Below are 216558 nucleotides of genomic sequence, written 5' to 3' on the forward strand. Positions count from 1 at the left end.
GCGCGACGTGAACTACGGCTGGCTGGTGCGCTACATGCACTCCAACGGGGCCTCGATGTTCTTCATCGCGGTCTACATCCACATGTTCCGCGGCCTCTACTACGGGTCCTACAAGGCCCCGCGCGAAGTGCTGTGGATCCTCGGCTGCGTGATCTACCTGCTGATGATGGCCACGGCCTTCATGGGCTACGTCCTGCCCTGGGGCCAGATGAGCTTCCACGGCGCGGTGGTGATCACCAACCTGTTCGGCGCCCTGCCGATCGTCGGCCCGTCCATCACCACCTGGCTGTGGGGCGGCTTCGCGGTGGATGACCCGACGCTGAACCGCTTCTTCTCGCTGCACTACCTGCTGCCGTTCATGATCGCCGGCGTGGTGATCCTGCACATCTGGGCGCTGCACGTGCCCGGCAACGGCAACCCCACCGGCGTGAACGTGAAGTCCAAGGAGGACACCGTTCCCTTCCACCCGTACTACACGGTGAAGGACGGCTTCGCGATTTCGATCTTCCTGCTGATGTTCGCGGCCTTCGTCTTCTTCATCCCCAACGCGCTCGGCGACGCGGTGAACTATGTTCCCGCCAACCCGCTGGTGACCCCGGCCCACATCGTTCCGGAATGGTACTTCCTGCCGTTCTACGCGATCCTGCGGGCGGTGCCGGACAAGCTGATGGGCGTGCTGATGATGTTCGGCGCCATCGCCATGCTGTTCGTCCTGCCCTGGCTCGACACCTCCAAGGTGCGCTCCATGCGCTACCGGCCGACGGCGAAGCTCTACTTCGGCATCTTCGTCCTGGCCTGCCTGGTGCTGGGCTTCTGCGGCGGGCGCCTGCCCGACGACCAGATCATCCCGAACCTGTCGACCTTCCAGCTCCTGGACGCCGACGTAAACTCGATGGTCTGGCTCTCCCGGGTCGCGGCGGCCTACTACTTCGCCTACTTCCTGATCGTGCTGCCGATCCTGGGCCTCACCGAGACCCCGCTGCCCCAGCCGGAGTCGATCTCCGCGCCGGTGCTGTCGCATCCCGCCAACGCGCCCGCCGGCGCCGCGGCTTCGCCTGAAAAGAGGGGTTGAGCCTCAGATGCTGCGCAAAGGTTTCATTCTCGCGGCGCTCGGGTTCGCTTTCGTCGCGGGTCCGTCGCTCGCGGCGACCGCCCCTGAAGAGCCCAAGGACGTCCACTGGAGCTTCGAGGGCCCGTTCGGCAAGTTCGACCAGGCCCAGGTCCAGCGGGGCTACAAGGTCTATCGGGAGGTCTGCTCGGCCTGCCACTCGATGAACCTGATGGCCTTCCGCAATCTCGGTCAGAAGAACGGTCCGTTCTTCGACGAGAAGTACCCGAACCCGAACGACAACCCGACGGTCAAGGCGATCGCCAAGGACTATCAGGTCAACGACATCGACTCCGAGACCGGTGACGTCGTCCAGCGCCCGGGCACCTCGGCCGATAAGTTCCCCAACCCGTTCCCCAACGAGGCCGCCGCGCGCGCCTCGAACGGCGGCGCCTATCCGCCCGACCTCTCGGTGATGACCAAGGCCCGGGAAGAGGGACCGCAGTACGTCTACTCGATCCTGACGGGTTATGTGGCGACCCCGGCCGGCCTCGAAGTCCCGGCGGGCAAGCACTACAATCCCTACATGGCGGGCGACCTGTCGGCCTTCTACAAGGGCAAGGGCCACGCGCCGAAGGGCGGCTTCATCGCCATGCCCCCGCCCCTGGAAGACGGCAAGGTCACCTTCGACGACGGCTCCAAGTCCACCGTGGACCAACAGGCCAAGGACGTCGTGGCCTTCCTGGCCTGGGCCTCGGAGCCCAAGCAGACCGAGCGCAAGCAGTTCGGCGTCGCGGCCATGATCTACCTGCTGGTGTTCGCGGGCCTGCTGTTCGTCAGCTACCGCCGCATCTGGCGCAACGTCGCCCACTAGGGCGTCGGCCGCCGCGAGACGACCCGAGGGCCCCGGCGCAAGCCGGGGCCCTTTCTCGTGTCAGGGCCGCCCCAGCAGCAGGCGGCCGCGGGCCAGGTCGAACCTCAGTCGCCAGCGGGACAGGATCGGCGCGCCCACCGCCCCCACCGCCCCCTCGACGGGCGGCGCTAGCCCCGCCGGCAGGTTCTCGAACAGCGCCCCGGCCAGGGACAGGGCCCGCAGGCGCGCCCGGCGCGCGCCATAGGGCGCCACATCCTCTGCCTTGGCCCCTGGGACGCTCGCCAGGGCCGCATCGAGGCGGACGGCGCCGTCCAGGCCCGTCGAGACCACAAAGCCGCCCAGGGCCGTCCTGGGGCCGTCGGCCACAGCGGCGTCCACCACCGGCGCGCCGCCCGCCAGTCGCAGACGCAGGGACCTTTCGGCCCGGAACCGGGGCGCGCGGCCTGCGGGCCAGATCTCCACCCGGCAGGGGGCGAAGTCGACATCCACCACCCGGCCCGCCAGCACGTCGGCGCCGATCACCCCGGCGATCGGGGTGGGGAAGGCGTAGGTGCGGGCGTCCAGATCGGCAACGACCACCGGCCGGTCGGCCCGCCGCAGCCCGCCCACACGCACCTCGGCGCGGAAGGCGGGGGGCAGGCCCTCCATCTGGGCCCGGGTCTCGTGCAACTGGGTGACCGGGCTCCCGGTGTCGAGGATGTAGTCGCCGGCGATCCCGGCGACGCTGGCCGGGACCACGATCACCCCGTGCTCGTACCAGCAGGCTGCCGCCTGGGCGGGCGCCGGGGCGAGCCAGAGAGCGGTGAGGGCGAGGAGGCGCTTCAACGGCGGTTCCCGGGAGGGCAGGGGCCCTGCGACCATAGCCAAGCGCGGCCGCCTCGGCGATAAATGCGCGATGCCTGTTCCGACGCCTGTCCGTCTGCCCGCCGCGCGAAGCGTCTAGGATGGCCTTCACCAAGGCCTGGCGCGACTTCAAGCGCATGCAGGACGTGGCGGTCGCCGCCTCGGCCCTGATCTATGCCGGGGCCGTGGTCCACGCCTTCAGCGTCCTGCCGGGCGGGGTGGGGCTCATCGCCCGCCACGCCCTGCTCTGGCCGGCCGGCGCGGCCCTGGCCAGCTTCGCCCTGCCGCTGCTGTTCCTGCCCCTGCGGCGGAGCCTCGCCCGCTATGTCTGGATGAGTTTCATGGCGGGCTTCGGCCAGACCGCGGTCTCGGTGCTCACCGGGGTCGGGCTGCTGATCGCCGCGGCCAGCTTCATCTACTGGCAGGTGGCTGCGGTGGCCGCGGGCGGCCACTATCCCACCGCCGTCTTCGCGGGCTACGCCGCCGGCATCGGCATCCTGGCGGCCCAGTCGCGTCTGGTCCGCTGGCTCGAACGTGACCCCGACGCCCGCAGGCGGATCGAGGCCTAGACCCTACATCTCCCCGCGCCCGCCGCCGTTGTTCATGAACAGCTGCAGGGTGCGCAGGCGGGCCAGCCGGGCGGCGTCGGGGTGATAGTCGGCGCGCCGGTCGGAGACGAAGCCGTGGCCGGCGTCATAGACGTGGACCGGGATGTCGGGATGGGCGTCGCGGATCTCCTCGACCTTCTCCATCGGGATGGAGGCGTCGTGACGGCCGAAGTGCAGGATGGTGGGGACCTTCGGGGTCTCGTCCACAAGTTCGCTGATCCGCCGGCCATAGAAGGCCGAGGCCGCCGAGATTCCCGTGCAGCGGCAGGCCGCCAGCCAGGTCGCCGCCCCGCCCCAGCAGAAGCCGGTGACGAAGACGGCAGGCGCCAGGGCGTCGATGGCCGCCTGGAGGTCGCCGGCCACCTGGTCCCAGGGGGTCTCGGTGGAATACCTCACCCCCTTGGCGATGGCGTCCTGGCTATAGTCGGCCTCGAAGCCCGGCTCGAGGCGGTCGTAGAAGCTGGGGGCGATCACCTCGTAGCCGTCCTCGGCGAAGCCGTCGGCCAGTTCGCGGATGTGGTCGGTGACCCCGAAGATCTCCTGGATCAGCACCAGTCCGCCCCGCCGCGCGTCGGCCACCGGGGCGTGATAGGCGGCCAGCTCGAAACCGTCGAACTTGCTGGTCAGGCGGATCGTCTCGCCCACGGCGCTAGACCCTTTCCAGTTCAGGTGGCTTCACCTGAACTGGATAAAAAGGGTCTATCTTCTTAAGGTTAGAGCGTGACGGGCGCTTCAACCGGCGTCCACTTGAAGCTGTCACGCTCTAGGCCCCGGCGAAGAGGTCGAGGGTCCGCTGGCGGGCGAGGTCGGCGCTCGCCTGGTTCAGCCGCTCGGGATCCTCGTTGTTGAAGCCGTGGCCGGCGTCCTCGTAGATGTAGACCGCCACGCTCGGATTGTGCGCCTGGACGGCGGCCTTGACGTCGTCGGCGGGGATGCCGGCGTCCTTGCGGCCTAGGTGCAGGATGACGGGGCACTTCGGGGTCTTGTCGGCGTTGGCCTGGACCAGGCTGCCATAATAGCTCGAGCCGGCGGAAAAGCCGTCGAGCTGGCAGACGGCCAGCCAGGTGAGCGACCCGCCGTAGCAGTAGCCCACCACGAACACCTTGCCGGCGTCAGCCAGGGCCGCGCGGCAGGCGTCGACGTCGGAGAGCGCCTGGTCCAGCGGGGTGGCCCGCGCATGGGTGACCCCGGCGGTCAGGCCCGCCGGATCGTGGCCGGCGGTGAAGCCCGGCTCGCGGCGGTCGTAGAGGGAGGGGGCTATGGCCTCGTAGCCGAGGTCGGCCCAGCGGTCGACGTCGCGGACGATGTGCTCGTCGATCCCGAAGATCTCCTGGATCACCACCACCCCGCCCTTGCGCGCGCCCTCGGGCGCGGCGCGATAGACCGAGAACTCGAAGCCGTCGGCTCCCTTCAGCTTGGAAAACTCACCCATCTTGTCCCTCCCTTGATTGCCGACATAGCTAGGGGAGGCGGGGGCGAAGGGCTAGACGTTGAAGCGGAAGTTCAGCACGTCGCCGTCGCGGACGACGTATTCCTTGCCTTCCTGGCGGAACTTCCCGGCCTCGCGGGCCCCGGCTTCGCCCTTGAGACCGACATAGTCCTCATAGGCGATGGTCTCGGCGCGGATGAAGCCCTTCTCGAAGTCGGTGTGGATCACGCCAGCCGCCTGCGGGGCGGTGTCGCCCTTGTGGATCGTCCAGGCGCGGGCCTCCTTGGGGCCGACCGTGAAATAGGTCTGCAGGCCCAGCAGGTGGTAGGCCTCGCGGATCAGCTTGTTGAGGCCGGGCTCGCTGAGGCCCAGGGTCTCCAGGAATTCGGCGCGCTCGCCGGCGTCCAGCATGGCGATCTCGCTCTCGATCTGGGCGGAGATGGCCACGTGGTCGGCGCCGTCGCGGGCGGCGCGCTCGGCCACCAGCCTGGACATGTCGTTGCCCTCGGCGGCGGAGGCCTCATCGACATTGGAGACATAGAGGGCGGGCTTGGAGGTCAAGAGCTGCAGCATGCGCCAGGCCTTGTCGTCCTCGGCCGGCACCACCGCCTTGCGGGCCGGGCGGCCGGCGTTCAGCTCGGTCAGGGCCAGCTGCACCAGGCGCAGGGTCGTGGCGCTTTCCTTGTCGCCGGCCTTGGCCCGCTTCTCGAGGTTGCTGACCCGCTTCTCCAGGCTCTCCAGGTCGGCCAGCATAAGTTCGGTCTCGATGGTCTCCAGGTCGGAGAGCGGATCGACCTTGCCCTCCACGTGGGTGATGTCGTCGTCGATGAAGCAGCGGGCGACGAAGGCCACGGCGTCGCAATCTCGGATATTGGCCAGGAACTGGTTGCCCAGGCCTTCGCCCTTCGAGGCGCCGCGCACCAGGCCGGCGATGTCGACGAAGTTGATCCGCGCGGGGATGATCTCCTTGGACGGAATGACGGCGGCCAGGGCCTCCAGGCGCGGCTCGGGCACCGCCACGTCGCCGGTGTTGGGCTCGATGGTGCAGAAGGGATAGTTGGCCGCCTGGGCCGACGCGGTCTGGGTCAGCGCGTTGAACAGGGTCGATTTGCCGACGTTGGGCAGGCCGACGATCGCGACTTTCAGGGCCATGGGGAGTCCGATTTCCTAAACGAGGGCGCGACCTAGCACGTCTGCCGGCGCCGCCCAACACTGGTGACTAGTCGCCGCGGCTGCGGGCCTGGCGGGTGTCGCCCTTGTCGGCGGGGGCCAGGCGCAGCACCTCGGTCTGGTACTTGTCGTCCTCGCCTGCCGCCAGCAGGGGAGCGGCCTCGGCCACGGCCTTCAGCAGGTCGATGACCCAGGGGTGCTCCACCTTGTGGAAGTCCGACAGCACGTGGCCCTGGACCTTCTCGGGGTGTCCGGGGTGGCCGACGCCGAGCCGGGCGCGGCGGAAGTCCGGGCCGATATGGGCGGTCACCGAGCGGACCCCGTTATTGCCCGCCGCCCCACCGCCGGTCTTCATCCGGAAGCGGCCGGGGGCCAGGTCGATCTCGTCATAGAACAGCACCACGTCGGCGGGGGTCGCCTTGTAGAACTTCATCGCCGCGGCCACCGCGCGGCCGCTCTCGTTGTAGAAGGTCTGCGGCTTGAGGATCAGGGCCTTGACCGGCCCGGCCGGCGTGTCGATCTCGCCCTCGCGGGCGAGGCCCGAGAACTTCGCGCGCTCGGGGCCGAACCCCCAGCGCTTGGCGATCTCGTCGACGGCGATGAAGCCGATGTTGTGGCGGTTCTTGGCGTATTGGGCGCCGGGATTGCCCTGGCCGGCGAGGATCAGCATGGGCCCTCTGCTCTAAGCTCCGGGCGGCGACGGCTCGCCGTCGCGACCGCCTCTCCGTGCGGGAGAGGCGGGTGGCCCCCCGAAGGGGGCCGTTCGACCTAGACGGTGGTGGTGGCCGCGGCGGCGGCGGCGTCGTCGGTGGCGGCGTCAGCCGAGGCCGAGGCGGAGGAGCCGGCCAGGGTGGCGACGACGAAGTCGCGGTCCACGCCCGGCTTGACGCCTTCCGGCAGGGTGAAGGCCGACATGCGGATGGTGTCGCCGATTTCCAGACCGGTGAGGTCGAAGATCAGTTCTTCCGGGATGTGGTCGGCGGGGCAGGCCAGCTCGACGTCGTGGCGCACGATGTTGAGCGTGCCGCCCTTCTTGAGGCCCGGAGAGGCTTCGTGATTCTTGAAGTGCACCGGCACGTTGATCTTGATCAGCTGGTGCTCGTCGACGCGGTACAGGTCGAAGTGCACCGGCTCGTCGTTGACGGGGTGCATGTCGACGGCCTTGGCGATGACCGGCTGGGTCTCGTCGCCGTACTTCAGGGTCACCAGGTGGCCGAGAAGCTTGCCGGTGTGGAGCGCCTTGCGGAACTCGTTGGCCTTCACGGCGATGGCGACCGGATCCTTGGCGCCGCCGTACAGCACGCCGGGGACCATGCCCGCGCGGCGGGTTTCGCGCGCGCCACCCGTGCCCGTACGATCGCGCACTTCAACATTCAGAATGATATCGGCCATGGCCTTGCCTCAAAACGAAACCGCCGCGCGAAAGTCCCGCGCGGCGACGGACGACCCTCCCGGGGTCGAAAGGTGGGCGTAAATACACAAATCGCCCGCCCGTGGCAACGGGCGGGCGCAGATGTTTTAGCGCTTCTTGCTGGCGGCCTTGGTCGGCGTCTTCACCGGGGTCACCTTGTAGCCGGTGTCGCCGTCGGCGACCTTGATCTGCGGAATGAACCTCGCCTCGTAGGGTTCGGTGTTCCCCGAGGCCTTAATCACGCAGCGGCCGGTGTCCATCATGATGTGCTGGCCCAGGCAGAAGACGTCCTCGTAGTGCGGCTTGGAGACCGCCAGGCACTGATAGAGGTTCAGCTTGGCCATGTTCATGCAGAAGGCGACGTTGGGCTCGGCCATCACCGCCATCAGGGTGTCGACATTGGCGTCGCCGCCTTCGCCCAGGGCGGCGAGCGCGGCCACGGCCATGCCGCGGATCACGATGGGGCTGTAGGGCGGGGTGGCCGGTTCGGCCGTGAGGCCGAGCGGCGCGGCGCCCAGGGCGGCCTGCTGCAGGCGCGCGGTCTCGTTCAGGTCGCCCACCACCGGGGTCGCCGAGAGGGTCTTGGCCTGGGACAGGCGAAGCTCGCGGTTGACGACGTCGGACTTGGACCACTTCTGCTTCTGGATGTCGTAGGCCGACTGCTTGACCGCCTTGCCGGCGTCATAGAGCTGCTGGCCCTCGCCGCCCAGGGCGGCCTTCACCAGGCCCGCGGCGCTGGCCGAGCCGGAGATGGCCACGACATAGGCCGGGTCCTTCAGGATGGCGGCCACCACTTCGCGGCGCTGGTCGGCGTTGACGGCGTAGGTGCGGACGCCGGCCAGGAAGGCGGGATCCTGCAGAGCGACGACGGCGGCATAGGCCGTGGCGCCGCGCTGGAGTTGCTTGGGCTCATAGGAGGCGCCGATCGTCACCGCCTTGGCGATGCTGTCGCCGTCGGCGAAGTCGGGCGTGATCGCGCTCACATGGCTCATGTAATAGTGATAGGCGGCCGCCTGCTCGATGAGCTTGGGCGACAGGCTCACCGCCGGCGGCGGCGGAGCCGGCGGGGGAGGCGCAGGCTGCGAACAGGCCGACAGCAGGGCCGCGAAGGCGAGGGCGGCGAGCGTGCCGGTCACGCGAATGGCAGAGGTCATCCTGAAGCTTCCCCAGAAGATAAGCGCGCGACACTAACACAAATGCGCGGGCGACAATGTGACCGCAGCTTCTTAACCCTTGTTAACCAAGCTTGGCCGTTTGCTAGGGGCGCGGAGCAAGTCCCGTGCCGGAGGTCCGCGGGGGCGCGCCCATATGAGATAAGTCGACAAGGCGACAGTATTGTTTCCGTCAAGCCCGGTGTTCGACGAACATTCTACGCGAGTTATTTTATAGTATAGCTAATAAATCAATAAATTTTTCGGAACATATGAAGTTCGCCTGCATTTCCGATGCAACAAGTTTGTATAGCGGCGCGAATATGGCTCGACTCTGAGTTTTATTTTCCTTGCGTCACAACAACTCGAGGGAAATGCAATGAATTATCTTTCCAACATCATGTGTATTGCTGCGCTTGGCCTGTCCGCCGGCGGTTGCGCGACCCATGAGGTCGCCAAGCTGGAGGCGCGCACGACCCTGGCCGCCGCGCCCGCCATCCTGCCCGCCGCCGCCGCCAGCGAGGCCCAGGCGTCGATGGCGTGGGGCGACCGCTGGACCGCCGCCAACCTGTTCGAACGTTCCGTGGAGGGGCGCGCGACCGCCTTGAGCCGCTTCAACCTGGCGTCCGCCTATCAACGGACCGGGCGTCTCGACGAGGCCGCGGCCAACTACCGGGTCGTCACCGAAATCGGCAAGTACCAGTGGGCCTCGACGGTCCGCGACAACGCTCATCAGAAGGTCAATGTGCGACGCTTCAACCTGGCCGACGAGTCGGCCCGCAGGCTGGCCCGTCTCGGCCGTCCGGTGTCCTACGCCGCCCTGGCGAACCAAGGCGCGCTGTCGGCGACGGACGTGGGCGTCCAGGCTTCGGCCACCGTTGGCGGCGTCTCGGGCCGTATTCCGGATCAACGGGCCATCGAGCTGGACGCCGCGGCCGAGGCCGCGACCGGGCTGTAGGCTCGCGACCGCGTCGTCAGTCGAAGAGCTTCGACACCGACTCTTCGTTGGCGATGCGGCGGATGGCCTCGCCCAGCAATTTGTCGCAGCTGACATAGCGCAGCTTGGACTTGTCGCTGGCGCGGTCGGGGGCGGCGATGGAGTCGGTCATCACCAGCTCCTTCAGGATCGAGGCGTTGACCCTGTCGATGGCCGCGCCCGACAGCACCCCATGGGTGACATAGGCCGAGACCTCGGTGGCCCCGCCGTCCACCAGGGCCTGGGCGGCGTTGCACAGGGTGCCGCCGCCGTCGATGATGTCGTCGAACAGGATGCAGCGGCGGCCCGAGACATCACCGATGATGTTGGCCACCTCGCTCTTGCCCGGACCGGAGCGGCGCTTGTCGACGATGGCCAGCTCGGCGTTCAGGCGGCTGGCGACGGCGAGCGCCCGGACCACCCCGCCCACGTCGGGGGAGACGATCATCAGCTCGTTGGTCTTCTCGTAGTTTTCCTTGATGTCGGCGGCCAGCAGGGGCGCCGAGAGCAGGTTGTCGGTGGGGATGTCGAAGAAGCCCTGGATCTGGCCGGAGTGCAGATCCATCGTCAGCACCCGGTCGGCGCCGGCGCGCTCGATCAGGTTGGAGACCAGCTTGGCGGAGATCGGCGTGCGGCCGCCGGTCTTCCGGTCCTGCCGGGCGTAGCCGAAATAGGGCATAACGGCGGTGATCCGCTTGGCCGAGGCGCGTTTCAGCGCGTCGATGCAGATCAGCAGCTCCATCAGGTTGTCGTTGGTGGGGTAGCTGGTGGACTGCAGCACGAAGACGTCCTCGCCGCGGACGTTCTCGTCGATGGTCACCCAGACCTCGTTGTCGGCGAACCGCTTCACCTGCGCCTTGGTCAGGGGCAGGTCGAGATGGGAGGCCACGGCCTCGGCGAGCGCTCGATTGGAGTTGCCAGCCAGCAGCTTCATCAAAGTCCCCGCAATGTCTCGCCAGATGCGCGGGCTTGTAGCAGGCGGATCGCCAGCGGCAAGGCCCGGCGGTGATTCAATCGAGGCTTATGGCCGAGAGCAGGCGCCCGAAGTCGGATTCCCCACGTTTGAAGGCCCGGCGGTTGGAAAAGAACAGGTCCTCCTCGGCGCAGGTGTCGCGCCCGATCCACGCGGCCCTCCCGACGCCGGCGGCCTCGAGGCGCGAGACCACGAAGCCCGGCAGGTCGAACATCCGCTTCTCGGGCGACTCGCCGGGGGCGAAGAACCGGTGGTGGTCGGCATCGGCGGCGAGGAACCGCTCCAGGAACTCCAGCCCCACCTCGTAGGAGGCCGGCCCGATGCAGGGCCCCACCACCGCCACGAGGCGCGACGGCTCGGCGCCCAGCCCCGTCATGGCGTTCACCGTGGCCTCGGCGATCCCGGTCAGGGCGCCCTTCCAGCCGGCGTGGGCGGCGGCCACCACGCGGGCCTGCGGGTCGGCGATCAGGATGGGCGCGCAGTCGGCGGCCAGCGCCCCGCACAGGATCCCGGAGGCTTTGGTGGCCACCGCGTCCCCCTGCGGCCGCTCGTCTCCCCAGGGTCGGTCGGCCACCAGGGCCGTGGCCGAATGGATCTGGTAGCAGGTGGAGAGCGCCCCCACCGGCAGGCCCAGGTGGCCGGCCGCGCGGCGGCGGTTCTCCGCCACGTCGGCCGGCTCGTCGGAGGAGCCGCGCCCGACGTTCAGGCTCTCATAGATGCCGGTGGAGACCCCGCCCTGGCGGGTGAAAAAGCCGTGGCGGACGCCGGGCAGGTCCAGCAGCGGCGAGGTCAGCACATTCATCTTCAGGTCTCGAATCCGGGCGGGACCAGGCCCGGGGTATGGATGCAGGCGGCCTTGAACAGCTCGCCCATCTGATCGGGGGAGACCAGCCGCTCCAGCTGCCGCTCGATCACGTCGCTGCGGTCGGGACGGGCGCTGCTCAGCGCCTCGGCCCGCGCCCCGATCCCCAGGCGCACCAGGAACTCGCCCTGGGTCAGGATCGGCGCCGTGGCCGCGCCGGCCCGCGCGGCGGCCGCCAGCACCGCCGGGAAGTCGGCATGGACGGTGAGATCGGCCTCGCCCGGGCTGGCCAGGGGACTCTCCTTCCGGTGCCGGCGCAGGGCCTGCAAGGTGTCGCCGAAGCCGGGCGCGTCGCGGCCATAGTCGATCAGCAGGGCGGCCCCGCCGTCGGCGGCGATGCGGTCGCCGATCTCCGAGCCCAGGGCCTCCTGGGCCGGCGACTGCTCCAGAACCGCGCCCACCGGCGCGTCGGGCAGGGCGGCGCCCAGGGGGGGGGCGGCGAGGCCGAAGGCCAGGTCGCCGGCCTCGTCCAGTCCCACCATCCGTTCGGCCCAGCCCTTTGGGGCGCGGACGAACTGGCGCGGCGGCAGGCAGTCCAGCAGTTCGTTGGCGATCAGCAGCATCGGCGCGCCGGCGGGGACCTCGGAGAGGGACGCCGCCCACCGCACCCCGTCCCCCAGCAGCGCCTTCTGCCGGGCGATCAGGGGTTGCGAGGTCTCCACGAGCCAGACCTCCGCCGCGGCGCCGAAGGCCGGGGCCAGACGAGAGGCCCGCAGCATGTCGTCCATCAGGGTCCCGTCGCCGGGGCCCATCTCCACCAGATAGACCGGCGAGGGGCGGCCCAGCCGTTCCCAGCAGGCCACCGCCCACAGGCCGATCAGCTCGCCGAACATCTGGCTCACCAGGGGGGCGGTGATGAAGTCGCCCTCCGGTCCCAGGGCCGGGCGCGTGGCGTAGTAGCCGTCCCGCGGATCGTGCAGGCAGGCGGTCATGTACTGGGCCACGCTCATCGGCCCGCTCTCGCGGACCTGGGCGATCAGCCGGTCACGCAGGCCCATCGGCTTCGATCTTGAACGGGTCCGGTTCCGGCGGCTCGCCCTCGACCACCTCCTCGACCTGCGCCTCCAGCCCGACCAGGGGCTCGGGCAGGGGCTCGCTCATGCCGCGCCAGATCAGCCAGGCGCCGGCCAGGATCATCGGGATCGACAGGATCATCCCCATGGTCAGGCCGAAGGGGAAGTCGGGCATGCCGACGTCGGGCTCGCGGACGTTCTCCAGCGCGATCCGGCAGATGGCGTAGCCGAGGAAGAAGATCCCCGCCACGACGCCGCGCCGGTTCAGCAGCTTGCCGCGATGGGTGGCGATCCGCAGGACGACGAACAGCACCAGGCCCTCCAGCAGGGCCTCGTAGATCTGGCTGGGGTGCCGGGGCAGGATGCCGGCGCCCGGGAAGACCATGGCCCACGGCACGTCGGTGGGCCGCCCCCAGAGCTCGCCATTGATGAAGTTGGCGATGCGCCCGAAGAACAGGCCGATCGGCGCGGCGGCGGTGATCAGGTCACCCAGGCGGAAGACGTCCACCTTGTTGACCCGCGCGAACAGCAGGGTCGCCACCAGCACCCCCAGGGTCCCGCCATGGAAGCTCATCCCGCCCTTCCAGGTCTTGAACACCTCCAGCGGCGCGTCGGTGATCATGGACGGCGTGTAGAACAGCACGTGGCCCAGACGGCCGCCGACGATGATCCCCAGGGTCAGCCACAGGATCAGGTCGTCGATCTGGGCGACGCTGGCCGGCGGTCCGCGCAGCGGCCAGAGCGTCTGGTTCTTCACCAGGGCGGTGATGTAGCGCCAGCCGATCAGGATGCCCGCCACATAGGCCAGGGCGTACCAGCGGATGGCGAAGGGGCCGATTTGGATCAGGACGGGGTCGATGTCCGGGAAGGGCAAGGCCAGGGCGCTCCGAGAGGATGTCCTCGCGGTTTAGACGGAAACCCCGTGGCTTTCATCCCCTCCGATCCCATATAAGGAGGTATGCAGACCCAGAACCCCTTCCTCGACGAGATGGCCAAGCTGACCGGAGCCGCCATGGGCCTCGCCCAGAGCGCCGGCGAAGAGGCCAAGGCCGCGTTCCGAGCCCAGGCCGACCGCATCGTCGCCGAGCTCGATCTGATCCGCCGCGACGAGTTCGACGCCCTGAAGGCCGAGATCGCCGCCCTGCGCGCCGAGATCGCCACGCTGAAAGGCGCGGCAGCGCCGAAGAAGGCCGCCAAGAAGGCCTGATCCGCGGCAAATCGACCGGAACACAAGAATGTGGCTCGCCCTCCGGAAGAAGCCGGTGACAGGGCGGCCGCGAACCAGATTAGTTTCAAGATCGCAGGCGATTCGGGGCGCGCTCGCTCCTCCGGACGCCGTACGCGAAAGGACCACGGGTCTTATGGACACGCCTCAGTCTGACGAAGACGTCCTGCTCGCCCACGACCCGCTCGATGTCGTTGAGCATGTTCTGCAAGCCGAGAACCTCCAGTTCGACCGCACCGAGGAAGGCGACCTGGCCTTCACCCTGGCGGGCGACTGGAAGGACTACGAACTCTGGTTCGCCTGGCGGCCGGAGGCCGACTGCCTGCAGCTCTGCCTGTCGGTGGACATCCAGGTCCGCCCCGAACAGCGCGCCGCGGCCTTCGAGCTGGTCTCGACGGTCAACCAGCGCGTCTGGCTCGGCCACTTCGAGGTCTGGGACGATGGCGAGATCGTCTTCCGTCACGCCATGGCTCTGATGACAGGCGAACGCCCGACGCTCGCCCAGGCCGCGGCCATGATCGACGTGGCCATGGAAGGCGCCGACCGCTTCTACCCGGCCTTCGACTTCATGGCCCGGGGCGGCAAGTCGCCGGCCGAGGCCATCGCCGCCTGCATGTTCGACACCGTCGGCGAGGCCTAAGCCTCGTCATAGGCCAGTCGGCCGTTGGTGATGCGCGGTCCGCCCGGGCCGTCCTCGATCGTCAGGTCGAAGCGCAGGCCGCGACGGATGCGCTCCATCCATTTGAGCGTCTCGGCCTCGCGGTCGGCCAGGTCCATGCCCACCCGCAGGGCGTCAGCCATGTGAACCGTCTGGATAGTGGTCCGCGAGCCGACGAGGATCGGGTCCAGGGCCAGGAACTTCCGCCACATGTGCAGGTCCGTCCAGATATCGGGCGGGGCCGGCGCCCAGCCCACCGGCAACCGCCGATAGGTCGACATGCGGTAGCCAACGTCGCTCGGCCCGAAGAAGTTGAACCGCTCGCGCAGCATGCGCTCGCGCACCGCCTGGTCCTCGAGCCGATAGACCGAGTGGGTCCAGGGGCGGTCGGGATAGATCTCGACGGCGGTCAGGGCGCCGAACTCCACGGACTCCAGCAGGGCGGCCATCTCCCGCAGGTGATGGCGCAGCCACAGGTCGTCGTCGGCGATCTGGCAGACGAAGTCCCCCCGCGCCCCCTGCAGCACCTCGTGCCGATAGGCCTCCCCGAACCGCTCCCCCTTGGGGAAGACGCAGGCGGTGATGCGGGGATCGGCGGCGGCGAAGGCGCGCGCCGCCTCGGCGGTGGCCTCGGGCGCCCCGTCGCAGATGATGAACAGCTCCCAGTCGGCCTCCGACTGTCCCAGCACCGTCTCCACGGCGTAGGGCAGCAGGACCGGCGGGCGGTGGATCGGCAGCAGGATGGAGAAGCGGGGCGTCATCGCGCCGACAGCGCCGCCGCGCGCAGGGCCTCCAGGGCCGCGACCACCGCCGCCCCGGCCCGCGCGTCGGTGGGCGGCGGCGGACCGCCCTTGAGATGCTCCACGAAGGCCCGCAACTCCTTGATCAGGGGCCACTCGGTGTCGATGGGCCGGCGCTCCACGATCTCCGGATCGTGGCGCTCCCCGGGCGGCGCGGCGCCGCGCACCACCGCGATGTGGTCGGCCAGGGGATCGTCCAGCATGGCCAGGCCGTCGCGGAACATCACCCGCACCTTGCGCTCGGTCCCAGGCCAGCAGGCGCTAACCTCCAGGTGGCCGAAGGGCGCGTCCCCCAGGGTGGCCACGATCCCCTCCATCTGGTCGCCCCGCAGCACCGCGCGGGCGGCGGCCACCGGCGGCAGCTCCCCCAGGATGGCCTGCAGGATGGTCAGATCGTGGACGGCCAGCTCCCAGACCGCGTCGGCGGCGGCGGCCGGCTTGCCCCATTGCAGGCGGCGGGTGAACGCCCCCTGCACGGGCCCCAGCTCACCGCTGCGCGCCAGGGCGGCCAGGGCCTGGACCCCGCCGTGATAGGCCCACTTGTGCATGACGAAGAGCTGGCCGCCCAGGGTCCGCGCCAGTTCCCGGGCCGCGGCGGGGTCGGTGGTCAGCGGCTTCTCGCAGAAGATCGGCTTGCCGCGCGCCGCCAGGGCGGTGACCACCGCGGCGTGGGTCGGGGAGGGCGTGGCCACCACATAGCCGTCGAGGCCGGGGTCCAGGGCGTCGAGTCCCGCCACCACGGCGCGCGCGCCCTCGATGGGATAGGCGCTCCCCGGCTCGGCGACATCGACCTCGCAGCCCAGGACCCTCAGGTCGCGCAGGATGTTGCGGCCCCAGTAGCCGCAGCCCACCAGTCCGATCCTCACGGCGAGACCGCCTCGAACCGGGCGAGCAGGTCGCGGAAGCCGCCGGCCTCCCGGTCGCGCGCCGAGAGGATCGGGTTCACGGCCGGGAAGGCCAGGTCGTGGTCGGGATCGTCCCAGCGACAGGCCAGGTCGTCATCGGCGTCCCAGGTGTGGCTCAGGCCATAGACCAAGGTCCCCTCGGCGACGCAGTGGAAGCCGTGGGCGATTCCAGGCGGGATCAGCAGGGCGCCGCCGGTCAGGTCCAGCATGGCGGTCCGCCCGAAGCTCGCGCTCTCGCGGCGAAGATCCCGCAGACCGAAGACGAACCGCCCCGACAGCACCACAAGGTAGTCCGTGTGCCGGAAGTGCAGGTGCACGCCCCGGAGGGAATTATTCGCGCAACGGGAAACATTCCACTGGGAGAGCTGAAGATCGGAATGCCATTCCTGACGGTAGATTTCAGACAAGTCGCCGCGATCGTCCGCATGATACTGGAGATCACGCAGAGTAACACCCTCAGGTAGCAGCCGGCTTGCTGCGCGGGATTGAGGCTGGGACAGAGGGTTGTTCATGCTGGCGAGGTTCTTTGTAACCTTGGAGCATATGTTCGTAGCAACCGCCGCGCGACGCGCCTAGTGCGCAAATCCGACTCCTCGCCAAGCTGACTTGGCCCGCCTCATCGCCTAGGGTGCGCCCTCCCTGACGCCTGGAGCGCGACATGACACCCATTCTGATCCTGGGCGCGGGCCGCATGGGCGGGGCCCTGATCCAGGGCTGGCGCAAGGCCGGGGCCTTTTCCCCCGCCGACCTGATCCTGCGCGATCCCCACCCCACTGAGCTGGCGCAGGCGATCGCCCGCGACGGCGCGCGGCTCAATCCCTCAGACACGGCCCTCGCCGAGGCCAGGACCGTCCTCCTGTCGGTCAAGCCGCAGCTGTGGCGCGAGACCGCCGCCGAGGTGTCCAGCCTGCTCCACCCCGACGCGGTGATCGTCTCGGTCGCCGCCGGGGTGCGCTCGGCCGACATCGCCGCCGCCTTCGGCCGCCAGGTCGCCCGGGTCATGCCCACCACCGCCGTGGCCATCGGCCAGGGGACCACCAGCATCTACGCCGCCGAGGCCCAGGCGCGGGCCCGGGCCCACGCCCTGTTTGGCCCGGTCGGGACGGTGGTCGATCTCGACGACGAGGAACTGATGCATGCGGCCACCGCCGTCTCGGGCTCGGCGCCGGCCTATCTCTACGCCTTCATCGAGGCCCTGGAGGCCGGCGGCGCGGCGGCGGGCCTGCCGCCGGAGGCCGCCCAGCGCCTGGCCCGGTCCACCATAGCCGGCGCCGCGGCCCTGCTGACGGAGAGCGGCGAGGAGCCGGCCGAGCTGCGCCGCCAGGTCACCTCGCCCGGCGGCACCACCCAGGCGGCCCTGGAGGTGCTGATGGGGGAAGGGGGCCTCACGCCCCTGCTGCGCGACGCCGTGGCCGCGGCCGTGAAGCGCTCGAAGGAACTGGGCGCCTAGATCACCGCGTCCAGGTCTGGGCCTGGCAGATCGGGCCGATGCAGCCCTCCACCTTCAGGGCGCCATTGGGCATGGCGCTGAGCTTGGAGCCGTAGGTCTTGCCGCTGCCGGGGTCGTAGATCTTGCCGCCGGACCACTTGCCCGGGCCGGCCGGCTTGAAGTCGCGGATCAGCTGCAGGCCCAGCACCGTGCGGGCCCGCAGGGCCGGGTCGGGGTTGTTGGTGTCCTTCTGCGGCGCTCCGCTCTTGTCCTTCGGGTTCTTCATCCAGACGATGACGCCGCAGGCCTTGCCGGCGTCGGCCGCGCAGGGGGCGACGCGGACCTTGGCCGAACCGCCCTGGGTCAGCCAGTCCCCCATCACCGGATCGGCGGCCTGGGCGGCGGTGGCGCTCAGCACGCAAAGTGTGGCGGCGGCGGCGAGATGGACAAGTTTCATGAGGGCGTCCCCGATTTTCCCAAGCTGAACCATGATCGCCTGAACATGGGCTGAACGACCCTATCCCGGCAATCTGACGATGGCGCGCAGTCCGCCCATCGGCGAACGGGCCAGGGTGACGTCCCCGCCATGGCCGCGGGCCACGTCGCGGGCGATGGCCAGGCCCAGGCCCACCCCCTTGTCGTTCTGGTTGCGGGACTCGTCCAGGCGGCTGAAGGCCTTGAAGGCCTCCTCGTAGCGGTCCTCCGGGATGCCCGGCCCGTCGTCGTCCACCGTGATCTCCACCCCGCCGGCCGTCCGGGCCTGGGCGTTGACGACGATGTGCTCGCCATGGACGGCGGCGTTCATCACCAGGTTGGAGAGCGCCCGCTTCAGCGCATTGGGCCGCACGCTGGCGGTGAGGTCGTCCTCGCCCGTGACGCTCACCTGGGCGCCGGCCCGCACCGCGCCCTCGCTGACCTCCTCGATCAGGCCGCGCAGCCGCACGATCTCCACGCCCTCGCCGCCCTCGCCGCGGGCGAAGGCCAGGTACTCGTCGATCATGTGCTCCATCTCGGAGAGATCGCGCTTCATCTCCCCGGTCCGCTTGGTGGGCTCGGCCAGGGCCAGCTCCAGTTTCAGGCGGGTAAGCGGGGTGCGCAGGTCGTGGCTGACGCTGGCCAGCAGGGCGGTGCGCTGGTCCAGGTGCCGCTGGATGCGCGCCTTCATGGCCAGGAAGGCCTGGGCGGCCTGGCGCACCTCGCGCGCGCCGGTGGGCTTGAAGAAGGGAACCTCCACCCCGCGCCCGAAATCGTCGGCGGCCGAGGCCAGGCGTTCGATGGCGCGCACCTGGTTGCGGATGAACAGGATGGAGATGGCGGTCAGCAGCAGGGTGGCCACGGTCATCCAGAGGACGAAGATGTGGCCCTGGGTGGCGATGGCCCGGTCGCGCGGCGCCAGCACCCGCATCACCCCCTGGGGGGTCTGCACCCGGATGTCGACGTAAGCCGGGTAGCGGGTCGTATCGAACCAGAAGGGCTGGTCGATGCGGCCGGCCAGGGCCTTTTCCAGGGAGCGGTCCACCACGGCGAACAGGGCGGGCCTGCGGCCCACCGGCAGGTTGCGGCCGGTCTGGAAGGCGAGCGACAGGCTCATGGACCGCTCGGCCCGGTCGGCGATGCGGGCGAAGCTCTCCGGGGTGGGGTCGTCCTGATAGCTCTCCACCGCCCAGGCCACGTCGCCCGCCAGCCCCTCGGACAGGCGGCTGGTCACCGCCTGCCAGTGGGCGTCGAAGAACACCCAGGTCACGGCCACCTGCATCAGGGCCACCGGCAGGATGATGATCAGCAGGGAGCGGCCGAACAGGGTGGTCGGCAGGCTGCGCTTGATCAGCCGCTGCATCCGGATGGGCGACAGCCTCAGGCGCATCAGTCGGGCGCCAGCAGATAGCCCACACCGCGCACGGTCTGCAGATAGCGCGGGGTCTTGGGATCGGTCTCGATCTTGCGGCGCAGGCGGGTGACCTGCACGTCCACCGCCCGGCCGGAGGGATCGACGGTCTCGCGGGCCAGCTCCAGCCGGTCCACCGGCTCGTGCGGACTGCGGGCCAGGCGCTTGAGCAGCGCCACCTCCGCCTCGGTGAGCCGCACCGGCGCGCCGTCGCAGCTGAGCTCCCCGCGCTCCAGGTCGAACCGGCAGCGGCCGAGCGAGATCGGCCCGCCCCCGTTCGATCCCGGCCGCCCCTGGGCCCGGCGCAGGATCGCCTCGATGCGCAGCAGCAGCTCCTCGGGCTCGAAGGGCTTGTTCAGATAGTCGTCGGCCCCGAGCTTCAGCCCCTCGATCCGGTCCTCCGGCAGGCCCCGCGCCGTCAGCATCAGCACCGGGGTGCGGCCGGCGATCCCCTTGCGCTCCCGCAGCCACTTGGTGAGCGAGAACCCGTCCTCGCCCGGCATCATCACGTCGAAGACCGCCAGGTCGAAGTCGAGGGTCTCCATCAGCTTGCGCGCCGCGGCCCCGCCCGGGGCGGCGGTGACCCGGAACCCGGCCCGCGCCAGATACTCCTTCAGCAGCTCGCGGATGCGGTCGTCATCGTCCACCACCAGCAGGTGGCGCTCTCCGGCCTGGGTGTCGGTCATCAGCCCAATGTCCCCGTCTTGGTGCGCCCGCCGGCGAGCGCGGCCAGGATACGCCGCGTTCCGGTCACCCCGTCTAGTCCGCCGGTGCGATAGGCCCGCGCCAGCTGGCCGCGCAGGCGTTCGGCGATCCGGCCCTCGAAGGCCGCGCCGGCCGCCGTCAGGCTCACCGCCCGGCGCCGGCCGTCCAGCTCGCCCTGGGCCTTTTCCGCCAGGCCCTTGGCCTCCAGGTCGCTCAGCACCCGGCTGGCGGCCTGCTTGGACAGGCTGGTGATGTGGGCCAACTCCTGCACCCCCAGGCCGGGCCGCCGCTTCAGCAGGAAGGCCGCCCGCCAGTGGGAGCGGCCCAGGCCCCCGGCCTCGGCCTCCAGGCCCGCGTCCACCCCGGCCCACAGGGAGGCCTCCGCCAGCATCAGCAGCTCAAGCCCCGCGTCCAGCTCCTCGTCGCGCAGCACCAGTCTCGGATCGGCCACGGCGCTCATCGGCCTGTCCCATTTTGTTTGACGTCGCAGGCGCGGAGGTTTGTAAGGAGGCGTTCCCCATAGGAGGTCTCCTTCCCATGTCTCTCGTTCCCTTCGACGACCGCGATGGATGGATCTGGCTCGACGGCCAGTTCACGCCCTGGCGCGAGGCGAAGGTGCACGTACTGACCCATGGTCTCCACTACGCCTCGGCGGTGTTCGAAGGCGAGCGGATGTATGGCGGGGAGATCTACAAGCTGACCGAGCATACCGAGCGTCTGTTCAAGTCGGCGGAGATCCTCGACTTCGAAATCCCGTTCACGGTGGCCGAGATCGATCAGGCCTGCAAGGACACCTGCGCCAAGAACGGCCTCACCGACGCCTATCTGCGCCCCATCGCCTGGCGCGGTTCGGAGATGATCGGGGTTTCGGCCCAGAACACCAAGATCCACGTGGCCATCGCGGTCTGGGACTGGCCGAGCTACTTCAAGCCCGAGGAGCGCGCCAAGGGCATCCGCATGTGCTGGGCCAAGTACAAGCGCCCCTCGCCGGAGACCGAGCCGGTCCACGCCAAGGCGACGGGCCTGTACATGATCTGCACCATCTCCAAGCACGCCGCGGAGAAGGCCGGCTACACCGACGCCATGATGCTCGACTACCGCGGCTACGTGGCCGAGAGCACCGGCTCCAACGTCTTCTTCGTCAAGGACGGGGTGCTGCACACCCCCACCCCCGACTGCTTCCTGAACGGCCTCACCCGCCAGTCGGTGATCGCGCTGGCCCGCTCCAAGGGCGTGGAGATCGTCGAGCGGCACATCAAGCCCGAGGAGCTCTCGACCTTCACCGAATGCTTCGTGGTGGGCACGGCCGCCGAGGTGACCCCGGTCTCCGAGATCGGCGAATACAAATTCACCCCCGGCAAGCTGTCCCTGACCTTGATGGACGACTACGCCCGCATGGTCCGCCGCGAACTGGTGGCGGCCTAGACCATCACCTTGGCTTCGAGCTCCGCCAGCCGCCGCCGGGTGACCGCCAGGTCCTCGCCGTAGGCGACGGGGTCGGCCGAGGCCAGGGCCCCGGAGATGTCCAGGCTCTCCCGGTAGAGATCCAGCGCCCGCACCCGGTGTCCGCGGTCCTCGCGGGCGTCGGCCAGGCGTTCCAGGGCGAGCGTCAGGGCGCGCCGGGCGCCGACGTCCGAAGGGACGGCCTCGACGAGACCGCGGCGCAGGGCGAGGGCCTCTTCATAGGCGTCCACCGCCCCGTCCAGCCGGTGCTCCTCATAGGCCACGTCGCCGACATTGGTGAGCGCGTCGGCGAGAGCCGCGGGGTCGCCGATCTGGCGGGCCAGGCTCAGCGCCTCGTCATAGGCCTCGGCGGCCTGGTCGCTCAGGCCCTGGGCGCGGGCGAAGTCCCCGGCGTCCTGGGCGGCGATGCGCCGCTCCTGATCATCCCCCGCCAACGACGAAAGCCGCCGGACGATGTCGGCGGCTTCTGACCAGCGTTCGGCCCTGGTGTGGTCGTGGAGCGCTCGCCTGGCCTCGGCGAAGGCTCCCGGAGCCCCGGGCGGCGCGCCGGAATCGACCGCCGGTTCGGGGACCGGCTCGGCCGCGGGCGGCTCGGTCAGGGCCACGGTCTCGGCCTCGGCGACAACGGCGGCTTCCGGCGCGTGGCTGGCGTGGGTGGAGCCGTGGTCGTGGCTGGCGGCCGGCGCAGGGTCGGCGGTGAAGTCGACGGTGACCGGCGGACCGCCCTTGCGCCGCGTCTTGCCGCCGGAGGGGCCGCTCGGCCCCTTGGGCATCAGGGCGGCGATGAACAGCAGGACCCCCAGGCCCGCGCAGGCGGCGGCCACGAACATCCGCAGGGTCTCGAAGGCCCCCAGCGGGATCGGGGGAATCCGCCCCTCCAGCCCGCCCGGAGTGAGAATGGCGTAGGCGACGCCTCCGAGCGCCAGCCCCAGCAGCATCCCGATGATCCGACCCAGCATACGAATTCCCCCGGCCGTCCGCCCCCCAGGCGCCGACCGGTGAAGGTTCGGGACCCGGGGTGGGGGGCGTCGAGGCGATGCAACCCGCAGGGGAGGCGATGGCGCAGATCCGCGCGCTTCTTGGGCGAAGCGCGCGGAATCTGCCTCTAAAACAGCCAGTTCAGGGGGCGGGGATAGGCCTCGTCGCGCGACAGGTACATCAGGCCGAGCACGCAGCGGACCGCGAACCAGATTCCCACCGCCCCGCAGATGAAGAAGCCGAGCATCAGGAACGGCACCCCCACCAGGATCAGCGAGAACACCCCGCCGAACAGGACCAGCAGGCCTCCGATGATCGCCCAGGCGATGGTCAGCCAGAAGGTGCGGATCAGGAAGGTGTAGTGGCTCTCCATCTTCGGGCCGGCCGTGGCGCGGTTCGCATAGGCGATGATCAGCCCGATGAACACGGTGAACCCGCTGGCGAAGGTCAGCAGGTAAAGCACATAGGACACCACCGGCAGGGTCTTGTCTTCGGCCAGGCCGGAACTGCCGATCTCCACGCGATCACTCATGACGGGCTCCTCTTCGTCTCGTCTCTGAGGATCATGTGGCCCTGATTTGGCCCGGCGCCAGTTTAATTCGCGTCCATGTTCTGGTGGGCGCGATCGAGCCACGGCAGGGCGCCCGCCGCCAGGATCAGCACGAAGACCAGGCGGGCGGCGAGCGCCACCCCCAGCGTCCAGGCGCCGGCCGTGGCGGCGAACAGCAGCAGGGCCACCGCGCCGGCCCCCAGCAGGCCGATGGCCCAGATCAGCGGCTCGGCCAGGGGCGTCCCGGCGTTGCGGAACCGCGCGCCCGGCGTGGTCACCGCCGCCGTGCCGGCCACCGCGCCGATGAAGGCGCTGAAGGAGGCCGCCCGGTTCTCCGGCCTCAGGCCGCGGCCGTAGCTCATGGCCGGGATGGTCAGCTTGCCGCGGGCGAAGGTCAGGATCGCCCCGCCCTCGGCGCTCCTCAGGCTGCGCAGCTTGTCCAGGCCGTAGCGCCGCTCGCGTTTGCCCCGCCGCTCGACGATCTCGCCGCCCTCCAGCGTCCACACGGTCTCCCCCTGCAGGGGCGAGAGCCGGGCGCTGTGGGAGATGGCCATTGGCTTAGCCGCGGACGACCGTGATCTCGACGCCGGCCGCGGCGGCATGGGGGGCGAGCGCCAGGGGCTTTTCCACCCGCACCCTTGCCCGCGTCACCCGCGGATCGGCCAGGCAGGCGCGGGCCAGCCGTTCGGCGAAGGCCTCCACCAGGCCGATATGGCCCTCGGCGGCGATAGCGCGGGCGGCTTCGCCAACCATCTCGTAGTTGACGGTTTCGCTGAGGCGCTCGGCGCCGGCGGTGGGAACGTCGAGTTCGACGTCGACCACCAGGGGCTGGGCCTTGCCCTTTTCGTGGGAATAGACGCCGATCTGGGCGTCGACCTTCAGTCCGGTGACGAAGATCTTGGTCATGACGATGCGGCCCGCGGCCGCTGGCGTGGCTTGAGTTTCGGCGGGAATCTCCTGGATCGGCGAGAGGGCCAAGGTGGTCTCCTTCAGGTCAGGTGCTGACCGGAATCGACAGCGACCATCTGGCCCGTCACCGACCTTGCGTCAATCAGATAGGCCAGGGCCTGGCCGATCTCGGCCGGTTCCACCGCGTGGGCGAGCGGCGTGGCGGCCACCTCGGCGGCGAAGGCGGCGGCGTCCTGGTGGATGGAGGCCAGGGTCGGGCCCGGCCCGATGCCGTTGACCCGGATGCGGGGCGCGAGCGCCTGGGCCAGCATCTTGGTGGCGCTCCACAGGGCGCTCTTCGACAGGGTGTAGGAGAAGAAGTCCGCCCCCGGCGCCAGCACCCTCTGGTCGAGGATGTTGACGATCAGACCGCTGCGGTCGACCGGCAGCCGCCGGGCGAAGGCCTGGGCCAGCACCAGGGGGGCGCGGAGATTGGTCTCCATGTGCGCGTCCCAGGAGGCCCGGTTCAGGCTGGCCAGGCTGTCCTCCTCGAACACCGAGGCGCAGTTCACCAGCAGGGTGACGGGGCCAAGCTCGGCCTCGACGTCGCCCACCATGGGGGCGGCGGCGGCTTCCTGGCGCAGGTCGCAGGGATGGAGATAGGCCTTGCGGCCCAGGCTGCGGACGTCTGCCGCGGCGGCCTGGGCGTCGTCGTCGACGGCCCGGCAGTGGATGGCGACGTCATAGCCGGCGCGGGCGCAGGCCAGCACCAGGGCCCGGCCGATCCGCCGCGCGCCCCCGGTGACCAGGGCCGCGCCGCGCGTGGTCTCCGGCATGGCGGACGATCAGTCCAGGCGGCCGAACTCGAAGAGGTTCAGGCCGCCGATCACGACGAGGAAGGCGAGGATGGTGTAGATGGCGACCATGGTCGGGCTCCGGTTGTTGTGTGGGCTTTAGCGAGCGTGACGCGGAGCCGCAACATGGTTCGTAACCCGGCTTGATTTGCGCGCGTTCCCGATGGCCCGTTGAATCCCACGGAACGGGGAGGGGCCGGTGCGCCAGGACGACGAAGAGCTGAGCGAGGATCTGATCGCGGAGATCAATCGCGATCACCTGATCACCACCCCCATCGAACCCGCCGACCTGCTGTTCGTCTTCGGCACCCGCCATGGTGTCCCCGAATTCGTGGACGCCGCCGCCCGGCTCTGGCGGGACGGCTTCTTCCGCTGGGCCCTGGTGAGCGGGGGAGCGACGCCGGGGGGCGAGGGCGACGAGGCTTGCGTCCTGGCCGACCTGATGATCGCCGCGGGCATCCCCGCCGAGGTGATCCTGCTGGAGCGCAAGGCCGGCAATACGGGAGAGAACGTCATCTTTTCCCTGCCGATCCTCGAGGATCATGTCGGCCTGGCCAACATCGGCTCGCTCATCGCCCTGGGAAAGGTGTGCACCTCCTCGCGCTACCTGATGACCCTCCAGCGCCATTGGCCGCAGGTCCGCAAGATGCTGTATCCGGTGAACCATTTTCCGCACCCGGTGCAGGAGTGGCCGCACCGGCCGGAGCTGCGCGCCAAGGTCCTTTCGGAGTGGCGCAAGATCGCGGCCTATCGCCAGGCGGGTTTCATCGCCGATCTCGCTTGATATCGGACTTGTCTCTGGCAGGCCTGCGGCCCCAAGCTGCAAGAAAAGCCCGAGGAAACCCCATGCCGCTCACCCCCATCGCCCCCGAGAGCTTCGCCAAGATCGCGCTCGGCATTGACCGGCCCGAGGACGTGGTGGTCGGCAAGGACGGCCGGGTCTTCGCGTCGGACCACCAGTGCGCGGTGGCCGAGATCTTCTCCGATGGGACCTTCAAGCGCCTGGGCCCGAAGGGCGGCGCCCCCAACGGCATCAACATGGACCCGCAGGGCCGGGTGCTGATCGCCAACTTCGGCATCTATGACAGGGAGGAGGGGCCCCTGCAGCGATTCGACCCCGCCACCGGCCAGCACGAGACCCTCGTCGCCGAGGTGGGCGGCAGGCGCCTGACCAGCGCCAACTATCCGGTGCTTGACCGCGCCGGGAACATCTGGTGCGCCAACTCCACCCACGCCGAGACCTGGCCCCAGGCCCTGGACGGCCGCACCGACGGCTTCATCTTCGTCCTGCGCCCCGACGGGTCCACGCAGATCGTCGCCGAGGGATTGAAGTTTCCCAACGGCATGGCGCTGTCGGCCGACGAGCAGACCCTCTACTGCGCCCAGACCAGCGGCGCCGACGTCATGGCCTTCCCGGTCCTGCCGGGCGGCAAGCTGGGCGCGGGCAAGCGCTATGGCCCGGTCCTGGGGAAACTCCAGCAGCCTGGCCAACCGGCGCCCGACGCCGCCGACCTCGGCTATACCGACGGGGTGGGGATGGACGCCGAGGGCAACCTCTGGGTCTGCCTGCCGGCCGCCAACAAGGTGGTGGCTGTCACGCCCAGCCTTGAAGTCGTCACCGTGATCCACGATCTGTCGGGCGGGATCGTCAACCACCCCACCAACATCACCTGGGGCGGCGCCGATCTGAAGGACCTCTATATCGGCTCCATCCGCGCGGGCTACGTCCTCAAGGGGCGCAGCCCGGTGGCCGGCCAGCCGCACGTACATCAGTGAGATTCACCCCCATGCCCTTGCGGAATACGGCATTGGGGGCTTCCCCAGTGATCAACGATCACTAAAATGCTTGTTTGAAGTCCGGCGGTGACGCCCGCCGGCGAGCCATCAACGAAATCCCGGGAGGACGCCCATGCGCGAGTACCTGAAGTTCTACATCAACGGCGAGTGGGTCGATCCGGTCGAGAAGAAGACCCTCGACGTCATCAACCCCGCCACGGAAGACGTCTGCGGCAACATCGCGCTCGGCGGCGCCGCCGACGTCGACAAGGCCGTCATGGCCGCCCGCAAGGCCTTCCCGGCCTGGAGCCAGACCACCCGCGAAGAGCGCCTGGAAGTGCTCGGCCGCATCCTGGCCGAATACCAGAAGCGCTTCGGCGACCTGGCCACCGCCGTGACCGAGGAGATGGGCGCCCCCGCCAACCTCGCCCAGCGCGCCCAGGTTCCGATCGGCATGGGCCACCTGGCCACCGCCGTCGAAGTGCTCAAGACCTTCAAGTTCGAGGAGGACCGCGGTCCGACCCTGCTGGTGAAGGAGCCCATCGGCGTCTGCGGCTTCATCACCCCCTGGAACTGGCCCCTGAACCAGATCGTCTGCAAGGTGGCCCCGGCCATCGCGACGGGCTGCACCATGGTCCTGAAGCCCTCGGAAGTGGCCCCGTTCTCCGGCCAGATCTTCGCCGAGATCATGCATGCCGCGGGCGTTCCCGCCGGCGTCTTCAACCTGGTGCACGGCGACGGCCTCGGCGTCGGCGTCCCGCTCTCCAGCCACCCGGAAGTGGACATGGTCTCCTTCACCGGCTCCACCCGCGCCGGCATCGAGGTGGCCAAGAACGCCGCCCCGACCGTCAAGCGCGTGGCCCAGGAGTTGGGCGGCAAGAGCCCCAACATCGTGCTGGACGACAGCGCCTTCGCCAAGGGCGTCGCCCGCGGCGTGGCCACCATGATGACCAACTCCGGCCAGTCCTGTAACGCGCCCACCCGCATGCTGGTCCCCAAGACCCGCATGGACGAGGCCATCACCGTGGCCCGCGAAGCCGCCAGCCAGGTCACCGTCGGCGACCCCAACGGCAACGCCCAGCTCGGCCCGGTGGTCTCCGAGGTGCAGTTCAACAAGATCCAGAAGCTGATCCAGGCCGGCATCGACGAGGGCGCGACCCTGGTCTCCGGCGGCGTCGGCCGTCCGGAAGGCCTGGACAAGGGCTACTATGTGAAGCCCACCGTCTTCGCCAACGTGAACAACGAGATGACCATCGCCAAGGAAGAGATCTTCGGCCCCGTGCTGTCGATCCTTGGCTATGACACCCTCGACCAGGCCATCGAGATCGGCAACGACACCGAGTACGGCCTGGCCGCCTATGTTCAGGCCGAGGACCTCGAAAAGGCCCGCGGCGTGGCCCGCAAGCTGCGCGCCGGCCAGGTGTCGATCAACGGCGGCGGCGGCGACATGATGGCCCCCTTCGGCGGCTACAAGATGAGCGGCAACGGGCGCGAGTGGGGCGACTTCGCCTTCCATGAGTTCCTGGAGACCAAGGCCATCCTCGGCTACGCGCCGAAGCCGGCCGCGGAATAAGTCATCGCATAGTCTGACCTTCCAGACCCCCGGGGCATCGCTCCGGGGGTTTTTGGTTCGCCCCGCCTAGGCGCGCGCGGCGTCCCTGCGGCAGCCCTCCAGCGCGGCGGCCAGCACCTCTCTCCCCAGATCCGATCCCTCCGGCATCGCCCTGGCCAGGGCGAGCGCGCCCACCATGCGCGCCAGCAGGGCGATCGCCTCGCCCCGCGCCTCCGGCCCCTCGGGCAGGCGCCCGGCCATCGACTCCACCATCCGCTCGAAGCCCTCGGCGAAGACCTGCTTCACCGGCTCGCCCTGACGCGCCACGTCCCCGGCCAGGGCGGCGGCCGGGCAGGTGCGTCCCGGCGCCCGGCGCGCGGCCTCCGACAGGTAGTGGGTGAGGAGGTCGTCCAGACCCTCGACCCGCGCCCGCTGGCCGTCCATCTGCCGGAAGGCCTGGTCCAGGGCCTCGGCCGCCAGCGCCTCCTTGGAATTGAAATGATTGTAGAAGCCGCCGTGGGTGAAGCCCGCGGCCTTCATCAGGTCGCCCACCGCCACCCCGTCGAAGCCCCGCTCGCGGAACAGCCGGCCCGCCGTGGCCACCACCTTGTCGTGGTTCTCCTGCGCCTGCTCGCGGCTGATCCGCATGGCCTCGCCCTTCTTTGCTTACGTCCATCATCAATAGAACCCGGACGGGGCTTGATCAATCCGGCGCCCCCTCTCTATGATGATGAACATCATTATTGAGAGGGGGCTCCATGCCACTCTGGAAGATCTACCACCCCGAAAACGCCTTCTCGGGCGAGGACAAGCAGGCCCTGTCCCAGGCGATCACCGCCCTCTACAGCCGCCTGCCCAGGTTCTATGTCGGCGTCGTGTTCCAGGCGGTGCCCGCGGACTCCTTCTTCGTCGGGGGCGAGCCGGCGGACAACTTCGTGCGCATCTGGGTCGATCACATCGCCCGCACCCTGCCGAGCCCGGAGGCCAAGGCCTGGTGGATCGACGCCTGCGACAAGGCCCTGGCCCCCTATATCCGCGACCGGGGCTTCGACTGGGAATTCCACATCGACGAGACCCCCTTCGACCTCTGGTCCATCCAGGGCCTGCGCCCGCCACCGGCCAATTCGGAGGCCGAGGCCCACTGGATCGCCGAGAACAAGGCCACCCCGTACGACCTGCCCACCGCCTCGCGCGGATGACGCGGCGTCGCCCGTTGCCATCCCGGCCATCTGGTGCGAATTCAGATGGGCCGGGCCCCCGCCTCGAGGAGCCGGCGAGCCGGGAGGATCGATGTCTCAGGACATCTCGTGGGTGGCCGACGTCGCGCGTCATCATGGGCGCGTGCGCCCAGACGCCCAGGCCCTCTGGTTCGAGGGCCGCGAGACCACTTACGCCCAGCTTGACGCCCTGTCCTCCCGGTGCGCCCAGGCCCTGATCGCCGCGGGCGCCCGGCCCGGCGACCGCATCGGGACCCTGTCCAAGGGCAATGACGACTTCTTCGTCCTCTGGTTCGGCTGCCTGAAGGCCCGGGTCTGCCTGACGCCGGTCAACTGGCGCCTGGCGCCGCCGGAGGTGGAGTTCATCCTCAAGGACGCCGGTTGCCGCCTGGTGGTGGTCGGCGCCGACTATGCCGACCTGCTGGCCGGCCTCGATCTGCCGGCGCTGGAGCGCACGGTGGTGTTCGGCGACGACTTCCGCGCCTGGCTTTCCGCCCAGCCGGCTGTCGATCCGCATCTGACCGCCGCACCGGACGATGACGTCATCCAGCTCTACACCTCGGGCACCACCGGCCTGCCCAAGGGCGTCCAGCTCACCGAGGCCAACTACGCCCACTGTTTCGAGGGCGCGACAAAGGTCTGGGCGCGGTTCGAGCCCGGTGACGGGGTGCTGGTGGCCATGCCCCTGTTCCACGTGGCCGGCGCCAATCTCGGGATGCTGGCCCTGCTGCAGGGCGCGCGCACGGTGATCATGCGCGAGGTCGATCCGGCCCTGCTGCTGCGCCTGACCGGCGAGCACGCCATCCGCCACGCCTTCCTGGCGCCGGCCCTGATCAACATGCTGCTGCAGCATCCGAGCATGGAGACCGCGGACCTCACTTCACTTGATCACGTCTATTACGGCGCCTCGCCGATCTCCGAGGAGGTGCTCAGGCGCGCCCAGGACCGCTTCGGTTCGGAGTTCTCCCAGCTCTACGGCCTGACCGAGACCATCGGCGGCGGCGCCTACCTGCCCCCCGCGGACCACGATCCCCGCCTCGGCAAGCTACGCGCCTGCGGCAAGCCCTCGCCGGGCTATGAGGTGCGCATCCGCCTGGACGGCCGCGACGCCGAGACGGGCGAGGTTGGCGAGATCGAGATCCGCTCGCCGGGGATCATGAAGGGCTATTGGAACCGCCCCGACGCCACCGCCCAGGCCATCGACGCCCAGGGCTGGTTCCGCTCGGGCGACGCCGGCTTCTTCGACGCCGACGGCTACCTGTTCATCCACGACCGGGTGAAGGACATGATCGTCACCGGCGGCGAGAACGTCTATCCGGCCGAGGTGGAGAATGCCCTGTTCGCCCACCCCGACGTCGCCGACGCCGCCGTCGTCGGCGTGCCCGACGAGCGCTGGGGCGAGGCGGTCAAGGCCATGGTGGTGCTGCGCCCGGGCGCGGCCGGCGACCCGGCCTCGATCATCGCCCACTGCCGGCCGCTGATCGCCGGCTACAAGGTTCCCAAGAGCGTCGACTTCATCGACGTCCTGCCCCGAAACCCCTCCGGCAAGGTGCTCCGCCGCGAACTGCGCGCACCCTACTGGGAAGGCCGCGACCGCCAGGTCGGCTAAAGCTCAAGGAGAGACCCCATGGATCCGCACATCAAAGCCATGCTCGACGCCGCCGACGCCGCGGCCGCCGGTCAGCAGGCGCCGCCGCTCGACGCCATCCCGCCGGAGATGATCCGCGCCGGCTACCGGATGCAGCGTCAGGCCCAGAACCTGAACGCCCCCAAGGACGTCACCGCCACCGACATCAAGGTGGACGGCGCCGAGGGCCCGATCCCGGCCCGGCTCTACGTCCCGGCGGGCGCCCCCGCCGTCACCCCGCTGCTGGTCTATTATCACGGCGGCGGCTTCGCCATCGGCGACCTGGAGACCCATGACGGCCACTGCCGCCGCATGGCCGCCTATGCTGGCATCCGGGTCCTGGCCATCGACTACCGCCTGGCGCCGGAGCATCCCTTCCCGGCGGGCCATGACGACTGCCTGGCCGCGACGAAGTGGGCCTTCGACCACGCCGGCGAGATTGGCGTCGATCCCACCCGCATCGCCGTGGGCGGCTGCTCGGCCGGCGGCAACCTGGCCGCCTCCATCAGCGTCGACATGAAGAACGATCCGAAGCGCAAGATCGCCTTCCAGCTGCTGCTCTATCCGGGCATCTGGCCGGACGAGGAGACCCAGTCGCGCAAGGACCTGGACGGCCCGGTGCTCACCAAGGCCGCCATCGCCTGGTTCGACAAGTGCCTGGCGGCCATCGGCCACCCCCAGGCCCACCGCGCCATGCTGGGCCGCGCCGACGTCGCGGGCACGCCCCCGGCCCTGGTGGTCACCGCCGGCTATGATCCGCTCAAGGACGAGGGCCGCGACTTCGCCGCGCGCCTGAACGCCGCCGGGGTCAAGGCGGCGCACAAGGAATACCCCGACATGGTCCACGACTTCCTGATCATGGGCGACGTCTCCCCCGCCATCGACGCCGCCGCCCACGAGACGGCCGCCGCGCTGAAGGCGGCCCTGGCGTAGCGACCTCTTATCCTCTCCCCCTTGGGGGAGAGGGCAGGGTGAGGGGGTCCCTCCGCCGCAACGCCTCAGGATGGCGTCGCAGACGTCAGCGCGCTTCGAATTAGGGCGTCCTGCCTGGTCGGGCCTCAGCAGCCGCGCGGCCCCCTCACCCCACCCTCTCCCCCGCAAGAGGGGGAGAGGAGGTGAAGCCGCTAGCTCGCCATCACCTCGCAGATCGCCCCCGTCAGCCGCTCCAGCTCCGCGTCCGACGTCACGAAGGGCGGGGTCAGGTAGACGACCTTGCCCATGGGGCGGATCCAGCAGCCCAGGTCCACGAACCGGGCGCAGAGGCCGCCGGCGTCCACCGGCTGATCGAACTCCACCACCCCGATGGCGCCAAGCGTGCGCACATCCACCACGCCGGGCGCGGCGCGGCACGGCTCCAGCCCTTGGGCGAGCGCGGCGTTGATCCGCGCCACGTCGACCCTCCAGGCCCCGCTCTCGAACAGGTCCAGCGAGGCGTTGGCCGCCGCGCAGGCCAGGGGATTGGCCATGTAGGTGGGCCCGTGCATCAGGGCCGCGCCGGGGTCGTCGGACCAGAAGGCCTCGAACACCTTGTCGCTGGCGATGGCCGCCGACAGGGGCAGGGTGCCGCCGGTGAGCGCCTTGGAGAGCGTCACGATGTCGGGGACGACGCCCGCGCCTTCGCAGGCGAACAGGTCGCCGGTCCGCCCGAAGCCGGTGAAGATCTCGTCGAAGATCAACAGCAGGCCGTGCTTGTCGGCCAGCCGCCGCAGAACCTGCAGCACACGGTCGTCGTGCAAGAGCATGCCGCCCGCCCCCTGCACCCGGGGCTCGACGATCAGGGCGGCGATCTCGGGGCCCCTCTGGGTGAGCAGGGCGTCCAGGGCCGCCTCGCTGGCGGCGTCGCGGGGCAGGGCGACCACGTGCTGGGCCGGCATGACGCCGGAAAACAGGCCGTGCATCCCCTCCTCGGGGTCGCAGATGGTCATCGTGGCCAGGGTGTCGCCGTGATAGCCGCCCAGGAAGCTGACGAACTTGGTCCGCCCCGCCACGCCCCGGTTGATCCAGTACTGCAGGGCCATCTTCATCGAGATCTCGACGGCCACCGAGCCGCTCTCGGCGAAGAAGACGTGGTTCAGATCGCCCGGCAGCAGGGCCGCCAGCCGGCTCGCCAGCCGGTAGGCCGGCTCGTGGGCCAGGCCGCCGAACATGACGTGGGGCGCGCGCGCCAGCTGCTGCGTCACCGCCTCGCGAATGTGGGGGTGGTTGTAGCCGTGGCAGGCGGTCCACCAGCTGGCGATGCCGTCCACCAACTCGCGCCCGTCCTCCAGCACGATCCGCGCCCCGTGAGTCCTGGCCACGGCCAGGGGCGCGGGCGCGGTCTTCATCTGGCAGTAGGGGCGCCAGACATGGGGCGCGCCGTCGGTCAGCCAGCTGGTCATGGGATCGTCTCCGTGGGCTCGGAGCGCCTGCATAGGGCGGTTGGCGCGCCCACGCCACGCCGGAGCCGCCTGCGACCTAGGGGCGCAGTCTACGACCCTGAATAACCCGGTTATGTTTTTCTTTCGCCACGACCTCTACCGTGGCCCCGATGATTCACCCGCCCAACGATCCGACGTTCCGGGGCGACCTGCCGGAACTCGTCCTCGACCAGCGTCGCCAGCTCTTTCGCCTGGCCGGCCAGCATTTCCTGAACACCGCCCGCCTGATCACCGTGGCCATCGACCGCGACCTGGTGACCGCCCTGACCTTCCTGTCCATCGCCCGCGCCAATCTGCGGGACCTGACTCTGGATCGCGGCCGGGCCCTGTCCTACGGCGCGATCGACGCCATCCCGCCGGACTCCGAGCGCGTTCCGGTCAGCGTCTACGCCGTCGCCAAGGAACTGGGCCTTCCCTATGAGACGGTGCGCCGCCACGCGCTGAAGCTTCGCAAGGGCGGCGTCTGCCAGGCCGTGGACGGCGGCCTGATCATCCCCAACAACGCCCTGGCCCGGCCCGAGACCCTGGCCGCCGTCGTCCAGTACTGGCAGGGGACCCAGGACTTCGTGAACGCCGCGGCCCGGGCCGGGATCGTCCCGCCGCCGCCGGCCGAGCCCCCCGCCGGCGACGTCAGCCGGCAGGTGATGCGCCTGGGGGTGCACAATTTCCTCGAGGTGCTGCTGAGCATGGCCCGGACCATCCAGGGCGACCCCCTGGACGCCATGGTCATGCGGACCATCTCGATGTTCAACGTCAACTACGTCACCATCGACCCGGGCCTGGCGGCCACCTACGCAAGCCTGGCGGCGGCGCCGCCCGACGATTCCCAGCGCCAGCCCATCAGCGTCTACGCCGTCGCCAAGTCCCTGATGCTGCCCTACGAGACCACGCGCAGGCACGTCCAGCGGCTGATCGACATGGGGCTGGCGGCCAAGGTCTCGGGGGGGCTGCTGGTTCCGACGGCGGTGGTGGCGCGGCCGGACATCGCCGCCGGGATGCGGGAGTCCGCCGACCTGTCCATGGCCTATCTGACCCGTCTGGCCGAACTGGGGGTCGGGCCGAGCCCCGAGCTGATCGGCCGGGCCGAGGACGCGGCCTAGAGCATCCTATCGGATCGAGAAATACTCCAACGCCTTGAGTCAGGCCGCCGGCCGCGCCTCCAGGGCGGTGAACTCCTCCGGCGAGCGGACGCGCAGGGCCAGGGCGTGGCGCGTCAGGGACAGGCCGCGACGCCCGCTCCGCTGGATGTAGCCGCGGGTCTCCAGCAGCCGGAAGGCCCGGCTCAGGGTCTCGGGCTTCAGGCTCAGATAGTCGGCGATGTCGCGATGGTTCATCGGCAGCCGGATGACGCCGGTCGCCGCCGCCGTGGGGTCGTGGTGGGTCAGCCAGTTAAAGAACCAGATCAGCCGCTCGGCGGCCGGCAGGTGGGTGATCTTCTCCACATGGTGGGCCAGTTCGCCGAAGGCCCCGTTGGCCCGGTTCACCAACTCCACCAGCACCTCGGCCGAGCGGCCGTTGAGGTCCAGGACCGAGGCGATGGAGTAGCAGGTGACCTCGGCCTCGGTCACCGCCTCGGCGCTGGCGTGGCGCTCGTCCAGGCAGAAGCCGAACAGGTCGCCGGGGAACAGGAAGCTGATGATCTGCCGGTCCCCGCCGTGGCCATTGACCTGCAGGCGGACGCAGCCCCGGTCCAGCCGGTACATGGTGGCCGACGGCTCGCCCTCGTCATAGATCGTCACGCCCTTGGAGAACCGGGCCGGCCAGTGCGAAGCGCGGTCGAACACTGTGGTCGCGGCAAGCATCATCGTCTCCTGTCCAGGCGAACAGAAGCATGGGGCGCAGACGACCCGCCGTCGTCCTTGACGCGGATCAAACCTGGCCTTGGCGAGCGGACCCTATCGCATGTCGGACGTCCGACATAATGATCCAGATCAAGACGGAGCGCCGATCTCCACCAGTTCGGTGTGGCCAAAGCCCAGCCGGTAGTCGAGCAGGGAGACCACCCGGGGCGTGATCTCGAACAGGGCCATCTCGCCGCCGTCCGGCGACAGGTACTGGCCGATCTCCGGGGCGAACTTGGCCAGGAACAGGGCCCCGGCCCGGCCCACCTCGCCCTCCTCGGTCAGCCGCCGCGCCCGCCCGCCCAGGGACAGGCCGCGGATCTCGTTCCAGTGCTCGTAGGCCAGGCCGATGGTGGCCGAGACCCGGTCGTCGCGGGCCAGGTTGGCGGCCTTCTGCGACTTGGCCGAACAGCCGAAATAGATGGCCAGGCCCTGGCTGACGTAGCCCACCGTGGTGGCCTGCGGAAAGCCGTCGGGCCGCAGGGTGGCCAGGGTCAGGTCCTTGCCGGCCTCCAGCACGGCGACGATGGCCTCGGTCTGTCTGGCGTCCATGGGCGTGTCTCCAAGGGTGGCGGTGGCGCCACCCTGGCCCCGTCCGCCGCCGCCGCCCTGATCGAGATCAAGCCCCTACCGCCCGGTGAACACCGGCTTGCGCTTTTCCAGGAAGGCCTTGCGGGCCTCCTTGCCGTCCTGGCTGGCGAAGGCGCGGCCGATGTTGGAGACCTCGTAGCGCAGCTGCTGCTCCATGTCGGTGCTCTCGTAGGACTTCACCATCCCGCGCTTCAGCAGCCGCAGGGTGATGGGCGACCATTCGCAGAGCGAGGCGCAGTATTCCGCCAGCCGCGCGTCGAAGGCGCTCTCGTCGACCACCTCGCCGGCCATGCCCCAGTCGAGCGCCTCGGCGCCGGTCACCGTGCGGTTCTCCATCATGAAGCGCATGGCCTTCTCGTAGCCCATCACCTGCGGCAGGGTGATGGTCAGGCCCGCGTCCGGCGAGCCGCCGATGCGGGTGTAGCCGGCCATCAGCCGGGCGCTCGAACTGATCAGCCGCACGTCGGTGGCCATGGCCAGGCCCAGGCCCGCGCCCACCGCCACCCCGTTGATCCCGCCCACCACCGGCTTGTCGCAGCGCTTGCGGATCGACAGCACGAACTGGCCCACCCAGCTGATGTCGTCCAGTTGGGCGCTCTGGGCCGGCAGGGGCGAATAGGGCTCCGATCCCGACAGGTCCAGACCGGCGCAAAAGGCGTCGCCGGCCCCGGTGATGGCCACCACCCAGACATTGTCGTCGCGGGCCGCCTCGTCCACCGCGGCCACCACACCCCAGGCCAGCTGCTGGCTCAGCGCGTTCTTCTTCTCCGGCCGGTTCAGCCGGATCGTGCGGACATGCCCCGCATCAGTCACCTCGACGAGCGCGCCCATGGTCCCCTCCCTCTGTTGTTGGGCTGAGCCTAACCCACGGGCGCCGCGCCGCAAGCCGGCCTTACCGCGATGTCACTGGCCAGGCCCTCGCCGGCGCCTAGACTGGGCGAAAACCTCGGGGGAGGCGGACATGTGGATCTGGCGTGGGCTCCTGGCCTTGTTGGCGTTGGCTGTCGTCGGCCTGGCGGCGGGCGCGGTCTGGCAGTGGCGGTGCGAGATCGGCGACGTCCGCGCCTATCCGCCCCCCGGCCGGATGGTGGAGGTGGGCGGCGGCCGCCGGCTCCACCTGCGCTGCGAGGGCGCGGGCCCCAGCGTGGTCATGCTGGCCGGCGGCGGCACCCCCTCGGTGGTCTCCTATGGCCTGCAGGATCGGCTGGCGGCCTTCAGCCGGGCCTGCAGCTATGACCGTCCAGGCCTGGGCTGGAGCGATCGCGCCGCCGCCCCCATGACCCTCACCGACCACATCGCCGATCTCGACCGCCTGCTGGCCCAGGTCCCTGGGCCGGTGATCCTGGTCCCGGAGTCCTTCGGCGCCCTCATCGCCATCGGCTACGCCCAGCGCCATCCCGACCGGGTCGCGGGAATCGTCTTCGTCGACGGGGCCGAGCCCGCCACCTGGCGCGACACCATGGCCGGGGTGAACCCCCTGGAGGGCGCGGCGCGCGAGGTCCTGATGCAGGCCGCCACCCGCACCGGGATCGTCCGCCTGGTGCTGCCGCGCCTGCTGCCGCCCTGGGTGGCCGAGCTGCCGCCCCGCACCCAGGGGCAGATCCGCGCCCTCTATTCGCGCCCCGCCCCGGGCCTGGGGGAGGCCATGACCGCCTTCCGCCGCACCCCGCCGGCCGAATGGCCGCGCAGCGACCCCGGCGCCCTGGGGGCCCTGCCGGTGGTGGTGCTCAGCCACGGCCAGGCCTCCAGCGAGGTCACCCCGGCCTTCGAGAAGATGTGGCCCGTGGGCCAGGCCCGGCTCGTGGCGCTCACCGTCCCGCCGGCCCGCCAGGTGGTGGCCGCCGGCGCCGGTCACGCCATCGCCGAGGAGCAGCCCGACCTGGTGGCCCGGGCCGTGCGGGGCCTGATCAGCCCCCCGTCAGCGCCGCCGCCGTGACCACCCGCGCCCCGGCCTGCGCGAAGGCGTCATTGTGCCGGGCGATGATCTGCGGGGCGGTCTCGCCGCCATAATCCCAGGTGGAGTGGGCGTCGGCCACCACGGTCACCGCCAGGCCGGCGGCCAGGGCCCCCCTGAGCGTCGCGGCCACGCAGTGGTCGGTCTGGGCGCCCAGCAGCACCACGCCGTCGGCCCCCAGGCCTGCGATCCAGGCGCCGAGCTCGGGATTGCTGAAGGCGTCGCCGACGCTCTTGTCGAAGGTGGGCTCGTCGTCCGCCTGGCCCAGCGCCGGCCACACCGGCCAGCCCGGCTGGCCGCGGGCCAGCGGATCGCCGCCCGGCCCGTCATGGCGCACGAAGGCCACCGGATGCCCGCCCGCCCGCGCCCAGGCCGTCACAGCCCGCACCCGTTCGGTCAGCCCCTCGGCGTCATGGATCGGCGGCTCGAAGACGCCATCGAACATGCCGGTCTGCAGGTCGATGACGAGGACGGGGGATTGGGTCATGGGGCGAGATTAGCGCGGGGGCTTCGCCGATCAAGCGGGGTCGGCTCGCCTTTACCTCCCCCGTTCAGGGGGCCAGCGACGCTCCCCGAACCTCAAGCCACCTTCAACCCATGACCATCATGCTCGCCCCCGAAGACTCCCGCCAGCCCGCTGCGTTCAAGGCCTATGAACGCTACGGATACACGCGTCGGCCGGCGTTCGCGCGCCGCTGGGAGCATGAGACGAGCACGCCTATGGAGAAGGCCTTAGAAGGTGGAAGCGAAAATCGTGCGCTTCTCTGCCAGCGACGTTATCGCGGGCCCTTTTGGACAATTGCAGTAAGTCAGAGAACCTGAAAGGTCCTGCTTTGACGATTAGGCAGACTTTCTAACGAACGCTCATCCTAAGTTTTTTTATTCGCTCGAACAAATCACGACGAGTAGACCAAAAAGGGAGCGCGTACAGAGATGCGGCAGCTAGACCCAGGCCGATAAATACTACCACCCATGAAGATACTCTTGGATGAGCGCGAAGCCAAGTCGCCCACGGAATTTGCATAAATTGTGCTAAATACAACTCTCCAACGCCGATCGACATGAGAGCAATTGATCCTAGAAACCAGAAGGCAGTCTGTTTTCGAAGAGACTTTCCCGCAAGAACTCTTTTTGCTCTTAAAATCGGAGGCAGCGCATACAGATCAATCATACCGTAGTAAATCGGGGTGGCTAGAAATAGCAATAATAGCATTCCAATCGTTTGCTTCGGGTTTGAAGCAAAGAATTCATTTATGGTCTTTCTGATAAGATAACCTAAGGACGATTTATCATCGAAGCCGATCATCGAAATAAGACTTAGAAGTAAAGCCGGCAGCGCGGTCTTGATGATATTTGTCTGAGTTTGGCGCCATTTCATAACTTCGAGGGCGGCCTTAAGAGAGGTGTCTATCTCGGAGTTATTGTAAGTTACCGCGCTGCGCCTCCTGTGGGTCAAGCTATTTGATACGAAGGGGTCTGAGGGGCGGGTAACTGCTTTGCCAAGGGCGCTCAGGTAGGCGAGCATTCCTAACGCATTGTACAGAACTTTTGGATCTTTAGAGCGTCGCATCTCAACGATCTTGCGGTGGATTCTGTAGTGCGCGTCTATTGCCCAGGTCCGGCGGTGGTCAGCCGGAGCAGACTCTGTAATTGTGTCTGACCCAGGTGGGTGGTGGCGGTGAGCGTGCGAAATATCTTTGAGAAAGAAGAAGACTTGATTTGCGATGTAGCTGAAATCTAGCTCATTTGGCTTTCGCTCATCCGATTCGTAGTCATCCGCAAATGTGATATCGGAAGCTACTGATAAAAGCTGAATCCAAGTCACGCCGCTCCGTCTAATTCCTACTTTGAAAGAAAATAGAGACTCCGACCTCAGCTGATCGAGGGCATTCTCCGGCAGGGAGTCGGGAGCTTCACTGAGACGAAGCTGTTGCGCCCACGACAGTAGCTCTCCATTGAAAATGTCCTCTGGACAAAAAGTGGAATCGTGTGATGGGCCACTGAAAATGTTCGCCCAATCTTTGGCCTCGAAGACTAGGACTTCGCCCTCAACCCTCGCGATTTGATCGGCAGGGTCGGAACTCGTCTTTGCAACCAGGAGAAATTTCCAGTTCGCTGAAAATCCCTTCAGAAATCGAAAGTACCAGTCAGGCAGGAGCCAATCGGAAAGGGCGCGCTGTTGAACGACTACGATCCGTCGCCCGTAGATGTTCCCTGTATTCTCCCGAGCACAGCGAGTGGGGAACTTCGAGTCGCCAAGATGGCTGAATGAAAGCCGCCCAGCGACGTTCGGCACCCACCCCACATGCACGTCGCGACGACTCATGCATTGATGTTTAGCGCGTAGAGATTGAGTCCGCAGCAATCTTCCCGTTTCGGACGATTACTCGATGGCCCTTGCGGTGGCCAAGGGCCATTCCGTGGACGGTGGACGCATCAGCGTCCGAAGTCGGGTGCCCGACAGCGCCAAGGGCGGCGCGACGGCCCGATTCCGTACGATTGCGGATGGTCGTGTAATGGTGGCGATCGCTTCTAAGCGTTCGGATGCCAAGCCACAGGAACATCCATCCAGCACCGATCAGTATCGTCGCTTGGATCAGAAAGTCTGCGGTTAAAGGCACGTGGACTCCCTACCATAGTGCTCTTTCGAGCGGGGGGTATTTACCGACTCAGCCTCTCGCAAACAATAGGCCAGCTGAAAAGAAACCACCAACCACTACATATGGTTTCATTCGCACTTCAGGCGCAACATCTAGGCATGCTCAGGGCAACATCGTTCCGGCAATCGCTGCGCTAGGTAGATTTCGTCGCACCCCCCCCCACACGGCGGCCCACACCCCGGCCGCCGCGCCGGCCCTCTAGCTCAGGACGACGATGGCCACGCGCCGGTTCTGGGCGCGGCCCTCGGGCGTCGTGTTGTCGGCCACGGGAGTGTCCTCGCCGTAGGAGATGGTGGCCATGCGGTTCAGCGCGATGCCCTGCTGGCTCAGATACTTGCGCACCGCCTCGGCGCGGGCGGCGCCGAGCTGCTCGTTGTATTCCGGGGTCCCGGTGGCGTCGGTGAAGCCCTGGATCTCCAGATAGACGTTGCGGTTCTCGGCCTTCAGCCGCTCGGTCAGCTCCGTCAGCCGGGCCTCGGCCTCGGGGGACAGGGCGTGGCGGTCGGTGGGGAACTTCACCGAGTCGTCGGAGAGCACGACCTGGTAGAGGAACTTGCCCTCCGCCAGCTTGTGGGCCGCGTTGGCGCGGGAGAGCGCCTCGCCGGCCTTGCCGTCCACCTGGGTGACGCGGCCGTCCACCACGGCCACCTGATCGCGGACGAAGCCCTTGGTGGCGCAGCCGCTGGTGGCCACCGCCGCCGCCAACAGGACGCCGCCGAGCGCGGCGGTTCTCAGGGTTGAGGTCATCAAGATCGGTATCCTTCCGTCGGGCGCGCGACGCCCGGGGTCTTGCGCGCCTGAAATGTGGGGAGTCGCAAATGGCCGTGTGACGACCGCTTTGGGTCCGGAATCTGGCTCAGCGTCACTGTAGGCGAGGGGGATTTCAGCGGGCCACAGGGGCCGCGCGGGCGGGGCGAGGGGCCAGAATGGCGCCGCCCCCACGGCCAAGCCGCGCCACGTTCCTGACGCGCCGGAGTGCTCCAAGGCGGCGGTGACTGAGGCCGTCAACGACTTCGGCGAGGGGCCCCGGGCTCCGCGCCGGCCAAGCCCGACGATGCGGTGGGCCATCGCCTTGAGCGCGGCCGCCCACCTGCTGATCCCGCTCGTCCTGCTCACCGCCCCGCCGCCGCCGGAGCCGCCGGCCGAGCCCGAGCCCATGGTGGTGACCCTCTTCCAGCCGCCGCCGCCCCCGCCGCCTCCGCCGCCCCCGAAACCCGCCCCGGTTCCGAGCCCGGCGCCGGCCGCTCCCGCTCCGGCCCCGCCCAAGCCCCCGGCCAAGCCGGCCCCCCGTCTGAAGGTCCGCCCCACGCGCCCGGCCCCGCCGCAGGTCACCCCGGTCTATGTCGCCCCGGCCCCGGTCACCCAGCCCATGGCCACCCTCAGCGACGCCCAACTGGCCGGCGCGCTGACCGCCGGCGGCGGTGGCGGGTCCGGGGCGGGGGAGGGCGGCGGCGGGACGGGCGCCGGGGGCGGCCGCTGCGACATGGTCGAGCGCCTGCAGGCCGCCCTGCGCCGCAACCGCGGCATCCAGGCCGCGGTGGCCGAGGCCCGCCAGGGAACCGGCGGCCGGGCCCTGCATGTCTGGAACGGCGACTGGGTGCAGAATCCCGGCCAGGCGGGCAAGGGCCTGGCCGGCCTGCGCCAGGCCATCGCCCTGGAGGTGGCCTTCGCGCCGGCCGCCTGCCGCGCCCAGCCGATGCGCGGCCTGGTTCTGGTCACCCTGGCTGACACCCCTGGCGCGGCCCGCCTGGTCCTGGGCGCCGGCGCCTGGCGCTGGAGCGACCTCCTGGCCGCCCATCGGTGAGGGGGGCGGGCGGCGCCCCCCAATCCTCATCATCCCACCCCGTCATCCCGGCCGCAGCGAAGCGGAGAGCCGGGACCCAGGGGCCCAGCCTACCGCCCCTGGGTCCCGGGTCTCCCTCCGGTCGCCTGGGATGGCGTATGGAGAGGACGGATTCTGACTCACAAGCTCCCCCAGTGGGGAAGCCCGCCCTCTACTCCGCCGCCTCGGCCATCTCGAACACCACCCCGATGCCGTCCATCAGCAGGTGGGCGGTGACGGGCTTGGCGATGTGGTGGTCGGCGCCGGAGGCCAGCGCGTCGCTGCGGTGCTCGGCCATGGCGTTGGCGCTGAGCATGATGATCGGGGTGCGCGCCCGCTCGGGGTGGCGGGCCTCGATATCGCGCAGGGCCCGCGTGGCGGTCAGGCCGTCCATCACCGGCATCTGCATGTCCATCAGCACCAGGTCGAATTCGCCGGCCGCGAAGGCGGCCACGGCCGCGGCGCCGTCCGCCACCGTGGTGATCTCGGCGCCGAGGGGCGACAGGATCAGCTGCACGACCTTCTGGTTGATGGGGTGGTCCTCGGCCAGCAGCACCCGCAGGGCGTCGACCCGGGCCAGGGGCGCCTCGGCCTGCGCCGGCGCCGCCTGCGCCGCGTCGTGCTCGGCCAGGCTCAGGGTGCGGGCCAGGGGCAGGTCCACCCGGAACACGCTGCCGCGCCCGGGCTTGGACTGCGCCGCGATCTCGCCCCCCATCATCTCCACCAGGGCCTTGCAGATCGACAGCCCCAGGCCGGTGCCCCCGAACCGCCGGGTGATGGTGGCGTCGGCCTGGCTGAAGCGCTGGAACAGGTTGGCGTGGGCCGCGGCGTCGAAGCCCACCCCGGTGTCGGCCACCTCCAGGGTCAGCCGGGCGGCGTCGGTCGCGTCCTCGACGAGACCCACCTTCAGGCGCACCTCGCCCTGGCCGGTGAATTTCACGGCGTTGGAGAGCAGGTTGCCCAGCACCTGCTTCAGCCGGGTGACGTCGCCGAGGAACTGGCCGCGCGCGGCGGTCTCATAGTCGATGTGGAATTCCAGGCCCTTGTCCTGGGCCCGCAGCCGGTTGAGGTGCAGGACGGCCTCCAGGTCGCGGCGCAGGTCGAAGGGCGCGGCCTCGATCTCCAGCTGGCCGGCCTCGATCTTCGACAGGTCCAGGATGTCCGACACCAGCCGCTCCAGGGTCAGGCCGGACGTGGAGATAAGGTCCAGCATCTCCCGCTGGGCGGGGGTCAGGTCGGTCTGCTGCAGGGCCGCGGCCACGCCGATCACCCCGTTCAGGGGCGTGCGAATCTCGTGGCTCATATTGGCCAGGAAGTCGGTCTTGGCCCGGTTGGCGGCCTCGGCGGCCTCGCGGGCCGCCTTCATCTCGGCCTCGGCCGCCAGGCGGTCGGTGACGTCGCGGGCCACGGCGAACACCTGGTCGCCGCACTGGCGCGCCCGCCACTCCAGTTGCCGGTAACGGCCGTCGCGGTGGCGATAGCGGTTCACGAAGCCGACGATCTCGCCCTCGGTGTGGATGCGGGCCATCAGCTCGGCGGTGGCCGCCACGTCGTCGGGGTGGACCAGGGGCAGCAGCGGCCTGTCCAGCAGTTCGGCCACCGGATAGCCCAGCACCGTCTCCCAGGACGGGCTCAGCCGCACGAAGCGGCCGGCCGCGTCGCGGATGCAGAGCATGTCGAGGGAGACGTCGAAGAAGGTCGCCAGGTCCGACGACGCCTTGGTTTCGGAGGTCATGGGGTACGCGGGGACTGCGCCGCCAGACGTGACGGCGCCCCCAATATGGGGCCGGCGCCTTAACCACGCGTTCTCGCCGGGCAGATGTTGGCGTTATTCGTGCCAGAATATTCGGGGGCCCATCGGTCGGGCCTGCCGCTGGCTGGCTCCTGCCGGCCGTGCGAGGAGCGCCACCTGCCGTGGCGTCGGGCCTTCCCCCCAACCCCGGCCGGGTGCATATCGCCGCCCCATGACCGACAGCCTCACCGCCTTCGCCGCCGAGAAGCTCGATCAGCTCGAGGCTCGCAGCCTGCGGCGGCGGCTGGTGACCACCGACCGTCTCGACGGCCTGTGGGTGGAGCGCAATGGACGCCGCCTGCTGTCATTCTCCTGCAACGACTATCTCAACCTCTCCCACCACCCGGCGGTGAAGGCCGCGGCCATGGCCGCCGTGGAGCGTCACGGCGCCGGCGCCGGCGCCTCGCGGCTGGTGACCGGCGACCATCCGGTCTTCGTCGCCCTGGAGGCCCGGCTGGCGGCCTTGAAGGGGCATGAGGCCGCCGCGGTGTTCGGCTCCGGCTACCTCGCCAATACCGGCATCATCCCCACCGTGGTCGGCCCCGGCGACCTGGTCCTGGCCGACGACCTGGCCCACGCCTGCATCTGGGCGGGGGCCCAGCTTTCGGGCGCCACGGTGGTGGCCTTCGCCCACAACGACATGGCCGACCTGGCGGCGAAGCTCTCGGCCCACCGCGACGCGGCGGGCCGCTGCCTGATCGCCACCGACGGGGTCTTCTCCATGGACGGGGACCTGGCGCCTCTGGACGCCATCAGCGACCTGGCCCGCGCGCACGACGCCTGGCTGCTGGTGGACGACGCCCATGGCCTCGGCGTGGTGGGACAGGGCGGAGCCGGCGCCGGCGCGGTCTATCCGGGGGCCCGCATCGACCTGGCCATGGGAACCTTCTCCAAGGCGCTCGGCGGCTACGGCGCCTATGTCTGCGCCAGCGCCCCGGTGATCGACCTGATCAAGACCCGGGCCCGCACCTTCGTCTATTCCACGGGCCTGCCCCCGGCCAACGCCGCCGCGGCCCTGGCCGCCCTCGAGGTGATCGCCGCCGACCCGGAGTTGGTCGCCCGTCCCCTGGCCAACGCGCGGCGCTTCACCCGCGCCCTGAACCTGCCCGAGGCCACCTCGGCGGTTGTGCCCATCCTCATGGGGGAGGCCGACCGGGCGCTCGCCGCCGCTCAAGCCCTTGAAGCTCAAGGCTTCCTGGCCGTCGCCATCCGCCCGCCCACCGTGCCCGCCGGGACCGCCCGCCTGCGCCTGGCCTTCACCGCCGGCCACAGCTCGCGGGACATTGACGGTCTAGTGTCGGCCATCGTCGGTCTGATCCCGTGAGGGCCGTCTTCATCGCCGGATCCCATACGGATGTGGGAAAAACCTGGGCCGCCTGCGCGATCCTGAAGGCCGCCCGCGACAAGGGTTGGTCTGTGGAGGCCTTGAAGCCCGTCGTAACCGGTTATCTTCCATCCGTGGCCACCGACACGTCCGATCCCGGTCGGCTGCTGTCGGCCCTCGGTCGGGACCTGTCGGCCGAGGCGCTGGCGGCCATGTCCCCCCTGCGTTTCGAGGCCGCCCTCTCGCCCCCCATGGCCGCCCGGCTGGAGGGGGTGACCCTGACCCTGGCCGACCTGCTGGCCGTCTGCCGCCCGGTCCTGGCCGCCCAGACCGCCGACCTGCTGCTGGTGGAGGGCGCCGGCGGGGTGATGAGCCCGATGGCCGAGGACGCCACGGGCCTGGACCTGCAGCTGGCGCTCGGCCTGCCGACGATCCTGGTGGGCGGGTCCTATCTCGGCGGGGTCAGCCACACCCTCACGGCCCTGGAGGTCCTGCGGTCGCGAGGCCTTGTGGTGCTTGGGATCGTGGTCAGCCAAAGCGCCGATCCCGACGCGCCCGACTTCCCCCAGACGGTGGCCGCCATCGCCCGGTTCGCCGGCGACCTCCCGGTCCTGGCCGCCCCCCGCGACGACGAGTCCTGGGCCTCAGTCCTGCTCTAGATTGCGCCGCGCCTGGGACCAGCTCAGCACCGCCATCCCCAGCAGGGTCGAGGCCACCGATCCGGCGATCACCCCCAGCCGCACCTCGGTCTGGGCCGCCACGTCGCTGGGGCTGAAGGCCAGGCCCCCGATGAACAGGCTCATGGTGAACCCCACCCCGCAGAGCAGGGCCACCCCATAGAGCTCGATCCACTTGGCCCCGGTCGGCCGCCGGGCCAGCTTCAGCCCCATGGCCAGGGCCGCGGCCCCGAACACCCCCACCTGCTTGCCCAGGAACAGGCCGGCGGCCACCCCCAGGGCGACGGGGCTGAACAGCTCCTTCAGCGACAGCCCGCTGAGGCTGAACCCCGCCGCCACGAAGGCGAACAGGGGCAGGATCAGGAAGGCGACATAGCCGTGCAGGCTGTCCATGAAGTAGTGCAGCACCCCGGCCTGACCCGGCCGGCGCGGGTCGATCGGCACCGTCATGGCCGCCGCCACCCCGGCCAGCGAGGTGTTGATTCCGCTCTTCAGGGTGAAGGCCCAGATCAGGGCGAAGCAGCAGGCGTAGAAGAAGTAGGGCGCGTTCTTCCAGCGCCCCAGCAGGAACATCATGGCCAGGGTCGACACCGCGCCGCCCAGGGCCAGCAGGTTGAGCTTGGCGGTGAACAGGATGGCGATCAGGGCCACGGCGCCCAGGTCGTCGGCGATGGCCAGGGTCAGCAGGAAGACCCGCAGCGACGGGGGCAGCTTCTTGCCCACGATGGCCAGCGCCGCCAGGGCGAAGGCGATGTCGGTGGCGGTCGGGGTTGGCCAGCCCTGGGGCGATCCGCCGGGGCCGAGATTGAAGGCGAGATAGACGCCGGCCGGGATCACCATCCCGCCGATGGCCGCCAGGACGGGCAGGGCCAGGCGGCGGGGATTGGACAGCTCGCCCCGCAGGATCTCGTATTTGATCTCCATCCCCACCACGAAGAAGAAGATGGCCATCAGCCCCTCCTTCACCCAGTCCATCACGCTGTGGGTCTCGTCGAAGGCCCCGATCTGGATGGTCAGGGGGTGGGCGATGAAGCCGAAATAGTGCTGTGACCACGGGGAGTTGGCCAACAGGATGGCCGCCAGGGCGGCGCCCGCCAGGATCATGCCCGAGGCAGCTTCTGTCTTCAGGAAATCGAGGGTGATGCGTCGAGCCATGGGCTGTTCGGTAGCATGGCTTGTACGACCGGCGTACCACAACCGGCCTTGCCGCCGACGGATTTCGCCTCCATCTGGCCCCCATGCCCGTCTCGCCCGCCTACCGCCCCGACCCGCGTCTTCCCAGCCTCGGACCGGCCTTCGCCGATCCGGTGGCGGCCGCCGACTTTCCCCAGACCCTGCTGCGGTTCCGCAATGACCGGGCGGCGGCCACGGTGGGCCTGGAGACCCTGACGGACGCCGAGTGGGTGGCCCACTTCGGGCGCTTCCAGCCCCTGCCGGGCAATATCGATCCGCCCCTGGCCCAGCGATATCACGGCCACCAGTTCCGGGTTTACAACCCCGACCTCGGCGACGGCCGCGGCTTCACCTTCGCCCAGATGCGGGAGGTGGGGACGGGCCGCCTGCTGGACCTGGGCACAAAGGGCTCCGGAACCACCCCCTGGTCCCGGGCCGGCGACGGCCGCCTGACCCTGAAGGGCGGGGTGCGCGAGGTGCTGGCCACCGCCATGCTGGAGGCGCTGGGCGTCCCCACCTCCAAGTCCTTCTCCCTGATCGAGACCGGCGAGGCGCTGGAGCGCGGCGACGAACCCAGCCCGACCCGCTCGGCCGTGCTCACCCGCCTGTCCCACGGCCACATCCGCTTCGGCACCTTCCAGCGGCAGGCCTTCCTGGAGCAGCCCCAGGAGATCGTGCGCCTCATCGACTACGTCATCGAGACCTACTACCCCGAACTCGCCCACGCCCCCGACCGCGCCGAGGCGCTGCTGACCGCCGTGGTGGAACGGGCCGGGACCCTGGCGGCCGCCTGGATGGCGGGGGGCTTCGTCCACGGGGTGCTCAACACCGACAACATGAACATCACCGGCGAGAGTTTCGACTACGGCCCCTACCGGTTTCTCCCGCGCAACGACCCCAACTTCGTGGCGGCCTATTTCGACCAGCAGGGCCTCTACAGTTTCGGCCGCCAGCCGGAGGCGGTGTTCTGGAACCTGCAGAACCTCGGCGGCTGCCTGGCCATGGTCAGCGAGCAGCAGCCCCTGGTGGACGCCCTTAACGGCTTCGCCGACGCCTATCGCGGCGGCCTGGCGGCGGCCATGCTGAAGCGTCTGGGCCTGAAGAGTCGGGGCCGGGAGCTGGACGCGGGCCTGGTCAATGCGGCCTTCACGGCGCTGGCCGCCGGGGGCGAGCGGCTGCGCTGGGAGCCCTTCTTCTTCGACTGGTTCTGCGGCGACGTGGGGCGGGCCATGGCCAGTCCGCGGGGCGACATCTACGGGAGCCAGCCCTTCGCCGACTTCCGCCGCCGGGTGGCGGAGACCGAGCCGGAGCGGCCAGGCCGCCTGCTCGCCCCCTACTTCACCCGGACCGAGCCGGAGGAGCTGCTGATCGACGAGATCGAGGCCATCTGGGCGGCCATCGCCGCGGAGGACGACTGGACCGCCTTCCACGAAAAGCTCGCCCGGATCGAAGCCGCGCGGAAGGCCTGGGACCTCTAGACGCCTGGGAACTCCACCGGCCGCCGCCACGTTGGCGAGACGGGTGGGGCTTCATGGCAGGAGTTCGCGTCATGCCCCAGGGCGATAAGTCCAAGTATACCGACAAGCAGGAACGCAAGGCCGACCACATCGCGGAAGGCTATGAAAAGAAAGGCGTCTCGGAGAAGGAAGCCGAGCGCCGGGCCTGGGCCACCGTCAACAAGGACGACGGCGGCGGCAAGCAGGCCGGGGGCTCGGGCCGCGGCAAGGCCACCGGCCACCCGGCGGCCCACAAGGGCGGCGAGAAGGGCGGCAAGGCCTCGGCCAGCCGCTCGGCGGCGGAACGCTCGGCCTCGGCCAGGAAGGCCGCCGCCACCCGCAAGCGGAACGCCGAACACCACGCCCATCATTAGGAGGCTGCGATGAAGGGCATCCTGCTCTGGGCGATCGGCATCCCGATCCCCGTGATCCTCGTCCTCTACCTGCTGGGCGTCATGCGCTGACCGGCGGAGAGTCCGCCGGCCTCGGCCGGCTGGCCCATTGCGCCAGGACCACCCCGGCCAGGGCCACAGCCGCGCCCACGGCGGGCCAGGTGCCCAGCAGCTCGTTGAACAGCAGCCAGCCGAGCGCCGCGGCCACCACCGGCTGGACCAGCACCACCACAGAGGCGGTCGCCGCCGGCAGCCGTCCCAGGGCCCAGGCGATCGAGCCCTGGCCGGCGACGTGCATCAGGCCCAGGCCCGCGCAGGCCGCCCACCCGGCGGGACCGGTGGGAATGATCTGCTCGCCCAGACCCAGGGCGGCCAGCAGCAGCAGGGGCGCGCCCACCAGGGTCGACCAGAACATGATCCGCGTGGCCGAGATGGACTGGCGCGCCGACGAGACCGCCAGGAAGTAGATCGAGTACCAGATGGCCGTCGCCGCCGAGAACGCGTCGCCCAGGGGCGGGTTGCGGCCGGTTGAGCCGGCGCCCTTGGTGAGCGCCATGGTCCAGGCGCCGGCCACGGCGAAGGCCACCGCCAGCAGGAACAGCCGCCGGGGCCTCTGCTTGAGGAAGATCCAGGCGAAGGCGGTCACCAGCACCGGCGTCAGGTTGGAGAGCACCGTGGCCTTGGCCACCGAGGTGTAGGCGATGCCGTAGTGCCAGAAGCCCAGGTCCAGGGCGAAGGCCACCCCGGCCAGCATGGCGGCCCGGGGCGGGGTTCCGATGCCGCCGCCGGCCTTCTGGGCCATGACCGCCAGCAGGGGCAGGGCGAAGACCAGCCGCCAAAATCCCGCCGCCGCCGGCCCGGTCTCCGACAGCCTCACCAGGACGGGCCCGACCCCGATCACGCAGGCGCCCATCAACAGCATGGCCAGGGCCTTGCCGCGTTGCTCGGAGGTGTCGGTCAAAATCCCATCTCCGCGCGTAGGGCCTGCGGGGTCACCCCGGCCGCCCGCAATTCGGCCAGGGTCTGCGCCCGGTCGCGCTTGGCGTAGCGCTTGCCGTCCGGGCCGGTGAGCAGGCGGTGATGGCGATAGACCGGCTCGGGAAGGTCCAGCAAGGCCTGCAGCAGGCGCTGGACGTGCGTCGCCTCGAAGAGGTCCTGGCCGCGGATGACGTGGGTCACCCCCTGCAGGGCGTCGTCCACGGTGACGGCCAGGTGGTAGGCGACCCCGACGTCCTTGCGGGCCAGCACCACGTCGCCGCCCAGCTCGGGGCGGGCGAGGATCAGGCTGGTCTCGCCCTTCGGGCCGGCGCCTTCCTCGCGGAAGGTGAGGGGGGCTTCGAGGGTGGCCAGCGCGGCGTCGAGGTGGAGCCGCCAGGCGAAGGTCTCGCCGGCCGCCAGCCGCCGGGCTTCCTCGTCGGCGGGGAGGGGCCCCCCGCGCCAGGTCTCCATGGCGCCGTGCGGGGCGCTGGCGATGGCCTGGGCGATCTCGCGCCGGGTGCGGAAGCAGCGGTAGAGCAGGCCTCGGGCGGCGAGTCGGTCCAGGGCGGCCTGGTGGTCGGCGGGATGCTCGGACTGTCGGCGCACCGGCTGTTCCCAGGTCAGGCCCAGCCAGGCCAGGTCCTCCAGGATCGCGGCCTCGTACTCGGGCCGGCAGCGGGTGGCGTCGATGTCCTCGATGCGCAGGAGGAAGCGGCCCTGGGCCGCGCGGGCCGCGGCGTGGGCGGTGAGCGCCGAGAAGGCGTGCCCGCGATGCAGGCGCCCGGTGGGGGAGGGGGCGAAACGGGTGACGAAGGGCGCGCTCACGCCCCGGGTTTAGGGCTTATGGTCGTCGGCGAAAATCTTCATGTGCTCGAAGACGCCGCGGAAGAAGGCCTCCTCGCCGCCCAGGGCGGCCTTGAGCGGATCGAACTGCTTGAAGGAGGCCATCTCGGCCAGGCCGTGGGCGGCGCACCAGGCCGCCGTGGTGGCCAGTTCCAGAGAGATCTCATCGGTGGGATCGGCGCCGGCCTCCACCAGGGTGTCGCGCACCTGGCAGTAGGCGCTGTCGTCCTGCATGTGCAGGTGGGAGGGCAGGTCCTCCTTGTCTCGGGAGCCGTCGTACATGATGCGGTAGAGGCTGGGATTGTCGCGGGCGAAGACGACATAGGCGACGCCGAGCGCGGTGAGCTTGTCCTTCACCGAATGGGCCGACTTGCGCGCGGCGCTGAGCGACTCGTTGAGCAGGTCCCAGCCCTCGTGGGCCACGGCGTCCAGCAGCTCGCCCTTGTCCTTGAAGTGGTGGTAGGGCGCGGCCGGACTGACCCCGGCCTCCCGGGCCACGGCGCGGAGCGACAGGGCCGAGGGCCCATCGGATTCCAACAGACGGCGGGCCGCGTCGATCAGGGCGCGGCTGAGATCGCCGTGGTGATAGGGCCGGGTTTCGGCGGCTGCAGTTTCTCTCATCGCGCTCACTGTAAAAGTATATCTGGACGCCGTAAAGATCATCTTGACGCCGCTTAGATGGGTGCTATCTTAGCATCGTTCAAATAACAAACGCCCCGCCTCCCCGCGGGTTCAAACTTAAAAGGTGTGTGTCATGTCTCTCGCAAACTTCGAACGGTTCTTCGATCGCATCGCCCCGGCCGTCCTCTTGGTCCTGGGCCTCACGGTCGCCGCCGCCACGGCAGTGGTCGGCGCCTGAGCCGAAAAGTCGATCCTTGATCGCAAGGGGCCCTGCGGGGCCCCTTTTTGCTGCGCCGAACCCCGACGGCCAGCCTATTCATAAACGCATAGCGTACAGTGTAAAATGTATCTGTACATTGTTCAGATCGTTGCTATCTTAGCATCGTTCACATGAACAGGGCGGCCGGGCCCACCGGCCAGATCAAAAGGAAAAACATCATGTTCGCCAACACCGACCACCGCTTCGCCCGCTTCTTCGACGCCGCCGTCGTGGTCGCTTTCACCGTGCTCAGCCTGACGCTCGCCGGCGCCACCGCCCTCGTCAGCGCCTAATGCCTTCCGGCAGCGCCCCGCTCGCCTGAACCCCCAGGGGGTGCGAGCGGGGACAGCCGCAACCATGCGGTCATGGAGATGTCTCGAAATCTCCCCTATAATTCCCGTGCGTCGGGAATCAGGGGCCTCAGTGTTCCAGCCGATTCGCCGATAGCGCGGTTGAGAATGAGGGCTCCGTCTTCAGTTTCCACGCGTACCCATCTGGCGCCGTAGCGCACCGGGATGCCCGGCGATGAAGGTGCTCACCCACCCGCCGTCCGGCTGGCCCTGTCTCGTGCTCAACGCGGACTTCCGTCCCCTGAGCTACTATCCCCTGTCGCTGTGGCCCTGGCAGGACGTGATCAAGGCTGTCTTCCTCGATCGGGTCGACGTGGTCTCCACCTACGACCAGGAGATCCACTCCCCGTCCTTCACGATGAAGCTGCCCAGCGTCGTCTCGCTCAAGCAGTACGTGACCCAGGACCGGCCGCCGGCCTTCACGCGGTTCAACCTGTTTCTGCGCGACGCCTTCACCTGCCAGTACTGCCATTCCGCGGCGGACCTGACCTTCGACCACGTGGTGCCCCGCTCCCGTGGCGGCCGTACGACGTGGGAGAACATCGTCACCGCCTGCGCCCGCTGCAACCTGACCAAGGGCGGCCGCACCCCGCAGGAGGCGCACATGTTCCCGCGCCACAAGGCCAGGCGCCCCACCGCCTACGAGCTGCAGGAACGCGGCCGCAAGTTCCCGCCCCACCACCTGCATCAGAGCTGGCTCGACTACCTCTACTGGGACATCGAGCTGGAGGCCTAGCGGGCCTTCAGCCCCTGCTGCTCCAGGCGCCACTTGAACTGGTCGAAGCGGTCCTGGCCGAAGAAGGGCTCGCCGTTGAAGGCGATCATCGGCACGCCGTAGTGGCCGGCCTCGCGCTGGGCGATCTGGGAGGCCTCGATCACCGCGTGCAGACGCTCGGCCTCGTCGTCGGCCGCCGCGGCGATCTCGGCGGGATCCAGGCCCGCCCGCGCCGTCGCCTGGGCGATGTGGTCCCCCAGGTGCCAGTCGTCGACGGTCCCGCTCCAGATGGTCTTGCTGACCTCCTCCAGGAAGGCCAGGCCCTTGCCGCGCTCGGCGGCGGCGGCCCCCATCCGGGTCAGGCGATGGATGTGCGGCTGGTCCTTGGGATAGGTCCGGGTGGCGAAGTCCATCAGCACCGGATCGGGCCGGGGCCAGCGGAAGGGCAGGCCGAGGAAGGCCGCCTCGCGGTGGATGTCGACCATGAAGTAGCTGAACCAGAGCGGGTCGCGGGTCTCGAAGAACTCCGGGGTCCGCACCGCCAGGGGATAGACCGGCCGCACATTGCAGGTGACGTCGTAGTCCCGCTCCAGCGCCGTCAGCCGGGGCATGATCATGTAGGAATAGGGCGACCGGAAGGACCAGTAGAGATCGTAGCTGAGCGTCATGGGAAAGGTCCTGGCGGTGGCCCCGGGGGCCTGATTTTGCGTTGCGCGCAAATAGTGGCATGGACCACGCCATAATCAATCCAAAGCTCACGGAGCCTCCATGGTCCGCCTCGTCCTTCGCCTGCTCGTCGGCCTGATCGGCGCGCTCGCCCTGCTGCTGGCGCTGCGGCTCTGGTTCGCCCCGGTTCAGCCCGCCGCCCTGCTTGGCCTGATGGCCCAGAACGGGCTGGGCCTGGCCACCCTGCGGGCCGACGTGGCCGGCTTCTTCGGCGGGGCGGGGATCTTCGCCCTGGCCGCGGCGATCCGCGACGACCGCCGCCTGCTCACCGCGCCCCTGCTGCTGATCGGCCTGGCCCTGTCCGGGCGGATCGTCACCGTGGCCGTGGAGGGGCTGGATTCAACCATGGTCCAGCCGATGGTGATCGAGGCGGTGCTGCTGGTCCTGCTGGCTCTGGGCCGCCGGACCCTGGGCGAGCGGGTCTAGCGCATCTCCTCCGGCGGCTTCACCGTCCGGAACATCAGCAGCAGCAGCAGGTCGTAGCCGATCTTCAGGCCCCCGCCGATCAGCAGGGGCCAGGCGAAGGGGCTCAGGGTCAGCAGCAGGCCGGCGATGGAGGGGCTGAGCGCCGAGGCCAGGCTGCGGGGCACGTTGGTCAGGCTGGCGGCGGCCGCCCGCTCGGGCGGGGTGACGATGGCCATGACGTAGGAGGTCCGCGCCGGCACATCCATGGCCGACAGGGTCGAGCGCACCAGCAGCAGGGCCATGGCCACCGGCAGGCTGGGGGCGAAGGCCACCAGCATCAGGCACAGATTGGCCGGGATGTGGGTGAAGACCATGGTGTTCACCAGGCCGATCTTCTGGGCCAGCCGCCCCGAGGCGAGCTGCGAGAAGGCGGTCAGCACCCCCATCCAGAAGAACAGCGCCGAGGCGGTGGTCAAGGACAGGCCGTAGTGCTGGAAAAGGTAGAGGGCCAGCAGGGACTGGACCAGGAAACCGCCCCCGAAGCTGTCGATGCTGAACAGGCCGGCCAGCAGACAGACCCGATTGCGGGAGGGCCCCAGGGGCTGGCGGGCCTTCTCGGCGTCGCTCTCCACCGCCGGCAGGCCCCGGTAGAGGGCCATGACGATCAGGCCCAGCAGGCCGTAGAGCACGAACATGGCGCGCGCGATGTCGAGGCTGGCCCAGTCCAGGCGGCGGCCCACCTGCTCGGCCACCCCCACCGCAAGGGCCCCGGCCGCCACGCTCAGGGAGCCGGTCAGGCTGTAGCGGGCGAACAGGCTGGTGCGGGCGGCGTCGGTCGTGCTGTGGGCCAGCATCGACTGCTCCAGGGGCAGGAAGGGGCTGACGTCGCCGCCGGAGGGATTCAGCGTGCCGACGCAGCCCACCACCACCAGGGGCCAGAACCCGCCCAGCCCCGCGAAGGCCAGGCCGGTCAGGCACATCAGGCCGGAGACCGTGATCAGCAGCCGGCGCGTGCTGACCCGGTGGGCGATGGCGCCGACGGCCAGGGTCAGGGCGGCCGACCCCAGCAGGGTGGCGGTGGTGAGCACCCCCACCTGCAACGGCGAGAAGCCGAGGGCGGTCAGATACACGGGCAGCAGCAGGGCGACGAAGCCGTCCCCGAAGGCGCGGACGCCCCGGGTCAGCAGCAGGGTGCGGGCGGGGCCGGTCACACGGCCTGGGGTTCGCGCCACATGGCCCAGAGGGGCGGGGCGTCGGGCCGGGCGCGGAACTCCTGCGTCACCTCGAAGCCATAGCGGCGATAGAGGGGCACATTGGCGGCGTTGGAGGATTCCAGATAGGCGGGCAGGCCCTGGGCGTCGACCTTGGCCAGGCCCGCCTTCAGCATGCGCGAGCCGACGCCAAGACCCTGCGCCTCCGGCCGCACGCCGAGGAACCAGAGATAGGCGTGGGGTTCGGTCGGGTGGAGCTCGTCCATCACCTTGCGCATGGCCGACAGCCGGCCCAGCCGCCCGAACCCGGTGGCCGCCAGGATGGTCGGCAGGACCCGCAGTTCCTGGATCAGGCTGTTGGGTCCGAGCTGGGAGGAGGGGATCCAGATGGAGACGGCGCCGCCGGCCGCCGGGCGAGTCACCTCGCCGGTGGGCAGGGCGATCTCCTTGAGGATCATCTTCATGAAGGCCAGGCGGGCGGCCTCGCGTCTGGCGTCGTCCCGCAGGAACCAGCAGAACTGCGGGTCGGTCCGGAAGGCGGCGCTGAGGTCCTCCGCCACCGCGGCGAGGTCGGCGGGTCCGGCGGTCACCGGCGTCTCGGCGCCCCGGCGCAGGGCCTCGATCTCGGCCTCGGTCATAGCTTCTCGCTGATCTTGATGGCGGCCTTGCAGCCGGCGCGGATCACGGCGGCCAGGACCGGATAGCCGGGCGCCTCGCGGGCCCCTTCCTCCAGGGCCTTGTCGCGGTGGGCCAGTTCCTCGTCGCGGAATTTGGAGAGCTCGGCGGCCAGCACCGGATCGCGCCCCTCCAGCTCGGCGATCTGGCCGGCATAGTGCTGCTCGATCACGTCCTCGACGGCCTCGGTGCAGGCGTGCGCCGCCTTGTCCCCCAGCAGGGCCGTGCCGGCGCCCAGCGCGAAGGCCGCCACCCGCCAGAAGGGAGTCATGGCGGTGGGCCGCACCCCATGCTCGGTAAGCAGGTGGTCGAAGCGGGCCAGGTGGACGGCCTCGTCGGCCTCCATCTCGGCGAGCTGGCCTGTGATGCGCTCATGGCCCCGGGCGGCGCCGAGCACCGCGCGCTGGCCGCGATAGATCTGGACCGCCGCCATCTCGCCGGCGTGGTCGACCCTCAGGATCTCGGCCAGCCGGGCGCCGCCGGCGCCCTGGCCGGGACGGGGGGGAACGGGCTTGTCGCTCATGGCCGGCGCCTGTCGTGGAAGATGGCCATGACGCTATAGGCCACGAGCTTCAGGGAGATCAGCACGTTCCAGCCGGCCATGGAGAGGCCCAGGAACCGCCAGGCCGCCTCGTCGCAGGCGGGGGGGCGGATCTTCGCGCCGCCGAGCAGGTCGGCCATGGCGTCGGCGCTGACCCCGGCGCCGGTGGAGGCGCAGGTGGATGGGCCGGGCCACCACTTCCATTCGGCCCCGGCGTGCCAGGTGGCGACGGCGACCCCCACGGCGAAGACCAGGGCGAGCGCCAGGTCGAACAGCCAGCGCCAGCGCAGGCCGCGCGGCAGCTTGGTGATCAGGATGGAGACCAGCGCGATGGTCCCGGCGACCCAGTAGACCTCCCTCTGACGCAGGCAGAGCGTGCAGGGGGCGTAGCCGCCGAAGGTCTCGAAGGCGTGGGCCGCCGCCAGCATCAGGGCGGAGGCGCCGAGCGCCCAGAGGGCCCAGCGGTCGAGGACGGCGCGGATGAGCTGCATCATGGCGCGCGATATGAGCGCAAAACGCGCCTCAGCCCAAGACTTTCAGCGCGACGATGCCGCCGACCAGGATCGTCAGCCCGATGACGGTGTAGAGGGTCAGGCGCTTCTCCACCTGCTCGCGCACCGCCGGCCCGAAATATTTCAGCAGGGTGGCGGTCATGAAGAACCGCGCGCCCCGGGTCAGGACCGAGGCCCAGAGGAAGGTGACGAACGAAAATTGGGCCAGGCCCGCGGCGATGGTCACCAGCTTGTAGGGGATGGGCGTCGCGCCCTTGATGAGGATCACCCACAGGCCCCACTGGTCGAACCAGGCGCGGAAGGCGGCCTCGCCGTCGGCGTGGCCCATAAGGGCCAGCAGCCAGTGGCCCAGGTCCCCCAGGTGGTAACCGATGAAGTAGCCCAGGCAGCCCCCCAGCACCGAGGAGATGGTGCAGAGGCCGGCATAGACAAAGGCGCGGTCGGGCCTGGCCAGCACCATGGGCGCCAGCATGACGTCCGGAGGAATGGGGAAGAACGAACTCTCGGCGAAGGACACGCCGCACAGCATCAACGGCGCATGACGAGATCCGGCCAGGCCCATGACCCAGTCGTACATTTTGCGAAGCATGGCGATCCGAGGTGAGAGTTCACACGTTTGCTAGCAGGCGGGGCAGGACTTGTCTCGCCGCCTCGGATCGGGCAATTGGTTTCATCTGATACTATCCTCCTGGAAGGAGCGCGCGCATGAACGCCCAAGCCCCCACCCGCGACCTGTTCGACAATCCCCTGGGCACCGACGGCTTCGAGTTCGTCGAGTTCACCGCCCCCGAGCCGGAGCAGCTCAAGGGCCTGTTCGAGAAGATGGGCTTCACCGCGGTCAGCAAGCACCGCTCGAAGAACGTTCTCCGGTTCCGCCAGGGCGACATCAACTTCCTGCTGAACATGGAGCCCAGTGGCCAGCCGGCCGACTTCCGCCAGATCCATGGCCCCTCGGCCAACGCCATGGCCTTCCGGGTCAAGGACGCGGCCAAGGCCCTGAAGCTGGCCCTGGAGCGCGGCGCCAAGCAGGTTCAGGGTCCGGTGGGCCCCATGGAGCTGAACATCCCGGCCATCGAGGGGATCGGCGGCTCCAACCTCTATCTGGTGGACCGCTACGGTGCTCAGGAGATCTACGACGTCGACTTCCTGCCGATCCCAGGCGCGGCGGAGGCCGAGGCCCGCAACAGCGTCGGCCTGACCTATCTCGACCACCTGACCCACAACGTGTTCCGCGGCCAGATGACCAGGTGGGCGGACTTCTACGAGAGCATCTTCAACTTCCGCGAAATCCGCTATTTCGACATCGAGGGCCAGCAGACCGGCCTGATCTCCAAGGCCATGACCAGCCCCTGCGGCAAGATCCGCATCCCGCTGAACGAGAGCCGGGACGATCACTCGCAGATCGAGGAGTTCCTCAAGGACTACCACGGCGAGGGCATCCAGCACGTGGCGCTCGGGACCGGCGACATCTACCACGCGGTGGAGACCATGCGGGAGCGCGACGTGCGCTTCCAGAGCGTGCCGGAGACCTATTACGAGCAGCTTCCCGACCGTGTCCCCGGCCACGGCGAGAACCTGCAGCGCCTGCGCGCCGACCAGATCCTCATGGACGGCGCCCCGACCGAGGGCCAGGGTTTGCTGCTGCAGATCTTCACCGAGAACATGGTCGGCCCGATCTTCTTCGAGCTGATCCAGCGCAAGGGAAACGAGGGCTTCGGCGAGGGCAACTTCAAGGCCCTGTTCGAGTCCATCGAGCTCGACCAGGTGCGCCGCGGGGTGCTGCCCGCCAAGGAGGGCTGATTGGCGCCGAAATGGGCGATCGTCGTGCATGGCGGGGCGGGCGTGATCGAACGCGCCCACCTCAAGCCAGAGCAGGAGCAGGCCTATCGCGCCGCCATGGCCAAGGTCACGGAGGCCGGCGCCGAGGTGCTGAGGTCCGGCGGCCTGGCCCTGGACGCCTGTGAGACCGCCGTCCGCCTGCTGGAGGACGATCCCCTGTTCAACGCCGGCCGGGGCGCGGTCTTCACCGCCGAAGGGCGCAACGAGCTGGACGCCGCCATCATGGATGGCCGGACCCTGGCCGCCGGCGCCGTGGCCGGCGTCACGCGCGCGCGCCACCCCATCAGCCTCGCCCGCGCGGTCATGGAGCGCTCGGGCCACGTGATGCTGATCGGCCAGGGCGCCGACGACTTCGCCGCCGACCAGAACCTGGAACTGGCCGAACCTTTCCACTTCCACACCGCCCGGCGCTGGCGCAGCCTGACCAACTTCCTCAAGGCCGAGAACCTGCCGATCCCGCCCGAGCCCGTCGGCGCCGACCGGCCCGATCCCGCCCTGGGCCTGGCTCATGACGAGGGCAAGCACGGCACGGTGGGCGTGGTGGCCCTGGATATCCGCGGCGACGTGGCCGCAGCCACCTCCACCGGAGGCACCACCGGCAAGCGCTGGGGCCGGGTGGGGGATAGCCCCCTGATCGGGGCGGGCACCTATGCGTCGAACGCCGGCTGCGCGGTCTCCGCCACCGGGACCGGCGAGTTCTTCATCCGCCTGACCGTGGCCCGCGACATCTCCGCCCTGGTGGAGCTGAAGGGCATGGGCCTGCAGCAGGCCTGCGACGAGGTGATCCAGAAGCGCCTCACCGCCATGGGTGGCGACGGCGGGGTCATCGCCGTGGCCCCCGACGGCCAGCTGGCCTGGAGCTACAACACCTCCGGCATGTACCGGGCCCGCGCGGCCGAGGGCCAGCCGTTGAGCGTGCACATCTACAAGGACGAATTCTGATGGCTCGAAACTGGATTCCGGTCCGAGGCGCGCAGGGAACCCATTCCCGCCAGGCCCACGCCGACATGCCCGTGGGCACCTATGAGCGGGAGGTCTCCAAGGAGGGCTTCTTCGGCCCCGCCGCCTTCCTGCACCATCCGCGCCCGCCCACCGGCTGGACGAATTTCGAGGGGCCGCTGCGGCCCAGGGCCTTCGACCTGGCCCGGCTGAACGAGGCGGCCGGCTCGCCCTGGGCCGCGCCTGTCGTGCTGCACAACGCCGCCGTCGAGATGCGCTTCTGGAAGCTGGCCGATCCCATGCCGGCCCTGGCCCGCAACGCCGACGGCGACCAGCTGCTGTTCGTCCACGAAGGCGCCGGCGACCTCTTCTGCGACTATGGTCGGATCGCCTATGAGGCCGGGGACTATCTCTATCTGCCGCGCGGGACCATGTGGCGGCTGACGCCCTCGGCGCCCACGGCGGTGCTGATGATCCAGGCCACCAACAGCCACTTCACCCTGCCCGACAAGGGCATGCTGGGGGGCCACGCCCTGTTCGACCCGGCCATGCTGGACACGCCCTCCATGGACGAGGCCTTCCGCGCCCACCAGGCCCTGGCCGGCGAGTTCAAGGTGGAGATCAAGAAGCGCGGCCAGGTCTCGACGGTGACCTATCCCTACAACCCCATCGACGCGGTGGGCTGGCACGGCGACCTGGCGCCGGTCCGGCTGAACGTGCGCGACCTGCGGCCGGTGGTGAGCCACCGTTACCACCTGCCCCCCAGCGTCCACACCACCTTCGTCTCCGACCGCTTCGTGGTCTGCACCTTCGCCCCGCGCCCCTTCGAGACCGATCCGGGGGCGTTGAAGGTGCCCTTCTTCCACAACAACGACGATTATGAGGAAGTGCTCTTCTACCACGCCGGCGACTTCTTCAGCCGCGACGGCATCGACGCGGGCATGATGACCTTCCATCCGTCGGGCTTCACCCACGGGCCGCATCCCAAGGCGCTGAAGAACATGCTCAGCCAGCCCAAGCCGGCCACCGATGAATATGCCGTGATGATCGACACCCGCGACCCGTTGGAGGTTGGCGAGGCCGCCGCGACGGTTGAGAATGCCGCCTATGTCGACAGCTGGAAGACCGCCTAGGTGACCGTTCCCCTCGACCGCAACAAACGCTCGGCCGCGACCGTCCCCATGGACGTGCGCATCTGAATGCCCAGCGTCGACCGCCAGATGGATTTGGCGGACGCCGCCGAGGAAGAACTGGCAAGGGCCTGCGACCTGGGGTGGCGCGAACTCTCCCAGGTCACCCCGTGGGGCGACACCTACGAGGGCTTCACCCCGGCCGGCCGCTCCGCCTGCTTCGAGCGAAACTACCTTTGGGAGAGCGAACCCAAGGGGGACATCCGCGTCGAGGTCGTCGTCTATCAGCCGCAAGCCTATGAGCGTGGAGTTCGCCTGACCCGCGTCATTCCGCGCCGCGATTCAATGAAAACAGACATGGCAGGAGACCAGGAATGAAGCTCGCTTCGAAGAAGTGGGGGCGCGACGGGCGCCTCGTGGTGGTCTCCAACGACCTGGCCTGGTGTGTCGAGGCCAACAATGTCGCCCCCACCCTGCAGGCGGCCCTCGATGACTGGGAGCGGTGCGAGCCCCTGCTGCGCGGCCTGGCCGAGAGCCTGGAGCACGGCTCGATCCCCCGCGTGCGCTTCCACGAGCACAACGCCGAGAGCCCCCTGCCGCGCGCCTATCAGTGGGCGGACGGCTCGGCCTATGTGAACCACGTCGAACTGGTGCGGAAGGCGCGCGGCGCCGAGATGCCCGCCAGCTTCTGGACCGATCCGCTGATGTACCAGGGGGGCTCCGACGGCTTCCTGGCGCCGCGCGATCCCATCCCGCTGGCCGACGAGGCCTGGGGCTGCGACATGGAGGGCGAGATCGCGGTGATCACCGGCGACGTGCCCCAGGGCGCGAGCCGCGAGGAGGGCCTGGCGGCCATCCGCCTGGTGATGCTGGCCAACGACGTCTCCCTGCGCAATCTGATCCCCGATGAACTGGCCAAGAACTTCGGCTTCTTCCAGTCCAAGCCGGCCTCGGCCTTCTCGCCGGTGGCGGTGACCCCCGACAGCCTCGGCGACGCCTGGAAGGACGGCCGGCTCTCGGGCGCCCTGGAGGTGGAGTTGAACGGCAAGCCCTTGGGCGAGGCCGACGCCGGGGTCGACATGACCTTCGACTTCGGAACCCTGATCGCGCACGCGGCCAAGACCCGCGCGCTCGGGGCCGGGACCATCATCGGCTCGGGCACCGTCTCGAATCGTGGCCCCGACGGCGGTCCAGGGAAATCTGTAGCCGATGGTGGTGTTGGCTATTCCTGCCTCGCAGAGTTGCGGACCGTCGAAACCCTTGCCCATGGCGCGCCCAGGACTCCCTTCCTCAAGGCGGGCGACCGGGTGCGGGTTGAAATGCGTGACGCGCGCCGCCACTCCATCTTCGGCGCCATCGAGCAGGAGGTCTTGGCCAGATGACGGTTCAGTCCCCGCCCGCGGACACCGACGCCCCGGCGGGCCTGAAGCTGGACGCCTATCTGCCCTATCGGCTGTCGGTGGCCTCCAACGCGGTCTCGGGCCTGATCGCCCGGGCCTATGAGGACCGCTTTGGCCTGACCATCCCGCAGTGGCGGCTGATCTGCGTCCTGGCGGAGGACGGCGGCCTGACCCAGGGGGCGATCGTGGCGCGCACCGGCATGGACAAGGTGACGGTCAGCCGGGCCGCCCACGGCCTCTCCAAACGCCGGTTGCTGGAGCGGTCGGAGCATCACGCCGACGGCCGTTCACACGTCCTGGCGCTCACCCTGGAAGGATCGCGGCTGCACGCCGAGATCGCGCCCCTGGCGCTCGCCTACGAGGCGGCTCTGATCGCGGGCCTGGCCCCCGACGAGGTGGCGCTGCTGAAGCGCCTGCTCAGCCGCCTTCAGGCCGCCGCGGTCGCCCTGGCGGGCGATGCGCCGCCCAAGGCTAGTGTGCCGTCTCCGGCATCCGTACGCCCCAGCGGTGCGACCCCTCGCCGAAGCGCAGGGTGAAGCCCAGGCTCTCGCGCCGGGCCTCGTCGCGCCAGACCTCCTCGAAGCTGGTGATGACGGAGGCCTCGAGGTCCTCGGGGATATGACGGACGTCGTGGCCCGCGTCGCGGGCCATCTGCATGATGACCTCGCGCCGGTGCGCCTCGCCGCCGAAGAGCAGCAGGGTCTGGCGGATGCGCTCGGCCACGGCCTCGGCGCTGGTCTTAGGGCGCGGCTTCCGCCGCCGTTCGGTCTGGATCTTTTCCATGATCACGCCTCCCATCCAGGAGGTTGCGGCAGACCCGTTTATCGCTGCGTTAAAACTCACGCTTAACTTGTGTTCGTACAATCCTACCCGCCGCCCAGGGCCACCGTGAGCTGGTAGACGATCAGGGCCGCGAGATAGGCCAGGGTGATCATGTAGCCGAACATCACCGCCGGCCACAGCCAGCTGTTGGTCTCGCGCTTCACCACCCCGAGCGTCGCCACGCATTGCGGAGCGAAGACGTACCAGGCCAGGAAGGACAGGCCCGAGGCCAGGGACCACTGGGCCGCCAGGCGGGCCGACAGGCCGCCGGTGGCGGCCTCGGCGTCGCCGACGGCGTAGACGGTGCCAAGCGCGGCGACCGCCACCTCGCGGGCCGCCATCCCCGGCACCAGGGCCACCGACATCTGCCAGTTGAAGCCGATGGGGGCCAGGGCCGGCTGGATGAAGTGGCCGATCATGCCGGCGAAACTGTAGTCGATGGCCGGTCCCGTGGCGCCGGCCGGCGCATAGGGGAAGGTCGACAGAAACCAGACCAGGACCATCAGGGGCAGGATGATACGGCCGGCCCGGCTCATGAAGATCTGGCCGCGCAGCAGCAGGTTACGCGCCACATTGGTGGGGTCGGGCTTCTTGTAGGTGGGCAGCTCCATCATGAAGGGCTCGCTCATGCCCCGCCAGAAGAACCGCCGCATGACGAAGGAGACCCCCAGAGCCGACAGGATGCCGGCCGCATAGAGGCCGAACATCACCAGGCCCTGCAGGCTGAAGATCCCACCCACGTTCCGGTGCGGGATCACCGCCCCGATGATCAGGGTGTAGACCGGGATGCGGGCCGAGCAGGTCATCAGGGGCGCCACCAGTATGGTGGTCAGCCGGTCGCGCTTGTTGTCGATCACCCGCGTCGACATGATTCCGGGGATGGCGCAGGCGAAGGAGGAGAGCAGGGGGATGAAGGCCCGCCCGTGCAGGCCCGCCCCGCCCATGATCTTGTCCATCAGGAAGGCGGCCCGGGCCATGTAGCCGGAGTCCTCCAGCATGATGATGAAGAAGAACAGGATCAGGATCTGCGGCAGGAAGACCAGCACGCTACCGACCCCGGCGATGATCCCGTCGACGATCAGGCTGCGAAGCAGGCCCGCCGGCAGAACCTCGGCCACCAGGCCGCCAAGGCCGGTCATGGCCGCGTCGATCAGGTCCATCAGCGGCGTGGCGCCGGTGAACACCGCCTGGAACATCACCAGCAGCAGGCCCAGCAGGATCATCAAGCCCCAGACGGGATGCAGCAGGACGCCGTCGACCTTGCCGGTCAGGGTGTCGGGCCGCTCCGGCGGCCGGACATAGGCCTTCATCAGGCGCTGGGCCTCGCGGTGGGCGTCGCGGATCTCGGCCGCATCGGGCTCGCGCCAGGTCTGGGCGCCCAGGGCCGCGGCCTCCAGGGTGGTGGCGTCGATCTGGGCCACCAGCTCCTCGATGCCGCGCTTGCGGGTGGCCACGGTGGTGACGATGGGGGCGCCGATCTCGCGGGACAGGCCCTCCAGGTCGATGCGCAGGCCCTGCCGCTGGGCGATATCGAACATGTTGAGCGCCAGCACCAGGGGCCGGCCGACCCGCTTCAGCTCCAGGATCAGCCTCAGCACCAGGCGCAGGTTGGTGGCGTCGGCCACGCAGACGATGACGTCGGGCGGGGTCTCCCCGGCCAGCTGGCCCAGGACCGCGTCGCGGGTCACCACCTCGTCGGGGCTGCGGGCCCGCAGGGAATAGGTGCCGGGCAGGTCCAGCACGTGGATGGTGCGGCCGGTCGTCGTGGTGACCACACCCTCCTTCCGCTCGACCGTCACGCCGGCATAGTTGGCCACCTTGGCGCGGCCGCCGGTCAGGGCGTTGAAGAGAGCGGTCTTGCCGGAATTGGGATTGCCCACCAGGGCGACCCGGGCCGGCGACAGGGCGGCCTGGCTCATGGGCGGTCCAGCAGGACGACGACCTCGCCGGCGTCGCGGCGGCGCAGGGCCACCCGCATGTCGTCCAGGCGAACGGCGATGGGGTCGTGGCCGATGGCGCCCTCATGGATCACCTCGATCCGCGCGCCCTCGACGAAGCCGAACTCCAGCAGCCGGCGCTGAAGCTCCTCGACATCGACCCCGTGGTCCTTGCCGTCGAGGTCGGCGCGCACGTCGATGATCACGCCGCGGTCGCCCACGGAGGCGTCGCTCAGCCGCACGGTGATCCCGACCTCGGGGATCGGATCGGCCATCGCCACCCGGTCCATCGACAGATTGTTCATACGGACGCCCTCACTCGTTGCGAGTGATTATCATTCGGACGTGATTACGTCGAGAGTGCGTTGGAAGAGCCGCTTGCGGCGAAGAGTCTCGCTGGAACCGGGGGCGCGGATCAGGAATTGGCCAGTTCAGGCTGGAGGAAACGCAGTTGGACCTGGTCATCGTCAAGCGCGCCCTGGGCGTGGTCAGCCTGGGGCTCGGCCTTGCGGCCGTTGCGGCGCCCCGGCGGTTCGCGAGGTTCGTCGGCCTGACCTCCGACGAGGAAACCGTGGCCGCCTTCGGCGCGCGGGAGATCGCCGCGGGCGCGGGCCTGTTGTCGCCGGTGCGTCCAGGTCCCTGGCTCTGGCTGCGGGTGGGCGGTGACGCCATGGACCTGATCACGCTCGGCAAGGCCGCCGGTCGCGAGAACCCGCGGCGGGGAGCGGCCATGGCGGCGGCGGCCGTGGTGGGGGCGATCGTGGCGTTGGACATCCTGCTGGCGGCCCATGCCGCCCTCAATCGCCGGGAGGACGAGGCCGCGGCGCAATAGGGCCATTCGCGCTTGCGGCGCGAGGTCCCGCCGCTCCATTGCCGGCCGCTCCTGGGGCCCCAGTGGCGAAAGGGTAGACGCGGCAGACTCAATAACCCTTCTACCTACCCCGCGCCGAGCCGCCAGCTCGCCGCCCCTGTTGCATAGACCGTGCATTCATGTCATCAGTCATGACATGAATGAGTCGGCCCGCTATGTCAGCCCCCTGCGCCGGGAACAGTCAGATCAGACCCGGTCGCGGATCGTCGACGCAGCGCTCGACCTGATCGTCGGCGGCGTCGAGGGGCTGACGATGCAGGATGTGGCGAAGGCGGCAGGGGTCGCGCTGCGCACCGTGTTCCGGCATTTCCCGACCCGCGACGACCTGCTGGACGCCACCTGGCAGGCCATGCAGATTCGGATGGGCGAAACCCCCGAGCTGGAGACCCTGGACGAGCTGATCGGCTTCCTGCCGGAGCTGTTCGGACGCTATGGCGCCATGGAAGACCAGATCCGCGGCGCGATGTTCGCCCAGACCTTCGTGTCCAGCCGCCAGCGGCTGGGCTCGGACCGCGCGAGGAAGGTGCGCCGGGCGGTGGCCGCGCAGTTCACGGGTGGCGACGAGCGCAGCCGCGCCATGGCCGCGTCCGCCGCCTACACCCTGACCGTTCCCCTGGTCTCGATCGTGCTGAAGGAGGCGTTCGGCCTGTCCTCGCCCGAGGCGGCCCGCGCGTCCGCCTGGGCGATCCGCGCCCTGGCCGCGGCCTACGCCGAAGATCCAGAAGCCCTGAATTCCGAAACCCTGAAGTCCTGAAGGAAGGCCGATGATCCGACACGTTTCCATTCCCGCGCGCGATCCGCATCACGTGGCGACCGTCCTGGCCGAGCTGATGCAAGGCCGCGTCTACCCGTTCCCGGGCCCGGTCCCCGGCGCGTTCATGGCCACCGCCGGCGACGCCCACGGCACTCAAATCGAGGTCTACCCCGAACAGGCCGCGGCCGCGCCGGGCGAGGACGGCGCGCCGGGGACCTTCGAGGCCAATCCCGCGCCGCCCCAGTATTGGCCCTTCCACCTGTTGCTCTCCGTCCAGCTGGACGAGGCGGCGATCCAGACGATCGGCGATCGGGAAGGCTGGCGCACGCGCCGGTTCCACCGCGGCCCGCCGGGCCAACCCCTGTTCGACGTCATCGAGTTCTGGGTCGAGAACCGCTTCCTGATCGAACTGTCGACGCCCGACATGGACCCCGCCTACCTGCGGACCTACGACGGTCTCGAAGCGATGATGGCGCGCGCCTAGCCTCGGTCGATCTCACCGGGCGCGCGGACTTGCGGGCAAGGGCCGACCCTGAACCCAAGGACCGCTAGTGGCGCATCGCAGGCGTTCCCATCTCCCATAGTGCTAGCAGTTGCGCCGCTCGGCGAGTGACACAGCCGGCGGCATGCCCCGGATCTCGTCAGAGCGCGGGACTCAGGCCGGGACTTGACGCAACTGGTCGCGTTCCGCCGCCGTCAGCACCCTGGGCTCGGCGATCGGCCGGTCTGTAGTTGTGTCAAAGAAGGGGTTCTCTCGGAAGCCGCCCGTAAGGCGGGCGCGCATCCGGTTCCGCGCCATCCATAATATGAAGCCCGGGAGGCCGAACGCCTTGGGCTTGGGCTGACCGCGGGCCCCGCGGACGAAGAGGCAGAACCAGACGGGTCCGAACGACTGCTCCACGCTGAGTTCGGCGTTCTCCAGGCACGCCCGCGACAGGCCGACGAAGGGCAGCTTGCTCGTCGCCGGGGTGTTGCCGATCGGCGTGTTGCAACAGGCGGCATACCAGCGAAGCATGCCTTTGTCGGACAGGCGAAGACAGGCGAGATGCTCGGCGCCCGTCTGGAACTTGACGTCCTTTGGGAGGGTCTGGATGCCCTCGCTTCCGCCGCGCGTGTCCAGGAGATCGGTCTCACGCCCGAGGAAGCGGATGAACGCCTGGCAGTCCTCGCAGTAGCAGACCGAGTGACCCGCCCGGGCCCTGGTCTCGACGACGCCCGTGAGCGCGCCGCATTTGCATCGAAGAGGGTGGGTCATCGGCGGCCCTGAAAAAGGATGGCGGATATAAAAGAGAATATCTCTTTTATAAGGACCGCCCTAGCCTCGCGTCAATGACCTCCGATGACGACGTTCCATCACCGCGCCGGCGGCCCAAGGGCGACAAGCGCGCCCGCACCCGCGCCAGGATCATCGAGGTGGCCGCGCAGCTGGTCGAGGAGCGGGGCTTCGAGCGGACGACGGTGCAGGAGGTGGCCCGGCGCGCGGGCCTGAGCAACGGCGCGATCTACGGCAACTTCAAGAACCGCGACGAGATCTTCGCCGCGATCGGGCCGACATACTGGCCGCAGGTGAAGCCGCAGTTCACGCCCGGGTCGAGCTTCGCCGAGAAGATGCGCGCGGTGGCTGAGGCGACGATCGCCATCCTGCCGGAGCGATCTAGCCGGGGACACGCCCGGCTGACGGGCCTGGCCTACGTGCTCACCAATGAGGCGTTGCGCACGCTGGTGCAGGACCGTGCGTCTGCGTTCTACGCAGGCGCCGCGGAGTGGTGGCGATCCCTCCCCGAGGACGAACAGCCTCCGATGCCGCCAGACATCCTCGTTCGCCTGCTGAACGTGCTCACCGAGGGGCTGACCCTTCAATGGCTGCTCACGCCGGAGCTGGTCACGGACGAGATCATCCATGCCGCCTTCGCGGCGTTGGCCGGCGTCCGGCCAACGCTCTGAATCCCGCGCCCGTCCTTGCGCGGCCGGCATGTTTCAGTCGCCCCGCAGGGGCGTCGGACGAGGCCGCGGGTCGCCGAATCCGACAGCGAATGTCCGCGTCCCGCGGTGAAGCCAAAGTCTCCTGCTGGCGCTCAACTGACGTCGTTGGGTCCTGGTTGATTGGGGCGCTCCGTCCGCGACTAGTGGGCGCTATGCGGGGTCCGCTGTCACGTCGGCCTTATCGGCATCCGGGCGCTGAGCATCTAGTCGCCGAAGGTGCGCGGCCTGAGTTCTCGGAGGCTGCGGTCGGCCTTCCCGACCGCCGGCGTCTCGGCCGGGAGCGCCGCGGACTCACTGCGCCGCGCCGGCCAGGGCGGCGGCGGCGTGCGCTACTTCGCTTCGCCGGATTGAAGAAACCGGACGGACGCCGCCGGCGATGCCTGGCGCCCGCAGGCGCTGAAGGATGAGGATGGTGTTAAGGCAGGCCTCGGCCGCCTCGCGCCCCTTGTTGGCCACGTCATCGCTGCTGCGCACCTCGGCCTGCTCGTCGGTGTAGGTGGTCAGGATTCCGAAGGCGATCGGGACGCCGGCGGCCAGGCTGGCTGTCATCAAGCCTGTGCTGGCGGCGAGGCTTATGAACTCGAAGTGGGCGGTGTCGCCCTTGATGACGCAGCCCAGGCAGACCACGCCATCATAGCGCTCCGTGCGGGTCAGGGCCTGGGCGATCAGCGGCAATTCGAAGGCGCCAGGCGCCTCGATGATGTCCTCCTCGTCGACCCGCACACCACGGTCGCCCAACTGCGCGAGAGCGCCGCGCAGGAGGCCGCCGGTGATTGCCGGGTTGAAGCTGCTGACGGTGATGGCGATGCGAACGAGACCGGGTGGCGCCTCGTCGGAATTTCGCTCCAACGGCATGTCAGGCCGCCGTCAAATCTTGCCGGGCGGGCGGCGAAAGGCGATGGCCGAGCTTGTCACGTTTGGCGGCGAGATAGGCGCCGTTATGCGCGGTGGCGGACAGGCTGAGCGGCAGCTCCTCTGCGACCTCGACTCCGCAGGCGCGCAGGCCCGCGGACTTGCGCGGATTGTTCGTGAGCAGTTTGACCTCGCTCAGACCAAGGCTCTTCAGAATATGCGCGGCGACGCCGTAGTCACGCAGGTCGTCGGCGAAGCCCAGCGCCGCGTTGGCCTCGACCGTATCCAGGCCGCCGTCCTGCAGCGCATAGGCGCGGATCTTATTGGCCAGGCCGACCCCTCGGCCCTCGTGGCCATGGAGATAGATCAGCACGCCGCACTCGCTCTCGCCGATCCGCCGCAGAGCCGCCTGCAGCTGGGCGCCGCAGTCGCAGCGGAGGGATCCCATGGCGTCGCCCGTCAGGCATTCCGAGTGGACGCGCGTCAGGGCGCCTTCGACCAGCGCGCCCTTCACCATGGCGAGGTGTTCGCGCCCGTCGATCCGGCTACGGAAGGCGCGGACCTGGAACGGGACATCGGCGTAGGCGGAGGGCAGCGCCGCCTGGGCGATCTCGTCGACGAGGATTTCCGTCGCCATGCGATGGGCGACCAGCTCGGCGATGGTCAGGATCAGCAGGTCATGCTGTTCGGCGAAACGCTTGAGGTCGGGCAGGCGGGCCATCTCGCCGTCATCTTTCATCACTTCGCAGATCACGGCCGCCGGCGTCAGGCCCGCCAGACGCATCAGGTCGACGGAGCCCTCGGTGTGGCCTTGGCGGGCGAGCACCCCGCCCGGAACGGCGCGAAGCGGGAACACATGCCCCGGAGACACGATGTCCGCTGCGGTGGCGCCCGGCGCGATGGCCGCCTGGATGGTGCGCGCGCGCTCGAAGGCCGAAATCCCGGTGGTGATGCCGACCTTCGCCTCGATCGACACGGTAAAGGCGGTCTTGCGGCTGGTGCGATTGTCGGCGACCATCGGTGGCAGGCCCAGACGGTCCACGGTGGGGGCTTCCAGCGCCAGGCAGATCAAGCCGCGCGCCTTGCCGGCCATGAAGTTAATCTGCTCGCCGGTGGCGAATTCGGCGGCCACCACCAGGTCGCCCTCGTTCTCCCGGTCCTCGTCGTCGACCAGGATGATCATGCGCCCAGCCTTCAGCTGTTCGATCGCGTCAGATATGCGTGACATAGCCGCTCCACGTGTTTGCCCAGCACGTCGACTTCGACATTGATCTCGTCGCCGATGGCGGCGTGCTGCAGGTTGGTGTGAATCCAGGTGTGGGGGATCAAGGTGACGGCCACCGCGAAGCGGGCGCCTTCACCCTGGGCGCCTTGCGTCGGGTCGCCGACGGTGTTCAGGGTCAATCTGACGCCGTGGAGAGTGATCGAGCCCTTCTCGACGCAAAAGGGGTAAAGATCGGCCGGCAGGCTCAACTCGACCCGCCGGGCCTCACCGTCGCTCTCGAGGGCGGACAGCCGCGCCTTGCCGTCCACATGGCCTTGCACCAGGTGTCCTGACAGGCGCGTGGCGAGGGGCAGGGCCCGCGCCAGGTTGACCCGAGCGCCGACGCCAGCCGCGCCGAGGTTCGTTCTCGCCAAGGTCTCCGCCCTGATGAACGTCTCGGCCATCCCGTGAGCGTCATAGCTGAGCACGGTAAGGCAGGAGTCGTTGACTGCGATGCTCTCGCCGAGGGTCAGGTCGTCGAACCCGGTGTCGAGGATTGCGCGGCGGGCCGGGCCGTCGATCACCGAAGCTTCGTTGCGGCCGATGCGTTCGACGATACCGGAGAACATGGAGGCCTTCCGCGCCTATCGCGCTGGGCTGAACGCGGCGATCCGGAGCGCCGGGACGGCGATCCATCTCGCGGCTGGCGCCAAGCCAGCCATCTTGCTCGCGAACGTGGGAGTGAAAGTCATGTCGCCACTATGGTTCAAATTTAGATTTGAGCAAGCCGGATAGATTTGCATTGACCTAAAATTTATATTTGATCGAATGTGAAAGTTAGATTTCCGCCCACTTGATATTTCAGTGCAGGTCTCCCGAATGAGCTCGTTTCCTCTCGCCTCGGTGGAACCGCAAGGGTGGGCCTCAGGAAGGGCGGGCCTGAGCGATGGGGAGTGGGCGCCGGGCTTGCAGAAGACGCGCATCTACGAGCGGATCCTGCTCGACATTATCCTCGGCGAGCTGCCGCCGATGCACATGCTCGATGAGAGGGCCCTGGCGCGCCAGTACGCAGCAGGTGTGGCGGGGGTGCGTGACGCCTTGGGCCGCCTGGCCTTGGAGGGCCTAGTCATGCGCCGGCCCCGGGTCGGGACTGCGGTTTCGCCACTCGATATCCGGGAAATCGAGCACGCCTACGACGTGCGGCGCCTGCTCGAGGGGCGCGCTGCGTCGCTCGCCGCGAGGGCCGCGAAGGCGGCGGACATTGCGGTGATCGTCCAGGCCTTTGACGGCGCCGAGAGCGCCGTGGCGGCTTGCGAACTCCGGGTCTTGCTGGGCATGGACCGCGCCTTCCACGCCGCCGTGGCGCGCGCCACCTACAACCCGACCCTGGCCCGCTTTGTGATGCATCTGCAAAATCTCGCCAGTCGGTTCTGGATCTGGGAGATGGAGAAGCAGTCGGCGGAGGATCAGCTGCAGGACGTTTACCGCCACCGCGCCCTCGCCGCGGCCATCGCGTCGCACGATCCACTGGCCGCCGAGGCTGCGGCGGTGGAACTAGTGGGGGCGCCGCCGAGCGCCTACCGCTGATCCGAACAGCGGTCCGAGATCGGTCCGCCTTGGCCGCAGCCGCCGATCAGGCCACGGCCAGAGGTTCTTCCAGGAGGGACTTCACGCCGCCGAGATCGCGCTGGCTGAGCTTGGCGGCGATGACGACGGTGTCCCATAGCTCCAAATCCTGGTCAGGCCAAAGCCGCCTTCTCGGATCGCCGGCGGCCAGGGCGAGGATACGTTCGGGGAGCCCATGGATCCGCTCCAGCTGAGGGAGTGGGGAGGGCGTCCGGGCCTGCAACAGCGCGTCGAGGACCTCCTGCCAATCTGCCGCGCCGGCCTGAAGTGGGGCCGGCGTGGGGCGGGCGATCTCGGGGCGCGGTCGGTCGCCGAAGGCAGCGGCGAAGCGACCTAGACTGGCCGACAGGTCCAGGGGATGGTGGCCTACCTGGCCTTCCATGGCGCCCGCCATCGCCACGACTTCCGCAGGTTCCGCGGATGCGGCGCCTGTCATTACCGAGACGAAATGCGCGAGCTGGCGGCGTGTCAGCAGCAGTCCGAGTTCGCGAACCATATCGGCCGGTTCGTCCGGGGAATGCACAAAGTCGAGAAGGAAGTCGCCGGCGCCGAGTCTGGCCCGAAGCTGATCTGGCGCCCGGTTGGCGCTCTTCGCGTGCCCCTTAAGATCTCGCAGGCGCTCGCTGGCGCCCGATCCCGTGGGATCGCGCAAGAGCACCACCAGCGCCTCGCCGGCGGAGAATAGAAGGTCCGCGGCGGCCAGGCGTTCGACCGGAACCTTGTTCATGTCGAAGCGCCACAGTTCGCGGAGCTGATGCCGCGTAATGCTCAGCGGCGCGCAAGCGAGAGCTTCGAAGCCGCATTCGGCGAGCAAGGCTAGGCCTTTGCGCACGGCATGGCTCACGACGGCGTCGGGCTTGAAGAGAATGTAGGTGTGCCGGCTCCAGGCGGCGTTGGCTCCGCGGCCCGCCATGTCCTGGATCAGCGCCCAGGTCTCCCGGTACGAGGTCTCCTGCGCGAAGTAGTGGCGCTTCGTTGCCGACTGACTCGGCACGGTGGCGAGATCGGGCACGGGGGCCCCCGTCGTCGCGTTGAATGCGGCCTCAACGCCCGTCACGCGCATTCCTCCGTCCGCGATGGTCGAGAGCGAATGTCCCTCCGCTCGGGCGCCGCCACATCGCGTTCATGGCCTTTGCCCGCTGTGGGCGGCAGGGGTTTCGGCGACGGGATCGCCCTCGATGGGTTGAGGTGAAACGCCCACGGAAGCGCCGTTTCGGGCCCGGCGATAAGCGTCCAGATAGTCGGCGCGCTCGGTGCCCATGATCCGGTCCCAAAAGCTGAAGTAGAGGCCGTAATTGCCGGCCCCCCGTTGGTGGTGAAGATCGTGGTGGGTCACCGTCGTCATCCAGCCCAGGCGCGGGTGTCCGTCACGACCCGCAGGGAACACCTCCCGGCCGCCGTGCGCCATCGCGTTGCGCGCGATCATGGTGACCATGAACGCCACCAGAACCGGATAGGAGAGCGGCGTGATCAAGCTTGCCGGCAGGATGAAGGCGCCGTTGACGAGGGCCTCAAGCGGGTGGAACGCGTAGGCGGTGAGCACTGTGGGCGTGCGTGACTGGTGATGCAGCTGGTGAATTGGCCAGAAGGCGCGCGTATGGAGCAGCCGATGGGTCCAGTAGAACCAGGTGTCGTGGCCTATCAGAAGAACAAGCAGCGCGACCGCCCAGCGCCAGATCGGCAGTGACTCGAAGGGCTGCGGGGAGATCAGGTGGGCCATCACCGAGACGTAAAGGATCGATGAGAAGATCACCGCGCTCACGATGGAACTGATGGCCTCGCGCCGAAGCTGCGCCGGCCGCGGCGACCGGGGCTGAATCCGTGGCGCGACAGTTCGTGGCAGGACCGAGATCAGGACGCCAACGGTTGCGACGATGACGGCATAGCGCGCCACCGCCAGCGCCGTGCCGCGCGCCCAGTAGGACAGGTCATCGCCCACAGCCATCCCCATGCCAGCGTCGCGCAATCTTTGAGTGTAGGGATGATTGATTGTCAATCCATCTTGTCATGACTTTCTACCAGCGGTCACCGCGACAGTGTCCCGGCCCGCAACGCCGAAGATGCAAGCGAACCATTTGGCTGGATCGGCCCGTCCCCAATCGGGGCGCCTAGGTTTGGAAGTTTAAAGTCCGTTGACATTTGACGGATCCCGGCAATTCAATGATACACTTTGCGGCTGACCGATAGATTTGGGTCTCGTGGGCTTTTGACGGGGTTTCACTGGGGCGGATGAACCGGCAAGCGCTCCTCGACCAGCTCAGACTCGACCGCCCGCCCCCTCGGTCGACCCGGCCGGGCCAGCGGGGGCGGCACTATCTGGTTGCGGCGGGCGTGACCGCCATCCTGACTGCTGCGCTGATGGGGTGGCTGGCGCTCCGGCCCCCGCCTGCCGTGGAGACCATCGTCGTCGAGCTTCGCCAGCCGGAGGCCGTGGGGCGGGTGCTTGAGGCTTCAGGCTATGTGGTCGCCAGGCGCCAGGCGACGGTGGCAAGCAGGGTCATCGGCCGTGTCATCGAAGTTCCGGTCGAGGAGGGCCAGGCCGTTGAGAAGGGCGCCATAATCGCCTTGCTCGACACCAGCGTGACCCAGGCGCAGCTGGACGAGGCGATCGCACGTCGGAACGTCGCCCTGGCGTCGGTTCGCCAGTCCAAGGCGCGGCTCATCAACGCCGCCCCAAGACTTGAGCGGAGCCGCAGCCTGCATGCGCAGGGCTATGTGAGCGACCAAGCCGTGGAGGACGCGCAGGCGGCCCTCGACGACGCGCGCCAGACTGTCGAAGTCGCCGCGCGGGAGGCGCGTGCGGCCGAGGCCGGGGTCAGCCTCGCCCTGCAGTATCTGCAGGACGGTGTCGTTCGGGCGCCGTTCAGCGGCGTCATCACCGTCAAGGCGGCCCAACCTGGTGAAATCGTCTCGCCGACGTCGGCCGGAGGATTCACCCGGACCGGAATCTGCACGATCGTCGACATGAGCACCCTCGAGGTGCAGGTCGACGTCAGTGAGAAGCTGATCGATCGGGTCACGCCGGGGATGCCGGCGACGGTCAAACTCAACGCCTACCCGAGCACCGACATTCCGGCGGAAGTGATCGCGGTCATTCCGACGGCGGACCGGTCAAAGGCCACAGTCTCGGTCCGGATAGGCTTCAAGACACGGGACCCGCGTCTTGTTCCGGAGATGGGGGCCCAGGTGGCGTTCCTGCAGGATGGGCCGCGGACCCCGAAGCGCGCGCCGAACATCGTCCTGCCGCGCCCAGCCATCCGCCCCGGACCGGCGGTGTTCGTTGTCGAGGGCGGGCGAGTGCACGAGCGACCGATTGTCCTGGGCGCCCTAGCCGGGGACGAACAGGTCGTCGTTTCCGGGCTTTCGCCAGGAGACCGCGTTGTGGCCCGGCCCCTGGCCGGTCTTTCCAAGGGCGATCGGGTCCGGATCGCCCCGATGGCGAACAGGATCTGACCGCTGCAACCTCGAGACCGCGGAGCGCCTATGACGACTTTGATAGAACTGCTGGATGTCTCAAAAGAATATCATCGGCGCGGGCAGGGCGTGCCCGTGCTGCAGCATCTGGACCTGCAGGTCGCCCGCGGCGAGTTCCTGGCGCTGGTCGGCCCGTCGGGTTCAGGCAAGAGCACCCTCTTGAACCTGATGGCCGGACTGGACAGGCCGACGTCCGGCCGGATCGTCGTTGACGGGCAATCTCTGGAGGCGTTGTCGGAAAGCGAACTCGCCACATGGCGCGCGCGCCATGTGGGGTTTGTCTTCCAGTTCTACAATCTGATGCCGGTGCTGACCGCCTCGCAGAATGTCGAACTCCCGCTGCTTCTGACCGGACTCTCGGCTCGGGAGCGGCAGCTGCGAGTGGCTGCGGCCCTGGAGCTCGTCAACCTGGCCGACCGGCGAAAGCATAAGCCGGCCGAACTGTCCGGGGGGCAGCAGCAGCGCGTGGCGATCGCCCGCGCGATCGTAGCCGACCCCATGCTCCTGATCTGCGACGAACCCACAGGCGATCTGGACCGGGAGGCGGCCGACGAGGTTCTCGGCCTGCTTCGTCTTCTGCAGGAGGTTCGCGGCGCCACTATCGTGATGGTGACGCATGACCCGAGGGCGGCGGCGTCGGCCAGCCGAATCCTGCGTCTCGACAAGGGCGTCCTCACCCCGGAAGCCAGGGGGCTCGCCGCATGAAGTATCTTTGGCTCCTTTGGGCAGGACTTTGGCGCAAGCCGGTCCGGACCTGCCTTCTCCTGTTGTCGGTGGCCAACGCCTTCCTGCTCTTTGGCCTGCTGGAGGGCTTCGCCGGCGGGGTCGCCGCCGCCCAATCGAGGGTCGATGCGACCTTGCTTGTTACGGGCAACCGGATGGGTTTAGCGCAGCCTTTGCCGGTGGCCTACGCCGAGCGCATCCGAAGTCTGCCCGGCGTCGTCAAGGTGTCGCCGCTCGTCAGCCTGCAGGGATCCTACCAAGACCCATCGAATCCGGTGCGCGCCTTCGCCATCGACTCCGTCCAGATGGGGTTTGGCCCGACCTTCCATATCGCTCCCGCTCAGCTCGCCCGATTCAACGCGACCCGATCAGGGGCAATAGTGAGCGAGGAACTCGCCAGAACCTACGGCTGGGCGGTGGGGGACAGGGTGCCCATTAATTCCAGATTGTGGACGAACCGCGACGGCACGGCGATCTGGCCGGTCGATATCGTCGGGACCTACAGGTCCGAGAATGCTCTGCTCGTCGGGGCGATGCTCCTTCAGTACGACTATCTCGATGCGGGGCGATCGCGGGGAAGGGGCATGGTCAACAGCCTACTCGTTCGCATCGGCGACCCGGCCGATGCTGACCGCGTCGCCGTCGGGATCGATGCGGCGTTCGCCAACGCCGCGCCGGAAACAAAGACCTCCAGCCAGCAACAGATCGCCCGCGACACGGTCAAGAGCATCGGGGATGTCGGCGTCATCGTGCGCGGCGTCACGGCCGCGGTCTTCTTCGCCCTCTTATTGTCCGTCGGCGCGGTGATGCTGCAAGCTGGCCGGGAGCGGCGGACCGAGATCGGCGTCCTTAAGGCGCTCGGGTTCAAGCGCCACGTGATCCTAGGCCTGTTTCTGGGGGAGGCGGTCCTCACCTGCGGGCTCGCCGCGGCGCCCGGACTGCTCCTGGCCTCCGTGCTGCTGCCAATCGTCGGGCGGGCTATGAAACTCCCGATGGTGCAGGGCGAATCCGCCCTGGCGATCGGCATGCTCCTGGCCCTCGCGATAGGCCTGGCGACAGGGCTTCCGCCCGCCGCGGCCGCCGTGCGACTGCGCGCCGTCACCGCGCTTTCAGGACGATAGGGAGAGGCTGATGAACCGGCTGAGGCAGATGGCGGCGATCGCGGCGATGAACCTAGGCTCCATGTCTCGGCGATGGGGCGCGGCCTTAGTGGCGGTGATCGGGGTCGGCAGCGCAGTCGCCGTCATGGTCGCCCTGCTGGGCGTCGCCTCCGGCGTCCGAAACCTAGCGCATGACCAGATCGCGGCCGACCGGGCGATCGTCCTATCGAACGGCGCAGCGGCCGAGGACCTGGGCGCGTTCACCCGCGACCAAGTGGCCGCCGTCGGCGAAGCCCCTGGCGTCGCCCGCGACCACGCGGGGCGCCCCGACGTCCTGCCGCTGGTGGTCTCCACGCTCCAGGCTACGAAGAAGACCGACGGATCGGCGATCGAGATCGCGGTGCGCGGGCTCAATCCGGAGGTCTGGGATCGGTTACGACCGACCAGGATCGTCCAGGGCCGCCTGTACCGCAGCGGCCAAAGGGAACTTGTCGTCGGCCGGGCGGTGCGCACGCGGTTCAGGCACTTTGAACTGGGCGACCGCATTCGGTTGCAGGCCGCCGAATGGACCGTGGTCGGGATCGCCGAGAGCGCCGGCGGCTTCGATGAAAGCGGGGTCTTCACCGACGACCTCTCCCTACAATCAGTGCTCAATCGACCAACCTACCAGAGTCTGCTCGTGCGGCTGACGGGGCCGGAAGCCTTGCCGGACTTCGCCAGGGCGATCGCCGCTGATCGTCGGCTCGACGCCCGCGCCCAGAGCTATCGCGACTTCGTCCAGGCCCAAACCCGGCAGCTGACTTCCCTTCTGCGATTTCTGGGCCTGTTCATTGGCGCCGTCATGGGGATCGGCGCCGCCTTCACCGCAGTCAACGCCCTATACGCGATGATCGAGGCGCGGCGGCGCGAGATCGCGACGCTCAGGGCCATCGGCTTCGAAACCGGCCCGATTTTCGGCGCGATCCTGGCCGAGGCCGTGCTGCTTTGTGCACTGGCAGGTCTTGCCGGCGGAGCGGCGGCCGCTCTTCTGGTCGGGGGTCAGGAGGCCTCTGCCTATGACTTGAGCTTCGCGGTCCAGATCACGCCTCCTCTTCTGGGAGTGGCCGTGGCCTGGGCCAGCCTGATCGGGCTGATCGGCGGCCTCGCCCCGGCGATCGCCGCTGCGCGCATACCTGTCACCTCGGCCCTGCGGGCGTTCTGAAGGGCCCAGCCATGACCCGCGTGTCGCCTTTCATGCTCCCCTCGGGCCCTTCCATCGCCCGAGTCGGGACGCGGGGGCGGCGCCAAGAGGCCTCGATGACATCTCGTCCTGCGCTGAATGGCCAGGGGTTGGTCGGACCGGGCGAGCAGGAGGCCTGATGGCTGGTGCGCAGAGCAGGGCGGGCGACGCCCCTGGAGGATTTGCGCGTGGCCGATGACACTGCCCGAGCCGGGCCGGCGGAGGACATGCGCGCCTCCATCTTGTCCCGCCTTGAGGGTGTCTTGGCCATATTTCGCGCCATTGAGGCGGCCGAATTGCTGGCGACGCCGCCGGCGAGCGAGGCCGCCCAGGGCCATCATCGCCTCGCGCTTACGCTGCTGGCGTCGGCGATACGCGAGTTGGCGGCCGTCTGTGCGGAGTGCTGACCCGCCCTTGAGTGCTGCGCACCCGCCCGGCCGAAGACGTCGCGACGATCCGTGCGATGAGGCGCCCGGCGAGGCATGCATGGCGCCCAAAGGGGACTGGCTCAGCGGCCGCAATGACCGCGCGATCCGATCGTGGGCCGATCTTTTGTGACCGGCTGAGCGGCGTAAAGTGCGTGGTCGATGCCAGATAGACTGTTTACATTCATATTGCATTTGAAGATATATTTACGGGTCTACATCGGGGCGCGACCTTGATGATCAGACGCGGACCAGATCGCGTCGTGCGGACCTGGTGATGGTGGTGGAGCAGGTGATGCCGCAGGTGGTTGTGGAGCGGTCGATGCGGAATGTGGCCGTTGACCGCGTCTGGTCCATCGCGAGACGTCTGACGGACTATCCGATGTTCATGGACCAAGTCGTCAGTGTCGAGCCGTGCGCAATGCCGCATGTCATCAACGCGACTTCCTGGATTGTCCTGCTCAACGGGAACGAGCTGCGCTGGATTGAGCAGGACGAGTATGACGACGCCAACCGGAGGATGACCTTCCAACAGATTGAAGGAGATCTCGCAGAGTGGGCCGGGTCCTTCGAGACAGCCGTCGTCGACGGGCAAGTCCTGGCGCGTTACGATGTGACCTTCGACCTGGGAGTTCCGGCCCTAGCGGACGTCCTGCATCCCCTGGGTGAGATCGCGATCCGATCGAACTGCCGACAGATGCTTGAGGAGCTCGAACGGCAGAGCCGTCTCGTTCCACAAGCCAATGAGTGATTTCGATCGCGTCATCCTCACGGGCGCCACGGGCGCGGTCGGTGCCTATTTCGTGCGCCGGCTGGTCGATGAGGGCTCGCCGCCGACTGTATGCATCCTTCGCGATCCCAACGCGCTGGAGCGCCTGGGGCGCGCAGTCGGGCCCGAGATCGCAAGCCGCATCACGCCCGTGTTCGCCGACCTGACACGGGAGGACGAGGTTCTCGCGGTGACCGCGAAGCTTGGGAAAAGCGAGCGGTCGCTGGTGCTGCACTGCGCCGGCGAAGTCTCGTGGACCAAGTCGGAGCGCTTGGCCGCGCCGATCAACATCGACGGGACGCGACGGGTGGCGCAGCTGGCCGTGACGGTGAGCCGCCAAACACCAAGCCTCGTCTTCCTGTCCACCGCATTTTGCTCAGAAGAGCATCCGCCGCGGAACCCCTACGAAGCGACGAAGCTGGCCGCTGAGCGTTTGCTGGCCGCGGAGTTCGCCGGGCTTGTCGACATTTCGATCATGCGCTGCAGCCTCGTCGTGGGAACGTCGTCGGACGGGTGGATGTCTCGTTTCAACGGGCTCTACCCCCTGATCCGGATCCTCGCCCTCGCCGAGGTGCCCTGCTTGATCGCAGATCCGGACTATTGCGTCGACTGCGTGCCTGTCGACTTCGTCTGGGAGCAGGCGGTCCGCGCGGCCGCGATGCCTCGGCCTCCCGGTCAAATGCTTCGCCTGGTCGCCGCCGCGGGACGCCGCGCCATGCCGCTCCAATCGCTCGCGCGCCTGGCCGTCGGCCGCGTGGATGCGCTGCGGCGACGGCATCAGCAGCCGCCCCTGCCGGAGATCTCGATCCTGGCGGAGCGTCAGTTCCGGTTCCTGATGCGGAGTTCCAAGAGTTGGAATCTCTCGCAGCGGTTCGCGAAGGTCGAAGAGATCAGCGAACTGATGGCGGGTTATGTCTCGCATGGGGGCAGCGGTCGGGAGATCGAGGCGATCGCCCTCGGTGGACCGCCGCCGGATCCGGCCGCCTACATGGACCGCGTCCTGGACTTCTGGATCACCTGCAACGAGCGCCGCGTCCTCGGCGCGCGCCGGCCAGACTGGCTTCTGGCCGGGGAGGGCGCCGGCGCATGATGCTCCGACCCGAGATATTGACGGCTCCCGATCGCGCCAACAGCGAAGGCCGACGGAATGTCGAGGACTACTTCGGCCGGTGGAACATCGACCGGGCGGGATTGGAGGCTCAGGTCCTCCGCGGGTTCCCCGGGAACGCCGCAGCCTACTACGTGAGCACTATTCCACGTGGCCTCGGCGGATCGACGAGCGATATCGACCTGCTGCTGGTGACCGATGACCCCTCAAGCCAGGAGATCAGCATGTCGCGCATGCTGTTCTTCGCCGATCGGCGCGTCGGGGTGAAGGTGCTCTTGCGGCGGCAGATCGACGCCAGCTTCGACGCCGTCGAGGATGAGATCGCCGCATGGGGCCGTGGCGAGGGCTATCCGGCCGGCCGCCTCCCGATCAAGTGGATGGATCTCGAGCGCCTCGTGAACGGCGCGCGGTTCGACGGGGATCCCGAGTATCGTGGTCGGATCAGCACGCTCGGGCGGTGGGCGACCTTGGTGTTCTTCGCGGCCGTCGTCGAGCAGACCTTTCTGCAGGGGCTTGCCGTGCGGGCAGGCTTCGCCGCGGCGGCGCGCGCCTACGCCCAGGCGGCCGTCGCGGCGGCTATGGACTGCGTCATGGCGAGTTGCGGTCACTTTCAGTCCAACACGAAGTGGACGCTGGAACGCTGGGCGCGGTTCGACCGGGAAGGGTTGCCGGCGGTGGTGCGGCGCCTTGCTGAGCAGGTCGACGAGACTCGGCGCCTGATCGAGTCCCCCGCCGCCGCCGCTGTGGGGCAGGGGTTGTCGCAGCTGCGCGACGACCTTGAACGGCAGCTCCTGGCGGCGGTCGCGGGGGGGCGGCCTCACCTTGCGGTGAACGCCGATGTGGCGGTCAACGACTTCCTACCCGGCGCCCTCGTTCTTCAGACCCACCATCGGGCCGCCGTGGTGGACCGTCAGGCGTACGAGCGGCTGCTGGCGGCTGGCGGCGAGACGGCGTCACCCGCCGCCGCGGCCATGGCCCTCGCCCTTCTTGAGGGCGGATTCCTAAGGCTTGGGCACAGCGCGCAAGGTGCCGCTCCTGTCATCCCACCGAGCCCGCCGGAAACGGAACCCAAGGCGCGGATACTGCTGGCGGACTCCCTCATCTGCCTGATCGACTTCTACTGGCATGCCCTCTCGTACCTGCAGAATGCGTTGGAGGACGTGGCCGGCGCCGACGGCCGTCTCGCCTACCTGTCGGCCTTGCGCTGGCGCTTGGTGGCTGCGTTGCAGGCAATGGAAGACGCACTCCTCGGGCAGGACACCGCTGTCGGGCCGGTTCACCGCGCCGCGCACGCCCTGCAGCGCGGCCTGCCCGTCTTCGGTCTTTCCAGCACGGATCTCAGGGTGAGGCTAAAGCTCGACGAAGGCGGGTTGCGCGCCGGCGATCTCGCCCGCGCGATGCTGGATCTGGGGGATGAGGTGCTTGGGCGTCTACCCGGCCAATTGCCGGCGGCGCTTGGGCGCACGGGGCAGCGAGAGATCATTCGCGCCATGCAGATGTGGTCGAGAGCGGCCGCCTTCCGCGGCGACGATATCGGGTTCCTCGCGGCGCGGCTGCAGGAAATCTAGCCGAAAGGAACAGAGATGGATGCGCTTGACGTCGTGCGGACTGCCTTGGCGGAGGAATGCGGGACCGATCCCGGGCTGATCCTGCCGCAGGTCCATCTGCTGAACGACCTGGATATCGACAGCTTGGACTTATTGAACACTGCGTTTCGGATAGAAAAGGATTGCGGCGTGAAGCTCCCCTTCCGCGCCTGGCTGACGACCGAGTACGGCGACGAGCCGGCCGAGGTGAGCCCCTTCCTCGTCGCCGAGATCTGCGACTTCATCGCGCGCGAAACCAGATCGGCGCTTGCGGCCTCGGGTGGCGCGTGAGCCCGACGGTGGCCTTCGCCGCCCCGCTCCCGGCCGTGGTGACTGGCGGGCAAGCGGCATGACGCGCGTCGTCGTGACCGGGATGGGCTGTGTCAGCGCCATCGGACAGGGCGTTGATCAGGCGTGGGACAACGTCCTGAACGGCCGCGGAGGGGCCGCGCGACAGACTTTCCCGGTCGATGGGGAGGGCGTCTCAACCGAGGCGGTGGTCGCCGCGGTCACGAACGATCCCCTACCGGCGCTGATGGCGCAATTCGGACGCAAGCCAATCCTTGCGGTGGATCGGTTCGCCAACCTGGCTGCCGTCGCCACCCTGGAGGCGCTCGGCGACGCCGGGGTCGAGCCTGGACAGGCGGTGCTGGAGCGGGCGGCCATCGTCTATGGCGCTTGCTCGGGCGGCCTCGTGTCGATCGAAGCCGCCTATGCGCGCATGTTTCTGACCGGCGGCGGCCAGCCGCATCCGCTCACGGTGCCGCGCCTGATGTCGAGCGCGCCGGCGTCGCACCTTTCCATCCTTTTCGGGGTGCGCGGGCTTTGCCTCACCGTCGCCACAGCCTGCGCCTCATCGGCCCATGCCATCGCCGAGGGGATGCACCTCATTCGTTCAGGCCGCGCCGACATGGTCATCGTCGGGGGCGCCGACGCCAGCCTGACCTACGGCGCGATGCGCAGCTGGGGCGCCCTGCAGGCCACGTCGCCGTCCGCTTGCCGGCCCTTCTCCAAGGGGCGCGACGGCACCATCCTGGGCGAGGGCGGAGCGACGCTGATCCTGGAAAGCGAGGTCTCGGCGAGCCGGCGCGGCGCGAGGGCGCATTGCTACCTCGCGGGGGCCGGGGCCAGTTCGGACGCCGCGCATATGACCCAGCCCAATGCGAAAAGCGCGGCGGCCGCGGTGCGGGCGGCGCATGAGGACGCGGGGCTGCCGCTGGACACAGGCGTACTGATCAGCGCGCACGGCACCGGCACCGCCTTGAATGACGTCACCGAGTCCTGGGTGCTGCAGGACGTCTACGGCGCGCACCTGTCGCAGAACCGGGTGATCGCCACGAAGTCGGCGCATGGCCATATGCTCGGCGCGACCGGGGCGATGGAGCTCATCCTCGCGGTCAAGGCGCTCGCGCACGGCCTCGCGCCGCCAATTCTCAACTATCTGGAGCTGGATCCCGACTGCGAGCTGCCGCTGGTGCTGGCCCCCGAGGCCATCACCTATCGTGCCGCAATATCCGCCTCATTCGGCTTCGGCGGCCTGAATTCCGTGCTGGCCGTGACCCTTCCGTAGAGCCCTCGCATGCCCCTTGAAATCGAGCGAAAGTTCCTCGTCGCCGGCGTGGCTTGGCGCGAGGGGGCGGTCGCCGAACGTCTCGTGCAGGGCTATCTCGTGGCCCTGCCCGACTTGTCGATCCGGGTCCGCCGCACCGGTGACCGTTGCGCCATCACCATCAAGGGAGGCCGGGCCGGCCTAGTGCGTAGCGAGTACGAGTACGACATCCCCGTGGTCGACGGGGAGGAACTGCTGCGAAGCCTATGCGGCGCGCGGGTGATCGAGAAGGTCCGACACCGCCTGAGTTTCGCCGGGCGCACCTGGACCGTCGACGAATTTCTCGGCGTCCACGCCGGCCTTCTCCTCGCCGAGGTCGAGCTCACGCGCCCGGATGAGATCATCGAGCTTCCGCCCTGGCTCGGCCTGGAGGTGACCGGGGACCCCGCCTATCAGAACGCCACCTTGAGCCGTGGCGCGGCGGGGTCGGACGGCGAGCGCACCTGAGCGCCTTCCCCCGCCTCGAGGTCGGACCGGCGTCGTGGTGCGTGGCGCCGTCAGGTGGCCAGAGCGTAATCCAGATAGCCTTGCGGGCCCTGAGTGTACCAGGTTTCTGGATCGTCCGGAGTTAGGGGAAGGCCACGTTGGAATCTGCGAACCAAGTCCGGGTTGCTGATGAACTTCCGCCCGATGGAGACAGCATCCGCGCGGCCGGCGTCGAGGGCCGCTTGCGCCTGCGCCCTATCGTAGTCCGTGCTGATGACGAAGGTCCCCTTGAACGCTGCGCGCATGAGGCGTCCGACCGCCGGCAAACCCAAAGCGCCATTGGGGGCTTTCGGATCGGACTCGCGAATCTCCAGGAAGGCGATCCCCATGTCGGATAGCACTCCGGCGGCGCGGGTGAAGACCTCCAGGGGGTTGCTGTCCTTCACGCCCTGACGCTCGCCATTGGGCGACAGGCGCACGATGGTGCGGGCCGCGCCGATCGTGTCGACGACGGCCTTGGCGACCTCCCGTAGCAGGCGGCCTCGGTTGTCGATCGATCCGCCATAGTTGTCGGTTCGGAAGTTCGTGCCGTCGCGGAGAAACTGGTCGATCAGGTGACCATTCGCGGCGTGAATCTGCACACCGTCGAACCCGGCGCGCTGTGCATTTCGCGCCGCGCGGCTGAAGTCCTCGAGCAGAGCTGGGATTTCGTCCGCCCGCAACGGCCGGGCCTCGGGGTAGGGCGCCCGGCCCTCGTAGGTGTGCGCAAGCCCGGGCGCCGTGGTCGCCGAGGCGGAGACTGGCTGTCCGCGACCTGGGAAGTTCGAGTGGACTGCTCGTCCCATGTGCCAGAGCTGGCAGACGATCTTGCCGCCCGCCCGATGCACGGCGTCGACCACGGGCTTCCAGGCCTCGACCTGCGCCTCAGACCAGATGCCGGGCGCGTAGGGCCAGCCAAGGCCCTGCGGGCAGACGCCGGTGGCTTCCGTGATGATGAGGCCCGCGTCCGCCCGCAGCCGATAGTAGTCGGCCATCATGGGCGTAGGCACATGGTCCCGGGTCGCCCGCCCCCGAGTGATGGGCGCCATCACAATGCGGTTGCGGGCCTGAATGGCGCCGAAACTGATGGGATCGAAAAGGTCTGGCAAGTCCGCCCCCTCGCAGTCGTGGGATGCATTGTTGGTAAAGTGATTTAGTCGGAACGTTCGCGCGAGCGTCAAGTGTAGATAGTGTATTGGGGGCGAGCCGAAGTCGATCTCGTTCGCGTCCCAATTCAGGCGGGCCGGTCGATCCGGCTTTGCGCAGGAGGCGCCGCCAACGGGGGGCAGGGCGTCAGCCCCAGGCGGCGGCGCGCTTCCGCCGCGTCGAGATGGACTTGCTCGACCATGGCATCGACACTGGCGAACGTCTCTTGAGGTCGCTGAAAGGCGACGAGGTCCGTCTCTATCGTCTGACCGTAGATGTCGTCAGCGAAGTCAAACAGCCAGACCTCCAGCACCGGCGCGACTTCCCCGGTCGTTGGGTTGACGCCGATGTGCGCGACGCCAGGGAGTTGCCGGCCGTCCTCAAACCGTGTGCGTGTGGCGTAGACGCCGAACCTGGGCGTCACATAGTCGCCGAGGGGGACGTTGGCGGTCGGAAAGCCTAGGCGTCGGCCGAGCTTGCGGCCATGCTGGACCACGCCCTCAATGGCGAAGGGCCGGCCGAGCATTGCCGCCGCCTCATCAGGCCGACCCCGCCGGAGCGCTTCGCGCACCCGCGCCGAACACGTCGAAACGTCCTGGTGCGCGCCGGCGTCGCTCTCCGACACGGTGAAGCCGAACGCCGCCCCGCAACGGCGCAGCGCGCCGAGGACCCCGCCCGGGCCCAAACCCATGCCGCCCTCAGTGGCCACGTGTCGGACGCCCAGCCCGTCTACGAGCACTTCTCTGATGAAGTCGTCGTTCCCAAGGTCTGCGGCCTGCGCGTCCATGTCCAACAGGTAGAGGAGGTCTACACCCAGGGCTTGAAGTCGGCGGATCGTCTGGTCGGGGGTGGTCAGGCAGGGCTGGACGTCAGCGTCTTGGCGCGGGCTAGCGCAGCTGACGACCCCCAAGGGTGTCCGGAATGCACGGGCGGCCGCTGCCGCGGCGGCGATCAGCTGGACATGGCCTTGGTGGACCCCGTCGAAGTCACCGAACGCGATCGCCGCACCCCGATCGTCCGGGGTCAGTCGCCGCCAATCGCGAAGGATTTTCATAAACCTCTCCAGGCATTCGCGACGGGCACGGCGCGCCGGCGAGGGCCGCTTGCTGCGCGTCCCAGCGAGACCGGCGGGCTCAACCGCTCGTGGCGCGGCTGGTGACCGCCGGTGGATCAATGAGGATCGAAGTGATGCCGCTGGCGCTCAGGGTGTCGACCAGTTCGGCGACGGTGAACGCCAGTTCGTCTGCGTCGCGGCCGCGCAGCACCAGGTTGGAGCCGTAGCCGGCCTCACTGAAATAGGGGTAGCTTCCCAAGGAAAGCGCCGGATGTGCCGCCGCCACGCGTTCCAGGGGCGCGGCGATCAGGCCTTCGCCCACGCCGTCCACGCGTACGGTGCGCGACATCACCACCGCTCCGCCCTTGAGGCGCCAACCCACGTCGCTCAGCATGCCGCGCATCACCTGCGGCACCCCGGCCAGGACAAAGACATTGTCGATCAGAAAACCCGGCGGGCCGCCAAGCGGGTTCTTGATCAGCTCACTGCCATTGGGCACGCGGGCCATGCGCCGTCGCGCGGGCGTCAACTCGTCGGGCCAGCGGGCCTCGAGGATCGCGAGGATCTCGGGATGCTCGTAAAGCGGGGCCTCGGACACCTCGGCCACGCAATCGGCGGTGATGTCGTCGTGGGTTGGACCTATGCCGCCGGTGGTCAGGACATAGTCGTAGCGGTCCCTGAGCGCCCGAAGCGCCGCTATGATCTCCGCCCGCTCATCTCCGATGATCCGCGCCTCGGCCAGATCCACACCATGGGTCGCGAGGAATGACGCGATCGCCGCGAGGTTCACATCCTGGGTCCGGCCGGAGAGAATTTCGTCGCCGATGATGAGCACGGCGGCGGCTACGCCTTCGGTCGCGTTCATCGCCCGAACCTCCTGTCTTCGAGCTGAGCCATGTTCCTGACCTAGACCTCGAAACCCAATCCCGCAAGTCTAGACGAAATCGCGAAAATGTTACCTAGCCCGCTATCGACCCATCAGGACTTCAGCCGGGCTCCGATCGACTGGATTTCGCTCAGTGCGAGACCTTTTGTGCGGCGACAGCGCCCCAATCGGCGGGACGTCGCCGTGCCAGTTGGAGTGCGCGCGAAGTGTAAGCGCGATCACGTTCACGTTGACATTTCGCTACATTTGAAAAATCGTGAAGGCGCGAGCGGGACGCGCGTTCGACTTTGTCGCCGCCGCTCCACTTGGCATCGACTTCGAGGATCAGATGTGCAGAGCCAATCTCCTGAGCGTCGTATCGGCCGAGCGCCTTCGGCGCCGCGCACCCCCGAGCGAGGCGTGACGATGTCATTCAAGCTGCTGGATCCCTTTAGACTGCATGGTCTTTCGCTGAGCAGCCGGGTCGTTGTCGCGCCCGTCATCCACCCGCAGGCGGACAAGGACGAGGTGTTGACCCCCTACATGGTCGACTACTATCGCCGCCGCGCCAGCGCCGGCCTCATCGTCACGGGAGGCGCCTGGGTCAGCCCGGAGGCGATCGGATGCGCCGACATGCCCGGCGTGTATACCGAGGCGCAGACGAGCGGGTGGAGGGCGGTCGCTGAGGCGGTCCACGCGGCGGGCGGGAAGGTCTTTCTCCAGCTGGCTCACACTGGGGCGATCTCCCATCCCGATCACTTCGGCGGCGCACTCCCGTTCGCCCCATCGGCCTTGGATCCGCGGGCGAGGTCGATCACCCCGACGGGCTATCAGCCGACAGTGACGCCGCGGGCGATGACGCTTGAGGACATCGGCCGGACGATCGAGCACTACCGGGCCGCGGCGAGGAACGCGAAGCGCGCGGGGTTCGATGGCGTCGAGATTCATGGCGCGCACGCCTTCCTCATCCCAGCCTTCCTCAGCAGCGCCACGAATATTCGCACCGATCAGTATGGGGGATCGCCCGAGAACCGCGCCCGCTTCCTCCTGGAGTTGGTCGCCGCTGTGGTCGAGGTCTGGGGCCCCGGCCGGGTCGGGCTCAAGCTCAGTCCCGCCGCGGCGGCGGGACGCCTTCAGCCGAACGCCGATACTGAGCCGACCTATCGGCATCTGCTCGGGTGCCTGAACGCCTGTCGTCTGGCCTATCTGCGTGTCGAAGGCTCGAAGACCACGATCGAGGGCTCAGCGGCCGAGACCTTCCGGAACATGGCGCGCTGGTCCCGGCCGTTGTACTCCGGCGTCCTGATCGCTGGCGGCGGCTATTCCTTGGAAGACGGCGAGGCCGTGCTGCAGTGCGGTGATGCGGATCTGATCGCCCTCGGCGCGCCGTTCGCCGAAGATCCCGACCTGATCGAACGTGTTCGCGAGCATGGGTCCGCCCGGCGCATGACGCCGGTGGACTAGCCCAACTGCGGTGTCCTCGACCATGCGCCGATCGGCGGCTCAGGGCCTCGTTGAACGGGGATTGTGCGCGGGGGCCGCCACTGCGCTTCGCTCAGACCTTCCGTGCGCCTGACGGGCGGCGTGACCTGGCCGGGGCCTTAGCGACCGGGCGTCCAAGACCGATCCGTTTGGCCACTTCCGAGCGTTCGCGCGCATAGCTCGGCGCGACCATGGGGTAGTCGATGGGAAGGCCCCATTTCTCCCGATATTGCTCCGGCGTCATGCCGTACTTCGCCATCAGATGGCGGCGGAGCGAACGGTAGCGGCCGCCGTCCTCGAGGCTGACGACATACTCATCGGTGACCGACTGCTCGATCGGGACGGCCGGGCGGGGGGCCGCGGCCTGGACGCCGGCGGAGGCGCTCGCGGGCGCCTTGGGCGAGGCGGTTTGCGCGGCCTCCAGCGCCGTGGAGGGCAGGAGGCCCGGGGCCGCGACGCTGGCCGGTCCCTCGAACGCCGCGCGGACATCGCCGATCAAGCGGGCGAGATCAGCGGGGGGAACACTTGTGTTCGAGAGATAGGCGACGAGGATGTCCGTCGCCAGCTTCGCGGCGACTTCCGTGTCAACTCCACCAACGGCCATTACGGCGCTCCTTGGGTCAATTTCGAGAGGCGCGAGATTCGCGCCTGTATTGATCGTGGTGCAGCAACATTTCAACCAGGCGTCAAGTCCATAGTGTCCGCTGCCTGGCATTTTCGACCGGCTCCGTGTCTAGACTTCAAGGCATGCGGCCAACATGCGTCAAGAGGACGCAAGGCGCCGCTCGTGGGCCTCCTTGGGTTGATTGATCGGCCTAAATTCAGCTCCAAGACAACTTATGGCTGACCGACTGGACTTCACACGCAATGTATGATCCATTTGTGACGGCTCCGACGCGCAGTCTTGCCAGCCCTTGAGGCAGAAGGGGGCGCGGGGGCGCGGGGGCGGATGAGGAGGGCGGAATATGAGCGGAAGTGTCGTTCGTTTGCCCGGCAGGGGAAATGCAGTCGATCCCGAGTTGCGACGGCGATTGCGCAATATCGCCGCGGTGATCACGGCGATCCAGGCCGGCGAGCTCCTCAGCGCGTTACCGGAGTGCGCGGTCGCCCGCGATCACCACAAGACGGGAATAACCCTGCTGGCGCTCGCCGAATCCGAGATTCTGTCCATCTGCGCGGAACTCGACGGCTAGTCTGCATTGTGGCGGTCCGTCTCATTAAGCGGGCGTCGCCGGTTCCACGGTCCTGTCCGGTCGCCACCATTCATCCTGAAGGGCGCGTCGCCGGCGACATTTGCGGCGACACGTGAAGTCTAGTCGCCTAGTCTATCCGGCATGACGCAATCAAGATCACATCAGCAGATTGCGACACGGCCGGTGATCGACGGCGCTTCAGCTCCCGCGACGGCGTACGGCTGACCATGTGCGGAATCTTCGGTCTCATAGCCGCCGCCGGTGTCCGCGAGCACGAGGGGACCATGCGCGACATCCTCGCGGCGATCAGTCATCGCGGGCCCGATGACCGGGGTCTGGTCGCCGGCGCGAACTTCACCCTGGGACACGCACGACTGAGCATTGTCGACCGGACGCGGCGGGGCCGGCAGCCGATGTGGGACCGCGATGGAGCGCTCTGCATCACGTTCAATGGCGAAATCTACAACCACGGCGAACTACGGCGAGAGCTCATCGGCGCGGGCGTCCGGTTTGCGACCGGCACCGACACTGAGGTGCTGCTCGAGCTCTACAAGCGCGATGGGCCGGCCTTTCTCGACCGGCTGGATGGCGTTTTCGCCTTCTGCCTTCACGATACGCGCCGCGACGCCTTCGTCCTCGCGCGCGATCGCGCTGGCGTGAAACCCCTCTACTGGGGGCAAGCGCCACAGGGATTCGCCTTCGGATCAGAGCCCAAGTGCGTGTTCATGTGGCCCGGCTTCCGGCGAAACCTGAACCTCGCTGCGGCCAGCCAGTGGCTCGCCTACCGCAACGCCTTCGACGACACCTTGTTCGAAGGGGTAAAGGTGTTGCCGCCGGCCCATGTCATGGAGATCTCGGGCGGCCGGCGCGTGATGCGGCGCTACTGGGCGATCGATCCGCTGAGATCGCGCCGACGTGGCGTCGGCGAGGCTGCAGCTGCGTTCAAGGACGCGTTCGCCGGCGCGGTCACGCGGCAGGCCCATGCCGAGGTGCCGGTGGGCCTGTTCCTCTCGGGGGGGCTCGACTCCACAGCGATGCTCGACGCGTTCTCGGCGTCGTCGACGCGTCCGCCGGAGGTGTTCACCGCCTCGGTCGCCGTGCGCGGATATGATGAGCTGCGCTATGCCCGCCTCGCGGCCGCGTCCTATGGCGCTCGGCTGCATGAAACGCGGGTGACTGCTGAAGACTACCTGGACCAGATCGACGCCTTGACGGCGGTCAAGGACCTGCCCCTCGCCATGCACAACGAGATCGCAGTGTTCCAGATGGCGAAGGCGGCGCGACAACATGTGACCGTGGCCCTGTCCGGAGAGGGCGCCGACGAGATCCTCGCGGGATATGGCCGCCTCGCGCGAACGCCCTTCGACGCCGAACAGTCGCGCGACACCCGCCGGGGCGATCCGCTGAGCGGCTTCCTGCGCCACTACAACTATTTTCCGTTCGAGCTGCAGCGCCGCCTGTTCCGCCCCGAACTGCTGGCCGGGGTGGACGAAGCTCAACAGCGCTCGGCGGACCTCATCGGCGCACGCTGGGCCGAGGCCGCGCCCCGCAGCGGCCTCACCGCAGTGTCCCACGTCCTGACGGGGCTGCATCTGCCGAGCTTGCTGCAGATGATGGACAGCGCGACGATGGCGTCCGGCCTGGAACTGCGCGCGCCCTTTACGGACCACCGACTCACCGAACTGGCCTTCGAACTGGCCGACGAACACAAGCTCGCCTGGCGCTTTCCCGGCGCGCGCCGGCTCGCGGGCCTCTTGCCGTCGGCGCTCTATTCGGAGCGTCTCGACCGGACGAAGGTCGTCCTGCGCGACGCCTACGGCGCCACAGCGCCGCGGGCGATCCTCAGACGGCGCAAGATGGGATTCCCCTTGCCGCTTGGCCTATGGGCTGCGGGGCCCTGGCGTCAGGACATCGAGCACAGGCTGCGGTCTTCCGACGGACCGCTCTGGAGCATCCTCGACAGGACGGCGACGGGACGCTGGCTCGAGGAGAGCCTCGCTCGGCCGACGGTCGATGGCTTTGGGAAGATGGTCTGGGCCCTGCTGTCCTTGGACCGCTGGTGGAGGCTGCGGCTGTGATGTCGGACGGAATCGGTGACTGCCGCGTTGCGCTCGAGGCCTTTGTGGCCGAGGCCGGACTGTCACCGCATGCGGCGACAATGTTCCTCGACTGCGCGCTTCAGGCGGACGTGGAGCTAGTCCAGGGCGCTGTCGACCGGTTGGCGAAGCCCTATGGCCGTAACACGATCGTGGCCCTGACCCGGGAGTTCGGAATCGCGTTGGTCCGGATTCGCCCAGGGCAGGGCACGAGCTTTCATCGGCACAGGACGAGGCGGGAGTTCTTCCTGGTGCGCGAGGGTGTGCTTCGCCTCGTCACCGGGCCAGGTTCGCACGCCTTATTGGCCGGCGGCTTCGGCTGGTCGACGCCTGGCGAGGCGCATGCTCTGGAGTGCGGCGCTGCGGTCGATGTCTCGGTGCTCGAACTGTTCGCGCCTCCGGACTTCAACGACAAAGTCCGCCTGTCGGACCGCTATGCCCGAACCCTCGGCGCAGTCACCAAGCTGCAGTGAGCGGCGCAGCGAACGGCGCCTTCAGCTGGGCGCGCATCGCAGCTTCCAGAGCCTCGTAAGCGCGATCGCCCGAACGGTTGAGCCATGCGTCCTCGCCATCGCCTTCTAGGTCAATGAGCAGCGGGGCGAAGTCGTCGAACTCCGCATACAGTCCCTGGGCCGAGCGGGCGACGGAGAGCCTGTGGGGGCGCCCATCGGACGCCATCACGTCGGAATAGTCATAATACCATAGGGCGTGGTCCATGCGCAGCGCCTCCGCGCGGCCCTCGACGAGACCTCTCAATGTCCGCCCGCGGCAGGCCGGCAGCGGCTCGGCCTCAGCGTAGTCGAGGAGGGTGGGAGCGATGTCGACCGCTTGGGTGAAGCTCTGCTCCCGCCGTCCGCGGCCGGCATCGGCCTCGCGCCGCGGATCGCGCACGATCAAGGGCACGTGGAAAGACTGGTCATAGGGACCGAGCTTGTTCATGAGCCAGTGGTCGCCAAGCTGATCTCCGTGATCAGATGTCACGATCACCAGGGTGCTGTCGGCCAGGTCCAGGGCCTGCAGCCCGTCGAGGAGTAGGCCGACGCCGGCGTCGAACTCGGCGACCGAAGCGAGGTAGTGCCGCCTTAGATCGAGAAGCGTCTCGGGGTCGTCGGGGGCCGCGGCCCGCGGCGCGCGAAGTTGTGCGCCGAGATAGGGATGCCGGCGGAGCGCCTCCGCCCGCGTCGGCCCGCGGCGCGGGAAGTCGGCCGCCGACAGCGATGGGAGCGGGAAGTCTTCGGCGACGACATAGGGGTCGTGGGGACGGAAGAAGGTGACATGGAGCGCCCATGGCTTTGAGCGGCGCCGCGCCATGAACGCGCAGGCGCGGACGGCCAGGTAGGCCGTGTCGCTGTCGGCGAAGGCGTAGGACGCCCGACCCCATCGGTAGGCGCCATGCGCTCCGGCGCTCACGGGGGTGGGATCCAAGAGCCGGCTCGCCGGGGTGGGGGCGGGGCGTCCGCGCGCGCCCAGCCAGGCCGCCCAGTCGCTCTGATCCACCCGATGCTCGGCCTCGCAGACGAGGCCCGGCAGCAGGCCCTCGAAGCCGCGATCGTCGCTCGCAGTATCCGATACCGTGTGGCTGTAACCCACCAAGTGGGCCTCGCGCCCCGCCGCGGCCAAGGATGCGGCCCAGTTGGCGGCGAGGCCACGCGCCGGAGCGCCGTTGCGCCAAGCGCCATGATCGATGGGAAACCGCGCGGTGTGGATCGACGTGCGACTGGGACCGCAGGGCGCGGCCTGGCCGTAGTGCCGGGCCATCCAGACGCCCTCCCGCGCCAGGGCGTCGAGGTGGGGTGTGACCGCGCGGGTTGGCGCCGCAAGGCCGAAGGCGTCGGCGCGCCACTGATCTGCGGTGACGAACAGTAGATTGAGGGACGAAGAGCTCACCATGCCAGGGGTTCTGCGGCCGCCAGCAGGCGGATTCCCGCAGCGGCGATCGCCTCTGGCGCAAACCCGAAGTGGTCCAGCAGCACGTCCCATGGACCCGTCTCACCATACCGGTCCGGCATGGCCACGGCGTCGAGCGGCCTCGACGCTGCGCCGCGCAGGGCAGCGCAGACCGCTTCGAAAAGCCCGCCGATCTTCATGTGCTCCTCGACCACCAGGATGGCGCGGCTCTCGGCGGCGAGCCGCCTGATCAAGGCTTCGTCGAGCGGCTTGACCCTGGCGCAAAGGGCCACGCGGCAGGGCGTCGCCTGCGCCTCAAGCCGCCGCGCCGCCGCGAGACAACGCCACGCTACGGAACCGCAGGTCACGATCGTCAGGCCGCCAGCGCGGCCCCAGACGACCTCTCCCGCGCCGCGGGCCTCCTCCGGTTGGATGAAGACCGCCGTTGGCTCCTTCTGCAGCCGGATGTAGACCGGGCCCTGGTGATCGGCGGCGTATCGGACTGCCGCCTGGGCCTGGACGTGATCGGCCGGGACGAGGATTTCGAGATGCGGCAACACCCGCATGAACGCGATATCCTCGAGCCCCTGGTGAGACCCCCCGTCAAACGACGCCGCCAAGCCACCGTGGGACCCGACGATCTTAACATTGGCGCGAGGGTAGCTCACCGATTGCCGGATCTGATCCAGGCAGCGGGCGATGAAGATGGAATAGGTGGTGACGAAGGGCGTGAAGCCGACCGCCGCAAGGCCGGCGGCAATGCCCACCATGTTCTGCTCGGCGATACCCATATTGTAGAACTGGTTCGGGAAGGTGGCGGCGAACTGGTCCGTCGTGGTGGAGCGCGAGAGGTCGGCATCCAACACCAGGAGGTCTGGACGGGCAGGGGCGAGCTCGAGGAGGGCGTCGGCATAGGCTTGCCGAAGGGACTTCGCGTCACGGGCTTCGGGCAGGCGCTCTCGCCAGACGACAGGCGACGTCATGGAATCTCCCCCAGTTCGGCGAGGGCCTGACGATGCTCCGCGGGCGAGAGCGGCTTGTGGTGCCAGACCACCTGGTTCTCCATGAAGGAGACCCCCTTGCCCTTGACCGTCTCGGCGATCACGACGAGCGGGGTCGCCGTCGGCGTATCGGCCGGGCGCAGGACCTCGTCGAGGGCGTGGAAGTCATGGCCGTCGACCACCGCGGTCCTCCAGCCGAAGGCCTTCAGTTTCCCGGCGAGGTCGCCCAGGGGGGCGATGGCCTCGGTGCGGCCGTCGTTCTGCAGACCGTTGCGGTCGACGATGACGACGAGATTGCCGACGCCGAGGGCTGGAGCCAGCAGGAAGGCCTCCCAGCACTGCCCCTCCTGCAACTCCCCATCGCCGACCATGCAGAAGACCCGGCCATTCTGACCGCGCCGCCCGAGGCCGAGCGCCATGCCAAGAGCGATGGAGAGACCTTGACCTAATGAGCCCGTGGTCGCGTCAACGCCGGGAAGGCTGTCGGCGTTGGGGTGGCCTTGCAGGCGGGATCCGAAGGCGCGCAGGGACCGCAGTTCCTCAAGGGGGAGGAACCCGGCCTCGGCCATCACGGCGTAGAGGGCCGGCGCGCCGTGGCCCTTGCTGAGGACGAACCGATCGCGGTGGGGCCAGGCCGGCTGGTGGGGCCGAACCCGCATGTGGCGGAAGTAGAGGATCACGAGAATCTCCACCATGGACAGGGATGAACCGGCATGTCCGGTGCCTGCGGCATGGATGGCCTCGATGATCATCCGGCGAATATGCCGGGCGCGCGCCGCCAGGGTCTCGAACCGGTGGACGCCGGCGGCCGGAGCCTCGGGCGATGCCGGGTCGGGCATGTCTGTCAGCGAAACGCGTTCCATCCAGGCCTCCGTCTAGCCCACAGGGGCCTCGCCCCTCGCCTCGAGGTTCGTGACCGGTGTATCGGGCCGGGCCAGGGTCTCGGGAGAGGGCATGAGGGTGCTAAGCGTTGCGTGGGCTTCGCCCAGCGGCCACACGCGCTTCAGCAGGCTCTCGGGGCCGGGCGCCCACACCATCTCAAGCGCTTGGCAGCGGCTGAACGCCAGGGCCGCGATCCGCGAGATATTGCGGTCGATTTCCATGTCCGATGAGGTGAAGTAGCCGTGCCAGTTGGGATAGATCGGGTCGCGAGACCCCAGATAGTAGCTATGCATGGCCGCGGCGAACGCGCGCTCCGAGCGCACCGGCCAGACGCCCGTCGGTTGATCCGGCGCAAACCGCAGGATGATAAAGGTGGCGATCCGATCGGCGGCGCAGACGATCTCGCCCCCAAAGCGTTGGGCGACTGTGCGGGCGTCGAGCACCGCCTTGTGGCCGTCGCGCCATAGGCCGTCATAGGTCAGGTTGCGGCGTTCCGTCGGTACGAAGTCGTGCAACTGCGGATGATCGGCCAGGGTCCCATGGGAGGCGCTGAAGGGGGAGGGCCATCCGCGGACGTCGAGGGCGCCGGAGCCGTCCGCCCCGATTACGACCGTGTCACAGCTCAACTGGCGTACGCGGAAGGCCTTCAGGAGCTCAAGAAGGATCGTCGTCTTGCCTTGCCGGCTGTCGCCCATGAGCAGAACCGCGGTCGGTGGCGTCCCGGCGGTCTCGACGATTACGCCGCTGCAGTGCAGTTGAACCGCGCCGCGCTGCTCCAGGCGCGCGGTCGCGAGCCCCTTGATGAGCCGCGCCGCGTCCAAGACGCATGGGGCGAACTGGGGGTTCCACAGCGCGATCCTACGCTCGGGGCGATTGAACAGCGCCAGGCTTCCGGTCGCCTCGATACGGATCAGATAGGCCCCGCCGGGCAGGGGCCACCGGCGTCCATCGGAGCGGAGGTGGGGGTAGAGGCTGGCGTCCACGACGATCGCCTCGCCGTCGCCTGACGGCGACGTCCAGCCTGCGGGGGGCGCGGCGCTGACCGAGAGGCTCACGTCCGCATCGCCAGAGGGCTCGGCCCATTCAAAGAACGGATCAAGCGCATCGGCGAGGGCGGCCGCCATTGGCGGCTCGACCTCGAGATCTATCAGGATATCATTGTAACGCAGGCCGGACTGCATGCGGTGCTCTCCATTCGACGTCGCAACCACATCCGGCGTGGCCGATATGGACGCGCATGTTGAGATTTGATGTGTGTCCAGGATACACTGTGGTCGACCTCGGCGGCCGCAGTCAATCCGAACAATGTTGGCGCTTGCATTTGGGGGGCGGTCATTGATTGCGTTTGGCGTCGCCTGCGCCATCGTCTCGTCGATCACCCAGGCCCTGGCCCACGCCCTGCTGCGGGCCGGGCGCGACCGGCTGGTCATCCGCGCATTGATCGGGCTCACCGGCGCCGGTCTGGCCGCGCCGGTGTGTGCGTTGGTCGCGCCGCCGACCCACGCCCTGGCGCCCTGGTTAGCGCTCTCGGCCGCGATCCACGCAGTCTATCAACTGACCTTGATCCGGGCCTATGAGTTCGCGGAGTTTTCGGTTGCCTATCCCGTCGCCCGAGGGGTCGCGCCTGTAGCTACCGCCCTGTTAGGGATGCTCCTGCTCGGCGAACAGGTTTCCAGCGCCGCCTGGCTCGGCATCGGCCTAGTGACCACCGGCCTGCTCATGATTGGCGGACCGCGGGCCGTCGCCGGCAAGGGGCTCCTCGCGGCGATCTGCGCCGGCCTGCTCACCACCGGCTACACCCTCGTGGACGCCAACGCGGTGCGCTTGGCGCCAAACCCGTTGACCTTTGTCGCCTGGTTCTTTGTGCTCGACGGTCTCACCATGTCCAGCATCGCGCTGATGATGCGCCGTGAGCGCCTCCCGGGCCTCCTGCGCCAAGAGTGGCGGATGGGGGTGTTGGCCGGTGGATTCTCGTTCCTGACCTATGGGGCCGCCCTGCTGGCGCTGCGGTGGCTGGCCACCGGCGTGGCGGCGGCGCTCCGCGAGACAAGCGTTGTCTGGGGAATGGTCGTGGCGCGCCTATGGCTGCGTGAGCGGCTGACGACCGGCCGCAAGTTTGGCGCCGCGCTGGTGGCTTGCGGGGCGGCCCTGATCGGATTGGGTTTCAATCACTGAGCTGCGCGCAGGCCGGGGGGGCCGGGCAGCCTCGGCGCAACGCCCGCAAGGTGGGGTGTCACGACCTCTGCGGCGAGCGTGATCAGATCCCAGGCCGCCTGGGGCGAGCGCGCCGGCCCCAGCGCGCGCCTAACGTCGTCCAGGCCGGACCACCCCCAGTCTGAAAGGGACGAGGCGCCAAGGCGCCGCGCCAAGACCTCGTGGGGATCGAGGTCATGCGCGGGCGTCCGCGCCTCAAGCTCGCGCAGGGTGAGAAGGACGGCGTTCTCCAGGTCGCCAGTCGGGGTGCGCAGCCGCCTCAACCATCGGCGGCGGGTCGGACCATCAAGCATGAGGCCAAGTTCGCGGACGACGTCGATCGGCTCATCCGGCGTGTGGACGAAGCTCAGCATCGGGTTACGCATGCCAATCGACGTCCTGAGGTGGTGAGGGGCCCGTCGCGCGGCGTCGGCTGGCCCCTTGAGGGCCGAAAGGCGCCGGGCGCCGCGATGCCCGCCCTCGGGTCGCTCGTCCAGGAGATAGAGGGCGAGGCAGCGGCGGCCCGCGAACATCAGGTCGAACAGCCGAGACTTGTCGAGGGTGGCGCAGTTCCATTGGTAGCGCCAGATTTCGTGCATGAGCAGGCGGTTCATCGTGAACGGCCGAGCGCCGAGGAGCCGAAAGCCGGCCCTGGTCAGGAAGTCGAGGCATTGTGCGCCGCGGCGGCTGACGATCGCGTCCGGCTTCAGGGTCAGGACAGCGATCCGCGGCAGGACCTCGGCGAGATCGCCGCCGAGCACCTCGCAGGTGTCGCGCCAGGCTTCCCGAAACAGCGCCTCCGGGCCGTAAGCGTCAAGCTTGTCGCGTCGAGGCTCCAGGCCTGACCGTTCAATCTGACGCATCTCCATCGCGGTCAGCACGTCAACGCTCCATGGCATGGCCGCGATCGCGCCTGGCGAAGGCGGGTTGGCGGATTTTGGTCATGTGAAACTACATTGTGGTAGGTCGCTGGGATTGCGAGCATTATATTTAGTGTTGAAATCTAGTCATGTGTTGAAAGTCGATCGATCCATGAGTCACTTGAATGCGAAGGCTTGGGCGCACAGGCCGCTTTGCGTCATCGAGGCGCACAATGCGCTCTCGGCTTTGATCGGCGTCGAGGCGGGCTTCCAGGCGATCTGGTGCTCGGGGCTCACGATCTCCGCGGCGCTCGGCCTGCGCGACTGTCAGGAAGCGTCATTGGGCGACACCCTGCAGGTGGTCCAGTCGATCGGCGAAGCGGTGGAGGCGCCTCTGATCGTCGATGGCGACAACGGCTATGGCGACTTCAATATCGCGCGCCTGTTCGCACGTCGGCTCAGCCGGCTGGGCGTGGCCGCGGTCTGCCTGGAGGACAAGCAGTTCCCGAAGCGAAACTCGTTCCTCGACGCCGCGCACGAGTTGCTCGATGTCGCGACCTACCAAGGCGTCGTGCGGGCCTGCAAGGATGCGCAAGATCACGCCGACTTCTGGGTGGTGGCCCGGACAGAAGCCCTCATCGCCGGGCGGACGGTGTCCGAGGCCCTGGATCGGGCCCATGCCTATGTGGACGCCGGCGCGGACGCCGTGTTCATCCATTCGCGTCGGCGGGACGGGGCGGAGGTTCTCGACTTCGCCAGGAAATGGGACCGTCGCGCGCCGCTCTTCATTGCGCCGACCACCTATGCGCAGGTCGGCCTCGAGACGTTCAGCGCGGCGGGCGTCGACGTGGTGATCTGGGCCAACCACCTTCTGCGCGCCTCCATCCACGCCATGCGTGCGGCGGCCCACGAGATCGCGTCAAGTGCGTCCGTGGTCTCGATGGAGCCGAAGATCGCCACCGTGGAGGACATCTTCACCCTCACCAGGACCCAGGCCTTGGCGGCCGACGCCTTGCGGCTGACCCGCGCCGCGCCCTTGAGGGCGTGAGCGCCGCCAGGATGGGAGGATGCCGATGCTGCTGATGGGGCCGGGGCCGACGAACGTTCATCCGGACGTCTGGGCGGCGCTCTGTTGTCCGCAGACGAGCCACCGGCATGACTGGATGGGCGCCGCGCTTGAGGAGATTTGCCAGGGCGTCCTGGATGCCGTGGCGCGCTCCGGCGGATATCAGGCGGTCCCGTTCGTGTGCTCAGGCATGGGCGTGACGGAGGCCATCGTGGGTCTTGCCGGCGGAACCTTGCTGCTGCCGGCGGAAGGCCGCTATGCGCATCGCGTGGCCGAAATCGCCCGTCGACTCCGGATCCCGATCGCGACATTCCCCTGCGATGAGTTCGAGGGCGCCGATCCCGAGCAGGTGGATCGGGCGCTTGCCGCGCGCGCCGATATCTCCGACGTCTTCATTGTCCACAATGAGACCACCACCGGCGCGTTGACGGACCTGCCGACCATCGGCGAGGTCTGCCGGCGCCGCGGCGCGCGGCTGCTGGTCGACATCATCAGCAGTGCCGGGGCGCACAGACTAGACTTGGCGGAGGCCGGTGTCGCCGCGGCCTGCCTGACCTTGAACAAGGCCTTTGAGGGGGTGTCGGGACTGAGCCTGGTGGTCGCTGCGCCCGACACGATCCGACTGGCGAAGGCCGCCGGCCCTAGTCACTACTTCGATCTCTCGGCCCAAGCCGAGGGTCTGGCCCGCTCGGGCGGACTTCGGTTCACGGCGCCAGGCCCGCTGGTGGCCGCCAATCATGCCGCCGTCCGCCGGCTGTGTGAGGAGGGCGTCGCAGCGAGGGCGCTGCGCTACGCGACCCTCCGCGACCAGTTGACGGCGGGGGTGAAGCGACTGGGTTGGACCCCGGTCGGAGAAGGGCGGCGGGCGAGATGCTCGTATCTCAGCCTCTTCCAGCCTCCGGCGGAGGTCAGCCTAGCCGGGCTTCGCACCGCGATGCTGGCCCACGATATCGAAATCTACATCGATCCGGAGAGCGCCGCCGCCGGTCGGATCTATTTCGCGACCATGGGGCAGTTGGACCGCCGAGATGTCACCCGCTTCTGCGAGGCCCTCGCCAGCTGTCTGGCCGGCGCCGTCGTCGGTGTCGCCTAGGTGAGCGGTACGACCGAGCCCGAACTTACAGCGGTGATCCTGGCCGCCGGCCTCGGAAGTCGGATGGGGGCGCTGCACGGTCCCAAGGGCCTGCTCGAGGTGGGCGGGCGCGTTCTGTTGGAGCACCAGATGCGCGTGCTCGCCGCCTGCGGCGTTGCGCGGATCGTGGTTGTGACCGGCCACCAGGCCGACCGGGTGGAGGCCGCCGCCGCTGGCCTTGGGCTGCGGACCGACATCCCGGTCGCATGCGCCCGCAATCCAGGTTTCGCCGACACCGGCACGGCTATGTCAGCGCTGATCGGTCTGCGCGCGGCGGCGCCTGGAGACGCCCTGCTGCTTGAAGGCGACACCCTGCTCACGGCGCCTTCGATCATCGACGCCATCGGGGACAGGACCGAGATCCGCACCCTGACCGATCGTCGCGCACGATGGGAGCAGGGCTCCAAGATCCTCACGGACGGCGACGGTCGGGTGTCCGACTGGCTGCACAGCCGGCATCAAGGCCCCGGATTCTCCCCGGAAGACGCCACCAAGACCGTGAACCTCACCTACCTGCCGGCAGTGGGCCGGAGCAGGCTGGAGCGCGTCCTGGCCGCCGCCGTTTGCGACCTCAAGGCCCCGTTGGAGTTCGCATTTCGCGACTTGGCTCTCGCCGGAGCGCGTATCTGGGCCATCGAGATGGCAGGGCGGGCGTGGTGCGAGATCGACGACCCGGATGACCTGGCCCGCGCCCGCGCCATGCCTGCCTTCCGCGACCCGCCTGCGTCAACCGGGTGGGTCGCCTTCCAGACTTCGGAGCCGGGCGCGCCGCCCGCGCTGTAATCTATTCGGCGGCGACCGGCCGTCGCGCGGGACGACTGGCCAGCAAGGCGCTGGCGGCGGCGAGGCCCAGGGCTCCAGCGCCGAGCACATGGGGAGCGAACGGGCCGAAAGCCTCGAAGACCACGCCATTGAGGCTCGCACTGGCGAAGGTCGCCAGCGCCGCGAGGCCCTGGGCCCATCCAAGGTAGAAGCCGCGATGCTGGGGATCGGCTGCGACGGACACCGAGGCGACCGGCAGCACGATGAAGACGCCATCAGCCAGGGCGAATAGGGTGAAACAGGCCACGAAGCCCGCCGGGCTCGGCGAAAGCGCCATGCCAACCATGGCCGCCGCCCCGAGCGCGGTCGCGCCGGACAGCAGGGCGCTCAGCCCCACATGTTGGCGCAGGCGATCGAGCGCGAAGAAGCGGACGCCTGCGATGGCCGCCGTCGCCAAGGCCAGGAGCAGACCGGTTTCCTTCGGCCCCCATTGGAAGCGCGCGTGGACGAAGAGCGCCGTGGTGGAGATCAGGACCGCGTGGCCATAGGCGGTGAGCGCGACCGCCAGGAACGGCAGGGCCATGCGCCAGGGGCGCTCGCCCTGCGCGGCCTTGGGCTTGAGCGCCGGGCGCGGCGCGGGCGCAGGGCTACGCCAAATCAGAAGGGCCACCGCGAGCATGGCGCCATTGGCCAGAAGCGCGCCGAGGACCGCTGCTCGGAACTGCTGGTCGAGGTCGGCCACGACGACGACGACCAAGGCGCCGATCGCGGGGCCGAACGCTGCGGCGAGCGCGGCCGTCGCCGTGAGCGAGGCGATCGCACCAACATGGCGTTCGGGCGGCAGATCGTCCGTCACCAGGGCCTTCACGATCGCCGCGTGGCCGGTGAGAGCCCCTGTCATGATTCTGAAGGCGAAGAGCCAGACCAGCGAGTTGGTCGCGAGCATCCCAGCGTAGCTCACGACGACGCCGACGAAGGTGAGTTTGAGGACCAGAGGGCGGCCGAACCGATCGCTAAGGGAGCCGAGCACCGGACCGCCGAGGAAGCCCGCCAGGCCATAGAACGCCACCAACTGGGTCACCACCGCCGGGCCGCCGCCATACCCAAGCACCACGAAGGGGAGCATCGGTATCAGCAAGCCGTAGCCGATGCCGTCTAGGGCGGAGATCGCGATGCCGGCCTTCAGCTGGCGGCTCATGCGGGTGGGTGCGGCGGTGTCGCCCATCACGTTCCTCTCTCAGCAAGCCACGCGCAGGCCCGCGGCGAAGGCCTGGCGCACAGACGGCCCGTGCAGCTGTCTCGCGCCGGGGCGGGCGCATCCATCTGTCGGCGCTAACAATCGCCCCAAGTGTGCATATGATGCATTGTAAGTCGACCCTTGTGTAGACAATATAGTGTCTGCGTCTTCAATGGAGAGCGCCCCTGAGGGGAAATCGAGGGCCGGGCGGTCGCGCATCTGGCTCGATAGAAATTTTGGGTGTGGAAAATGGAATCAATGCAGCTCGAGGCCGCCGCCGAGACCTATTCGTCGTGGTTCACCGATGGCGCCGATCGACTTCACGAGAAGCAGGCGCTGTCCAAATGGCTCACCACGCGGGCGGTGGAGTTCGATGAGTCGGCAAAACGCCTGACCGTGGGGTTTGTCGCCACCGCCGAACACACCAACTTCATGGAGCGCGTGCATGGCGGCCTCGTCGGATCCATGCTCGACGAGGCGGCGTCGATCGCCGGCGTCTGCATGGTCGGCTGGAAGCGGTTCCGCGGCACCGTGGACGGACGGGTGAGCTTCCTGAAGCCTGTTGCGCCCGGACATCTCGTCGCCAAGGCCACCCTGTTGCGCGAGACCACACGGCTGTTGTTCGTCGAGGCCGAGCTCTTCGGGCCGCAGGGCGACCTCTGCGCGAAGGGCGGCAGCCTCATCGCCATCGCGCCGGCGGATTAGGCGGAACGGCAGGACGCGCCAGCGCGACCGCGAGCCACCCATCATGGAAGCTAATATGCGTCGTCAAAGCCCTCAGGCGTCCGCCGATCCTGCGCCGATGTATGACGCCTTCGCGCCCTACTACGACCTCTGGACAACGATGGCGGCCGGGACCCGTCACGATATCGGGTTCTACGTCGGCCTGGCTGCGCAGCTTGCGCCGGAGGCGGAGATTGTCGAGTTGGGCGTCGGCACGGGTCGTGTCGCGCTCGCTGTGGCGGCCACGGGACGGCGGGTGACCGGGGTCGACAATTCGCCGGCCATGCTCGAGAAGGCGCGAGCCAAGGCGCGCGCCGCGGGCGTGGAGCCGTTGATGGTTCTGGTCTGCGCCGAGTTTCTGGCCTGGTCCCCACCGCCCGGGACGGCGGACCTCATCTATTGCCCCTACCACACCCTGGGACATCTCCTTGCCCCGTCCGATCGGAAGGCGCTCTTCCAGTCCGTCTTCTGCGCCCTGAGGCCGGGGGGCCGATTTGCGTTCACCATCCACGGCAGGGCCTTCTCGCAGGGGCTCCGCCACGGCCATCTGGCGGATCGCGACAGTGTGCCGTTCACCCCGATGGGGGAGCTCGACGTCGATGGCGCGCGCGTGAGCGTCGAGCACCGGGAGATCTTCGATCCTACGGATCAGGTCGCCTACACCGAGGTGCGCAGTCGCGCGGAGACCGGCGGCGATGTGGTGCGGGAACGCGCCTGGGCCTTCGCCGCGGCCGTGCCGGAGCGCCAGGAGGTCGAGGCGCTCGCGCGAGACCTGGGGTTTGTCGTCGAGCGCCTTAGCGGCGCTTTTGATCGCCAGGTCGAGCCAATCGACGAGCAGGTTTGGACTCTGCGCAAACCCCTCGGCATCGGCGCAGGAGGATGAAGGCGCTCGCTGCGCGTCTGCGGGACGAACCGCGGGTGCGGAAGGCGATGCTCGCACGCCGCATCGGACGCTATCCCTATTTCGAACCCGTGGGATCGGCGTCTCTGCCGGAGCTTGAGGTGGGCGGGGAAACCCTTCTGAACTTCGGCTCCAACAACTATCTCGGTCTGGCGGCCGACCGTCGAACCATCGCCGCGGGCCAAACAGCGCTCCGCGACTTCGGAAGCGGCACGACCGGCTCGCGGCTGCTCAACGGCACGCTGCGCCTGCATGAGGCGCTCGAGGCCCGTCTCGCCACATTCTACGACATGGACGCCGCGCTGGTCTTTCCCACCGGCTACGCGGCGAACCTAGGCCTGATCAGCGGCGTCTTCGAGCGGGGCGACCTGATCGTCGCCGACCGGGACGCACATGCCTCGCTGCTCGATGGGATAGCCCTAAGCGGCGCCGAATTCCGTCGATTTCCACATAACCGGACCGCCGCGGCCGGGCGGCTTCTGGCCCAGGCCCTCAAGGGGCGGGCGACGGGACTGGTCGTTGAAGGCATCTATTCCATGTGTGGCGACGCCGCGCCGCTTGGCGCGCTCGCAGACCTCGCCGAGGGCCGCGGCGCCTTTCTCATCGTCGACGAAGCGCACGGCCTCGGCACGGTCGGCGCCCGCGGTCGGGGTGGGGCGGAGCTAGCTGGGGCCCTCGGCCGTGTGGACGCCGTCACCGTAACCTTCTCCAAGTCGCTGGGAAGCTGCGGCGGCGCCGTCATCGGCTCTCGCGACCTCATTGAGGCCCTTCGCGCCCGTTCGCGGCCCTTCATCTTCACGGCCAGCAATACACCCGCCTCAATCGCCTCCGCCTTGGCCGCCCTCGATATCCTGATCGACGCCCCGGAGTTGGTGGACGAGCTGCAGGGGCGCGCGAACGCGCTCCGCCTGGCGCTGGAGGCGCACGCGGTTCGTGCCCGGCGGAGCGACGGCCCGATCATCACGGTGCCCACGGGCGGTGATTTCGAGACCTTGCAGGCCTGGCGGATGCTGCGCAACCGGGGCGTCTTCTGTAATCCGGTCATGACGCCCGCTGTACCGGAGGGGCAGGGCCTGATCCGCCTCAGCGTGATGCGGACGCATACAGACGAGCATATCGCGGCGGTGGCCGCGGCGTTTGGCGAGATCGCGCCCTGGTTGGCCGGGGAGGTCCGAAACCAGAGTCTTGAGGCTGCGATCCCCGGCGCGGCAGGCGCGACGGTCCGCGCCGAGGAGCCGCAGCGCCTCAGTGCGGACGTTGGGCGCAGCGGTGCGCCCTGACCGAAAGGACCCCCATGGCGGACATTAAGCGGCGACACAGCCTGCACCAGACGCGAACCGCGGTCGAATTTTCCGAGGCGCTCGCCAAGGAGGGCGTCGATCTCGACGAGGTGCTCGGGGCTTACGCGAATGCGACGAATCCCCCCGGGGTGATGCTCGTGGGCTCTCTCGCCGAGGGGCTGGCGAACGAGGCCTCCGACATCGATCTCCTGATCCTGTTGGACCGTCGCGAAGACGGCCGGGACTTGTCGGAAGGCCTCGGCTTGCACGCCGGCCGCGCGGTGGAGCAGCTCTTTTACAGGAACGGCTTGGAGATCAACGTGGAGGCGTTCGTGCGGGAGGATGTCGAACGCTTGATGACCGGGTTCGTGACCCTGGCTCCGGCGCTCTACGATCCATCGAAGCTCGACCGCATACCGCTGCTGCAGCCCTATGATCTGAGATTCCTTCACCGCCTCAAGACGGGCTGGCCGCTGCGGGGCCAGGCCACGGTGGCGAGATGGCGAGATGAACTGCTCACCGCTCTCCTGCCGACCTATCTCGCGCTGCTGAACTTCAACCAGTTTGACGAGCATTTCGAGGATGCCATGTCGATGAGGGCCGATCATCCCGCCGCGAGCATCTTCATCGGTCGAATTTGCGTGGAGTCGGCGCTGCTGGCGTTGCTGGCGACGGTCGGGTTCACCAACCAGAACCGCAAGTGGCTGGTCCACCTCTGCGACAAGGCGCGCCCCACCGCGGCGGGGGCTCTGCTGATGGAGGGGCGGGCGCTGCTGCTCGAGAGCTGCGGCGAGGCAGACGCCGTGGACTTCACCGATCGGGTCGGCGCCTTCGGCCGGCAGCTGACCGGACACATGCGATCCGATCCGGAACTCAGGTCGGCGATCGATTTCCTCCGCGAGCAGATCAGCTACGTTCCGGTCCCGCCGTCCCCTGTGAACGCCTAGAGTCTCCGGCTTTTCCAGCGTCGCCTCACGCGCGGTCTCGGTTCGAGCGAGGGCGCTCGCGTTAATCGGTTGGAATCTCTCGTCCTAAATCTTAACGTGCAGGGCTGAGCAGCACCCCAGGGAGGCCGGGATGGCCGCGCACGGAGAATCGCCACGCCGGTCGCAGGACCTCGAAACATGGTGCGCGTTCGCCGATGGCCGCCTCAGCCACCTGACGCCAATGGAGCGCGCCTGCCTTGAGCTCGTCGCCCAGCGTCGATCCTCGAAGGAGATCGCGAAACAGCTCGGCATCGCCAAGTCATCGGTCGACACCTATTGCGATCGCGCGCGATCCAAGTTGGCGGTCGCCGATCGCTACGCGGCCGCGCGTCTGCTGGCCGCAGAATCGGCGGGGGCCGTGGCCGCGCCCTTCGGCCCCGACCTTCCCGCCAATTCGTTTAGGGCCGGAGGCCTCCAGAGCATCAGCCTCTTTGCTTTCGGCGTGCTTCTTCTCGTGTCGGCGCTCTCCACCATGCTCTCGGCTCTGCAGGTTCTGGAAGCCATGAAGGTCAGACCCTAGCTTGGGAGCGTCCAACGACTGGAGACCGCGCCCAGGGATTCAGTTCGAGCGTGCGCCCGGGCTCGAGACCCTGACCCCAAAGGAGCGCGAGTGCCTGCGGCTGGTCGCGGAGAACCGCGGATCAAAGGATATCGCCCGCCTTCTCGGGATATCGCCCACCTCGGTGGAGACCCATGTCCGGCGCGCGCGCGAGAAGCTCGGCACGCGCGATCGATTTGCAGCGGCCCGCCTGCTCGTCCGCGCCGAGGAACACCTGGATGCGCGCGCCGCCCGAGGCCCAAGACAGGGGGCGCCGACTGCCGGGCGTTTTCCGCCAGCCTTCCCCTCACTCGACGTTTGGAGCCGTTTCGGGCTCGTTCTGCTGGTGGCGGCCGTTCTCGCTCTGATATTCAGGATCGGCGTGAGTCTGCTGCGGGCGCTCTAGGCTTCGTGCCGGGTCCAGTACCGCTGGCGTGACCGTGCCTGGCCCTCCGCCCTGATCTTCGCCACCACGCCCCAGAGGAGCGCCGTGGCCAGCAGATAGGACCAGAGCAGTTGCGCCGAGGCCACGGCCCACAGCCCGACCTGTGGCGCCGCCAGGGCGATTCCGTCGGCCACCAGGGTCAGTAGCGCGGCTGCGCAGGCCCAAACCGTCCAATACCCGCGGCCGCGGACAACAACCGCACAGGCCAGGATGAAGGTGACAATGTCGAAGAGGTTGCCGCGCCATGAGAACAGACCGAGCAGGCAGCCGACCACGAGCGCCTGCTGCGTCGCCGCCGTGACGCGGTGCTCCGCATCGCCCCGCCAAAGGGCCAAGGTGGTGACGCCGGTGAAATAGGATGCGGTCACATAGGCGGGGAGGTTTTCGATCTGCATGGGCCCTGTCTTTCAACGCGCCTTCATGTCGTCGGATGGTGGCTCAGCTTGGCGTGTAGCGCTGTCCCGATTGTCATAGGACAATACCGATCAGGACAGACGAAACGCCATCGCTTCGCAAGCATCGCCGGCGGATCGTTTGAAGCGGGATGGGCGATGGCGGCAGATATCATCCAGCTGGCGTCGAAGCCCTTGGACCGTGTCCAGTTGAGGGTCAGGCTGCAGCGTTTCGCGGCGATCCTGACGGCGATCGACGCCGGGGAGCTTCTCGCAGCGCTGCCGAGCTGCGACCTTGCGCGCGCCAATCATCTGCAAGCGCTTCACCTGTTGTCCCTCCTCGAAAGCGAGATCGCCGAGTTTGCCAGCCAGGTAGAGGCCGGGCTGGCCGTTGAGGCCGAGGCCTAGGCGCAGCCGGCTCCACGCGCATGCGGGACCAAGCCGCGCTGGGGTTCGCCTCAGGCCTCGCAGTGGTCACTCGCGGCGCCCGCCGGGCGCCCTGCGCCGCCGCGACCTGAGTGAGGCCGTGTTACTTCGCGACGGCGTCCCTCAGGGCCTTGGCGGCCGCGAAGGAAATCTTCTTCGAGGCGGCGTCGCGCACGCCGCTCAGCAGCGCGTCGACCCGTTCCTTGGCCGGCCGTGGCGTTGATCCGCGTCAGCCTGCCGAATCGATCAACGGCGTCGCAGGTTCGCGTTGGTCCCGCGGAAGGGATGGTCCTGCAAGAGGCCGCGCCACCCGTTCAGGCGCCGTGTACTTGTGGCTACCCCGGTCAAGCCCCGCCTCGATTTCGCGTTCGGCTGAGAATGTCCGTGGCGACACTTATTTCGGCTTGTGGTCGGACCAGACGATCAGGCGCCAGCGGATTAAACCCTGTGAATGCGTGTGGCGATGGTGATCCCGTGGCGGGAGCTGGTCGCCGCTTCGGACTACGTCTTCCCGGCCGCATCCAAGGCAACGGTAGATGCCCGACAGCACAGCCGGGGCAGACGCAGCATGCTCAACGTCGAAATGGGGACTTCGACTGAGAGCGACGACGTCGGTGCATTTGCAGGTCGCCATCCTGCGCGTTCCCGGTCAGACCGCTTCGCGCAGGAAGGTCCGGACACCGGTCCAGACTTCGGGCGCCTGCAGGATCCGGTTGTGCCCATAGGTCCGGGTCTTGAGGACCTCCGCTCCGGGCCAGGCGTCCGCGATGGCGTCCGCGTCAGCGTGACGGACACGTTCGTCGTCCATGTCATACGCCAGAAGCAGGGGGCGGCCAGGATCCGGGACGTAGGCTTCACCGGCCTCCAGCCCTTCCCATGTGGTCTGGAACTGGGTCGCCAGGATCGGCTTGACCTGGTCAAGGACCTCGTCCGCCACGCCAGTGCTGCTCTTGAGCGTCTCCAGGGGGACATAGGGGAACCGGGGCGCGGAGATGCAGACATATCGGCCGGCTTCGAGGCCGAGAAGCCTTCGAGCCGCCATCATGCCCAGACCACCGGCGGAGTGGCCCACCCAAGCGTGGACATCTTCTCCAAGCGCAGTGGTGAGATCTGAGGTGTCCCGGATGAACGTGTCGAATCCAATTGGCTCGGACCGGGAGTCGCCGTGGCCGCCGGCGTCAAAAAAGACGCTGCGATAGCCATCGGCGGCGACGGCTCGGGCGAGGCCCGCCATCTGCGTTCCACGTCCGCCCCAGCCATGGACGAAGAGAACCGGGGGGCCATGCCCGACCGCCCAGGCGATCCGACTGTCGTCGGGGCCAAAGCGAAATTCGTCGGCGCCTTCCAGCAGCTCGGCGTCCCGCGGACGGAGCGGCATCGGCCGCGACAGCGACAGAAGAGCAGCAAGCTCCAGGGCCGCATCCGCAGGATTGTTGGCGGCAAGCGCCGCTGCAGGGTCTTGGCTCATTCTTCCGGCTCCGGTTTCCGCGATTGCTCAAAAGCATCCAGTGGATGCTATGGAATGTATCCAGTGGATGCCAGAGGAAACTTGTGTCGGAGTGTACGGTCGGAGGCTACGGCCTCGCCGGGGGGCCGGATGAACGAACCATCGCCTGCAGCTCGCTGATCAGACCCTTGTCGCCGGGAACATCGAGGATGCCGGCCTGATGAAGCGCTATGCCGCCGTGCAGCAGGATCAGAACCTTCATGACCGCGCGCCGGTTGTCGTCGGAGCTCTGATCCGGATGCCCGAAGATGCGCAGCGCTTCGGTGATACCCAGATGGACGGCCTTCTGAAGCGTCGGCTTGAGCTTCATCGTGGCATGGGGCCGACTCTTCATCAGGTCATAGAGACTGGGGTTCTTCAGAGCGAAGGCGACATAGGCTTCGACATAATCATCAGTGCTGGCTGCAGGTTTGAGAGCAGCTCCCAGACTGACGAACCCTTCTTCCGCGACGGCATCCAGCAGGGCCTCGCGGTTTTCGAAGTGATTGTAGAGGGAGCGATGGGCGACACCGACCGTCTCGGCCACGCGGCGCAGACTGAGCGTCGGGTAACCTTGCTCCGCGACCAGTTTTGTCGCCGCTTCAACGGCTTCAGCCCGCAGGTTCCCATGACGGTAGGACTGACGGGGCAGGTTGCTGGCCATGGTCGGGTTCGGCTCGCGGGCTTCGATGAAGGCGCAGCTTAGGGCGCCGCGCCTGTGGGGGGCCAGTTCTCATGCAGCCTCACTTCGCTTGACAGACGCAAAAACATCCAGTGGATACATTTATTGCGGACATCGCCTCCGGGAAGCGGTGCGATGGGTGCGCATATCGGGGCACGTCCATGACCGCAGAGAATGTCGACCTTCGGACCCTGCGGCTGCTTCAGGCGCCTGTCCTTTCGACGCTCCTGAAAATGGCGGCGCCAAATCTTGTGGTCATCCTGTCTCAGAACGCGGTTGCGATAACCGAATTGCACTTCATCGGGCAGCTGGGTTCGGAGGCGCTGGCCGGCGTCTCCCTCGTCCTGCCCGGCTACATCCTGATGCAGAACGCCTCGAGCGGAGCCATGGGGGGCGGGGTCGCGTCAGCCGTAGCCCGCGCCCTAGGCGCTGGGCGTCGTGAAGACGCCAGCCACTACGTCCTGCACGGTCTGCTGATCGGTCTTCTGTTCGGCGCGATCTGCGCTGCGGCATTTTTGGTCGGAGGCCGCGCGCTTTACGGGGCCATGGGCGGTCACGGGCCTGCACTCGTGTCGGCATGTCAGTATTCTGCGGTGGTGTTTTCCGGCGCGGTGCTGGTGTGGGGCTTCAATGCGTTGGCAGGCAGCCTCCGGGGCTCTGGCGACATGGTGACCCCAGCCCTGGTCGCCGGCGTGGGCGCAATCCTCATAATCCCGGTGGCCGCGGCTCTTATCCTTGGCTGGGGGCCCGTGCGCAGCCTCGGCGTCATCGGGGGCGGCCTGGCCATGCTGGCCTATTATGCGGTTGGCATCGGGGTCTTCCTCCTTCGCCTGAGCTCCGGCGCCGCGCCGGTTCGGTTCCTGGTGAGGCACGTGAAGCTGCGCCGCGCGATGTTCGGCGACATCCTTCGCGTCGGCGCGGCGTCCGTCATGGTGCCGCTCCAGACGGCTCTGACCGTCGGCGTCGTGACCTGGCTTGTATCCCCGCTCGGAACGGCGGCCATCGCCGGCTATGGCGCGGGCGCCCGCCTTGAGTACCTGGTGATCTCCATAACCTTCGCCCTCGGCGCGCCTCTGGTGACGCTGGTGGGGACAAGCGTGGGAGCCGGCGACATGGCGCGCGCCTATCGCGTGGCCGCCATCGGTGGGGGGCTGGCCTTCGCTGTGGCAGAAACCATGGGCCTCTGGGGCGCGATCTTTCCTCAAGTCTGGCTCGGACTGTTCGGGTCTGACCCGCAGCTCCTGGCGACCGGCACGACCTACCTTCGCTGCGTCGGCCCGTTTCTGGGGTTCTTTGGCGTCGGCCTGGCGCTGTTCTTCGCGTCTCAGGGGCCGGGCCGGGTGCTCTGGCCGCTCCTCGCTGGCTTCGTTCGGTTGGTCGTCGCTGGCTTTGGAGCCGGGTGGGCGCTGCACACCTTCGCCAGCCTCAGTCTGGCTTTCCTCGCCGTTGGAGTCGGGTTCCTGGCCTACGGCCTGATCAATGTCGGCGCCGTCATGACGGGCTCATGGGCCCCCAGGTCCAAGGGGCGGCCGCCCGCGAACGCGACCGGTCACTGACCATCAGCTGGAGAGCTCCCGATGCGCGCGTTCCTTTCGCCAACGCCATGCTGACGGCGGCGCCCGCGGCGCCGATCCCCTTTGTCTGATTGGTCTGGCCGACCTGGCGCCGGATGCATGGCGCGCGGTCGCGCCGCATCTCAGCCGTCATCCTCAGGCGCGCGTGCTTGTGCTGGGCGGAATGCGCAGACAAGGAGATCGTCGCCTCCTGTCAGTAAGGGGCGCCGTCTTTGTGACGGTATCCGCCGGAGCGGCTTGGCAGCGCCAGGTCGATATCGGGATAGGTCCCGGCATCCTCGTCGGGCCGCCGCGAGCCCATCTCCAGAACCACGGCTTCGGTGTCTGAACGGTTCTGCAAGTGGTGGCCGTCAGGCACACCGGCGGGGAACGCGGCGCAGTCGCCTGGCCGCATGATCTGCTCGCCGGCGTCGGTCACCAGGACGACTTCTCCTTCCAGCACATAGACGAACTCGTCCTCGGCCAGATGCCAGTGGCGTTGGCTCGACCACTGATGAGGCGGCAGGCGCAGGAGGTTGACCCCGAACTGGGACAGCCCCGCGGCGTCTCCAAGCGCCCAGCGGCGGCGGCCGACACACTGCTGATCATAGGGGGCGGGATAGCTCGTGCCGAGGGACGTGGGGGCTGCGTCGATATCGATCTTGGGCATGGATTCACTTTCCTCAGTCGGAGCCGGAGGGGGTGGGCTGGGCCGAGCCCCCGCCATCCAGAAGATCGAACATGGCGCCGTTGAAGGCCGCCGGATCCTGCAGGTGCGCAAAGTGGCTCGTGTCGCGCAGGATGATGAGACGGGCGCCAGGGATGGCGCGGGCGAGGTATTCGGTGTGCTCCCGCCGGATGCCCTCGTCGTGGTCGCCGTCGACGATGGCGACCGGTGTTCTGATGGAGGCAAGGTCAGCGGCCGTGAAGTTCGGCTCCGTCGCCCACATCTTCATCACCGCCGCCGCTAGCAGCCCGAAGCCGTCGGGCGATTGCGATCGCAACCTGTACTCACCGGCGGCAAGCTGACCGAACCGGATCAGGGTCGGGTTGCGCATGGCGTCGGGCCTTGCCCCGCTGGGATCGGCGTTTGCAGCGAACGCGAACAGGCGCCCGATGCGCTCGGGCGTGTTCATCGCCATGGCGAGGCCGACGATCGCCCCGTCACTCCAGCCCACGACGTCCGCTCTGCCGATGTTGAGACTGTCCATGACCCCGGTGACGTCGTCTGCGAGGAGCTGGTAGGTCAGCGGACGACCGTCTCGCGTGCTGCGGCCATGCCCGCGGGTGTCGATCAGGATGACCCGTCGGGTCGTGGCCAGGGCCTGCACCTGACCGCCCCACGTATTGCTGTCGGTCAGTCCTCCGTGAAGCAGGATCACAGGTCGACCCGTCCCATAGGAGGCGTACCAGAGCCGAGCGCCTTCTACCGTAACGAAGCCTGTCTGCGTCGTAAGGGGTAATGCGAGCGGCGCGGGAAGGGTCTCCCACCGCTCTGCCGCCAGCGCGGGCGGCGCGAATAGACAGAACGTGGCGACAACGAGGGCGAGCTTGCTCATGGAGCGTCCTCTACGGGAAGGGAGGCGGGATGGCCGGGCGATCATGCCGGTGCGAGAGACAGTTCCGACAGGGTGCGCCGAACGAGCACGGATAGCCGGGTGGCTCGGTAGGCGCCGGAAGCGTGACGGTCATCCAGGAAGTCGAGGTCCCCTGTCGCACCTGCGATCAGGCGCGCCAGGCCGGGGGAATCCTTAAGCATGAAACCCGACAGGGCGTCTTCGACTTCCGTGAGACGCTGCGGGCGCCCCAGGGCCCCGGATGCGGCAAGTCGGCAGTCGACGCATCGTCCGTCCGGGTCGACCTCGAGGGATGCCGCGAGGCCCGCGACGCTCCAGCCAATGGCGGTGTGTCGGACCTTGCGATAGGCCGCCAACCGAGCCGTCGCAGGCGCCTCGATCCTGAGGCCGGTCACCATTTCGCCGACCTGCAAGGCGTTGCGCCCAGGACCGCTTACGAACTCGGAAATTGTCATCTCACGTTGCACATCACCGCAACGGACCTCGATCACGGCGTCCAGCACCAGGCAGGCGGCCACCCAGTCGCCGCTTGGGTCGGCATGGCAGAGCGCCCCGACCAGGGTGCCCTGTCCGCGCACCATCGGGTCCGCCGCGACGGCCGCCACTTCGGCGAGGATTTCCAGGCGCTCCAGAACGAAGGGATGCCGAACGATGTCGGCCTGGGTGGCCATCGCGCCAATCCGGATGATGTCACCATCGACCGCGATCCTCTTGAGCTCGCCGATCCCTCCGAGATCGACGACCAGCTGGGGCCGGCGCATGCGTTGCTTCAGCTCGGTGAGAAGGCTCTGGCCCCCAGCCAGGATCGCTACGCTATCGGGCGACGCTTGCGCGAGGAGGGCGGCGGCGCTGGGGACGTCGCAGGGTCGGACATAGTCGAAGTCGACGGGGATCATGGCCGCGCCCCCTGAGCGGCGGAAAGTGCTGCCAGGACGCGTTCAGGGGTGAGCGGCATGTCGATCTGGCGGACGCCAAGTGGCCAGAGCGCGTCAAGCACGGCGTTGACGATAGCCGGAGGCGCACCCAGCGCGCCGGCTTCGCCGATCCCCTTGGAGCCCAGGGGATTGTTGGGCGTCGGGCTGCACACGAAATCGATCTCCATCCTGGGCAGCATGTCACTGCGCGGAATTGGGGGGTCAGGGACCGGGGCCCCGTCAGCATCGATGGCCGCGTCTTCAAAGAGCGCCTGGCCGATGCCCTGGGCGAGACCACCCTGAATTTGGCCGCGCGCCAGCAGCGGATTGATGACCACGCCGCAGTCCTCGATCGCCACATACCGCTGAAGCGCGATTTCACCCGTCTCGACGTCGACCTCAACCAGGGCGACATGGGCGCCGTTTGGCGCCGACATCGCGTGCGGGTGATAGAATTCGCTTTCCTCCAGGCCAATGCCCAGGGCGCGCGGTATGCCCTGGCCGGTCCAGGCTGCATGCCCGATCTCCTGGATCGTCACGGACCGGTTGCCGTCGGCTCGGAAAAGGCCACCGTCGAAAACCACGTCGGCAGGTTCGCTCTGCAGCATGTGCGCAGCCAGGCTGCGCATCTTCGCAGCCACGCGGGCCGCCGCGAGCTTGACGGCGCTGCCACCGACGGAGACCGAGCGCGAGTTGAAGGTTCCGACGCCGAGGGGAACGATATCGGTGTCGCCCTGGACCACCTCGATATCATCAAGAGGGAGGCCGAGTTCGTCGGCCGCGATCTGGGCATAAATGGTGGCATGGCCCTGACCGTGACTGTGAGAACCCGAGAGCACTGTGGCCCTGCCATCCGGGTGGACCCGCACCAGAGCGCTCTCGAATCCACCCCGGTCGAAACCGATCGGCCCCATCAGCTCGGCCATGCCGACGCCGCAGGAGTGGGTGTAGGTGGCGAGACCCGCGCCCAGACAGCGTCCCGTCAGTCGGGCGGCGGCCTGCTCGATCCTGAAGGCGCCGTAGTCGGCCTGAGTGAGCGCCTTTGCCAGCGTCACCTCGTACTGGCCGGTATCGAGACTGATGCCGGTCGGATGACGATAGGGAAGCCTGTCTGGCGTGACGAAGTTTCTCCGCCGCACCTCGGCAGGGTCGAGCCCGAGCTCCAGGGCGACACGACCAATCGCCCGTTCGATGATGTAGGCGGCCTCAGGGCGGCCGGCGCCGCGATAGGCATCGACGGGGGTGGTGTTCGTGTAGACGTTGGTGATCAGCACCTCGACGGTTGGGATCGCGTAGAGCCCCAGGACGAACAGAGCCACATTGACCGTGGGTACGCCCGATCCCATCGACGATAGGTAGGCCCCGACATTGGCGACGCTGTTCACCCTAAGCGCCTGGATCCTGCCGTCACCTGTTGCGGCCACGTCGACAGTGGTGGCGTGGTCGCGCCCGTGAGTGGTGGCGCTGATATTCTCGCTGCGGGTTTCGGTCCACTTGACCGGCCGCCTTAGCTTCCGGCTCAGGCGGGCCAGCACGACGTCCTCGGGATAGAAGTGCATCTTCGCCCCGAACCCGCCGCCGACGTCGGGTGAGACCACCCGGAGTCTCTGCTCTGGAAAGCCAAGGGCCTGGGCGAGCATGCGGCGGAGCAGGTGCGGCAGTTGATGGGCGCAATAGACGGTCAGCCGGCCGGTCGCGTCGTCGAAATCGGCGTTTACCGCCCGCGGTTCGAGCGGGAAGGGGATCAGGCGCTGGTTGCGGAGCGTGAAGCTGATCCTGAGATCTGCGCCAGCGGCTGCCTCGGCGAAGCCGCCGCCGACGGGAAACCGCGTCGCGATATTGTCAGTCAGGTCGGCATGCACCAGCGGCGCTCCAGGCGCGGCGGCAGCCTGCTGGTCGATCTGCACGGGCAGGGGTTCATAGGAGATCTGGGCCAGCTCCGCGGCGTCTGCTGCCGCGGCGGGGTTGTCGGCTACGATCACGGCCACGGCCTCGCCGTGGTGCCGGACCCTGTCACGTGCGAGCGGCGGTCGCCCTTTGACCTTCGAGCCTGGCACGACCCAGTTCGGGGCGATGTCATCCAGCTCACCGAGGTCCGACGCCGTGTACGCCACGACCACGCCTCTGTAGGCCCGCGCCTGCGACAGGTCTGCGGATACGATCCGCGCGTGGGCGTGAGGGCTGCGAACGAAGTGCGCGTAGAGCTGTCCCGGCAGGACGATATCATCGACATAGCGGCCGCGGCCGGTGAGGAAGCGCTGGTCCTCGCGTCGAGGAACCGGCTGACCGACCAGGGGGCCGGGTTGCGGGTGATGCCCGGTAGGAGGGAGGTGTCGGTTCATGGCGGCCTTCAGATTTTCTGTGGCGCGTGCGCCATGACGACTGCGGCCTCAGCTACAGCTTCGACGATGTGCTGGTAGCCCGTGCAGCGGCAGAGATTCCCCCGCAGCGCGTCGCGGATTTCGCCATCGGTCGGATTGGGGTTTTGGTTCAGCAGGTCCAGGGCGGCGCACAGCATGCCGGGCGTGCAGAAGCCGCATTGAAGAGCATGGCGTTCCTGAAAGGCCTTCTGGAGCGGGTGCAGGTCGCCGTCCCGGGCCAGCCCGGCTGCGGTGGTGACCCGCGAGCCATCGGCCTGGACGGCGAGGCTCAGGCATGACTTCACCGCATGGCCGTCGAGCAGGACCGTGCACGCGCCGCAACGTCCTGTCTCACACCCGATGTGGGGGCCGGTGACGCCAAACACCTGGCGCAGGGCCTGAACCAGCAGCATCCGCGACTCGACCTCGCCTGCCGCAGGCCTGCCATCGATGGATAGCTCGATGTTGTGACGCCCCATGAACCACCCCCTCCAGGGAAATCGGCACGATCGGAGACCGCGATATGAAATGATATGCGACATGTAATGGTGCGGGCTGGAGAATTGTCAACAGCACAAAAACCTTTGGCTAAACGCAGAAAAAATGGCCATAGCGAATACCATCACATTGTCAGCATCATGTAATGATCAAGCGTGAGTCCAGGATGGAGAGAGCTCAATGGTCGGGGAAATCGTCTATCGCGCCGAAGGCGGAATCGCGCAGATCAAGATCGATCGGCCAGACAAGAAGAACGCTCTTACCGCGTCCATGTACGCCGCTCTGACGGACGCGATCAGGGCCGCCGAGGCCGAACCTGCGGTGCGGGTTATTGTCATCCTGGGATCCGAAGGGGCGTTCACCGCGGGCAACGATCTCCAGGAGTTCCTGCAGGATCCGCCCACAGGTCTGGACCGTCCCGTCTACCGCTTCATGGCCGCGCTGGCGGGCGCGGAGAAAGTCGTGGTCGCGGGGGTCTCTGGACTCGCGGTCGGGATCGGAACCACGCTGCTTCTACATTGCGATCTTGTGGTTGCGGGCGACACTGCCCGCTTCTCGCTGCCCTTTGTGACCCTGGGGCTCGTGCCGGAGTTCGCAAGCTCGCTCCTGCTCCCGCAGCTTATCGGGCGGCAGCTGACGGGCAAGCACCTGTTACTCGCAGAGCCGTTCGACGCCGGGAAGGCGCTTGCCTACGGCGTTGTTAGCGAGGTCGTCGCCGCCGCGCAGGTCGAAGCGGTCACGATGGAGTGGGCCGCGCGCATCGCGGCCAAGGCCCCTCGCGCGGTCATCGAGACCAAGCGGCTATTGAAGCCGGAGCCGCTGCAGATCGCCCGCCGCATCGCCGCCGAGGCGGCGACCTTCTCCGCCCAGCTGGAATCCAAGGAAGGGAAGGAGGCGTTGGGCGCCTTCGTGGAGAAGCGCGCGCCGCAGTTTGGAGCCTGAGGAGCGAGGACGACGGGGACCCGCGCGCTGACGTTGGTGTTGTCATGATGCGCCGCAACCCCGATCTCGCATCTCCTCCTCTTGTTGCTGCGACAGGAGTAGCGCGCAGGGTGCGGCGAGGCGATGGTGCGGACTGCGAGCCGGCTAGGCGGAAGCGAGGCTCGCCGGCTGCGCTCGGGTTAAGCACGTCCGACAAGGTCCACCGCAGCGCCTCCATGCTCCCTCCTTGGAAGTGGCGGAGGGCAGCCAGCCAAAGCCAGCTCGCCTGGGCTCGACGCGAGGAGGCCGAGATGGGAGCCGGTCAGGGTCAAGCCTCATACCCGACCAAGCCCTTGGCGAGGTGCAGTCACGACTGGGTGGGCAATCGGCTCTCCCTCGTGACCGTCTAGACCGCCAACACGAGAGTCCGAGCAATCTCTTCCCGGATGGTCTCTGAATTTCCGGCCGACACCAATCGTCCGCGGGCCTCGCGATACCATCGTTCGAAGGGCAACTTTTTCGTGATCCCCTCGCCGCCGTATATCTGCATCGACCGGTCGATGATCCGACACAACGCTTCGCTGGAATAGAGCTTGGCTGCCGCCGCTTCCGTATGGAAATCCAGACCTTTTTCAGCCTTCCAGGCCGCGTCCCAGAGGATCGCCCGTGCGGCTTGGATTTCAAGCAGTGAGTCCGCCAAGGTCGCTTCCAGAACACTCTTGCCCCGGCGACATTTGGCGACCGCCAAAGTCAGCGCGGCCTGCGCCGCGCCGATGTGCGAAGCCGAGAAGGAGAGCCGGCTGCGTGCAAAGATATCGTGCACCATGGCATCAGCACGACCTTCCAGGCCCAACAAGTTCTCAGCGGGGACAGCGCAATCGGTGAAGCGGAGCTCAGCGGGATAGTCAGCGCGGATCAATGGGATGGGAGCCGTCTGATACTTGCCACGCTCGACAAAAAAGCATGAAACGCCCTCGCGGCCGGGGGTTTCGGTGCGGGCGAATACAAGGCCCCACTCGGCGTCGAGACCGTTGGATATCCACGTCTTCCGACCGTTTATCACCCAATGATCGCCTCGACGCACAGCGCGGGTATGGATTTCGCCGACCGGATCGTTTGGGTGGACATGGTCGTCGGGCGGCGGCTCGGACATGGCGAAGAAGGTTTTGGCGCCGTCCCGAACCGCGGGGGTCACGAAGCGCTCCGCTTGCTCGGCGGAACACTGGTAGGCGATGTCTGCCGGATAGCGGCCGAACACCCCATAGCCGGGATTGTACAAGCCATTGCGATGACCGCACATCTCTTCGATGACCACCACCTGAGCGAATGGTCCAAGTTCCTGGCCCCCGAAGCGTTTCGGCGCCCACAGCGCCCAAAGGCCATCGCGGCGGGCGGCGTCCGCCAACCTGGCATAGACTGTCGCGTCGAACTCGGTGGCGTCCGGATCCAGTCGTCGATCTTCAGGAAGGATGTGTTCGCGCATGAACAGGCGCACTTTGTCGCGCAGAGCTGTTAGCTCCGCAGATAGTGGCGGAAACATGAATCAACTTTCGGGCTGAGCGACAGGGCGCTGCGGGGTTTTCGAACTTGCGAGCGTCCGGTGGAACGCAAATCCGGCGCAGAGGATGAGGGTCAGACCCATGACGCCTGCCGCAGCAAGGTATGGCGCGGTCGGTCCCACAGTCTGAAAGAGCAGCCCGTTTATGATGGCGCTGCCGGCCAGCGCCACCGCGCCCGCAGCGTGCACCACACCGAAGCCAAGGCCGCGGTTGGCTCCTGAAACCGCTTCCGAGGTCTGCATGATGTTGCAGATCAGAGCGATGTTGTGGATCAGGAGATAGGCCCCGAAGAAGCCTGCGTACGCCCAGGCCACCTGGCTTAGGCTCATGGCCAAGAAGGCGGCGCTCGCCAGTCCCAGCGCAATGAGGAGGGTCGCGGTGACACCGAGACGACGGATGGCGCTCTGAGCCAGGGCGGCTCGCCCAAGGGCGCCCGCGAGGGTGGTGCCGGCCAGAAGCCAGGCCGTATTTTCCGCGCGCCACCCAAAGCGAGTATGCAAGAACATCGCGTTCACAGCGAGCGCGAGGCCGATGCCGTAGTTCAGACCCAGGCGGACCAGAATCGGGTACGCAAGAGCACGAACAACCTCGAGATTGGCCAGCATACCCAGCGTCGGGGCTGCTGCGGCGACGCCGGGCGGCCTCGCCGGCAAGGCGCGCGACGTCAGCCACATGGCTGTCGTCGTCAGCGTCATGCCAACGGCCAGACAGGCTGTGATTTCTTGGCGCGGGTCGTCCAGAAATAGGCCGACGATCGCCGCCAGGAGCGGTCCGATCGCCCCGCCGACGAGCGCCGCCGCCGTGACGAAGCCGACGTGGCGGACGCCTTGCGCCTGATTACTCTGCGCCGAGATCAGCGCCTGTAAGATTGCCTCGCGCCCGCTCATGGCGCCGCCGATGGCGCGGAAGATGAAGAGCATTGCGAGGGTCGTGCTCGCCATCATGCCGGCATATGAGATCAGGGTGCCCAGGAACGTAAGCTGCAGCGCGCGGCGGACCCCAGACCGATCGCTGACGTGGCCGATGAGCGGAGCAGCCAAGAAGCTGGACAACATGAAGACCGCCACCAATTGCGCGACCACGGCGGGAGATCCCCCGAGTTCGAGGACAAAGAACGGCACATGCGGCAACACGATTCCGAGCCCCACGCCGTCGACAAGACTGACGATCACCGCGGCGAGCAAAAGGTTCTGAGGGTGTGGAGGGCTTGCGGTCACTGAGGACATGGCGTCGTTCTTGGCAGGGTCGCACCGGCATGCCGGTGGTGACGATCAATGGGGAAGCAGGACAAGGGTTGTGCTGAAGCAGCCGAATTCACCCTTGAGGTCGGACAGCGGCGTCGACGAGTAGCCAGAGCCAGATCGCGACCACCTGGAAACGGGCCGCATTCCGATCCAGCCGTCGTCGGGAAGGCGGTCTGCATGTGCGGAGAACTCAACGTTTGGCAGGCCACGCACCGCGGGCTTCCGCCAATCGTCCGGACGAGCCGCGGCTGGCGACCAATCAGCCAGGGGCAGTAAATTCGCGAAGCTGGATGCGGTCTCGGTAACTGGAGCCGCCGAGCGATACCAGAATTCCCCATCGCGCTCCGCCCGATCCAGGACATCGTCGTGCCAGGGCTGGCCATGGAGAGAGGTGAACTTGGGAAGTGGCCGAAGGTCCTGCGGATCGGTCGCGACAAGCACCGGTTCGGGCACAGCTGGCATGGAGAGTCGCCCAGCGAAGGTCACCGACGCGCGCGCTAGCAGTCGACCATCTTGTCGCATCTCAACATCGCAGACAGCCGAACGCCGACCTTCATGTGGCGTCCGAACCTCAAGCTGCACCGGCAGCATGGGTACGGTGCGGAAAAAGTGCACGGTGACGGCCCGTGGCTCAAAGGCGCGGCCGATCGCCTGTTCGGCCACAGCGCAAAGCAACCCCGCGGCGACGCCGCCCTGGACGCCATCGTAACCGCCCCGGGCTTCAGGCGCCGGCATCCAGCTCCCGTCCGCGAGCGGCCGAAACAAAATCACCGAGGTCAAAATTTTCCCCTTCCAGGCGCTTGGCGCGAGGGTTTGGCGCAGGCCGCCGCTCCTTGAGAACGCTGGTCGCTGAAACTCGGCGAATGCACGCAAATGTGGACCATGAAGAAAACACTCTCTACGCGAGTTGACCGATTAACGAGCTTGACCAAGGCATGATGCACGGCAAAGGTGTGTTGCGCAATTCAGAGATTACGTGTGGCGGCATACACGTAATCCGATAACTACAATAAAAGTCCGATTGAGGCGAAGTTATGGATAAATTGATCGTCAATATTTGTCCAACCGGAATGGTTCCACGTAAGAGGGATACGCCGCATGTCCCAACTTCTCCAAAAGAAATCGCATCCGATGTTCAGCGTTGCTGGAATGCCGGGGCGTCTATAGTTCACATTCATGCGCGAGAAGATGACGAGGATCCGACCTGGCGCGCCGAGCGCTTTCGGGAAACAATCGCGGAAATTCGCGCCTCCGCGCCTTCAATCGTTATCTGCGTCACGACGAGCGGTAGAGACTGGGGCGATTTCGAGCGTCGCTCCGAAGCCTTGGCGATTTCCGGCGGTTGCAAGCCTGAGATGGCGTCGCTGACCTTGGGTTCGATGAACTTTCCGAAGTCGGCTTCGGTCAACGCACCCGATATGATCCGCGATCTCGCTCGCGAGATTCTTGCCCGTAACATCGTCCCGGAACTGGAAGTGTTTGACGTCGGGATGGCCAATTTCTCGGCCCGTCTGGCGTCTGAGGGAATTCTCAAGGCGCCGTTTTACTTCAACATACTGCTCGGATCGATGGGGACTGCGGACCTCAGCCCAATCAACCTCGGCGCGATCCTGGCGACCCTTCCCCAGGGGGCCACTTGGGCGCTCGCCGGCATCGGGCGCTTTCAACTGCCGGCCAATGCTATGGCCGTAGCGCTTGGTGGTCATGTTCGTGTCGGTCTCGAAGACAATCCTCACTACGACTGGCGGGAGCGCTCGGAGGCCACCAATCCGCGGCTGGTCGAACGGATTGTGCGGCTCGCGCGGGAGATGGGACGTGAACCTGCGGCTCCATCCGAAACCCGGTCCATCATCGGCCTCAGGGAGCCGATGGTCTTGGAGCGGGCGTAATGTCGAAGGACGCAGGTTACTCAAACGTCGCGACGGCCCTTCTACCGATGAAGGTGGATGGTCGCGTGCACCCCTTCACGGCGCATGCCTACAGGTGCGAAGCGACAGGGGACGAGCTCATCGCCCTGGTGCGAGGTTCCGAGCACGTTCTTGGCCCGTCGCCGCTGGTGCGCATGCACAGCGGCTGCCTCACGGGCGATGCTCTTGGCTCGCAGCGGTGCGACTGCCGGTTTCAGCTGGAGTCAGCGTTGCAGCGCATCTGTGAGGAGGGCGCTGGGGTGCTTGTCTATCTCCACACTCACGAGGGCCGCGGGATAGGCTTGGCCAACAAGATCCGCGCATACGCGCTGCAGGACATCGGCCGCGACACGGTCGACGCCAATCTTGAGCTCGGATTGTCCGTCGACGCCCGGAGCTATGCGGGAGCGGCCTTCGCGCTTCGCGACCTTGGAGCCTCGCGGATCCGCCTACTTTCCAACAACCCAGAGAAGATTCGCGCGCTCGAAGCCGAAGGCGTCACCGTGGTTGAGCGCGTGCCGATAGACGGCGGCCGAACCGAACACAATCGCGGGTATATCGACACCAAGGTCGCCCGCATGTCGCATCTCTTCGGCTGTGAGGTAGCTTAGTGGACACTGTCGTCTCAACGCGATGGGTTGAACCAACCGACTACGAGTCGCTTGCGGCTCGCCTGCAGCAGAAGAACGCTTTGGCCTTGGCGTCTCTGGCCGCATCGCGCGGGGTGCAGCCGCGGGCCATCGACCTCGGCTGCGGTACGGGCTTTCTCGCCGAGCAGATTCTTCTGCAGCAAGTGAGCCGGGAGGTGACCTGCGTTGACCTCTCCCAGGAGATGTTAGCGACAGCCAAAGCCAAGGCGACACTGCGAGACCAAACCTTTGTGTGCGCCAGCATCCTCGATCTGGACCTGCCCGCAACGTTCGACCTGGTCTGCTCAAACGCCGCATTACACTGGCTCTACCCACGCTATCGCGAAACCTTCCAAGCAGCCCGGCGGCTGACTCGAGACGGAGGTCTTTTTGCGTTCGCCATGGCGGGGGAATGTGCTGCGTCTCGGCTCTTCGATGACCGGATCGAGGCCGCTTTCAGCAGCGTGGGACGCCCCCAGGATCCAATCCCGTTCCGGGAACGTCGCATCACAGTCGCTGCAGCCGAGCGCCTCTGCGTCGCGGCCGGATTTGTGGTCGAGGACGCATTCCTCATCGACCGCAGCGTGGAAATGGACGCGCGCGACTACGCCCATTGGCTGATCGCCAGCGGGGGGCCCTGGGGCGCCGCCGTTCAACAGCAAGGTGAGATTGTGGCCGACTTGGTTGCCGCCCTCGCTCCAGCCGGCGAGACGGTCGAGACCGGTCATTGGAGCACCCTCGTCATCGCTCGCGCGGTCCCATGAGCCGGCCGACACCGACCGTCGTCACCGGCCAAGACTGTCTCGTCACCTCCGGAAGCGTCCTCGCGACAAAGGCCGGCCTTGAGACTCTGGCATCTGGTGGTTCGGCGTTCGATGCAGCTGTCACCGTGGCGTCGTGCCTGATGGTCGCCTTGCCCATGAGTTGCGGCCTCGGCGGCGACCTTGTCTTCATGGGGTTTGACGCGGCGGCGGGAACGCCGATCCAGCACGCCTTTCTAGGGCGTGCGCCGGCGCACGCGACACCAGCAAACGTTGCGCGCGGCGGCAGCATACCGCTGCATGGGATCCTTGCAGCAACCATCCCAGCCGCAGCGGAGGGTTTGCTCGAGTTTCATCGCCGCTACGCACGACGGCCGCTGAGGGAACTGCTGCATGCGGCCCGTTCGGCCGCTGACGACGGGCTGCGTGTCTCTCCTCAATTCAGTCGATGGACGTCGAACAACCTCCCCGTTGTGTTGGCCAGCCCCGCCCTGTCAGCCATCTACGCGCCTGACGGCGATGCGGTCACCGAAGGTTCGCTCCTGTTGCAGGCCGGCCTTGGGGTCAGCCTTGGGCTCATGGCCGAACGGTCCGCGGCGGTGGTCTTAGCCGAGCTTCGGCAGGAAGTTCTTCGGCTTTCAGCACAACATGGCGGATTGTTCAGCGCCGCTGATCTCCACGAGAGCCAGGAGCTTCTCTCTCCAGCCCTAACCTTCACGGTGGGCTCCCGCCAGCTACTGACTCCTAACCTGCCCACCCAAGGCTACATGATCGGCCAGAGTCTGAATGCGTTCGCCGCGGTGACGGCGCAAGCGCCGGCTGCAGGACCCGCAGAAGAAATCCACGTCTGGACGGAGATCTTCAATCAGATCTATGGCCTTCGGTTGGCTCATCTCGCCGACCCGGAGGTGTCCCCCGCCGCGACCGACGTGCTGTGCGCCGACGCGGTGTCGCGCATCGCGGCCGCCGTTGATCGGCGCATACGCACACCCCTTCGCTACCGGAACTACTACGATGAAGGGGACACCACGCAGTTCGTGGTGAAGGACGCCGCCGGGAACCTGGTCTCCGGCATCATGAGCCTGTCACACGGCTTTGGATGCGGCGTGAGTTCGGCGACCTACGGTCTGACCCTTAGCAATCGGCTTGGACGCTCGTCGACCGCCGATCCGCGACAAGCCAATTGCGTCGGGCCGCGCAAGCGCCCGGTGAACACGATCATGACCTACCTCGTGATGGAGGACGGCGCGCCATTTCTCGCCGGCGGCACGCCAGGGGGCGACGGCCAGGCACAATGGAACAGTGTCTTCCTGGCGGACGTGCTGCTGCATGGCCACTCGCCCGAGATCGCCATCGCGCGCCCGCGCTTCACGCTTGTTCCGGGCGCAGACAAGGGCGAGTCCGCCATGGCCGAAGGCCTCGAGATCGAGACCGGCTATGGGGACGAGGTTTATGACGAGCTCAGATCCCGCGGACACACCCTTAAGATCAAGCCCCGTGTGCAAGGCGCACTGCGCTCAGTGGCGCAGCAGGGCGGCCAGTGGATCGCGGTGGATGATGGCCATGAAGAGGGCCTTACCGCTGCGGCGCCCCTGAACCAGCAGCCATAGTTGGGAACCGATTTCGGATGATCCTTCCCGCCTCGGAGAACCAGAAGCTCATCGCCGCGAGTCTCCGGCTCTACCCCAATGCGGCCACCCATTACTTCTCGACGGTCAGCAAGGGAAGGCGACCGGACTTGGATCTGGAGCGCAGCGTGCTGGCTCGCTTCATCGAGCGCCATCCGATGATGAGATCGCGGCTGAGCGACGACGGACGTGGCGTCGGACTCATCCTGTCCGATACGTTCCAGATCGACGACTACATCAGCATGGAGGAGGTTGACGCCTGCGAAAGTGCGTCCGCCGTCGCCGCCGCGTCCGCGTTCTTGGCCCGACCTATCGATCCCCGCATTTCTCCGCCATATCGCTGCCGGTTCTTCGTGGCGCCGGATGGCTATCTGCTCGTCAGGATGGGCCATCACGTGGTCTTCGATGGTCACACCCGCACGATCCTGCTGCGGGACCTGCAGATGATCGCCCAGAGCCTGCAGGCCGGCGATCCCATGCCGCCGCCGCCTGCGAAGACCTATCAGGACTATGTGGCCTGGGAGGGGGCGCGCCACCAGGGAGAGGCGGGCCGCCGAAATCTCGACTCGGCGGTCGCGCGGCTGGGTGGGTACGAAATCCTGCCGCTCAGTCGCAAGGCGCGCCCCGCCCATCCGGGCATGCTCCTCAGCCCGGTCGTGATTGTGGATCCAGAACGCTCCGCCCAATTGCGCGGTTTCGCGCGGGAGGAGGGCGCCAGCGCCTTCAACTTGTTTGTCGCTGTCTATGTCCTGGCTCTGGGCGATCTAACCGGCCGCAGGGATGTGGGCGTCGCCGCTCCGTTTGGCACGGACCGGGCCGCCGGCCTCTCCAATGTCGCGGGCAATATGATCGACCACCTTCCGCTGCGCTTCGATCTCGCGGAAGCCAGGACCTTTCGCGCCTTGGTGGGACTGGCGAAGCAGCGGATGCACGAGGCGCGTCGCCGCTTCGTGCCGTTCAATGCAATTCTCAAGGGCCTCGGTCACGACGTCGCAGTGGCGCCACGCCCGTACCTGCAGGCTATCGTGAGCTACCTTGCCGGCGAGCCCGGGATACCTCCGAATTTGCTGGGTACGCCGACAGACGTCTACCAAGCGCCGAGCGGCGCCGAGCGTCCCTTCTGGGTTCCTGCGCGCGCCTTGCCGCTCGAGTTGCAGGACATCGGCTTCCTGGTCACGGACTTCGCTGGGACCCTTCGCTTCCGGCTTTCGGTTCGCGCCGATCTGGTCGCACAAGGTCAACTGGACGCCCTGGCGCAGCAACTCGGCGAGTTATTCGCCGCCCTGGCCGACGCGCCGGACGCCCCCCTGGAGCACATTCCTGCGCGCTTTCAGACTGGCGTTCTTGATCTCTTGGAGCCCGCCATATGAGCGCGCCGCAAGCCGAAGCCGTCGTGCTCAGCTATATGGAGGCGTTTCGTAGCGGCGACATCGTTGGGGCGAGCCAGTGCTATGCGCCCGCCTATGTGCTCGCCTCCGATGGCGAGGCAGGCCTGAGCCTGGTTGAGGCTGTAGCCGCCCGGATCGCCGGCCTCCACGCCAACACGATCGGCCGCGGCCTGGGCCTCGAAATCTCGAACCTGGTCAGCGTCGCGCTTGGGTCTGGCGCGACTGCCGTCGGATGCGAACTCCTGTGGCAAGGGCCGTCTGAGCATCGTCGTCAGGAGGTCACTTATCTCCTAACGCAAGACGGAGGATGGCGGATCTGCGCCGTTCTGCCAGGGCGGCTTTTAGCCCTTGGCCCTGACCGCCCATGAGCCCCCCGGTGGGAGGTGCGTCAATTCCGCCGGGAGCCCTGCGCCTGGGCGCCGCCGCTGCTCTGCGGCTCGCGCGTGCAAGCCGCGGCATGACCGCGCCTAACCCGCCGGTCGGTTGTGCAGCGTTCGATCGGCAAGGGCGTCTGCTCGCCGTTGCGCGCCACGATGGGCCAGGCCAGGCTCACGCTGAGGCGGCGGCGCTCGAGGCTTGCCGGAGGTCTGGCGATCTCGCCGCCGTTCATACGCTATTCGTCACCCTGGAGCCCTGCAACCATCATGGCCGCACGCCGCCTTGCGCGGAGGCCGTCATTGGGGCGCAAGTTACTGAAGTCGTAATCGGCGCGTGCGATCCCAATCCCGCTGTGCGCGGCGGTGGCGCTGCAAGACTTGCGATGGCGGGCGTACGGGTCCGCCACCTTTCAGCGTTCATGGAACCCGACATCAAGGCGCTCGGCCCGGAGTGCGAAGCCCTCATCGCCCCGTTCGCAAAGCACGCCGTCCATGGCTTGCCCTGGGTGCTCGTCAAGCAAGCCCTTGATCTCAGCGGGTCGATGATCCCACCCCTCGGTTCAAAGACCTTCACCGACCCAGAGTCGATCCGGCTGGCGCACCGACTGCGCCGGGAGTCAGACGCAATCATCACAGGCGTTGGCACAGTATTGGCGGACCAGCCTCTATTCACGGTGCGTGCGGTCGACGACTTCGAAGGCAAGATCCGCTGGTTGGGTATCCTGGATCGCACGGGACGGACTCCGGCGGCCTATCTCACCGCCGCCCGCGAACGGGGAGTGGAGCCGATTTGCGGTTCAGACTTCACTGCGATGGTCCGCGATCTAGGGCGTAGGGGGGCTCTGCAAGTCCTCGTCGAGGCCGGGCCGACCATTTCCGAACATGTGCTGGAGAGCGGTTTCTGGGACGAGCATGTCGTCATCCGGCGATCCACAGCAGGGGACGTTGTCGAGCGTCGACGTCGCAAAGAACACTAGGAGAAGAATCGTGACTCGGAACGTCGCCATCCTAACGGCGCTCGCGCTCGCCGCTGCGACCGACGCATGGGCGCAGCGTGCCGATGAGAACGTCGTGCGCGCCGCCGAGGACGCGTTTGGGCTCAGTGTCGGCAACGAGCGTCTTGGGCTCTACGACGAAGACAATGTCCGCGGCTTCAGTCCCTCACTGTCGGGTAATGTTCGGATAGAGGGGCTCTATTTCGACCGCCGGGGCGCTATTGCTTCGCGGCTGCTGAAGGGCTCGACTATTCGCGTGGGCCTCACAGCACAGGGCTATGATTTTCCCGCTCCGTCCGGCATCGTCGATTATGAACTGCGCAAACCTGGCCGGATGCGTGTGCTTAGCCTCGTGGCCCACACCGACAGTTGGGGCCGGGCGGCTTTCGAGCTCGATAGTGAAATCCCGGTCAGCGATACCCTTAGCTTGGGCGGAGGCGTTTCGCGGTTGCTGGACGCCAGGCCGCAGGGAAACGACAGGGATCAAGGCAGCGCTGCGCTGATCGCGCGCTGGTCGCCGTCGCCAGGCGCCAACCTGCTCGCCTACGCAGGCGCCGGCCTCAACAGGAACGAAGAAGCTGGACCACTGGTTTTCACCGCCGGACCTGTCCTCCCTCCAGAGATCGATCGCCGCAACTTCTACGGGCAAGACTGGAGCGACTGGCGCTCGGGATCCCTCAACTACGGCCTCTTGGGAACGGTGCAGCTTTCCCCAGGGACGGCCGTTCGGGCCGGTGTCTTCCGCTCGGGGTTTACCGAGGAGAAATCCTTCTCTGACCTGTTCCAAAGCGTCGACGCCAATCGCCTGGCGCTTCATCGCATCACGGCGTTTCCGGAGCAGGATTACAGCGCCTTGTCCGGCGAACTGCGCGCGACGCACAGCTTTACCACGGGGGCGCAGCGCCATACTGCGCTGGTGAGCCTGCGCGGCCGAAAACGCGTCACCATCTCCGGAGGCGCTCAGACCCTAGACTTTGGACCCGGCCGCATCGGCGCGCCGCGCTCGCTCGCTGAGCCTGGGTTCGTTTTCGGACCGACCAATCGAGACGAAGTGCGTCAACGGACCTTGGGGGTCGGTTATCAGGGGGTTTGGCCTGGTGTCGGCGAGTTGAACATTGGCGTCCAGAAGACTCGCTATGAGAAGTCGTTGAGCCGCGCCGGCGGTCCGGCCACGGAGGCCCGTTCCGAACCGTGGCTCGGCAACGTCAACGCTGCCTGGTACGCGAGCCCGGCGATCACGGTGTTTGGCGGATATTCGCGCGGCCTTGAAGATGGCGGCTTCGCCCCCGAGAACGCGGTGAATGCGCGCTCACCACTGCCGGCGACCCTCACCAGTCAGAAAGACGCTGGCATGCGTGTCGTCCTAGGTCGTATCCGAGTGGTCTCGGCGGTTTTCGACCTGGACAAGCCATATTACGGCCTCGACGCGACAAACACCTTCACCGAAATCGGCGCGATCCGGAATCGTGGCCTCGAGCTTTCAGTCATCAGCTCGCCGATCGAAGGGCTTCGCTTGGTTGGCGGCGCTGTTATTAGCCGTCCGCGGGTCAACAGAGGCGCCCTCGGCGCCCTGCAAAATCTCAAGCCGATCGGCGCTGTCGAGAGGACAGCGCGCTTCAGCGCTGACTACACGCCGCCGTCGTGGCCAGCTGTCTCTTTTGATACGACCCTCGTCTACACGGGCGAGCGCGCCGCCAAGATGGATAATAGCGTGGCGATCCCTGCGCGCGCGACCGTCAGCGTCGGCGCGCGCTATCGGCTCAAGGTCGGCGACGATAAGGCGACCATCCGGTTGGTGATCTACAATCTTACCGACACCTTTGGCTGGTCTGTCACATCAGGGGGTGGCTTCTTTTACGAAGAACCCCGTCGTGTGGCCCTCAGCCTTTACATGGACTTCTGAGATGCGCGGTTGAATACACGATGAGTAGTAATGTCAGCGGTGGCTGCTGCCCTCGAAGGAAGAGTGGGGACTGGTCTGATGACCTCTTCTCCTGGGAGCCTTCGGGAAGATCGAAATGGTTCGCATAGGCGGGGGCGCTTGTCGCCTCGCCAGGAAAGATATGAAATCCGTCGGCGGTCCCCCAATGTTGGCGAATGGCGACCGCAGGATCTAGAATTCGTCGGAGTTGGGATCGGAGAGGCAATGTTTACAGGCATTATCCAGGCGGTCGCAGAGATTGAATACGTTGAGGATCACGACGCGATCCGAACTTTCACGATCCAGTTTCCCCCCGGTTTCTGCGATGACCTTCGAGTGGGCGCCAGTGTGTCTGTTGATGGCGTCTGCCTAACCGCGACGAAATTGCTCTCGCCCGATCGAGTCGCTTTCGACGTCATCCTGCAGAGCTTGCGCGTCACCACCTTGAGCGACTGCGAGGCCGGTTTTCGCGTAAACGTCGAACGCGCTGCCAAAGATGGCGCGGAAATTGGTGGGCACCCGATATCGGGGCACATCGACTTCGCAGCCGTGGTTCATTCAGTCGCCTCGCTCGAAGGCAACAAGGTCCTACGGGTGACGATTCCCGAGGAGTTTAGGCGCTACCTGTTTCCCAAGGGCTACGTGGCGATCAACGGCGCCAGCCTGACATTGGCAGAGGTCGATCGTGATCATGGCTGGTTCGAGGTGTGGCTGATCCCAGAGACGCGACGCATGACCGTCTTCGAGGACAAGGTCGCCGGGGACTATCTCAACATCGAGATCGAGCGCCAGACCCAAGTGGTGGTCGACACAATCCGCGACAGTGTTCGCGAAACCCTCGGCCGTCTCCAACCCGTGGTCGAGGCCCTCCTCCTGGATCGCGGGGTCGTCCTTGAGGATTTGCTCCAACCGGGTGTCCTGGCAATTACCGACCATGCGCGGCAAAGACGCTAGCGCCCAATCAGGGGGCCGCAGGTCTGGTCTCGGTGCGAGAGCCAACGCCTGCTCAGGTGCACGGCCGACTTCCCGCAACTTCCGCCCGGCGACCGCTCCAGACCGCTGACGTGTGACTGGCAAGCGACCAACGCGGATCTGCGCCGCCGCTAGGGCGCCAGGGCCTCGCCGCTGTGCGTGCCGGCACAGGAAGGGGCGCATAAATCTACACGTAAGCCATGGCGACCGTCTCACATCAGTCAGGTGTGCACCGCGCCGCCTGCCACCTCGAAGCGGAGGTCTGTCCAGCAGCGAAATGATGCGCGATTGTAGATCTGAACAGCGCAAGGACGGTTTTGCAGCAGTCGCCTTCGGTTGATGGCGGTGGCCAGGTCCGCGGGTGAGGCCGCAGAATCCGCGGTGGCCCTGCATCATTGCCAGGCGGCCAGGTCGGGCGTCAGTGAGGCGATTGAAGTCCAAGGCGCCGCATCAGGGCTCCGTGCGTGTCCGCAAGAATTCGATCCGACAACTGGCGATCAGGCTCAGCTCGCGCCAGGGCGATCGCGCCGACGAGGGCGGCAACAATCGACTGGGCCTCAGCATCTGCCTTGGGAAGCCCCAGTCCGGCGACCTTGCGCGCAATCGCCTGCCGGAGCTCTTCCATGCCCTGAGCAACACGACGGCGCGCGGCCTTCGGCAGACGAGGCGCGTCGGCCACCAGATAGGGCAGGGGGCATCCCTGACTGCGATTATCCCGGTGGGCAGGCGACAGATACCAGTCGATGTAGATTCGGAGAGCCTCGGCAGGATCTCGGGCTTCCATGTTGGGCAGGACCTGGCCAAATCCATCGATGAACATGTGGTCCACCGTGGCCGCCAGGAACGCGTCCTTAGAGGCGAAGTGCACATAGAATCCGCCGTGGGTCATCCCGGCCTTGGCCATGACCCCGGCGACGGCGACGCGATGTGGCCCCTGCGTGCGGATCGCCTTGGCGGCCACCTTGAGTACGCGCTTGCGGGTTTTTTCCTTATGAGCGGCGTCGTATCGCATGCCAGGATTCCAGGAGCCTCAGCTGCAAAAAGGTGGTCGATTAGATGATATCTATAATTTAAAGGCGACCGCTGCAAGCCTTGGCGCCGGCTCTGACGCCTCAGGTTCAGCTCAGATAAGCCCTCAGGAAGAAGACCGACGTCGTGATCACGGTGACCGCGAGGATCAGAACCCGAAGAGCGCCGCCTGGCAGACGCCAACCCAGTCTTGCGCCGACATAGCCGCCGGCCGCGCCACCAGCCATGACGATGAGGGTTTCGCGCCATCGTACGTTTCCAGTTAGCGCAAAGCAGGCGACCGCGATCCCGTTGGCCGCCGCGACCATGATGGTCCTCAGCGGCGTCAGGGTGCGCAGGTCGGCGGTTGTCGCGAGGCTCCAGGCCGCCAGCATCATCAGGCCGACAGCCCCACCGAAATAGCCGCCATAGATGCCAAGAAGGAACTGTGCTGCGTAGAGGGAACGCCCTCCGACGTGCAGGCCCATCCGCCGCAGCAGCTGTGGCGCGCGGGGACCCGCGGCGAGCGTGACCGTGGCGACAAGCAGCAGCCAGGGGATGATCGCGCTGAATGTCCTCTGTGGTGTGAAGAGCAGCAGCACTGCGCCCAGCAGCCCGCCCACAAGGCTGAGTGTGAGCAGCACCCCGTTCGAAGCGCCCTCGAGCGGCCGGATGTCCCTTCGGTAGGCCCAGGTGCTGGCCAGTGTTCCCGGAAAGAGGGCCACGGTCGTTGAGGCGTTGGCAACGGTCGGGGGAAGACCAGCCAGGGTGAGCACGGGCAGGACGACGAACGTGCCGCCTCCGGCAATGGCGTTCATGGCGCCGGCGACAAGGCCAGCGCCAAGCAGCAGTGCGTATGTGGCCAAGGGATCCGTGCTCACAGCCTCTGGTCTTCAGCCATCGCGAGGAGGTCGCTTACGGCCCTGCGGAATGCAGCCGGATCTTCCAGGTCTGGGAAATGACCCGCCAGCGGCAACAGACGCACCTCGGCGTGCGGCAGGTAGCGCCTCAGCCCTTGGGGATCCGAACGACGGTGAGTGCGGTCTCCCTGGCCAAAGAGGATCACGCCGGGGCATTGAACGACCGGAACAGCTGCAGATGTCTCTTCGCCGAACCATTCCTGTATCTGGCTCGCCAGGGCGTTTCCGCACCCACAGGCGTGCGCCCAGCGCGCGGTCTTCTGCCATTGTCGGATGTCGGCGCCCTTGCCCGCCGCGGCAGGATACCAGCCGTCGATGGCGAGATGTTCGCGCACCCTTGGCTGAGCCCATGCCATCTGACCGATCATCGGCTCCCGAAGCCAGCCGTCGGGATCGACCGCACGGTAAATCCACTGCCGTTCGCCCGGAACGTCCGTCGCCTGGCTGGCGATCACCCCGATCGTCGAGCCCGGCATCGCGGCCGCCACACCGATCGCAACGTAGGCCAGGGTGCAGGGGCCGCTCACAATCATCCGCCCGAGGCCGAGGCTTCGCAGAGCGTGGACAACGGCAGCGACAGTGCCGGCGTAGCTCAGAGCGTCTGGGTGGCTTGCCCGGGAGAACCCGAACCCCGGGATCTCAAGCGCGACGACCGTCAGTTTCCCGGCCCAGTGTGCAAACATGGGATCGTAATGTTCGATCGTATTCGGAGGGTCCGGCATTAGCAGGACCGCGGGCGCGTCCGGAACGGCCTGGACCCGGGCCCGAAGTCTGGCATGTGGAGTCTCGATGAACCTCATGCCGGGACGGGAAGCCAACGCCCGGCTCTCCAGATCCGGCGGTCGGGCGCCTGCAAAGAGGCTCGTATCGAGCCAAGCCGCTCTGACCATCGTCTTCCCCCTCCGATGAACATGGCTGTCGCCGAATGCGAGCGGCGCACAGACTGCTACGCCCAGTCGGCGGCCTGGAATTCGGCAAAGGCCTCAGCCTGCGCCGACTGCGCCGCGAGACCGGGAAATCGCTCCGGCGCATAGCTGCCTGGTGCGACGTGCTGAATGAACCTCCAAGTCACGGCGGTGGTGATCTCCGCCTGGTTCATTGCCCCAGCGGAGCGCCACTCCGGATCTCGGTGGATTTCGGTCTCGAGCATCTCGAGAGCCGCCTTCAGCTGTCGTTCCACACGGTCGAGCCAGGGTTGATGTAGCTTCTCGGCTGGCCGCAGCGTGCGCTCGTAGACGATCTGCACGGCCTTCTCGCAGGCCGCGAGAGAGAGGCTCAGCTGCCGTAGGACGAGTTCGCGCGCCTTCGGTTCGCTCGGCATCAAGCTTCGCTCAGGCGGGGCGAGGGATTCCAGGTGCTCTAGGATGAGTGTGGAATCCATAAGCACGACCCCACTGTCGGTAAGCAGCGTCGGCGCCTTCACGACCGGGTTCACCTGCGCGAACTCGTCAAACCCTCGGTGCACGGAAACAGGCCTGTGCTCGAAAGGCAGCCGCAGGACATTCATTGAGACGGCGACGCGGCGGACGAACGGCGAGTCCAGCATTCCGAAGAGCTGCATGCTTCTGATCCCGGGTTGGATTTCTGAGGGGCTGCGGTGATCAGGGGAGACCTGGGCGGCGGTTCAGGAAGGCGGTGACGCCATCGGCGACGCCCTTGCTCCCAATCGTGGTGGCGAACCAGGCCGCCTCCACGCCCAGGCCTTCGTCGATGGGCAGGTTGATGCCGCGGGTGACCGCGGCCAGGCAGGCGGAGACCGCGCTCGCGGGATGGCGGATAATCCGCTCCGCCAGGGCGTGAGCCTCATCGAGCAGGTCGCCATGTGGCACCACACGATTGACCAAGCCGAGTTCGGCGGCCCGCGCGGCGTCTATCGCGTCGCCCGTGAGGATCATCTCGAGCGCACGCTTCCGGCCGACGTGCCGCGGCAGTCGCTGCGATCCTCCAAACGGCGGCGGGAAGCCAAGTTTGACTTCGGGTTTGGCGAAGGTGGCGGTCTCGCTGGCAAGGGCCAGCGGGGCCGCCTCGGTTATCTCGCAACCCGCTCCGAAGGCGAGGCCATTGACGGCCGCGATGATCGGCTTGGGAAAGGTCTCAATGCGCCTCGTCAGCCCCTGGCCTCGGCCGACAATCTCCCGAAGAGCAGATTCCACGCCCCCGCCGATGCTCAGGGCGAGGTCGTTGATGTCCGCGCCCGCGCTGAAGGCGTCCTCGCCCGCGCCGGTCAGGATGACAGCCCGCACCGCGTCCTCGGCCTCGATGGAAGCCAAGGCGCTCATCAGCGCGTCGATGGCGGCGTAGTTGAGGGCATTGAGCTTGGTCGGGCGATTGATGACAAGCTTGGTCACCCGTCCCGCAGCCACCTCGATCAGAGGCGCCCTACTCATCGCCGAGGTTCCTGATGCTGGCCTGGCAGGTGATGGGGAAATTCACGGAATTTGCGATGAAACACATGCGGTGGGCTTTGCGGTGGAGCTCCATCGCGATCAGGCGATCGTCGCCAAACCCGATGGTCACCTTCGGGTGCAGGGTGACCCCGGTGAAGCGACCGCTGGTCGTTCGATCCTCGACCGTCCTTCCGACTGGATCATCGACATAGGCGAGTACGGTTATGCCGGCGTCGACACTGAGATGGAGGTACCAGAGCTTGTGGCAGGCCGAGATGGACGCCACGAGCAGGTCCTCTGGATTCCACATCGCCGCGTCGCCACGGAACTCCGGATCCGAAGAACCCGCGATCGCCGGCTTGGAACCGGCGGTGATGATGTGGTCGCGCAGATAGGCGCGGTGACCCGAGGTTCCGGATCCCTGGTCGCCCGCCCACTCGACATGGATGCTGTAGCTATGGGCCTTCGCCTCGCTAGCCATCACAGCGATCCGCCCTCGGAAGCAGTCTCCGCAGGCGCCGCAGGCTTCGGGTTGAAATAGGTCTCGGCTGGGCCGGGGAAGCGGCGCGTTCGTACGTCCTCGGAATAGGCCGCCGCTGCACGGGTGATCTCAGCGCCAAGGTCGGCATATCGGCGCACGAACTTCGGCGTCCATTTGAACATGCCCAGCATGTCGTCAGTCACGAGGATCTGACCGTCGCATCCGGCGGACGCTCCGATTCCGAGCGTGGGTGCTGAAACCGCACGGGTGATATCCCGCGCCAGGCCTTCGGCGACGCCTTCCACGACGATGGCGAACGCCCCAGCGTCGGAGACGGCTCGCGCGTCAGCGAGCACCAGCTCCCGTTCAGCCTCGGTCCGCCCCTTAGCCTTGAAGCCGCCGTCGATGTTGACCGCCTGGGGCCGCAGACCGACGTGTCCCATGACTGGGATTCCGCGGTCCACGAGATAGCGGATCGTAGCCGGGATCGCCGGACCGCTTTCCACCTTGATCCCCTGCGCCCCCGTCTCCTTCATGAGACGCACGGCGGAGCGGTACGCTTCCTCGACGGCTCCCTCATAGGAACCGAAAGGCATGTCGATGACGACCATGGACCTACGGGAGCCCCGCATGACCGCCTGGCCGTGCAGGATCATCATATCCAGGGTGACTGGCACAGTGGATGTGAGGCCGTGGGCGACCATGCCGGTTGAATCACCGACGAGCAGAAGATCACAGGCATCGTCGAGCAGCGCGGCGATCGGCGCCGTATAGGCAGTCAGCGCCACCAGGGGTTCCGTACCTTTGCGCCGGAAGATGTCGGGCGCGGTGAGCCGCCGGACGACTGCATCACGATGTGTAGACATCTTCCCTCACTGTGGTCGCGGCAGGCTGGCGGCGACGCTCAGCCCCGCCGTTTGGTCTGGAACACCCCGTGACTGCTGACGCGACTTCGGCGTCGGCAACACGCGTCAGGGCTTTCCCAGAAAGGTCTAATAACATGATGTGCATCATGTGAAGAGTCGAGTTTGGGCGCAACAGGATTTTCCGGGGGAGGCTGTGTTGGAGAGCCGTCGCAGAGTTCGGTTCAACCGCCGGCGACAGATCGAGCTGCCGACCTCTCACCAAGGACGGCGCGCTAAGGCGCGTCGACCGCGGCCTCTACACCAAGCCATCAACCAATGCGCCAACCGGCAAGCCCGCTCCCTGGCGCGCTCGGTCGTTGACGCGGTGGCGCGGCGCGACAACGCTCGCCTGATGGTGAACGGGATGGCCGCGGTCGACGACCTAGGCCTGACCACAGCCGTGCCGGCGCAGGTGACGGTGTTCACCGACGCGCCTGCGGCCGATCCAACTTGGCGCTCAGCAGATCCGCTTCAAGCAGGCGGCGCCCAGCCGTCTCTACTGGGCAGGCCACCCCGCCATGCACGTTGTCCAGGCCCTCTACTGGATGCAGACCAGGGTGCGCGATCTGCTGGCGACGGTCGGGTTTCCGGACGTTCACCCAAGGCCGGACCCGGTCGACGACCATCATCGCATGGCGCCCATCATGGGACCCACGGGAGCCGTCGGCTAGTCGCCTCCAACCGTGCATTCGGACCGATCGACTTGGCTGGAAAACCCAGCTGGCCGATCCACAAACGACGATTCCAAGCCGCACGGAGCCGTGTGGAGCATGTCGGCAGGAAGGCGGTGGTGCCCCCTCCCGGACTCGAACCGGGATGCTTTCGCGCGGCATTTTGAGTGCCGTGTGTCTACCAATTCCACCAAAGGGGCCGTGGCGTTGATCTACGTCAGCCTGCCGAATTGATCAACGGCGTCGCAGGTTCGCGTCGGTCCTGGGGCGCCAACTATACAGGCAGGGCGCTCTGCGCGCAGATGTCCCGCACGCAGGCCCGCAGCCAACGGTGCGCCGGATCGGCGTCCAGACGCGAATGCCAGAGGAGCGACACCGTGATCTCCGGCGGCGTGACCGGCAGTGGGAAGCTGAACAGCCCGGTGCGCAGAGCGCCTGTATGGCGCTCTGGGACCGTCGCGACCGCCGACCCGATCTCCGTCGCCGCCGGACTGCGGATCACCTTCATGGTCGCGGCGGTGCTGGTCGTCATCGCGCTGGCCATCGACATGGCCGGCGGCGCGGGCCTTGGCCGTCGTCAGTCGGTGCGGCGCACGACGAAGCCCGACCAGAAATGCCAGTAGTCCCGCAACATGTCCGGCACGATCCAGAAGCCGTGGCGGTAAGGCTGGCTGACGCCGATGACCAGGTCGCGCTTGGCGCCGCCGTACCAGGTGCCGAACAGCCGGTCCCAGATGGGAGCCATGGCGAAGTGGCCGGTGGGATGGGTCATGTCGAGCTTGTGGTGCAGGCGGTGGTGCAGGGGCGACTGCAGCACCCAGCGGCCGAACCAGCCCCAGTCCGACTGCAGCTGGGAGTGGATGATGAAGCCCACCGTCGTCACCACCACGCTGACGAAGATCATCACCGCCGGGGTCGCGCCCAGGATGGCCAGCGGCAGGTTGATCACGAAGAAGGCGCTGAAGGCGGCCGGGTGCTGCCGCGCCGAGGTGACGACGCAGAAGTCCTCCGCCGAGTGGTGGAAGCGGTGCAGGGGCCAGAAGAACCGGCTGTGGTCCAGCCGGTGGGTCCAGTAGTCGAAGAAGGTGTAGATGTAGAAGTAGATCACCAGCTGGGCCGCGAAGGGCAGGCTGGTCAGGTCGACCGCGAAGCCGGTTTGCGCCTTGATCCACTCCCGGATCGCCATGCCCGAGATCATCGAGGCGCCGAGCATCATCGCCTTGCCCACCAGGTCGAGCACGTGGCCCTGACCCAGGACCAGGACCATCAGGTCGGTGCGCATCGACCTGGTGGGGCCAAGGATCAGCGCGCGCGCCGAACTGCGCTCCCAGCCCACGACCAGCCACTCGATCCACAGCGCGGCCGGCAGGATCGCGGCGATCAGGCCGATGCCGGTGACGATGCGGTTGTGGACGTCGCCCACGGTCTTCGACTTGCCGAAGGCCTGCAGGGTGATCTGGTCGGGGAGGAGATGGACCACCGCCCACCAGGCGCCGCCCAGCAGGGCGGCATAGGCCAGCAGGCCGAGGACGACGGCGGCGCGCCCCATGACGGTCCGGCGGCGGGCCAAGCCCTCCAGCGTCATCGAGGTGTCGGCAAGCGCCATCCGTCTTCGCTCCACGTTCTGCGGTCGGCCGCAGTAGAGCGAGTTGGCGTTGAATGGCCGTTAACGGAGGCGGGACAGGGCCCCGAAAGCCCTCTCCACGCCTTGCCCCGTCAGTCCTGAAGGCTGGCCGGAACCTTGCCGCCGTTCTCGGCGAGCTTCTTCCAGACCGCCTTCTGCAGGGCGATGTTCTGCTCGGCGCTGCCGTCGGCGCCGGCGTGGACGCCGAGTTCCTGGCCCAGCTCCTTGCGGGCCTCCAGGCTGGAATCCAGGTCGAGCATCTTCAGCAGGTCGACGATGGAGGTGCGCCAGTTGCCGCCGCCGCCCTTCTGGGCCGCGAGGTCGGTCAGCACCGCCTCGACATCCACGGGCGCTGGCGCAGGCGCAGCCGCGGTGGGCGCCGCCGGCGTCGCGGGGGTGGCCGCCGTCGGCGCGGGGGCCGGAGCCGCCGCGGTCTTGTGGTGGAAAATCTTGTCGAAGATCTTGCCGAAAATGCTCATGAGCGCCTCGCTGGGATGTGAGGACAGAAGGCTCGGGAGTCCGGCTGGTTCCGCCTTGGGCGGAAGAAGAAGCGCCTGGGCCGCACGCTCTCCGCGCGGCCCAGGGCTGGGGCGTCTTAGCCGCCGAAGTTGGCGCGGATGGTGACGCCGTAGTAGCGCTCGGAGTCACGCGGCACCTGCTGGCGGATGTAGGTGCTGGTGATCCGGGCGGTGGTGTAGAACTCGTCGGTGATGTTCTTGACGACGAAGGTCACGCGGTAGCGGTCGTCACGATCCACCAGGGCGACGCTGGCGTCCCACAGGCCGTAGCCCTCCAGCGGCGGGCCGATCACCGGGTTGTTGGCGTTCGGACGACCGGCGTCCTGGTGCACGAAGGACGTGTTCAGGTTGATGTCGAAGGGCAGGGACGGGGTCTCGAGGCGATAGTCGGCCGCGATGCTCCACTTGCCCTTCGGCGCGCCCAGGGGTTGGCCGTTGACGGCCGAGCAGCTGGCCGGCGAACCGACCGGGCAGAAGAACTTCTCGATCTTGGCGTCGGTGTAGCTGCCGCCGCCCGAGAGGGTCAGGTTGGCGGTGGGCCGCGCGGTGAAGTCGGCCTCGACGCCCTTGGTGGAGACCTCGCCGGCGTTCACCAGGCGGCTGACGATGGTGCCGGCGACGGTGTCGAAGTTGGTGGTCTGGAAACCCGAATACTTGGTGTCGAAGGCCGCCAGGTTGAGGATCAGGCGGCGGTCGAACAGGGCGGTCTTCAGGCCGATCTCATAGGCGTCCGACGTCTCCGCCTCGAGGGGAATGGTGTCGAAGCTCTGCATGTTGAAGAAGACGTTGATCGCCGGGCCCTTGTAGCCGCGGGCGTAGTTCACGTAGCCGGAGATGGCGTCGGTGAAGGCGTACTGCAGGCCGATGCGGCCCGAGGTGCCGCGGGTCGTGGTGGACCCGGTCGCGGCGAAGTTCGGGCGGACGCCGGCGGTGGCGGTGGGGAAGGCCGAGACGCGGGCGAAGTCGAAACTGATCTCGTCACGCGACTGACGCAGGCCGACGATGCCGGTCAGCTTGTCGTTGAAGTGCAGGTTGGCCTGGCCGAAGATGGCCGAGTTCTGCAGGCTGGTGGTGAAGTTCGCCGTGCCGTTGGAGGTCACCGCATAGGTCGACGAACCCGGGGCGCAGGCGCCGCCGGCCAGGGTGGTGGCGGTGCAGCCGACATTGAAGCGGTTGAAGTAGTTGTCCTGGTCGGTCTTGTAGTAGTAGGCGCCAACCACGTAATCGACCACCCCGCCGATGGGCGAGGCCAGGCGGACCTCCTGGGTGAACTGGTTGAAGTCCAGCACGCCGGTGTCGCGCGAGGACGAGGTGCCGACGCGCCGGCCTTGCACCGCGGTGTAGTCTCCGTCGCGGTACTCGGTGTTGCCCCAGCCGCGCCAGGCGGTGATGGAGGTGAAGGTGTAGTCGCCCAGCTTGTAATCGACTTGGCCGGAATAACCCCAGCTGCTGTCCTTGGTGACCGGATCCAGGTCGTTGTTGATGTCGCGGTTGGTGGGGCCCACCACCAGCGGCGCTTCCTGGCCGATGATGGGATCGCCGGGGGTCGCGTAGCCGATGACGTCGGCCGAGGCGTTGTCCACCGCATTGGTCCAGTCGGCGATCAGATTGACCGTCAGGTTCTCGGTGGCTTCCCATTCCAGCTTGCCGCGGACGCCGAAGCGCTCGTAGCCGTTCACTGTATTGCCGTTGAAGACGTTCTTGGCGTTGCCGTCATAGTGGCCGTAGACGCCGGTGACCCCGAAGCGGGTCGTGTCGTTGATCGGGCCGCTGTAGCCGGCGCGCAGGCGGTACTCGTTGCCATCGAAGTAGGAGGCTTCCACGAAGCTCTTCGGCGTGGCCGAGGGCTTGCGGGTGATGATGGAGACCACGCCCGCCGAGGCGTTCTTGCCGAACAGGGTGCCCTGCGGGCCGCGCAGGACTTCGATGCGCTCGACGTCGAAGAGATCGAAGAAGGCCTGGCCCGAACGGGCGAAGACCACGCCGTCGATCACCGTCGAGACGGCCGGTTCCGAACCGGAGGAGAAGGAGGTGGTGCCGATGCCGCGGATGTTCAGCGACGAGTTCACGTTCGTCGTGCCCTTGCGGAAGGTGAGCGAGGGGACCTGTTCCACCAACTGCTCGGTGCTGAAGGTCTGACGGGCCTCAAGCTGTTCGCCGCTGACGACGCTGACGGCCACCGGGACCTTTTGCAGGCTCTCCGACCGGCGTTGGGCGGTGACGACGACTTCTTCGACCTGGACGTCGTTGGCCTGGGCGAAGGCGAAGGCCGGGATGGCGGCGGTCGCCATAAGGGCGGCCAGGGCGGCGCCGTAGCGCCTTTGAATTGAAATGCTCATGGTGAAATCCCCCGATTCAGCGGCGCGTTATTCGCGCCCGTGGTCGTTTCCCGACCAGTGGCGGCATACCTGCACAACGGGCCGGCAAAGCCAACACAGTTATATGACTATATGATATATTGCTTGACCGGACTGACCCAAAGACCACAGCCCCGCCGAGGCCGGGTTCTATCCGAGACGCCTTGGCCGATCGCATGAGAATTGTACGCGCGCACCCCCAGGGTTTCTGGGCACAGGAGTCTGCATGCAGGTAGTCGAGCGCCCCTCGGGCTTTGACGTGGTCGAGGCCGGGCGGGTGATCCTGCGCCATGACACCGGGGCGCCCTGCCTCTTCGTCGGGCGCGGGGAGCCGGAGGTCGCCATGCTGCGGGGCAACTTCAAGATCTCCGACTACCTGGTGGAGCGGATCGGCCTGCGGGCGGCGGCCGTCACCCGAGCTGGCGACACGGTGACCATCGCCTTCTCGCCCCACGCCGGCGAGGCTCCGGTCCTGACCATGACGGTGGACGGCGGCGCGATGGCGTTTAGCGCCGCCGATCCCGGCCTGAACCGCTTCTGGATCCGCCTGGCCGCCGAGGCCGGTGAGCACGTCTGGGGCGGGGGTGAGCAGATGTCCTATTTCGACCTGCGCGGCCGACGCTTTCCGCTCTGGACCTCCGAGCCGGGGGTCGGACGCGACAAGACCCGGATGATCACCCTGCAGGCCGATCTCGCCGGCGCGGGCGGGGACTATTTCAACACCAACTATCCGCAGCCCACCTATGTCTCGTCGCGGCGGTACGCCCTGCACGTCGACACCACGGCCTACAGCGTCTTCGACTTCCGCCACGACGGCTTCCACGAGATCGAGGTCTGGGAGATCCCGGCCAGGATCGAGGTCTGGGCGCGCGACAGCTTCGTCGAGATCGTCGGCCTCCTGTCCGAGCGTTTCGGCCGCCAGCCGCAGCTTCCGGCCTGGGTGCTGGAGGGCGCCATCGTGGGTCTCAAGCAGGGGGCGGCGAGCTTCGACCGCCTGCAGACCTTCCTGGACGCCGGGGTCGCCGTCGCCGGCCTCTGGTGCGAGGACTGGGTGGGCCTGCGCGTCACCTCCTTCGGCAAGCGCCTGTTCTGGGACTGGAAGTGGAATCCCAAGCGCTATCCCAACCTCGACACCCAGATCGGCGAGCTGCGGGCCAAGGGCATCCGCTTCCTGGGCTATGTGAACCCCTACCTGGCGGTGGACGGCAGCTTCTATGAGGTGGCCAGGGCCAAGGGCTATCTGGCGCTCACCCTCGACGGCGCCGGTCCCTACATCGTCGACTTCGGCGAGTTCGACTGCGGCGTCGTCGACTTCACCATCCCCGAGGCCTGCGACTGGTTCGAAGACGAGATCATCGGCCGCCAGATGCTGGACTTCGGCCTCTCGGGCTGGATGGCCGACTTCGGCGAATACCTGCCCACCGACGTCAAGCTGGCCAACGGCGTCGACGGCATGCTGATGCACAACGCCTGGCCGACCCTCTGGGCGGCGGTCAATGCGCGGGCGGTCGCCAAGCGCGGCCAGACCGGCGAGGCCCTGTTCTTCCTGCGGGCCGGCTTCACCGGGGTCCAGGCCCATTGCCCTTTGCTGTGGGCCGGCGACCAGTGCGTGGACTTCAGCCGCCATGACGGCCTGGGCACGGTGATCTGCGGGGCGCTGTCCTCGGGCCTGCTGGGCAACGCCTACCACCACAGCGACATCGGCGGGTATACGAGCCTGTTCGGCAATGTCCGCACGGCCGAATTGCTGATGCGCTGGTCGGAGATGGCGGCCTTCACCCCCGTGATGCGCTCCCACGAGGGCAACCGCCCCGACGAGAACCTGCAGCTGGACGGCGATCCCCAGGTCCTGGCCCACTTCGCGCGGATGACGCGGATCTACCGCCACCTCGCCCCCTATGTGGCGCGGCTGTCGGCGGAGGCGGCGGCCACCGGCCTGCCGCTGCAGCGGCCGATGTTCCTGCATTTCCAGGAGGATCCCGCGACCTATGCCGACCAGACCCAATACCTCTATGGCGCGGACCTGTTGGTGGCCCCGGTGATCGAGGAGGGCAAGACCGAGCGGGAGGTCTACCTGCCGGCCGGCGCGGCCTGGGTAAACGCCTGGACCGGCAAGAAACAGGCGGGCGGCGCGGCGATCACGGTTGTCTCGGAACTGGGCTATCCGCCGGTCTTCTATCGTGACGGCTCGCCCGATGCGGCGCTGTTCGCCGGCCTTGGCCAGCTCCAGGAGTAGCTTGATGACCGACACCGATCGCCGTGGCCTGTTGGCCGCTGGATTGCTGACCTCCGCCCTGATGGGCGCCTCGACGGCCAAGGCCGCCGCCAAGCCCAGCGAGGGCCAGATGATCGAACTGTGGCCGGGCGGCGCGCCGGGCGGCTCCAAGGTCACGGTGACCGAGAAGGCCACGGAGGTCGTCGACAAGGGCCAGATCGGCCGCGACATCTCCGGGATCACCAGACCGCGATTCAGCCTGCACAGGCCGAAGACCAAGACCGACACCGCCATGCTGGTGATCGCCGGCGGCGCCTTCAACCGGGTGGTGTTCGACAAGGAGGGGGAGGAGGTCTGCCGCTGGCTGGCCGATAGCGGGATCGCCGCCGGCGCCCTGCTGTACCGCCTGCCCGGAGATGGTTGGGACGCGGGCGAGGACGCTCCGGTGCAGGACGCCCAGCGCGCCCTGCGCCTGCTGGTCCAGGCGACCGGCGCCAAGCGGGTGGGGATCATGGGCTTCTCGGCGGGCGGGACCATCGCCGCGGCGCTGGCGACCCGCGCGACTGAGGCCCTCTATCCGCCGGTGGACGCCGCCGACCAGCTGGACGCGACGCCCAGCTTCATGTGCCTGGGCTATGCCTACATGAACGTCCCCAAGGGGCCGCGGGAGAACATGTTCAAGGGCCTGACCAAGGCTGCGCCGCCGACCTTCTTCTTCCACGCCGCTGATGATCAGCGCGTGCCGATGGCCAACTCGATCCAGCCGTTCCAGGAGCTGCGGGCCTTCGGTGTTCCGGCCGCCCTGCACGTCTATGAGAGCGGCGCCCACGGCTTCGGCCTGCGGGCGCCCGAAGGCTCGTCGGCCTCCCACTGGCCCGAGCACTTCCTCACCTGGGCCAAGGCCGGCGGGCATATCGGCTAGGCGCCAAGCAGCGCCCTGGTGTCTGGTGAGGTGACGCCCATCTAGGGTGTCCCGACCCGGAGCTTCGCCATGACCGCCAAACCCGACATCTGGCTCGCCGCGGGGGTCCGCACCCCGTTCGCAAAGATCGACGCGCAGCTGGCGCGGCTCGACGCCATCGCGCTCTCGGTCCCGGTGGTGAAGCACATGGTGGGCCACCTCGCTGGCGGGCGGCCCGACTTCGCGGTCTGGGGGACGGTGATCCCCAACCTGACCTGGAGCAACATCGCCCGAGAGGTGCTGCTGGACTCCGGCGTCGACCCGACCATCCCGGCCTTCTCCACCATCATGGCCTGCTCGACGAGCATGGCGGCGGCCTTCGAGGCCGCCGGCATGATCGACGGGCGGGGCCGCGACCTGGCGCTGGTGGGCGGGGTGGAGAGCATGAGCCACATCCATATCGGGCTCTCGATCCCGCTGTCGGACCGCATCCGCGCGGTGCAGCAGGCGCGCAGCCTCGGCGACCGGTTCAAGGCCCTGGGACAGCTGAAGCTGTCGGACCTGCGCCTGTTCATCCCGCGCGTCGCAAATCGCACGACGGGGCTCAGCATGGGGGAGCACACGGAGATCACCGCCAAGGAGTGGGCGCTGACCCGCGCCGACCAGGACGCCGTGGCGCTGGCCAGCCATCAGACCGCCGTCGCCGCCTGGGCGCGGGGCTTCTTCGACGACCTGGTGATCCCGGCGGGCGAGGCGACCCGCGACACCATCCCGCGCAAGGATACCTCGCCGGAGAAGCTCGCCAAGCTGCCGCCGGCCTTCGACCGCTCCAGCGGCAAGGGCACGCTAACGGCTGGCAATTCCTCGCCCTTCACCGACGGCGCGGCGGGGCTGTGGGTCGCCTCGGAAGCAGGTCTCAAGCGGCTGCCCGATACGATACCGCGCGTGAGGCTCGTGGACTATGAGGTGACCTCCATCGACCTGGCCCACGAGGGCCTCTTGATGGCGCCGGCCTATGGCGTGCCGCGCCTGCTGGCCCGCAACGGCCTGACCTATGGCGACATCGGGCTGTGGGAAATCCACGAGGCCTTCGCCGCCCAGGTCCTGGCCCACATCAGGGCCTGGGAGAGCCCGGACTTCCTCGCGACCAAGGCCGGCGTCACCGCCCCGATGGGCGCCTTCCCCCGGGAGCGGGTCAATCCGAACGGCGGCAGCCTGGCGCTCGGCCACCCCTTCGGCGCGACGGGCGCCCGCATCCTCAGCCAGGCGGTCAAGGAACTGGCGAGCCGCCCCAAGGGCGAGCGCGCCATCGTCAGCATCTGCGCCGACGGCGGCCAGGGGACCATGGCCCTGCTGGAAGCGGCCTAGCGCCCGAAGGGCTTTCCGCGCACGGCGCCATAGGTGGCGTCGAAGGCCTGGATGGGCGCCGGGACGGGCGGCTGGCTGGCCACGATGGAGTCGCCGAGGCTGAGCATGTTTCCTTGCGCCAGGGTGAAGGCCGGCCAGCTCGGTAGGTTCTGTCCGTTGGGGTTCCCGGTCCTGGCGAAGTTCACCCAGTAGCTCGACATGGCGTCCGCAAGCCGACGGTCGGCGGGCGTCCAGGCCCAGGGTTCCTGGTCCAGCTGGTCGAACATGTACCAGAGCTCGGCGAAGTGGCTGGCGCCCCACCCGGCGCGGGTCCCGGCGGGGAAGGGCGGCGCCCGGTCGAAGCGGTAGAAATAGACGGGCTGCCCGGCCTTGGCCTGGAGCCGCGCCCAGGCCCACATGTCCCAGCCGAACCTCAGATCGGTCTCCAGGGCGATCCGCGCATGACGGGCTTCGTCGTCGGTGGTGAAGGGATAGGCCGCGACGATGCCGGGCGGCAGCGGTCCCCAGGCGCGGCTCAGGTCGGCGGCGAAGGTCGCCGCGCTAACCTTGCTGACGTCGGCGAGCGATCGGGCCTCTTCGGCGTTGTAGCCCACCAGGATCGGCACGCTGTTCTGCCGGCCGGCGACAAAGGCGTCATAGGGCGAGCGGGGCAGGACAGCCGGCTCAATGACCGGATGGGTGACCTTGCCGGTCCCACCTCCCAGCAGCCTTTCGGCCGGCAGGGCGCGCAGGTCGGCCAGGGATTTGGCGCCCACGGAGGCGGCATAGCCGACCCCATCCTTTTCGGCCTGGGGAAGCTGATAGCCGGGCGCCAACTGCAGGGGTTCGAACACCCCGCCGCTCTGGCCGATGGCGCGCTGGAACAGGCCCTTGGCGCGGGGGGAGGCCATCAGCAGGCTGACCGACATGGCGCCTGCCGACTGGCCGGCGATGGTGACGTTTCCAGGGTCGCCTCCAAAGGCGGCGATGTTGCGGTGGACCCATTCGAGGGCGGCGATCTGATCCATCAGGCCGTAGTTTCCGGAGGTGCCGCCGCCTTCGGCGCTGAGCGCGGGATGGGCGAGGAATCCGAGCGGGCCGAGGCGATAGGCCAGGCTGACCACCACCACGCCCTTCCGCGCCAGCCGGTCGCCTGCGTAGAGCGGCATGGCCGTCGCGCCGTTGGCATAGCCGCCGCCATGGATCCAGACGATCACGGCCGCCCCGCCCTCGGGCGGGTGGGCCGGGGCCCAGACGTTCAGATAGAGGCAATCCTCGCTCGTCTTCGGCGGTGTCTCGCCGGGCATGGAGACGCCGGTCTGCAGACAGGCTGGGGCGAAGCTCGTGGCCGGCCGGAGGGATGACCACGGCTTGGCGGGCTGAGGCGGGCGCCAGCGTAGCGGGCCGATTGGTGGGGCGGCGTAGGGCAGGCCGAGATAGGCGCTGACCTCGCCGGTCGTCACCCCGCGCACGACGCCCGTCTCGGTCCGCGCGGTCGGGGCGGCGGCCAGGGCCGAGGCGGCGAACAGCAGGCTCACGGCGGCGGCAAGGGCGGTCTTCCAGATCATCATGGGCAGGTCCTCGTGGTCGCCCATGAGGGTGAGGCCTGGCCGGAGGCGCGGTAAGACCGGCCGGTCCCAGCCCACGGCCGGTTCGTCACAAAGCTTGGCTGATCTGGACGACGGCGACCGGGCGTGGCCACAGTCGGGCGTCATGTCTCCGTCGCTCCGCCCACCCTCAGACCTGCTTCGCTGGACCGCCGCGGCCTTCGTCTACTGGCTGGTCTTCATGAGCGTGCTGGCGCCGGGCAATCTGGCGGCGGCCCAGGCGGCGGGCGCGTCCTGGGAGTGGGGACGCGAAGCCTTGAGGCTGGTCTGCGCCGGCCTGCTGGGGGCCTCGGTGACGCCAGTGCTGCTGGTCTTGGCGCGGCGCTATCCGGCGGACGGCGCGCTCAACATCGCACGGCAGGCCGCCGGCGTGCTGATCCTCGCGCCCTTCTTGATCCTGGTGTCCTGCGTGCTGGCCGCCTGGGTCCTTGAGCAGCAGGCCGCGCCGTCCGTGGCCGAGGTGCGCGAGGAACTCGTGGCCAACACCCTGCTGCTGGTCTTCTGTCTCTCGCTGTTCCTGGCCCTGATCCAGGTGGCTCAGCGGCTACGGCCGGCGCCGGTCGAGGTCGTCTGGCTGCGACAGCTGACGATCCGGGAACGCGGCCGCGTCACCCTGCTGGACCTGGACCAGGTCGGCTGGATCGAGACCCAGGGCAACTATCAGGCCCTCCACGCGGCAGACGGCGTCCACCTGATGAGGGAGACGTCGGAGCGCTTGGCCGCCCAGCTGGATCCGGCCCGGTTCGTCCGCATCCACCGCCGGTCCATCGTCGCCGTGGATCGAGTGCGGAAGGTCGAGCCTTTGGCCAACGGCGACGCCACCGTGCGGCTGGCCGACGGGACCGAGCTCAGGCTCAGCCGCCGTCACCGCGACGCGCTGAAAGCGCGGCTAGGGGCCTGACTACTCCGCCGCCTGCGCCATGGGCGCGTACTGGGGGCCGCGGATCAGCTTGCCGGGCATTTCGCCGGTGGCCTCGCCGTTCTCGAAGGTGACCACGCCGTCGACGATGGTGGCGACATAGCCCCGGGCGCGCTGGATCAGGCGCCGGCCCTGGGCGGGCAGGTCGAAGGCCATCTCCGGCGCCAGGATCGCCAGCTTCTCGAAGTCGATCAGGTTGAGGTCGGCCTTCATGCCGGGCGCCAGGGTCCCGCGATCGTGCAGGCCGTAGAGACGGGCGGTGTCGCGGGTCTGCATGGAGACCACCTTCTCCAGGGAGAGGCGCTCGCCACGGGAGCGGTCGCGGACCCAGTGGGTCAGCATGTAGGTGGGGAAGCTGGCGTCGCAGATCACCCCGCAGTGGGCCCCGCCGTCCGAGAGGCTGAGCACCGTGTTGGGGTGGTTCATCATCTCGTGGATGTGGTCGAAGTTGAACTCGGCATAGTTCAGCAGCGGCAGGTAGATGTAGCCGCGGCCGTCCTTCTCCATGAGCATGTCGTAGACGATGGCGTCGGGCGCCTGGCCGGTGGTCTTGGCCAGATGCGCGATGGAGTCCTCGGCGCGGGGCTCGTAGTCCAGGCCGCTCTCGTGCTCCAGGCGGAACATGCGGTCGAAGCCCTGGGTGAGGATCATGCCGATGGCGCCCATGGGCCGGGACGGTTCGGCCAGGATTTTGGCCCGCACCTCGGGATCGCGCAGGTGGACGATGCGCTCGGCGAAGGGCAGGGCGGCCAGCTGGCGGTAGGTGTCGCGGCCGATGAAGGGATGCACCGTGCTCTGCCAGCCCAGCACCATGCCGGTGGGGCGGCAGGCGATCTGGGCAGTGATCTGGGCGCCCTCGGCGCGAGCCTCTTCCGTCAGTTGCAGCAGCCGCCGCCATCCGTCGGCCTTCACCGGCGACTGCAGCAGGCCATAGGTGACCGGCACGCCGGTCTCGGCCGACAGCGACCGCATCCAGTTGAACTCGTCCTCGGCCGGCGCCATGTCGGACGCCATCTCGAAGACGCCGTGGCCAGCCTCGCCCATGGCCCGGCCGATGCCCAGCAGCTCGTCCTCGGCGGCGAAGGTGCCGGGCACCGGTTCGCCGTCCTTGGCCAGGTGCAGCATGGTGCGCGAGGTGGAGAAGCCGAGCGCTCCCGCCGCCACGCCCTCGCCGACGATCCGCGACATCTCGGCGATGTCGGCGGCGGTGGCGGGCTCGTTGCGGGCGCCGCGCTCGCCCATGACATAGGCCCGCACCGCGCCGTGCGGCACCTGGGTCGCCACATCGATCACCCGGGGCTGGCCCTCCAGGCTGTTCAGGTATTCGGGGAAGGTCTCCCAGGTCCAGTTGATGCCTTCGGACAGGGCCGCGCCGGGGATGTCCTCGACGCCTTCCATCAGCTCGATCAGCCAGGCGTGGCGGTCGGGGCGGACCGGTGCGAAGCCGACGCCGCAGTTGCCCATCACCGCCGTGGTCACCCCGTGCCAGCTCGAGGGGGCGAGGTAGGGGTCCCAGGTCACCTGGCCGTCATAGTGGGTGTGGATGTCGACCCAGCCCGGCGTGACGATCAGGCCGCCGGCGTCGATCTCGCGACGTCCTGGCTGGGTGATTTTTCCAATCGCTGTGATCTTGCCGTTGTCGATGGCGATATCGGCCGCGAAGGCCGGGGTCTCGGCGCCGTCCACCACGCGCCCGTTCCGGATCACCAGATCATGCATCGTCCGCCCTCCGTCGAGGTTCCACGCAGACGTCATTCACGGCCGCGCCTGCGGACCCAACCTGAGCGAGCATGGACCCATCGGGTGCGGCCGAAAAGGATGACCCGACGTCAGTCGGCCTCAAGGGTCCTTTTCAGGACCTCGGCGCCCTGGGCCATCATCGGGCCCATGGTGTCGGCGGCGGCGTGGGGCAGGACGTCGGCGATCCAGACGAAGCGGCAGCGGCCTTCGCCAGCCGGGAACACCTGGTTCGAGGCGCTGTGCTGGGTGAGCCGGGGACTGGCGACGCTGTAGGCGAAGCGGCGCTCGGCATGGTCGATGTCGATGATGGTCTCCCGCGCGGTCATGCCGTTGCCGAAGGTGACGGTGCGGACCTCGCCCTCCAGCACGGTGTCCACCACGAAGCCGGGGACCAGGCGCGTGTGCAGGGCGCCGACGTCGGCGATGGCGGCCCAGACCTTGTCGGCCGGGGCGTTGATGATGACTTCCTTGTGGACGGTGGCCATGGCCGGAGCTCTCGATCGGGGTTGAAAACCAGGCCGGAACATGGGGCGGGGCGCTGCGCGCGTCTGGCCGATTTCGGACACGGTCACCGGGCCGGGGGAACCGGCGTCACGGCCGGGTATTTTCCGCTCGCCGCCCTTCCGCCGGCTTTTGCTGTTCTGACGCCCTGATGAAACACCTGATCGTCCTTACCGCCCTTTGCCTGGTGGTCGCGCCCGCGGCGGCCCTCGCCGCGGAGTCCACGCCCTTGGCGCGGGCCTTTGGCAATACGGTGGTGTCCACCTACCCGGACGGCCGCACGGGTCTGCTGTGGCTCAAGAGGGATGGGACCTACGACGCCAAGGGTCGTCACCGCACGCCGTCCAGCGGCAAGTGGACCCTGAGGGGGGATCGGGTGTGCCTGAAGCAGGCCAAGCCGCGCGCCGTGCCCTTCTCCTACTGCACCGCCCTGCCGTCCGGCGAGCGCTGGCGGGCCAAGGCGGTCACGGGGGAGCCGATCACCGTGCGGATCGTGAAGGGCGTCGCGTCCTAGGGCCTAGTGCTGGGCCAGGACCACGCCCATCAGCACGGCGACGTACTGCAGGACCGCCCCGCCCACCACATGGCCGTGCCAGATGGCGCGGCGGAACTTCAGCCGCTCCAGCAGGTAGAAGACCGCGCCGGTGGAATAGATGGCGCCGCCCAGGGCCAGCAGCAGCAGGGCCACCCAGGACAGACCGTCCACCATCGGCTTGATCGCCACCAGCACCAGCCAGCCGAGCGCCAGGTAGAGGCCGACCCAGAAGCGGCGGCCCAGGCCCGGTAGGAACAGCTTCCCGACGATGCCGAGGGTGGCGAGGCTCCAGACCGCGGTGGTCATGGCGATGGACCAGGCGCCCGTCAGGTTCTGGGTGGTGAAGGGGGTGTAGGAGCCGGCGATCATAAGGAAGATGCCGGCGTGATCGAAGCGGCGCAGCAGGGGCCGCCAGGTGGGCTTGGCGAAGTTGTAGGCCGTGGACAGGGCCAGCATCGCCACCATGGCCAGGCTGTAGACCGCCACCGCGGCCACCTGACCCAAGGTGCCGATCTTCACCGAGAGCCCCAGCAGGATGCCGCCGCCAATGAGGGCGAAGGTCAGGCCGGCGACGTGCACGACCAGGTCGGCGCACTTGGCGGCGGGCGTGGGATAGTGTCGCGGCGGGAACATGAAAGTCACCATAGCGCCGGCGTGTGGCGGACGCATGACCAATCTTGCCGGGCGGGGGCGCCGGTTTATTTCGTTGTCAAAGCGTGGCATTTGCATCTGGTGGCGTAGGTGTTCCGTACTGTGAGGAATGTCGCATCCTTGGTTCGCGGACCAGGGGCCAATCAGGATCTCGATGCCCGAAGCGGACGCCCCGGCCGTTCCCAATGACGTCAGCCGCCACGTGATGCGCCTCGGCGGCGACTTCTTCCTGTCCGCCAGCCAGATCATCACCACCTCCATCGACGCCGATCTGGTGACCGGGGTGATCTTCCTGGCCATCGTGCGGGCCAATGTTCGGCATCTGCTCGGTGAGCCCGGCCTGGCCGCGGCCTATTTCGAGCCCGGCGACCTGCCGCCCGAGGCGCTGCGGCGGCCGGTGAGCGTCTACGCCGTCGCCCGTGAACTGCACCTGCCCTACGAGACCGCGCGGCGCCATATCGGCAAGCTGCTGGCGGCCGGCCTGTGCGTCCGCGGCGGCGACGGCGGGGTCGTGGTCCCGGCCGAGGTGAACGACCGCGAGAACGTCCGCGCCGCGGTGCGGACGAATTTCCAGGCGACGGTGCGTTTCGTCCAGGCCCTGGCCGACGCGGGCGTCACGCCCACCTGCGGGCCCGCGCCCGGCGCCGCCGAGAAGATGGCCTACCTGCCGCGCGAGGTGGTGAGGCTGTCGAGCGCCTATTTCCTCGACGCCGTCGAACTGCTGATGACCAACATGGATCTGCAGCTGGTGGAGGGCCTGATGTTCCTGGCCGTCGTGCGGGCCAACACCCTGCATGTGACCCTCGACCCGGCCCTGGCCGCGACCTTCAGCGGCGTCGACGAGATTCCGCCCGACGAGCTGAGGAAGACCGTCAGCATCAACAACCTGGCCCGCGAGCTGAGCCTGCCCTACGAGACCGCCCGCCGCCACGCGCACAAGCTGATCGACGCCGGGATCTGCCGGCGGAAACCCGACCGCGGCCTGGTGGTGCCCGCCGAGGTCCATGCCCGCGAGGGTTTCAAGCGCGGGGTGATCCAGACCTTCGAGATGACCCAGGGCTTCGTGAACGACCTGGCGGCGGCGGGCCTCATCCTGCGGCCCACCGGAAGCTGACATCGCCGCGGACGGGCGTCCTGTCGCCGCACGGGATGGCGCGGCCGGACCGAACCGCCTATGGCCTCACTCATGACCGCCAACCCCCCGCCCGCGCACCTGACCGTCCAGCGCAACGGCCTGGGGATCGCCCTGCGGGTGGCGGCCATGGTCTGCATGGCGGGCCTGGCGGCGCTGGTGAAGTGGTGCTCCAGCCGCGGCGTGCCGGTCCTGGAGATCATCTTCTTCCGCAACGCCTTCGCCTTCGTTCCGGTCCTGCTCTACATCTCCCGCACCAGCGGCTTCTCGGTGCTGAGGACCAAGCGGCCGCTGGGCCACCTGATGCGCTCCACCGTCGGCCTGACCGGCATGGTCTGCGGGTTCACCGCGGTCAGCCTGCTGCCGCTGACCGAATCCACCGCGCTCTCCTTCTCCGCCCCCCTGTTCATGACCGCCATGTCGGCGGTGATCCTGAAGGAGACCGTGGGGCTGCACCGCTGGGGCGCCGTCGTCGTCGGCCTGGCCGGCGTACTGATCATGATCCATCCCGACCCGGCCCACATGGCCGTGAAGGGGACGATCTTCGCCCTGGTGGCCGCCGTCGGCTCGGCGGGCGCCATGATCGCCATCCGCGAGATCGGCCGCACCGAGCCGGGCGCCACGATCGTCTTCTACTTCACCCTGGCGGGCATGGTTCTGGGGCTGGCGAGTTTGCCCTTCGGCTGGGTGATTCCGGACCTGCCGACGCTTGGCCTGCTGATCCTGGCCGGCCTGCTGGGCGGGGTGGGACAGCTCTTCCTTACCGAGGCGATCCGGCGGGCGCCGGTGGCCGTGGTGGCGCCCTTCGACTACACCCAGCTGGTCTGGGCCAGCCTCATCGGCTTCCTGGTCTGGGGCGAGACCCCCAGGCTCGCGACCCTGGCCGGCGCCCTCGTCGTGGCCGGCAGCAGCGTCTACATCCTGCTGCGCGAGACCCGCCGCTTCCGCCGCGCCTGACCGCCGGCGGCTTGCAGAAAGCCTGCGTTGACAGACCCTTGTTACGGGAAGAGTCTCGCCATGAAGTCAGGTTCCGCGAGGGCCTCGCGCGCTCCGGGGCCGACTCCAGGCGAGGAGGCCAGGCATGTTCAGGACAGTATCGATGGCGGGCGCCCTGGCGCTGGCCTGCGTGGCGGGCTCGGCCCAGGCCGCGGTCACCGTGATCGGCGGAGGTCTGGCCCAGGCCTGCTCCCAGGCCGCGGTCGGCGGGGAGAGCGACGTCAAGTTCCAGAAGCTTTGCACCGACGCCCTGGACACCGAGTTCATGAACGCCCGCGACCGGGCCGGGACCCTGGTGAACCGCGGCGTCCTCAAGTTGCGGCGCGGGGCCTATCCGGAGGCCACCCGCGACTTCGACCAGGCGGTGAAGCTCAAGGCCGACATGGGCGAGGCCTACGTGAACCGCGGCGCGGCCTCCATCGGCCAGCGGCGCTACGCCGAGAGCCTGCCCGACCTCAACAAGGGGCTGGAGCTGGGGGTGCAGGAGCCAGCCAAGGCCTATTACAATCGCGCCCTGGCCTATGAGGGTCTGGACGACGCCAAGTCCGCCTATTTCGACTACCAGAAGGCCCTGGAGATGCAGCCCGAATGGGCCGCCCCTCGGGAGCAGCTCACCCGCTTCAGCGTCTCGCGGCGATAGGGATGGGGACCCGGCCGGGTCCCCACGCGTTCTGATCGGTATGCGTCTCCTGCTTTCAGCTCTCGCCCTCTCCGCCGTCTTCGCCACGGCCGCGTCGGCGCAGGACACCGGCTGGGCCGCCCGGGACTTCGATCTCTGGCGGCAGCAGCAGCTGGCCAATCAGCGGGCGGTGGCGCTGGAGAACCAGCTCAACGCCCTGGAAGCCCGCCAGCAGACCGAAGCGCGTCTGCGCGAGTTGGAAGCCCAGCGCGCCACGATCCGCCTGCACCCCGACGACGCCCGGCCGACGCCCAATCCGGCGGCCAGCCTGCTGCCCTCCAACATCGACGCCTGGATGGCCGCCTCCAACGCCCGGGTCCGCGCCGCGGCCGAAAACCGTCGGTAGGGCTAGCAGTCCCACCGCTAGCTGACAGCCTCACCATTCGGCGGCATCCTTGGCGGGAATGGCGCGTTGAGGTCGCCAGGGTTTCAGGAGACGGCTATGCGTTGGCAAGGCGGACGGCGCGGCGGGAACATCGAGGATCGCCGGGGCCTCGGCCCGGTGGCGGTCGGCGGGGTCGGCATCGGCGGGTTGGTCCTGGCGGCCATCGGCTATTTCGTCTTCGGCATCGATCCCTCGACGACCCTCAGCGTGGTCAACCAGGCCGGCGGCGAAGCGCAGCAGCAGGAGGGGGTGCGCGGCACGCCCCAGGACGCCGACGCCCAGTTCGTCGACGTCATCGAGACCTCCACCAGCGACGTCTGGGGCCAGGTCTTCAAGGCCTCCAATCGCAGCTATGATCCGCCGGCGGGGGTGGTGATCTATGACCGCGCCACCGGCACCGGCTGCGGCATGGGCCAATCGGCCATGGGGCCGTTCTACTGTCCGCAGGACCGCAAGGTCTATCTGGACCTGGCCTTCTGGCAGGAGCTTTCAGGCCGCTTCGGCGCCCAGGGCGACGCGGCGCGGGCCTATGTGATCGCCCACGAGATCGGCCACCACGTCCAGAACCTCACCGGCCAGATGGACAAGGCCAAGCAGTATGGCGCGCGGGGGCAGGACTCAGGCTCGGTGCGGCTGGAACTGCAGGCCGACTGCTATGCCGGGGTCTGGGCGGCGCGGGCCTCCGAGGCCTCCGGCGGCCAGGTGGCGCTCGATCCCAAGGATGTGGAGGACGGGCTGCGCGCCGCCGCCGCCGTGGGGGACGACACCCTGCAGAAGCAGTCCCAGGGCCGGGTCATGCCCGACGCCTTCACCCACGGCACCAGCGAGCAGCGGATGCGCTGGTTCCGGGCCGGCGTGCAGAACGGCGATCCGGCGTCCTGCGACACCTTCAGCGCGTCGCGCCTCTAGGCCGCGCGTCAGGTCTCAAGAACCGGCACGGGCTCGTAGCCCAGGCAGACGTCCACGCAGCGCTTGGCGAGCAGTTCGCCGGCGTCCAGCAGCGGCTTGCGGACGTCCTTGGGCGAGAGCACCAGGGGGACCTCGGTGCAGCCGGCGATGACGGCTTCGGCGCCCTCGGCCACCAGGATCTCGGCCAGGTCGGCCATGGCCTGGCGCACCCCCGGACCGAGGTCGCCGGCCTTGATCTTGGCAAGCAGGGTCATGAACCCCTCCTGGGCCTCGGCGGGCAGGGTCACCAGGCCCATGCCCTGGGCGGCGAGATATTCGCGATAGAGCCGGATGGCCTGCTTGGTGCCCAGGACCCCGGCCCGCCGGGCGCCGGTATCGCGCGCGGCATGCGACGTCGTCTGGATCATGTCGATCAGCGGCAGGCCCGAGGCCCGGGTGATCAGATCGGCGTGGGCGTGGGCGGTGTTGCAGGCGATGGCCAGGACCTCGGCCCCGGCCCCGTGCAGGGCGCCGGCCATCTCGGCCAGGACCGGTCCGGGCTTGGCGAAGGGATCGTTGCGGTCGGGCACCTGGGGGTTGATGTCGACGATGACCCGGATGTGATCCTTCTCCGACTTCACCGGGGTGAAGGCCTGGAGCTTGGCGAGGAAGTCGAGGGTGGCGGCCGGACCCATGCCGCCGAGGACGCCGAGGACGAGGCTCATTCCAGGTTTCCTTCCAGTTCCGAGGCGTAGCCGAACAGGCCCTGGGCGCCGCCGGTGTGCAGGAAGACCACCGTCTCGTCCTGGAAGGCGCCGGCCTTGCTGAGCGCGATCAGGCCCTTCATGGCCTTGCCGGTGTAGACCGGGTCCAGCAGCAGGGCCTCGGTGCGGGCCACCAGCTTCAGGCCCTCGATCACCGCCTCGTCGATCAGTCCGTAGCCCGCGCCGACATAGTCGCAGTTGGCGACGGTCATCTCGCGGGTGACGCGGTCGGGGTGGCCCAGCAGGGTCGCGGTCTCCACCGCCAGCTTGTGAACATTGGCCTCCTGCACGTCCCTGGGCGCGCGGACCCCGACGCCCAGGATGGGAATATCCGCGCCCATCAATGCCAGACCCGCCACCAGCCCGGCATGGGTGCCGGCGCTGCCGGTGGCGGTGACGATGCGGTCGATGACGATCCCCTGCTCGTCGGCCTGGCGCACCAGTTCGATGGCGCAGTCCACATAGCCGAGCGCGCCGATGGCGTTGGAGCCGCCGCCTGGGATGACATAGGGAATCCCGCCGCGGGCGCGGACCTCCTCGGCCACCTCCGCCAGGGCGGCGGTCATGTCGGTTCCGGCCGGGACCCTTCGCAGCTTGCCGTCCAGCAGGCGGTCCAGCAGGACGTTGCCCGAGGTGTTGTAGTCGACGGCCTTGGAACCGGTCCGCTCCTCCAGGATGATCTCGCAGCCCAGGCCGAAATGGGCGGCGGCGGCCGCGGTCTGGCGCACGTGGTTGGACTGCACGGCGCCCTGGGTCACCAGGGTGTCGCAGCCCTGGTCCAGGGCGTCCCCCAGCAGGAATTCCAGCTTGCGGGTCTTGTTGCCGCCCCCGGCCAGGCCCGTGCAGTCGTCCCGCTTGACCCACAGTTCGGGGCCGCCCAGGGCCGCGCTCAGGCGGGGCATGGGCTCCAGCGGCGTGGGCAGGTGCGCGAAGCGGGCGCGGGGGAAGCGGGCCAGATGCATGGAGGTCTCCTCGAACCCCTGCCTAGCACGGCCGGCGCGGGCTTCGCGAGACGCTTAGGGCTTCAGCTTGGGGGGCAGGGCGGCGATCTGGGCCGGGGTCAGCTTGGTGATCTTGTTGACGATGCAGGGCGACAGGCCGATGGCGCCGGCCACCTTCAGGTCCAGGTCGATGGGCTGACAGATGAAGTCGTTGCCGCGGCTCTCGATCACCAGGGGGTCGCCGAAATTGGCCCCGGCCAGGCAGGCCCCCGCCATGTCGATCCGGTAGACGTCCTTGCGGGCCACCCCGACATAGAGGGTCTTGGGGTCGCCGACGGTGTGGCCGTTCATCTGGCTGACGCGGAAGCATTGCCGGGCCGGGGCGGGATCGGCGGCCAGGGCGGGCGCGGCGGCGCTCAGGGCTGTGACGGCGAGCAGCAGGGGGAGGAGGCGGGTCATGGGCGATCCTTGCGGGTGACGGAAGATCAGCACCCCAGGATGGCATTTGTCGGGCGCCTCAGCTAGCGTGAGGGCTTCTCCGGGGAGTCGCCGCAGCGGCTGAGAGGCGGGTTCGTCCCCGCGACCCGCCGAACCTGATCCGGGTCATGCCGGCGAAGGGAGGGAACGCGGGCCACCGCACGACCACTCTGCGCGACACGTCCGGGTCTCCTTACCAAGGCAGGAGCCCGCGCATGAACATCCAGACCCCCGTCCCCAGCAATGGCGCCATCCCCACTGGGGAGCGGCCCGGTTCGCGCAAGGTCTATCAGGCCGGCGTGCTGTGGCCCGACATCCGGGTCCCTTTCCGCGAGGTGGCGGTCCACCCCAGCGCCAATGAGCCGCCGGTGACGATCTATGATCCCTCCGGTCCCTATACCGATCCCGCCGCCCGCATCGATATCGACAGGGGGCTGCCGAAGACCCGCGAGCCCTGGGTGGTGTCCCGGGGCGACGTCGAGGTGGTGGCCGAGCCTCGGGCGGTGAAGCCCGAGGACAACGGCGGCGCGGCGGGCGCGCACCTGGCGCCGGCCTTCACGGCCCCGCGCCGGGTCTACCGCGCCAAGGGCGCCGGCTGCGTCACCCAGATGGACTACGCCCGGCGCGGGATCATCACCCCGGAGATGGAGTACGTGTCCATCCGCGAGAACCTGCGCCGCGGCGAGGGCGACGGCTTCATCCGCGACGGCGAGGACTTCGGGGCCGAGATCCCGGACGTCTGCACCCCGGAGTTCGTGCGCTCCGAGGTGGCCCGGGGCCGCGCCATCATCCCGGCCAACATCAACCACACCGAGCTGGAGCCGATGGCCATCGGCCGGAACTTCCTGGTGAAGATCAACGCCAATATCGGCAACTCCGCGGTGCTCTCCACCGTGGCCGACGAGGTGGACAAGATGGTCTGGGCCATCCGCTGGGGGGCCGACACGGTCATGGACCTCTCCACCGGCCGCAACATCCACAACATCCGCGACTGGATCATCCGGAACAGCCCCGTGCCCATCGGGACGGTGCCGATCTACCAGGCCCTGGAGAAGGTGGACGGGGTCGCCGAGGACCTGACCTGGGAGGTGTTCCGCGACACCCTGATCGAGCAGGCCGAGCAGGGGGTGGACTACTTCACCATCCATGCCGGGGTGCGGCTGTCCTATGTGCCGCTGACCGCCAAGCGGGTGACCGGGATCGTCAGCCGGGGCGGCTCGATCATGGCCAAGTGGTGCCTGGCCCACCACAAGGAGAACTTCCTCTACGAGCACTTCGAGGACATCTGCCAGATCATGCGGGCCTATGACGTGTCCTTCAGCCTGGGGGACGGGCTGCGGCCGGGGTCCATCGCCGACGCCAATGACGCGGCCCAGTTCGCCGAGCTGGAGACCCTGGGGGAACTGACGCAGGTGGCCTGGAAGCATGGGGTCCAGACCATGATCGAGGGCCCCGGCCACGTGCCGATGCACAAGATCAAGGCCAACATGGACAAGCAGCTGAAGGTCTGCGGCGAGGCGCCGTTCTACACCCTGGGCCCGCTCACCACCGACATCGCGCCGGGCTACGACCACATCACCAGCGGGATCGGGGCGGCCATGATCGGCTGGTTCGGCACGGCCATGCTCTGCTACGTGACGCCCAAGGAGCACCTGGGCCTGCCCGACCGGGAGGACGTCAAGCAGGGGGTGATCACCTACAAGATCGCCGCCCACGCCGCCGACCTGGCCAAAGGCCATCCCACGGCGCGGGCCTGGGACGACGCGCTCAGCCGGGCCCGGTTCGAGTTCCGCTGGGAGGACCAGTTCAACCTCGGCCTCGATCCGGAGACGGCGCGGGAATACCACGACGAGAGCCTGCCCAAGGAGGCCTTCAAGACCGCCCACTTCTGCTCCATGTGCGGGCCGAAGTTCTGCTCCATGAAGATCAGCCAGGAGATCCGCGAGACGGCCGCCCGGCAGAACGACGTGGCCGAGGGGATGGCGGAGATGAGCGCCAAATTCCGGGCTGGAGGTGGGGAAATCCAGGTGCCGGTGGCGCCGGACTAGTCACCCCAATCCCGCTCATCCCCGCGAAAGCGGGGACCCAGGCTTTTTTGTTTCAGACGAGTTCAGCGGAACGATCCAACCATGCGGGGTTGAAACGCTCGATCAGCTCGAGCTTCCACGCCCGGTTCCATTTCTTCATCTGCCGCTCGCGGCGGAAGGCGCCGTCGCGAGTCTCGAACACCTCGTAGTGCACGAGGATCGAGACGCCATACTTGGCGGTGAAGCCGGGGCGCAGCTTCTCGCGATGCTCCCAACTGCGTCGCGAAAGATTGTCGGTCGAGCCGATATAGAGCGTCCCGTTGCGCTGGCTTGCGACGATGTAGGTGTAGAAGCTCATCGAGGAAAAAGCGGTCCCCGCTTTCGCGGGGATGAGCGGAGTTGGGGAAATGTCGCGAGAGCTCAACGCCGGGTCGACCATCAGCGACGAAGACCTGTCGTTGGCCGACTGGACCGACGCGGACTGCACCGATGCGGTGTTCGAGAACTGCACCATCGAGGGGGCGCAGTTCTCGGACACGGTGCTGGAAGGCAGTAAATTCAAGGGCTGCCGCATCGTCGGCTCCCGGTTCGCCAGCGCCAACCTGCGTGACGCGCACTTCGAGGCCTGCGTGTTCGCGCAAGGCCAACAGGGGCCGACATTCGCCCATTGCGGTCTCGATGAGGTGCGCTTCACGCGGTGTGATCTGTCCTTCGCGCGGTTCGAGCGGTCGAGCCTCTATGGCGCGGCGTTCGAGACCTGCAACCTGCGGGGCGCGGCCTTCGTGGGCGCCGATTTCAGCCGGGCCTTCGGGCGCAAGGTGATCCGCACCCAGGTGTCGTTCTCGGGCTGCAGCCTGGAGCTGGCCGACCTCGCCCAGGCGCGGCTGGCGGGCGCCGACCTCACCAATGTCTCGCTGCGGGAAGCCGACCTGCGGGAGGCCGACCTGACCGGCGCAGATATGCGGAACTGTGATCTGTTTCAGGCCCTGACCGGCGGGGCAAAGTTCGCTGATGCCGACCTGCGCGGCGCGGAGGTCAGCGGCCTGAACCTGTCAGGCCTGGCCACCTGCGAGGGCATGAAGATCGACGCCAGCCAGCAGTACCGGCTGCTGACCGCGCTCGGCCTCGACGTCTACGCCGAGTAGTCGTCGTCGCGGTGGGCCTTGACCCGGATCCGCTCGGGCTTGGGCCAGGTGCGGACCATCACCACCAGCATGGAGGAGCCGAGGATCGCGGCCAGGCCCGACAGGCCCTGGGCGGTGTCCATGCCGATCGCGGCCTGTCGGCCCACCAGGGCGCTGGCCAGGATCACGAAGGCCATGGCGGCGCGTTCGGCGGAGAGGCTGGCGGCGATCGATTTGAGCATGGGTTCTCCTATGCCCTCCAGTTGACGTGCGATCTCAGGGTCGTCCGTCACGGTAAATATGGAATGTGGTCGGCCTGCGGCGAGTGGTCACGCTTGCGGCGGCCAGGAGACCCGATCGCCTGGTTTCGCGTCAGTCGTCCTGGCGGGCCGTGACCTTGGCGGCGACCGGGGCGATCCGCACCCAGACGGCCACGGTCACCGAACCCAGCACCGCCGTGGCCGCGCCGGCCCACTGGATCGCGTCCATGCCCTGGGCGGCGTAGCGGCCGGCCAGCAGGCTGACCACGAAAACCAGGACGGCGGAGCCCCACTCGGCTCCAGTGCGCGAAAACAGCGTGTTCAGCATGGGGGTCCCTTGGCGGCCCGGATGTCGGTAGAGGCGCATAAGGCCATACCCACAAGGGATTCGCGATGCGGCATGGCCGCGCAGAGGTGCGAATTGGCGCGACTGGGCGCCGGACCTGCGGGGAATGCCTTCCGGGCTTCGAGATCAAATCCCGAAGCCGCGCGGGCCGGCTACGGCCCGCAGGTCCAGAGGCCGGTGAGGACCAGGCGGGCGCCGTCGGCGCGGTCGTAGGTGAGGGTCGCGGGATAGCCGGGGGACTCGCCGCCGCCGACCGGGGCCGCGCCGGTCAGGGCGATGGTGACGGTCTTGCCCTGGCCCGCGAAGGCCGCGCCCTTGGTCATGGCGTCAAAGCCGCCGGGGGTGGTGACGGGCTCCACATAGTCGCCGACCTTGACGACGCCCTGGGCCGCTTGCTTGGAGGCCACGAAGCCCGTGGCCACCAGCAGGGGCGAGGCGGTGGGGGTGGAGAAGCTGCATTGCAGCTCGCCCTTCAGGGACGCCGCCTGCAGGTCGGCGGTGGAGAGGGCGTTCAGGACAATGGCCGATCCGTCGCCGCCGATCGTGGCGGCGGGCGCCGGCGTGGGGGCTGGCGGCGGCGCGGACGGCACGCCCGGAGCGATCGGGGCGGGGGCGGCGGGTGGCTTGGTGTCCGCCTGGGGCGAGCAGGCGGCCAGGGCCAGGGCGGCCAGGGCCGCGACGACCTGGCGGTACGGGGTGGAGAAGCTTCGGAAGTGCGCCATCGGTGTCCCTTGCCGCCGCTGCAGGTCCGCCCTTGCGGCGGTTCAGGGCCATGGGGCCATGGGCGTCGGGCAGGCGCAATCCAACTCGCCTCATGCTGGCGCTTCGACACGACGGGTGGCCGTAAAACAAAAAGAAATTATTGCAATTCGATAATTATATCGACAGTCTCGTCTCGGATATGGAGGTGAACATGTCTGCAAGCACGACAGCCGGCCTGGGCCGGGAACGGGGCGTTGCCGCCCTTTGCGCCACTGGATGCGGGGTGTTGGCGATCGCCATCCCGGCTGGCGTGGCGGCGCTGTGGGCCTTTGGATCGTGGGAGGCCCTGGCCCTGGTGCGGCTGATCCCGCCCGACATCCTGCCCGACATGTGGATGGGGGGTGAGCCACGCCTCTGGCAGCGGGCGACCGGGGCGCTGATCTGCCTGGTCCCGGCTCTGCTGCTGAGCTACGGCCTGCTGCGGGTGCGGCGTGCGCTCGCGGCCTTCGTGCGGGGAGACTTCTTCGCCGGCGAGGTGGTGGATGGCCTGCGGGCCTATGCGGGGGCGAGCTTCTGGGCCGCGGTCGCCGCCCTGATCGCCGTGCCGGTGCTGTCGCTCGCCATCAGCTTCGCCAATCCGCCCGGCCACAAGGAACTGAGTATCGATCTCAGCGGCGCGCAGGTCCTGAACCTGCTGGCCGCCGCCATCCTATGGGTGATCGCCTCGGTGATGGCGCGGGCGGCCAGCCTCGCCCGCGAAAACGCCGAGTTCGTCTGACGATGGCCATTGTCGTGACCCTCGACATCATGCTCGCCACCCGCAAGGCGAAGTCCAAGGACCTGGCCGACTTCGTGGGCATCACCGAGGCCAATGTCTCGCTGCTCAAACAGGGCAAGGTGAAGGGCGTCCGCTTCGACACACTGGAGCGCATCTGCGCCTTCCTGCAGTGCCAGCCGGGGGACATCCTGAAATATGTGGCGGAGGAGGCGTAACCCGTCAGCCAGCCGCCAGCCGCACCGGATCGAGCGCCGCCCCGGCCGGGTAGTGGTCGCCGAGCCACTGGGTGCCGAACATCATCAGGGCGGCCGGGAGGATGAGGCCGCCGGTGGGATCGGGGGCCGGGGCGGCGAGGTCGAGTTTCGCGGCTTCCAGCCGATAGGTGCGGGTGGGGTGGTCGGCGACGGTGAGGATGGCGCCGGCCTCGCCGATCTCCAGCATGGGGTCGACCAGGGAGACCTTGAGCATGCCGCCATGGGCGGTGAACTGAACCTCGCCCAGGAAGAGGCCGCGCCCCGCCAAGCGCCCCTCGGGGTCCAGGGTCAGGCTGCTGTCCGGCGCGGCGGCGAAGGTGAAGCCGCCGTCGGCCGCGCGGGCGGCGCCGGCGCCGGCCTCGATGGTCCCCCCCGCGCCCTCGACATAGGCGCGGAAGCTCTGTTTCACGCCCCAGGTCAGGGCCGTCACGGTTCGCATGGCTGTGCTCCTCAACTCAACAATTCGCGCCGCGCGGCGAAGGCCGTCTCGACGCAGGGCATGACCAGCCAGCCGATGCCTTCGCCCACCGCGTCCAGTTCCTTGGCGGTGCTGGAGGAGACGTGGAGGAACTGGGACTCGCAGATGAAATGGACCATCAGGACCTTGGGGTCGATGCGTCCAGCCACGCCGTGCAGGTTGAACTCGTCATTGAAGTCGCTGGCCTCGCGCAGGCCGCGCACGATGTGGGTGGCGCCGATCTGGTGGGCGTAGGCGATCAGGCTGCGGTCGGTATATTCGCTGACCTCCAGGGCGCCGCCGAACAGGTTCCCCGGTCCTGTCGCGGCCTCCGGCCACAGCTCGGTGATGGAATCGACGATCAGGCGCTCGCTCTCCTCGACGCCGAAGGTGCGCACCTTCCTGACATTGAAACCGATGGCGACGTGGACGGCGTCGAAGGTCATCAGGGCCTTGCCGATGATGTCGAGGTGGCCGCGTGTGACGGGGTCGAAGGACCCCGCATAGAGCGCCTTGGTGGCGCCGGACTTACGCATGTGAGGACCTCGAACGCGTGCCTGAAGCGGGGAGAGTTCCGCGATGCGGTCGCAATGCGCAAGCCTGGGCGCGTTCGCGGACTTCACGCTAAGGTCAGGCCATGATTCATCGCCCCTTCCTCGCGGCCCTGGCGGCCGCCGCGATCGCCCTGCCGGCCCAGGCCCAGACGGTGGTTCTGGTGCGCCACGGGGAGAAGGCCGGCCCGACCGGCGACGTCGACCTGTCGGCGGCCGGCCAGGCCCGGGCCCAGGCGCTGGCGGGCGCGCTTTCCGGCGCCAAGGTGACCCTGGTGATCGCCACGCCCCTGAAGCGCACGAAGCAGACGGCGCAGCCGACGGCCCAGGCGGCGGGGGTGGCGATCACGCCGATCGGCTTCGAGGGCGGCGACGCCGCCCACGTCCAGCGGGTCGCCGAGCGGGCCCGCCAGGCGCGCGCCGGGGCGACGGTGCTGATCGTGGCCCACAGCAACACGCTCACCCAGATCGCCCGCGCCCTGGGGGATCCCGCGCCGGTGGTGCTCACCGACTGCGACTACGACACCATGACGGTGCTCGAGCTGGACGGAGCGGCGACCCGCGCCCTGCACGCCCGCTACGGCGCGGCAACGCAGAGCTGCCCGGGGGGCTAGGCTGTCCTTCTCCCGCCAGGGGGGAAGGACAGGGTGGAGCCGGCCATTGATTCGGGCCTTGGCTCCGGCGCCGAAACAGAGCTGGGCCGTTTCAGGTGGTTAGCGGTCGCGGCGTCGTCGTGATACTCCCGCGCCAACGCCGCCGTCGGGCGGCCAATTTCCAGAAGCTTGTTCCGCGTCAGAAGGGGCACAGATGAGTAGGGTGCTTGTTATCGGCGCTGGCGGCGTGGGCTCAGTGGCCGTCCACAAGATGGCCATGAACCCCGATGTGTTCTCGCACATCACCCTGGCCAGCCGCCGCCAGGCCAAGTGCGAGGCCATCGCCGCCTCGGTGAAGGCGCGCACCGGCGTGGCCATCGACACCGCGCAGTTGGACGCCGACGACATCGCCGCCACCACGGCGCTGATCAAGGCCGTGAAGCCCGGCCTGGTGGTGAACCTGGCCCTGCCCTATCAGGACCTGGCGATCATGGAGGCCTGCCTGGCGGCCGGGGTGAACTATCTCGACACCGCCAACTACGAGCCCCGCGACGAGGCCAAGTTCGAATACCGCTGGCAGTGGGCCTATCAGGAGCGGTTCAAGGCCGCGGGGCTGATGGCCCTGCTGGGCTGCGGCTTCGACCCCGGCGTGACCTCGGTGTTCGCCACCTATGCGAAGAAGCACCTGCTGGACAGCATCGAGACCCTGGACATCCTGGACTGCAACGGCGGCGACCACGGCCACCCCTTCGCCACCAACTTCAATCCCGAGATCAATATCCGCGAGGTCACCGCGCCGTCCCGGCACTGGGAGAACGGGGCCTGGGTGGAGGGGCCGGCGCTCGCCCAGAAGCAGGTCTTCGACTTCGACCAGGTGGGCCCGCGCAACATGTACCTGATGTACCACGAGGAGCTGGAGTCGCTGGCCCGGTTCTATCCGGAGATCAGGCGCATCCGCTTCTGGATGACCTTCGGGGATTCGTACCTGAAGCACCTGGAGGTGCTGACCAATATCGGCATGACCCGGATCGACCCGGTGATGTTCGAGGGGCGCGAGATCGTGCCCCTGCAGTTCCTCAAAGCGCTCCTGCCCGAGCCCTCGTCCCTGGGGCCGGTGACCAAGGGCAAGACCAATATCGGGGTCATCGCCACAGGCGCGAAGGATGGGACGGAGAAGACCGTCTACATCCTCAATATCTGCGACCATGAGGCGGCCTATGCGGAGACCGGCAGCCAGGCGGTGAGCTACACCACCGGGGTTCCGGCCATGATCGGGGCGGCCCTGATGCTGACGGGCCGGTGGAAGGGTGAGGGGGTGTTCAACATGGAGCAGCTCGATCCCGACCCGTTCATGGACCAGCTGAACCGGCAGGGGCTGCCCTGGCAGGTCAAGGACCTGCCGGCGCCGCTGGCCTTCTGACCGGCATGGAGACCCAGGCCGGCGGTCCGGGCGCCTTCGCCCGGTTCGATCTTTCCCGCGCGCCCTCGCCCTGTTTCGTGGTGGACGAGGCGGCGGTGGCGCGAAATCTCGCGGTGCTGAGGGACGTGGGCGACCGGGGCGGCGCCAAGGTGCTGCTGGCCCTGAAGGCGTTTTCCATGTGGGCGCTCGCCGACCTGGTGGGGGACCATCTGGACGGGGTCTGCGCCTCGGGCCTGTGGGAGGCGAGGCTGGCCCGCGAGCACTATCGCGGCGAACTCACCACCTATGCGCCGGCCTACAAGGCGCTCGACCTGCCTGAGATCCTGAAGCTGTCGGACACGGTGATCTTCAATTCACCGGCCCAGATCGCGCGGTTTTCGCCGCTGATCGCCAGGGCGCGGGCGGCGGGCGAGGTGTTCGAGATCGGCCTGAGGCTGAACCCCGAACACAGCGAGGCGGAGGTGGCCAAGTACGACCCCTGCCAGGCCGGGTCGCGGCTGGGCTTCCCGGTCTCGCAACTGCGGCCCGAGCACCTGGAGGGGGTGGACGGCCTGCACATCCATGCCCTGTGCGAGCAGGGGTTTCCGCCCCTGGCGCGCATCTGGGCGTCCCTGGAGCCGAAGCTGGCCGGGATGCTGCCGGGGCTGAAGTGGCTGAACCTCGGCGGCGGCCACCATGTCACCCGCGCCGACTACGACGTCGAGGCCCTGGTGGGCTTCCTGCGCGGGATCACCGCGCGGCACGGGGTGGAGGTCTATCTGGAGCCCGGCGAGGCCATCGCGCTCGACGCCGGCATCCTGGTGGGGGAGGTGCTGGACAGCTTCGACAACGGCATGGCCGTGGCGATCACCGACATCTCCGCCACCTGCCACATGCCCGACGTCATCGAGGCCCCCTACCGGCCGGCGATGCTGAACGAGGCGGAGACGGGCGTGAGCGTGCGGCTGGGCGGGCCCTCCTGCCTGGCCGGCGACATCATCGGCGACTATGTGTTCGCCAGCGCGCCCCAGCCGGGGGACCGCATCGCCTTCCTCGACCAGGCGCACTATTCGATGGTCAAGACCAACACCTTCAACGGTGTGCCCCTGCCGGCCATCGCGCTCTGGAACAGCGACACCGACGCCCTGCGCCTGGTGCGCCAGTTCGACTACGCCGACTTCAGAGACCGGCTGTCCTGAGGAGACCGGAACCTCCGGGGCGGCCGGGCTTGGAACCTCCGCCTTGCCCGTGGTTTCATCAGGCGACGTCGCCGAACCCCGGCGGCCCAGGGATCGCCACCATGCTCGCCACCATCGCCATCGTGCTCCTCGTCCTCTGGCTGCTCGGCTTCTTCGCGTTCCACGTGACGAGCGCGGCGATCCACGTCCTGCTGCTGATCGCCCTGGTGATGGTGGTGCTGCACTTCTTCCGCGGCCGCCGATCGCTCTGAGGGCGGCCCGCGAGGCCTAGAACTCTTCCCAACCCTCGGCCTGCGGCCTGCGAACGGCGCCGCCGGCGCGGCTGACGGTCTTCATCGCCACCGCGGCGGGCCTGCGGGCGGGCGGCGCCTCAATGGGCGCGCCGGTGTTGAAGCGGCTGATGGAGCCGGCCAGGACGTCGGCCTCGTTGCGCAGGGCGTGGCTGGCGGCGGTGCTTTCCTCCACCATGGCGGCGTTCTGCTGGGTGAGCTGGTCCATCTGGTTCACGGCCGTGCTGACCTCGGCGAGGCCTGTGGCCTGCTCCTGGGCGCCGGCGGCCATCTCGGTGACCAGGCTGTCGATGTCGGCCACCTTCTCGATGATCCGCTGCAGGCTCTCGCCGGTCTGGCCCACCAGCTTCACGCCGGTCTCCACCTGTCGGGTCGAGGCCGAGATCAGGGCCTTGATCTCCTTGGCGGCGTCGGCGGAGCGCTGGGCGAGCGCCCGGACCTCGGAGGCGACGACGGCGAAGCCCTTGCCGGACTCCCCGGCCCGGGCGGCCTCGACGCCCGCGTTGAGGGCCAGCAGGTTGGTCTGGAAGGCGATCTCGTCGATGACGCCGATGATGGCGCTGATCTCGCGGGCCGAGCCCTCGATGGCGCTCATGGCCTCGACGGCCTGGCGGACGACGTCGCCGCTGGTCTGGGCGTCGCCGCGGGCGGCCTGGACCACCTGGGCGCAGGAGATGGCGCCGCTGGCCGAGCGCTGGACGGTGGAGGTGATCTGCTCCAGGGCCGCGGCGGTCTCCTCGAGGCTGGCGGCCTGCTGCTCGGTGCGGCGCGACAGGTGGTCGGTGGCCACGGTGATCTCGCCCGAGCCGTTGCGGATGCCGCGGACATTGCCCACCACGATGGTCATGGCCTCCTGCAGCTGGCCGATGGCGGCGTTGAAGTCGCTCTTCAGCTTGGCGTAGTCCTCGGGGAAGGCCTCGGCGATGCGGTGGGTGAGGTCGCCGCGGCTGAGGTGCTCCAGGCCGCCGGCCAGGGACGCCACGACGGCGGCCTGCTCGGCGGCGGCGCGGGCCTTGGCGGCCTCGGTGGCGGCGCGCGCCTCCTCGGCGGCGCGGCGCTGCTCGGCGCTCATGCCCTCCAGGCGCAGCTTCTCGACGCCGGCGTCCTTGAAGACCGCCACGGCCTCGGCCATCAGCCCCACCTCATCGCGGCGGCCCTGAGCCGGGATCTCCACGGTGAAGTCGCCGGAGGCCAGCCTGCGCATGGCGCTGGTCATGGCGGTGACGGGGCCGGCGATGGCGCGGGTGAGCCACAGGCCCACCGTCACGGCGATCAGCAGGCCCAGCGCCAGGCCCGCGGCCAGGCTGAGATAGGCGTTGCGGGTGGTGGCGGCCTGGGAGGTCGCCAGGCCCGCCAGGCGCTTGGTCTCGGCGTCGAAGATGGCCTCGATGCCGTCCTCGGCCGGCGCGATCAGGCCGTCGGCGGCGCCGTCGGGGGAGATCATGTCGACGGCCTGCTGGCGGGTGGCGGGGTCGGCGGCCAGGACCTGGCCGGCCTCGACGATCTCGCTGTGCCAGCGGTCGGCCGCGGCGCCGATGGCGGTGAGGGTCTCCAGTTCCTTGGGGGTGTCGGCCAGCAGGGGCGCGGCGTCGGTCAGGCGCTTCTTGAAGTTGCCCCGGTGCTTGGCGATGCGCTCGACATAGTAGGGGTTCGCCGACAGCAGGAAGCCGCGATAGCTGTTCTCCTGGCGGGCCAGGTAGAACTTCGCCTCGTTGAGGATCTGGATGGTCTGGCGGCTCTCGTCGGTTTCCCGGCGGGCGGTCTCCAGGGACTGGAAGGACAGGAAGGTGGCCGCGCCCATGCCGGCCATGGTCAGGGTGACGGCGGCGAAGCCGACGGTGAGCTTGCGGGAAATCTTGAGGTTGTTGAACGACATGGGAGTTCCCGCCTTACGGCCGGCGTCGCGACGGCCTCGTCTTTGGCAATCTCGCGTTTACCTTGGCGAGGCTGACGGAAAGGTTACCCAACGGCGCCTGGGCCGAGCCTGCGACAGCGCGCCACAGGCGGCGCGGAGCTCAGCGCCGCAGGCCTGACAGGTGGTCGGCGGCGGCCATGGCGGCGCGGTAGCCGGCGTCGACGGCCAGGTCGTAGGCCTTCCAGTCCTGCAGTCCGACGCCCGTGACCCGGGGGGTGATCCGCACCACGTCGTCGCGGACCAGGGCCGAGGCGGTGACGCTGGGCATGGTGGCCGAGCGGATCAGCACCGAGACGATCGGCGGACCCCGCAGCCAGGCGCCGGAGGCGAGCCAGCGCCAGCCGGAGGGCTTGAGCAGCAGGTCGTCGGGCTTCAGGCCGTCGGCGCTGGAGACGTCGACCCCGATGGTCACCCCGTCATGCTGCTCGCGAACCAGGTCCACCGGCAGGTTGCGCACCAGGGACCCGTCCACCAGCACGTGACCGTCCTCCACCACCGGCGGCAGGACGCCCGGCAGGGACAGGGAGGCGCGCAGGGCCCGGCGCAACGGGCCCCGGCGGTGGACGCGCATGCCGCCGACGGTGAGGTCGGTGGAGACGCAGGTGAAGGGCCGCCACAGGTCGCTGATCTGGACCTCGCCGAAGTGGGTCTCCAGGCGGCGGTCCACCATGCGGCCCCGGGTCATGGCCAGGATGGGGAAGGCGATGTCCGACAGGGGGCTGGAATCCACGAAGGCCTCGTGGATGCGGCGCTCCATCTCCGCGCTCTCCCAGCCCATGGCCAGGCCCGCGCCGATGACCGAGCCCATGGAGGTGCCGGCCACGAAGTCGATGGGGATGCCCAGCTCGGCCAGGGCGCGCGCCACCCCCACATGGGCGTAGGCCCGGGCGCCGCCCCCCGAGAGCGCCAGGCCCACCGAATTGCCGGTGTAGATGCGCGCCAGGCGGGCGAGGTCGGGCCCGTCGCCCTGGCGGATCTGGAACAGGCGCGAGGCCGGGACGGCGTCCAGCCAGGGCTCGGAATCGCGGGGCCGTCCGGTCCCGGCGGGGTGGAGGCGGATGACGTCCAGCAGGCGCTGGTTGCGGATCGCCGGGGTGGCGAAGCCGATGGGGCCGGCGGGCGGGGGCGTCTGGGCGTCGGTCACCAGGATCAGGCGGTCGATCTGGCGGCCGCAATAGGTGGCGAAGTCGACCTCGCTGCGCTCGGCGGCCATCAGGACGAAGTCGTGCTCCACCTCCAGGGCGTGGAGATAGGCCGGCGAGCTGTCGTCGGCCTCGGCCCCCACCACCGCGACCTCGGCGCCCAGGGCGCGCATGGCGACCGCCAGGCGTTCCACCAGATCGCGCAGGGCCACGCCCTCGCTGATGGCCACGAACCCCAGGATCGAGCTCTTGCGCGGCTGGGCCGAGGGCGTGGCGCTCAGGCGCGCCAGGGCGGCCCGGGCCACGGCGGCCAGCAGGTCGGGACGCTGCCCCAGCAGCACCGCGGCGCGGGCGGCGGGGATCGCCTGCAGCTCGGAATCCCGCAGGGCGGTGATGGTGGTGTGGTGCAGGCCATCGCCCAGGAGCTGGGCCCCGCCGATCAGGGCGCCGGGCCGATGCACCGTCAGCAGGCGCCCGCCGCCCTCCACCGCCGGCTCCACCTCGGCCAGGCGTCCGGCGGTCAGCCGGTAGAGGGCCGCCACCGCCTCGCCGGCGTCCGCCAGCAGCGCCCCGCCCGGCAACAGCAGGGCTGAGCCCTCCGCGGCGAAGGCGTCGTCGAGGGCTTGGGTCGGCATGGGCCGGGACATCCGTACGGTTGAGACGCGGGCGGCCCGATCATCCCATCAACACCACGGTGAAGCTATGGCGGCGGCCCTCGACGCCGGCCTATTTCTTCCGCGCGATATAGGCGTCGACCTGGGCCTCCAGGACGTCCAGGGGCAGGGCGCCGTTGGACAGCACCACCTCGTGGTAGTCCCTGAGGTCGAACTTCGAGCCCAGGGCCGCCTCGGCCTTGGCGCGCAGCTGCGAGATCTTCAGCTGGCCGGTCTTGTAGCTGGTGGCTTGGCCGGGATTGGTGAAATAGCGGTCGACCTCGGAGGCGATGTCGCGCTCGGAGTTCAGCGTGTTGTCGCGCATGTAGGCGATGGTCTGGTCGCGGGTCCAATGCTTGGCGTGGATGCCGGTGTCCACCACCAGGCGGGCGGCGCGCCACAGCTCCAGGGAGAGCCTGCCGAAGTCGTTATAGGGGTCCTGGTAGAAGCCGGCCTCCCTGCCGAGCTTCTCGGCGTACAGGCCCCAGCCCTCGATATAAGCGCCCTGGTAGGCGAAGCGGCGGAACATCGGCAGCTCGGCCTGCTCCATGGAGCGGGCGATCTGGAAGTGGTGGCCCGGCGCGCCCTCGTGATAGGCGATCGCCTCGATCTGGGGCTTCAGCACCTGGGTCATGTCCGACAGGTTGACGTAGAAGATGCCCGGCCGCGAACCGTCGGGGGTCCCCGGATTGTAGAAGGCCACCGAGGCGGTCTTCTCGCGGAACGGCTCGACGGCGCGGACCTCCAGGGCCTGCTTGGGCAGGTGGGAGAACTGCCGGGGCGCCACGGCCATATAATTGGCGATCAGCGCCTTGGCGTCGGCCAGGTACTGCTGCTTGCCGGCCGGAGTGTTGGGATAGTGGAACTTTGGGTCGGTCTTCACATAGGCGAAGAACTCGGCCAGCGAGCCCTTGAACCCGACCTTGGTCTTGATGGCCTCCATCTCGCCGCGGATGCGAGCGACCTCCGACAGGCCCGTCTGGTGGATCTGGTCGGGTGTGAGGGTGGTGGTGGTGAAGAAGGCCACCATGTCGGCGTAGTAGGCGTCGCCCTGGGGCAGGGCCCAGACGCCGTTGACGCTGGTCGCCTTGGCCGACATGGCCGCGAGGGCGGCCAGGTAGCGTTGGTAGCCGCGCCGCCATTGCCCCTTCAGCGCCGCCTCGCCGTCGGCCAGCAGCCGGGCCTTGGTGGCTTCGTCGGTCTTGAGCGCGGCGACCTTGGTCTTGAAGTCGGCCCAGATGGCGTGGTCGGGGGCGTTGTCGAAGGGGGCGCCCTTGATCTGGTTCTGGGCGTCGGGGATGACGCGGCCGAAGACGAAGGCCGGCGGTAGGTAGCCCTTGGCGGTGCGCTCGTCGAGGTCGGCGGAGACCTCGCCGCCCACCCGCTCCACCGCCCGCAGGCGGGCGACATAGGCCTCGGCGTCCGCGACGGTGTCGACCCGGTGGTTGTTGATCAGCATGACCGGCAGGGCGTCCAGGGCGCCGCCGGTGGAGGAGACCGCATAGGCCTGCCAGTACCATTTGGTCAGGGTGGCCTGGGTGGCCACGGCCTTGGCGAACAGGTCGTAGGAGAGCTGGGACTCCGGGCTGAGCCGGGCGCGGTCGAAGGTCGTGGTCATGCGGGCCAGCTGGGCCTGGGCGACGGCCAGGGCCTTGTCCTGGCCGGCCTTGGTGTAGTCGCCGAGTTCGCCGTAGCGTTCCTTCATGCCGAGCGCGGTGAGGGTCTCGGGGCTGAGGCGGGCGCTCTCCAGGAAGGCCTCCTGGAAGAAGGCCGCCAGGCGGGCGTCCTCCGAAACGGCTGGCGCCGCCGCGGCCTGCGCGGCGGCGGGCGTCTGGGCGTAGGCGGGTGCGGCGGCCAGGGCCGCGGTCAGGGCGAGGACGGAAAAGGCGGTGCGTAACATGAGGCCCCCAAGGTCACTTTGGCCGTGACCATAGGCGCCGGGGGAGGGACCGAAAGTGAAATTTCCGACAGCTTTCGCGTGTCCGACCGCCGAGTTCAGCCCGGGTCGATGTCGGCCGGGGGCGGGGCGTCGCGCGCCAGCAGGGCGGTCCCCTCCGGCGTGATGTCCCAGCCCTCCTGGCTGCGGTGGGCCAGGCCCAGCTCGGTCAGGGCGCGGGCGTCGGCGATGTTGACGAAGCCCACGGCCTCGCCGGCCTTCTTGCGGGCCAGATCGCGCAGGGTCTCGACCTGGCCGCTCGTGAGATCGTCCATCGGGAAAACGTTCACTGACTGGAAAGCGCGCCGAAGGGCCGGCGGGCTTGGAGCCTAACGGGCGGCCTGCCCCGGATCAATCGCGCGGTGTCCTAGAACAGGCCGGCGCGCTGGCCGATCACCGCGATGGCGATGACGATCAGCACCACCTGGATGATCCAGTTGAGGGGCGAGGGGATGGGCATCTTCTGGACGGCGAACAGGGCCAGGGCCAGGAGAACCACGACGACGAGGATGACGATCAGGATGGACATGGGTCTCTAACCTCCACCGTGCGGGAAGGTTCCGGACCACGAAAAAGGGCGGCGCCCGGAGGCGCCGCCCAGTTTGTCGGGGTTGGGGAGAGGGGAGGCTCCAACCCCGGAGATCACTGACCCTTTACGGGGTCGGAACGATGGCCGCCTCCGGCTGGGCCGAGTCCGGCGTGGCCGGGGCCGGGTTGACCGGCTCGGGAGCCACCGTCACCGGCGGAACCACGATGGCGGTCGGGGCCGACGCCGAGGTCTGGGCCGAGCCCGAATAGGTCATCGGGGCCGACGGCAGGGTGGCGCTGGCGTCCTGACCCGCGGCCTCGGCGCTGGGCGCCGCAGCGGGGCGGGCGCGGGCCACGCGGGTGGGCGTGGCGGCGACCCGAGCCGTGGCTCTGGGCGTCTCGATCCGAGCCGGCGCGATGCGCGGCGTCTCCGGGGCCATGGCGGCCGGGGCCTCGAGGGCCGCGGTCTGGGCCGGAGCCGGGGTCAGCATCGGAGCCGGGGCCACGGTGGCCGCGGCGCTCGGAGGCGGAGCCTCGTCACGGGGCGCGCCCATCAACATCACGGCGGCGCCGAGGGCGAGGGCCACGGTGGGCACGGCGATCAGGGCCGCCGGATGGATGCCACCCTTGGCCTTGCGGCCCTTGGGACGGGCGTAGATCGGGGTCTCGGCGAACATCGGCGTGTCACCGGCCAGGGCCGGCTCGTCGCGCTCGAAGTCGGCGGCGGTGAAGGTGGGCTTAGCGAAGGGGCTATATTCGACAGTCATGTTTCAGACCTCCCAGTGTTGTTCGGGAGATTAACGAAGCGGCTCCTCACACGTTCCGTGATTTCGAGCCGGCGCCCCGGCGCGACGGGGTCCGAAGCGCCGCTATTGCCTATGGAATACCGGTTTGCGGCGATTCACTTTTTCTTCGATAACTTGAGTTTTCGTGCGGTTGTTGGTCAATATTCGTCCATCATCAGGCCGAATTCTTTCAAATTCGCACCGCAATCGCGCCTTAATTGGCGGCTCAGCTCAAATCGGCGGTCAGTTCGGCGATGGAGCGCACGATGCGGTCGGGGATCACGGGGCTGTCCTCGGGCAGGCCCGTCCCTAGGTGGTCGTGCCAGATGGCGTAGATTCCCAGGCGCTGGGGGGCGGCGACCTCCCATTCCAGATTGTCCCCCACCATCCAGGTCTCCGCCGCGGTGACACCGAGCGTGGCCATGGCGTGGAGATAGGCCATCTCCTCGGGCTTGCCGAAACCGGCCTCCCCCTCGATCTGGATATGGTCGAAGCGGTGGGCCAGGTCGAAGCGCTCGATCTTCTGCCGCTGGACGGCGGCCGCGCCGTTGGTCACCAGGGCCAGCTTCACGCCGCGATGCTTCAGCTCGTCGATGGCCTCCAGGGCGCCGGGGAAGAAGCGGATCTGTTCCTCGCGGTAGGCGTCGAAGCGCGAGGCGAAGGCCCGGGCGACCTCCGGGGTCAGGCCAGGCGCCTGCCGCCGGAGGTCCGCGAAGGCCTCGGTGACGATGCCGAGCCGCGCCGCGGCCAAATCCATGCGCCCGATCCGGTGGCGCTCGGGATCCGACCAGTAAACTCGGAAGGCGGCCTCCGTCGCCTCCACGACCCGGGCCGGGCCGGGGGGCGTGAGATCGGCGGCGAACTCCTCGGCCACCTCGGCCAGCAGCTGCGGGCGGCGGCCCAGGGAGATGAGGGTGTCGTCCAGGTCGAACAGGATGGCGCGGGGCAGGGCTGTCATGGAACCAGACTACCCGAGAGTCGGGGCGTCGGACTGAGTCCTTTGCGCCACGGTCGGGTTCGCCTGACGCGGGTGTGACCCCTGGTCTCCAAGGCCCCGCTTGACCCGGCGCGCGCCGCCCCGCCAAGGTGTTTTCGACGTCGGAGGGGTATGCATGAGTTTTAAGGCCCGGCTCGAACGTGAGTGGCGGTTCGTACGCGGCCTTAACCGCACCCTGAAGCGGGTGAAGACCATTGCGCCCGCCTCGCCAAACCTGATCTGCGACGATCTGCAGGCCGCCGTCGACCAGTGGCGCGACCGCCGCGCCCTGACCTTCGAGGGCAAGACCCTGACCTATGGCGAGATGGACGCCATCGCCAACCGCTACGCCCATTGGGCCAAGACCAACAACCTGCGGCGCGGCCAGACCGTGGCGCTGTTCATGCCCAACCGGCTGGAATATTTCCCCATCTGGTACGGCCTGACCAAGGTCGGCGTGGTCACCGCACTGATCAACAACCAGCTTTCGGGCCTGGCGCTGGCCCATTGCCTGAACATCTCCGGCGCCGGCCACGCCATCGTCGACGGCGAGACATCCCCTATCTTCGAGCAGGCCCGCGGCCTGCTGGAGCGACCCATGCAGCAATGGGTGCTGGGCCACGCCGTCGGCGACCAGCGCGACCTTTCCCAGGCCCTGAAGAGCTGCAGCTCCCTGCCGCCGGACCGGATGGTGCGCGAGGGCATGACGGCGCACGACACCGCGCTCCTGATCTACACCTCCGGCACCACCGGCCTGCCCAAGGCCGCCCGGATCACCCACGTGCGGGCCCAGCTGTTCATGCGCGGCTTCGCCGGGGCCACCGGCGCCACGGAGAAGGACCGGGTCTACAACCCCCTGCCGCTCTACCACTCCACCGGCGGTCTCTGCGGCCTGGGCGCGGCCCTGCTGAACGGCGGGTCGGTGGTGCTGAAGAAGAAGTTCTCGGCCACCCACTTCTGGTCCGACGTGGCGGCCGAGGAAGCCACCATGTTCGTCTATATCGGCGAGCTGTGCCGCTACCTGGTGAACCAGGCCCCCGGCGAGGACGACACCCGCCACCGGCTGCGCCTGGCCTTCGGCAACGGCCTGCGCCCCGACGTCTGGGCCGAGATGAAGGCGCGCTTCCGCATCCCGGAGATCCTGGAGTTCTACGGCTCCACCGAGGGCAATGTGTCGATGTTCAACTTCGATGGCCGCACCGGCGCCATCGGCCGGGCGCCCAAGTGGCTGCGCAACAAGTTCAACATCCGCCTGGTGCAGTATGACGTGGAGGCCGAGGCGCCGATCCGCGGGACCGACGGCTTCTGCATCGAGTGCGGGGCCGGCCAGGTGGGGGAGTGCATCGGCAAGATCAACGCCGGCGACGCCCGCAGCGAATATACGGGCTATGTCGACAAGGCCGCCTCGGACAAGAAGATCCTGCGCGACGTCTTCGAGAAAGGCGACGCCTGGTTCCGCACCGGCGACCTGATGAAGCAGGACGCCGACGGCTACTTCTATTTCGTCGACCGGATCGGCGACACCTTCCGCTGGAAGGGCGAGAACGTCTCCACCGGCGAGGTGGCCGAGCGGCTGGAGGCCATCCCCGGCGTCACCGAGGCCAATGTCTACGGGGTGCAGGCGCCCGGGACCGACGGCCGAGCGGGCATGGCGGCCCTGGTGGTGGACGGCAGCTTCGACATCAAGGCCTTCGGCGAGCAGGTGGGGCGCGACCTTCCGCCCTACGCCCAGCCGGTCTTCGTGCGCCTGCTGCCGGCCATCGAGGTCACCGGCACCTTCAAGCACCGCAAGGTGGACCTGGTGGCCGAGGGCTTCGACCCCGGCAAGGTGAAGGGGCCGATGTTCTACAAGGACGGCGCCAAGGGCTATGTGAAGCTCACCAAGGCCGGTTTCGCCAAGCTGGAGGCCGGCGGGGTGAAGCTTTAGGAATCAAGGATGAGGTTTTGAGGGCGGGTGTTCGCCGTAGAATCCGCCCGGCTAAGACCGCTTTAAACCCTCCCAGGCAATCTCCACCCCATGGCCAAACTCATTCTCGTCACCGGCGGAGCCGGGTTCATCGGTTCGTCGCTGTGCGCCCGCCTGGCGGCCGAGGGCCACCGGGTGATCTCGCTGGACAACTATTTCGCCGGGACCCGCGACGCCCATGTCGAGGGGGTCGACTATCGCGAGGGGCACACTCGGGACATCGCGGCCCTGGTTCCGGAGACGCCGGACCTGGTCTTCCACCTGGGAGAATATTCCCGGGTGGAGAAGAGCCTGAAGGAGCCCGAGGTGGTGTGGGACCTGAACAAGGTCGGCACCTTCGGGGTCCTGGAGTTCTGCCGGGAGAGGGGCTGCAAGCTGCTCTACGCCGGATCCTCCACCAAGTTCGGGGACGGGGGGCTGGGGCGCGACCAGAGCCCCTATGCCTGGACCAAGGCCACCAACACCGAGCTCGTGCGCAACTATGGCGACTGGTACGGGCTGAACTACGCCATCACCTACTTCTACAATGTCTATGGGCCGGGCGAGCGGGCCGGGGCCTATGGCACCCTGATCGAGATCTTCCGCCAGCGGCGGCTGGCCGGCGAGCCCCTGCGGGTCAACGCGCCGGGCACCCAGAAGCGCAACTTCACCCATATCGACGACATCGTCGAAGGCCTGGTCCTGGTGGGGGAACACGGCGAGGGCGACGACTTCGGCCTGGGCGACAGCCGCGCCTATTCCATCCTGGAGGTGGCCGAGATGTTCGGCGGCGAGATCGTCATGGGGCCGGAGGTGGCCGGCAACCGGATGAGCGCCGACATCGACACCAGCAAGACCCGCCTGCTGGGCTGGGCGCCGAGCCGTGCCCTGATCGACTATATCGGCCAGACGCCGGGGGCGCGGACCCAGCCCCGTCGAGCCTAGCTCGCGGCTCCCAGCGGCAGGATAACCTGGCAGTGGAGGCCGTCCTCGCGGTAGTCGAGGGTCGCCTCGCCGCCGAGTTCGCCCTTGAGGCTGCGCTCGATCAGGCGTGAGCCGAAACCCTTGCGGGTCGGGGCTGTGACCCTGGGGCCCTTCTCCTCGGTCCAGGTGATCACCAGTCGCCGATCTGCCACCGTCCAGGTCACCTTCACGCAGCCCTCGGGGCTGGAGAGCGCGCCATACTTGGCGGCGTTGGTGGCCAGTTCGTGGAACAGCAGGCCGAGCGCCAGGGCCTGGGCCGGGGAGAGCCCGAGGTCGGGACCCTCCAGCTTGTAGCGCTCGACGCCATGGGGCCGGAACTCGGCGCCCAGGATGTCGCGCAGGTCGGCGCCGCGCCAGCTGGAGGCGGTGAGCAGGTCGTGGGTGGAGGAGAGCGCCATCAGCCGGGACTCGAAGGCCACCTTGAAGGCCTGGGGGTCGGGGCTGGTGCGCAGGGTCTGGGCGGCGATGGACTGGACGGTGGCCAGCGTGTTCTTCACCCGGTGGTTCAGCTCGTCCAGCAGCAGCTTCTGCTGCTCCTCGGCGCGCACCCGGTCGGTGACGTCGCTGCCCTCCACGAAGACCCCGGCCGCCTGGCCGTCGGCGCCGAGGATCGGCTGGTAGATGAAGTCCAGGAAGCGTTCCTCGGGCGGCCCGTCCGGCGTGCGCTGGAGAAGGACGCTGATCGAGCGGCCGATGAAGGGCTCGCGGCTGGCCATCACGCCTTCGAGCAGCTGGATGAAGCCCTGGCCGCGCACCTCGGGCAGGGCCGTGGCCACGGGCCGGCCGATCACCGGGCGATGGCCGATAAGCTGGTTGTAGGCGTCGTTGGCGAGGGTGAAGGTGAGGTCCGGTCCGGTGAGCACGGCCATGAAGCCGGGCGCCTGGCGGAAGATGTCGCGCAGCTCGCCGGTCTCCTGCAGCAGGGAGAGGTTGGCCTCCTGCACCTCCTGCACCCGTTGGAGCAGGCTGGTCTCGCCGGGCCCGGGGGCCAGGGCGCCCGGACCGTGGGCCATCTCCTTCAAGGTCTGGAGCTCGGTGACGTCGACGGTGTTCTGGACGATGAAGGCCACCTCGCCATCCGCCCCCAGCAGGGGGGTGTGGACCGCCGACCAGTAGCGCAGCTCCATCCCGCCGCCGCGCGCGGCCGGCCGTTCGATGGCGTAGGAGATCAGCGCCATGCTGTCGGCGTGACGGGTCTCGATGACCCGCTCGAAGGACGCCCGCAGCAGGCGGCCGCTCTCGCCGGGGTCGGGGAACAGGTCGAAGATGTTCCGGCCCAGCAGGTCCTCGCGGGACCGGCCGACCACCTGGGCATAGGCCTGGTTGGCGGCGACGTACCGCAGCGCCCGGTCCAGGACCATGTAGGGGCTGGGCAGGACGTCGAAGAGGGCCTGGTAGTCGATCTGCTGCAACACGTCGTCCCGCAAAGCCTTGAAGCCCGCGGGGGCGCTCAAGCGAGGTCTCTCTTAGCGAACCTGGTACATAGACGCACCGTGTGGAAAACCGAAGCCTGACGAAAGGTCGCGCCGCCGCTGCGCAACGCGCCGGACTCGCCTATATCTGCGGCATGCCCACGGACGTGACCCTGGCGCCCCTGAAGGGCGCGGCCCTGATCAAGGATGAGGTGAGACGCCTGCCGGACGCCCCGGGGGTCTATCGCATGATGGGGGAGGACGGCGAGGTCCTCTATGTGGGCAAGGCCAAGTCCCTGAAGAAGCGGGTGCTGCAGTACGCGCAAGGGCGCTTCCACACCCAGCGCATCGCCCTGATGGTGGACCTGACGAGGTCCATGGAGTTCGTCACGGTCCGCACCGAGACCGACGCCCTGTTCCTCGAGATCAACCTGATCAAGCAGCTGAAGCCGCGCTTCAACGTGCTGCTGCGGGACGACAAGAGCTTCCCCGAGATCGTCATCCGCCGGGAGCACCCGGCCGCCCAGCTGCGCAAGCACCGCGGCGCCCACACCATCAAGGGCGACTATTTCGGGCCCTTCGCCAGCGCCTGGGCGGTGAACCGCACGCTGAACACCCTGCAGAAGGCCTTCCTGCTGCGGTCGTGCTCCGACAGCGTCTATGAGAGCCGAACCCGGCCCTGCATGCTGCACCAGATCAAGCGCTGCGCCGCCCCCTGCACCGGGCTGGTGAGCCTGGAGGACTACGCGGCCCTCGTGGAGCAGGCCGAGGCCTTCCTGCGCGGCAAGAGCCGGGCGGTGATCTCCAGGATGTCCGACGAGATGCAGGCCGCCTCCGACGACATGGAGTTCGAGCGCGCCGCCCGCCTGCGCGACCGCATCCGGGCCCTGGCCTCGGTGGCCCAGGAGCAGCAGATCAATCCCGAGACCCTGGAGGAGGCCGACGTCTTCGCCCTGTTCGCGGAGGGCGGGCAGGCCTGCGTCCAGGTGTTCTTCTTCCGGGCCGGCCAGAACTGGGGCAACCGGGCCTATTTCCCCCGGGTCGACAAGTCCGACGAGGACGTCGACATCATGGGCGCCTTCCTGGGCCAGTTCTATGACGACAAGCCGATCCCGCGCCTGATCCTGACCAATGTGGAGCCCGCCGAGCGCGAGCTGCTGAACGAGGCCTTCACCCTCAAGGCCGGCCGCAAGGTGGAGATCAGCCGGCCGCAGAAGGGCGAGAAGAAGGGGCTCGTCGACCACGCCCTGACCAACGCCCGCGAGGCGCTGGGGCGGAAGATGAGCGAGAGCTCGGCCCAGGGGAAGCTGCTGGCCGGGGTGGCCGAGGCCTTCGGCCTGGAGGCGCCCCCCGAGCGGATCGAGGTCTACGACAACAGCCACATCATGGGGACCAACGCCGTCGGCGGCATGATCGTGGCCGGGCCCGACGGCTTCCAGAAGAACCAGTACCGCAAGTTCAACATCAAGGGGACCGAGCTCACCCCCGGCGACGACTTCGGGATGATGAAGGAGGTCCTGCGCCGGCGCTTCGGCCGCATGGTCAAGGAGGAGGAGTCCGGCGAGGCCTCCAGCCCCCGCCCCGACCTGGTGCTGATCGACGGCGGCGCCGGCCAGATCTCGGCGGTGATGGAGGTCATGGCCGACCTGGGGGTGGACGACATCCCGGTGGTGGGGGTCGCCAAGGGCCCTGACCGCGACGCGGGGCTGGAGCGCTTCCACGTGGCCGGCAAGCCGCAATTCATGCTCGAGCCCAAGTCGCCGGTTCTCTATTATCTGCAACGGCTGCGGGACGAGGCCCACCGCTTCGCCATCGGCACCCACCGCATCAAGCGGTCCATCGACATGAAGAAGAACCCCCTCGACGAGATCGAGGGCGTGGGCCCGGGCCGCAAGCGCGCCCTGCTGCACGCCTTCGGCTCGGCCCGCGGGGTCTCCAGAGCCTCGGTGGAGGACATCATGAAGGTGGAGGGGGTCAGCGAACCCCTGGCCCAGCGGATCTTCGACTTCTTCCGCAAGGCCTAGACCCCGCCAATCGACGATCGGCGGGCGGTTGAGGAACTGCGAGTATCGGCGGGGGTTCGTCTCCCATGTCCATCCCCGTGCGCCTGCTGTCCGTCGCGACCGCGATCCCGCCCCACGAGCTGCCACAGGGCCAGGCCCTGGAGGTCGCGCGCCGCCTGTTCGGCGAACGCTTCGCGGGCTTCGACCGCATGGCGCCGGTCTTCGCCAGCACCGGCATCCGCATGCGCCACCTGGTCCGACCCGTGGATTGGTATCTCGAGCCGCGCGGCTGGCCCGAGCGGACGCAGGCCTATCTGCAGGGGGCGACCGACCTGTTCGTGCAGGCCGCCACGACGGCCCTGGACGAGGCGGGCCTGACGGGCGGCGAGGTCGACATCATCCTCACCGTCTCCTCCACCGGCATCGCCACCCCCAGCCTCGAGGCCCGGGCCATGGGCGCGATGGGGTTCCGCCCCGACGCCGTGCGCATCCCGGTGTTCGGCCTGGGCTGCGCCGGCGGGGCCAGCGGCCTGGCGCTCGGCTCGCGGCTCGCCGCGTCAAGCCCGGGCGCCGTGGTTCTGGTGGTCGCCGTGGAGACCTGTTCGCTCGCCTTCCGGACCGACGAGCTGACCAAAGCCAACATCGTGGCCACCGCCCTGTTCGGCGACGGCGCGGCGGCCTGCGTGCTCCGCGCCGGGGAGGCGGGCTTCGCCACGCTTACCGGCACGGCGGAACACACTTGGCCCGACACCCTGGAGATCATGGGCTGGAAGGTCGACCCCACCGGGTTTGGGGTGATCTTCGACCGCGCCATTCCGCCCTTCGCCCAGGCCAATCTGCGCCCGGCCATGGACGAGATGCTGGCCCGCCAGGACTTCGCGGTTGAGGACGTCGACCGATTCATCTGCCATCCCGGCGGGACCAAGGTGGTGGAGGCGCTGGAATCCTGCCTGGACCTCGGGCAAGGCGCCCTGGACCACGAGCGGGGGGTGCTGGCCGATCATGGCAACATGTCGGCCCCCACGGTTCTCTACGTGCTGGATCGCGCGCGGAAGGCGGGCCTGCCCAGGCGCTCCGTGGTGACCTCGCTTGGCCCCGGCTTCACCGCCAGCACGGTGACGCTCGCGGCATGACCCTGTCGATCCTCGTCCTGACCCTGGTGACCTTGCAGCGGCTGGGCGAGCTGGTGCTGGCCCACCGCAACACCGCCCGCCTGAAGGCGCGGGGCGCAGAGGAGGTGGGGGCGGGTCATTATCCCGTGGTGGTGGCCATGCATGCCGCCTGGCTGGCGGGGCTCTGGCTGCTGGCCTGGGACAAGCCGGCCCAGGTCGGCTGGCTGCTGGTCTTCCTGGTCCTTCAGGCTCTGCGCATCTGGGTGATCGCCAGCCTGGGCGAACGCTGGACGACACGGATCATCATCCTGCCGGACGCGCCCCTGGTCCGCCGCGGCCCCTATCGGCATCTCTCGCATCCCAACTATGTGGTGGTGGTGGGCGAGATCGCGGTCCTGCCCCTGGCCTTCGGCCTGCCGGAGTTCGCCGTCCTGTTCACGATCCTGAACGCCATCGTCCTGACCATCCGCATCCGCGCGGAGGCCCAAGCCCTTCGCGGCGCACCGATGTAAGCTGCACTGCGACTCTCCCGGAGCTGAGGCGTTAGACTGGAATCATGAAGTCCCTTCCCAATATCCTGTCCGCCGGCCGCCTGGTCCTCACCGTCCTGATGTTCGTGGCCCTGGCCGCGGCGGCGGGGGGCGTGCCCTATGTGAGCGAACGCCTGACGCCCGAGGTGCAGTTCGCCCTGCAGCGCTTCGCCTTCTGGGCCTTCGTCATCGCCGCGATCACCGACTATTTCGACGGCTGGCTGGCCCGCAAGCTGGACGCCGTGACGGTCTGGGGCGCGATCCTCGATCCCATCGGCGACAAGGTGCTGGTGGCGGGCGCAGTGCTGGGCCTGATGGCGCTCGGCGCCCAGCCGGCGGTGGTGCTGCCGGTGGGCCTGATCCTGTTCCGCGAATTCACCGTCAGCGCCCTGCGCGAGGTCGGCGCCGGCAAGGGGATCAAGCTGCCGGTGACGATGCTGGCCAAGTGGAAGACCACCCTGCAGCTGGTGGGCCTGGGCGCCGAGCTTCTGGTGGCCTCCTGGGGGGCCTTCCAGCTTCCGGCCGATCCGGCCATCCGTGAGCCGGTGACCCTGTTCGCCCATACCACCCTGTGGGTCGCGGCCCTCGTGACCCTGATCACCGGCTGGCAGTACTGGAACCAGACGCGCAAGGCGCTGGCCGCCTAGCTCATCGGGTTGGCGGGCGGGCTCGGCTCGGGCAGGGGGATGAACTCCTGGTCGTCGGCGTCGGGCAGCTTCATGCGGCCGGCGCGCCAGTCGGCCTTGGCCTGCTCGATGCGCTCCTGGGACGAGGAGACGAAGTTCCACTCGATGAAGCGCGGCCCGACCGGCTCGCCCCCCAGCAGCATGACGATCGCCGGCGTCACGGCGGTGAACAGCACCGGCTCGCCCGGCTTGAAGACGATCATCTGGCCTTCGCGGAAGGTCTGGCCCTCCACCTCGACCGAGCCCTGGGCCACATAGGCCGCGCGCTCGGGATACTCGGCGGGCAACTGCGCCTTTGCGCCGGCCTGCAGGGCCCAGTGGACATAGAACATCGGCGATTGGGTCTTGACCTTGGCCTGCGCGCCGAAGGCCTTGCCGACGATCAGCCGGGCCCACATGCCGTTCTCTTCGTAGGTCGGCAGGTCGGCGGCGTCGTGGTGGTAGAAGGCCGGATCGATCTCCTCCTGGCCGTCGGGCAGGGCGACCCAGGTCTGGATGCCGTGCAGGCGGCCGCCGTGGGCGCGCAGGGTCTCGAAGCGCTCGGAGTGGGTGATGCCGCGGCCGGCGGTCATCCAGTTGACCTCGCCGGGCCTCACCGCCTGGACCGCGCCCACGGAGTCCCGGTGGGTCATCTCGCCCTCGAACAGGTAGCTCACCGTCGAGAGGCCGATGTGGGGGTGGGGGCGGACGTCGACGTCGCGGGAGAAGCCGGCCGCGAACTGGGCCGGGCCCATGTGGTCGAAGAAGATGAAGGGCCCGACCATCCGGTGCGCGTGGAAGGGCAGGACGCGGCCGACCTCGAACCCACCAAGGTCCTTGCGGCGTTGTTCGATGACCAGATCGATCACGGGAGAACTCTTAGCTGTGGGCGCTCACATAGGGGCTGACGAGGCCGAGCGGCGCGGCGGTGGTGTTCTTCACCGAGCGGATGACGATCCGGCTCTCGATGTTGGACACCAAGCCCAGGGACAGGATCTTGTCACGCAGGAAGTCGTCGAAGGCGTGCATGTCCCGGGTCACGATCCGCAGCTCGTAGTCGGCCGAGCCGGTGACGGTGGCGCACTGCACCACCTCGGCCAGCTTGGTGATGGCCTGCTCGAAGTCGTTGAGGTTGTCCTTGGTGGGCAGGCTGAGCTTGACGGTGCAGTAGACCTCGAAGCCCAGGCCCAGCAGCTCGCGGTCCAGGATGGTCACCCGGCGCTGGATGATGCCCGAATCCTCCAGGCGCTTGATGCGGCGCCAGCAGGGGCTGGAGGACAATCCGACCCGCTCGGCGATCTCGGCGACGGACAATCCGGCGTCATGTTGGATGAGATCCAGAATCTTAGCATCGACGGCGTCGAGGGCCTCGGACAAGTTTTCCTCCCACACTTGGCGCTTATGGGCCTCATTCGTGCCCCGGAACCGCTTGCTAGGGGCACGCCTTTAGCAAGCAATTGCGGCGCACTTATATGATCTTCTAACCTCGTTAGGGAACCCAAAAGGAAAGAAATTGCGATGCGGCACCAGGATGTGACGCTCGACGACAAATTTCTGCTCAGCCAAGGCCGGGTCTTCATCACCGGCGTGCAGGCCTTGTTGCGAGTCCTGATGGATCAAAGGCGCCTGGACCAGCAGGCGGGCCTCAACACGGCGGGATTCCTGTCAGGCTATCGCGGCTCCCCCCTGGGCGGCCTCGACCAGCAGGCGACGCGGGCCAGGAAACACCTGGAAGCCTGCGAGGTGGTCTTCAAGGAAGGTCTCAACGAAGACCTGGCGGCCACCGCCGTCTGGGGCAGCCAGCAGGCCAATCTGTTCCCCGGCGCGAAGTTCGATGGGGTCTACGGCATGTGGTACGGCAAGGCCCCGGGGGTCGACCGCACCGGCGACGCCTTCAAGCACGCCAATTTCGCGGGGACCTTCCCCAAGGGCGGCGTCCTGGCCGTGGCCGGGGACGACCACACCTGCAAGTCGTCGACCCTGCCGTCGCAGTCGGAATTCGCCTTCCAGGACTGCGAGATGCCGGTGCTGTCGCCGGCCGACGTGCAGGAGGTGCTGGACTACGGCCTGCTGGGCTACGCCATGTCGCGCTATTCCGGCCTGTGGGTGGGCCTGATCGCGCTGGCCGACACCATGGACTCCGGCGTCACCATCGACGTCGATCTGGCGCGCCACAAATTCGTCCTGCCCGCCACCTTCGCCATGCCCTCGGGCGGCCTGGGCATCCGGCTGAAGGACCAGCCGCTGGACAAGGAGCGCCGGCTCCGGACCCAGAAGATCCCCGCCGCGCTCGCCTTCGCGCGGGCCAACAAGATCGACCGCGTGGTGCTGCCCGCCGCCCGTCCGCGCCTGGGCATCGTCTGTTCGGGCCAGGCCTACAAGGACGTGATCGAGGCCTTCGCGGCCATGCGCATCAGCCTGGAGGAGGCCGCGGCCCTCGGGGTCTCCATCTACAAGGTCGGCATGCCCTGGCCCCTGGAGCCCCAGGGGCTGAAGGCCTTCGCCGCCGGCCTCGAGACCCTGATGGTGATCGAGCACAAGCGCCCGCTGATCGAGACTCAGGCCCGGGCCGCCCTCTATGACCTGCCCGCCCACGCGCGGCCCAGGATCATCGGCAAGACCGACGAGGTGGGTCATCCCCTGCTGTCGGAGCTGGGTTCGCTGTCGGTGGCCGAGGTGGCGCTGGCCATCGCCGACCGGCTGCCGCCCGGACCGCACATGGACCGGGTGCACGACTACCTTTCCCGCGTCTCGGCCGCCTCCATGGCCGCCGTCACCCTGGCGGCGGAGCAGCAGCGCAAGCCGTTCTTCTGCTCGGGCTGTCCGCACAACACCTCGACCCGACTTCCCGAGGGATCGCGAGCCCTGGCCGGCATCGGTTGCCACTACATGGCCAGCTTCTCCGATCCCCAGACCGACCTGAACAGCCACATGGGCGGGGAGGGGCTGACCTGGGTGGGGGCGTCGCCCTTCACCACCGAGAGCCATGTCTTCGCCAACCTGGGGGACGGGACCTACAACCACTCCGGCTCGCTGGCCATCCGCGCCTCGATCGCGGCCAAGTCGCACATCACCTACAAGCTGCTGTTCAACGACGCCGTCGCCATGACCGGCGGGCAAGCTGCCGAGAGCGGCTTCACCCCGGCCCAGATCACCCGGCAGCTGGCCTCGGAGGGCATCTCCAAGACCGTGATCGTGGCCGACGATGTCGACCGCTACGCCCACGTCACCGACCTGGCGCCGGGGGTCGAGGTCAAGCCGCGCAGCGAGCTGATGGCCGTGCAGCGGATGCTGCGGGAGACCCCCGGCACCACGGTCCTGCTCTATGACCAGGTCTGCGCCACCGAGAAGCGCCGGCGGCGCAAGCGCGGCGCGATGGAGACCGCCACCAAGCGGGTCTTCATCAACCCCCTGGTCTGCGAGGGCTGCGGCGACTGCTCCAAGGTCTCCAACTGCGTCTCCGTCGAGCCGCTGAACACCGAGTTCGGCCGCAAGCGGAAGATCAACCAGTCCAGCTGCAACACCGACTATTCCTGCCTCGACGGCTTCTGCCCCTCCTTCGTCACCATCGAGGGTGGCGAGAACGCTCAGGCCAAGGCCCTACCGGCGCTCACCGCCGAGTCCACGCCGCTCCCGACCTTCGCGCCGCTGGAGGGGGTGAAGAACATCGTCTTCACCGGCATCGGCGGGACGGGGGTCACCACCGTCGCCTCGATCCTGGCCATGGCCGCCCACGTCGACGGCCGCGCCGCCTCGGTGGTGGACATGACGGGCCTGGCCCAGAAGGGCGGGGCGGTCTTCTCCCACGTCCGCATCGGCCAGGAGGAAGACACCGTGGTGGGGGGGCGTGTGCCCGCCGCCTCGGCCCACGTCCTGATCGCCTGCGACATCCTCTCGGCGGCGGGGCCCGACGCGCTCTCCCTCTACGCCAAGGACCGCACCGTGGCCTGCGGCAACGAGGACTTCGCCCCCACCGCCGACTTCGTCACCGACCGCGACGTGCGCTTCGACGCCGGCAGCATGGCCCGCCGGATCGCGGCGGCCACCCAGTCCTACGACGAGTGCCCGGCCCACCACCTGGCCGAGACCCACTTCGGCGACGCCATCTTCGCCAACATGATCATGGTGGGCTTCGCCTGGCAGAAGGGGTTGATCCCGATCTCCAGCCGGGCGGTCTATCGCGCCATCCGTCTGAACGGCGTCCAGGCCGAGGCCAATCTGCAGGCCTTCGAGCTGGGCCGCCGTGTGGCCCACGATCCGGCCGAGCGGGGCAAGGCCGAGGCCGATGTCCCGACCCCGGAGACCATGCCGCTGGCCGAGCTGATCGCCCACCGCGCCCGGGAGCTCACCGCCTACCAGAACCAAGCCTATGCCAGGCGCTATCTCGACCGGGTGGAGCAGGTGGCCAAGGCCGAGGCCATCTTCGGCTCCGAGGTCCTGACCCGCTCGGTGGCGGTGAACCTCTACAAGCTGATGGCCTACAAGGACGAGTACGAGGTGGCCCGGCTCTATTCCGACGGCCGCTTCGAGGCCGAGAAGAACGGGACCTTCAAGGGCGGCAAGGCCAAGGTCTGGCTGGCCCCGCCGATCATCGCGCCGAGGGACTCCGAGGGCCGGCCGAAGAAGATCGCCTTCGGCGGCTGGATGCTGGACTACGGCTTCCCGGTGCTGGCCCGGCTGAAGGGCCTGCGCGGCACGGCGCTCGATCTCTTCGGCTACAGCGAGGAGCGGAAGATGGAGCGGCGGCTGATCGCCGAGTACGAGGCCGGCCTCGACAGGCTGCTGGCGGGCCTCACGGCGGAGAAGGCGCCGCTGGCCGTCCAGATCGCCCAGATCCCGCAGCAGATCCGCGGCTATGGCCACATCAAGGACGCGTCGATCACAACGGCTAAGGCGCAGGAAGCGGCGCTCTGGGGGCAATGGGGCGCGGCCTAGGGCCGCCACCGCTCTCGGAAGCGCGCGACCGCCATCATGAGGGCTGGAAATAGGAATGCGCCGAAGAGCAGGGCTCCGAGGTCATTGGCGAATCGATCGCGCGGGTTCGAGAGAAGGCTGCGCTCCGGGTGTTCGCGAGCCTGCCAGACCACAAGCGGTTGGCCGACATGATAGGTCGAGCAATCGTCCGGACTTAGATCGGCGTTCGAATAGGTCCGGCCTGCATGTGAATAGGCATATTCCAGCGTCGCATGCTGATCGCATCTTAGCGCCGTGACGACACCCTGCGACAGGACGGCGCCCCGCGCAAAATCGGCGCGAAGTTCGGAACTGTGGGGCAGAACAAGCGCGGCCAGACAGGCGAAGGTGACCGCAACCGCGATCACATAACGCAACAGCCAATGCATCCATCTCGATCCTGAACGGCGCGCCGGGGGCTCAGCTTGGGCCGAAATCAACCGGCCAGCACTTGGCCGCGGCTATGGCCACACGCGTCGATCACAACCGCTAAGGCGCAGGAAGCGGTGCTCTGGGGGCAGTGGGGCCAGGTCCTCACCCGAAGGCGAGCACCCAGCCCCGAGCCTCTTAGGCCGCCCGGCCCAGGGCGCCGGCCTTCTCGCCCGCGGGGAGGGCCACGGCGCGCTCGGCGATCAGGGCGCGCCGAAGGTCGTGGTCCTTGTTGCGGGTGGCCGCCTCGATCAGGGTCAGGTCGAGGAGGTCGCGCTGGGCGTGGCTGCCGCCGAACCGCGCGGAGCGGTTGCGGACATCCCGCAGGCGCTCGACCGCCCGGCCATAGTCCCCGGCCCCGAAGGCCACCAGACCCTCCATCACCGGCAGACCGACCTCGCCGGCGAAGCTGGCGTTGTCGCCGGCGCCCTTGAGCGCCGCCTGCTGGATCGCCAGCAGGTCCCGGGCCGCGTCGCTGCGTCCGGCGCCCACGAAGGCCAGCATGGCGTGAGTGTCGTCGAAGGCGTAGGCGCCCAGGGTCCCGGCGCGGGCCTCGTAGACGTCGGCCAGCTCGTTCCAGCGGTTTCCGAGATCCATGCCGCGCAGGGACAGCCGCCACAGCAGGGCCGAGGCGTCCACCATGTCGAAGGACATGTCGGACTTCGCGCCCCAGATCGGGCCGTCATAGAGCTTGAGCACCTCGTCCACCTCGCCCAGGCCCAGGTGGAACAGGGCCAGGTGCCACCAGTTGTGGACGGCGAAGAAGCTCTCGCGGGTCCAGGCGTCGATGTCGGCGCGCATCCAGGTCACCCCGTCGGCGCGGCGGTCCTGCATCTCCAGGACGTGGGCGACGGCGTGCTGGGCCCAGCCGTTGCGCGGCTGCAGCGCCACGGCCTGGCGGCCGGCGGCCTCGGCGCGGTCATAGTGGCCGGTCTCCTCCAGGCCGAAGGCGAGCATGCCCAGGACCGCGTGATAGTCGGGCCGGCCCTGGTCCCACTGGGGCGCCGCGCGGCCGATGCGGTCGCGCAGCATGCGGGAGTCGCCGGTGAGGAAGTCCATCAGCTGGCCGACCTGGAGGCCAAGGGCGTCCTTCGGATGGGCGATGGTCAGGTCCTCGAAGATGCGGCCCGCGGCCCGGTACTCCCCGGCCAGCATCTTGCGCAGACCGGCCAGGTGACCCTGCTCGCGGTCGGTGGCCGGGAGGGCGAGGGCGGTGGTGGCCGCCTCCACGCCCACCGCCACCGCCGCGGCGTTGGAGCCCACGAGGTGGAGATAGGCCTTCAGCACATGGGCCATGGTGAAGGCCGGGCTGTCGGCGATGGCGGCTTCCAGCAGGCCGCCGGCGTCGCCGGCGAAGCAGTGATAGGCCTCGACGGCCGCCAGGTATTTTTCGGCCGCGGCGGGGCTGGCGCCCGACAGGATGGCTCCGGATAAGTCACGTTGTTGCATATGTTTTCTCCTAACATGTGGGCGGAGAGGGTTAGTTTTTCCGGTCGCAAGCCTCTAGCGGACGCGCGGTTGGTTTTGCCGGGAGTTGGATTTCCCTGTTATCTGAGCCGGTTATCCGGGGTTTGGCGAGCGGAAGAAGGCGATGCACGGCGAGGTTGGCGGAAAAACTGCACCGACGGTGCGGTCCGGACCGATGTCGAAGGGCGAGCGCACACGCAATCGCCTGCTGGACGTCGCCTATCAGGCGGTGATCCGGAAAGGATTCGCCGCCACCTCGATCGAGGAACTGGTGGAGGCCGCGGGCATCACCAAGAGCGGGTTCTTCTACCATTTCCGCGACAAGAACGATCTGGCCCGCCAGATCCTGGGCCGCTACCAGGCCGAGAACGACCTGTTCCAGGCCGCCCTGGCCGCCCGGGCGCGGGAGTTGTCGGACGATCCGCTGCACGCCTTCCTGATCTTCCTCAAGCTCTTCGCCGAGGCGATGGAGGAGATGCTGGACGCCCATCCCGGCTGCATCGTCGCCACCATCACCTACCAGGACCAGGCCTTCGACCGCGAGGTGCGGCAGCGCAACATCGACGGGCTGCTGGCCTGGCGCGGCCTGTTCCTGCCCTGGCTGCAGGAGATCGCGGCGGCCTATCCGCCCCATGTCGAGATCGATCTGACCGCCCTGGCCGACGGCGTGTTCGTCGTCGCCTCCTCGGGCCTGATGCTCTCCAAGGCCCTGGACGATCCCAAGGCCATCGCCGGCCAGGTCCTGCTCTATCGCGAGAGCATCCGGATGATCTTCGCCCCGCGGTAAGGCGGGGCGTCTTTAGTCATATTAATTGCGCCGGGCTTGGCTTGGCCTGACGCGCCGCATCGGCTACCCACGGCTGATGGCGGATTTCGATTTCGATGCGGTGGTGGTGGGCGCGGGCGCGGTGGGCCTGGCCTGCGGATATGGGCTTTCCCGGCGCGGCCTGGTGGTCGCGGTGCTGGAGGTGGGCCCCATCATCGGCGAGGGGGTCTCGGCGCGCAATTCCGAGGTGATCCACGGCGGGCTCTACTATCCGACCGGGTCCCTGAAGGCGAAGCTCTGCGTCCAGGGCCGCCGGGCGCTCTACGCCTTCTGCGACAGCCACAAGATCGCCTATGACCGCTGCGGCAAGCTGGTGGTGGCGACGGTTGCCGAGGAGGTCGGGCGGCTGGACGCCATCCTGGCCCAGGCCACGGCCAACGACGTCGAGGGCATGGCGCGGCTCTCCAAGGCCCAGGTCGCGGCCCTGGAGCCCGAGCTGACGTGCGAGGAGGCTCTGGTCTCCCCCCAGAGCGGTGTCTTCGACAGCCACGGCTACATGCTGGCCCTGCAGGGTGAGATCGAGGCGGCCGGCGGGGCGGTGGTGACCTCCACCCCCTTCGAGGGCGCGAGCCCGCTGGCCGGCGGCGGCTGGTCGGTGCGGGCCGGAGGCGCGGAGCCCACCACCTTCACCTGCCGCCTGCTGGTGACCGCGCCGGGGCTTTCGGCCCAGGCGGTGGCGGCGGAGATCGAGGGCTTCCCGAAGGCGACCATCCCCCCGGTCCACTATGGCAAGGGGGTCTATTTCCGACTGACCGGCAAGGCGCCCTTCGCCCGGCTGATCTATCCGCCGCCGATCCCTGGCGCGCTCGGCACCCACTATCGCCGCGACCTCGGCGGCCAGGCGGTGTTCGGCCCCGACCTGCAATTCGTCGAGACCCTGGACTACAGCGTCGATCCGGGCCGGGCGGGCGAGTTCTACGCCTATATCCGCAAGTTCTGGCCGGGCCTGCCGGACGGGGCGCTGAGTCCCGACTATGCCGGCATCCGCCCCAAGCTGCATGGTCCGGGCGAGCCGCAGCCGGACTTCCGCATCGACGGGCCGGAGACGCACGGCATGGCCGGCCTGGTCACCCTGTTCGGCATCGAGAGTCCGGGGCTGACCAGTTCGCTCGCCATCGGCGAAGAGGTCGCCGCGCGGCTGGGGCTCTAACGCCGGGCGCGAAGCTTCCCATATGGGGCCCATGACCCCGCTTTCCGTACTCGACCTATCGCCGATCTTGCAGGGCGGCGACGCCGGCCAGTCCCTGCGCAATACGCTCGATCTCGCCCGCCACGCCGAGGCCCTCGGCTACAACCGCTACTGGCTGGCCGAGCACCACAACATGCGCGGGGTGGCGAGCGCCGCGACCTCGGTGGTGATCGCCCACGTGGCGGCCGGCACCAGCACCATCCGGGTCGGCGCCGGCGGCGTCATGCTGCCCAACCACGCGCCCCTGGTGATCGCCGAGCAGTTCGGGACGCTGGCGGCCCTGCATCCGGGCCGCATCGACCTGGGCGTCGGCCGCGCGCCGGGGACCGACCAGCTGACCGCGCGCGCCCTGCGACGGACGCTCACCGGCGACGTCGACCAGTTCCCGCAGGACGTCCTGGAGCTGCTGCACTATTTCGAGCCGGCCCAGCCCAACCAGGCGGTTCGCGCCGTGCCCGGCGAGGGGACCCGCGTGCCGGTCTGGATCCTGGGGTCGAGCCTGTTCGGGGCGCAGCTGGCCGCGGCCCTTGGCCTGCCCTTCGCCTTCGCCAGCCACTTCGCGCCCGCCCAGATGATGCAGGCCATCGCGCTCTATCGCGCCCAGTTCCGGCCTTCGGCCTATGCCGACGCCCCCTATGTGATGCTGGGGATCAGTCTGGTGGCGGCGCCCACCGACGACGAGGCGCGGTTCCTGTTCACCTCCCTGCAGCAGGCCTTCGTCAACCTGCGCACCGGCCAGCCCGGCCCCCTGCCGCCGCCCGTGGAGGGCTATGGCGAGCGGCTCGACCCCATGGCCCAGGCGGGCCTGGCCTCGGCCCTGTCCCAGGCGATCATCGGCTCGCCGGACACGGTGCGGATGGGGCTGGCGGAGTTCGTGGGGCGCACCGGTGCCGACGAGCTGATGGTGACGTCGCAAATCTTCGACCACACCGCCCGCCTGCGCTCCTTCCAGATCGCCGCGGAAGCGCGGGATGACCTGGCGCGGGCGGCTTAGCACCTCCGTCATCCCGGGCGACCGCAGGGAGACCCGGGATGACGTTAAGAGTTAGCGCCTACCCCTTCGGAACCAGCTTCAAAATCCGGCCATCGGCGCTGTCGGTGGCGAGATAGAGGGCGCCGTCGGGGCCGACCACCACGTCGCGGATGCGTTCCTTCAGCTCGGTGAGCAGGCGCTCCTCGCCCACCACCTTGTCGCCGTCGAGCGTGAGCCGAGTGAGCGAGGTGCTGGCCAGGCCGCCGATGAACAGGCTGCCCTTCCACTTCGGGAACAGGCCGGCGTTATAGAAGGCCAGGCCGGAGGGGGCGATCACCGGGTCCCAGTAATAGACCGGCTGCTCCAGACCGTCCTTGGCCGAGATGCCGGCGCCGATGGGGCCGCCCTGGTACTCGATGCCGTAGGTGATGGTGGGCCAGCCATAGTCCTTGCCGGCCTGGGGAATGTTCAGCTCATCGCCGCCGCGGGCCCCGTGCTCGACGGTCCAGAGCTTGCCGGTGGCGGGGTTGAGCGCCGCGCCCTGGACGTTGCGATGGCCGATGGACCAGATCTCGGGCCGGGCGCCGGGGGTCTTCACGAAGGGATTGTCCTGCGGGACACTGCCGTCCGAATTGAGCCGCACCACCTTGCCCAGCAGACCGTCGAGCCGCTCGGCCTGGACGCGGCCCGGCAGGATGGAGCGTTCGCCGAGCGTGATGAACAGCTTGCCGTCGCGCGCGAAGACCAGGCGGCCGCCATAGTGCAGGGTGGATTCCAGTGAGGGCGCCTGGTGGAAAATCACCTGGGCGTTCTCGATTCTGCCCTGGCCGTCGGACCCGATCACCAGCTTGCCGCGGGCGACGGCGGTGTTGGTCATCTTGCCTTCGGGGTTCTCGGCATAGCTCCAGTAGATCAGGCCGTTCTTGGCGTAGGCCGGGTCGATGGCCAGGCCCAGCAGGCCGCCCTGGCCCTTGGCGTAGACGGCGGGTAGGCCGGTGACCGGCTCGCTCAACTTGCCGTCGGCGGTGACGATGCGCAGCCGGCCGGGCCGCTCGGTCACCAACATCTTGCCATCGGGCAGGAAGGCGATGGCCCAGGGATTGGCCAGGCCCTCGGCGACCGTCTTCACCTCGAACTCGACGCCGGCCTTGATCTCCGGGGCGCGGGTCTGGTTGGGGAAGGCCGGCGTCAGATTGGGGGCGTTGGGCGGACGGGTCTCCACCGAGGCGGCCTGGGTCGGGCCGCAGGCGGAGGCGAGGACCGCGACGGCGGCGGTGAAGAGAAGGCGGCGCATAGGAAGCTCCTTGAAATCCATAATCAAATTGTCCCGACCACCTGCCGCAGGGCGTCGTCGGGCGCCGCGCCCTCCAGGTGGATGAGCGACCAGACGGCGAAGAACAGCAGCGGCCAGCGCTCGGCGCCGCCCTGGGTGAAGGTCGCGCGCACGTCCTCCGGCGCCCGCACCCGGCGCACGGCCTCCAGCCTGCCGATCCGTTCGGCGAGGTCGGCGGCGCGCGGCGCGATCCAGGCGTCGACCGGGACGGTGAAGCCCTGCTTGCGGGCCCAGGGGTCGGCGGCGGGGCAGACTCGCTCCAGCCACTTGCGCACCAGCCACTTGCCATAGCGCCCCCGCACCTTGAACCGGTCGGGCAGGGGGAAGGCGAAGTCGGCCACCTTCGGGTCCAGGAACGGCGTGCGGCCCTCCAGGCCGTGGGCCATCAGGCAGCGGTCCAGCTTCAGCAGCAGGTCACCCGGCAGCCAGGTGGCGATGTCGGCCCATTGCGCCTGTTGCAGCCGGGTGAGGCCGGGGGGCGGCCTGGCCTCGGTCCGCCAGCGCTCGAGGGCCTGGGCGTCGTCGGGGCGGGGCTCGGCGGGACGGCCCCCCAGCCAGGCGGGGCGCAGGGCCTTGCGATAGCGGCCATAGCCGCCGAACAGCTCGTCGCCGCCCTCGCCGGTGAGCACCACGGTCAGGGTCCCCTTGGCGGCCTCGGCCAGCTTGTAGGTGGGCAGGGTCGCGTAGTCGGCGGTGGGGTCGTCCAGGGCCCAGGCCACCTGGGGCAGGATCCGCCAGAAGTCGGCCTCGTCGAAGGTGGTCTCGCGCCAGTCCAGGTTCAGCGCCCTGGCCACCCGTTCGGCCTGGGCCCGCTCGTCCTTGGCGCCCGGCGCCTCGAAGCCGCAGGTGAAGGCGGTGACCGGCCGGGCGTTCAGGCGCGACATCAGGGTGGCGATGGCGGCTGAGTCGATCCCGCCGGAGAGGAACAGGCCGTAGGGCACGTCGGAGCGCTGATGGACCCGGACGCTGTCCTCCAGCACGGCGTCGAGCTGGTCGATCAGCGTCGCCTCATCGCCTACGGCGCGGGCCGGCGGGGCGGAGAGGAAGGGCCGCCGCGTGGGCGCCTGCAACTTCCCGTCGATCACCTCGACAATCTCGCCGGGCGCCAGGCGCCTGAGGCCCTTGAAGATGGTCTCGCCGCCCAGGGTGTAGTTGAAGGCCAGCAGTTCGCGGGCGTGGTCCTCGCTGAGCTCGGGCGCCAGCAGGCTGGCGAAGGCGCGGGGTTCGGAGGCGAAATAGGCCGCCCCGTCCTGCTCCAGCACATAGAGCGGCTTGATGCCGAAGGGGTCGCGCACCAGCCAGGTGCGGCCGTCGGCGCCGATCAGGCAGAAGGCGTACATGCCCCGCAGGCGCTGGAAGGCGGCGGGCCCCTCCTTGGCGTAGAGGTGCAGCAGGGGTTCGAAGTCCGAGCCGGTGGCGAGCTCGCCCTCCAGGCCGAACTCGGCGGTCAGTTCCAGATAGTTGTAGATCTCGCCATTGCCGATGACCGTGCAGCCCGCCGCATGCAGGGGTTGCCAGCCGCCCTCCAGGTCGATGATGGAGAGGCGGGCATGGGCCACCGAGCCGCCGCGCACCTGCTCGGTCCGCACCCCGTTGGGGCCGCGGTGGGTCAGGGTCTCGATCATCGGGCGCGCGGAGGCCGACCCGTGCAGCACCCCGGCTATGCCGCACATCAGGCGGCTCCGTAGTCGGAAAACAGCGACCGCCACTGGGCGACGACGGCGGCCTCGGAGAACTCGGCCTCCACGCGGTCCGAGCCGTTCTGCACCAGGCGGATCCGCAGCATGGGGTCGGCCAGCAGGCGCGCGATGGCGGCGGCCAGGGCCTCGGCCTCGTCCACCGGGACCAGCAGACCGTCCTGCCCGTCGGCGATCAGGGCGGCAGGGCCCTGGCTGGCGGCGGCCACCACCGGCAGGCCGTGGGCCCAGGCCTGGATCACCACATTGCCCAGGGGCTCGTAGCGGGAGGGGAAGACGCAGACATCGGCAGCGCGATAGAGGGCCGAGGCGTCGGTGCGCCAGCCCAGGAACCGCACCCGGTCGGCGACGCCGAGCGCCGCGGCCATGGCCTTCAGCTTGGCCTCCTGAGGTCCCACGCCGGCGATCCACAGGAAGGCGTCGGGAATCTCGGTCAGGGCCTGGAGGGTGACGTCGTGGGCCTTGGCCTCGTGCAGCCGGCCCATGGAGAGCAGCAGGGGGGCGTCGGCGGGGGTGGCGAGGCTGGCGCGGTCGGCGGCGGGCGCCTCGGCGGGGACGGCGGCGAAGTTGGGGATGCAGCGCACCTTGCCCGCCGGCCAGCCCTGGCCGACGATCCACTCGGCGATGTCCTCGGTATTGGCCACCAGCTCGTCGAAACCGCGATAATATTTGAGATTATAGTAGCCGCCGAGCCGGCCGATCCGCGCCCAGGGCCCCTTGGGCGTGTGGCGCGCGGCGCGGTTCATCCAGGCGAGCGCCAGCTTGGCGCCCTGCCGCCGGGCGAAGCCGGCGACCTTGGGCTTGGTCAGCAGGTCGATGGGACCGCCGAATCGGAAGGTCTCGACTGGGACGCCCGCGGCGGCCAGGCGGGCCTGGCGATTGGCGTTGGGACGGATGGCGGCGGCCTGGGGAACGCCGGCGCGGGACAGGCCTGAGACCAGGTCGACGAAGTACGTCTCCGCGCCGCCTTCGCCGGCCGTTCCAAGGAGGTGGAGCACGCTCATGTGAGCCGCAACTCTAGCCGGGCTTTGCGCCGCACCCAAGCCGCTTGAAGCGACGAACATCCCACCCTATAACCCGCGCCTCCGCGGGTGGCTCATGGCTGGGTAGCTCAGTTGGTTAGAGCGGTGGATTCATAACCCACAGGTCGGCGGTTCGAGCCCGCCTCCAGCTACCACCCGCGGACAATTCCTCGCCAAGTGGCGTCATCCCCGCATCGCACCCTAGGTTTAGTTTGCAACCTATGGCACAGCTTGACGGAACGCTGTGATCTCAAATGAGACGCGCGACAGCGGCGGGAGGGCGACATGACTGATAGACGCGTGCACATCGTGGCCTACGAGACCTCGGGCCAGCCGACGGAAATGGTGGTGGGCGCCACCGACTACACCATCCATCTTGACCAGAGGCCGGTGCTCCGGCCGAAGAACCATCGCGCCGGCACCGTCTTCGTCATGGAGGACGCGCATGACGACGGCGCCTACTATTTCCGCCACGAGGCCAGCGGGTTGTATCTGGCCCACTGGCACCTGCAATTGGCCTTGACCCAGAAGAGCGGCGGCCCGCGCGAGCTGTTGCTGTTCCAGTGCAAGATGGACGGGCTGGATCCCGCGCCCTGGGTGGCGATCAACAACAACGACAAGAAGCAGGTGATCGATATCGACCACGGGGTGATGGAGGACGGCCGCACGATCCTGTCCTTCCCCTGGAACGGCGGCAAGAACCAGTGGTGGCGGCTCGAGGACGCCTGAGGCGCCTGGGCGGAGCGCGATCCCGTCGGGCGTGCAGGACGTCGCCGCGCGGCGCGGCTGTGCTAGGACTGCGGCATGCGTTTCCTTGCTCCGCTTTCCGTCCTGACCTTGCTGGCCCTGGCCGCCTGCGGTCCCGCCGCGCCGCCGGCCGGACCCCCGGCCGTTCCGTCGCGCTGGTCGACCATCGTCACGGGGGCGGGGATGGCCCTGGCCTACGCGCCGGAAAGCGCGAACGCCCAGACCCCGCCGATCCGGCTGAGCTGCGCCCGCGACCCCGCCGAGTTCCGGGTGGCGGTGGAGAAGATCATCCCCATCGGAAGCGAGGACCGGCTGTCGGTGGGCTTCGGCGGCGAACCTTTCGCCCTGGTGGTGACGCCGGAGTCGCTGACGGCGCCGGAGGGGGTGGAGGCCACGGGTCCCATCACCCAGGATCTGCTGATCGTCCTGCAGACCACCACCAAGATCCAGGGCGTCTACGGCGCGACCCAGTTCGGCCCCTATGACGCGCCGCCGCCGGCGATGTTGAACGCCTTTGCTCAGGGCTGCCGGGCGGCCGGCGTCAGCCGGTAGAGGTCCTGGACCTGGCCGTTGTCCTCGTACTGGCCGGCCGGCGCGAAGCCCAGCTTGGTGAGCACCCCCTTCGACCCGACGTTTTCGGGATGTACCCAGGCCGCGAGGCTCGGGAGCCCCAGGGTCTCCAGGCCGTGGACCACGAGCCGCCGGCCCGCCTCCGTGGCGATCCCGTCGCCCCAGGCCGACCGCTTCAGGCGGTAGCCGATCTGGATCTCGCCGGTCCCCTCCAGCGGGACCAGCGTGACCCAGCCCAACATGTCGTCGGGCGCCGCCTTTCGGAAGATCGCCCAGTATCCCAGGCCCGCGCCCCAGTCGGTGGTGAACTGCCTGGTCAGGTGGGCCCGCTGCTGGGCCGCCGGCCAGACGGGCCCCAGATAGCGCATCACCTCCGGGTCGCCGTTAATGGCCAGACAGGCCTCCAGATGCTCGGGCCCGCGCGGCCGCAGGACCAGGCGCGGCGTCTCGAAGACCGCCATCAACCGGCGAAGATCCAATCGCCGCCGAGGCTGGCGATGTTGACTCCCACCAGGATCATCCGGGCGCCGCCGGTCATGTCGATCACCACGTCGGCGCCCACCTGGCTGGCGGTGGCGGTGGTCCCGGCGTCGAGTTGCACCCGGTCGCCCTGGGCGCGGTTGAAGTCGAGGACCCGGTCGATCCCGGCCGCGCCCCAGGTGTGGAAGATGTCGGCGCCGGCCCCGCCGCTGAGAGTGTCGTCGCCGAGGTCGCCGGACATCCAGTCGTCGCCGGCCCCGCCCGACAGGCTGTCGTCGCCCTGGCCGCCCCGCACCCAGTCGACCCCGTCGCCGCCCTCCTGGGTGTCGGCGCCCAGATTGCCGTAGACCACGTCGCCGTCGGCGTCGCCGAACAGCATGTCGGAGCCCTGGCCGCCCACCACCCAGTCGGGGCCGTCGCCGCCGCGGACGGTGTCATTGCCCTGGTTGCCGTGGGTGTCGTCGAAGCCGCTCCCGCCGACGATGCTGTCGTCGCCCAGGAAGCCGCGCAGGAAGTCGTTCCCGCCGCCGCCGTTCAGGTAGTTGCCGGCGTCATTGCCCAGGATGGTGTCCGTGGCCGAGCCCCCCAGCACGTTCTCGATGACCGTCCCGTAGGCGATGCCCAGGTTGTTGGACCAGGTGTAGGTCTCCGGATCGATGATGAAGTCGGTGATGGTGGTCCCGGCGTTGGGATAGAGGCTGTTCCAGTAGTTGGCCTGGGCCTGGGCCGAATAGTAGGCGATCGAGGAATAGGCGCCCGGCGTCAGGTCGACGATGGACGAGCGCGTGTGGCTCGACAGGTCGAAGGTGTCGGTCCCGTCGGCGTCGTAGATGGCCTGCATGATCGGCGTGGCCTGGGACCAGGTGTAGGTGGTGTCGCCGGCCGCCGTCGTCGGATCGGCCCCGTACTTGGCCTGCAGGGCGGCGATGTCGAAGACCATGGGGGTGGAGGGCCCCACCGCCCGGCCCACCAGCCGGTTGACCCCGTCCACCGGCTCGATCGTCACATAGAAGGCGTCCTTGTAGAGGTCGTAGGACATCACCGTGTAGCGGATGTTGTCGTACTCGGCGGGGAAGACCGCGCCCGGACCGAAGGGGTGCTGCAGGCCCAGAGCGTGCCCCAGCTCGTGCAGAACGGTCTCGAAGCCCGAGGTGCCGGCGGCGAAGGTGCTGGTCTGCAAGGTCTCGTCCAGCCAGACGTCCCCCTCCCAGGACGAGGGCAGATAGCCCGGCGTGGGCGGGCGGTAGGCGTAGGCCTCGGTCTTGTCGCTGTTGGTGAAGTCGTTGACGTCGGTGAAGGCGATGCGGATCTGACCCGGCGCCGTCAGGTCGTCGGTCTCCACCAGGCTGACGGCGATGGTCTTGTCCCAGGCCTCGAGGGCGGCGCGGAACCGCACGTCCTGGGCGTCCGTCGGGGCGGCGTAGTCGGCGTTGGCCTGTTCGTCGTCCACCGCGTAGCCGGGCCACTGGCTGCCGGCGCGGGGGAAGGAAAAGGTGACCTGGCTTCCGCTCCAGACGTTGCCCTCGTCATAGAGGAGGACGCTGGTGATCTCCGCGAGGCTCGGCGCCGCCATACTAGTCCCCCAACTCAGGACGCCCGTGCGCGCCGCGACTTCTCCACCCTAGCTTGAATCCTTGGGGGCGACGCAAGCTGAAACACTCTCAGGCGGCGAGCGCCGTCCCCCACTCGTTCCAGCCGGCGATGCGCGGGGTTCCGGGGACGTACATGGTCTCCACCCCCTGCAGCTTCAGGCCCGCCGCGGCGATGGCGCTGGCGACGGGGCGGGTCAGGTGGCAGCCGCCGGCCATGCGGCTCCAGAGCGGGTCCCAGAACCTCTGCCACTTGGCGACGTCGGCATCCGGGGCCAGGCCATGCTCGCAGAACAGGAAGCGGCCGCCGGGCTTGAGCACCCGACGCGCCTCGGCGAGCGCCGCGGCCGGATTGTGCACCGAGCAGAGGGTGAAGGTGCAGACGACGGTGTCGAAACTGCCGGACTCGAAGGGCAGGGCCTCGGCGGTCCCCTCGTCCACCTCCACCTTCAGCCCCTCCGGGCGCGGCGCGGCCTGGGCGAGCGCCCTCAGCTCGGGGGAGGGGTCGACGCCCACCACGGCGCTGACCTTGGCGGGATCGTAGAAAGCCAGGTTCAGGCCCATGCCGATCCCCAGCTCCAGCACCTTGCCGCTGGCCTGGGGGACGATCTTGGCCCTCTGCTTCATCATCGGCGGCGAGGTGCAGGCGCAGGTCAGCAGGCGCGGCAGGATCTTGCGGTCGTAGAAGGATGTCATGGCGTCTCGCCCCCGGGTTATGGCCGAGCATCCCCCAGGGCGAGACCGGCGGCTAGTGCTCGTTCACCGGCGCCGCGTCGGTGGGGGCGGGCTTGCAGAAGGGGACGATCACCAGGGCCAGGATGAAGACCCAGGCCATCAGCCGGAAGGTGTCGGCGAAGGCCAGGGTCGCGGCCTGGCGCCCGACGATGCGGGCCAGCTGGCTCTGGGCCTGGCCGAGCGCCAGGGCGGCGTCCGGCGTGAAGCGCGAGGCGTAGGCGGTGAGCCCCGCCACCACCCCGCCGGCCTGCTCGGGATGGGTCGACATGGCCTCCCCCAGGCGAAGGGCGTGGACCCGGCCGAAGTCGGCGACCCAGGTGTTCACTACGGCGATGCCGATGGCCCCGCCCAGGTTGCGCATCAGGTTGAACAGGCCAGAGGCGTAGCGCAGCTCGGCCGGCGCCACGCCGTTGAGCGCCATGCCCACCGCCGGCACGATGCAGAGCAGCACCGCGAAGCCGCGCACCGCCTGGGGAACCAGCAGCTCGGCGAAGCCCCAGTCGGCGGTGATGTTGGAGAACATCCACAGGCCGAGGGCGAAGAAGCAGAACCCCACCCCGATCACATAGCGCCCGTCGACCCGGGTGGAGAGCCGCGCGGCGATGGGGGCGGCGACCGCCATGGTCAGGCCGGAGACGAAGACCGTCACCCCGATCTGCAGGCTGGTGAAGCCCCGCACCCGTCCCAGGAACACCGGGGTCAGGTAGGTGGCCGAATAGAGCCCGAAGCCGATCACCAGGTTGAGAACGCAGGCCATGGCGAAGGTGGGCCGCCTGAAGGGGGTCAGCTTCAGAACCGGCATGGTGGAGAAGAAGGTGCGCTCGAAGAACACCGCCGCCCCCACCAGGGAGATCCAGGCCGCCGAGGCCACGACCGGATCGGTGAACCACTCGTGGCGGGGTCCTTCCTCCAGGACGTATTGCAGGCCCCCCAGGAAGACCGCCAGGGAGGCGACGTGCAGCCAGTCGATCCTGCGCAGCATGGACGGGTCGGCCTCGTCCACCTTGCCCAGGGCCGGCAGGATCAGGGTGATGGCCAGGCCCGGGATGACGTTCATGAAGAACAGCATCCGCCAGTCGGCGACGTCGGTGACCCAGCCGCCGACGCTGGGGCCCAGGGTGGGGGCGAGCGTCGAGACCATGCCCAGGATGGCCGGGATCATCGCCCGCTTGGGGCCGTCAAACATGGCGAAGCCGGTGGCGAACACCGTGGGCACCATGGCCCCGCCGGTGAAGCCCTGGATGGCCCGGAAGACGATCATCGAATCGATGTCCCAGGCCAGGCCGCACATCAGGCTGGAGAGCGTGAACAGGGCCGCCGAGGCGGTGAACAACCAACGGGTGGAGATGGCCTGGGAGAGGAAGGCCGCGAGCGGGATCATGACGATCTCGGCCATCAGATAGGCGGTCTGCACCCAGGCGATCTCGTCGGGCCCGGCCGAGAGCCCCGCCTGGATCGAGCCCAGGGAGCCGGCGACGATCTGGATGTCCAGCAGGGCCATGAACTGGCCGAAGGCCATGACCCCGAAGATCAGCAGCTTGCGGCGGTCCGACAGGCCGGCCGTGGGGTTCGCGTCACTCATGCCATTGCTCTTGCGGCGGCCCGCACCATTATATTATAGTCATCATATAAAGCGGAGCGACGCCATGCGCTATAGCGAAGATCACAAGGCCGAGACCCGGGAGCGGGTGGTGAAGGCCGCGGCCAATGCGATGCGCCGGCTGGGGCCGGACCGGGTCAGCGTGGCCGAGATCATGGGCGAGGTGGGCCTGACCCACGGCGGCTTCTACGCCCACTTCAAATCCAAGGACGCCCTGGTGGGCGCGGCGGTGGAGGCGGCCTTCGCCCAGAGCCGCTGGCGCCTGACCAAGCTGGCGCTGAATGACGATCCCCGTGTCCTGCTGGCCGGCCTGGTGGACTTCTACGTTTCGGCCGACCACCGCGACCATCCCGAACGCGGCTGCCCCATCGCCCTGCTGTCGTCCGACATCCCACGCCAGGGCGCGCCGGCCCGCGAGGCCTATGACGCCGGCGTCCACGGTCTCATCGAGGTCATCGCCACCCGGCTTGAGGGCGGCGAGGAGCGCCTGGGCCTGGCGGGCTCCCTGCTGGCGGAGATGGCCGGCGCGGTGGCCCTGTCGCGCGCCGTGTCCGATCCCGAGCTCTCCGACCGGTTGCTGGCGGAGAGCCGCAGCCGCATCAAGGCCCGCATGGGCCTGTCCCCTTCCTCCCCGGAACAAGGCCTATCCAAGTGAGTGATGTGAAGGACTTCGCGGCCCTCAGCGGCCTCGAGCAATTGCGTGCGATCTTCGTCGACAAGACCGCCGCCCCGGTGGGCATGGGCGCGACCATGGGCTTCGACCACTTCGAGGCCGAGGAGGGCCGGGTGGTGTTCGGCGCCACGCCGCATGTCGGAGTCTATAATCCCATCGGCACGGTGCACGGCGGCTTCGCCGCCACCCTGCTGGACTCGTGCCTCGGCTGCGCGGTGCATTCCAAGCTGAAGCCGGGCCAGGGCTACACCACCCTGGAGCTCAAGGTCGCCTATCACCGGGCCATGACCAAGGACACCGGTCCGGTCCGCGCCGAGGGCGTGGTGATCAACATGGGCCGCCGCGCCGCCTTCGCCGAGGGCAGGCTCACCGACCTGAACGGCCGGCTCTACGCCACGGCCACCAGCACCCTGCTGGTGTTCGAGCGATGAGCGCCGTCCCCTATGAGGACGGGCCCAAGGTCGTGCCGATCAAGGTCCGCAAGGCGCCGCCGACCCGGGCGCTGCTGATCCTCGGCGTCGCGCTGGCTCTGGCCGCCGGCGGGGTGACCTGGCTGCGGGCGCCCAAGGCCACCGTCACCACCGAGAACGCCTATCTGAAGAGCGACCGCACGGTGGTGGCGCCGCGGGTCAAGGGCCTGATCGCCCAGGTCCTGGTGGCCGACAACCAGACGGTGACGGCGGGCCAGCCCCTGATCGTCCTCGACCCCGAGGAATACGCCGCCCGGCTGGCCGCGGCCCGGGGCGAGGTGGCCATGACCGCCGCCTCGATGGCCGCCGCCGAGGGGGCGCTGGCGCGCCTGGGGGCCGAGGAGGCCCTGGCCGCCTCCACCGTGGCCGAGGCCCAGACCGGGATCCGCGCCGCCGACGCCCAGTCGGCCCGCGCCCAGGCCGACTGGAAGCGCTACGAATCCCTGGTGGGCAGCGGGACGGTGGCCCGCCGCGACGCCGAGCGGGTGCGCGCCGAGGCCGTCAGCGCCAGCGCGGCCGCCGATCAGAGCCGCGCCGCCTACGCCGTCAGCCGCAACCAGGCCGCCGTCACCGGCAGCCGGCGCGGCGAGGCCCTGGCGGCCCTGGACTCCGCCCGCGCCGCGCACGCCAAGGCCATCGCCGCCCTCAGCCTGGCCCAGCAGGACGCCGACCACGCGGTGATCCGGGCGCCCATCGCCGGGACCGTCGGCGACCGCCAGGCCAATCCGGGGGACTATGTGGCGCCAGGCACGCGGCTGCTGACCCTGGTGCCCATGGACACCCTCTATGTCACCGCCAATTTCAAGGAGACCCAGGTGGAGCGCATGCTGCGCGGCCAGGCGGCGACCATCCGCGTCGACGCCCTGCCGGGGGTCAAGTTCAAGGCCCATGTGGACAGCTTCGCGCCGGGGTCGGGGGCGGAGTTCGCCCTGCTGCCCTTCGAGCCGGGCTCGGGCAACTTCACCAAGATCGTCCAGCGGGTGCCGGTGCGCCTGAAGCTCGATCCCGGTCAGGCCGACGTCGCGCGCCTGCGCCCCGGCCTCTCGGCCAAGGTGACGGTGCGGCTGAAGGACTAGGGTCTAGGCCGCCACCGACTCTTCGCGGCTGCCGCCGCCGAGGTTTTCCTGCAGGGCGCGCAGCAGGTTCTCGGGCTTCATGGGCTTTTCCACCACGCCGTTCATGCCGGCCTTGAGATAGCCCGCGGCGTCCTCGGGGTCGGCGTTGGCCGTCAGGGCGATGATCGGCACCACGCCGGCGGCGCCGGGCAGGGCGCGGATCGCCTGGGTGGCGGTGACCCCGTCCATGCGGGGCATCTTGATGTCCATCAGGATCAGGTCGAAGCGGCCGGTGCGGGCGGCCTCCAGGGCCTCCATCCCGTCGACGGCGGATTCCGAGGTGCAGTCGAACATCTCGCAGAGGGTCTCGGCCACCATGCGGTTGGTGGCGTTGTCGTCCACCACCAGGATGTGGGCGGCGCGATGGGGCGCGTCGGCGTCGTCGGCCGCGGGCTCGTCGCTGGCCTCCACGGCGTGGGGGGCGGTGAATTCGAAGACCAGGGTCTCGCCGGCGCCGGCGTTGGCCTCGGTGCGGACCTCCCCGCCGACCGCCTTGACGATCTGCCGGCCGAGCTCGACCGACAGCGCGGTCTCCAGGCCGAACAGAGCCTCGATCTCCTGAATATCCAAGGGCTTGTCGCCCAGGCTGCGTTCGCCGCCGCCGCGAACCCGGCCCTCCAGGCGCAGCATGTCGCCGGCGGCGTGGGCGCGCAGGGTGGCCTCCACCGCGCCGTGGCGGACCCCGGCCAGGGCCTGGGAGATGAAGCCGTCGAAGGCCTGCATGACCCGGGTCGAATCGATCAGCGCGGTCATCTCCGGCGCGCCGTCATAGGAGACCAGCAGGGTGACGCCGGACTTGGCGGCCCTCTGGCCCCAGCGGGCCTCGATCTCGTCGGCCAGATCGCGCAGGCGCTTGGGGGCGGGCTCGAAGGCCATGCCGCTGGTGGCGGCGTCCTTCAGGTCGGCGCTGGAGGCCAGGATCTGGCGCACGCAGGCCGCGGCCTCCGCCACCCCGGCCACGCAGGTCTGGGCGTCGGCGCTCAGGGGCTGGCGCGCCAGGCGCTCGGCAAGGGCCAACACGCCCTCCATCTGCTGATGGATTTCGCTGGTGACCCGTTCGAAGAAGAAGTCAGGAAGGGACATGTATCGCCGGCGCCGGGGAACTTATGCTCAGAATGCGCCTAAGCGCTTGCGGAGACGTTAAATTCCCAAACTGGGGTTGTACGGCGCGCGGGCGGCCGGATTTCCTGGCGCCGCCGACGAAAAGGGGCGGCGGATTGCTCCGCCGCCCCTTGCGTGGCTTGGGGAAAGAGGCCCGCCCCGAGGGACGGGCGCTCTCGCCTTAGAACCGGTATTGCAATTCCAGGCTGTAGGTCCGCGGCGCGATCAGGCCCCGCGTGATGGCGACGCCCGTCTGACGCAGATACGGGGTGCCGCCGACCACCAGGCCCGGGTTCGGGTTGCCGAAGATGGCGGTGGGGTTGGTGGAGCCCGTGGAGGTGAAGCCCTCCTCGTCGGTCACGTTCTTCACCGAGGCGATGAGCGTGTACTTGTCGTCGGCGTCCTTCCAGATCGCCCGCAGATCGCCGGTGCCGTAGGCCGGAACCTCGAAAGCCGGGTCCTTGAAGGGCTGGTAGATCGTCGAGTCCGTCCAGGTGTAGGTGCCCGACAGGATCAGCGAGCCCGGGGTGAAGTCGAAGGTGTAGTTGGCGTTGAACGCGAACTTGTTCTCCGGGGACTGGAAGAGCTGGCTGCCCTTCAGGTCCTGGAAGACCAGCAGCACGCCGTTGGTGGTGGCCGTGCCGCCCTTGGGCTGGGCGCTGGCGAGCAGGGCCGAGGGGTCCGCGGGGTCATAGAAGCAGCAACCGCGGGTGATCTCGGTGTTCAGATAGCCGTAGGAGGCCATCATCTGCAGGGCTTCGGTCGGACGCCATTGGGCTTCCAGCTCCACGCCCCAGGCCTTGGCGTCGACGTTCACGAAGTTCGAGGCCGCCGCGGTGCCGGTCGCGTTGAGCTGCGACAGGTTGAGCTGCAGGTCCTTGAAATCGTTGTAGAAGACCGACGAGTTCAGGATGAAGCGACCGTTGAAGGTCTTCTTCAGGCCGATTTCGTAGGCGTCGACGCTTTCCTGGTCGGCCTTGGGCTGCGGGGCGAGCGTGCCCAGCAGGAAGCCGCCCGACTTATAGCCACGGCTGTACTTGGCGTAGGCCAGGGTGTCGGTGTCCGGGGTCCAGTCCAGGTTCAGGGTGCCGGTGACGGCGCTCCAGCTGTCGGACATGTTGCGGAAGTTCTGAACGCCGGGGGTGGACGGATCCATGTCGCTGGAGACGTCGAAGGCCGCGGCGCCGCCGGCGATCGAGGGCGACTGGATGATCAGCCGCTGGCTCTCGAAGCCGTCCTTGTCGTCGACCGTGTAGCGCAGGCCGCCGGTGATCGCCCAGCTGTCGCTGAACTTGTAGGTCGACTGGCCGAACACGGCCCAGGCCTTGGACTCCAGCACCGCCTGTTGGTCGGCGAAGTTGCGCAGCGGGTTCGCCGCGGCCGGCGTGCCCAGCAGGGTCAGCGGGGTGGCGAGCTGCGACTGCTGGGGGGCGCCCAGTTGGATCCGCTGCTTATATTCCTCGTGGTACTGGTAGAGGCCGAGGATCCAGGAGAGCGGGCCGTCACTGTTGGAGGTGAGGTTCAGCTCGTTGGAGAAGTAGCGCTTGTGCTCGTTGAAGTCGGTGGTCTGGTCCGGGTAGTAGGGGACCACCATGCCGGGGATGGTGATGGCCGCGGTGCGGCTGGTGCCGTCATAGTCGCCGCCGGTCTGATAGTTGTACTGCTGGAAGCCGCCGATGTACTTCAGGTCGGCCCAACCCAGGTCATAGGTGACCTGGGCGGTGAGCAGGTGGTTGCCGCGCAGGTGGCCGTAGCCGTCGCGGTTGGTGTTCTGGGTGTAGGGGTCGGTGACGCCCGGATTGGCCACGCCGTAGCCATAGGCCGGGTTGGGCATCAGCCCGCCGATCGGCTGGAACACGCGGGTGGTGTCGTAGGGGGTCACCAGGTTGGCGAGGCGGTCGCCGACGCCGGTGGTGTCATCCCAGCCGGTCTTGGAGTAGCGCAGCCAGGCCTTGGTGTTGTCGCCCAGCTCGGCTTCGGCTTGGAATTCGAAATAGGTGCGCTTGATGGCGCCGCCGTCATTGGCGCCGCCGATGTTCTTGATGAAGCCCTCGCGCTGGAGGTCGTTGCTGCCGCCGATCTTGAAGCGGAGGTGCTCGGCCACCGGGATCGAGACCACGCCCTCGATCTTGGTGTGCTCGTAGTTGCCCACCATCAGGCGGACTTCGCCGCCGAACTCATCGGAGGGGTGCTTGGAGACGGTGTTCACCGCGCCGCCCATGGCGTTGCGGCCATAGAGGGTGCCCTGCGGACCGCGCAGGATCTCGGTGCGCTCGACGAACAGCGGCGACTTGAACAGTTCCGACGACGAGGCGGAATAGAAGCCGTCCGAGTAGGTGGCCACGCCCGGGTCGTTGCCGACATAGAAGGTGTTGCGGCCGGCGCCGCGCAGCGACACACGGTCGGTGCCGGAATAGTTCATCCCCGGCGTGAAGTTCACGAAGTCCTGGATGTTGTTCATGCCCACGACGTCGCGCTGGGCCGAGGTGAAGGCCGAGACGGCGACGGGCACGTCCTGCAGGGCCTGCTCACGCTTTTCGGCGGTGACCACCAGCTCTTCGATGGTGAAATCGTTGGCGTCCTGGGCGAAAGCCGGAGCCGCGATCGCCGCCAGGGTCAGGGTCGAGACCCCGACGGCCAGGACGGTGCGCAGACGCGTGCGGTTGGTTGGCGACATGTATCCTCCAAGGCGGCGGGACCTGCGTCCGCTTCCGCCTGCATGTACGAATCTAATGAAAACCAGGCGCGGGGAGGCGCCTGGAAGCGCGCTACCTCCGTCGCGCGCCTGGCGACGTCAATGTTGCGGCCCGGAAGTGGACGGGAATCGGCGACGCTTTCGCGCGTCTGTGGCCGAAGTACCGCAGTTTCAAACCGCCGGTACAAAACTGACCCGTGTTCTTTGGTGGCTTTGTTAATCCCAGGGAAAGCTCGGCCATTCGGCGGCTTATGGGGGTCGAGCCGGCATACCGGGTCGACGAATTGACGCGAGCGTCTCAGATGAGAGGGGTTTTGGCGTCAGGCAAGAAAAAGGGGCGGCGGGTTTCCCCGCCGCCCCAAAAGGCGCTCCCGGTTGGGGGAGACTAGAACTTCTTGGTCACGGTCACGCCGTACTGGCGCGGCTCGAGGGTGAAGGTGTTGGTGAACAGGCCCGAGGAGTCGTCGGTCAGGTAGAGGTCGGTGATCGGCTGCTCGTCGGTCAGGTTCTTGCCGTACAGCTGGATGTCGAGGCCCCAGTCGGGGTTGCTCAGCGTCACAGTGGCGTTGATGTTCTGGTAGCCTTCCAGCTTGTCCGTCGTGGAGTTGAAGATCCGCGCGTAGCTGTCGTCTTGGCGATAGTAGTCGGCGCGGGCCGTCAGGCTCATGCTGTCGGAGATGTCCCACTTGTACTGGGCGCCGAACCCGACGGTGAACTTCGGCGAGTTGGGCAGTTCCTTGCCGGTCAGGTTCACCGGGACGCCCTGGCCGATATTGGCCACGCTGTTGGGCAGCGGCGAGTTGTTGACGAAGGCCGGAGCCGTCGCGACGCCCGCGGGGTAGTTGTAGATCCCGATGGCGCCGGCCAGGGCCGAGGGCAGACCCGAGCAGATGCCCAGGACCGCGGACGGCGCGATGGTCAGCAGGGTGGCGACGCCGGAGGTGGTGGCGACGCAGTTGGAACCGTCGGTGGCCTTCACCACCACCAGGTTCGGATTGCCCTGGGTGCGGTTCATGGTGTCGATCGAGGAGCCGTTCTGGATCTCGGTGTCCAGCCAGCCGTACTGCAGGTTGAAGCGCAGGTTGTGGATCGGCTCCCAGATGCTCTCGATCTCGACGCCCTTGATCTTGGCGTCGACGTTCTCGTTCTGCGAGGACTTATTCACGATCTTGGAGATCTGATAGCCCTTGTAGTTGTAGTAGAACGCCGTGGCGTTGAAGATCAGGCTGCCGCCAAGCAGGCTGTTCTTGGTGCCGATCTCGAAGGCGTCCAGTTGTTCCGGCGCGAACGAACTGGTCACCGCCGCGCAACCCGGCGTCGTGGCGTCGCAGGGGGTGTTGAAGCCGCCCGCCTTATAGCCGCGCGCGTAGGTGGCGTAGAAGGTCGAGGCTTCGGTGAAGCTGAGCTCCGGCGTCCACTGCAGGTTCAGGCGGCCGGTGGTGGCGGCGTTCTGATAGTCGACCCGCACGGCGGGAGCCGCACCGCGGCCGCCGGTGAAGTTCGGGTTCGGGATCACGCCGGACGCGGGCGGCGGCGCGACCTTGGTCGGGCCGGCCAGCAGGGTGATCGGGGTGGAGTCCAGAACCTTGTGGTCGTCGGTGTAGCGCAGGCCGGCGGTCAGCTTCAGGGTGTCGTTGAGCGCCCAGTAGACTTCGCCGAACACCGCCTTGGAGGTGGTCGTGTTGTGGCCGCGGGAGTCGTAGTAGTTGCGGCCTTCGTTATCCGACGGCGGGAAGTTGGGGTCGACGTAGAACGGGAAGACGTTGGGGATCCCGCCCAGGTCGTTGAGCTGCGCGAAGGCGGTCAGCGAGTTGGAGAACACGTAGTAGTCGGTGACCGACTGGTACTTGGTGTACAGGCCGCCGACGCTGAAGTTCCAGGCGCCTTCGTTGTTGGAGAACAGCCGCAGTTCCTGGCTGTATTCCTTGCTGTCGGTGCGCCCGAAGTCGAAGGAGCGCAGCTTGTTGTCGCGGCCGACCTGCGGGTCGGTCACGAAGCCGCCGGGCGCCACCAGGTTCATGGCGCCGACCGGGGTGAACACCCCGGTGCCGACGATGCGGTTGTAGTCGGCGTAGGAGTAGCCTTCGTTGTAGTTCACGCCGGTCAGCGAGGCCAAGGTCAGGCTGTCGGTGAGGGCGACCGAGGCGTCGATCTGGAAGAAGTCTTCCTGCGCCTGGTAGATCGGGTCGGTGACCGACTCGATGTTCAACAGGTTGTGGTCCTGCACCTTGCCGGCGTTCAGGTCGCCGTTGGACAGGCCGCCCAGCTGGGCCAGCAGGCCGCCGAGGGTGGCGACCGAGTTGACGGCGCCGTAGGCGGCGTTCTGGTAGCGGGTGCCGGGCAGGCAGCCCTGGCTGAAGTAGTTGCGGTTGGCGCCGGTGGCGACGCCGCCGATGGTGGCCGGGCCCGGGTCGGCGATGCAGAGCTGCTTGCCGATACGCGAGCGGGAGTCCTTCTCGTTGAAGTGCTCCCACAGGGCGGTGACGTCGAGGACGTCGTTCGGCTTCACGCGGAACTGCAGGCGCGACGAGGTCAGGTCGCGGTCATCGATGTCGTTGTGGGTGTAGGTGTTGTCGCCGTAGCCGTCCCGCTTGATGTAGGAGGCCGACCAGCGCATGGCCATGAAGTCGTTCAGGGGGACGTTGATGGCGCCCTTCACGCGGGTGGTCTTGTAGTTGCCGTACTCGGCGCTCAGCCAGCCGCTCATGTGCTCGTCGCCGACGATCGGCTTGACGGTGATCACGTTGACCACGCCGCCCGTGGCGTTCCGGCCGTACAGGGTGCCCTGCGGTCCGCGCAGCACTTCGACGCGCTCCACGTCGTAGAACTCGGCGTCGGCCAGGTGGTTGGCGGTCTGCGGGGTGTTGTTCTGGTGGAAGCTGACCCCGGCCTCGCCGCTGCCGACGACCTTGGTGCCGATGCCGCGGATGGAGAGGTTGTAGCCCCCGAAGTTGGAACGCGAGAAGTTCACGTTCGGAATGGCCTGGAGCAGGTTCTGCCCGCCGTCGATGCGCTGGACGCGGAGGCTGTCCTCGGAGAAGGCCGAGACGGCGACGGGAACGTCTTGAAGCGACTCTTCGCGCCGCTGAGCGGTGACGACAAGCTCTTCGATGACGTTACTACCGCCCGATTGGGCGAAGGCGGGCGAGCTCATCGCGGTCAGGGCCGCGGCGCTCGCGCCAACGACCAGCAAGCTCCGCAGGTGCAGAGTTTTGGACATTCTACGTTTCCTCCCAGGACAGCCGGACTTTCTACGCCGGTCCGGTCTGTCAGCATTCGCCGCGCAATATTTTCGGCCGGGAACACGCGGCGGCTGCCCCAGCAATCGATACGGTCACGCCGCGAGCTAGAGTCTGTCAACGCACGGCGATAGGTGAACGGCGTTCAGTCAGCATCTTTTCGGCCTCATGTGGCGCAAATACCAAGGTTCTTTTAACCTTCCCTAGGGGCAATAAAACCTGAGCGCGCAAGGGACAGGCGATCTCCAGGTCGCCTCGTCGGCGAATGTGCATCACCCCCTGTTGTGGTCTCGCCGCGCGAACGGCGCGCGGCGGTCGCGAAAGGGGCTGTGGCGCGTCGCGCAAGCCTTCCGATTTGGCCCCCGCTGCCGCATATGGGGGCCATGAGCCAAGCATCGCGCGCTATCGTGCTGTTCTCCGGCGGCCAGGACTCCAGCGTCTGCCTGGCCTGGGCCCTCGAGCGCCATGACCATGTGGAGACCGTCGGCTTCGACTATGGCCAGCGCCACGCCGTGGAGATGGCCCAGCGCCAGGTGGTGCGCGCCGCCATCGCCCAGCGCTTTCCCCGGTGGGCCGCCAAGCTGGGGGAGGACCACGTCCTGGACCTGACCGGCTTCGGGGCGGTGGGCGAGACCGCCATGACCACCGAGCGGGCCTTCGAGATCACCGAGAAGGGCCTGCCCAACACCTTCGTCCCCGGCCGCAACCTGGTGTTCTTGACCTATGCCGCGGCCCTGGCCGACCGGCGCAAGGCCCGCTTCCTGGTGGGCGGCATGTGCGAGACCGACTTCTCCGGCTATCCCGACTGCCGGCGCGACACCCTCGACGCCCTGCAGACGGCCCTGAACATGGGGATGGCTCAGGACTTCGTCATCGAGACCCCGCTGATGAAGCTGACCAAGGCCGAAACCTGGGCGCTCTCCAAGACCCTGGGGGGCGA

General features: G+C 68.4%; 222 protein-coding genes, 2 tRNA genes, 3 pseudogenes and 1 riboswitch (2 of these 228 only partly in view). Of the genes and pseudogenes, 109 read left to right on the forward strand and 118 right to left on the reverse strand.

Annotated elements, in window-relative coordinates:
• Positions 1–1072, forward strand: partial view of a cytochrome b gene (locus ACO06I_RS21610; protein ID WP_421934682.1) — the 3' portion only. It extends 248 nt beyond the left edge of the window; only the last 1072 of its 1320 coding nucleotides appear in the window; the start codon falls outside the window, past its left edge; its stop codon occupies positions 1070–1072.
• A gap of 7 nt (positions 1073–1079) precedes the next feature.
• The gene (locus tag ACO06I_RS21615) at positions 1080–1922 is read left to right on the forward strand and encodes a cytochrome c1 (protein ID WP_421934683.1); all 843 of its coding nucleotides are present in this window, start codon (positions 1080–1082) and stop codon (positions 1920–1922) included.
• Positions 1923–1982: 60 nt separating this feature from the next.
• On the opposite strand, the gene ACO06I_RS21620 is transcribed toward ACO06I_RS21615, so the two are convergent.
• The gene (locus ACO06I_RS21620) at positions 1983–2747 is read right to left on the reverse strand and encodes a hypothetical protein (RefSeq protein ID WP_421934684.1); all 765 of its coding nucleotides are present in this window, start codon (positions 2745–2747) and stop codon (positions 1983–1985) included.
• 119 nt (positions 2748–2866) lie between these two features.
• Here ACO06I_RS21620 and ACO06I_RS21625 point away from each other — a divergent pair, with 119 nt between their 5' ends.
• Positions 2867–3334, forward strand: coding sequence for a hypothetical protein (locus ACO06I_RS21625; protein WP_421934685.1), 468 nt, complete (start codon positions 2867–2869; stop codon positions 3332–3334).
• Between the two features lie 3 nt (positions 3335–3337).
• Here the strand turns inward: ACO06I_RS21625 and ACO06I_RS21630 are convergent, their stop codons facing one another.
• The 6 genes from ACO06I_RS21630 to ACO06I_RS21655 form a co-directional block, all read right to left on the reverse strand.
• The gene (locus ACO06I_RS21630) at positions 3338–4018 is read right to left on the reverse strand and encodes a dienelactone hydrolase family protein (RefSeq protein ID WP_421934686.1); all 681 of its coding nucleotides are present in this window, start codon (positions 4016–4018) and stop codon (positions 3338–3340) included.
• Between the two features lie 118 nt (positions 4019–4136).
• Positions 4137–4805: a dienelactone hydrolase family protein gene (locus ACO06I_RS21635; RefSeq protein ID WP_421934687.1), complete on the reverse strand. Its 669-nt coding sequence runs from the start codon at positions 4803–4805 to the stop codon at positions 4137–4139.
• Between the two features lie 51 nt (positions 4806–4856).
• Complete coding sequence (ychF, locus tag ACO06I_RS21640; protein ID WP_421934688.1) at positions 4857–5954, reverse strand: redox-regulated ATPase YchF; 1098 nt, start codon at positions 5952–5954, stop codon at positions 4857–4859.
• A gap of 67 nt (positions 5955–6021) precedes the next feature.
• Positions 6022–6642 carry an aminoacyl-tRNA hydrolase gene (gene pth, locus ACO06I_RS21645; RefSeq protein ID WP_421934689.1) on the reverse strand — a complete coding sequence of 207 codons (621 nt, stop codon included), beginning with the start codon at positions 6640–6642 and terminating at the stop codon, positions 6022–6024.
• A gap of 98 nt (positions 6643–6740) precedes the next feature.
• Positions 6741–7364: a 50S ribosomal protein L25/general stress protein Ctc gene (locus ACO06I_RS21650; protein WP_421934690.1), complete on the reverse strand. Its 624-nt coding sequence runs from the start codon at positions 7362–7364 to the stop codon at positions 6741–6743.
• A 126-nt stretch (positions 7365–7490) separates the two neighbouring features.
• Positions 7491–8537, reverse strand: a complete 1047-nt coding sequence (locus tag ACO06I_RS21655; protein WP_421934691.1) for a hypothetical protein — start codon at positions 8535–8537, stop codon at positions 7491–7493.
• A gap of 376 nt (positions 8538–8913) precedes the next feature.
• Between ACO06I_RS21655 and ACO06I_RS21660 the strand changes: the two genes are divergently transcribed.
• Complete coding sequence (locus ACO06I_RS21660) at positions 8914–9492, forward strand: hypothetical protein (protein ID WP_421934692.1); 579 nt, start codon at positions 8914–8916, stop codon at positions 9490–9492.
• Positions 9493–9508: 16 nt separating this feature from the next.
• On the opposite strand, the gene ACO06I_RS21665 is transcribed toward ACO06I_RS21660, so the two are convergent.
• The 4 genes and pseudogenes from ACO06I_RS21665 to lgt form a co-directional block, all read right to left on the reverse strand.
• A complete protein-coding gene (locus ACO06I_RS21665) occupies positions 9509–10444 on the reverse strand; it encodes a ribose-phosphate pyrophosphokinase (protein ID WP_421934693.1) in 936 nt (311 codons plus the stop codon).
• A 76-nt stretch (positions 10445–10520) separates the two neighbouring features.
• Complete coding sequence (gene pgeF / locus ACO06I_RS21670; protein ID WP_421934694.1) at positions 10521–11285, reverse strand: peptidoglycan editing factor PgeF; 765 nt, start codon at positions 11283–11285, stop codon at positions 10521–10523.
• A gap of 2 nt (positions 11286–11287) precedes the next feature.
• Positions 11288–12343: a class I SAM-dependent methyltransferase gene (locus tag ACO06I_RS21675; RefSeq protein ID WP_421934695.1), complete on the reverse strand. Its 1056-nt coding sequence runs from the start codon at positions 12341–12343 to the stop codon at positions 11288–11290.
• A 58-nt stretch (positions 12344–12401) separates the two neighbouring features.
• A pseudogene (gene lgt, locus ACO06I_RS21680) lies at positions 12402–13232 on the reverse strand (prolipoprotein diacylglyceryl transferase); the annotation flags it as partial.
• 84 nt (positions 13233–13316) lie between these two features.
• Between lgt and ACO06I_RS21685 the strand changes: the two are divergent.
• Together ACO06I_RS21685 and ACO06I_RS21690 are read left to right on the forward strand one after the other, a co-directional pair.
• Positions 13317–13565 carry an accessory factor UbiK family protein gene (locus ACO06I_RS21685; protein ID WP_421934696.1) on the forward strand — a complete coding sequence of 83 codons (249 nt, stop codon included), beginning with the start codon at positions 13317–13319 and terminating at the stop codon, positions 13563–13565.
• 154 nt (positions 13566–13719) lie between these two features.
• Positions 13720–14223 (forward strand): YbjN domain-containing protein, encoded by a 504-nt coding sequence (locus ACO06I_RS21690; protein WP_304824620.1) that lies wholly within the window; start codon positions 13720–13722, stop codon positions 14221–14223.
• On the opposite strand, the gene ACO06I_RS21695 is transcribed toward ACO06I_RS21690, so the two are convergent.
• Genes ACO06I_RS21695 through ACO06I_RS21705 form a run of 3 tightly spaced genes read right to left on the reverse strand, consistent with a single transcriptional unit; the run spans position 14220 to position 16458 of the window.
• Entirely contained in the window at positions 14220–15002 is a 783-nt protein-coding gene (locus ACO06I_RS21695) for a glycosyltransferase (protein WP_421934697.1), read from the reverse strand. The two genes, ACO06I_RS21690 and ACO06I_RS21695, sit on opposite strands and share 4 nt — an antisense overlap.
• Positions 14999–15907: a Gfo/Idh/MocA family protein gene (locus tag ACO06I_RS21700; RefSeq protein WP_421934698.1), complete on the reverse strand. Its 909-nt coding sequence runs from the start codon at positions 15905–15907 to the stop codon at positions 14999–15001. Before ACO06I_RS21700 ends, ACO06I_RS21695 begins: the two co-directional genes overlap by 4 nt.
• Positions 15904–16458 carry a dTDP-4-dehydrorhamnose 3,5-epimerase family protein gene (locus tag ACO06I_RS21705; protein ID WP_421934699.1) on the reverse strand — a complete coding sequence of 185 codons (555 nt, stop codon included), beginning with the start codon at positions 16456–16458 and terminating at the stop codon, positions 15904–15906. Before ACO06I_RS21705 ends, ACO06I_RS21700 begins: the two co-directional genes overlap by 4 nt.
• Positions 16459–16604: 146 nt before the next feature.
• Here ACO06I_RS21705 and proC point away from each other — a divergent pair, with 146 nt between their 5' ends.
• Positions 16605–17396 (forward strand): pyrroline-5-carboxylate reductase, encoded by a 792-nt coding sequence (gene proC, locus ACO06I_RS21710; protein WP_421934700.1) that lies wholly within the window; start codon positions 16605–16607, stop codon positions 17394–17396.
• 1 nt (position 17397) lies between these two features.
• On the opposite strand, the gene ACO06I_RS21715 is transcribed toward proC, so the two are convergent.
• From ACO06I_RS21715 to ACO06I_RS21730, 4 genes are read right to left on the reverse strand one after another with little or no spacing between them, the layout of a single operon-like run.
• The gene (locus tag ACO06I_RS21715; RefSeq protein ID WP_421934701.1) at positions 17398–17832 is read right to left on the reverse strand and encodes a DUF2147 domain-containing protein; all 435 of its coding nucleotides are present in this window, start codon (positions 17830–17832) and stop codon (positions 17398–17400) included.
• Between the two features lie 60 nt (positions 17833–17892).
• Positions 17893–19239, reverse strand: a complete 1347-nt coding sequence (locus ACO06I_RS21720; RefSeq protein ID WP_421934702.1) for an ATP-binding protein — start codon at positions 19237–19239, stop codon at positions 17893–17895.
• A complete protein-coding gene (locus tag ACO06I_RS21725; protein ID WP_421934703.1) occupies positions 19239–19946 on the reverse strand; it encodes a response regulator in 708 nt (235 codons plus the stop codon). Before ACO06I_RS21725 ends, ACO06I_RS21720 begins: the two co-directional genes overlap by 1 nt.
• Positions 19946–20425, reverse strand: coding sequence for a MarR family winged helix-turn-helix transcriptional regulator (locus ACO06I_RS21730; protein ID WP_421934704.1), 480 nt, complete (start codon positions 20423–20425; stop codon positions 19946–19948). The genes ACO06I_RS21725 and ACO06I_RS21730 overlap by 1 nt, the downstream gene beginning before the upstream one ends.
• A gap of 77 nt (positions 20426–20502) precedes the next feature.
• On the opposite strand from ACO06I_RS21730, the gene ACO06I_RS21735 reads away from it, so the two are divergent.
• The gene (locus tag ACO06I_RS21735; RefSeq protein WP_421934705.1) at positions 20503–21390 is read left to right on the forward strand and encodes a branched-chain amino acid aminotransferase; all 888 of its coding nucleotides are present in this window, start codon (positions 20503–20505) and stop codon (positions 21388–21390) included.
• On the opposite strand, the gene ACO06I_RS21740 is transcribed toward ACO06I_RS21735, so the two are convergent.
• The 5 genes from ACO06I_RS21740 to ACO06I_RS21760 form a co-directional block, all read right to left on the reverse strand.
• On the reverse strand, positions 21387–22388 hold the full coding sequence (locus ACO06I_RS21740; RefSeq protein ID WP_421934706.1) for a tetratricopeptide repeat protein: 1002 nt from the start codon (positions 22386–22388) through the stop codon (positions 21387–21389). The genes ACO06I_RS21735 and ACO06I_RS21740 overlap by 4 nt on opposite strands.
• 146 nt (positions 22389–22534) lie before the next feature.
• Positions 22535–22939: a DUF4870 family protein gene (locus ACO06I_RS21745; RefSeq protein WP_421934707.1), complete on the reverse strand. Its 405-nt coding sequence runs from the start codon at positions 22937–22939 to the stop codon at positions 22535–22537.
• A 62-nt stretch (positions 22940–23001) separates the two neighbouring features.
• Positions 23002–23511 (reverse strand): hypothetical protein, encoded by a 510-nt coding sequence (locus ACO06I_RS21750; RefSeq protein WP_421934708.1) that lies wholly within the window; start codon positions 23509–23511, stop codon positions 23002–23004.
• 4 nt (positions 23512–23515) lie between these two features.
• The gene (gene folB, locus ACO06I_RS21755) at positions 23516–23863 is read right to left on the reverse strand and encodes a dihydroneopterin aldolase (RefSeq protein ID WP_293493948.1); all 348 of its coding nucleotides are present in this window, start codon (positions 23861–23863) and stop codon (positions 23516–23518) included.
• Between the two features lie 83 nt (positions 23864–23946).
• Positions 23947–24681, reverse strand: coding sequence for an SDR family oxidoreductase (locus tag ACO06I_RS21760; protein ID WP_421934709.1), 735 nt, complete (start codon positions 24679–24681; stop codon positions 23947–23949).
• 217 nt (positions 24682–24898) lie between these two features.
• On the opposite strand from ACO06I_RS21760, the gene ACO06I_RS21765 reads away from it, so the two are divergent.
• The 3 genes from ACO06I_RS21765 to ACO06I_RS21775 all read left to right on the forward strand — a co-directional run bounded on the left by ACO06I_RS21765 (position 24899) and on the right by ACO06I_RS21775 (position 28048).
• Positions 24899–25483: a YdcF family protein gene (locus tag ACO06I_RS21765; RefSeq protein ID WP_421934710.1), complete on the forward strand. Its 585-nt coding sequence runs from the start codon at positions 24899–24901 to the stop codon at positions 25481–25483.
• Between the two features lie 62 nt (positions 25484–25545).
• Positions 25546–26475 carry an SMP-30/gluconolactonase/LRE family protein gene (locus ACO06I_RS21770; protein WP_421934711.1) on the forward strand — a complete coding sequence of 310 codons (930 nt, stop codon included), beginning with the start codon at positions 25546–25548 and terminating at the stop codon, positions 26473–26475.
• A gap of 133 nt (positions 26476–26608) precedes the next feature.
• Entirely contained in the window at positions 26609–28048 is a 1440-nt protein-coding gene (locus ACO06I_RS21775) for an aldehyde dehydrogenase family protein (protein WP_421934712.1), read from the forward strand.
• 66 nt (positions 28049–28114) lie between these two features.
• Here the strand turns inward: ACO06I_RS21775 and ACO06I_RS21780 are convergent, their stop codons facing one another.
• Entirely contained in the window at positions 28115–28675 is a 561-nt protein-coding gene (locus ACO06I_RS21780; protein WP_421934713.1) for a TetR/AcrR family transcriptional regulator, read from the reverse strand.
• Between the two features lie 110 nt (positions 28676–28785).
• Here ACO06I_RS21780 and ACO06I_RS21785 point away from each other — a divergent pair, with 110 nt between their 5' ends.
• From ACO06I_RS21785 to ACO06I_RS21795, 3 genes are all read left to right on the forward strand, one after another.
• Positions 28786–29226 carry a tautomerase family protein gene (locus ACO06I_RS21785; protein WP_421934714.1) on the forward strand — a complete coding sequence of 147 codons (441 nt, stop codon included), beginning with the start codon at positions 28786–28788 and terminating at the stop codon, positions 29224–29226.
• Positions 29227–29317: 91 nt separating this feature from the next.
• Positions 29318–30853: a long-chain-fatty-acid--CoA ligase gene (locus tag ACO06I_RS21790; protein WP_421934715.1), complete on the forward strand. Its 1536-nt coding sequence runs from the start codon at positions 29318–29320 to the stop codon at positions 30851–30853.
• Positions 30854–30871: 18 nt separating this feature from the next.
• Positions 30872–31804: an alpha/beta hydrolase gene (locus ACO06I_RS21795; RefSeq protein WP_421934716.1), complete on the forward strand. Its 933-nt coding sequence runs from the start codon at positions 30872–30874 to the stop codon at positions 31802–31804.
• 191 nt (positions 31805–31995) lie between these two features.
• Here the strand turns inward: ACO06I_RS21795 and ACO06I_RS21800 are convergent, their stop codons facing one another.
• Positions 31996–33249 carry an adenosylmethionine--8-amino-7-oxononanoate transaminase gene (locus ACO06I_RS21800; protein ID WP_421934717.1) on the reverse strand — a complete coding sequence of 418 codons (1254 nt, stop codon included), beginning with the start codon at positions 33247–33249 and terminating at the stop codon, positions 31996–31998.
• 140 nt (positions 33250–33389) lie between these two features.
• Here ACO06I_RS21800 and ACO06I_RS21805 point away from each other — a divergent pair, with 140 nt between their 5' ends.
• Positions 33390–34388, forward strand: a complete 999-nt coding sequence (locus ACO06I_RS21805; RefSeq protein WP_421934718.1) for a hypothetical protein — start codon at positions 33390–33392, stop codon at positions 34386–34388.
• A gap of 39 nt (positions 34389–34427) precedes the next feature.
• Here the strand turns inward: ACO06I_RS21805 and ACO06I_RS21810 are convergent, their stop codons facing one another.
• From ACO06I_RS21810 to ACO06I_RS21820, 3 genes are all read right to left on the reverse strand, one after another.
• The gene (locus tag ACO06I_RS21810; RefSeq protein ID WP_421934719.1) at positions 34428–35090 is read right to left on the reverse strand and encodes a Crp/Fnr family transcriptional regulator; all 663 of its coding nucleotides are present in this window, start codon (positions 35088–35090) and stop codon (positions 34428–34430) included.
• Positions 35091–35219: 129 nt separating this feature from the next.
• Positions 35220–35681 (reverse strand): pyridoxamine 5'-phosphate oxidase family protein, encoded by a 462-nt coding sequence (locus tag ACO06I_RS21815; RefSeq protein ID WP_421934720.1) that lies wholly within the window; start codon positions 35679–35681, stop codon positions 35220–35222.
• A 75-nt stretch (positions 35682–35756) separates the two neighbouring features.
• On the reverse strand, positions 35757–36551 hold the full coding sequence (locus ACO06I_RS21820) for an enoyl-CoA hydratase/isomerase family protein (RefSeq protein WP_421934721.1): 795 nt from the start codon (positions 36549–36551) through the stop codon (positions 35757–35759).
• Positions 36552–36681: 130 nt separating this feature from the next.
• On the opposite strand from ACO06I_RS21820, the gene ACO06I_RS21825 reads away from it, so the two are divergent.
• Positions 36682–37656, forward strand: coding sequence for an alpha/beta fold hydrolase (locus ACO06I_RS21825; RefSeq protein ID WP_421934722.1), 975 nt, complete (start codon positions 36682–36684; stop codon positions 37654–37656).
• Here the strand turns inward: ACO06I_RS21825 and ACO06I_RS21830 are convergent.
• The 3 genes from ACO06I_RS21830 to ACO06I_RS21840 form a co-directional block, all read right to left on the reverse strand.
• The gene (locus tag ACO06I_RS21830; protein WP_421934723.1) at positions 37628–38161 is read right to left on the reverse strand and encodes an isochorismatase family protein; all 534 of its coding nucleotides are present in this window, start codon (positions 38159–38161) and stop codon (positions 37628–37630) included. The two genes, ACO06I_RS21825 and ACO06I_RS21830, sit on opposite strands and share 29 nt — an antisense overlap.
• A 366-nt stretch (positions 38162–38527) precedes the next feature.
• Positions 38528–40000, reverse strand: a complete 1473-nt coding sequence (locus ACO06I_RS21835) for a hypothetical protein (protein WP_421934724.1) — start codon at positions 39998–40000, stop codon at positions 38528–38530.
• Positions 40001–40532: 532 nt separating this feature from the next.
• Positions 40533–41081 (reverse strand): OmpA family protein, encoded by a 549-nt coding sequence (locus ACO06I_RS21840; RefSeq protein WP_421934725.1) that lies wholly within the window; start codon positions 41079–41081, stop codon positions 40533–40535.
• Positions 41082–41388: 307 nt separating this feature from the next.
• Here ACO06I_RS21840 and ACO06I_RS21845 point away from each other — a divergent pair, with 307 nt between their 5' ends.
• Complete coding sequence (locus ACO06I_RS21845) at positions 41389–42138, forward strand: hypothetical protein (protein WP_421934726.1); 750 nt, start codon at positions 41389–41391, stop codon at positions 42136–42138.
• Positions 42139–42328: 190 nt separating this feature from the next.
• Here the strand turns inward: ACO06I_RS21845 and ACO06I_RS21850 are convergent, their stop codons facing one another.
• The gene (locus ACO06I_RS21850; protein ID WP_421934727.1) at positions 42329–43891 is read right to left on the reverse strand and encodes an ATP-binding protein; all 1563 of its coding nucleotides are present in this window, start codon (positions 43889–43891) and stop codon (positions 42329–42331) included.
• A 229-nt stretch (positions 43892–44120) separates the two neighbouring features.
• On the opposite strand from ACO06I_RS21850, the gene bioF reads away from it, so the two are divergent.
• Together bioF and bioD are read left to right on the forward strand one after the other, a co-directional pair.
• Positions 44121–45272: an 8-amino-7-oxononanoate synthase gene (gene bioF / locus ACO06I_RS21855; RefSeq protein ID WP_421934728.1), complete on the forward strand. Its 1152-nt coding sequence runs from the start codon at positions 44121–44123 to the stop codon at positions 45270–45272.
• The gene (gene bioD / locus ACO06I_RS21860) at positions 45269–45931 is read left to right on the forward strand and encodes a dethiobiotin synthase (protein WP_421934729.1); all 663 of its coding nucleotides are present in this window, start codon (positions 45269–45271) and stop codon (positions 45929–45931) included. Before bioF ends, bioD begins: the two co-directional genes overlap by 4 nt.
• Here the strand turns inward: bioD and nhaA are convergent.
• On the reverse strand, positions 45917–47104 hold the full coding sequence (nhaA, locus tag ACO06I_RS21865; RefSeq protein ID WP_421934730.1) for a Na+/H+ antiporter NhaA: 1188 nt from the start codon (positions 47102–47104) through the stop codon (positions 45917–45919). The genes bioD and nhaA overlap by 15 nt on opposite strands.
• Positions 47105–47187: 83 nt before the next feature.
• Here nhaA and ACO06I_RS21870 point away from each other — a divergent pair, with 83 nt between their 5' ends.
• Positions 47188–48600 (forward strand): protein adenylyltransferase SelO, encoded by a 1413-nt coding sequence (locus tag ACO06I_RS21870; RefSeq protein ID WP_421934731.1) that lies wholly within the window; start codon positions 47188–47190, stop codon positions 48598–48600.
• A gap of 71 nt (positions 48601–48671) precedes the next feature.
• Positions 48672–48992: a plasmid stabilization protein gene (locus ACO06I_RS21875; RefSeq protein ID WP_421934732.1), complete on the forward strand. Its 321-nt coding sequence runs from the start codon at positions 48672–48674 to the stop codon at positions 48990–48992.
• Positions 48993–49071: 79 nt separating this feature from the next.
• Here the strand turns inward: ACO06I_RS21875 and ACO06I_RS21880 are convergent, their stop codons facing one another.
• The 3 genes from ACO06I_RS21880 to ACO06I_RS21890 are packed head-to-tail and all read right to left on the reverse strand — an operon-like array spanning position 49072 to position 51452.
• Positions 49072–49971, reverse strand: coding sequence for a DMT family transporter (locus tag ACO06I_RS21880; RefSeq protein WP_421934733.1), 900 nt, complete (start codon positions 49969–49971; stop codon positions 49072–49074).
• Positions 49968–50813, reverse strand: coding sequence for a tRNA glutamyl-Q(34) synthetase GluQRS (gene gluQRS, locus ACO06I_RS21885; protein WP_421934734.1), 846 nt, complete (start codon positions 50811–50813; stop codon positions 49968–49970). Before gluQRS ends, ACO06I_RS21880 begins: the two co-directional genes overlap by 4 nt.
• A gap of 9 nt (positions 50814–50822) precedes the next feature.
• Positions 50823–51452, reverse strand: coding sequence for a TetR/AcrR family transcriptional regulator (locus ACO06I_RS21890; RefSeq protein ID WP_421934735.1), 630 nt, complete (start codon positions 51450–51452; stop codon positions 50823–50825).
• 784 nt (positions 51453–52236) lie between these two features.
• Here ACO06I_RS21890 and ACO06I_RS21895 point away from each other — a divergent pair.
• Positions 52237–52797 (forward strand): HNH endonuclease, encoded by a 561-nt coding sequence (locus ACO06I_RS21895; RefSeq protein ID WP_421934736.1) that lies wholly within the window; start codon positions 52237–52239, stop codon positions 52795–52797.
• Here ACO06I_RS21895 and ACO06I_RS21900 read toward each other — a convergent pair.
• A complete protein-coding gene (locus tag ACO06I_RS21900) occupies positions 52794–53444 on the reverse strand; it encodes a 2-hydroxychromene-2-carboxylate isomerase (RefSeq protein ID WP_421934737.1) in 651 nt (216 codons plus the stop codon). The two genes, ACO06I_RS21895 and ACO06I_RS21900, sit on opposite strands and share 4 nt — an antisense overlap.
• 100 nt (positions 53445–53544) lie before the next feature.
• Between ACO06I_RS21900 and ACO06I_RS21905 the strand changes: the two genes are divergently transcribed.
• A complete protein-coding gene (locus ACO06I_RS21905) occupies positions 53545–53928 on the forward strand; it encodes a DUF4345 family protein (protein WP_421934738.1) in 384 nt (127 codons plus the stop codon).
• On the opposite strand, the gene ACO06I_RS21910 is transcribed toward ACO06I_RS21905, so the two are convergent.
• The 5 genes from ACO06I_RS21910 to ACO06I_RS21930 are packed head-to-tail and all read right to left on the reverse strand — an operon-like array spanning position 53925 to position 57435.
• The gene (locus ACO06I_RS21910) at positions 53925–55118 is read right to left on the reverse strand and encodes an MFS transporter (RefSeq protein WP_421934739.1); all 1194 of its coding nucleotides are present in this window, start codon (positions 55116–55118) and stop codon (positions 53925–53927) included. The genes ACO06I_RS21905 and ACO06I_RS21910 overlap by 4 nt on opposite strands.
• A complete protein-coding gene (locus ACO06I_RS21915) occupies positions 55115–55756 on the reverse strand; it encodes a GNAT family N-acetyltransferase (RefSeq protein ID WP_421934740.1) in 642 nt (213 codons plus the stop codon). Before ACO06I_RS21915 ends, ACO06I_RS21910 begins: the two co-directional genes overlap by 4 nt.
• Positions 55753–56316: a demethoxyubiquinone hydroxylase family protein gene (locus ACO06I_RS21920; RefSeq protein ID WP_421934741.1), complete on the reverse strand. Its 564-nt coding sequence runs from the start codon at positions 56314–56316 to the stop codon at positions 55753–55755. Before ACO06I_RS21920 ends, ACO06I_RS21915 begins: the two co-directional genes overlap by 4 nt.
• Entirely contained in the window at positions 56313–56828 is a 516-nt protein-coding gene (locus tag ACO06I_RS21925; RefSeq protein ID WP_421934742.1) for a disulfide bond formation protein B, read from the reverse strand. The genes ACO06I_RS21920 and ACO06I_RS21925 overlap by 4 nt, the downstream gene beginning before the upstream one ends.
• A 28-nt stretch (positions 56829–56856) precedes the next feature.
• Positions 56857–57435: a YqaA family protein gene (locus tag ACO06I_RS21930; RefSeq protein WP_421934743.1), complete on the reverse strand. Its 579-nt coding sequence runs from the start codon at positions 57433–57435 to the stop codon at positions 56857–56859.
• Positions 57436–57551: 116 nt separating this feature from the next.
• Here ACO06I_RS21930 and hppD point away from each other — a divergent pair, with 116 nt between their 5' ends.
• The 6 genes from hppD to ACO06I_RS21960 all read left to right on the forward strand — a co-directional run bounded on the left by hppD (position 57552) and on the right by ACO06I_RS21960 (position 62690).
• Positions 57552–58646, forward strand: a complete 1095-nt coding sequence (gene hppD / locus ACO06I_RS21935) for a 4-hydroxyphenylpyruvate dioxygenase (protein WP_421934744.1) — start codon at positions 57552–57554, stop codon at positions 58644–58646.
• A complete protein-coding gene (locus tag ACO06I_RS21940; protein ID WP_421934745.1) occupies positions 58647–59627 on the forward strand; it encodes an isoaspartyl peptidase/L-asparaginase family protein in 981 nt (326 codons plus the stop codon). It begins immediately after the preceding gene.
• Positions 59627–60757 carry a homogentisate 1,2-dioxygenase gene (locus ACO06I_RS21945; protein WP_421934746.1) on the forward strand — a complete coding sequence of 377 codons (1131 nt, stop codon included), beginning with the start codon at positions 59627–59629 and terminating at the stop codon, positions 60755–60757. The genes ACO06I_RS21940 and ACO06I_RS21945 overlap by 1 nt, the downstream gene beginning before the upstream one ends.
• 66 nt (positions 60758–60823) lie before the next feature.
• Positions 60824–61132, forward strand: a complete 309-nt coding sequence (locus tag ACO06I_RS21950; protein ID WP_421934747.1) for a hypothetical protein — start codon at positions 60824–60826, stop codon at positions 61130–61132.
• The gene (locus ACO06I_RS21955; protein WP_421934748.1) at positions 61129–62136 is read left to right on the forward strand and encodes a fumarylacetoacetate hydrolase family protein; all 1008 of its coding nucleotides are present in this window, start codon (positions 61129–61131) and stop codon (positions 62134–62136) included. The genes ACO06I_RS21950 and ACO06I_RS21955 overlap by 4 nt, the downstream gene beginning before the upstream one ends.
• Positions 62133–62690: a MarR family winged helix-turn-helix transcriptional regulator gene (locus tag ACO06I_RS21960; RefSeq protein ID WP_421934749.1), complete on the forward strand. Its 558-nt coding sequence runs from the start codon at positions 62133–62135 to the stop codon at positions 62688–62690. Before ACO06I_RS21955 ends, ACO06I_RS21960 begins: the two co-directional genes overlap by 4 nt.
• On the opposite strand, the gene ACO06I_RS21965 is transcribed toward ACO06I_RS21960, so the two are convergent.
• The 3 genes from ACO06I_RS21965 to ACO06I_RS21975 all read right to left on the reverse strand — a co-directional run bounded on the left by ACO06I_RS21965 (position 62626) and on the right by ACO06I_RS21975 (position 65188).
• Positions 62626–62937, reverse strand: a complete 312-nt coding sequence (locus ACO06I_RS21965) for a hypothetical protein (RefSeq protein WP_304701728.1) — start codon at positions 62935–62937, stop codon at positions 62626–62628. The genes ACO06I_RS21960 and ACO06I_RS21965 overlap by 65 nt on opposite strands.
• 83 nt (positions 62938–63020) lie before the next feature.
• The gene (feoB, locus tag ACO06I_RS21970; RefSeq protein ID WP_421934750.1) at positions 63021–64895 is read right to left on the reverse strand and encodes a ferrous iron transporter B; all 1875 of its coding nucleotides are present in this window, start codon (positions 64893–64895) and stop codon (positions 63021–63023) included.
• The gene (locus tag ACO06I_RS21975) at positions 64892–65188 is read right to left on the reverse strand and encodes a FeoA family protein (protein WP_421935116.1); all 297 of its coding nucleotides are present in this window, start codon (positions 65186–65188) and stop codon (positions 64892–64894) included. Before ACO06I_RS21975 ends, feoB begins: the two co-directional genes overlap by 4 nt.
• Positions 65189–65364: 176 nt before the next feature.
• Here ACO06I_RS21975 and ACO06I_RS21980 point away from each other — a divergent pair, with 176 nt between their 5' ends.
• From ACO06I_RS21980 to ACO06I_RS21990, 3 genes are all read left to right on the forward strand, one after another.
• On the forward strand, positions 65365–65745 hold the full coding sequence (locus tag ACO06I_RS21980) for a hypothetical protein (protein ID WP_421934751.1): 381 nt from the start codon (positions 65365–65367) through the stop codon (positions 65743–65745).
• A gap of 175 nt (positions 65746–65920) precedes the next feature.
• Entirely contained in the window at positions 65921–66538 is a 618-nt protein-coding gene (locus ACO06I_RS21985) for a TetR/AcrR family transcriptional regulator (RefSeq protein WP_421934752.1), read from the forward strand.
• Between the two features lie 10 nt (positions 66539–66548).
• Positions 66549–67022: a hypothetical protein gene (locus ACO06I_RS21990; RefSeq protein ID WP_421934753.1), complete on the forward strand. Its 474-nt coding sequence runs from the start codon at positions 66549–66551 to the stop codon at positions 67020–67022.
• 171 nt (positions 67023–67193) lie between these two features.
• On the opposite strand, the gene ACO06I_RS21995 is transcribed toward ACO06I_RS21990, so the two are convergent.
• Positions 67194–67793 carry a DUF6151 family protein gene (locus ACO06I_RS21995; RefSeq protein WP_421934754.1) on the reverse strand — a complete coding sequence of 200 codons (600 nt, stop codon included), beginning with the start codon at positions 67791–67793 and terminating at the stop codon, positions 67194–67196.
• 74 nt (positions 67794–67867) lie between these two features.
• On the opposite strand from ACO06I_RS21995, the gene ACO06I_RS22000 reads away from it, so the two are divergent.
• On the forward strand, positions 67868–68482 hold the full coding sequence (locus ACO06I_RS22000; RefSeq protein WP_421934755.1) for a TetR/AcrR family transcriptional regulator: 615 nt from the start codon (positions 67868–67870) through the stop codon (positions 68480–68482).
• Between the two features lie 411 nt (positions 68483–68893).
• On the opposite strand, the pseudogene ribH reads toward ACO06I_RS22000, so the two are convergent.
• From ribH to ACO06I_RS22015, 3 genes and pseudogenes are all read right to left on the reverse strand, one after another.
• Positions 68894–69376, reverse strand: a pseudogene (ribH, locus tag ACO06I_RS22005) (6,7-dimethyl-8-ribityllumazine synthase); the annotation flags it as partial.
• 1 nt (position 69377) lies between these two features.
• Complete coding sequence (gene ribB / locus ACO06I_RS22010) at positions 69378–70556, reverse strand: 3,4-dihydroxy-2-butanone-4-phosphate synthase (RefSeq protein ID WP_421934756.1); 1179 nt, start codon at positions 70554–70556, stop codon at positions 69378–69380.
• Positions 70557–70567: 11 nt separating this feature from the next.
• Positions 70568–71206 carry a riboflavin synthase gene (locus tag ACO06I_RS22015; protein ID WP_421934757.1) on the reverse strand — a complete coding sequence of 213 codons (639 nt, stop codon included), beginning with the start codon at positions 71204–71206 and terminating at the stop codon, positions 70568–70570.
• Between the two features lie 337 nt (positions 71207–71543).
• Between ACO06I_RS22015 and ACO06I_RS22020 the strand changes: the two genes are divergently transcribed.
• Positions 71544–72164, forward strand: a complete 621-nt coding sequence (locus tag ACO06I_RS22020) for a GntR family transcriptional regulator (protein ID WP_421934758.1) — start codon at positions 71544–71546, stop codon at positions 72162–72164.
• A 46-nt stretch (positions 72165–72210) separates the two neighbouring features.
• Here ACO06I_RS22020 and ACO06I_RS22025 read toward each other — a convergent pair whose 3' ends face one another.
• Both ACO06I_RS22025 and ACO06I_RS22030 read right to left on the reverse strand, forming a co-directional pair.
• Positions 72211–73266, reverse strand: a complete 1056-nt coding sequence (locus ACO06I_RS22025) for a nucleoside-diphosphate kinase (protein WP_421934759.1) — start codon at positions 73264–73266, stop codon at positions 72211–72213.
• Positions 73267–73326: 60 nt separating this feature from the next.
• The gene (locus ACO06I_RS22030) at positions 73327–74142 is read right to left on the reverse strand and encodes a sterol desaturase family protein (protein WP_421934760.1); all 816 of its coding nucleotides are present in this window, start codon (positions 74140–74142) and stop codon (positions 73327–73329) included.
• A gap of 392 nt (positions 74143–74534) precedes the next feature.
• Between ACO06I_RS22030 and ACO06I_RS22035 the strand changes: the two genes are divergently transcribed.
• From ACO06I_RS22035 to ACO06I_RS22085, 11 genes are all read left to right on the forward strand, one after another.
• Positions 74535–75656, forward strand: coding sequence for an efflux RND transporter periplasmic adaptor subunit (locus ACO06I_RS22035; RefSeq protein ID WP_421934761.1), 1122 nt, complete (start codon positions 74535–74537; stop codon positions 75654–75656).
• A gap of 30 nt (positions 75657–75686) precedes the next feature.
• Positions 75687–76382, forward strand: coding sequence for an ABC transporter ATP-binding protein (locus ACO06I_RS22040; RefSeq protein ID WP_421934762.1), 696 nt, complete (start codon positions 75687–75689; stop codon positions 76380–76382).
• The gene (locus ACO06I_RS22045; protein ID WP_421934763.1) at positions 76379–77521 is read left to right on the forward strand and encodes an ABC transporter permease; all 1143 of its coding nucleotides are present in this window, start codon (positions 76379–76381) and stop codon (positions 77519–77521) included. The genes ACO06I_RS22040 and ACO06I_RS22045 overlap by 4 nt, the downstream gene beginning before the upstream one ends.
• Positions 77522–77531: 10 nt before the next feature.
• Complete coding sequence (locus tag ACO06I_RS22050; protein ID WP_421934764.1) at positions 77532–78701, forward strand: ABC transporter permease; 1170 nt, start codon at positions 77532–77534, stop codon at positions 78699–78701.
• A gap of 206 nt (positions 78702–78907) precedes the next feature.
• Positions 78908–79126 (forward strand): hypothetical protein, encoded by a 219-nt coding sequence (locus ACO06I_RS22055; RefSeq protein ID WP_421934765.1) that lies wholly within the window; start codon positions 78908–78910, stop codon positions 79124–79126.
• A gap of 295 nt (positions 79127–79421) precedes the next feature.
• Positions 79422–79895, forward strand: coding sequence for an SRPBCC family protein (locus ACO06I_RS22060; protein ID WP_421934766.1), 474 nt, complete (start codon positions 79422–79424; stop codon positions 79893–79895).
• Positions 79888–81003 carry an SDR family oxidoreductase gene (locus tag ACO06I_RS22065; RefSeq protein WP_421934767.1) on the forward strand — a complete coding sequence of 372 codons (1116 nt, stop codon included), beginning with the start codon at positions 79888–79890 and terminating at the stop codon, positions 81001–81003. The genes ACO06I_RS22060 and ACO06I_RS22065 overlap by 8 nt, the downstream gene beginning before the upstream one ends.
• Entirely contained in the window at positions 81000–82589 is a 1590-nt protein-coding gene (locus ACO06I_RS22070; RefSeq protein ID WP_421934768.1) for a DUF6031 family protein, read from the forward strand. The genes ACO06I_RS22065 and ACO06I_RS22070 overlap by 4 nt, the downstream gene beginning before the upstream one ends.
• Before the next feature lie 15 nt (positions 82590–82604).
• Positions 82605–82898: a phosphopantetheine-binding protein gene (locus ACO06I_RS22075; RefSeq protein ID WP_421934769.1), complete on the forward strand. Its 294-nt coding sequence runs from the start codon at positions 82605–82607 to the stop codon at positions 82896–82898.
• 58 nt (positions 82899–82956) lie between these two features.
• Complete coding sequence (locus ACO06I_RS22080) at positions 82957–84177, forward strand: beta-ketoacyl-[acyl-carrier-protein] synthase family protein (RefSeq protein ID WP_421934770.1); 1221 nt, start codon at positions 82957–82959, stop codon at positions 84175–84177.
• Between the two features lie 9 nt (positions 84178–84186).
• Positions 84187–84663 (forward strand): CYTH domain-containing protein, encoded by a 477-nt coding sequence (locus ACO06I_RS22085; protein WP_421934771.1) that lies wholly within the window; start codon positions 84187–84189, stop codon positions 84661–84663.
• Positions 84664–84713: 50 nt separating this feature from the next.
• Here ACO06I_RS22085 and ACO06I_RS22090 read toward each other — a convergent pair whose 3' ends face one another.
• From ACO06I_RS22090 to ACO06I_RS22100, 3 genes are all read right to left on the reverse strand, one after another.
• The gene (locus tag ACO06I_RS22090; protein ID WP_421934772.1) at positions 84714–85790 is read right to left on the reverse strand and encodes an alkene reductase; all 1077 of its coding nucleotides are present in this window, start codon (positions 85788–85790) and stop codon (positions 84714–84716) included.
• A gap of 125 nt (positions 85791–85915) precedes the next feature.
• Positions 85916–86881 (reverse strand): riboflavin kinase, encoded by a 966-nt coding sequence (locus tag ACO06I_RS22095; RefSeq protein ID WP_421934773.1) that lies wholly within the window; start codon positions 86879–86881, stop codon positions 85916–85918.
• A 79-nt stretch (positions 86882–86960) separates the two neighbouring features.
• The gene (locus ACO06I_RS22100; RefSeq protein ID WP_421934774.1) at positions 86961–87746 is read right to left on the reverse strand and encodes a competence/damage-inducible protein A; all 786 of its coding nucleotides are present in this window, start codon (positions 87744–87746) and stop codon (positions 86961–86963) included.
• A 426-nt stretch (positions 87747–88172) separates the two neighbouring features.
• Between ACO06I_RS22100 and ACO06I_RS22105 the strand changes: the two genes are divergently transcribed.
• The gene (locus tag ACO06I_RS22105) at positions 88173–89210 is read left to right on the forward strand and encodes an alkene reductase (protein WP_421934775.1); all 1038 of its coding nucleotides are present in this window, start codon (positions 88173–88175) and stop codon (positions 89208–89210) included.
• 91 nt (positions 89211–89301) lie between these two features.
• Here the strand turns inward: ACO06I_RS22105 and ACO06I_RS22110 are convergent, their stop codons facing one another.
• Positions 89302–89832 (reverse strand): MucR family transcriptional regulator, encoded by a 531-nt coding sequence (locus ACO06I_RS22110; RefSeq protein ID WP_421934776.1) that lies wholly within the window; start codon positions 89830–89832, stop codon positions 89302–89304.
• 361 nt (positions 89833–90193) lie between these two features.
• Here ACO06I_RS22110 and ACO06I_RS22115 point away from each other — a divergent pair, with 361 nt between their 5' ends.
• The 3 genes from ACO06I_RS22115 to ACO06I_RS22125 all read left to right on the forward strand — a co-directional run bounded on the left by ACO06I_RS22115 (position 90194) and on the right by ACO06I_RS22125 (position 92990).
• Complete coding sequence (locus ACO06I_RS22115) at positions 90194–90421, forward strand: hypothetical protein (protein ID WP_421934777.1); 228 nt, start codon at positions 90194–90196, stop codon at positions 90419–90421.
• 227 nt (positions 90422–90648) lie between these two features.
• Positions 90649–92499 (forward strand): asparagine synthase (glutamine-hydrolyzing), encoded by a 1851-nt coding sequence (asnB, locus tag ACO06I_RS22120; RefSeq protein ID WP_421934778.1) that lies wholly within the window; start codon positions 90649–90651, stop codon positions 92497–92499.
• Positions 92499–92990 (forward strand): cupin domain-containing protein, encoded by a 492-nt coding sequence (locus ACO06I_RS22125; RefSeq protein WP_421934779.1) that lies wholly within the window; start codon positions 92499–92501, stop codon positions 92988–92990. The genes asnB (ACO06I_RS22120) and ACO06I_RS22125 overlap by 1 nt, the downstream gene beginning before the upstream one ends.
• On the opposite strand, the gene ACO06I_RS22130 is transcribed toward ACO06I_RS22125, so the two are convergent.
• Genes ACO06I_RS22130 through ACO06I_RS22145 form a run of 4 tightly spaced genes read right to left on the reverse strand, consistent with a single transcriptional unit; the run spans position 92974 to position 97468 of the window.
• Positions 92974–94407 (reverse strand): sulfatase-like hydrolase/transferase, encoded by a 1434-nt coding sequence (locus ACO06I_RS22130; protein WP_421934780.1) that lies wholly within the window; start codon positions 94405–94407, stop codon positions 92974–92976. The two genes, ACO06I_RS22125 and ACO06I_RS22130, sit on opposite strands and share 17 nt — an antisense overlap.
• Positions 94401–95387 carry a transketolase family protein gene (locus ACO06I_RS22135; RefSeq protein ID WP_421934781.1) on the reverse strand — a complete coding sequence of 329 codons (987 nt, stop codon included), beginning with the start codon at positions 95385–95387 and terminating at the stop codon, positions 94401–94403. The genes ACO06I_RS22130 and ACO06I_RS22135 overlap by 7 nt, the downstream gene beginning before the upstream one ends.
• Complete coding sequence (locus ACO06I_RS22140) at positions 95384–96268, reverse strand: transketolase (protein ID WP_421934782.1); 885 nt, start codon at positions 96266–96268, stop codon at positions 95384–95386. Before ACO06I_RS22140 ends, ACO06I_RS22135 begins: the two co-directional genes overlap by 4 nt.
• A 12-nt stretch (positions 96269–96280) precedes the next feature.
• Entirely contained in the window at positions 96281–97468 is a 1188-nt protein-coding gene (locus tag ACO06I_RS22145; RefSeq protein WP_421934783.1) for a hypothetical protein, read from the reverse strand.
• A gap of 154 nt (positions 97469–97622) precedes the next feature.
• Between ACO06I_RS22145 and ACO06I_RS22150 the strand changes: the two genes are divergently transcribed.
• A complete protein-coding gene (locus tag ACO06I_RS22150; protein ID WP_421934784.1) occupies positions 97623–98462 on the forward strand; it encodes an EamA family transporter in 840 nt (279 codons plus the stop codon).
• Here the strand turns inward: ACO06I_RS22150 and ACO06I_RS22155 are convergent.
• Positions 98456–99361, reverse strand: a complete 906-nt coding sequence (locus ACO06I_RS22155) for a hypothetical protein (RefSeq protein WP_421934785.1) — start codon at positions 99359–99361, stop codon at positions 98456–98458. The genes ACO06I_RS22150 and ACO06I_RS22155 overlap by 7 nt on opposite strands.
• A 16-nt stretch (positions 99362–99377) precedes the next feature.
• On the opposite strand from ACO06I_RS22155, the gene ACO06I_RS22160 reads away from it, so the two are divergent.
• From ACO06I_RS22160 to ACO06I_RS22170, 3 genes are read left to right on the forward strand one after another with little or no spacing between them, the layout of a single operon-like run.
• On the forward strand, positions 99378–100388 hold the full coding sequence (locus ACO06I_RS22160; RefSeq protein ID WP_421934786.1) for an isocitrate lyase/phosphoenolpyruvate mutase family protein: 1011 nt from the start codon (positions 99378–99380) through the stop codon (positions 100386–100388).
• Between the two features lie 19 nt (positions 100389–100407).
• A complete protein-coding gene (locus tag ACO06I_RS22165; protein ID WP_421934787.1) occupies positions 100408–101499 on the forward strand; it encodes a pyridoxal-phosphate-dependent aminotransferase family protein in 1092 nt (363 codons plus the stop codon).
• Positions 101500–102321, forward strand: a complete 822-nt coding sequence (locus tag ACO06I_RS22170) for an NTP transferase domain-containing protein (protein WP_421934788.1) — start codon at positions 101500–101502, stop codon at positions 102319–102321. It begins immediately after the preceding gene.
• 1 nt (position 102322) lies between these two features.
• Here the strand turns inward: ACO06I_RS22170 and ACO06I_RS22175 are convergent, their stop codons facing one another.
• Entirely contained in the window at positions 102323–103525 is a 1203-nt protein-coding gene (locus ACO06I_RS22175; protein ID WP_421934789.1) for an MFS transporter, read from the reverse strand.
• A 270-nt stretch (positions 103526–103795) separates the two neighbouring features.
• Here ACO06I_RS22175 and ACO06I_RS22180 point away from each other — a divergent pair, with 270 nt between their 5' ends.
• From ACO06I_RS22180 to ACO06I_RS22205, 6 genes are all read left to right on the forward strand, one after another.
• Complete coding sequence (locus ACO06I_RS22180) at positions 103796–104242, forward strand: PaaI family thioesterase (protein ID WP_421934790.1); 447 nt, start codon at positions 103796–103798, stop codon at positions 104240–104242.
• A 55-nt stretch (positions 104243–104297) separates the two neighbouring features.
• Positions 104298–105143: a class I SAM-dependent DNA methyltransferase gene (locus tag ACO06I_RS22185; protein ID WP_421934791.1), complete on the forward strand. Its 846-nt coding sequence runs from the start codon at positions 104298–104300 to the stop codon at positions 105141–105143.
• Positions 105140–106441: an aminotransferase class I/II-fold pyridoxal phosphate-dependent enzyme gene (locus ACO06I_RS22190; protein WP_421934792.1), complete on the forward strand. Its 1302-nt coding sequence runs from the start codon at positions 105140–105142 to the stop codon at positions 106439–106441. The genes ACO06I_RS22185 and ACO06I_RS22190 overlap by 4 nt, the downstream gene beginning before the upstream one ends.
• 14 nt (positions 106442–106455) lie before the next feature.
• Entirely contained in the window at positions 106456–107388 is a 933-nt protein-coding gene (locus ACO06I_RS22195) for a nucleotidyltransferase domain-containing protein (protein WP_421934793.1), read from the forward strand.
• Between the two features lie 130 nt (positions 107389–107518).
• The gene (locus ACO06I_RS22200; RefSeq protein ID WP_421934794.1) at positions 107519–107947 is read left to right on the forward strand and encodes a response regulator transcription factor; all 429 of its coding nucleotides are present in this window, start codon (positions 107519–107521) and stop codon (positions 107945–107947) included.
• A 1-nt stretch (position 107948) separates the two neighbouring features.
• Positions 107949–108371, forward strand: a complete 423-nt coding sequence (locus tag ACO06I_RS22205) for a helix-turn-helix domain-containing protein (RefSeq protein ID WP_421934795.1) — start codon at positions 107949–107951, stop codon at positions 108369–108371.
• Here ACO06I_RS22205 and ACO06I_RS22210 read toward each other — a convergent pair.
• Positions 108368–108805, reverse strand: a complete 438-nt coding sequence (locus tag ACO06I_RS22210) for a hypothetical protein (RefSeq protein WP_421934796.1) — start codon at positions 108803–108805, stop codon at positions 108368–108370. The two genes, ACO06I_RS22205 and ACO06I_RS22210, sit on opposite strands and share 4 nt — an antisense overlap.
• A 156-nt stretch (positions 108806–108961) precedes the next feature.
• Here ACO06I_RS22210 and ACO06I_RS22215 point away from each other — a divergent pair, with 156 nt between their 5' ends.
• Complete coding sequence (locus tag ACO06I_RS22215; protein WP_421934797.1) at positions 108962–109210, forward strand: hypothetical protein; 249 nt, start codon at positions 108962–108964, stop codon at positions 109208–109210.
• Between the two features lie 667 nt (positions 109211–109877).
• Here the strand turns inward: ACO06I_RS22215 and ACO06I_RS22220 are convergent.
• Together ACO06I_RS22220 and ACO06I_RS22225 are read right to left on the reverse strand one after the other, a co-directional pair.
• Complete coding sequence (locus tag ACO06I_RS22220; protein WP_421934798.1) at positions 109878–110696, reverse strand: alpha/beta fold hydrolase; 819 nt, start codon at positions 110694–110696, stop codon at positions 109878–109880.
• A gap of 106 nt (positions 110697–110802) precedes the next feature.
• The gene (locus ACO06I_RS22225) at positions 110803–111378 is read right to left on the reverse strand and encodes a TetR/AcrR family transcriptional regulator (protein WP_421934799.1); all 576 of its coding nucleotides are present in this window, start codon (positions 111376–111378) and stop codon (positions 110803–110805) included.
• 179 nt (positions 111379–111557) lie between these two features.
• On the opposite strand from ACO06I_RS22225, the gene ACO06I_RS22230 reads away from it, so the two are divergent.
• The gene (locus ACO06I_RS22230) at positions 111558–112952 is read left to right on the forward strand and encodes an MATE family efflux transporter (protein WP_421934800.1); all 1395 of its coding nucleotides are present in this window, start codon (positions 111558–111560) and stop codon (positions 112950–112952) included.
• 211 nt (positions 112953–113163) lie between these two features.
• On the opposite strand, the gene ACO06I_RS22235 is transcribed toward ACO06I_RS22230, so the two are convergent.
• From ACO06I_RS22235 to ACO06I_RS22255, 5 genes are read right to left on the reverse strand one after another with little or no spacing between them, the layout of a single operon-like run.
• A complete protein-coding gene (locus ACO06I_RS22235; RefSeq protein WP_421934801.1) occupies positions 113164–113619 on the reverse strand; it encodes a cupin domain-containing protein in 456 nt (151 codons plus the stop codon).
• 13 nt (positions 113620–113632) lie between these two features.
• A complete protein-coding gene (locus tag ACO06I_RS22240) occupies positions 113633–114508 on the reverse strand; it encodes an alpha/beta fold hydrolase (protein ID WP_421934802.1) in 876 nt (291 codons plus the stop codon).
• A gap of 41 nt (positions 114509–114549) precedes the next feature.
• Positions 114550–115422 carry an FAD binding domain-containing protein gene (locus tag ACO06I_RS22245; RefSeq protein WP_421934803.1) on the reverse strand — a complete coding sequence of 291 codons (873 nt, stop codon included), beginning with the start codon at positions 115420–115422 and terminating at the stop codon, positions 114550–114552.
• Positions 115419–117782, reverse strand: coding sequence for a xanthine dehydrogenase family protein molybdopterin-binding subunit (locus tag ACO06I_RS22250; protein WP_421934804.1), 2364 nt, complete (start codon positions 117780–117782; stop codon positions 115419–115421). The genes ACO06I_RS22245 and ACO06I_RS22250 overlap by 4 nt, the downstream gene beginning before the upstream one ends.
• Before the next feature lie 8 nt (positions 117783–117790).
• Positions 117791–118279, reverse strand: a complete 489-nt coding sequence (locus tag ACO06I_RS22255) for a (2Fe-2S)-binding protein (RefSeq protein WP_421934805.1) — start codon at positions 118277–118279, stop codon at positions 117791–117793.
• Between the two features lie 199 nt (positions 118280–118478).
• On the opposite strand from ACO06I_RS22255, the gene ACO06I_RS22260 reads away from it, so the two are divergent.
• Positions 118479–119240 carry an enoyl-CoA hydratase-related protein gene (locus tag ACO06I_RS22260; protein WP_421934806.1) on the forward strand — a complete coding sequence of 254 codons (762 nt, stop codon included), beginning with the start codon at positions 118479–118481 and terminating at the stop codon, positions 119238–119240.
• Between the two features lie 385 nt (positions 119241–119625).
• On the opposite strand, the gene ACO06I_RS22265 is transcribed toward ACO06I_RS22260, so the two are convergent.
• From ACO06I_RS22265 to ACO06I_RS22275, 3 genes are read right to left on the reverse strand one after another with little or no spacing between them, the layout of a single operon-like run.
• A complete protein-coding gene (locus ACO06I_RS22265; RefSeq protein ID WP_421934807.1) occupies positions 119626–120759 on the reverse strand; it encodes an acyl-CoA dehydrogenase family protein in 1134 nt (377 codons plus the stop codon).
• 3 nt (positions 120760–120762) lie between these two features.
• A complete protein-coding gene (locus ACO06I_RS22270; RefSeq protein WP_421934808.1) occupies positions 120763–122004 on the reverse strand; it encodes an MFS transporter in 1242 nt (413 codons plus the stop codon).
• Positions 122005–122049: 45 nt separating this feature from the next.
• Positions 122050–122793 (reverse strand): thioesterase family protein, encoded by a 744-nt coding sequence (locus tag ACO06I_RS22275; protein WP_421935117.1) that lies wholly within the window; start codon positions 122791–122793, stop codon positions 122050–122052.
• A 263-nt stretch (positions 122794–123056) separates the two neighbouring features.
• Between ACO06I_RS22275 and ACO06I_RS22280 the strand changes: the two genes are divergently transcribed.
• The 9 genes from ACO06I_RS22280 (at position 123057) to ACO06I_RS22320 (ending at position 132582) form a co-directional block, all read left to right on the forward strand.
• Entirely contained in the window at positions 123057–123911 is an 855-nt protein-coding gene (locus tag ACO06I_RS22280; RefSeq protein ID WP_421934809.1) for a 3-keto-5-aminohexanoate cleavage protein, read from the forward strand.
• Positions 123911–124540 (forward strand): GTP cyclohydrolase II, encoded by a 630-nt coding sequence (gene ribA / locus ACO06I_RS22285; RefSeq protein WP_421934810.1) that lies wholly within the window; start codon positions 123911–123913, stop codon positions 124538–124540. Before ACO06I_RS22280 ends, ribA begins: the two co-directional genes overlap by 1 nt.
• Positions 124540–125322, forward strand: coding sequence for a class I SAM-dependent methyltransferase (locus tag ACO06I_RS22290; RefSeq protein WP_421934811.1), 783 nt, complete (start codon positions 124540–124542; stop codon positions 125320–125322). The genes ribA and ACO06I_RS22290 overlap by 1 nt, the downstream gene beginning before the upstream one ends.
• Positions 125319–126929, forward strand: a complete 1611-nt coding sequence (locus ACO06I_RS22295; protein WP_421934812.1) for a gamma-glutamyltransferase — start codon at positions 125319–125321, stop codon at positions 126927–126929. Before ACO06I_RS22290 ends, ACO06I_RS22295 begins: the two co-directional genes overlap by 4 nt.
• A 17-nt stretch (positions 126930–126946) precedes the next feature.
• Entirely contained in the window at positions 126947–128317 is a 1371-nt protein-coding gene (locus tag ACO06I_RS22300) for a condensation domain-containing protein (protein WP_421934813.1), read from the forward strand.
• Positions 128314–128703 (forward strand): hypothetical protein, encoded by a 390-nt coding sequence (locus ACO06I_RS22305; RefSeq protein ID WP_421934814.1) that lies wholly within the window; start codon positions 128314–128316, stop codon positions 128701–128703. Before ACO06I_RS22300 ends, ACO06I_RS22305 begins: the two co-directional genes overlap by 4 nt.
• A complete protein-coding gene (gene ribD / locus ACO06I_RS22310) occupies positions 128700–129689 on the forward strand; it encodes a bifunctional diaminohydroxyphosphoribosylaminopyrimidine deaminase/5-amino-6-(5-phosphoribosylamino)uracil reductase RibD (RefSeq protein WP_421934815.1) in 990 nt (329 codons plus the stop codon). The genes ACO06I_RS22305 and ribD overlap by 4 nt, the downstream gene beginning before the upstream one ends.
• A gap of 10 nt (positions 129690–129699) precedes the next feature.
• A complete protein-coding gene (locus ACO06I_RS22315; protein ID WP_421934816.1) occupies positions 129700–131610 on the forward strand; it encodes a TonB-dependent receptor domain-containing protein in 1911 nt (636 codons plus the stop codon).
• 243 nt (positions 131611–131853) lie between these two features.
• Positions 131854–132582 (forward strand): riboflavin synthase subunit alpha, encoded by a 729-nt coding sequence (locus ACO06I_RS22320; protein ID WP_421934817.1) that lies wholly within the window; start codon positions 131854–131856, stop codon positions 132580–132582.
• Positions 132583–133018: 436 nt separating this feature from the next.
• Here the strand turns inward: ACO06I_RS22320 and ACO06I_RS22325 are convergent, their stop codons facing one another.
• The 7 genes from ACO06I_RS22325 to panB form a co-directional block, all read right to left on the reverse strand.
• Positions 133019–133612: a TetR/AcrR family transcriptional regulator gene (locus ACO06I_RS22325; RefSeq protein ID WP_421934818.1), complete on the reverse strand. Its 594-nt coding sequence runs from the start codon at positions 133610–133612 to the stop codon at positions 133019–133021.
• Positions 133613–133718: 106 nt separating this feature from the next.
• Positions 133719–134474 carry a sulfite exporter TauE/SafE family protein gene (locus ACO06I_RS22330; RefSeq protein WP_421934819.1) on the reverse strand — a complete coding sequence of 252 codons (756 nt, stop codon included), beginning with the start codon at positions 134472–134474 and terminating at the stop codon, positions 133719–133721.
• 11 nt (positions 134475–134485) lie between these two features.
• Positions 134486–135211 carry an alpha/beta fold hydrolase gene (locus ACO06I_RS22335; protein ID WP_421934820.1) on the reverse strand — a complete coding sequence of 242 codons (726 nt, stop codon included), beginning with the start codon at positions 135209–135211 and terminating at the stop codon, positions 134486–134488.
• Between the two features lie 263 nt (positions 135212–135474).
• The gene (locus ACO06I_RS22340; RefSeq protein WP_421934821.1) at positions 135475–136089 is read right to left on the reverse strand and encodes a glutathione S-transferase; all 615 of its coding nucleotides are present in this window, start codon (positions 136087–136089) and stop codon (positions 135475–135477) included.
• A 40-nt stretch (positions 136090–136129) separates the two neighbouring features.
• On the reverse strand, positions 136130–136876 hold the full coding sequence (locus ACO06I_RS22345) for an enoyl-CoA hydratase-related protein (RefSeq protein WP_421934822.1): 747 nt from the start codon (positions 136874–136876) through the stop codon (positions 136130–136132).
• A 31-nt stretch (positions 136877–136907) separates the two neighbouring features.
• Positions 136908–137396, reverse strand: coding sequence for an OsmC family protein (locus ACO06I_RS22350; RefSeq protein WP_421934823.1), 489 nt, complete (start codon positions 137394–137396; stop codon positions 136908–136910).
• Entirely contained in the window at positions 137396–138262 is an 867-nt protein-coding gene (gene panB, locus ACO06I_RS22355; protein ID WP_421934824.1) for a 3-methyl-2-oxobutanoate hydroxymethyltransferase, read from the reverse strand. The genes ACO06I_RS22350 and panB overlap by 1 nt, the downstream gene beginning before the upstream one ends.
• 193 nt (positions 138263–138455) lie before the next feature.
• Between panB and ACO06I_RS22360 the strand changes: the two are divergent.
• Positions 138456–138728, forward strand: a pseudogene (locus ACO06I_RS22360) (DUF6088 family protein); the annotation flags it as partial.
• A gap of 91 nt (positions 138729–138819) precedes the next feature.
• Entirely contained in the window at positions 138820–138972 is a 153-nt protein-coding gene (locus ACO06I_RS22365) for a hypothetical protein (RefSeq protein ID WP_421934825.1), read from the forward strand.
• 117 nt (positions 138973–139089) lie between these two features.
• On the opposite strand, the gene ACO06I_RS22370 is transcribed toward ACO06I_RS22365, so the two are convergent.
• Positions 139090–139172 (reverse strand) — tRNA-Leu (locus ACO06I_RS22370).
• Positions 139173–139349: 177 nt separating this feature from the next.
• Here ACO06I_RS22370 and ACO06I_RS22375 point away from each other — a divergent pair.
• The gene (locus ACO06I_RS22375; protein ID WP_421934826.1) at positions 139350–139595 is read left to right on the forward strand and encodes a hypothetical protein; all 246 of its coding nucleotides are present in this window, start codon (positions 139350–139352) and stop codon (positions 139593–139595) included.
• On the opposite strand, the gene ACO06I_RS22380 is transcribed toward ACO06I_RS22375, so the two are convergent.
• From ACO06I_RS22380 to ACO06I_RS22390, 3 genes are all read right to left on the reverse strand, one after another.
• The gene (locus ACO06I_RS22380) at positions 139550–140578 is read right to left on the reverse strand and encodes a sterol desaturase family protein (RefSeq protein ID WP_421934827.1); all 1029 of its coding nucleotides are present in this window, start codon (positions 140576–140578) and stop codon (positions 139550–139552) included. The two genes, ACO06I_RS22375 and ACO06I_RS22380, sit on opposite strands and share 46 nt — an antisense overlap.
• 110 nt (positions 140579–140688) lie before the next feature.
• Complete coding sequence (locus ACO06I_RS22385; protein ID WP_421934828.1) at positions 140689–141075, reverse strand: DUF3597 domain-containing protein; 387 nt, start codon at positions 141073–141075, stop codon at positions 140689–140691.
• A gap of 116 nt (positions 141076–141191) precedes the next feature.
• Positions 141192–143453: a TonB-dependent receptor gene (locus tag ACO06I_RS22390; protein ID WP_421934829.1), complete on the reverse strand. Its 2262-nt coding sequence runs from the start codon at positions 143451–143453 to the stop codon at positions 141192–141194.
• Positions 143454–143697: 244 nt separating this feature from the next.
• On the opposite strand from ACO06I_RS22390, the gene ACO06I_RS22395 reads away from it, so the two are divergent.
• The 3 genes from ACO06I_RS22395 to ACO06I_RS22405 all read left to right on the forward strand — a co-directional run bounded on the left by ACO06I_RS22395 (position 143698) and on the right by ACO06I_RS22405 (position 147955).
• Positions 143698–145707: an alpha-glucosidase gene (locus tag ACO06I_RS22395; protein WP_421934830.1), complete on the forward strand. Its 2010-nt coding sequence runs from the start codon at positions 143698–143700 to the stop codon at positions 145705–145707.
• 4 nt (positions 145708–145711) lie between these two features.
• Positions 145712–146608 carry an alpha/beta hydrolase gene (locus ACO06I_RS22400; RefSeq protein WP_421934831.1) on the forward strand — a complete coding sequence of 299 codons (897 nt, stop codon included), beginning with the start codon at positions 145712–145714 and terminating at the stop codon, positions 146606–146608.
• Positions 146609–146677: 69 nt separating this feature from the next.
• Positions 146678–147955 carry an acetyl-CoA C-acyltransferase gene (locus tag ACO06I_RS22405; RefSeq protein ID WP_421934832.1) on the forward strand — a complete coding sequence of 426 codons (1278 nt, stop codon included), beginning with the start codon at positions 146678–146680 and terminating at the stop codon, positions 147953–147955.
• On the opposite strand, the gene ACO06I_RS22410 is transcribed toward ACO06I_RS22405, so the two are convergent.
• Positions 147952–149529: a carboxylesterase/lipase family protein gene (locus ACO06I_RS22410; protein WP_421934833.1), complete on the reverse strand. Its 1578-nt coding sequence runs from the start codon at positions 149527–149529 to the stop codon at positions 147952–147954. The two genes, ACO06I_RS22405 and ACO06I_RS22410, sit on opposite strands and share 4 nt — an antisense overlap.
• Before the next feature lie 118 nt (positions 149530–149647).
• Between ACO06I_RS22410 and ACO06I_RS22415 the strand changes: the two genes are divergently transcribed.
• On the forward strand, positions 149648–150442 hold the full coding sequence (locus tag ACO06I_RS22415) for a LytTR family DNA-binding domain-containing protein (protein WP_421934834.1): 795 nt from the start codon (positions 149648–149650) through the stop codon (positions 150440–150442).
• On the opposite strand, the gene ACO06I_RS22420 is transcribed toward ACO06I_RS22415, so the two are convergent.
• Complete coding sequence (locus ACO06I_RS22420) at positions 150443–152179, reverse strand: N-acyl-D-amino-acid deacylase family protein (protein WP_421934835.1); 1737 nt, start codon at positions 152177–152179, stop codon at positions 150443–150445.
• A 110-nt stretch (positions 152180–152289) separates the two neighbouring features.
• Positions 152290–152685, reverse strand: coding sequence for an SRPBCC family protein (locus tag ACO06I_RS22425; RefSeq protein WP_421934836.1), 396 nt, complete (start codon positions 152683–152685; stop codon positions 152290–152292).
• Positions 152686–152852: 167 nt separating this feature from the next.
• Between ACO06I_RS22425 and ACO06I_RS22430 the strand changes: the two genes are divergently transcribed.
• Positions 152853–153215: a hypothetical protein gene (locus ACO06I_RS22430; protein WP_421934837.1), complete on the forward strand. Its 363-nt coding sequence runs from the start codon at positions 152853–152855 to the stop codon at positions 153213–153215.
• 3 nt (positions 153216–153218) lie between these two features.
• Here ACO06I_RS22430 and trhA read toward each other — a convergent pair whose 3' ends face one another.
• Positions 153219–153905, reverse strand: a complete 687-nt coding sequence (trhA, locus tag ACO06I_RS22435) for a PAQR family membrane homeostasis protein TrhA (protein WP_421934838.1) — start codon at positions 153903–153905, stop codon at positions 153219–153221.
• Positions 153906–154041: 136 nt separating this feature from the next.
• Between trhA and ACO06I_RS22440 the strand changes: the two genes are divergently transcribed.
• The 5 genes from ACO06I_RS22440 (at position 154042) to ACO06I_RS22460 (ending at position 157988) form a co-directional block, all read left to right on the forward strand.
• On the forward strand, positions 154042–155001 hold the full coding sequence (locus ACO06I_RS22440; RefSeq protein WP_421934839.1) for a hypothetical protein: 960 nt from the start codon (positions 154042–154044) through the stop codon (positions 154999–155001).
• Positions 155002–155073: 72 nt separating this feature from the next.
• On the forward strand, positions 155074–155976 hold the full coding sequence (locus tag ACO06I_RS22445) for a DMT family transporter (protein WP_421934840.1): 903 nt from the start codon (positions 155074–155076) through the stop codon (positions 155974–155976).
• A gap of 124 nt (positions 155977–156100) precedes the next feature.
• Complete coding sequence (locus tag ACO06I_RS22450) at positions 156101–156655, forward strand: tetratricopeptide repeat protein (protein ID WP_421934841.1); 555 nt, start codon at positions 156101–156103, stop codon at positions 156653–156655.
• Between the two features lie 40 nt (positions 156656–156695).
• Positions 156696–157040 carry a hypothetical protein gene (locus tag ACO06I_RS22455; protein WP_421934842.1) on the forward strand — a complete coding sequence of 115 codons (345 nt, stop codon included), beginning with the start codon at positions 156696–156698 and terminating at the stop codon, positions 157038–157040.
• 96 nt (positions 157041–157136) lie between these two features.
• Positions 157137–157988: a neutral zinc metallopeptidase gene (locus ACO06I_RS22460; RefSeq protein WP_421934843.1), complete on the forward strand. Its 852-nt coding sequence runs from the start codon at positions 157137–157139 to the stop codon at positions 157986–157988.
• Between the two features lie 8 nt (positions 157989–157996).
• Here the strand turns inward: ACO06I_RS22460 and ACO06I_RS22465 are convergent, their stop codons facing one another.
• The 3 genes from ACO06I_RS22465 to ACO06I_RS22475 are packed head-to-tail and all read right to left on the reverse strand — an operon-like array spanning position 157997 to position 160131.
• Positions 157997–158692 (reverse strand): aspartate/glutamate racemase family protein, encoded by a 696-nt coding sequence (locus ACO06I_RS22465; protein WP_421934844.1) that lies wholly within the window; start codon positions 158690–158692, stop codon positions 157997–157999.
• Positions 158689–159693: a D-cysteine desulfhydrase gene (locus tag ACO06I_RS22470; protein WP_421934845.1), complete on the reverse strand. Its 1005-nt coding sequence runs from the start codon at positions 159691–159693 to the stop codon at positions 158689–158691. The genes ACO06I_RS22465 and ACO06I_RS22470 overlap by 4 nt, the downstream gene beginning before the upstream one ends.
• Positions 159694–159747: 54 nt before the next feature.
• Complete coding sequence (locus ACO06I_RS22475; protein WP_421934846.1) at positions 159748–160131, reverse strand: DUF6491 family protein; 384 nt, start codon at positions 160129–160131, stop codon at positions 159748–159750.
• A gap of 70 nt (positions 160132–160201) precedes the next feature.
• A riboswitch (TPP riboswitch) is annotated at positions 160202–160309 on the forward strand.
• Positions 160310–160364: 55 nt separating this feature from the next.
• Between ACO06I_RS22475 and thiC the strand changes: the two genes are divergently transcribed.
• Positions 160365–162197, forward strand: a complete 1833-nt coding sequence (gene thiC / locus ACO06I_RS22480; protein ID WP_421934847.1) for a phosphomethylpyrimidine synthase ThiC — start codon at positions 160365–160367, stop codon at positions 162195–162197.
• Positions 162198–162249: 52 nt separating this feature from the next.
• Here the strand turns inward: thiC and ACO06I_RS22485 are convergent, their stop codons facing one another.
• Positions 162250–162534, reverse strand: a complete 285-nt coding sequence (locus ACO06I_RS22485) for a GIY-YIG nuclease family protein (RefSeq protein WP_421934848.1) — start codon at positions 162532–162534, stop codon at positions 162250–162252.
• Positions 162535–162583: 49 nt separating this feature from the next.
• Between ACO06I_RS22485 and ACO06I_RS22490 the strand changes: the two genes are divergently transcribed.
• Positions 162584–163321 (forward strand): pentapeptide repeat-containing protein, encoded by a 738-nt coding sequence (locus ACO06I_RS22490; RefSeq protein ID WP_421934849.1) that lies wholly within the window; start codon positions 162584–162586, stop codon positions 163319–163321.
• Here the strand turns inward: ACO06I_RS22490 and ACO06I_RS22495 are convergent.
• The 3 genes from ACO06I_RS22495 to ACO06I_RS22505 all read right to left on the reverse strand — a co-directional run bounded on the left by ACO06I_RS22495 (position 163309) and on the right by ACO06I_RS22505 (position 164628).
• Positions 163309–163542, reverse strand: a complete 234-nt coding sequence (locus ACO06I_RS22495; RefSeq protein ID WP_421934850.1) for a hypothetical protein — start codon at positions 163540–163542, stop codon at positions 163309–163311. The two genes, ACO06I_RS22490 and ACO06I_RS22495, sit on opposite strands and share 13 nt — an antisense overlap.
• Positions 163543–163672: 130 nt before the next feature.
• On the reverse strand, positions 163673–163888 hold the full coding sequence (locus tag ACO06I_RS22500; RefSeq protein ID WP_421934851.1) for a hypothetical protein: 216 nt from the start codon (positions 163886–163888) through the stop codon (positions 163673–163675).
• 170 nt (positions 163889–164058) lie between these two features.
• Positions 164059–164628: a hypothetical protein gene (locus ACO06I_RS22505; protein WP_421934852.1), complete on the reverse strand. Its 570-nt coding sequence runs from the start codon at positions 164626–164628 to the stop codon at positions 164059–164061.
• Positions 164629–164894: 266 nt separating this feature from the next.
• On the opposite strand from ACO06I_RS22505, the gene ACO06I_RS22510 reads away from it, so the two are divergent.
• Both ACO06I_RS22510 and ACO06I_RS22515 read left to right on the forward strand, forming a co-directional pair.
• Positions 164895–165386 carry a DUF2975 domain-containing protein gene (locus ACO06I_RS22510; protein WP_421934853.1) on the forward strand — a complete coding sequence of 164 codons (492 nt, stop codon included), beginning with the start codon at positions 164895–164897 and terminating at the stop codon, positions 165384–165386.
• 2 nt (positions 165387–165388) lie between these two features.
• Entirely contained in the window at positions 165389–165601 is a 213-nt protein-coding gene (locus ACO06I_RS22515) for a helix-turn-helix domain-containing protein (RefSeq protein ID WP_421934854.1), read from the forward strand.
• A 4-nt stretch (positions 165602–165605) separates the two neighbouring features.
• Here ACO06I_RS22515 and ACO06I_RS22520 read toward each other — a convergent pair whose 3' ends face one another.
• Entirely contained in the window at positions 165606–166079 is a 474-nt protein-coding gene (locus ACO06I_RS22520; RefSeq protein ID WP_421934855.1) for an HtaA domain-containing protein, read from the reverse strand.
• A gap of 11 nt (positions 166080–166090) precedes the next feature.
• The gene (gene coaD / locus ACO06I_RS22525; RefSeq protein ID WP_421934856.1) at positions 166091–166633 is read right to left on the reverse strand and encodes a pantetheine-phosphate adenylyltransferase; all 543 of its coding nucleotides are present in this window, start codon (positions 166631–166633) and stop codon (positions 166091–166093) included.
• Positions 166634–166734: 101 nt separating this feature from the next.
• On the opposite strand from coaD, the gene ACO06I_RS22530 reads away from it, so the two are divergent.
• From ACO06I_RS22530 to ACO06I_RS22545, 4 genes are all read left to right on the forward strand, one after another.
• Positions 166735–167262 (forward strand): phosphoglycerate mutase family protein, encoded by a 528-nt coding sequence (locus ACO06I_RS22530; protein ID WP_421934857.1) that lies wholly within the window; start codon positions 166735–166737, stop codon positions 167260–167262.
• Positions 167263–167455: 193 nt separating this feature from the next.
• Positions 167456–168661, forward strand: coding sequence for a saccharopine dehydrogenase family protein (locus ACO06I_RS22535; protein WP_421934858.1), 1206 nt, complete (start codon positions 167456–167458; stop codon positions 168659–168661).
• Positions 168662–168666: 5 nt separating this feature from the next.
• The gene (locus ACO06I_RS22540) at positions 168667–169839 is read left to right on the forward strand and encodes a carboxynorspermidine decarboxylase (protein WP_421934859.1); all 1173 of its coding nucleotides are present in this window, start codon (positions 168667–168669) and stop codon (positions 169837–169839) included.
• 101 nt (positions 169840–169940) lie between these two features.
• On the forward strand, positions 169941–170090 hold the full coding sequence (locus ACO06I_RS22545; protein ID WP_421934860.1) for a lmo0937 family membrane protein: 150 nt from the start codon (positions 169941–169943) through the stop codon (positions 170088–170090).
• A 16-nt stretch (positions 170091–170106) separates the two neighbouring features.
• Here ACO06I_RS22545 and ACO06I_RS22550 read toward each other — a convergent pair whose 3' ends face one another.
• The 7 genes from ACO06I_RS22550 to ACO06I_RS22580 form a co-directional block, all read right to left on the reverse strand.
• Entirely contained in the window at positions 170107–172005 is a 1899-nt protein-coding gene (locus ACO06I_RS22550; RefSeq protein ID WP_421934861.1) for a methyl-accepting chemotaxis protein, read from the reverse strand.
• Between the two features lie 139 nt (positions 172006–172144).
• Positions 172145–173821 carry a patatin-like phospholipase family protein gene (locus tag ACO06I_RS22555; protein WP_421934862.1) on the reverse strand — a complete coding sequence of 559 codons (1677 nt, stop codon included), beginning with the start codon at positions 173819–173821 and terminating at the stop codon, positions 172145–172147.
• Between the two features lie 91 nt (positions 173822–173912).
• Positions 173913–175739, reverse strand: coding sequence for a DUF885 domain-containing protein (locus ACO06I_RS22560; protein WP_421934863.1), 1827 nt, complete (start codon positions 175737–175739; stop codon positions 173913–173915).
• Between the two features lie 95 nt (positions 175740–175834).
• Positions 175835–176050 (reverse strand): hypothetical protein, encoded by a 216-nt coding sequence (locus tag ACO06I_RS22565; protein WP_421934864.1) that lies wholly within the window; start codon positions 176048–176050, stop codon positions 175835–175837.
• Between the two features lie 92 nt (positions 176051–176142).
• Positions 176143–176304 (reverse strand): hypothetical protein, encoded by a 162-nt coding sequence (locus ACO06I_RS22570; protein WP_421934865.1) that lies wholly within the window; start codon positions 176302–176304, stop codon positions 176143–176145.
• Positions 176305–176428: 124 nt separating this feature from the next.
• The gene (locus ACO06I_RS22575; protein ID WP_421934866.1) at positions 176429–177070 is read right to left on the reverse strand and encodes a hypothetical protein; all 642 of its coding nucleotides are present in this window, start codon (positions 177068–177070) and stop codon (positions 176429–176431) included.
• A gap of 244 nt (positions 177071–177314) precedes the next feature.
• The gene (locus ACO06I_RS22580; RefSeq protein WP_421934867.1) at positions 177315–178046 is read right to left on the reverse strand and encodes an HAD family hydrolase; all 732 of its coding nucleotides are present in this window, start codon (positions 178044–178046) and stop codon (positions 177315–177317) included.
• Between the two features lie 154 nt (positions 178047–178200).
• Here ACO06I_RS22580 and ACO06I_RS22585 point away from each other — a divergent pair, with 154 nt between their 5' ends.
• Positions 178201–179991, forward strand: a complete 1791-nt coding sequence (locus ACO06I_RS22585; protein ID WP_421934868.1) for a long-chain-acyl-CoA synthetase — start codon at positions 178201–178203, stop codon at positions 179989–179991.
• A 90-nt stretch (positions 179992–180081) separates the two neighbouring features.
• The gene (locus ACO06I_RS22590; protein WP_421934869.1) at positions 180082–180954 is read left to right on the forward strand and encodes an NAD-dependent epimerase/dehydratase family protein; all 873 of its coding nucleotides are present in this window, start codon (positions 180082–180084) and stop codon (positions 180952–180954) included.
• On the opposite strand, the gene ACO06I_RS22595 is transcribed toward ACO06I_RS22590, so the two are convergent.
• Positions 180951–182447: a sensor histidine kinase gene (locus tag ACO06I_RS22595; protein WP_421934870.1), complete on the reverse strand. Its 1497-nt coding sequence runs from the start codon at positions 182445–182447 to the stop codon at positions 180951–180953. The genes ACO06I_RS22590 and ACO06I_RS22595 overlap by 4 nt on opposite strands.
• 113 nt (positions 182448–182560) lie before the next feature.
• Here ACO06I_RS22595 and uvrC point away from each other — a divergent pair, with 113 nt between their 5' ends.
• The 4 genes from uvrC to pgsA all read left to right on the forward strand — a co-directional run bounded on the left by uvrC (position 182561) and on the right by pgsA (position 186697).
• The gene (gene uvrC, locus ACO06I_RS22600) at positions 182561–184429 is read left to right on the forward strand and encodes an excinuclease ABC subunit UvrC (protein WP_421934871.1); all 1869 of its coding nucleotides are present in this window, start codon (positions 182561–182563) and stop codon (positions 184427–184429) included.
• Positions 184430–184494: 65 nt separating this feature from the next.
• Positions 184495–185541 (forward strand): type III polyketide synthase, encoded by a 1047-nt coding sequence (locus ACO06I_RS22605; protein WP_421934872.1) that lies wholly within the window; start codon positions 184495–184497, stop codon positions 185539–185541.
• A complete protein-coding gene (locus ACO06I_RS22610; RefSeq protein WP_421934873.1) occupies positions 185538–186032 on the forward strand; it encodes an isoprenylcysteine carboxyl methyltransferase family protein in 495 nt (164 codons plus the stop codon). Before ACO06I_RS22605 ends, ACO06I_RS22610 begins: the two co-directional genes overlap by 4 nt.
• A 44-nt stretch (positions 186033–186076) precedes the next feature.
• Positions 186077–186697, forward strand: a complete 621-nt coding sequence (gene pgsA / locus ACO06I_RS22615) for a CDP-diacylglycerol--glycerol-3-phosphate 3-phosphatidyltransferase (RefSeq protein ID WP_421934874.1) — start codon at positions 186077–186079, stop codon at positions 186695–186697.
• Here pgsA and ACO06I_RS22620 read toward each other — a convergent pair.
• Positions 186694–187584 carry a pirin family protein gene (locus ACO06I_RS22620; RefSeq protein WP_421934875.1) on the reverse strand — a complete coding sequence of 297 codons (891 nt, stop codon included), beginning with the start codon at positions 187582–187584 and terminating at the stop codon, positions 186694–186696. The genes pgsA and ACO06I_RS22620 overlap by 4 nt on opposite strands.
• A 10-nt stretch (positions 187585–187594) precedes the next feature.
• On the reverse strand, positions 187595–188092 hold the full coding sequence (locus tag ACO06I_RS22625) for an Lrp/AsnC family transcriptional regulator (RefSeq protein WP_421934876.1): 498 nt from the start codon (positions 188090–188092) through the stop codon (positions 187595–187597).
• Between the two features lie 141 nt (positions 188093–188233).
• On the opposite strand from ACO06I_RS22625, the gene ACO06I_RS22630 reads away from it, so the two are divergent.
• Complete coding sequence (locus tag ACO06I_RS22630) at positions 188234–191650, forward strand: indolepyruvate ferredoxin oxidoreductase family protein (RefSeq protein ID WP_421934877.1); 3417 nt, start codon at positions 188234–188236, stop codon at positions 191648–191650.
• Here ACO06I_RS22630 and ACO06I_RS22635 read toward each other — a convergent pair.
• Complete coding sequence (locus ACO06I_RS22635) at positions 191647–192057, reverse strand: hypothetical protein (RefSeq protein ID WP_421934878.1); 411 nt, start codon at positions 192055–192057, stop codon at positions 191647–191649. The two genes, ACO06I_RS22630 and ACO06I_RS22635, sit on opposite strands and share 4 nt — an antisense overlap.
• Before the next feature lie 178 nt (positions 192058–192235).
• Entirely contained in the window at positions 192236–193546 is a 1311-nt protein-coding gene (locus tag ACO06I_RS22640) for a tetratricopeptide repeat protein (protein WP_421934879.1), read from the reverse strand.
• Positions 193547–193739: 193 nt separating this feature from the next.
• Between ACO06I_RS22640 and ACO06I_RS22645 the strand changes: the two genes are divergently transcribed.
• The 3 genes from ACO06I_RS22645 (at position 193740) to ACO06I_RS22655 (ending at position 196573) form a co-directional block, all read left to right on the forward strand.
• Positions 193740–194351, forward strand: a complete 612-nt coding sequence (locus ACO06I_RS22645; protein WP_421934880.1) for a TetR/AcrR family transcriptional regulator — start codon at positions 193740–193742, stop codon at positions 194349–194351.
• A gap of 76 nt (positions 194352–194427) precedes the next feature.
• Positions 194428–195540 carry an NAD(P)/FAD-dependent oxidoreductase gene (locus ACO06I_RS22650; RefSeq protein WP_421934881.1) on the forward strand — a complete coding sequence of 371 codons (1113 nt, stop codon included), beginning with the start codon at positions 194428–194430 and terminating at the stop codon, positions 195538–195540.
• A 31-nt stretch (positions 195541–195571) separates the two neighbouring features.
• Positions 195572–196573 carry an LLM class flavin-dependent oxidoreductase gene (locus ACO06I_RS22655; protein ID WP_421934882.1) on the forward strand — a complete coding sequence of 334 codons (1002 nt, stop codon included), beginning with the start codon at positions 195572–195574 and terminating at the stop codon, positions 196571–196573.
• A 58-nt stretch (positions 196574–196631) separates the two neighbouring features.
• Here the strand turns inward: ACO06I_RS22655 and ACO06I_RS22660 are convergent, their stop codons facing one another.
• Genes ACO06I_RS22660 through ACO06I_RS22670 form a run of 3 tightly spaced genes read right to left on the reverse strand, consistent with a single transcriptional unit; the run spans position 196632 to position 200586 of the window.
• Positions 196632–197846 (reverse strand): PQQ-dependent sugar dehydrogenase, encoded by a 1215-nt coding sequence (locus tag ACO06I_RS22660; protein WP_421934883.1) that lies wholly within the window; start codon positions 197844–197846, stop codon positions 196632–196634.
• Between the two features lie 23 nt (positions 197847–197869).
• Entirely contained in the window at positions 197870–199558 is a 1689-nt protein-coding gene (asnB, locus tag ACO06I_RS22665; protein ID WP_421934884.1) for an asparagine synthase (glutamine-hydrolyzing), read from the reverse strand.
• Positions 199558–200586 carry a glycosyltransferase gene (locus ACO06I_RS22670; protein ID WP_421934885.1) on the reverse strand — a complete coding sequence of 343 codons (1029 nt, stop codon included), beginning with the start codon at positions 200584–200586 and terminating at the stop codon, positions 199558–199560. Before ACO06I_RS22670 ends, asnB (ACO06I_RS22665) begins: the two co-directional genes overlap by 1 nt.
• Before the next feature lie 96 nt (positions 200587–200682).
• On the opposite strand from ACO06I_RS22670, the gene ACO06I_RS22675 reads away from it, so the two are divergent.
• The 3 genes from ACO06I_RS22675 to ACO06I_RS22685 all read left to right on the forward strand — a co-directional run bounded on the left by ACO06I_RS22675 (position 200683) and on the right by ACO06I_RS22685 (position 201903).
• Positions 200683–200759 (forward strand) — tRNA-Met (locus ACO06I_RS22675).
• Positions 200760–200889: 130 nt separating this feature from the next.
• Positions 200890–201333 carry a hypothetical protein gene (locus ACO06I_RS22680; RefSeq protein WP_421934886.1) on the forward strand — a complete coding sequence of 148 codons (444 nt, stop codon included), beginning with the start codon at positions 200890–200892 and terminating at the stop codon, positions 201331–201333.
• 75 nt (positions 201334–201408) lie between these two features.
• Complete coding sequence (locus ACO06I_RS22685) at positions 201409–201903, forward strand: hypothetical protein (protein WP_421934887.1); 495 nt, start codon at positions 201409–201411, stop codon at positions 201901–201903.
• Here the strand turns inward: ACO06I_RS22685 and ACO06I_RS22690 are convergent.
• The 4 genes from ACO06I_RS22690 to ACO06I_RS22705 all read right to left on the reverse strand — a co-directional run bounded on the left by ACO06I_RS22690 (position 201870) and on the right by ACO06I_RS22705 (position 206307).
• Positions 201870–202382, reverse strand: coding sequence for a GNAT family N-acetyltransferase (locus tag ACO06I_RS22690; RefSeq protein ID WP_421934888.1), 513 nt, complete (start codon positions 202380–202382; stop codon positions 201870–201872). The two genes, ACO06I_RS22685 and ACO06I_RS22690, sit on opposite strands and share 34 nt — an antisense overlap.
• Positions 202382–203974: a matrixin family metalloprotease gene (locus tag ACO06I_RS22695; protein WP_421934889.1), complete on the reverse strand. Its 1593-nt coding sequence runs from the start codon at positions 203972–203974 to the stop codon at positions 202382–202384. Before ACO06I_RS22695 ends, ACO06I_RS22690 begins: the two co-directional genes overlap by 1 nt.
• Before the next feature lie 88 nt (positions 203975–204062).
• Positions 204063–204686 (reverse strand): class I SAM-dependent methyltransferase, encoded by a 624-nt coding sequence (locus tag ACO06I_RS22700; RefSeq protein ID WP_421934890.1) that lies wholly within the window; start codon positions 204684–204686, stop codon positions 204063–204065.
• Between the two features lie 52 nt (positions 204687–204738).
• Positions 204739–206307 (reverse strand): DHA2 family efflux MFS transporter permease subunit, encoded by a 1569-nt coding sequence (locus ACO06I_RS22705; RefSeq protein ID WP_421934891.1) that lies wholly within the window; start codon positions 206305–206307, stop codon positions 204739–204741.
• A 64-nt stretch (positions 206308–206371) separates the two neighbouring features.
• Here ACO06I_RS22705 and ACO06I_RS22710 point away from each other — a divergent pair, with 64 nt between their 5' ends.
• The 3 genes from ACO06I_RS22710 to ACO06I_RS22720 are packed head-to-tail and all read left to right on the forward strand — an operon-like array spanning position 206372 to position 208544.
• On the forward strand, positions 206372–206980 hold the full coding sequence (locus tag ACO06I_RS22710) for a TetR/AcrR family transcriptional regulator (protein ID WP_421934892.1): 609 nt from the start codon (positions 206372–206374) through the stop codon (positions 206978–206980).
• Positions 206977–207429 (forward strand): PaaI family thioesterase, encoded by a 453-nt coding sequence (locus ACO06I_RS22715; RefSeq protein WP_421934893.1) that lies wholly within the window; start codon positions 206977–206979, stop codon positions 207427–207429. The genes ACO06I_RS22710 and ACO06I_RS22715 overlap by 4 nt, the downstream gene beginning before the upstream one ends.
• Positions 207426–208544 carry an HlyD family secretion protein gene (locus ACO06I_RS22720; RefSeq protein ID WP_421934894.1) on the forward strand — a complete coding sequence of 373 codons (1119 nt, stop codon included), beginning with the start codon at positions 207426–207428 and terminating at the stop codon, positions 208542–208544. The genes ACO06I_RS22715 and ACO06I_RS22720 overlap by 4 nt, the downstream gene beginning before the upstream one ends.
• Before the next feature lie 3 nt (positions 208545–208547).
• Here ACO06I_RS22720 and ACO06I_RS22725 read toward each other — a convergent pair whose 3' ends face one another.
• From ACO06I_RS22725 to ACO06I_RS22735, 3 genes are all read right to left on the reverse strand, one after another.
• Entirely contained in the window at positions 208548–209666 is a 1119-nt protein-coding gene (locus ACO06I_RS22725; RefSeq protein ID WP_421934895.1) for a response regulator, read from the reverse strand.
• Positions 209667–209865: 199 nt separating this feature from the next.
• On the reverse strand, positions 209866–212361 hold the full coding sequence (locus ACO06I_RS22730) for a TonB-dependent receptor (RefSeq protein WP_421934896.1): 2496 nt from the start codon (positions 212359–212361) through the stop codon (positions 209866–209868).
• A 403-nt stretch (positions 212362–212764) separates the two neighbouring features.
• Complete coding sequence (locus ACO06I_RS22735) at positions 212765–215599, reverse strand: TonB-dependent receptor (RefSeq protein WP_421934897.1); 2835 nt, start codon at positions 215597–215599, stop codon at positions 212765–212767.
• Between the two features lie 402 nt (positions 215600–216001).
• Between ACO06I_RS22735 and queC the strand changes: the two genes are divergently transcribed.
• Positions 216002–216558 carry the 5' portion of a 7-cyano-7-deazaguanine synthase QueC gene (queC, locus tag ACO06I_RS22740; protein ID WP_421934898.1) on the forward strand. 166 nt of this gene lie beyond the right edge of the window, so 557 of the gene's 723 nt are visible here — the first part of the coding sequence; it begins with the start codon at positions 216002–216004; its stop codon lies off the right edge, out of view.

The organism is Phenylobacterium sp. (assembly GCF_965229015.1).
Lineage (GTDB): Bacteria > Pseudomonadota > Alphaproteobacteria > Caulobacterales > Caulobacteraceae > Phenylobacterium.

What these genes read in the sequence shown, in the direction of transcription:
- ACO06I_RS21615 (WP_421934683.1), top strand. Translation starts at nt 1,080, where the DNA reads ATGCTGCGCAAAGGTTTCATTCTCGCGGCGCTCGGGTTCGCTTTCGTC.
- ACO06I_RS21625 (WP_421934685.1), top strand. Translation starts at nt 2,867, where the DNA reads ATGGCCTTCACCAAGGCCTGGCGCGACTTCAAGCGCATGCAGGACGTG.
- ACO06I_RS21635 (WP_421934687.1), bottom strand. Translation starts at nt 4,805, where the DNA reads ATGGGTGAGTTTTCCAAGCTGAAGGGAGCCGACGGCTTCGAGTTCTCG.
- ychF (WP_421934688.1), bottom strand. Translation starts at nt 5,954, where the DNA reads ATGGCCCTGAAAGTCGCGATCGTCGGCCTGCCCAACGTCGGCAAATCG.
- pth (WP_421934689.1), bottom strand. Translation starts at nt 6,642, where the DNA reads ATGCTGATCCTCGCCGGCCAGGGCAATCCCGGCGCCCAATACGCCAAG.
- ACO06I_RS21650 (WP_421934690.1), bottom strand. Translation starts at nt 7,364, where the DNA reads ATGGCCGATATCATTCTGAATGTTGAAGTGCGCGATCGTACGGGCACG.
- ACO06I_RS21655 (WP_421934691.1), bottom strand. Translation starts at nt 8,537, where the DNA reads ATGACCTCTGCCATTCGCGTGACCGGCACGCTCGCCGCCCTCGCCTTC.
- ACO06I_RS21660 (WP_421934692.1), top strand. Translation starts at nt 8,914, where the DNA reads ATGAATTATCTTTCCAACATCATGTGTATTGCTGCGCTTGGCCTGTCC.
- ACO06I_RS21665 (WP_421934693.1), bottom strand. Translation starts at nt 10,444, where the DNA reads ATGAAGCTGCTGGCTGGCAACTCCAATCGAGCGCTCGCCGAGGCCGTG.
- pgeF (WP_421934694.1), bottom strand. Translation starts at nt 11,285, where the DNA reads ATGAATGTGCTGACCTCGCCGCTGCTGGACCTGCCCGGCGTCCGCCAC.
- ACO06I_RS21675 (WP_421934695.1), bottom strand. Translation starts at nt 12,343, where the DNA reads ATGGGCCTGCGTGACCGGCTGATCGCCCAGGTCCGCGAGAGCGGGCCG.
- ACO06I_RS21685 (WP_421934696.1), top strand. Translation starts at nt 13,317, where the DNA reads ATGCAGACCCAGAACCCCTTCCTCGACGAGATGGCCAAGCTGACCGGA.
- ACO06I_RS21690 (WP_304824620.1), top strand. Translation starts at nt 13,720, where the DNA reads ATGGACACGCCTCAGTCTGACGAAGACGTCCTGCTCGCCCACGACCCG.
- ACO06I_RS21695 (WP_421934697.1), bottom strand. Translation starts at nt 15,002, where the DNA reads ATGACGCCCCGCTTCTCCATCCTGCTGCCGATCCACCGCCCGCCGGTC.
- ACO06I_RS21705 (WP_421934699.1), bottom strand. Translation starts at nt 16,458, where the DNA reads ATGAACAACCCTCTGTCCCAGCCTCAATCCCGCGCAGCAAGCCGGCTG.
- proC (WP_421934700.1), top strand. Translation starts at nt 16,605, where the DNA reads ATGACACCCATTCTGATCCTGGGCGCGGGCCGCATGGGCGGGGCCCTG.
- ACO06I_RS21715 (WP_421934701.1), bottom strand. Translation starts at nt 17,832, where the DNA reads ATGAAACTTGTCCATCTCGCCGCCGCCGCCACACTTTGCGTGCTGAGC.
- ACO06I_RS21720 (WP_421934702.1), bottom strand. Translation starts at nt 19,239, where the DNA reads ATGCGCCTGAGGCTGTCGCCCATCCGGATGCAGCGGCTGATCAAGCGC.
- ACO06I_RS21725 (WP_421934703.1), bottom strand. Translation starts at nt 19,946, where the DNA reads ATGACCGACACCCAGGCCGGAGAGCGCCACCTGCTGGTGGTGGACGAT.
- ACO06I_RS21730 (WP_421934704.1), bottom strand. Translation starts at nt 20,425, where the DNA reads ATGAGCGCCGTGGCCGATCCGAGACTGGTGCTGCGCGACGAGGAGCTG.
- ACO06I_RS21735 (WP_421934705.1), top strand. Translation starts at nt 20,503, where the DNA reads ATGTCTCTCGTTCCCTTCGACGACCGCGATGGATGGATCTGGCTCGAC.
- ACO06I_RS21740 (WP_421934706.1), bottom strand. Translation starts at nt 22,388, where the DNA reads ATGCTGGGTCGGATCATCGGGATGCTGCTGGGGCTGGCGCTCGGAGGC.
- ACO06I_RS21745 (WP_421934707.1), bottom strand. Translation starts at nt 22,939, where the DNA reads ATGAGTGATCGCGTGGAGATCGGCAGTTCCGGCCTGGCCGAAGACAAG.
- ACO06I_RS21750 (WP_421934708.1), bottom strand. Translation starts at nt 23,511, where the DNA reads ATGGCCATCTCCCACAGCGCCCGGCTCTCGCCCCTGCAGGGGGAGACC.
- folB (WP_293493948.1), bottom strand. Translation starts at nt 23,863, where the DNA reads ATGACCAAGATCTTCGTCACCGGACTGAAGGTCGACGCCCAGATCGGC.
- ACO06I_RS21760 (WP_421934709.1), bottom strand. Translation starts at nt 24,681, where the DNA reads ATGCCGGAGACCACGCGCGGCGCGGCCCTGGTCACCGGGGGCGCGCGG.
- ACO06I_RS21770 (WP_421934711.1), top strand. Translation starts at nt 25,546, where the DNA reads ATGCCGCTCACCCCCATCGCCCCCGAGAGCTTCGCCAAGATCGCGCTC.
- ACO06I_RS21775 (WP_421934712.1), top strand. Translation starts at nt 26,609, where the DNA reads ATGCGCGAGTACCTGAAGTTCTACATCAACGGCGAGTGGGTCGATCCG.
- ACO06I_RS21780 (WP_421934713.1), bottom strand. Translation starts at nt 28,675, where the DNA reads ATGCGGATCAGCCGCGAGCAGGCGCAGGAGAACCACGACAAGGTGGTG.
- ACO06I_RS21785 (WP_421934714.1), top strand. Translation starts at nt 28,786, where the DNA reads ATGCCACTCTGGAAGATCTACCACCCCGAAAACGCCTTCTCGGGCGAG.
- ACO06I_RS21790 (WP_421934715.1), top strand. Translation starts at nt 29,318, where the DNA reads ATGTCTCAGGACATCTCGTGGGTGGCCGACGTCGCGCGTCATCATGGG.
- ACO06I_RS21795 (WP_421934716.1), top strand. Translation starts at nt 30,872, where the DNA reads ATGGATCCGCACATCAAAGCCATGCTCGACGCCGCCGACGCCGCGGCC.
- ACO06I_RS21800 (WP_421934717.1), bottom strand. Translation starts at nt 33,249, where the DNA reads ATGACCAGCTGGCTGACCGACGGCGCGCCCCATGTCTGGCGCCCCTAC.
- ACO06I_RS21810 (WP_421934719.1), bottom strand. Translation starts at nt 35,090, where the DNA reads ATGCTTGCCGCGACCACAGTGTTCGACCGCGCTTCGCACTGGCCGGCC.
- ACO06I_RS21815 (WP_421934720.1), bottom strand. Translation starts at nt 35,681, where the DNA reads ATGGACGCCAGACAGACCGAGGCCATCGTCGCCGTGCTGGAGGCCGGC.
- ACO06I_RS21820 (WP_421934721.1), bottom strand. Translation starts at nt 36,551, where the DNA reads ATGGGCGCGCTCGTCGAGGTGACTGATGCGGGGCATGTCCGCACGATC.
- ACO06I_RS21825 (WP_421934722.1), top strand. Translation starts at nt 36,682, where the DNA reads ATGTGGATCTGGCGTGGGCTCCTGGCCTTGTTGGCGTTGGCTGTCGTC.
- ACO06I_RS21830 (WP_421934723.1), bottom strand. Translation starts at nt 38,161, where the DNA reads ATGACCCAATCCCCCGTCCTCGTCATCGACCTGCAGACCGGCATGTTC.
- ACO06I_RS21835 (WP_421934724.1), bottom strand. Translation starts at nt 40,000, where the DNA reads ATGAGTCGTCGCGACGTGCATGTGGGGTGGGTGCCGAACGTCGCTGGG.
- ACO06I_RS21840 (WP_421934725.1), bottom strand. Translation starts at nt 41,081, where the DNA reads ATGACCTCAACCCTGAGAACCGCCGCGCTCGGCGGCGTCCTGTTGGCG.
- ACO06I_RS21845 (WP_421934726.1), top strand. Translation starts at nt 41,389, where the DNA reads ATGCGGTGGGCCATCGCCTTGAGCGCGGCCGCCCACCTGCTGATCCCG.
- ACO06I_RS21850 (WP_421934727.1), bottom strand. Translation starts at nt 43,891, where the DNA reads ATGACCTCCGAAACCAAGGCGTCGTCGGACCTGGCGACCTTCTTCGAC.
- bioF (WP_421934728.1), top strand. Translation starts at nt 44,121, where the DNA reads ATGACCGACAGCCTCACCGCCTTCGCCGCCGAGAAGCTCGATCAGCTC.
- nhaA (WP_421934730.1), bottom strand. Translation starts at nt 47,104, where the DNA reads ATGGCTCGACGCATCACCCTCGATTTCCTGAAGACAGAAGCTGCCTCG.
- ACO06I_RS21870 (WP_421934731.1), top strand. Translation starts at nt 47,188, where the DNA reads ATGCCCGTCTCGCCCGCCTACCGCCCCGACCCGCGTCTTCCCAGCCTC.
- ACO06I_RS21875 (WP_421934732.1), top strand. Translation starts at nt 48,672, where the DNA reads ATGCCCCAGGGCGATAAGTCCAAGTATACCGACAAGCAGGAACGCAAG.
- ACO06I_RS21890 (WP_421934735.1), bottom strand. Translation starts at nt 51,452, where the DNA reads ATGAGAGAAACTGCAGCCGCCGAAACCCGGCCCTATCACCACGGCGAT.
- ACO06I_RS21895 (WP_421934736.1), top strand. Translation starts at nt 52,237, where the DNA reads ATGAAGGTGCTCACCCACCCGCCGTCCGGCTGGCCCTGTCTCGTGCTC.
- ACO06I_RS21900 (WP_421934737.1), bottom strand. Translation starts at nt 53,444, where the DNA reads ATGACGCTCAGCTACGATCTCTACTGGTCCTTCCGGTCGCCCTATTCC.
- ACO06I_RS21905 (WP_421934738.1), top strand. Translation starts at nt 53,545, where the DNA reads ATGGTCCGCCTCGTCCTTCGCCTGCTCGTCGGCCTGATCGGCGCGCTC.
- ACO06I_RS21915 (WP_421934740.1), bottom strand. Translation starts at nt 55,756, where the DNA reads ATGACCGAGGCCGAGATCGAGGCCCTGCGCCGGGGCGCCGAGACGCCG.
- ACO06I_RS21920 (WP_421934741.1), bottom strand. Translation starts at nt 56,316, where the DNA reads ATGAGCGACAAGCCCGTTCCCCCCCGTCCCGGCCAGGGCGCCGGCGGC.
- ACO06I_RS21925 (WP_421934742.1), bottom strand. Translation starts at nt 56,828, where the DNA reads ATGATGCAGCTCATCCGCGCCGTCCTCGACCGCTGGGCCCTCTGGGCG.
- ACO06I_RS21930 (WP_421934743.1), bottom strand. Translation starts at nt 57,435, where the DNA reads ATGCTTCGCAAAATGTACGACTGGGTCATGGGCCTGGCCGGATCTCGT.
- hppD (WP_421934744.1), top strand. Translation starts at nt 57,552, where the DNA reads ATGAACGCCCAAGCCCCCACCCGCGACCTGTTCGACAATCCCCTGGGC.
- ACO06I_RS21945 (WP_421934746.1), top strand. Translation starts at nt 59,627, where the DNA reads ATGGCTCGAAACTGGATTCCGGTCCGAGGCGCGCAGGGAACCCATTCC.
- ACO06I_RS21950 (WP_421934747.1), top strand. Translation starts at nt 60,824, where the DNA reads ATGCCCAGCGTCGACCGCCAGATGGATTTGGCGGACGCCGCCGAGGAA.
- ACO06I_RS21955 (WP_421934748.1), top strand. Translation starts at nt 61,129, where the DNA reads ATGAAGCTCGCTTCGAAGAAGTGGGGGCGCGACGGGCGCCTCGTGGTG.
- ACO06I_RS21960 (WP_421934749.1), top strand. Translation starts at nt 62,133, where the DNA reads ATGACGGTTCAGTCCCCGCCCGCGGACACCGACGCCCCGGCGGGCCTG.
- ACO06I_RS21965 (WP_304701728.1), bottom strand. Translation starts at nt 62,937, where the DNA reads ATGGAAAAGATCCAGACCGAACGGCGGCGGAAGCCGCGCCCTAAGACC.
- feoB (WP_421934750.1), bottom strand. Translation starts at nt 64,895, where the DNA reads ATGAGCCAGGCCGCCCTGTCGCCGGCCCGGGTCGCCCTGGTGGGCAAT.
- ACO06I_RS21975 (WP_421935116.1), bottom strand. Translation starts at nt 65,188, where the DNA reads ATGGCCGATCCGATCCCCGAGGTCGGGATCACCGTGCGGCTGAGCGAC.
- ACO06I_RS21985 (WP_421934752.1), top strand. Translation starts at nt 65,921, where the DNA reads ATGAATGAGTCGGCCCGCTATGTCAGCCCCCTGCGCCGGGAACAGTCA.
- ACO06I_RS21990 (WP_421934753.1), top strand. Translation starts at nt 66,549, where the DNA reads ATGATCCGACACGTTTCCATTCCCGCGCGCGATCCGCATCACGTGGCG.
- ACO06I_RS21995 (WP_421934754.1), bottom strand. Translation starts at nt 67,793, where the DNA reads ATGACCCACCCTCTTCGATGCAAATGCGGCGCGCTCACGGGCGTCGTC.
- ACO06I_RS22000 (WP_421934755.1), top strand. Translation starts at nt 67,868, where the DNA reads ATGACCTCCGATGACGACGTTCCATCACCGCGCCGGCGGCCCAAGGGC.
- ribB (WP_421934756.1), bottom strand. Translation starts at nt 70,556, where the DNA reads ATGATCATCCTGGTCGACGACGAGGACCGGGAGAACGAGGGCGACCTG.
- ACO06I_RS22015 (WP_421934757.1), bottom strand. Translation starts at nt 71,206, where the DNA reads ATGTTCTCCGGTATCGTCGAACGCATCGGCCGCAACGAAGCTTCGGTG.
- ACO06I_RS22025 (WP_421934759.1), bottom strand. Translation starts at nt 73,266, where the DNA reads ATGCGCGTGACGGGCGTTGAGGCCGCATTCAACGCGACGACGGGGGCC.
- ACO06I_RS22040 (WP_421934762.1), top strand. Translation starts at nt 75,687, where the DNA reads ATGACGACTTTGATAGAACTGCTGGATGTCTCAAAAGAATATCATCGG.
- ACO06I_RS22045 (WP_421934763.1), top strand. Translation starts at nt 76,379, where the DNA reads ATGAAGTATCTTTGGCTCCTTTGGGCAGGACTTTGGCGCAAGCCGGTC.
- ACO06I_RS22050 (WP_421934764.1), top strand. Translation starts at nt 77,532, where the DNA reads ATGAACCGGCTGAGGCAGATGGCGGCGATCGCGGCGATGAACCTAGGC.
- ACO06I_RS22060 (WP_421934766.1), top strand. Translation starts at nt 79,422, where the DNA reads ATGGTGGTGGAGCAGGTGATGCCGCAGGTGGTTGTGGAGCGGTCGATG.
- ACO06I_RS22065 (WP_421934767.1), top strand. Translation starts at nt 79,888, where the DNA reads ATGAGTGATTTCGATCGCGTCATCCTCACGGGCGCCACGGGCGCGGTC.
- ACO06I_RS22070 (WP_421934768.1), top strand. Translation starts at nt 81,000, where the DNA reads ATGATGCTCCGACCCGAGATATTGACGGCTCCCGATCGCGCCAACAGC.
- ACO06I_RS22075 (WP_421934769.1), top strand. Translation starts at nt 82,605, where the DNA reads ATGGATGCGCTTGACGTCGTGCGGACTGCCTTGGCGGAGGAATGCGGG.
- ACO06I_RS22080 (WP_421934770.1), top strand. Translation starts at nt 82,957, where the DNA reads ATGACGCGCGTCGTCGTGACCGGGATGGGCTGTGTCAGCGCCATCGGA.
- ACO06I_RS22085 (WP_421934771.1), top strand. Translation starts at nt 84,187, where the DNA reads ATGCCCCTTGAAATCGAGCGAAAGTTCCTCGTCGCCGGCGTGGCTTGG.
- ACO06I_RS22095 (WP_421934773.1), bottom strand. Translation starts at nt 86,881, where the DNA reads ATGAAAATCCTTCGCGATTGGCGGCGACTGACCCCGGACGATCGGGGT.
- ACO06I_RS22100 (WP_421934774.1), bottom strand. Translation starts at nt 87,746, where the DNA reads ATGAACGCGACCGAAGGCGTAGCCGCCGCCGTGCTCATCATCGGCGAC.
- ACO06I_RS22105 (WP_421934775.1), top strand. Translation starts at nt 88,173, where the DNA reads ATGTCATTCAAGCTGCTGGATCCCTTTAGACTGCATGGTCTTTCGCTG.
- ACO06I_RS22110 (WP_421934776.1), bottom strand. Translation starts at nt 89,832, where the DNA reads ATGGCCGTTGGTGGAGTTGACACGGAAGTCGCCGCGAAGCTGGCGACG.
- ACO06I_RS22115 (WP_421934777.1), top strand. Translation starts at nt 90,194, where the DNA reads ATGAGCGGAAGTGTCGTTCGTTTGCCCGGCAGGGGAAATGCAGTCGAT.
- asnB (WP_421934778.1), top strand. Translation starts at nt 90,649, where the DNA reads ATGTGCGGAATCTTCGGTCTCATAGCCGCCGCCGGTGTCCGCGAGCAC.
- ACO06I_RS22125 (WP_421934779.1), top strand. Translation starts at nt 92,499, where the DNA reads ATGTCGGACGGAATCGGTGACTGCCGCGTTGCGCTCGAGGCCTTTGTG.
- ACO06I_RS22130 (WP_421934780.1), bottom strand. Translation starts at nt 94,407, where the DNA reads ATGGTGAGCTCTTCGTCCCTCAATCTACTGTTCGTCACCGCAGATCAG.
- ACO06I_RS22135 (WP_421934781.1), bottom strand. Translation starts at nt 95,387, where the DNA reads ATGACGTCGCCTGTCGTCTGGCGAGAGCGCCTGCCCGAAGCCCGTGAC.
- ACO06I_RS22140 (WP_421934782.1), bottom strand. Translation starts at nt 96,268, where the DNA reads ATGGAACGCGTTTCGCTGACAGACATGCCCGACCCGGCATCGCCCGAG.
- ACO06I_RS22145 (WP_421934783.1), bottom strand. Translation starts at nt 97,468, where the DNA reads ATGCAGTCCGGCCTGCGTTACAATGATATCCTGATAGATCTCGAGGTC.
- ACO06I_RS22160 (WP_421934786.1), top strand. Translation starts at nt 99,378, where the DNA reads ATGGCCGCGATCGCGCCTGGCGAAGGCGGGTTGGCGGATTTTGGTCAT.
- ACO06I_RS22165 (WP_421934787.1), top strand. Translation starts at nt 100,408, where the DNA reads ATGCCGATGCTGCTGATGGGGCCGGGGCCGACGAACGTTCATCCGGAC.
- ACO06I_RS22175 (WP_421934789.1), bottom strand. Translation starts at nt 103,525, where the DNA reads ATGGGCGACACCGCCGCACCCACCCGCATGAGCCGCCAGCTGAAGGCC.
- ACO06I_RS22180 (WP_421934790.1), top strand. Translation starts at nt 103,796, where the DNA reads ATGCAGCTCGAGGCCGCCGCCGAGACCTATTCGTCGTGGTTCACCGAT.
- ACO06I_RS22185 (WP_421934791.1), top strand. Translation starts at nt 104,298, where the DNA reads ATGCGTCGTCAAAGCCCTCAGGCGTCCGCCGATCCTGCGCCGATGTAT.
- ACO06I_RS22190 (WP_421934792.1), top strand. Translation starts at nt 105,140, where the DNA reads ATGAAGGCGCTCGCTGCGCGTCTGCGGGACGAACCGCGGGTGCGGAAG.
- ACO06I_RS22195 (WP_421934793.1), top strand. Translation starts at nt 106,456, where the DNA reads ATGGCGGACATTAAGCGGCGACACAGCCTGCACCAGACGCGAACCGCG.
- ACO06I_RS22200 (WP_421934794.1), top strand. Translation starts at nt 107,519, where the DNA reads ATGGCCGCGCACGGAGAATCGCCACGCCGGTCGCAGGACCTCGAAACA.
- ACO06I_RS22210 (WP_421934796.1), bottom strand. Translation starts at nt 108,805, where the DNA reads ATGCAGATCGAAAACCTCCCCGCCTATGTGACCGCATCCTATTTCACC.
- ACO06I_RS22215 (WP_421934797.1), top strand. Translation starts at nt 108,962, where the DNA reads ATGGCGGCAGATATCATCCAGCTGGCGTCGAAGCCCTTGGACCGTGTC.
- ACO06I_RS22220 (WP_421934798.1), bottom strand. Translation starts at nt 110,696, where the DNA reads ATGAGCCAAGACCCTGCAGCGGCGCTTGCCGCCAACAATCCTGCGGAT.
- ACO06I_RS22225 (WP_421934799.1), bottom strand. Translation starts at nt 111,378, where the DNA reads ATGGCCAGCAACCTGCCCCGTCAGTCCTACCGTCATGGGAACCTGCGG.
- ACO06I_RS22230 (WP_421934800.1), top strand. Translation starts at nt 111,558, where the DNA reads ATGACCGCAGAGAATGTCGACCTTCGGACCCTGCGGCTGCTTCAGGCG.
- ACO06I_RS22235 (WP_421934801.1), bottom strand. Translation starts at nt 113,619, where the DNA reads ATGCCCAAGATCGATATCGACGCAGCCCCCACGTCCCTCGGCACGAGC.
- ACO06I_RS22240 (WP_421934802.1), bottom strand. Translation starts at nt 114,508, where the DNA reads ATGAGCAAGCTCGCCCTCGTTGTCGCCACGTTCTGTCTATTCGCGCCG.
- ACO06I_RS22245 (WP_421934803.1), bottom strand. Translation starts at nt 115,422, where the DNA reads ATGATCCCCGTCGACTTCGACTATGTCCGACCCTGCGACGTCCCCAGC.
- ACO06I_RS22250 (WP_421934804.1), bottom strand. Translation starts at nt 117,782, where the DNA reads ATGAACCGACACCTCCCTCCTACCGGGCATCACCCGCAACCCGGCCCC.
- ACO06I_RS22255 (WP_421934805.1), bottom strand. Translation starts at nt 118,279, where the DNA reads ATGGGGCGTCACAACATCGAGCTATCCATCGATGGCAGGCCTGCGGCA.
- ACO06I_RS22260 (WP_421934806.1), top strand. Translation starts at nt 118,479, where the DNA reads ATGGTCGGGGAAATCGTCTATCGCGCCGAAGGCGGAATCGCGCAGATC.
- ACO06I_RS22265 (WP_421934807.1), bottom strand. Translation starts at nt 120,759, where the DNA reads ATGTTTCCGCCACTATCTGCGGAGCTAACAGCTCTGCGCGACAAAGTG.
- ACO06I_RS22270 (WP_421934808.1), bottom strand. Translation starts at nt 122,004, where the DNA reads ATGTCCTCAGTGACCGCAAGCCCTCCACACCCTCAGAACCTTTTGCTC.
- ACO06I_RS22280 (WP_421934809.1), top strand. Translation starts at nt 123,057, where the DNA reads ATGGATAAATTGATCGTCAATATTTGTCCAACCGGAATGGTTCCACGT.
- ribA (WP_421934810.1), top strand. Translation starts at nt 123,911, where the DNA reads ATGTCGAAGGACGCAGGTTACTCAAACGTCGCGACGGCCCTTCTACCG.
- ACO06I_RS22295 (WP_421934812.1), top strand. Translation starts at nt 125,319, where the DNA reads ATGAGCCGGCCGACACCGACCGTCGTCACCGGCCAAGACTGTCTCGTC.
- ACO06I_RS22300 (WP_421934813.1), top strand. Translation starts at nt 126,947, where the DNA reads ATGATCCTTCCCGCCTCGGAGAACCAGAAGCTCATCGCCGCGAGTCTC.
- ACO06I_RS22305 (WP_421934814.1), top strand. Translation starts at nt 128,314, where the DNA reads ATGAGCGCGCCGCAAGCCGAAGCCGTCGTGCTCAGCTATATGGAGGCG.
- ribD (WP_421934815.1), top strand. Translation starts at nt 128,700, where the DNA reads ATGAGCCCCCCGGTGGGAGGTGCGTCAATTCCGCCGGGAGCCCTGCGC.
- ACO06I_RS22320 (WP_421934817.1), top strand. Translation starts at nt 131,854, where the DNA reads ATGTTTACAGGCATTATCCAGGCGGTCGCAGAGATTGAATACGTTGAG.
- ACO06I_RS22325 (WP_421934818.1), bottom strand. Translation starts at nt 133,612, where the DNA reads ATGCGATACGACGCCGCTCATAAGGAAAAAACCCGCAAGCGCGTACTC.
- ACO06I_RS22335 (WP_421934820.1), bottom strand. Translation starts at nt 135,211, where the DNA reads ATGTTTGCACACTGGGCCGGGAAACTGACGGTCGTCGCGCTTGAGATC.
- ACO06I_RS22340 (WP_421934821.1), bottom strand. Translation starts at nt 136,089, where the DNA reads ATGCAGCTCTTCGGAATGCTGGACTCGCCGTTCGTCCGCCGCGTCGCC.
- ACO06I_RS22350 (WP_421934823.1), bottom strand. Translation starts at nt 137,396, where the DNA reads ATGGCTAGCGAGGCGAAGGCCCATAGCTACAGCATCCATGTCGAGTGG.
- panB (WP_421934824.1), bottom strand. Translation starts at nt 138,262, where the DNA reads ATGTCTACACATCGTGATGCAGTCGTCCGGCGGCTCACCGCGCCCGAC.
- ACO06I_RS22365 (WP_421934825.1), top strand. Translation starts at nt 138,820, where the DNA reads ATGCACGTTGTCCAGGCCCTCTACTGGATGCAGACCAGGGTGCGCGAT.
- ACO06I_RS22380 (WP_421934827.1), bottom strand. Translation starts at nt 140,578, where the DNA reads ATGGCGCTTGCCGACACCTCGATGACGCTGGAGGGCTTGGCCCGCCGC.
- ACO06I_RS22385 (WP_421934828.1), bottom strand. Translation starts at nt 141,075, where the DNA reads ATGAGCATTTTCGGCAAGATCTTCGACAAGATTTTCCACCACAAGACC.
- ACO06I_RS22390 (WP_421934829.1), bottom strand. Translation starts at nt 143,453, where the DNA reads ATGAGCATTTCAATTCAAAGGCGCTACGGCGCCGCCCTGGCCGCCCTT.
- ACO06I_RS22395 (WP_421934830.1), top strand. Translation starts at nt 143,698, where the DNA reads ATGCAGGTAGTCGAGCGCCCCTCGGGCTTTGACGTGGTCGAGGCCGGG.
- ACO06I_RS22400 (WP_421934831.1), top strand. Translation starts at nt 145,712, where the DNA reads ATGACCGACACCGATCGCCGTGGCCTGTTGGCCGCTGGATTGCTGACC.
- ACO06I_RS22405 (WP_421934832.1), top strand. Translation starts at nt 146,678, where the DNA reads ATGACCGCCAAACCCGACATCTGGCTCGCCGCGGGGGTCCGCACCCCG.
- ACO06I_RS22410 (WP_421934833.1), bottom strand. Translation starts at nt 149,529, where the DNA reads ATGGGCGACCACGAGGACCTGCCCATGATGATCTGGAAGACCGCCCTT.
- ACO06I_RS22415 (WP_421934834.1), top strand. Translation starts at nt 149,648, where the DNA reads ATGTCTCCGTCGCTCCGCCCACCCTCAGACCTGCTTCGCTGGACCGCC.
- ACO06I_RS22420 (WP_421934835.1), bottom strand. Translation starts at nt 152,179, where the DNA reads ATGCATGATCTGGTGATCCGGAACGGGCGCGTGGTGGACGGCGCCGAG.
- ACO06I_RS22425 (WP_421934836.1), bottom strand. Translation starts at nt 152,685, where the DNA reads ATGGCCACCGTCCACAAGGAAGTCATCATCAACGCCCCGGCCGACAAG.
- ACO06I_RS22430 (WP_421934837.1), top strand. Translation starts at nt 152,853, where the DNA reads ATGAAACACCTGATCGTCCTTACCGCCCTTTGCCTGGTGGTCGCGCCC.
- trhA (WP_421934838.1), bottom strand. Translation starts at nt 153,905, where the DNA reads ATGCGTCCGCCACACGCCGGCGCTATGGTGACTTTCATGTTCCCGCCG.
- ACO06I_RS22440 (WP_421934839.1), top strand. Translation starts at nt 154,042, where the DNA reads ATGCCCGAAGCGGACGCCCCGGCCGTTCCCAATGACGTCAGCCGCCAC.
- ACO06I_RS22445 (WP_421934840.1), top strand. Translation starts at nt 155,074, where the DNA reads ATGACCGCCAACCCCCCGCCCGCGCACCTGACCGTCCAGCGCAACGGC.
- ACO06I_RS22450 (WP_421934841.1), top strand. Translation starts at nt 156,101, where the DNA reads ATGTTCAGGACAGTATCGATGGCGGGCGCCCTGGCGCTGGCCTGCGTG.
- ACO06I_RS22455 (WP_421934842.1), top strand. Translation starts at nt 156,696, where the DNA reads ATGCGTCTCCTGCTTTCAGCTCTCGCCCTCTCCGCCGTCTTCGCCACG.
- ACO06I_RS22460 (WP_421934843.1), top strand. Translation starts at nt 157,137, where the DNA reads ATGCGTTGGCAAGGCGGACGGCGCGGCGGGAACATCGAGGATCGCCGG.
- ACO06I_RS22465 (WP_421934844.1), bottom strand. Translation starts at nt 158,692, where the DNA reads ATGAGCCTCGTCCTCGGCGTCCTCGGCGGCATGGGTCCGGCCGCCACC.
- ACO06I_RS22470 (WP_421934845.1), bottom strand. Translation starts at nt 159,693, where the DNA reads ATGCATCTGGCCCGCTTCCCCCGCGCCCGCTTCGCGCACCTGCCCACG.
- ACO06I_RS22475 (WP_421934846.1), bottom strand. Translation starts at nt 160,131, where the DNA reads ATGACCCGCCTCCTCCCCCTGCTGCTCGCCGTCACAGCCCTGAGCGCC.
- thiC (WP_421934847.1), top strand. Translation starts at nt 160,365, where the DNA reads ATGAACATCCAGACCCCCGTCCCCAGCAATGGCGCCATCCCCACTGGG.
- ACO06I_RS22485 (WP_421934848.1), bottom strand. Translation starts at nt 162,534, where the DNA reads ATGAGCTTCTACACCTACATCGTCGCAAGCCAGCGCAACGGGACGCTC.
- ACO06I_RS22490 (WP_421934849.1), top strand. Translation starts at nt 162,584, where the DNA reads ATGTCGCGAGAGCTCAACGCCGGGTCGACCATCAGCGACGAAGACCTG.
- ACO06I_RS22495 (WP_421934850.1), bottom strand. Translation starts at nt 163,542, where the DNA reads ATGCTCAAATCGATCGCCGCCAGCCTCTCCGCCGAACGCGCCGCCATG.
- ACO06I_RS22500 (WP_421934851.1), bottom strand. Translation starts at nt 163,888, where the DNA reads ATGCTGAACACGCTGTTTTCGCGCACTGGAGCCGAGTGGGGCTCCGCC.
- ACO06I_RS22505 (WP_421934852.1), bottom strand. Translation starts at nt 164,628, where the DNA reads ATGGCGCACTTCCGAAGCTTCTCCACCCCGTACCGCCAGGTCGTCGCG.
- ACO06I_RS22515 (WP_421934854.1), top strand. Translation starts at nt 165,389, where the DNA reads ATGGCCATTGTCGTGACCCTCGACATCATGCTCGCCACCCGCAAGGCG.
- ACO06I_RS22520 (WP_421934855.1), bottom strand. Translation starts at nt 166,079, where the DNA reads ATGCGAACCGTGACGGCCCTGACCTGGGGCGTGAAACAGAGCTTCCGC.
- coaD (WP_421934856.1), bottom strand. Translation starts at nt 166,633, where the DNA reads ATGCGTAAGTCCGGCGCCACCAAGGCGCTCTATGCGGGGTCCTTCGAC.
- ACO06I_RS22530 (WP_421934857.1), top strand. Translation starts at nt 166,735, where the DNA reads ATGATTCATCGCCCCTTCCTCGCGGCCCTGGCGGCCGCCGCGATCGCC.
- ACO06I_RS22535 (WP_421934858.1), top strand. Translation starts at nt 167,456, where the DNA reads ATGAGTAGGGTGCTTGTTATCGGCGCTGGCGGCGTGGGCTCAGTGGCC.
- ACO06I_RS22540 (WP_421934859.1), top strand. Translation starts at nt 168,667, where the DNA reads ATGGAGACCCAGGCCGGCGGTCCGGGCGCCTTCGCCCGGTTCGATCTT.
- ACO06I_RS22545 (WP_421934860.1), top strand. Translation starts at nt 169,941, where the DNA reads ATGCTCGCCACCATCGCCATCGTGCTCCTCGTCCTCTGGCTGCTCGGC.
- ACO06I_RS22550 (WP_421934861.1), bottom strand. Translation starts at nt 172,005, where the DNA reads ATGTCGTTCAACAACCTCAAGATTTCCCGCAAGCTCACCGTCGGCTTC.
- ACO06I_RS22555 (WP_421934862.1), bottom strand. Translation starts at nt 173,821, where the DNA reads ATGCCGACCCAAGCCCTCGACGACGCCTTCGCCGCGGAGGGCTCAGCC.
- ACO06I_RS22560 (WP_421934863.1), bottom strand. Translation starts at nt 175,739, where the DNA reads ATGTTACGCACCGCCTTTTCCGTCCTCGCCCTGACCGCGGCCCTGGCC.
- ACO06I_RS22565 (WP_421934864.1), bottom strand. Translation starts at nt 176,050, where the DNA reads ATGGACGATCTCACGAGCGGCCAGGTCGAGACCCTGCGCGATCTGGCC.
- ACO06I_RS22570 (WP_421934865.1), bottom strand. Translation starts at nt 176,304, where the DNA reads ATGTCCATCCTGATCGTCATCCTCGTCGTCGTGGTTCTCCTGGCCCTG.
- ACO06I_RS22575 (WP_421934866.1), bottom strand. Translation starts at nt 177,070, where the DNA reads ATGACTGTCGAATATAGCCCCTTCGCTAAGCCCACCTTCACCGCCGCC.
- ACO06I_RS22580 (WP_421934867.1), bottom strand. Translation starts at nt 178,046, where the DNA reads ATGACAGCCCTGCCCCGCGCCATCCTGTTCGACCTGGACGACACCCTC.
- ACO06I_RS22585 (WP_421934868.1), top strand. Translation starts at nt 178,201, where the DNA reads ATGAGTTTTAAGGCCCGGCTCGAACGTGAGTGGCGGTTCGTACGCGGC.
- ACO06I_RS22590 (WP_421934869.1), top strand. Translation starts at nt 180,082, where the DNA reads ATGGCCAAACTCATTCTCGTCACCGGCGGAGCCGGGTTCATCGGTTCG.
- uvrC (WP_421934871.1), top strand. Translation starts at nt 182,561, where the DNA reads ATGCCCACGGACGTGACCCTGGCGCCCCTGAAGGGCGCGGCCCTGATC.
- ACO06I_RS22605 (WP_421934872.1), top strand. Translation starts at nt 184,495, where the DNA reads ATGTCCATCCCCGTGCGCCTGCTGTCCGTCGCGACCGCGATCCCGCCC.
- ACO06I_RS22610 (WP_421934873.1), top strand. Translation starts at nt 185,538, where the DNA reads ATGACCCTGTCGATCCTCGTCCTGACCCTGGTGACCTTGCAGCGGCTG.
- pgsA (WP_421934874.1), top strand. Translation starts at nt 186,077, where the DNA reads ATGAAGTCCCTTCCCAATATCCTGTCCGCCGGCCGCCTGGTCCTCACC.
- ACO06I_RS22630 (WP_421934877.1), top strand. Translation starts at nt 188,234, where the DNA reads ATGCGGCACCAGGATGTGACGCTCGACGACAAATTTCTGCTCAGCCAA.
- ACO06I_RS22635 (WP_421934878.1), bottom strand. Translation starts at nt 192,057, where the DNA reads ATGCATTGGCTGTTGCGTTATGTGATCGCGGTTGCGGTCACCTTCGCC.
- ACO06I_RS22640 (WP_421934879.1), bottom strand. Translation starts at nt 193,546, where the DNA reads ATGCAACAACGTGACTTATCCGGAGCCATCCTGTCGGGCGCCAGCCCC.
- ACO06I_RS22645 (WP_421934880.1), top strand. Translation starts at nt 193,740, where the DNA reads ATGTCGAAGGGCGAGCGCACACGCAATCGCCTGCTGGACGTCGCCTAT.
- ACO06I_RS22650 (WP_421934881.1), top strand. Translation starts at nt 194,428, where the DNA reads ATGGCGGATTTCGATTTCGATGCGGTGGTGGTGGGCGCGGGCGCGGTG.
- ACO06I_RS22655 (WP_421934882.1), top strand. Translation starts at nt 195,572, where the DNA reads ATGACCCCGCTTTCCGTACTCGACCTATCGCCGATCTTGCAGGGCGGC.
- ACO06I_RS22660 (WP_421934883.1), bottom strand. Translation starts at nt 197,846, where the DNA reads ATGCGCCGCCTTCTCTTCACCGCCGCCGTCGCGGTCCTCGCCTCCGCC.
- asnB (WP_421934884.1), bottom strand. Translation starts at nt 199,558, where the DNA reads ATGTGCGGCATAGCCGGGGTGCTGCACGGGTCGGCCTCCGCGCGCCCG.
- ACO06I_RS22670 (WP_421934885.1), bottom strand. Translation starts at nt 200,586, where the DNA reads ATGAGCGTGCTCCACCTCCTTGGAACGGCCGGCGAAGGCGGCGCGGAG.
- ACO06I_RS22680 (WP_421934886.1), top strand. Translation starts at nt 200,890, where the DNA reads ATGACTGATAGACGCGTGCACATCGTGGCCTACGAGACCTCGGGCCAG.
- ACO06I_RS22685 (WP_421934887.1), top strand. Translation starts at nt 201,409, where the DNA reads ATGCGTTTCCTTGCTCCGCTTTCCGTCCTGACCTTGCTGGCCCTGGCC.
- ACO06I_RS22690 (WP_421934888.1), bottom strand. Translation starts at nt 202,382, where the DNA reads ATGGCGGTCTTCGAGACGCCGCGCCTGGTCCTGCGGCCGCGCGGGCCC.
- ACO06I_RS22695 (WP_421934889.1), bottom strand. Translation starts at nt 203,974, where the DNA reads ATGGCGGCGCCGAGCCTCGCGGAGATCACCAGCGTCCTCCTCTATGAC.
- ACO06I_RS22700 (WP_421934890.1), bottom strand. Translation starts at nt 204,686, where the DNA reads ATGACATCCTTCTACGACCGCAAGATCCTGCCGCGCCTGCTGACCTGC.
- ACO06I_RS22705 (WP_421934891.1), bottom strand. Translation starts at nt 206,307, where the DNA reads ATGAGTGACGCGAACCCCACGGCCGGCCTGTCGGACCGCCGCAAGCTG.
- ACO06I_RS22710 (WP_421934892.1), top strand. Translation starts at nt 206,372, where the DNA reads ATGCGCTATAGCGAAGATCACAAGGCCGAGACCCGGGAGCGGGTGGTG.
- ACO06I_RS22720 (WP_421934894.1), top strand. Translation starts at nt 207,426, where the DNA reads ATGAGCGCCGTCCCCTATGAGGACGGGCCCAAGGTCGTGCCGATCAAG.
- ACO06I_RS22725 (WP_421934895.1), bottom strand. Translation starts at nt 209,666, where the DNA reads ATGTCCCTTCCTGACTTCTTCTTCGAACGGGTCACCAGCGAAATCCAT.
- ACO06I_RS22730 (WP_421934896.1), bottom strand. Translation starts at nt 212,361, where the DNA reads ATGTCGCCAACCAACCGCACGCGTCTGCGCACCGTCCTGGCCGTCGGG.
- ACO06I_RS22735 (WP_421934897.1), bottom strand. Translation starts at nt 215,599, where the DNA reads ATGTCCAAAACTCTGCACCTGCGGAGCTTGCTGGTCGTTGGCGCGAGC.